We start from the raw sequence: 200,573 nt of genomic DNA on the forward strand, positions 1-200,573 counted from the left end.
GCGCTCAGCGCCGACCCGCGCTTCGCCCCTGGCAAGGGGCTCTCCTTCTTCACCGTCTTCGCTCTCAATACCACCGATCGCTGGTGGTGGAGCCGGCGCAAGGGGTCGATCGAGATCCTTCCGGCCGACGGCCGATATTCGCTCTGGCTCGGCTGGCGTTACTGGCTCGAGCTGTACAGCTATTCACCGGCTGGCGGCGCGCCGCTCGCCTACCCATCCAAGCTCGCCTGCGAAAGCAGCGACCCCGCGGTGCGCTTCACCGCGTCGGCAAGCCACACGTTGGATTCGCGCTACGATCTCAATCGGTCGCATTTCACCTCCACCCCAGCGCAGATGTCGGTGCCGGCCGGCGTGCGTATCAGCCTCAAGATTCCCGATCAGGCGAAACCATCCGATGTCGTCGATCGCTGCGACATCACTTTGGAAGCGCGTTTTCGCGGTGCGCTCGGCTGGACGATTGCGCGCATCGGCTTCATCGCGGTCGGCGCGGCGGCGCCAGCCGCGATTGCCGCCTTGAAGGCGGATCAGTTCACCTGGCCGCTCTTCGCGATGATGATCGTCGGCGGCGCGATCGCTGCGGTCGGCACGCTGTTCCCGACCCTGAAGGGTTGACCCGATCCGCGTAACGAGCGCTGTCAATCCGACGCGATGAGCCGGCGAGCCTCTCGCTGCGTCAGAGCGCGAGGCTGATCTGCTCCACGACCGCGCCGAGATGACGCCGCACCATCTGCTCGTCGACGATGATCGCGCTCGGCTCCTGTGTCCCGAAAATCGGGATGTCGCGTGCGACCGGAGAATGGACGTCGATCAAGGTTTCAGCGCCGTCCGATTTGCGCCGGACGATCAGCGGTGCCTTGGCGGCGGGGATCGCATGAAAGGCGCGGATGATGTCGAAATGGGCGGAAAACTGTCGCTCGATCTCGTCACCGATAATGGCCAGCGCCATCGCTGCGCGGCCGGGCGCGAACGCCGGTGTATCACCGGTTAGGATGTGGCGGACGATCTGGTCGCCGACCTGGCGATCGAGCAGGGCATGGTCGAGCCGGTTGCGGAAGCTGCGCAGGCACCGATAACAGGACGAATCGCACCCCTCGGGGCATGTTTCGAGGATCTCGAGCGCGGTTTCGAACAGTTCGAGGCCCCGTGCTGCCAACTGGGGCGAGAAGCCTGCGCCGCCAGCAAGCGTATCGTAGAGGAAGATTTCCACGAGCGTGCCGGCGGCACCCGCGGCGCTGTTAAGCGCAGGACGATATTCCGCAAGAATCTCGCCGACTTCGATTTCGAGCAGGCGGCAGGCCGCCTTGGCCAGCGCTTCGCAGATCGTCCGCATCGCGGAGAGCGTTTCGGAATTGGCAGGTGGCAGCCGGAACGGACCTTCGAGCCGGAGGGCGAACAGGGCGATATCGGTCGGGAAGTCAGCGCCGAGAACGACGCCGCGCCAGGGAATGCCCTCGCAGAGCGGTTCGTTGTTGTTCGGGTAGGGAAGCGGGTGAGGCTGGCGGATATTGTCGACGGGCGCGCTTACGGATTCGATCCGCCCGCATTTCTTGCAATAGTCATAGCCAGCGCCGTCTGGTCCCGAGTTCGACACCAGCAGCCGCGGCCGGGCTTCGAGCGCGCTCAACCGCGGATTCAGGAGGGTGCCGCCGGTCCCGCCAGACGGCATCACGAGCTTGGCACGCGTTGCATAGGCAGTCTCGTTGGGCTCGTCCGGCGTGGACGGGGCCGGCTGATACCAGAGGTGCGCGAAACCGGGCGGGCGGAACCAGGGCTTGGCCGGGCCAAAGCTTTGCGGGGTCATGCACGCCTCGCAGGTGATTGAGGTGCCGCGGCGGTCGTGGTCATATTGGTCGGTCATCGCGTGGCCGCAGCGGCTGCATTCGAAATAGAGCCGGCGCTTGCCCCAGGCGTTGTAGCGATCATCGCGATAGGGCGAGTAGATCGCCCGCGACGTATATTGCTTGTTCTTGATCCAGATCTGCTTGTTTGGCGCATATTGCGACAAGGCGATGTTGAGGCCCTGGCTCGGTGCAAACTCCATCTTCGCCCGATAGGCGGTGGATTTCGGGCTGAATACATAGAAGGGGGCGACGTCGGTGGGGAAGGCGTAGCGCGGCAGCACGCCCCAATAGAGCAGGCGATCAAGCAGATTGTCGGCTGCGGCGTCAACCAGCGCATCATTGTCGGGCTGCGGGTCGAGCTCCGGCGGCGGCACGTCGGGATCGGCCAGCTGCGCCGGATCATCGGCACCGACCCAAGGCGCCACCACGGGCGCGTCATCCTCCGTATCGTCGTCGCTCTCCGCTGTCGGCGGCAGCGGTTCCGCGGCGGTGCCGTCGATCGCCTCGTCGACCGCGTGCAGCAGGTCGGCCGAGAAGGTGCCGAGCAGCGCAGCGCGGTCGGCGCTGCTCAACTCCTCGGGCAGCCAGCGGTCGATCGCCTCGGCTAGGGCCGCATAGTCCTGCTGCAACCATGCGGCGAGATCGGCGCGATTGAGCGGCTTGGCGGGGTCCTTGAAGTCGCCCACCGTCCCCAGGACCGAAAAGAGGTTTGCTAGGCTCTCGTCCGACGGGTCGAGATGCTGGATGCGTGCTTCATGATAGCGCTGAAGCAGAAAGGCGCGGATGTGCCGCCGGGCGATGTTGGGATTTTCCAGCGTGAGCCGAGGATCGATCACTTCGCCGCGGATCATTTCGCGCGGATTCGTGAAATAGTGATCGTCATGACTGTCGGCGCTGCCGAACGCGATAACGGTCGCGACGGCATTGCCACGCCGCCCGGCGCGGCCGGCGCGCTGCTGATAGTTGGCGCGCCCGGGAGGCATGTTGCGCAAGGCGACGCCAGACAAGGCGCCGATATCGATGCCCACCTCCATCGTCGTGGTGCTGCTGAGGACGTCGATGCTGGTGTTCTTGTGCTGCTCGATCGTGCGCCAGGCGAGATCGATGTCCTGAAACTGCATCTCGTGATGCTCGGCCTGGGAAAAGGCTTCATCGGCCTGCGCGGCATTGAGCTGCGCGGTATGCTCGGCGGCGATCAGCGACATGAGCATCGGCTGGTCGAGGGCCAGGGCTTCCATCACCGGCTTTCGGTAGAAGCCTTTGCGGGCGTTGAATACGAGGTCGGTGTCGGGCTCGAAGCCATGAACATCCGACGAGCCGCAATCGATGCAGACCGCCACTGTTTCGATGGGACGATGGACCGAGGTGCATTGCGCGCAGCGCCGCCAGTCACCACCGAGCGCCAGCGAGAGATTGCGCGCTTCCATCCGGCGGCCTGCGGGAGGGTCTTCGGTGAAATATTGCAGCAGTGTCGGCAGCCAGAGCTTCGCGAATCCCTTTTTGAGATCGCCGGTCGAGAACACATATTTGAGCGTGGTGAACACGCCCTTATGCGCGCGCACGAGTTGGCCGGGGCCCCACCAGCTGTCGGGCATGTCACGGAACCACACGCCGTTCTTGCGCAGCCATGCGCGCAGCCAGACGCGCACGACGGCGAGCTTCTGCTCGGGCGTTTCGGCAAGCCCGGGCAGGTCCGGCAATTCGAGCAGCTTCTTGGTGATACCCGGCGCCTCGATCAGCGATGCGATGGCGAGAGGCTCCAGGCCGAGGATGTTGTCGCGCAGCACCTCGAAGATCGACTTGGTAAGATTGGCGGGCGGCTTCTTGCCGAGCAGCTCGAACAGCTGCGGCGTGTCGGGGATGGCGCCGGGCGGCGTGTCCTCGACCCGTGGCATCGTTTCCGGCCCTTCGAGCTCGGGCCGCAGACGAACCTCGAGCCGATAGGCGGCGACGACGACCGCCAACCAGGCGCGATCGAGCGTCAGCGACGATCCGAACCCCGGATGCTGGAGCAGGTCGCGATACCCGACCGGCAGCAGCGCGCGCAGCGTGTCGCGCAGTGAGAAGAGCTGCAGGGTCGGGGCGAGCCGTGCCGCCACTTGCCGCGAGTCCGAGAAGACCAGCACCTTGCGCCCGCGCAACGGCGCGAACTCGGTCGCTGGCGTCGGTCCGGGCGGCTGGACCTTGATTTGAGCGGAGAGCAGGGCTTGGAACGGCTGATCGCCCTTGGTGACATGATCCTGGACGCTCGACTTGCCGCCGCGCACGCGGCGCTTGCAGCAGCCACAGGGCACGAACTCGCCGGGTCCGGCGGTCGGTGCGGCGTCGTCGCCGGCCTCGCCGTCATCCTCATCCGCATCGTCGTCGCTTGTCGGCGGAGCCAGTGTTGCGATCTGCGGTTTTAGATAGACGCTGCGTGTGCGCGGTCCTGGTGGATCGGGATCGAGCAGGCCCGACATAAGATCATAGATTCGCTCCAGACCCTGGGTCGCGGTCGGTGGCGCCTCGAGCAGCAGATCGAGCGCTTGGAACGCGGTGGTTGCGCCGCCCTCTGTGAGCAGGGCTTCGCCCGGATCGGCATAAAGATGCTCGGGATTGGCGACGTCCTTGACATAGGCCCGCGCATAAGAGGTGCCACAATAGCGGCAGGTAAAATATTCGAGCACCGGAGCGCCGCAGCCGCAGCGGCTGCGCGGCTGAGCATAGAGGCGCCCAATCGGGCCGCCGCGCGCCTCGGGTTCGAGCGTCTCGCATTCGGGGTCCATGCAGGCCCAGAGACCGGGCAGGCCGCGATGGAAGGCATGAACGCGGCAGGGAAGCAGGCTGGCATCGTCGGGCTTGAGGCGCGCCCGGCTGCCGAGCGCGAGCAAGGCATTGACGGCGCGGTCGCCGACGTCCGCCGATGCGTCGGGAAAGATCAGTTCGCGAAGTTCGCCAAAGGAGCGCGCCGCGCGCATCGTGTCGTTCACGAGCTTGGAAAAGGGCCCATAGGTTTCGAGCGCGGCATGCAGCGCTGGTCCATGGCCAAGCGATGCATTGACGCCGCGAAAGGCGAGAAAGGGCGCGATGGCGGCGTCGCGCTCGGCCTCGGTCTCGGCATAGAAGCCGCCGAGGTCGACGCTCAGTAGCGCATCAAGATCATCCGCGCCGCCGACCGCCGGATCGGGCCGCAGCTTGTAGTCGCCAGGCGCCGGATCGAACGATGCGGGATCGGCACCGCTCAGCGCCGCGCCGAAGGCGCCGGCCTTTGCCTTGCCCGCTTCACTGAAGCTGGCGGTCGCGCAAATGACCTGAAAGCGTTCGGCCGGGATCGCGAGCCGTTCGCGCAACCGGCGCAGCAGCAATCCGACTTCGGCACCCTGGGCCCCGCGATAGAGGTGCGCCTCGTCAAGAACGATCAGGAATTTCTCGTTTGGGCAGGCTTCAAGCCAGGCGCGCGTGCGCTCGAAGATCGGGCGCTCGATCGGGCGCAGCATCATATATTCGAGCATCGAATAGTTGGTGATTAGCAGATCTGGCGGCGCCGTCTGGGCCTCGTAGCGGGTGATCAGTTCGGCATCGTCGTCGAGCGCGATCGCACGGCGGAACTGGCCCTGGCTGTCGAGCCAGTTGCCCGATCCGAACCAGTCGGCGATGCGGCCTTTGGCCGGCCACTTACCCTTCTGGCGCAACGTCTCGACCAATTCGAACGCGCGCTTGTCCTCCGACGCCACGATGGGGCTGCCGGCGACATGCCGGTCGGCCGCCTGCTCGAGCGATACGAAGAACTCGCCGATCGATTTGAGGCGACGCCCGTCCTTCTTGCGGTTTCGGACGCCGGCATAGGGCGTCCGGCTCGTGTAACGGGCAAAGGTTGCGGGGCGGCCAGACCAATACTCGAACATGTCGACCACGCGCTGGTCGCCGAAGAGCAGGCGCAGGCGGCCGAGTTGGTCGTTGACCAGAGCGTTCATCGGATAGAGCACCATCGCCCGCACCGCCGCATGGTCGGCGAATTGCTGCGGGTGGTCGCGCGCCTCGATCGCGAATTTGCCCAGAATGGGAAGCAGGAAGGATTCGGTCTTGCCGGAGCCCGTTCCGGTCATGATCATCAGGTTACGGTTGTCGCGCAGGATCGTGCCGATCGCATCTGCCTGGTGCGCATAGGGCGGATCGAACAGCAGGGGTTGGCCCAGCGCCGGGTCGGACAGGCGTTCGTAGGCCTCGCGCGCAGCTGCCGGTATGTCGGCCATCTCGGCGAAGCGCTTGCCGGTGACATAGCGCGGGGTCGATTCCAGGAAGGGGATCTGGAAGATGCCGCCGGCCGCTTCGAGCAACTGCCGGCGCTGCGCGACCACGCCGGGGTCGGCGATATGATAGGTTGCCTCGATATAGCCGCGCAGGGTCTCGTGCAGCGTATCGATCGTTTCCTGAACGGTCGCAGTCATGCGTCTTCCTCGTCGATGGCCATCCACAGCAGCGTGTGGAGCGCGCCGACCTCCTCGGCCAGGCGGGCGTTCGGTAGCGAGTAGCTATAGAGGCATTGAGTCCCCGCCGCCTTGGTCGCGACCAGCGCCAGGCGGCGTTCGGCGAAGGCGGGAAGCGGGGAGAACAGGTCAATCGATGCCGTCGTCGCCGCCCGCCGGATATGCGCGCGCTGCGGCGTCGTGCGCTCGGCATCGAGCGCCGCCTGGATGCGCCAGGCCAGGTCGCAGGGCCGTTGGCGATCATCATCGGCGTAGAGGTCGATCAGACGCCGTGCCCGGCCTTGATCAAGGCTGACCAGGCTCCAGAGCGGCGCACCGTAAAGCTGCGGTCGCCGCACGACGAACATGCCGCTCTGGGTGCCGGGGGTCGTCCATCGGCCGCGATAGTAAAGCGGGTCGCGAACGCCATCGAGAAGGTCGAGACCATCGACCGCATGATCGAGCGTCGGAGCGGCGTCGAGCTTGGCCTGCCAGCGGGCGAGATGCACCGCGGCGCTCTCCATTGGCGGCGTTCGCAGCCAGGCCTGCTCGCTGAGCTGGGCGAAGCCCAGCAGGCGAAGGTGCGCCGAAAGATCCTCGCCCTGGACCGCAAGCCGACGGACCATGCCGTCGTCGACCAGCAGGGCATCCAATTCTTGGCTCAGCGCAGTCGGATGGTCACCGGCGACGCCGAGAATGATGAACTCGCCGTTGTTCCGGCGGACGAAGGTCGGCGGCGCCGGCCGCAGCACTTCGGCAGGCGCACCCCAGTCGTCGAGCGACTGGGGCCGCATGGCGAGGATGTCGCCATAGACGATCATCTCGTCCAGCGCGCTCTCGACGGTGTCGCGCTGGTCGCCGAAGGCCGCGAGCGGTTCGGCGACGAAGCGGAGGAGATCGCTGCGCGCAGCGGGCGCGAGGATATGCGCGGCGCGACGCAGCGCGGGTTTGAGCAAAGGGCCGATCGCGCCAGGGTCGGAAACGCCCAGGCCGTCGCCGATGGAGAGGAGCAGGTCGGAGGGAGAAAGGCTCTGCATCAGCTTGCCGCCGCGATGGCAGGATCGTCGGCATGGTCCCGGGCATGGGCATATGCGAGATAGGCGCCGCGCAACAATGTCCGATTGGCAAGCAGGCGCTCGGCCTTGGTCTCGGCTTCCGAACCATAGCCGAACCGCAGCCGCAGCGGGTCGAAGGCGAGCGCCAGCGCGGCGGCAGCGCGCTTGGCATCGGTCTCGACCTGATAGGTGCTGGCATAGGAGGCGAAGGCCGGGATCGATTCGCGTAGCGAGACGTCCCAGGCATGGCTGCACATTCGCGACCGAAAGCCCGGTGATCCGCCCACCATGTCCCGCGCGGCCTTGAGCGCGGCGGGTCCGCCATTCTTGAGCAGCGACGCAAAATCCGCCCCGGCGGCAAGCGTCGCGACCTTTTCGCGCAGCTTGTCGACGGTCACCGCCTTGCGCACGATGGCGAGATGACCCAGCGCGTGCGCTCGCGTCCACAGGGCCAGCGTGCGCACCAGCAAGAGCAGCGCTTCGGCGTCGCGGACCGGCAGAGCGAAGCGCTGAACCAGATCAAGCTCGGCGAAGCTATGCAGAGTCGCGCTTGCCGGGGCGCTGACGAACGCTGTCTGGCTTCGCCCTCGGTAGCGCGCCGTCAGCAGCATGCCGGGGCTTTCGACCGCTTGTCCGTCGATCAGCGCTGGCGCCGCGAGCACGATCCGTTCCAAGGGTCTCGCCAGCGGAAGGCCGGTCACCTCGATTGGCTCCTCATGCGCCGTCTCGTCGATGAGGCGCACCACATGCTGCTTCGGCTCGAAGATCCAGCGCAACGGCTCGACGGCATGGGGAAAGCGGAGGGTCTGGACGCCGAGTTCGTCGATGGCCGCGCTGATGTCGACGCGATGCGCGCGGTCGATCGCTTCCGAATTGGCGCTGCGCAGGCGCGCGATCACCTGGGTGATGTCGGCTTCGGTGGCTCGCGCGCCCGTGGTGCTGCCGCGACTGGTGGTGACAAGGTTGCCGCCGGCGTCGAAGGTGTCGAGCGACCATTGCACCTGACGTCCACCAGGGCCGATCACGCTGAGCGGGGCCCGTCCGGCAAGAACCTCTTCAAGCCGCGCATTGGAAGGCGACGCGACCAAGCGGAATCCCGCTTTGGCGCGGACGGCTTCCGGCCAGGACTGGGGCGCGGCGACCTCAAACGCGAACGTCATCGTGGCGACCGCACCGGCGGCTGCGGACGGCGACCCGCTCGGAATAGCGGCCAGTTCAAGTTGATGTCGGCCGAGGGGCAGGTCGCCGAGCGCGAGCAGGACATCACTGGTCCGGGCGGCGATCCGCTCGGGCTCGGCGCCGTCGAGCCGGGCCACAAAGCCGGAAACGTCATGGTCGGCGCGGATGCGGAGAATGACGGGTTCGGTCGAGAGCCAGCGCGCGACCGATTCAGCACCCGCTGGCCGCGGCGCCAGGCCTGCCGGCTCGACCCATATCGCCGCCTTGGTGCCGATCGTCAGCCGCGCGAGTGCCGCGGCCTGGTCCTCGGTCATGCGGCTCGCGACCTTCAGGCGATAGGCGGCCATGTCCGGCATCGCGGCGGGCACCGAGGCAAGGCCGGCCAGCGCGACGTCGGTGTCGGGCAGCGGCCGACGGGCCAAGATGACATAAGACTGATCCGGTCGGACGTGCCCCTGCACGACTTGCCGATAGAGGCCGTCGTCAAACCGCCGCAACACCCAACAGGATCGTTCCTCGAGGTGGCAGAGCGGATCCAAGATCACGCAGAGCGGTTGGGTTTCGCCCTGCAGCGCAATAACAGGCGCGGCTGGCGGGGGAAATGTCGCAATTTCGCGGGGCTGCCCGGCCCATGTCAGCAGATTGCTCGCGGGCGTCCAGCGCTCGGCATCGCCCGGGAGACGCATGCGCACATTGCGCAGCGCAGCCGCGTTGAGCCCGGCTCGGGTCAATGCGGCTGCGAAATCGGGCACAATCAGCGCGAGCGACAGGCCGCGATCCGCCACGAGCTTCGCCGCAAGCCTTGGGCCCGAGATGGTCGCCGGTTGGCCACCATCTGCGCCGCCGACGAGAGCGCTGCCGGTGCGCAAGGGCTGCGACAGTGCGAATCTCCGCGTGCGGATTACGGCGCGCGCTTCGCGCAGATAATCGCGTGCGAGGCGCTTGGCTTCGAGATCGGCGACGATGCGCGTCAGGAGTGTGGGCGAAATCCGCGGCAGCGCGCCGCTCTCCTCCTCCCGCAGCGCCAACACGAGCATGGTGGTCAGTTCGGTCTGCTGCAGAAAATAGACGAAGCGCGACGAACTGCCGTCATACCGATCGAGCAGGAATGGGCCGATGTTGCTCGGGTCGGCCTGAGCGCAATGGGCAAGCTCGTAGCGCAGATTGTAGAGGTGCCGCGCGAAATGATCCTGCAGATAGCGCGGCAGGATCGCGTTGTTGATCGGCCAGGCGATGATGTTGAAGTGCGCGGCCCATCGCCCCTTTGGCACCGGGCCGCCATAGGTCGTATGAAATGCCCGGAACCAGGTCCGCAGCCGGTCGCGGAAATCATTGGCGCGCCATTCGCCTCGCGAACGTTCCAGCGCCGGCCAATATTCTTCGCCGGCATAACGGTAGCCGGCTTCTGCCGCCAGCGCGACCCAGACCAGGCAATGGGCTTTCCGCAATCCGGACTGGCGGAGCTCGAGGCTCGCCGCCTTGGCGATGAGCTCCATTTGGTCGGGTTCCAGCCCATGCTCCAGGGCATAGACCGGATAGTCCAGCGGCTTGCGCATCGCCGCCAATTCGGTGAAGCGGGCTTCGAGCTGGCGTTGCGCATCGTCCAGCATGGCCGGGGTCAGCCTGCTCGGCGCTCGGCGACCCGCGCCGAATCGAGCCGGCCTTTGATCAGGCGCGGGATCATGTCGCGCTGCCAACCGCGATAGTCGATCTCTCCGCGTTCGGCGCGGGGAACCATCCACCGGTCACGCGCGAGATCGGAAATGTCGGCAACGCTCAGCAGGCCCGAGATATCGGGCGCCTCGGCACCCGTGCGCAGCACGTCATAGGCATTGGCGGCCAGCTTCGAGATGAAAACCTCGCGCTTGATGCCATGCCGCAGGATATTCTCGTTGAAATCCAAGGCCGACAACGTTGCACGGATGGTCCGCAGTCGCCAGTTCGGGCCTTCGCCGAATTTGTGTTTGTCGGCGTAGCGATGGTCGCGGTCGCGCAGATAATCGCGCATCCTGTCGAACAGTGCATCGTTGATGTGGAAATGGCCCCATCCTTCGGTGAAGCCGATGCGTTCGAAATATGCCGTCCCGCCGAGCCGCAGCCGGTTATAGACCGACGAGCGTCCCATCGAGGAGGTGGTGGTGACGGCCACCAACGCGGCGCGCTTGGCCTGTTTCGAGATGACGCCGACCGATTCGCCGTACAGCCGCTGGAAGTCGTCGAACACGTCGCGCGAGCGAATCAGGCACGCAATCGCCTTGCCGCCGAGCAGGAAATTGTAAGGCGGAACCGCGCCCAGCACATAGGCGTCCAAGATACCGACGAGACGCTTCGCCCGATCGTCCACGGTCCAATCGATCAGCGCGTCGCGCACCGAGAGATTATAGACGGGGTCGCCGAGCGCGATCACGCCGGCGAGCCGGTCATGGGCTTCGTCCCAGACGAGATAGCGCATTCTCCGCCCGAAACCAGCCGAAACCGGGACCGACCACGTCAGGGTTGCAACGCGGAACAGATCCGATTCTCGCGTGTCGCTTCTGACCAGGCGAAGGCCGAGGCGGATCTTCGCGGGGTCGATCTCGGCGCCCTCGGCAAAGCTGGGAAGCGCACGGTCCAAGGCTCGGGCCAGGAAGGGCTGGGCCGCGGCAAGCCGTTCACGACGTTGGCCGCGGTGCATCCGCCGGATCATGTCCTTGCCGGCCCCGGGTAGCACAAGATCGCCGGCCTCGTCCTTGGTAAAGCCGAGCTGGCGCAGATGCGCGCGCAGCGACCGCTTCAAAGCGGCCTCCGGACTGAACGGTTTCGCGATACCTGACATTCGCCAACTGCTCCAATGAGTCTTTTGAGCAGCCGGCGGCAAGCTCCCCCATTTCCAGTGTGCATTTGCCGGGCGAAGAAGCAAGGTATGTAGCGCCAAAAGCTCCGCGGTGGTTCAAGTATTCGGATACTGCGGTGGACAATGACAGCGCCCAACCTGATCTCGATAATTTTGAGCTGTGGGATCGGCATGAATGGGAGCAGCTTAGACCGGGCCGTATCCCGAAGCAGCCTGTCCGGATCGCCCCTCATTCGGCCATTCCACGATTGCAGTCGGCAGCCGGGATGAGTGGCGGCTTTTGAGAAGCGCGAAATCAATGCTGAATGGCCGAGATTGGGGCGCCTAGCCGACACTGCGAGCTTCATGAACAAGCGTCCGCTTACGCCGTCCGAGCGCCCGTGAGCGGACGGGCCGCTATTGTCCCGAAGCTTCCTGAACGAACGTTGGCTTCAGAGGTCACCGCCATAGCAGCGGACCGACGCGACACTTAGCCGTGGTCGCAGGCGAACAGTCCGGATTGGCCGCCCGGATGCTTACCTAGAAAAACCACGGGCGTTGCAAGTACGCAACACTGCAGCTTATCGGCTGCCATCTCTCTGTAAAAGAACGATTTCTCTGTGCGCCATGGAAAGCTCTCGTGAGCTAAATCGCCCAGAAGCACTAGATTTGAGCCGTGTTACACGCCCAACACAGGCAAGATCTCCAGCCCAGATTCGAATATATGTCCGCAGGAGCGATCTCGTCGCTTCCTGCACTCTGCCCTGTCTCAAGGAGTGCATATGGACGCCCGTTCAAACGATCGCTGGGGTCATCCCGAGTTTAGAGCCAATCTGGGCCTGTCTGATAAGGCACGTGAAGCTCCAAGCGCCGAAAGCCGAGAGGCGAAAAACGCAGCCCGTGTGGTCCGTCTCATCAGCCGCAAACATATCAAGTTGGTGGAGGCGACGCCTGAGCAAGCGGTGGAAATCGCCAGGCGACTGAGCGAAAAGCTATACTGCTCGGCCACTAGCCGGCCAAAAGTGCGCTTTCCTCATCAGGACGGTGACAACCATGATCCGGGATATCGGATGACGAAGGCGCTACGGCCTTTGTCTTGCGCCCTCTACGGTGGCCCTGTCGAAACGCACGGCGCGGATTACTCGAGATTGGCAGCGCTCGGTCAACAGCTCACCGCCTTTCACGAGCGGCACTGCGTAGATGGCGACGTTCGGTTTCGTCCCGTCGCTTGGCTGGCGCGCTTTCTCGTCGATTTCACCGCTCGCGTCACTGAGGCCGGCTAACCGGAACTCACATTTAGGAATATCGAATGTCGGAAGACCGATACAAGGATCTCGATCCTGTAGAACAGCGTATAGCGGCGATGCGCCGCGATGGTTACGAACCCGTCGATTGGCAGGGGCGCCCGCGCGTCCCGCTCGGCAATGGCCCACAAAGTGCCTTGGTCATGGCCACGTGGGATATTCAGCAGAAGAAGTCGCTCAAAATCTCCGATGCGCTGACAGCGAATGAGTTGAAGCGAGCATGGCTGGCCACGGGAAGTGCCAACCTGCAAGGATGGCTGCTCAACACGTTCGTCACCGTGGCGTGGAACGTTGCCGAAAGCATGAGCGACGACCGGATTGCCTACCTGCACCGCCAGCTTTTCGCATTGATGGGAGCTTGGTTTCGCGACGAGCGGAAGCGCATCCAGAAATTTGGGTGCCCACCCCTTGCAGCGCTGTGGGTCAAGGAGGTCGGAAAGTTCATGGGGCTGCACAGCCACTTCCTCGTGCATGTGCCAGAAGAGATTTACCCTGGTTTTCGCACATGGCTGATTGGCGCGATCCACCGGCTGGTGAATGCACCCGCCGTTACTCTCGACATGAAGCCGAGCAGAGCCAAACTGCTTCACGTAAGCCGCCTGCCAACGGCGCACGATCAATGGGGTGTGTTCAAATATCTAATGAAGGCAATCGACACGAACGAATGCTTCAGTGTGTCCACCCCGGATTTTCCTCATCAGAAGTATCTGGCCGTTGAATTCGCGGACCTGAAGCCAAAGGATCAAGGAGCCGTTGTGGGCGCTCGCATGGGGTATTCCAACTCGCTCGGCCCGAAGAGTCAGCCCGCGCATTTACACGATCACTGGCAGCACTCACTTCAGGGCGGAGCCCTCCCCTATGACCACAGCCTGCTCAACATGGGACTGCAGATGCGCTCACTCAAAAGCGAGAATGAACCCCAAACCTGAGAATCACGCGGCGCAACATGAGATATATCGCCATAAGATACTGATACAATAAGATAATCTCTCTAACTAGGACTGGCGTTGGAAGGCTTGCTCACTTCTCGGCACCAGTCCCGAAATTCGCAAGCGAAGGGCCGATAGCAGTGCATACCCAGTTGCCGCACCGGCTCCGGTCCGCGAATGACGCGGCGCGCCGACGACGCGACGTTTGGCCTTTCAACCAGAAAGCGTTCGATTTCGCCCGACACATCGGTGTCCCGAAAGGTCACCGCAGCGATGTCGCCCCGCCACCACGCTACCGGGCGTGCCAAGTGCCTGATGATCGCGCGGGATATGGTGACATCGCAGTTTCGCATGATCCAGACCTGCGTCGCTATATCCGCCATATGGTAGCCCCTGGCGCTATTAGACGCCTTCACTTCGATCGCGCGCCATGCTCCACCCTCGTCGGGCATGAGTATATCGACCCGGCAAAGCACATCCTCATACTGGAAGGTGGCTTCGAAGATCGGGCGGCGCTCGGGAGCAGCGAGCAGGATCTGCGTTTTCGCAACCGCTTCAGCCATATCCCAACCCGTATCTACCAGCACTCCGTCAGGAACGGCGAAACGCGCTTTTTCACCTACGTCATGGCCGAAACCGAAACGCGCCAGCGTGGTGTCGTCAAACTTGGCGACATCGCGCCGATGAACCTGAAGCCAAAGGCGCTTCGGACAATGCTCAAACGCGGCCAGTTTCGACTTCGAAAGGCGAAAGCGGTTCGCGGTATCTACGGCGCTCATGCCGCCTGCCCCGCGCAGGCAGCCTGGATTTCGCCTGAGGCAAGTCCCACCAGGAAATTGACCGAGATCTGCGCCCGGCTGGCAGCGGTGATAATGGCCCGCGGGTCACCCTGCAGCACCTTGAGCCAGCTGTCGATGTAGGGCGCATGGTCGCGGCGGGGTTCAATGGAGAGGCCGAGGCGCGCGCACAGAAACGCTGCGCCCATTTCCGCAATCAGTTCCTCCATCGCATATGCCTCGGAGCCGAACAGACCCTTCAGATTGCGGCCGAGCCGATGCCTGGCGCCTGACCAGTGGACCAACTCGTGGGAGAGCACGCTATAAAAGGCCTCGGCGGAGCGAAACTTGGTGAAGTCCGGCATCGAGATCATGTCGGCGCGCTGGTCGAAGAAGGCGCTCTCGCTGCCGTACCAGATCATGGCGGGAAGTTGATTGAAGAACCGCTCCGCCCGTTCGATCCGATTGCCTTCATTGAGCGCGAGAGGCGCTTCGTCGTCGATACCGTCCACCTGGGCGGCATTGAACACCCGAAAGGCGCGTGCAACGAAGCGGAGTTGCCGGGCATCCCCGGCTTCGTCGAGAGCCTGGTCGGCATCGCCAGCCAGCGTCTTCCAGAACAGCACCGTCGTAGCTTTTTCGCCCTTCCGTACCTGCGCGCCGAGCTCGGCCCATTGCCGGTATGTAGCCCAGCGCGAGGAGCTGTAGCCGCAGATGGGAGCCGCAGCCCAAAGCAGCAGCGTGTTGGTGCCAGAATACGCCCGGCCCGACGCGGCGTTGACGGGCAGACCCGCGGCGCCGACGTGCCAGGGCATGGTGTAGTCCCCCGCCCCGGCTTCGATGGCCGCAATGATCTCGTCGGTAACACTCTGGAACAGCTTGCGCATGTGCCCGCTCCCTTTCGGGATTGAGCTTCATGCGAGCGCTGGCGATGTTGCTTCCCGAGCTAGGATCAGGACCAGGCGCAGATCTTGGCCGTCGCGTTCTTCCAGCAGGCGCCACTGCGGGTGAGCTCGCCGAGCTCGTCCTGCGCGTGGTCGGAGTCGCGTGCGCCGTTCCAATAGCCCTGCGCCATCGCGCCATCCCGGATCACCTTGGCAAAGTACCCCGGCTGGCCGAAATGCTCGAAGACGTCGAACGAACCATCCTCCGCCAGCACGATGTCGCAGGCGCCGTTCAGGTAGGTGATGCCCTTGATGGTCAGCGAACAGCGACCGTGCACTGGCGCGGGCATACTCCCCTGTCCTTCTGCCGCTTCTGGGACAGCTTGGGCGACTGGCTCGTCGGCTGCGGCGGGAGCAGTGCTCGCGATCGGTTGGGGAACGGCTGTCGGCGATTGTGCTTGCGCAGGCGCTGCAGCGTTAGACGGAGCGGTGTCGATTGCCCGCTTCGGCGCGGGCATCACCAGCAAGACCGTGATGATGACCACGCCAGCGACGATGATGAAGGCCGCGGCGCGCGTGATGGAGCGCCAGTCTGGCGTGAACGTGCCCCCATCGGCTGCAAGCAGGCGCTTCTTCTCCTGCCTGAACTCAGCCTCGGTAAGCGCGCCGGATGTACGGAGACGCTCCAGACGCTCGAGCTGATCAAGCTCGCCGCTCACATTGCGTTTCCAGAAGTGCTGCGGAGCGCCTTGGAACGCCTGGCGGCTTGCTCGTTCTCGTCGGCGCGGGCCCTTTCCTCTGCCTCGCTGATCTGTTTCGAGCGGAGATCAACGCAGGGCTTGAGAGTTGAGGCGACGGAGGGTGCCGTTTGATCGAGCACCAAAGCCTCGTCGCTATGGACAAGATGAAGGCCGAAGGTGACGCGCTCCGCGGTGGACAGCGCATCGCTCGTTGTGCGGGCAGAGCCCAGGGCGGCGGCGATACCCATTGCCTCCGGATCTGGAGTCTCCAGCGAAATGAAGTTGTTGTAGGGCGGATTGCTGAACACCTCCCGCGTAGGTGCCGCTTCCCCGACCCGGACTTCATAGGCAACATAGGGGCTCATGTTGTCATTGATGCCGCCGCGCATCTCGAGCGGTTTGCGCTCGCGGTCGAATGAAGCAAGCTGATAGACGATCTGGCCGGTGCTGCTGCAGCTGATCGTGACGTCGATGATCGCGGTGGGCAGCTCGAAGTTCTTGGCCGCGATCGTGCTCGTCACGTCCGTCATCGGGTCGGTCTTCGTCGAGATCTGCCAAGTGCCGACGGGACTAGACTGGACGGGTTGGTTTGGTGCGGCCATCGGGTCCGACACGCTTCCGCCGACGAGCGGCTTAATGACGAAGATGGCGAGCACCATGCCAAGCACGCCGCTCGTCGGCACAATCCACGCCGGAAGCTTACGCTTCGGGGGGCCGCCAAGCAGCCCCCCCTTCGCGCGCTCGAACTCCTGGTCGCTCAGTATGCCGCGGTCGCGTAGCGCCTGCAGGCGCTCGATTTCATCCAGTCGATCAGACATGCCGCCCCTCCGATACATATTAAAGTTGATAATCAGCGCCAAGTCTAGGCGCGATCAAGCGGCCCATGGATATGCGGCAGCTGGTTGGACGGAACGTGCGAAAGGCCCGGGCCGCTAAGGGCTGGACGCAAGAGCAACTCGCCGAGAAGAGCGGCTTCAGCCAGCAGTACATTAGCGGCTTGGAACAGGGTAAGCGGAACCCCACCATCGTCTCGGTTTACGAAATCGCGCTTACCTTGGACGTGTCGCACCTGGAGCTGTTGCGGCCGGATTGATGCCTGTGCCGCTGCAGGAACCTTGGTTGCGAGCGCCCCTGCGTTTCAGCAGGCGGCCGCCGATCGATGAAATCCCCAACCAAGCGATCGATTGCCGACCAGTCGGTGTAACGCTGGTGGAGTGCGTGCGCATGGTCGCGGGCGCCAGCGTGGTCGATGGCGGCGATCACCTGCTCCAAGCTGAGGAAGGCAAAGGGCACGTGGCCCGGCAAGCACGGATTGAGCTGGGCTTGATATAGGTCAGCGGCTCGGGCGACGGCATCGTTGTGCTGCGGCGCGATCAGCACGAAGTCCGCCTGAGCAAAGTCTCCTCGGATCAGCGCGGCTTGGGTGAGGAGATGCTCTCGCACCAGCTGACGAATGCTGGGCAATTGTAGCAGGGCGCTGGCTGGTTCTCTGTAGAGCGCAGATGCCTCAGCGAGATCGTCGTAACGGGCGACATTGTTGGATGCGGCCTCCCCCATTCCTTCCGAGTATTTGAGCTCGATACCGACGAAGGCCGGAGCGCCGTCGTGGCGTTCATAGCTCACAGCGATGTCGTACGCCGTGCCGTCGCCGGTAAGCTCGGCGGCGCCGCGCCCAGGCGAGAACTCGAAAGCAATCGCGCGAACGTCAGCAATCGGCAATTGCGGCAGGAGCAGACGAAGAACGCGGGCGGCAAGCACATGGTCGAGCGCGAGCGGACCGAACAGGTTGAAGGCAAGCGGGTGGGAGCTTAGCGCGTTCGCGATCAAGCGCTTGGCATGAATCAGGGCACCGGGCTGCCGATACGCCACGCTCAACCTCGCCAGCCGAAACAGGTCTTGGCTGAGGAAGTTGCAGCCAACCTCCGCGTCGGCCGTCGTCAGCAACGAACCGACGAGGCGTTTGCCGCCACGCCGGGTGGTGTGACGACCAGCTTCTAAGCCCTGTTGCTGACGCCAAATCGACTGGAGCAACCGCGCGCAGGCGCGGAAACGCGTATCGCTCGGCTCATAAGCATGATGCTGACGAAGGATCGAGTTTGGCACGATCGGCGGCGGCGTTACGCTCAGGACGATGCTCATGAGGACTTTGATCTCCTTGCTGAAGCAAGGGCTTCATTCGGTCTAACGAGATCGTGCCAGTTGAACTGAGCGGAGCACCGCGAAAAGCGCCTCCAGGCCCCGTGGCTCAAGGGGCTTGGCATGACCGTCAACGAAGAGAACGCCGGTGGTCGGGTAGTAGCTGAGCGAGGCCGTGACCTTGAGCTGATGGGCGTTGTTAGCTGGCCGACGAACGTCATACCCTGCCGCCAGAAGGGCGGCGATAGCGGCTGTCGTAGCGGGCGCATCGGCTTCTCTGTGCCGGGCCACTTCCATCAATTCATAACGCATGCGGACCTCCTGAAATCGTTCTTTCCCGAGGGCGGAAGAGAGAGATGGATGGAGGCAGAGGGGAAGGCAGATTTTGATGGTTAGAGAGATAGGGGGGAAGGCAGATAGAGGGGGGATGGGGGATGGGGGATATAGCGCTCAGGCCAAGGGACACACATCCTGTCAGTTGTGCCTTCAGGGCTGAGATCGCGGTAACCCCTCAAGCGTTAGCTTTGGCCGGATACCTTCGATCCCCTCCTGCAGCTGCTCGATCTGAAACGATTTTGTGTACCGGGCCGTCTCACCATGCGTGGCGTGTCCGGTCAGCCGATCGATTACAGGCTCGGGCACATTGCTCCACTGCATAAACGTGGTGGCGCTGTGCCGAAACGAGTGGAAATCAAGTTCCGCTTCGTAGAGTTTGACATCCTTACGGTAGCGCGTGAACCACTTCGAGAAGTTGTGGCCAAGGCGGCTATCGGCACCACCACCTTGCAGCCGGGGAAATACGCGGTCTTCGCCAGCCGCTCGCTGCTCCTCTACATATTCGAGGAGACCCAACGAGATTAGCTGGGAGTGTATCGGCACCAGACGCACGGCGTTGGCGTTTTTGAGCCTTTTCTCGCCCGCCGTCGCGTTGATATCGAACACCCAGATGCCCTGCTCGGTCCGGACATCGTTGACGGTCAGCTGACAGATTTCCTCCTGCCTGAGCCCAGAAAATACCGCGATCAAGGGAAGCCAATACCGCTCATCGCGTATGACCATTGCCCCAGGCTTCGATCTGCGCAGTTCCGACTTGCAACCCGACCACACCGGCGAAGAAAACAGCGCATTCAGCTGATCTTCCGTCCACATGGCCCGTTGCTCATGGGCGCGCTTGGCGCTGGCGAATTTGAAACCAGCGAAAATATTCGTCTGCGCATGGCCCGCCTCGATCGCAGATTCCCACAGCGTGGAAAGAGCGTTGATGTGGCGTTGCGCCGTGCGCGGCGACAGTCGTGCAACCTGAAGATCGCTGGTCATCGTCGCGATGTCAGTCGCTACCAGGCCTCGGTACTTTGCCGCCTTCCCATAGTCCGCAGGAAGGTCGCGCAAGAGGTTCTTGATCCGTACCGCTTCATCCCGGACGTATTCGGACAAGGGTCGATCACCCGCCATTTCTGCGAACAATTGATAGCTCTTCCGAGCCTGAGCTGCGGTTTGGAGCTCCCAGTTGCCGTGCCGAATTTGAGCCTTGCGGAAGTTTTCAGCCGCCTCGGTGAAGAGCGGTGCATCCACTGCTGCAGGCCGATTTTCAGCTGTGGCAGGCTCGGTCCGGATCACGACAGGCGCTTCGATCGCTCGGGCCAATTCCATGCGCAGCAGCTGATCTGTTGGAGTATAGGAGAAATCGCCTTCGTACCGAGCCTTCAAGGCTTGGGCGAGATCGACGCCACCACGTAGCATCGCCTGCTGTACCTGGCGTACTTCGTGGTCGTTCAGCTTTCCGGTCAGTCCGCTCTTCTTGATCGCCCAGGCAGCAGTGAAATCAGCCGAACCAAAATTGCTGCAAGCAAGGTCGCTCCTGGCATCCTCCGCTACATCGATCCAATGACGAAGACGTGCCTGGCGCCCCTCTTCGTTGGTCGACAACCTTCCAAGCAGCCGTAGCTGATTTTCCCGGTCCAGCACGGTAGCGTAGAAATCCTGCACCATGCGGGCAAGGTCGGCATCAGACAGCATCGGGGAAAGTCTCAGGTCAGCGAAAAGTTCTTCCGAGCGAAGATACATCAGGCGCGCACTACCGCCAGCGATCCCCGCGTTCGTGGTCCGCAAGCTACAGCACAGTTCGGCGCGCCGCAGAAGCATCCGCATGTCGAGCGGGACTGCTCGCCTGAAGTAATAGACCCCCGCCCGACGCTGGGTATTTGGCACCGCTGACATGCCTCGATAACGCCTTTCTGTAACAGGGGTCTGTAACAGTCCCCAGCCAGAGCTCCGGCGATATCGACAAAACCAAGCATCTTCAGGTGCTTGGTGAAAAGTTGGCTGGGGCGGCAGGATTCGAACCTGCGAATGGCGGCATCAAAAGCCGCTGCCTTACCACTTGGCGACGCCCCAACACATGCCGCTAATCCGGCGCGGGAGTGGGGCTTATAGAGCCCTCCGCCCGCGATGGAAGCCCCGACCGCGCGTTAGAAAAGCCGCTGCAGCCAGCCGTGCGGATCGGGAGCCTGGCCGCGCTGGATCGAGACCAGCTGCTCGCGCAACTTCTCCGTCAGCATGCCCGGCCCGCCATTGCCGATCTTGAAGTCGAAGCCGTTGCCGCGCACTGCGCCGATCGGCGTCACCACTGCGGCGGTGCCGCAGGCGAACGCCTCGCGCAGCTTGCCGCTCTCGGCATCGGCCTTCCACTGGTCGACCGCATAGCGCTCCTCGCGCACTTCGATGCCGGAGTCGCGGGCGAGCGTCAGCAGCGAGTTGCGCGTGATGCCGGGCAGGATCGTGCCGCCCAGCGGCGGGGTCGCGATCGAACCGTCGTCGAACACGAAGAACACGTTCATGCCGCCCAGTTCCTCGACATAGCGGTTCTCGACCGCATCGAGGAACACCACCTGGTCGCAGCCCTGCTTGATCGCTTCGGCCTGGGCGATCAGGCTGGAGGCATAGTTGCCGCCGCACTTGGCAGCGCCCGTGCCCCCCGGCGCCGCCCGCGTGTAGTGATCGGAGACCCACAGCGTCACCGAAGGCGCTCCACCCTTGAAATAGGCGCCGGCGGGCGATGCGATCACCATGTAGAGATATTCGGACGCGGGCTTCACGCCGAGGAACGTCTCGCTCGCGAACATGAAGGGCCGCAGATAGAGCGACGCGCCCTCGCCTTCCGGGATCCAGTCGCGGTCGATGCTGACCAGCTCGCGGATCGAGGACAGGAATAGCTCCTCGGGCAGCGGCGCCATCGCCATGCGCTCGGCCGATTCGCGGAAGCGCGCGGCATTCGCCTCAGCGCGGAACAGGGCCGCGCCACCATCGGGCAGGCGATAGGCTTTGAGGCCTTCGAAGATCTCCTGGGCATAATGGAGCACGGCGCAGGCGGGATCGATCGAGATCGGCCCGCGGGGCTGCACCCTGGCGTCATGCCAGCCCCGATCGACGGAGTAGCGGATCACCACCATGTGATCGGTGAAGACCTTGCCGAACCCGGGATTGACGAGGAGCGCGGCACGATCGGCGGCGGCGACCGGGCTGGTATGCGCCTCGAATTCGAAATCCAGGATCGTCGCGTCTTCCATCACAGCTTCCATCTGGGGGCCTCGGGTTGCGAACGACTAGGCTCGGTGGCAGAAAGCGTCAACATGGCTGCCCCAATTCCCGCCTCTCCGCTATTCCTGCGCGAGCCAGAAATACGTCGCGGCATCGAGCTGCTCTATTTCGGTTACGCCCATCTTACGCGGTCGATCGATGCCGGGCTGGCGCGCCAGGGACTGGGTCGCGCCCACCACCGCACGCTCTATTTCATCGCGCGAAAGCCCGATCTGACGGTGAGCGAGCTGCTTGCTTTGCTCGGCATCACCAAGCAGTCGCTCGGCCGCGTGCTGGGCGAGCTTTCGGATCGCGGCCTGGTCGAGACCCGCACCGGCGCGAAGGACCGGCGCCAGCGGCTGCTGCGGCTTACCTCCGCGGGCGCCGCGCTCGAATCCGAGCTGTTCGACGCGCTGCGCGAGAAGATGTCCACGGCCTATTCGAGCGCGGGCCAGGGCGCCGTGGGCGGCTTCTGGGCGGTGCTCGAAGGGCTGATGCCCGAAGAGGAACGCGATCGCGTGGCCGCCCTCGGGCGGTAACTCACGCCACCTTGAAGCCTTCCTTGTTCATCGCCAGCGTCAGCGCCTTGTTCTTCTCTTCGGAAAGCTGGGCACGCAGCATCGGGAACAGATGCGTCTCCTCCTCGCGCATATGCTTCTCGATGTCGGCGCGGAACTGGCGGACCTTCATGATCCAGTCGGGCGATGCGGTGGGCGTATTCTCCAGCTCGTAGAGATACTGCTTCACATAGCCATGGTCCTTGTTGAGCGCGTCGGCCGCGTCCTTCTGCCCGGCCTCGCGGAGCGCCGGATAGATGACATTCTCTTCCTCGATCGCGTGCTTGGTCAGTGCGTGCTTGAGGTGCGCGAGCAGCATGTTGCGGCGCATTGAAGCGGTCTCGTCGGTCATCTCGATCGAATCGAACACCTTCAGTGTCGCCACATGCTCGGCCGCGAGCGCGTCGTCCCAATTGCCGGCGAGCACGGTTGGCGCCTGGACGGCGGCCTTTCGTCCGAACATCGCGAGCAATCCCAGCGCGGCACCGCCCGCGGCGGCCCCGGCGATCATGCCCAGATTGCCGCCATTGCCGGTCTTTTTCAATCCGGTGAACCGTCCGTTCTTGTCGCGTGTTGCGCTGGTCGTCGCCATGGCCGTCTCCATCGAATGAGTTCGGCTGCACAACCGTTCGGGAACGCGGGCGTTCCGAAATTCGCGCTATTTCCGCGCTTCGGCGGCCATTTCGGCGGTGCGTCGCGCGGAGGCCGCAAGGGTCTCGCCAAGCAATGCCTTGAGCGCATCGTCATGGTCGAGCACGTTGAGGCCCTGGCGCGTCGATCCGCCGGGGCTGGCGACGCGGTCGGCGAGCACCGAAGGCGGTGCATCGGCCTCAGCGGCGAGCAGGCCCGCGCCTTCCACCGTCGCGATCGCGAGCCTTTGTGCCTGCTCGGCCGGGAAGCCCAAAGCGGTACCAGCCTCCGCGAGCGCGTCGATGAAGCGATAGACAAAGGCGGGGCCGCAGCCGGAGAGCACGGTTCCTCTGTCGAACAGGCCCTCGTCGTCGATCCATTCGACGAGGCCGAGCGGTGCCATCAGATCGTCGATACCGGGTATACGCGCACCGTGGAGCGCGACGACGCCCTTGCCGAGCGCGACCGGCAAATTGGGCATGGCGCGCACCATCGGATGGCCGGGGAAGCGCCCCTCAAGCGTCGCGACATCGGCGCCGGCGAGGATAGAGATCACGCCATATTCGCCCGCCGGAAGCGGCGGGATCTCGTCGATCTGCTGCGGCTTCATGCCGAGCTGGATCAAATCGGGCGGGGGCTCGTCGGGAAACGCCCTGCCCTGCCGGACGCCCGCTGGCAGTTCGCGATCGTGACGATTGACGACGAAGACGTTCTCTGCGGCGACCGCGCCGCTTTCGATCCAGCGGCGGAGCATTGCTCCGGCCATGTTCCCGCAGCCGACCAGCCAGAGCCTGAGCGGCCCGGGCGTGCTCATGCCTCGCCTTGTGTCTCGATCAGCGCGGAGGCCAGCGCATCGGCGGGCGTCTTGCCGCCCCACAGCACGAACTGGAACACCGGATAGAAGCGCTCGCACTCGTCGATCGCGCTTTCGACCAGCAGCTCGGCCTGGCTGAGCGTCAAGGTCGCATCGCCATTGGTGTCGATCATCGCGGCGTGGCGGAACAACAGGATGCCGCTCTGCGACCATAATTCGAAATGGCCGATCCAGAGCTGCTCGTTGACCAGCCCGATCGCCTCATAGACCGAAACACGGCGCTCGTCGGGCACCCGCACGTCCGGGAACGCCAGGAACTGGAGCACGCCGTCTTCCTCGCGCCAGATCGCGCGCAGCTCATACTGGGTCCAGCTGCCCTTGACCTTGGCGACGATCTCGTCGTCCTCGCGCTCGAAGCTCCAGCCATGCGCCGCGAAATAGCTTTCCAGCATGTCGATCGGAGCAGCGGCTTCGTCGCGGTCGTATTCCGCTTCGTCGAGCATCAATACCTCCACTCGGCAGGACGGGACATGCCAAGTCCTGCCAATGGCGCCGGAGACGCACAAGCGCGGCGTGCGCAACCCTGTCGAAAAGCTGTGGACAAGCGGTTTACCGTAATACTCAAGCGTCGCCCTGCGGCTTCTTGGGCTTGGCAGCCTTGGGGGCGGGCCTCGCTCCGCCAATCTGTGCCTCGAGCGCTTCGATCCGCACCTTCAGCGCATCATTCTCGTCGCGCGCGGCCGCCGCCATCGCCTTGATCGCGTCGAACTCGTCGCGGCTGACGAAATCGAGCCCGCCGATCCAGGTCTTGGCGCGCTCGCGCGCAGCGGCCTCGCCTTCGCGCGCCATCCCTGCGACGGTGCCTGCCGCGCCGTTCACGAACTTCACGAAATCGTCGAACAGGCGGTTGTCGGTCTGCATTTCAAAATTCCCACAGTCTTCAGATAATCTGGATTTGGTTGCTCGACCGCGCCGGTACAATCCTCGACGCGTCCGGATTCAGCTCGTTGATCCGGTAAAGCAGGAAGCCTGCATAGCATATCCAAGCCAAATACGGCACCAGCAAGATCGCCGCGCCGGTGCGCACCTTGCCGAACAGGAAGGTGGTGACCAGCGCCAGGCCGAACAGCACGCCGATGATGATCAGCGCCGTCCTGACCTCGTGCAGGCCGAAGAACACCGGCGACCAGGCGAGGTTCAGCGCCATCTGGATCACGAACAGCACGATCGCCGGCGTCCGCATCCGCGATCCGCGCGCGTTGATCACCATCGCCAGCGCCAGGCCGAGCAGCACGTAGAGAATCGACCAGGCGAGCGGGAACGCCCAGCCCGGCGGCATGCCTTCGGGCTTCACCAGCCACAGATACCAGGGATTCTGGTCGCCGCTGGGCACCAGGCGGGCGGAGAGAAAACCGAGCAGGAGGATCAGCGGTACGGTGAAAATAGCCCAACGCAGATAAGCCAGCCGCAACTGGCCCTTGGATGCGATCTCGCTCAACCTGATGCTCCCCTTTCCGCCTGCAGGCCCCGTGCCGCGACGCGGCAACGGGCTTCAAGCGGATTTGCGCGTTGTTACGCGGCGTGCCCCCGATAATCGCGAGACTAGGAAGATTTATGTTACGGTTGCAAGCGCTACCGGGCGGCCGCTTCATTCTTTCGCTGCGCCGCAATGAGGAACTCGACATTGCCTTCGGGTCCGGTGATCGGGCTTTGCGCGATTCCGGCGACCTCCCAACCCCTCGACTCCAGCCATTCCGCGACTTCGCGGCAGACCCGCGCATGGATTTCCGGATCGCGGACCACGCCGCCCTTGCCCACCTCGTTGCGTCCCGCCTCGAACTGCGGCTTGATCAGCGCAAGCAGTCGTCCGTCCGGCTTGGCGAAGCCGAGCGGCACGTCGAGCACCTTGGCGAGCCCGATAAAGCTCGCGTCGCAGACGATCAGGTCGACCGATTCGGGGATATGCTGCTCGGTGAGGATGCGCGCGCTGGTCTGTTCGTGGACGATCACCCGCGGATCCTGGCGCAGCTTCCAGGCGAGCTGGTTGGTGCCGCTGTCCACCGCATAGACGCGCGCCGCGCCGCGGGTGAGCAGCACATCGGTGAACCCGCCGGTGGACGAGCCCACGTCGATCGCCACCGCGCCGGTCACGTCCCAGCCGAAATGGTCGAGTCCGTGCGCCAGCTTGATCCCGCCCCGCGAGACCCAGGGATGATCGCGCCCGCGCACTTCGATCACGGCCTCTTCGGCGAGCATCTGCCCCGGCTTGTCGATCTTGCGCTCGCCGGCAAAGGCGAGACCCGCCATAATGAGCGCCTGCGCCCGAGTCCGGCTCTCGGCGAGCCCGCGATCGACGAGAATCTGATCGGCGCGCAGCTTGGCCATGGGCTCCTTTAGGCGCCGTTTTCAGTCCGGCGCAACCGCCCCTCGATCCGCCGCAACCCTATTGCCTATCAATCCAGTGGGAATTAAATCGAAGCTCCGGCCTCCCCTCCACCGGAGTGGAAAAATGACGATCTTTTCTCCTCTCGACGATCAATCGCCGATCATTCTCACCGTCCCGGGGCTGGGCGGATCTGGCCCGTCGCACTGGCAGACCCTGTGGGAACAGTCGCGCCCCGACACGCATCGAGTCGAACTCGGCATGTGGGACACGCCACACCGCAACGCCTGGGTGACCAAGCTCGATCAGGCGATTCGCCAGGCCCAGGCGCCAGTGGTGCTCGCCGCGCACAGCCTGGGCTGTCTCGCCGTCGCCTGGTGGGCCGAGCTTGCCGGGCAGCCGTTCGGCTGGCCCGTCGCCGGCGCGCTGCTGGTGGCCCCGGCGGACGTCGATCGCTCCAGCGCGCCTTCGGAACTGAGCGCCTTTCGTCCCGCACCGAGCAAGCTTCTGCCCTTCCCCTCGATCCTGGTGTCGAGCAGCGACGACCCCTGGATCGCACCCGAGCGCGCGCGGGGGCTCGCCAACACCTGGGGCAGCTTCTTCATCGATGCGGGTCCGCAAGGGCATCTGAACGCCGCCAGCGGCATCGGCTGGTGGGAGGAAGGCCAGATACTGCTCGATCGCGTGCTCGATGCGGCATCGGACCGGACCGGCAAGCTGCGCTCCGCCGCCGAGGCGCGCTCGCTGCTCGCGATCAACGCCACCGACGCCGCGCAGGCGCATTATCTGGGAGCGTCGGCATGAAACGACTCGAGCTGCCGCACGATCGGGGAAAATCACCGCGGCCCGCTGGAAACGTAAGGGAAAGCTACTACATAGTGCAGTAGCGGGCGTGGCCGGGTGGCGTACCCTAGAGCGTCACTCGGCCTACGTCCCAAGGGCCCTCGGCCACGAGCCCCTCGGATCGCAACCTTGCGCACGCGCGAAGCGCGCGGCACACCTTACGCCATGGATCGCCGTGATGTGCTCGCCGCCGGCCTCGCCGGCACGCTCCTCCCCGTCGCGGCGAACGCGCGCGGCACCGTGGGGCCGATCAAGCCCGATGCCAGCATCAATCTATGGCCCGGCGAAGCGCCTGGCCTGCTCGATCCCGACCTCCACGAGCGGCTGACCGAACGCAGCAAGGATCCGGCGATCGCCGACCGCGCGCTCGATCGCATCCGCACTCCGCGCCTCGACATATTCCGCGCCGCCAAGCCCAACGGCGCTGCGCTGCTGCTCATCCCCGGCGGCGGCTATGAGCGCGTCGTGCTCGACAAGGAAGGCTATGAGCTCGCCGCTCTGCTCACCGCGCGCGGCGTGACGTGCTTCGTACTCTTCTATCGCCTGCCCGCCGAAGGCTGGAGGGATGCGCCCAACGCGCCGCTCGCCGACGCTCAGCGCGCGATGCGGCTGATTCGCGCACAGGCGGCGAAATGGCAGGTCGATCCCCTGCGCGTCGCCGCGATGGGGTTCTCGGCCGGCGGGCATCTCTGCGCCGATCTGGCGACTCGCTTCGATCGCAAGGTCTACGATCCCGTCGACGCGGCGGACGAGGGCTCGGCGCGCCCGATGCTCGCCGCGCCGGTCTATCCGGTGGTGACGATGGACCCCGCCTTCGCCCATGCCGGTTCGCGCGAGAAGCTGATCGGCAAGAACCCCGGGCCCGAACTCGAGGCCGAGCATTCTCCCGATCGCCAGGTGAGTCGCGTCACCCCGCCCTGTTTCCTGCTGCATGCCGAGGACGACGATGTCGTGCCGGTGGAAAACACCATCCTCTTGCGTGCCGTGCTCAAAAAGGCCGGCGTGCCGGTCGAGACGCACATCTTCGAGAAAGGCGGCCATGGCTTCGGCCTGCGCGGCGCCGTCGGCAAACCGGTCGCGATCTGGCCAGAGCTCTTCCATGGCTGGGCCAAGGCGCACGGCCTGTTCGGCTGAAACACCGGACGCAATAATGCGTCGATGATATGTTGTACCTTTACCTTTGCGGGTCTATATCGCGCTCATGTTGGTGAGTCTCCCGATCGCCCGTTTCTGGGAAGGTATCGATTCGCGCTTCGATCGCATTGCGATGGGGATCAGCGGATTGTGCCTGGTACATTGTGTCGCGACCACCGTCCTGCTCACCGTCATTTCCTCCGCAGGCGGCCTGCTCAATCCCGCGATCCACGAGGTCGGGCTCACGCTGGCGATCGGCATGGGCGTGATCGCGCTCGGCCGCGGCATCGCCACGCACGGCTATATGATGCCCGCGGTGGTCGGCGCGTTCGGGCTCGGTATCATGGCCGGCGCGCTGTCGCTGCCGCATGGCAATTTCGAGATCTTCTGGACGTTGGTAGGCGTCTCGCTCGTTGCGCTCGGCCACGACCTCAATCGCCGCGCGACCTATTGACGCGCCCCAATGCGCACCTTGTCCCGGGGCCTTGCCGGGCCTAAATCCCTGATATGCATGCGCACGAACATCATGAGCACCACGGCAACGACCTGACTCGTGCCGCCCAGACCACGCTGGAGAAGTCCGGCGAGCAATGGACGGCGATGCGCGAGCGCGTGTTCGAAGCGCTGGCCGGGTTCGACAAGCCGGCATCGGCCTACGACATCGCCGAGGCGGTGTCGAAGGCGGAGGGCCGCCGAGTCGCCGCCAACAGCGTCTATCGCATCCTTGACCTGTTCGTCGGGTCGAACCTGGCGCGCCGGGTCGAGAGCGCCAACGCCTATATGGCGAACACCCACCCGGACTGCCTGCACGACTGCATCTTTCTGGTTTGCGACACTTGCGGCCAGACCACGCATATCGACGACGATTCGATCACCAAGACTGTCCGCTCGGCCGCGAAAAGCGCCGGATTCTCGCCGGTTCGCCCCGTGATCGAAGTCCGGGGCAAGTGCTCCGATTGCGAGTGAGCGGGCCGCTTCTGCACCGGAAGTGCATGTAAAAACCCGGATTTGACCGTTCGACTTGCGCCTCGCTCTGGGTTAACAGGCGCTATGGCCGATCTACCCAAGACGCCGTTGCTCGACTCGGTCGACACGCCTCAAGACCTTCGCAAGCTCAAGCCGCAACAGCTCCGGCAACTTGCCGACGAGCTGCGCCTCGAGACGATCAGCGCCGTCGGTACGACCGGCGGCCATCTTGGCTCTGGACTGGGCGTCGTCGAGCTGACGGTGGCGATTCATTACGTGTTCGAAACGCCCGGCGATCGGCTGATCTGGGACGTCGGCCATCAATGCTATCCGCACAAGATCCTGACCGGGCGGCGTGACCGCATCCGCACGCTGCGCCAGGGTGGCGGCCTTTCAGGCTTCACCAAGCGCAGCGAGAGCGAATACGACCCGTTCGGCGCGGCGCACTCCTCCACCTCGATCTCGGCGGCGCTCGGCTTCGCGGTCGCCAACAAGCTCGGCGACAAGCCCGGCAAGGCGATCGCGGTGATAGGCGACGGCGCGATGAGCGCGGGCATGGCCTATGAGGCGATGAACAATGCCGCGGCGGCGGGCAACCGCCTCGTCGTCATCCTCAACGACAACGACATGTCGATCGCCCCGCCAGTGGGCGGCCTGTCCGCCTATCTCGCGCGGCTGATCTCGTCGTCCGAATATATGGGCCTGCGCAACCTCGCCAAGCGCGTGACGCGGAAACTCTCGCGCCGCCTGACCGCGGCGGCCGGCCGGGCCGAGGAATATGCCCGCGGCATGGCGACTGGCGGCACGCTCTTCGAAGAACTCGGCTTCTATTATGTCGGCCCGATCGACGGCCATAATCTCGAGCATCTGATCCCGGTGCTGGAGAATGTCCGCGATGCCGAGGAGGGCCCAATCCTCGTCCATGTCGTGACCAAGAAGGGCAAGGGCTATGCGCCCGCAGAGGCCGCGGACGACAAATATCATGGTGTCCAGAAGTTCGACGTCATCACCGGCGCCCAGGCCAAGGCCCCGCCGGGCCCGCCCGCTTATCAGAACGTCTTCGCCGATCAGCTGATCAAGGACGCCGAGAGCGATCCACGGATCGTCGCGATCACCGCGGCGATGCCGGGCGGCACCGGGCTCGACCGCTTCGCCAAGGCATTCCCGGACCGCACCTTCGACGTCGGCATCGCCGAGCAGCATGCGGTCACCTTCGCCGCCGGCCTTGCAGCGCAAGGCATGCGCCCGTTTTGCGCGATCTACTCGACCTTCCTCCAGCGCGCCTATGATCAGGTCGTCCATGACGTCGCGATCCAGAACCTGCCGGTGCGCTTTGCGATCGATCGCGCGGGCCTGGTCGGCGCCGACGGCGCCACCCATGCCGGCAGCTTCGACATCACCTATCTGGCGACGCTCCCCAATTTTATTGTGATGGCCGCCGCCGACGAGGCGGAGCTAGTCCATATGACGCACACCGCGGCGTTGCATGACGACGGCCCGATCGCGGTGCGCTATCCGCGCGGCAACGGCGTGGGCGTGGCGCTGCCGGAAATCCCGCAGCGGCTCGCGATCGGCAAGGGCCGGGTGGTACGCGAAGGGAAGACGGTGGCGATCCTGTCCTTGGGCACCAGACTGGCGGAGGCACTCAAGGCCGCCGACATGCTCGAGGCCAAGGGGCTGTCGACGACCGTCGCCGATCTGCGCTTCGCCAAGCCGCTCGACGAGGAACTGATCCGTCGCCTGCTCACCACGCATGAGGTCGCGGTGACGATCGAGGAAGGCTCGATCGGCGGCCTCGGCGCGCACGTCCTCACCATGGCGAGCGACCAGGGTCTGATCGATGCCGGCCTCAAGCTGCGCACGATGCGCCTGCCCGACATGTTCCAGGACCAGGACAAGCCCGAGCTGCAATATGCCGCGGCGGGCCTGAACGCCGAGAACATCACCGACACGGTGCTGAAGGCGCTCCGCTACAACGAAGCCGTCGCCACCGATGGGGCGCGTGCCTGAGACAGACTTTTCAGCGCTGAACCATGGCGAGCGCACCGCGCTCGACCTGCTCGCGCAGGGTCACACCGCGAAGAGCATCGCACAGATCACCGGACGCTCGGTGACCTCGGTCAACGAGCGGCTGCGCGAGGCCCGCCGCAAGACCGGCGTGGGCAGCAGCCGCGAGCTTGCGCGCCTGCTCGCGGCACAAGAAAATCGGGACAAGCAAATCGGGGTGGCAGCAGCGGCGGCGGTCGCGGCAGGTCCGGGCCAGGAAGCCGCGGTGACAGGTGTCCGCGGTCTGCAGACCAGAGGAGCCGTCCTGATGGGTTTCACCTTGCTCAGCGGCATCGCCGCGCTCGCCATGATCTCGAACCCCGCTTCGGCGCCACAGCAGGTGCCCGGCGATGCCGAATTCAACATCACCTTTCCCGACGCGCGGATGGACACGCGCAACCTCTATGCGCAGCTGCGCGGCGAGACGCGCGACCCGGCCTGGGCCGCACCGCGCGAGCAGGCGCTCCGCGCACGCTACGCAAGGCTGGTACACGCCGCTCGCATGGCGCGCCCGGTGCGGGTGACCTGCGGCGCGACGCTCTGCGAGGTCGCCGGCGTGATGCCCACGGGCGATGAAAAGCTGGTCAACGAGACGATGAGTGAAATGCAGGGCGGCGAGCTGGACAAGGAGATGGGAAAGCTCGGATTCAAGAACGGAGGCCAGCTCTTCACCGGGGGCAGCTTCATCACCTACTGGCTTCGCAAAGAGCCCTAACCGCGGGCTGAGCAAGAGCAGGCCGAGAGTAACCGATCCGCTTTTGGACTAAAGCAGCAGCGCTTCGGAGAAGATCCATGCGGCGGCAATCGCGCACCACAGCGTTGATGGGAGCGGAGCACCAACTCCTCGCGGTTAAGCATGTTGCGGGAGAATCTTGATCGGCGCGAGCGGGCCACGCCTCCGCAGAACAACCGGAAGATCACGTAAGTTCGGGGCGCAAGCCTCGGAGAAACGCGCGCTATATTGCCCGAGGGCATCACCTGTGCCACACGAAGGGCGGGGGGGATTCAGAACATGCGCGCATATATATGGTTATCAGCTTGCTCGGTGCTGCCGCTCGTTGCGAGCTGCGGGGGCGGGGGCGGCGGGATCGCCTCCACACCGGCGCCGCCGGTAGCCGCACCGACGCCGACCCCTACGCCCACTCCGACGCCGACGCCCACTCCGATCCCTACTCCGACTCCGACTCCGACACCCACTCCGACTCCGACGCCAACGCCGACACCGACGCCTACCAACCCCTCGCTCGCCGAGCTGACCGTCAGCGAAACCTTTGCCACGTACGGGGCGGTGGCCAACGCCAGCTATCCGGGCGGCGGTACCAGCCCGATTCCCGGCGAGACGGTACCGGTCAAAGTCTATTACGACGCCGACACGCACAGCTACACGGTAACGGAGGGCAGCCGAAACCAGCTGTTCCGCCCCGCCGACATCCAGCCCACGACGGATCCGCGAGGCCGCCCCTATGTCCGCGCCGAGGGAGCTGTCACGGACACGCTGTTCCTTTCGCAGCCCGGCGATGCGGGGAACTGGACCTACCGCTACGCCGGCACCGGCCTGTGGCGCCGGACCGAATCCGTGAACGGCGCGAACAACACCCGCCTCGCCGCGTTCAGCTATGGCGTACGCAGCCCGGACGCGGCCACCCCGCGCAACGGCAGTGCGAGCTTCGCGGTCATGGTGAACGGGCAATATGCGACCGACCAGAATTGGATGGACTTTGACGGCGCGGGGGTGTTGCGGGCCAATTTCGCGACGGGCGATTGGGTCTTGTCTGGCGTGACCCGCCAGCGCGTGAATCAGCCCCATAGTGGGGAATATCAGTGGATCTACTATGACCAGTTGCGCGGCAGCGGCTTGCTCGCGTCCGGTGCCAACGCCCTGATGGGCTCGATAGAGATAGGAAATTACCCGAAATATTCCGGCCCTCTCCAGGGCGCCTTTTATGGCCCGGGCACCGAGGAGATCGCCGCAAGCTTCTATCTCTATGGCTCCGACGGGGCGAGTGGCTCGCGCCAGGGAGCGGGGACGCTGATCGGGCGGCGCGGCACCACGGCGCCCGTACTGGAAACGCTAACGTCGATGCTCGCACCGACGTCGTTCCAATATTATTCGTCGGAAACAGCCTATGTCGCCAACGCGGACGGGACGTATCGCGACGCGACGCTGACGCCCTTTTCCCAGAGCAGTATGGGCTACAAGTCCGACCCGCGGACATATGACGTCGGCGGCAACATCGTATACGGCCCCGGCGAGCGCGTGGCGGCCGAGAGCGACGCGCGGTTCACTACCTTTCGTGTTGAGCTGCCGTATCCATACCCTGGCAACGGGGTCTTCACCCGGACCTTCACCGTCTACAATTCCGGCCCCGGCAACCCCGAGTTGGTGCTCAACTATCTCAGCTTTGCGGAAGAGGCCTATGTCATCCCCGACGGCAGGCGGATCGATACCTGGCGCGTCTTCGGCATCGAGACCCTCCCCCTCAACGTGCCGCGCACCGGAACCGGCGCGTATCGCGGCGTGGTCTACGGCTCCGCGATCGGCGCGGGGGGCACTGCCGACCGCTACACGTTGAACGGCACGGTCGGGATCGACGCCGACTTTGCCGCGCAAAGCTTCACGGGCTCGATGGCGCTGGGCGTCATCAATAGCCGCACGTCGGCGCCGAGCGACCTTGGCACCTACAGCTTCAACCAGCTCTCTTTTCCCGGCAAGGACGGCTACGGCAATGTGCTAACCGCCGACATCACCGGGACGGCGGGCACCACCGGTCGGCTCTACGCCCATTTCTTCGGTCCCGCGGCCGAAGAGGTCGGCGGCCATTTCTCGCTGATCACGCCCGGCGCCGGCACCGTGCTGACCGCGACGGGGACGCTGGTCGCCAAGCGGCCCTGACGACCGCGGCGGACTGAACGATCGTCGTTGGCCGCTTGCAGACAGGCGGCTCTTCGGCGCGAAGCTCGGGAAGCCGCGTTCAGCCTCAGGCCGAGAGCGGAGCACCCGCCCTCGGCCTATAGGCTCTGGCCCAGGCGCGTCCTAAACGGCAAACATCGGGCGCAAAACCGCCACGCCCTCTTGCAATGTAGGACTCCCCCTGCTTCCCTCATCCGCGCCCGCCGCTCGAAAAGCGCGGGCACAAGGAGCAGGATGCGCCAGCTTTCCATCACGGATTCCGTCATTCGCCGAGCCGCACGGGCGGATGTACGCGCGCGATATCGCCCGGGAGGTTTTTTTCACATTGCAGGTGTCAACTTTGTCAACTTAGCCGCCGGCGCTCCCGCCCCAGACTCGCCTTTCCGCCACGTGGCGGTTAGACGCGCGCCATGCTGCAGATGACCACGCTCCCCGTCACCGCCCGCCCGCGCGCGCTCGCCAACTGGCTTTTCGCGGTCGCCGCGCTGATCGTGCTGATGGTCGTGATCGGCGGCATCACCCGGCTCACCGAATCCGGGCTGTCGATCACCGAGTGGAGGCCGATCTCGGGCGTGATCCCGCCGCTCAACGACGCGCAGTGGCAGGCCGAGTTCGCCAATTACAAGCGCATCCCCGAATATCAGCAATTGAACCAGGGCATGACGCTCTCGGGCTTCAAGGCGATCTTTTTCTGGGAGTATCTCCACCGCCTGCTCGGCCGGGTGATCGGCCTGGCCTTCGCGCTGCCGCTGATCTGGTTCGCGGTGCGCGGGCGGATCCCGCGCGGTTACGGCCCGCGTCTCGTCGCGCTGCTGGCGCTGGGCGGGCTTCAGGGCGCGGTCGGCTGGTGGATGGTTGAATCCGGGCTGAGCGTCCGCACCGATGTCAGCCATATCCGTCTCGCCACCCACCTGCTCGTCGCATTGTTCACGCTTGCCGGCATCGTCTGGACCGCGTTCGACCTGCTCGCGCTGTCGCGACACCGCGGCGAACGCCCAGCCGCTCTTAAGCCGCTCGGCGCGGCGACGCTCGTCATCCTGTTCGTCCAGCTGATGTTCGGCGCGCTCGTCGCTGGGCTCAATGCCGGGCTGGTCACCAATGAATGGCCGCTGATGAACGGCCATTTCTTCCCCGGCACCAGCCAGGCCGGCGAGAGCTTCGGCTACGCGCTGTTCAACGATCCCGCGATCGTTCATTTCGTCCATCGCTGGTGGGCCTGGGTCGCGGTCGCCGCTTTGATCCTGCTCGCGCGCAAGGCCCGCGCCGCGAACGACCGCCCCGCCTCGATCGCGATCCACACCGCCTTCGGCCTCCAGATCCTGCTCGGCATAGCCACCGTGATGAGCGGCGTGCCGATCGCCCTCGCCGCGCTCCACCAGTTGACCGGGGCGCTGCTCGTCATCGCCACGACCTGGGGGGCACACGCGATCGGCCGCGGCCGGTGACCGACACCGCGCTCCTCTACGTCGCCTGCGCGGACCGCGCAGAGGCGGAGCGGATCGCGGAAACCGTGCTGACCGAGCGGCTTGCCGCCTGCGTCAATGTCCTGGCGTCGTGCCGCTCTTTCTATCGCTGGAACGGGACGGTCGAACGCGGCGAGGAAGTGCCGGTCTTGTTCAAGACCACGCCGATGCTCGCGCGGCGGCTCCGCGATCGCATCGCCGCGCTCCATTCCTATGACCTGCCGGTGATCGAGACCTGGCCGGTGGCCGCGGGCGAACGGGTCGCCGCCTGGATCGCGGACGAGACCGGATGATGTTCCTCGCAGCCGCGCTGCTCCAGGTCACCGCCGCGCCCGTCTTCGCGCCACCGCTCGATGCGCCGCTGCGCGTCGTCACCGAGCGCGTCGAGACGGGGACAAGCGCACGCCGCTTCCGCATGGAGCGCCTCGTCCGCTTCGCGCGGGAGGAAGCGGGCTATCGCGCCGAAGTCGTCATCCTGGGGATCGCCAGCGACACGCACGAGGCCAGTGGCACGCTGTACGAAAGCGGTTTCGGCTCGCTCGCGGGCCAGATCCTGGTGTTTCACCTCGATTCCGCCGGCCGGGTTCTCGCGATCGACGACATGGCGCGTATCTGGGGCCGTATCTGCAGCGGCGTGGCCGACAATACCGCCGCCCGGCGCAACCTGCCGTCGGCGGATCGCGCCGCCCTAGCCAAACGGCTCGAGACGCCATTGGTGGCAATGCCCGCCGATCGCCAGCGCGAGTTGATCGGGTCGCTGGTTGCCGCACTCGTTGCAGAGGAGGCCGCCGAGCCTGTCGGGACCAAGCCGGTGCGCATTCCCGGCGCCCTGCCCTTTGGCGGCGCGGTGACGATGGAGGGCGAGCGTGTCCTTTCCGGCGCAGGTGACGCAAGGATGCGCAGCGTGACGCGCGCTTCGGCCGAGGCGCCGCTCGCCCCCGAAGGCAGCGCGCCGGCGCGCGCCGGTCGGGTCGAAGTGGAGATGCGGCGCGAATTCGATTCGAAGTCGGGGCTGCTGACACAGAGCACCGACACGACCTTCACGCGGGTGGGCAGCGGTGCGGAGGCGCGAGAAACGCGCCGCGTCACGACGCTCCAGGTTGCCCCGATCCGGCCCGAAGCCTGGCCGAAAGTTGGGCGGTAGTATATTACCCGTCAGCAAAGTGGCGCTTTTGCTTGACTTTCACCCCCTCCTCACGCAAATGGCCGCCAACCGCGCTGGCCGAAAGGTCGGCGCGCTTGCGTTTCAAACGAAAGGTCCGGCCCCATGAAGGCGCTGATGAAGACCACCAAGTCGGTAAAGCCGGCCGAAGTGGAGAAGAAGTGGCATCTCGTCGATGCCGAGGGTCTCGTGGTCGGTCGCGCTGCGACGATCATCGCCAATGTGCTGCGCGGCAAGCACAAGACGAGCTTCACCCCGCACGTCGATTGCGGCGACAATGTCGTCGTCATCAACGCCGACAAGATCCGGTTCACCGGCAAGAAGCTGCAGAACAAGGTCTATTACAAGCACACCGGTTATGCCGGCGGCATCAAGGAAATCACCGCGGGCAAGGTGCTCGAGGGTCGTTTCCCGGAGCGCGTGCTTGAGAAGGCCGTTGAGCGCATGATTCCCCGTGGCCCGCTCGGCCGCCAGCAGATGCGCAACCTGCGCATCTTCGCCGGTACGGAGCATCCGCATGCCGCGCAGAACCCCGAAGTCCTCGACATCGCGTCGATGAACCGCAAGAACAAGGTGGGCGCATAATGTCCGACAACCGCCAGTCCCTTTCCGATCTGGGCGCCATCGCCGCCGGTGAGCAGGCCGTCGCCACGAACGCACAGGCTTCGTCCGACGCGCGCGCCGATGCCTTTCTGGCCGGCCAGCTCGACGTTCCGTCGACCCCCGCTCCGCTGCGCCAGCAGGAGATCGACAATCTCGGCCGCGCCTATGCGACCGGCCGCCGCAAGGACGCCGTCGCCCGCGTCTGGATCAAGCCCGGCTCGGGCAAGATCACGATCAACGGCCGCGACCAGGAAGTCTATTTCGCGCGTCCGACGCTGCGCCTCGTCATCAACCAGCCGTTCGGCGTCGCCGATCGCACCGGTGCCTATGACGTCGTCTGCACCGTCAAGGGCGGTGGCCTTTCGGGCCAGGCCGGCGCGGTCAAGCACGGCATCGCCCAGGCGCTGACCAAGTACGAGCCGGTCCTCCGCGCTTCGGTCAAGGCCGCCGGCTTCCTGACCCGCGACAGCCGCACGGTCGAGCGCAAGAAGTACGGCCGCGCCAAGGCACGCCGCAGCTTCCAGTTCTCGAAGCGCTAAGCGGTTCCTTCAGAACAACCGAAAGGGCGGTCCGGCAACGGGCCGCCCTTTTGTTTGCGTCCGTGATGCGACCTCGATCGCGCTGGCACTCATATCTCGTCCCTGATGATCCACCCATAAAAGGCCACACCGCCGATCAGCCCTGACCCGGCGAAGAACGCGAGCGCCTTGAGCATGTCGATCGGATCGGCCCCTGCCATCATCGCAGGCACCCCAACAGCTAGCGCAACGGGCGCTCCACCGACCACGGCACCGCCAATTGCGCAGCTTATCCAGTCCAGCGGAATCCAGCGCCGAAGCGAATAATAGAGAGGAGCGGCAATCAGCGCGGCGTGCAAACAGGTGATGGGTAGCACCGGAGGCAGGAGGAATATACCGAATCCGTAGGATAGGATTAACATCGGGCCAGTCGCGGCCGCCGCACCGATGACCATGGCGCTCATGATCGTCCCGGCGGCCGGATATTCGGATGGCATAGCCTCCATCAATGCAGCAGTCTTGCTTCGCGCCAGGCCGGTTCGGCCGTCGCTGCAGGCTTCGGAGCGCCGACGATCCGGCCCAAGGCGTCCCCGATCTCCGGATGTAGGAACTGGAAGCCGTGGAACACGGCCTTGACCGGAAGCGCGCGCTGGCCCGCCAGGAACAGTTCACGGGCGAAATCACCGAGCAGCCAGCGCAGCGGCGCGGCCGGCAGCGGGATCAGTGCGGGGCGATGCAGCGCCTTGCCCAGCGCCTGCGCGAACGCGCGATTGCGCACCGGATTCGGCGCGACGGCGTTCACTGCGCCCCCCAGGCTCTCGTCTTCGATCGCGAATGCGATCAGCCGCACAAGATCGTCGCGATGAATCCAGCTCATCCATTGCCGTCCGCTGCCAATCGGCCCGCCCATTCCCATTTCGAACGGAAAGAGCAGGTTGCCGAGCAGCCCGCCCTCGCTCGCCAGCACCATGCCAATTCGCAGTCGCACCACGCGCATGCCGCGCGCGACGCATGCTTCAGCGGCATCCTCGGCGGCGCGGCACGCATCGGCGCTGAAGCAGGTGCCGGCTGCCCCGCCCTCGTCGAGCACCGCTTCGCCGGTGTCGCCATAGAAGCCGACTGCGGACGCGGCCACGAGAACTTCAGGCGCGCATTGTAGCCGTCCGACCAGCGCATCGAGCGCCGCTGCCATGCGTACCCGGCTGCCCTTGATCTCCGCGCGGCGGCGGCCCGTCCACAAGCCGCCGGCGACGCTCTCCCCCGCCAAATTGACGATCGCGTGGATCCGCTCAGCCGCATGTATCTGGACAAGGTCGGTGACGACGCGCACCGGCGCGGGCAGTTCCAGCGCGCGCTTGCGATCGCGCGTCAGGACCGTCACCGAATGCCCAGCTCCGGCCAGCGCTGCGACCAGCCGGCGCCCGACAAAGCCGGTGCCACCGGTAACCAGGATGTTGCGCCGGCGCGCGGAGCTTCCCAGCAGCGGCGCGGCATCGGTCTCGACGATTCGTCGTATCCGCGCCGCCGCCGCCATGTCGCGCAAGCCGAAGAGCACGACACCCGCCGCGGCGGCTGCGAAAATCACCGACAGCCAGCCGTTCCACACCAGCGGCAGCGCATCCGCGCGCGCCGCCCGGCTCCAAAGATCGGGCACCAGCAGCGCCAGGACCACACCGTAATTGAGCGTCAGTAGCGTGTGGGTCACGCGCTCGCTCGCCGGCAGCAGCCGGGTGCGATCTTCCTCGACGAAATCCCACAGGGTGATTCCCGCTTCCGTCAGCAGCAGCGCGAGTAGCGCCGTCGCCCACCCGCCCGTCGGCGCGCTCCAGCCGAGCGCCAGAAAGACGACCGCGTAAATTAGGTTGCGCACGCCGTGCAGCTTGAGCTCAAGCGCCGCCCTGGGCTTCCACGCGAGGCGTTGGGTCAGCTCGTGGTGATAGAGCGTGTCGAAGCCGCCCATAGCGATTTGGGCGAGCAGCAGCGGCCACAGAGGAAAATCGAGCATCACCGATCTCCGGGTTCGCAGTCGGCGAAGATCGCCGTCTGATGGATGAGTTCGCCCAGCAGCGGATGGGCGAGGTCGAGCGTGAAGGCGAAACGGCCGGCGCCCAGATCGGTGTGTGCGATGACGAGGTGGCCCAGCATCGCTTCGGGAATGCGCAGCCGCAGCCAGCCGAACTTCAGGAAATAATGATCGCTGACGAACAGCAATGTGCCTGCCTGTTCGTCGAGCCGCAGCGCAATTCCCACGCCCAGCCCCAGATATTCCTCAAGCCCCGTCGGGCCGGCGAAGCGCTTGGCGCTGTGGATAACCTGTGGAAAACCTTGGCGTCGGCCATATTGGCGAGTCCAATATTGGCTTTCGCCGTCCGCGTCGGCGGTCACGCTCACGCTGGCGGAGACGCCGGTGTCAGCGCTGATCGGCAGCGGCCCTCCGATCAGGCGTGCGGCCTGGGCGAGCAGCCAGCCTGCCCGGCTCATCCGGCATTCGGCGACTTCGCCGATATAGTTGACGCATGCCCCCGCTGCGATCCTGCGCAGGAAGCGGCTGCGGGTGGCGGGCGGCAGGAACAGCCAGCGGTCTTTCAACAGGCGCGCGAAAGGGCTTTCGCCGTCGTCATGGACACGCGCCGCAGCGCGACGCCACGCCGCATACTGGGCCAGTTCGCCCGCTCTCGATCCGACTGTCATCCCCATTGTCAGTCCTTTCTGTAAAAACGGAAATATTCGAGCGCAGCAATGCCGAGCCATCATCCGGCTCAACCCTCCTTGGTTTTCCCCTTGGGAAGGAACGCGAGCACGCGCTTTCCCATCTTGATCAGCAGCATCAGCCGGCTCGGCGGGATCGCGATCATCTGCTGGTACCAGTCGTCGATCGTCGCCACGAAATCATGCATCCCCTCGATCCGCTCGCGCGCGGTCTTCGAGATGCGCGTGTCAGCCTTCGCTTCCTCGGTGCAGATCCTGAGCGCCGCCACGGCGGGATCGATCTCGCGTTCCTTGCGCCCCTCGGCGATGCGCGTGAGCATCCGCATCAGATCGACCTCGGCCTCATAATGGTCGCGCCGGTCGCCCATTACCGGCACCCGGCGAATCAGCTTCCACCCCAGCAGTTCCTTGAGGCTGTTCGACGTGTTGCTCCGCGCGACGCGCAGCGTGTCGCTGATCTCCTCGGCATTGAGCGGCCGGTCGCTCAGATAGAGCAGCGCATGGATCTGCGCGACCGAGCGGTTTACGCCCCATTGTCCGCCCATCTCGCCCCAGTGCAGCACGAACTGCTGGACGGCGGTTGGGAGCATCGTGTTGTTGTCAGCTATTTCTGTCATTACAGAAATGTACGTTATTCCTGTTTGGCAGTCAATATGATGTTTGCGCTATCATCCGTCTGGTTTGCTGAACGCCCCGCCGTGCCAATTTTCGTTACGAATTGGAAACAAGCGGCCTCCTCCGCTGCACCGCGAGAAAAAGACAGTTTTGCTACGGCCCCCCCGACCATTCGGACAGTGTTCCGCACTTCGCGTCCGGCATATAGGCCCGTCGCAAGCAGGCCGCGAAGGCGGAACCTGAGCGGGAACAGTTAGTGAAAAGCGTATCAAAATGGGCCGTGCTGTGCGCGGTCGGCGGAGCAAGCCTCTTGTCCGCCTATGCCATGGTAGGCAGCGGCCAGACATATCAAGGTGTGGTGAAGATCGTGGCGCCAGGCACGGCCTCGGCGACTTCGCCCACACCGCCGGGCGGCCCGCAGGTCGCCTCGGACGCAGTGCGGCTGGCGAAACAGGCTAGCTTCGGTCCGACGCCGGCCCTGGTCACCCGGATCCAGTCCCTCGGCGTCAACGGGTGGCTCAACGAGCAGTTCGCCACCACCGGCAGCACCTATGCCGATATGGCCGCGAGCGACGTGCGCATGGACTTCTGCGTCCCCACGGACCTCACTTGCTACCGGCAACACTTCTCGCGCCTGCCGGTGGCTATGCGCTTCTATGCCGATGCGATCTCCGCGCCCGACCAGTTGCGCCAGCGCGTCGCCTTTGCGCTGGGGCAGATGATCGTCGCCTCCGAACAGGAGGTCACCTCGACCGCCGGTATCGCGACGTTCAACCAGATCTTCCTCACGAACGCTTTCGGCAACTATCGCAATATCCTGAAGGCCGTCTCGCTCAGCGGCTATATGGGCGACTATCTCGACATGGCGGACAGCGACAAGGTCGCCCCGAACGAGAACTATGCACGCGAATTCCTCCAGCTCTTCTCGATGGGGCCCGATCAGCTCACCATAGACGGCAGAGCCCGGCTCGACGCGTCCGGCACTCGCATTCCCAACTACACTTCGGACGATATTCGTGGCGTTGCCCGCGCGCTAACGGGCTGGACCCACCCCCGGCTCGCCGGCTCGCCGGCCAATGACGGCAAGGCGCGCGACTATTCGAAGCCGATGATCCCGGTCCCGAGCCGGTACGATTCCACCGCCAAGACCTTCCTGGGCGTCACCGTGCCTGCCGGCGCAGCGCAGCAAGCCAGCGTCGATGCCGTGGTCGACGCGGCGTTCAACAACGCCTCGACCGGCCCCTTCGTCGCGCGACATCTCATCGTCCATCTGGTGACGGCCAATCCCACCTCGGCCTATGTCGGCCGCGTCGCCGCGGTGTTCAACAACAATGGCAGCGGCGTGCGCGGCGATCTGAAGGCGGTGGTCCGCGCGATCCTGACCGATACCGAGGCGCGCACAGCGCCGGGCGCCAATAGCGGCAAGGTCAAGGAGCCGGTCCTGGTGATGACGAGCTTGGCCCGCGCGATCGGCATCGCGACCGATGGCTATGTCTTTGCCACGCGCGACAGTGCGCTGGGCCAGCCCGTGATGCGCGCGCCTTCGGTATTCAATTTCTACCCTGACGATTTTCCGTTGGCCGGCAGCGCCACGCTCAAGAGCCCGGCGTCGAAGCTCATGACCGCGGCCGGCGTGCTGCGTTTGCATAATTTCGTCTACGACTGGACGATCCAAGGCGACGCTTCACGGGCGGAATATGCGATCCTGTCGGGCATGCCGCGTTCGTCTGGCACCCAGCCTTTATGGTCCGGTTGGGAAGCGTTCGGCACCAATATCGATGGCATGGTCGACCGGGTCAACACGCTGCTCTTCGCCAACACGCTGACCAGCACGCACAAGGCCGCGCTCAAGGCCGCGGCGATGGCCGTGACCAATCCGGATCCGCGCACCCAGGCTCGCAAGCGCGCCCAGATGATACTCTATGTCGCCGCGACCAGTCCGCTCTTCCTGGTCGATCGGTAAGGGAACTAAGATGACCCTCTCCCGTCGCGATTTCGTTCGCTTCACCGCCGGCACCGGCGCGCTCGCCGCCCTTGGCCAGTTGGGCCGCACCTCTGCCATGGCGGCGCCCGTCGGCACCTATCGGGCAATGGTTGGTGTGTTCCTGCTCGGCGGCAATGACGGCTGGAACATGGTGATTCCCACCGACGCCCGCCACGCCGCCTATCTCGCCTCGCGCAGTCAGGTCGGGATTCCCGCAAGCGCGCTTAAGCCGCTTACCAACTCGACCTACGCCCTCCATCCCGCGATGGCGGCACTCCGTCCGCTATGGGACGAAGGCTCGCTGGCGCTGGTGCTCAACACCGGCACACTGTTCGCGCCGCTTACCAAGGCGACATACAACGCACGTCCCGACCTGCGGCCGAGCAACCTGATGAGCCACCCCGACGAGCAGGGGCATTGGCAGGGAATGCGCGCGCGCGAAGGAAGCAGTGACGGCTTCATGGGGCGCATTGCCGATCGCATGGCCGCCACGCCGACGCCGTCGCTGATATCGCTGGCCGGCTCCACCCTGGCGATATTGGGCAGGCAGAGCGCTTCGCTCGCCATTCCATCGACCGGCACGATGATCCGGTCGGGCGTCAATCCTGCAATGACCGCCAGGAACAACGCGATCAACGCCCTTGCCGACGGTGCCGCCTATGGCACGATCACCGACGCGACCGGCCGCAGCATCAGCACGAGCTACACCCAGGCCAACACCGCAAATGCCATCCTCTCCGCTGCCAGTTCGGTCGAGAACTATTTCCTCGATCCGGTCACCAAGGCGCCGTTGACCAGCGACATTGCGCGCCAGCTCATCCGGGTCGCCCGCATGATCGAAGCCCGCGGTTCGCTGGGCCATGCGCGCCAGACCTTCTTTGTCGCTCAAGGAGGGTATGACACGCATTCCCATCAGGTCGTGCTGGGAAATGCCGCCACTGGCGTCCATGCCGATTTGCTCGGCGATCTCGCCGTTGCTCTCGCCTGCTTCCACCGCGCGATGCAGGCAATGGGCATGGCGCAGAACGTGACGGCCTTCACGATGAGCGATTTCGGGCGCAGCTATCGTAGCAATGCCCAGGCCGGCACCGATCACGCATGGGGCAACAATCACCTGGTCGTCGGCGGCAATGTGAAGCCCGGCGGAATCTTCGGCGCCTATCCCGATCCGACACTGGGCGGCGCCAACGACATCGACGTCAGCGGGCGCTTCATCCCCACCATCGCGCAGGAGGAATATGTCGGCGCGATTGCGCGCTGGCACGGCGTCGCCGCCGCCGACATGCCCTATGTCTTCCCCAACTGGACGACATGGAGCACCGCTGGCCGCGGCCCCCTGGGGTTGTTCCGCGTTTAACCCTCCGGCAGGCTTGCCCTTGTGCCACGCTCCGTGCGACTCGGGTGCGGACGAAACAAGGGGGCATTCGTGGCCAATCTGTACCGCATCACCCCGTTCATGCACGTGCCGGACATCGACGCGGCGATCAGCTTCTTCACCGAGATACTCGGCTTCACCTGCCGCTTCCGCCAGGGCACCTATGCCTATGTCCAGCGCGAGGTCGCGGCATTCCGGTTGCTCCAGAACGCCGGCGACGACGGCGCGCCGCCGGGCAACCGCCGCTTCTGCTATTATATCGACGTCGAGGATGTCGACGCGATCCACGAGGAGCTCAAGCCCAAGATCCCGCTGCTCAACGACGGCGACGTCTATGGCCCGGTCGACCAGATCTATGGCCAGCGCGAGCTGCTGGTGATGGCGCCCGACGGCAACATCATCGCCTTCGGCCAGGACATGACGGTCAAGCGCTAGCGCCGGTGAGCGGTAGCCGGATACCCTAAAGTCACAAAGGTCGCAGGCTCTTCGCGCACCCACGCGTGAGCCGGACCCACGCGAAGTTGACACGGTTGACACCTGCTATGTCGAAAAACCTGGTGGTGCGATCGGAGACGACCGCAGCGATCCGACGATGAGATAGAGCCACGATAGATTCGCAGGCCAAATCCTACATTGCCGGCGGTTTTGCAGAGGCGGATTGGGATGACCGCTAACGACCCAGTAGCGGCTTCGGCAGTGGCAAAGAAAAAGCCAGGCAGGCTCCAGCCTCGCTCGTGCTCTCCAGCCAGATTCGCCCTCCGTCGTGCGATTCGATGATATGGCGGCATATCGACAGGCCAATTCCCATCCCGCCGTGCTTCGAGGAAGGGGTCCATTCGAAAAGAGCTTCAACCTTGTCGAGAGGGATCCCGGGGCCATTGTCGAAGACCGAGACGACGACGTCTTGTCCCCTCACCGTCGCAGACACGATCACCCGGCCGCCTTCGCGCCCGGCAACAGCCTCGCAGGCATTTCGCGCCAAATTCACAATGACCTGCTCGATCTGGACTCGATCGCCTCCGAGCTTCAGCTTGCTGCTGCCCCGGTATTCGATGGGCGCGCCGCTATAGACCCCGGCTCGCACCAGTTGGAGTGATTCACGGATGGCGCTCTTCACGTCGAACATCTCGTAGTGCGACTGTCGGCGTTCGGTCATGTCCCGAAGACGGCGGAGTATCTCTCCGGCACGCTTCACACCGTCGACAATTCCCTTGATCGCAGAAGGCAGCGCCGGGTCCGCGCCCGGCAGCGCTTTCGCTAGATTGCCACAAACGTCCGCGTAGTTCGAAATGATAGTCAGGGGCTGATTCAATTCATGGGCGATGGTCGCAGCCATCGTGCTCATGGCACCGGCCAGGGAGATTTCGGTGAGCTCCGCCTGGAGAAGTCGGACTTGGTCGGCCGCTTGGATCTGCTCGGTTGCGTCGTGTCCCTCGCAAAACACGCCTGTGATGATACCGGACCCGTCGCGCACCGCCTGGAAGATGAAGTCGAGAAAGCGGACGCCGTCTTGCCCCTGGCTTCCAGGCCGAAGGCACACGGGCATGTTGCTGCCGGTGAAGGATTGTCCGGTTCGATAGACCTCGTCCAGCAGTACCAGAAACCCCTGTTCGGGAAACTCCGGGACTGCCTCCGCGACCCCGATACCCAGCAGGTGACGATGCCCGACAAGTCGGTGGAATGAGTCGTTGGCGAACGTGAAGAGGTGATCTGGCCCCTCCATCGTGACGATGAAGTCCGGCGTGTGCTGGTAGAGGGAGTGCAGCGCGCTTCGTTCCTCGCGCATTCGCTTTTCATGGACGCTCAGATCGACGAAGGAGATGCAGTGCTGGACGACCTTGCCGCTCCGGTCATGCACCGGGTTGATCCGGATCGCGAGCAGGAGAATGCGTTCGTCGCGCCGGTGGCACTTCACTTCGATGGTCTCGACTGCCTCCGCTTCAAACTGCGAAGCAATACGCTCGAGCGATTCCGGATCAGCCACGTGCGACATGAGAAACCCGAACGACTGCCCGACGGCCTCTGCAAACGAATAGCCGGTGAGCTTCAGGAAGCTGTCATTGGCGAATATGATCGGGTTGCCGCCTTCCAGCGCGTTGGTGAAGACCATCGCCATGCGCGTGGCCTCGGTCGCGACGACAAAGGGTCCCAGCGCGCGCCGGAACCGGTCTACTTCGCGCTCCGCAATGCGCTGATCGCCGCTGGCGCGATCGATGCCCGGTGCCCTCGACACGAACGGAGCGTCACCGGCAAAAGGAGGTGCTGAGTGGATCGTCATACGATTCTCCGGCGGGCGAGAGCTGTGTATCTCCCAGTTGCCGAAGTGCCGTGACGTTTCGCCAATGTATTATCGTGTCACATCAACGCATAAATAACAATATATTACGGTTAATAAGGCTTAATTCTTCGAATTCCCAGCGAAAATGCTGAATTAAATCGGCAAAACTAATTCGATGATCACTACGTATTATTACGGTATCTTTCGTAAAAATACGAAAGATTTACTAATAGCCGCCGTTACAGAGGTCATCATAACTAATTTATGTTATGATGCATCTGCGACTTTAGAGCTCGCGAGCCGTTCTGATTGCATTGCCGACTATCATTCGAGGCGTCTGCAACCGGGAGCACCAATGCTCTCGCCTTAGCGCTGGAGCGTCATGGAACGCTATTTTTTCGACATCAAAGACGGTCACGACCTTCCCGACGAGCATGGATCGGAGTGGCCGGACATTTCTGCCGTGCGCATAGAGGCGGTTCGCTACGCGGCCGAGGTCCTGAAGGAAATGCCCGAGCGTTTCTGGAACGCCGAGGAGTGGACGATGACCGTTTCAGATCAACGACGCAAAGCCATCTTCACGCTAAAGTTCTTTGCGGAAGCCGCTGTTAGCGCAGCCTAGCCGGTTCGGCGAAAAATCCATGGGCTCTAAACAGCAAGTAGATACGAACGGCGACAGGCCGGATGCTAGCGGCGAGCTCGAATAATCGCCAACCTGACAAGGGTGCAACTGGTCACTAGCCAATATTCCGCCGTCCCGTCCCGAAATTCGCTTATGGGAATGGCTGCTATTCAGGCTTTACGAGGCGACGTCCGCTTTACCAATAACGGACGGTGATTCTTCGGGGCTTTCACCCTATAGCGCCACGCTCGCCTCTCCCTTGAAGCGCGCCTTGGTGCTGAAGCTCGCACCGTCGATCATGATCTCGTTGAACGAGGGTGGCTGCGAGCGCACGCGCTCCGAAAGCGTCCCCGCGCCGATCAGCCGCACCGTGCGCCCATCCACCGCTTGCTCGATGTCGAACGGGTCATGGACATGGCCGGTGAGCACCGCATGCGCACCCGCGCTCGCCAGCGCCTCCAGCGCTTCAACACCGCGACGGGTCTTCGAGGTAGCGACCGTCCCGCCCTCGACCAGCGGGTGATGGCACGCCACGAAGATCAGGTCCCCTGTCGGCACCGCCTCGACCAGCGCCAGCGCTTCCCGCAGCGCCCGTATGCTCACATAACCCTTCGACCAGTTGAGCCGCCACTGAAAGCGCGCCGTGGTCTTGAGCGGCACCACCGCCACGCCCTGCACGTCGAGCGGCTTTTCGATCATCCGCTCGAGCGACTGGTAGCGCTTGTACGGCGTCACGAAGCGCGCCCACAGGTTGAAATAGGGCAGGTCGTGATTGCCCACCTCCACCGTCACCGGCCGGCCCAGGCTCTCCAGCCATTTCGCCGCCGCTTCGAACTCGCGTCTCCGCGCCCGCATCGTCAGGTCGCCGGTCATGATCACCGCATCGGGCTGCTCCTCGCGCACCCTGGCGGCGAACCAGTCGATCGCCTCGCGGTCCTCGCGGCCGAAATGGACGTCGCTGACATGGAACAGTCGGGTCACACCGCCTCCTCGCGTGTTGCGATGAATGCCTTGCGACTCTTGCCGGGCGTAATGGCTTCCCCGGCGTCGAGCGTCACCGGCTCGCCATCGAACAATGCCAGCACGCGCTTGCGACCGCGCACCCGCAATTGCTTTGCCAAGGTCTCGGTCACCGACCGCGCCGCGACCCAGTCGCCATTCACCCATTCCCAGCCAAGCTGCGCGATCGATCGCCAGTCGCGCGCATCGACCGCGGCGATGTCGAGCCCGTCCGGATCGGGCCGCACGAACACCGCCTGATAGCGGTCGCTCAGGCCCGGCGCCCCGGCGACGCGGATGCCCTGTTCGCCGAACGTCTTGCGCCACGCCGCCCGCGCCGCGCCGACCAGCCGCCCGAACCGTCCCTTGCGTGCCGCCTCGCGCGCCCGCACCCAGGCCGCCGCCGGCCCCAGGATCAGCCCGACAAAGGCGCGGTGCCTGCCCGCCTCGACATAGGGCAAAGCGACGAGCCGGTCGCTTCGGTGCGCGGCATGGACGATCTTGCTGGGGTCGAGGTCGCTGTGCAGCGCCTTGGCGAGCAGGTTCATCGTGCCGCCCGGCAGGATCAGGAACGATCCCTTCCACTCCGCCAGCGCGCAGAGCGCCGCGTTGATCGTCCCGTCCCCTGCGAACAGCACCACCGTATCTGCCCCCGCCGCGTCCAGTTCCGCTTCCTTCGGCAATTTCTGCTCGGGAAAGTCGGTGCGCCCGGCGAGCTTTAGCGCATTCTCTTCGAATACCGCCTCCAGCGCATCGCATTTGGCGCGTGAGGTCGTGCCGGAATCGGGATTGGTGATGAACCAGAGTTTTTCCATCGCCGGCCAACGCGCGAGCGCGGATTTGGTCGCTTCCCAAGCGTAACGATTTTGCTACGCGGTCGTCACGAATTCCCGCGTCTCCGCGCGCAGCGCCGCAACGTCCCGCTTGGGCGGCGCGCCGAACAGACGACGATATTCGCGACTGAACTGGGTCGAGCTCTCATAGCCAACCCGAAGCGCTGCGCTGCCCGCGTCGATCGACTCGCTCAGCATCACCCGCCGCGCCTCGTGGAGCCGTAGATGCTTCTGGTACTGAAGTGGGCTCATCCCGGTCAGCGCGCGGAAATGGTGGTGCAGCGTCGACACGCCCATCGCCGCCACATCCGCAAGTGTCTCCACTCGCACGGGCGAGACATAGTTCTCGCGCAGCCAGGCGATCACCCGCGCGGCGCGATTCGCCTGCGTGCCGAGCGACACCGTCTGGCGCAGCCGCGCGCCGGTGGGTCCGGTCAGCAAGCGGTAGAGTATCTCGCGCTCGATTATCCGGCCCAGAATGGCGATGTCGTGCGGTGTCTCAAGCAGACCGATCAGCCGGTTGACGGCGTCGAGCAGCTCGAGCGTGGCCGGGCCCGTCGCCATCGCCGTGCCCGCGCCGGCCGTATCGATCGCCGCCAAATCGATATCGGCGATCAGGTCCCGCGCCGCTTCAAGATCTAGCTTGAGCATGATCGAGAGAAAAGGTTCGTCCAGACGCGCATCGAGCACGCAGGAGATGGTCGGCATGTCCACCGCCGTCAGCAGGAAGCGCGACGCGTCGTAGAAATGGGTCTCGTCTCCCACCATCGCGCGCTTGCGACCGCGCACGATCACGGCGAGGCTGGGCTCGTAGATCGTGGCGTTGGCGGGATCGTAGCCCGTGCAGCGATACAGGTTCAGTCGCTCGATCGCCGTGCCATTCTCTCCGCTAGCATTGAGCAGCCGCTCTATCCGCGCGCCCATCGTCGCGCGCAGGTCGGCGGTTTCTGCACGGCGATTGGCGTCGGACTCGTCGGAGGAAATCAGCATGCACCCTATGTAGGCGCTATCGGTAGCAAGGCGACCGGTTTCGCGCCGCGCCAGAGGATCGGGCAAGAAAGCGGCAGGATCGAGCTACCGCGCGGCGCTCCGCCGCCTGTAGAGGAGCGCCGTTCCCTCAACCCGGAGCCTCCCCCATGCAAACCGTGGGTTATGCGGCCCAGACCGCAGACACTCCGCTCGCGCCTTTCGCCTTCGAGCGCCGCGAGCTTCGCCCCAACGACGTCGCGATCGAGATTCTCTATTGCGGCGTCTGCCATTCGGACCTTCACCAGGCGCGCAACGACTGGGGCGGCAGCACCTATCCGCTCGTCCCCGGCCACGAGATCGTCGGCCGCGTGATCGGCACCGGGGCTGACGTCACGCTCTACAAGAAGGGCGACAAGGTCGCCGTCGGCTGCATCGTCGACAGCTGCCAGCATTGCGACCAGTGCCACGCGGGCGAAGAGCAGATGTGCCGCAACACCGTCACCCAGACCTATAACGGCCAGGACCGCATCACCGGCGAGACCACCTATGGTGGCTATTCGCGCCACATCGTCGTCCGCGAGGAATTCGTCCTCTCGATCCCCGACGCGCTGGACCTGGCCAAGGCAGCCCCGCTGCTATGCGCAGGGATCACCACTTGGTCGCCGCTGCGCACCTGGGGCGTCGGCCCGGGCAGCCGCGTCGGCGTGATCGGCCTGGGCGGGCTCGGCCATATGGCGGTCAAGCTGGCCTATGCGATGGGTGCGCACGTCACCGTGATCAGCCGCAACGACGCCAAGAAGGCGGACGCGCTCGCGCTCGGCGCCGAGGCGCTGCTGGTGTCGGCCGATGCGGACGCGATGGCGGCCGCGGCGAGCAGCTTTGACCTGATCATCGACACGATCCCGGTCCGCCACGACGTGACGCCGTACATGCCGCTGCTCGACATCGACGCGACCCTGGTGATCGTCGGGCAGCTCGGCCCGATCGACGAGACCAGCACCTTACCGTTCCTGATGGGCCGGCGTCGACTTTCGGGCTCGCCGATCGGCGGCATCGCCGAGACGCAGGAGATGCTCGATTTCTGCGCGCGGATGAACATCCTGCCCGAATGCGAGATGATCGCGATCCAGGACATCAACCACGCCTTCGAACGCATGGAGCGCGCCGATGTCCGCTATCGCTTCGTGATCGACATGGCGTCGATGCCGGAAGCCGCCTGACCCTGCCCGGTCCCGGTCGGCGCGCGAGCCGTTGACCGACCGGGGAGCGGGCCCTTGGCCCCTCTGCGCGGCGCTTTGCTTGATGGGCGACATGGTCGAGCGCACCGCGGGTTCATCCAGAGAAACGCGCTCTTTGCGACCAATGACAACATCAGGGAATAGATGGATCCGCTACTGGATCAGGGACCTGACGAAACGCCTGATCCGGACTCCGGGACGATGGCGCTCTATATCGATCAGGTTGGCGCGCGGTTTCGTCGAGATCAGGCCAGCGATCCTCGAGAAGGTTGAGCTGGCAGGGAAGATCAGATAGTCACATTCGGCGAGCAGATACATATCGATCAGCCCTTCCACCGCGTTCTGCAGCCGATCGGGACAGTTCGTATTTTGGTGCATCGGCGCGCCGTCTTCCGGGAACCATTTGGCCGTGCTCAGGACCCGATCGTAGCGCCGTCGCACGAGCTCCTCGGCTCGCCGGTTGTCGGTCGCCAGGAAGATCGTGGCTGCCGGATGCCGCGCGCGAAGCTGCGCGAGATGACGTAGCGAAGCCGTGACCGAGGTACGTCGGTCGGTATTGCGGATATGAACTCCTATCACACCGCCCGAGAAGTGCGCAGCAGCGAAAGCGTCTACCTGACGACGTATTGCGGGGGCTAAAGTGATGTGATCCCGCAGCACGCGCGCGATGATCTGGTCGTCGGATAGGTCGCGCCACGATGCCCAGGCGCCGTCGAGGTGCGGTCGGAGCCGCCGGATATGCGCATCATAGCTCCAGAACATCGCATAGCGTTCGGGATGGTCGAGCCTGCCGAGATCGATGGAATAGCGGCGCCACAGCGTCGCACTGCTGTGATCACCACCGTCGAAATCGTCGACCATCTTGTCGGCGGTCTCGCTCAGCCGGCTGATCCAGCGCGTCGGTGCGACTGAAGTCTCGTCGAAGTCGGGCAAGGCGACCACGCTGTCTTTGCATTCGAATAGGCGATGGAAGACGTTCGATCCGTCATGGGAATAGGTATAGTCGCACCAGTCGGGTACGAACGCGCGACCGCTGAGTTGTGCATAGAGCCACGCGGTTGCCGCTGCGAGCATGCGGTTGCCGAGCCCGGCTTTGCCCTTGACGCACAGATATCTGTTGGGCTGCTGAGCAGCCACCCCGTTACCCGTCAGGCCATGCGTCGTGAGCGAAGCGACACTGGCGGAGCCCTCGCTACGCCAGATATTCAAAGAGACGCGATCCCCGCATCCCGGGCTCCGACGCATCGAGCGCTCGCCTTCGAAAAGACATATGCGCGTGATGACGACTTTGGCATGCCTACCCCGGATCGGACAGAAGTCTTGGTAATGGATGGAAAGCTGCCGCCGGCATCTCTAACCGTCAATCCCGCGAATCCGAGAAGGTCCACTATGGCACACTCGGCTCCTCTTTGCTGCCGGACTGGAATCAGCCACTTGGACCAGCGGCGGATTTGGCGGGGTCTTCAATCGGATTCGTGATCTGACATCTGCATGATTTGAGGGGAAGCATTCCGCACGCGTTTGATTCTGGTCGGCCAGGCCGATGAAGAAGCTGCCGATATCATGGGCTGGTCACGCGATCAGATGGCCGGGATCCGTCGAACCTATGTTGACCAAAGTCGCGTTATCGTGGCAATCGGCGAGCGCATCGCTGCAGGCGGTGTAAACCAGACTGTAACCGCTTGAACGGCGAAGGCTAAAAACCGACGCTTTTGCAACGGATTGCGGGTGTAGCTCAATGGTAGAGCAGAAGCTTCCCAAGCTTACGACGAGGGTTCGATTCCCTTCACCCGCTCCAGCCTTCCATGGCGATACGGGCGTGCTTCCCGTCACCCGCTTACCCCTTCATCTAGGCGCCAAGGGCTGGTCGGCGCGGCAGACGAAACGAGCCTGCCTAGGTCCCTGAATCGCGATTGAATACGTATCGCGCAACAAAAGGGATATTATGCTGTTGATCATCGCCCTTCCCTTCCTGTTTTTTTCGGTAACGGGTTTGATTTACGCTGTAGAGCGGCGGCGACATTATTCCGCTGCGCATGTATTCTCGCTGTTCTTCTACTCTTTCGTGGGTCTGGTGATAGGTTTGACTTTGACTATCGCCTATTTTCTGACTGATCCTATTTTCCATCCGGTCTTGCCATAGGCCGCGCGCTTGATGTCCTCGGGCGCGATCGTCCGTCCGCTCCAGATCCACCGCATCATCCCGACGCCCAAAGCGATCGGCTGCGTAGACCTACGGGTTGAGGGTAGGATTGACGAAGCCCCGCGCCTTGCGACAGGAAGGGCAGGTGTTGCCCAACACAATTCCGGGGTCGAACAAAGGTTGATACCTTTCATCTGCTCCAATCTTTCACCTGGGCATGGAGCCAGCTTGATGCGTCACGTCGCGGCCTTTCTCGCAGTGGCGCTCGCCGCTATTCCTGCCGCCCATGCCCAGACCAATCCGGAAGCAGAAGCGCAGGCGCTCGATCTGCTCAAGCGCGGCATCGCCTTCCGCACCGTCGCCGGACCGGGCAACCAGACCTTCGAATATGCCACCTATCTGAAGTCGGTGCTGGTCGCCGGAGGCTTTGCCGACGCCGATGTCCAGGTCGAGAAGCTCGGCGACACGGCGTGGCTCGCTGCGCGCTATCGTGGCACCGGCAAGGCGAAGAATGGTGCCAAGCCGATCCTGATCTCGGGCCATATGGACGTGGTCGAGGCCAAGCCCGCCGACTGGACCCGCGATCCGTTCACCCCGGTGGTCGAGAACGGCTATATCTTCGGCCGCGGCGCGACCGACATGAAGTACGACCTCTCGACCACGGTCGCGAGCCTGATCCAGCTGAAGCGCGAGGGCTACAAGCCCGGCCGCGACATATTGCTGCTCCTCTCGGGCGACGAGGAGACATGGATGAAGACCACCGCGATCCTCTCCGACAAGTTCCACGACGCTGAGCTGCTGATCAACATCGACGGCGGCGGCGGCGGGCTGGACGAAAGCGGCAAGCCGACGATCTTCGGGCTCCAGGGCGCCGAGAAGACCTATGCCGATTACGAGATCACCTTCACCAATCCCGGCGGCCATTCGAGCGCCCCGCGCAAGGAGAATGCGATCTACTCGCTCGCCCGCGCGCTCGACCGGATCGGCAATTTCGAGTTCCCCGGCCAAGTCAACGAGATCACCAAGGCAAGCTTCCTCGCCGGCGCCAAGACCGCAAGCGATCCGAAGATCGCCGATGCGATGCGCCGCTTCGCCGCCAATCCGCAGGATGCCGAGGCCCGCGCTGTGCTCAGCGCCGAGCCGGGCCTGATCGGCCAGACCGGCACGACCTGCGTCGCGACCATGGTCAATGCCGGCCACGCGACCAACGCGCTGCCCCAGCGCGCCACCGCGAACATCAATTGCCGCATCTTCCCGGGCGTCTCGGTCGACTCGGTCCGGGACAAATTGGCCGAGCTCGTCGGCGATCCCCAGGCCAAGGTCGTCCGGCTCGAGAGCGGCTCGGTCCCCAGCGACGCCTCGCCGCTCCGCCCCGATCTGATGAAGATCGTCAGCGACGCGGTCCATGCCCGCTTCCCGGATGTGCCGGTGGTACCGGTGATGTCGGCCGGCGCGACCGACAGCATGTGGTTCCGCAACAAGGGCGTGCCCAGCTACGGCGCCTCGCCGATCTTCATGAAGGACAGCGACAGCTTCTCGCACGGCCTGAACGAGCGCACGCCCTTGAGCGAAATCGCGCCGTCGATCGTCTATTACAAGCGCGTGCTCAAGGAGCTGACCAAGTAGCGCCGTCCAGCAGCGCAGCGATCCAGCGGCCTGCGATTCCGCTCGCTTCCTCAGGCGTGAACACGCCGGGCGCGAGGCACAGTTCGAGCCAGAGCCCGTCGACCAAAGCGGTCAGCCCGATCGCGGCAAGCCGCACCGCGCCGGCGTCGACGCCGCATTCGCCGAGCAACGCCGCGATCCCCGCGCGATAGTCGGCATAGATCTCGCCGTGCAGCGCATCCATTGCGGGATTGGTCTTGGCCAGGCTCCAGAAGGCGATCCAGGTCGCGAGCAACCGCGGATCGGCGATCGGATCGCCGAAGCTCGCCGTCACATAGGCCATCAACCGCGGGCGCGGGTCCGGCCCCGCCGCCTCGACGGATGCCGCCAGCGCCGCGCGCACCCGCTCGCCAGTCCAGCGATACGTCTCTGCGATCAGCGCATCGATTCCGTCGAAATAGTGACGCAGCAGCCCCGGCGACACGCCCGCTTCGGTCGAGATCGTCCGCACCGAGACGCCCGCAGCTCCCAGTTCGGCGAGGACCTTGGCGGTTGCCGCAATCAGGCTCGCGCGACGCTCGTCAGGTTCGGCGCGGGTAAAGGCGGTGCGGGTCATCGCGTCCTTTCTACACGTCGCAGGCTTGCCCAACAGCCTATGTTGTTATACGATCGTACAACAAATATCGGGGACGCATATGGCACATCGGTTCGCGGGGGTCGCGGCGACTATCGATGCCGACGACAATGTCAGCCTGCCCGGCTGGCTCTACACCGATGCCGAGTTCCTCGATGCCGAGATCGAGCGGGTGCTGCGCCCGTCCTGGCAGATCGTCTGCCACGAGAGCGATATCGCCGCCCCGGGCGACTACCACACGCTCGATTATGTCGGCGAAAGCGTCATCGCGATCCGCGGCACCGACGGTCAGGTCCGCGCCTTCGCCAATGTCTGCCGCCACCGCGCGATGCGACTGGTCGAAGGACCCACGGGCTGCGCGAAGAAGCTGGTCTGCCCATATCACGCCTGGACCTACGAGGCCGACGGCCGGCTGAGCGGCGTGCCCTTCCGCGCCGATTATCCCGGGCTCGATCCGGCGCAGCATGGTCTCGCGCCCGTGGACGTCGAAATCTGGCGCGGCTTCGTCTTCGTCCGCCTCGTCGACAATGGAGGCCCCACGGTCGCCCAGATGATGGCGCCCTATGACGACGAGATCGCGCCCTATCGCTTCGAGGAGATGCGGACGATCAGTCCGGTCCGCACCCGCCGCCGCCCGGTTAACTGGAAGAATGTCGGCGACAATTATTCGGACGGGCTCCACATCCCCGTCGCGCATCCCGGCCTCACCCGGTTGTTCGGCAGGAGCTATGCGATCGAGGCGCAGCCCTGGGTCGATCGCATGTCGGGCGAGTTGACCGATCGCCCCGGCAATTTCTGGGAAGACGTCTACCGCAAGCATCTGCCGCGCGCGGCGCATCTGCCCGAGGCCAACCAGCGGCTCTGGCTCTACTACAAGCTCTGGCCCAACCAGGCGTTCGACCTCTACGCCGACCAGATCGACTTCATGCAGTGGCTGCCGGTCAGCCCCACCGAATGCGTGCTGCGCGAGATGGCCTTCGCCCTGCCCGACGATCGTCGTGAGATGAAGCTGGTCCGCTACGCCAACTGGCGGATCAACCGCATGGTCAACGCCGAGGACACCTGGCTGATCACCCGTGTCCAGCAGGGCATGGCCTCGCGCAGCTACACGATGGGCCCGCTCGGCGAGAGCGAGGTCTGCCTGCGCAGCTTCGCCCGGAAGATCCGCGCGCTGATCCCGGAGGCGCGGTTGCCGACGCCGCCGGCGCCGGGATGGTCGCGGCGGCCGCGGGCGGTGGACTAGACTTCTCCCCCTCCCGCTTGCGGGAGGGGGCCGGGGGGGGGGCGCCCGCCCTCCGCGAGCGATCCGGGGTTGGATAGCGGGCGCCCTCCCCCAACCCCTCCCGCAAGCGGGAGGGGAGCGAAAGAAAAGCGAAACGTGACCAAATCCTACGACGCGCTCATCATCGGCGGCGGCCATAACGGCCTGGTCTGCGCCTTTTATCTCGCCCGCACCGGGCTGAAGGTCCGCGTACTCGAGCGCCGCCACATCGTCGGCGGCGCAGCGGTGACCGAGGAATTCCATCCCGGCTTCCGCAACTCGACCGCGAGCTACACGGTCAGCCTCCTCCGCCCCAAGGTGATCGCCGACATGCGGCTGCACGAACGCGGCTGGCGGATCATCGAGCGGACGATCAGCAACTTCTTTCCGCACGAAGGCGGCTATCTGAAGCTCGGCGGCGGCCAGGCGCGCACCCGGGCCGAGTTCGCGCGCTTCTCGCAGAAGGACGCCGAAACCTTCCCGAAATACGAGGAAGCGCTGGAGCGCGTCGCAGAAGTGCTGCGCGACATGGCACTCAAGACCCCGCCCAATGCCGGCGGCGGCATCCGCGCCTTGCTGGCCGCGGCATCGCAGGGGCGGCGCCTGGCGAAGATGGATATCGAGGCCCAGCGCGACGTGATGGACCTGTTCGTCAAGTCCGCCCGCAGCTTCCTCGATAGCTGGTACGAGAACGAATATATCCAGGCCGCGTTCGGCTTCGACGCCGTCGTCGGCAACTATGCCAGCCCCGATACGCCGGGCAGCGCCTATGTGCTGCTCCACCACGTCTTCGGCGAGATCAACGGCAAGAAGGGCATGTGGGGCCATAGCGTCGGCGGGATGGGCGCGATCACCCAATACATGGCCGAGGCGTGCGTCGAGGCCGGGGTCGAGATCAGCCTCGAGGCGCCGGTCGCGAAAGTGCTGGTCGATGGCAACAAGGTCACCGGCGTCCGACTGGAGAGCGGCGAGGAGATCGCTGCCAGCGTGGTCGCCGCCAATGTTGGCCCGGCTTTGCTCTATCGCCAGCTGGTCGAGCGCAGCGACATGACGCCCGAATTCGCTCGCCGCATGGACAATTACAAGGCCGGTTCGGGCACCTTCCGGATGAATGTGGCGCTCTCCGAGCTGCCCGACTTCACCGTGCTGCCCGGCAAGGAGAAGGCCGAGCATCACACCGCCGGCATCATCATCTCGCCGACGCTCGACTACATGGATAAGGCCTTCACCGACGCCAAGGCGTTCGGCTGGTCGAAGGAGCCGATCGTCGAGATGAAGCTGCCCACCTCGGTGGACGACAGCCTCGCCCCGCCGGGGATGCACATCGCCTCGCTCTTCTGCCAGCAATTCGCGCCCGTGCTCCCGGCCGGACGCAGCTGGGACGATGAGCGCGAAGCCGCGGCGGACCTGATCGTCGATACGGTCACGAAGCACGCGCCCAATTTCAAGGGATCGATCATCGCCCGCCAGATCCACTCGCCGCTCGATCTTGAGCGCAAGTTCGGCCTGATCGGCGGCGACATCATGCACGGCCACATGACGCTCGATCAGCTCTGGGCCGCGCGCCCGGTCCTGGGCCATGGCGATTATCGCGCGCCGATCCAGGGCCTCTACATGTGCGGATCGGGCACCCATCCCGGCGGCGGCGTCACCGGCGCGCCCGGCCACAATGCTGCGCACGAAATCCTCAAGGATCGGAGCCTATTCGGCCGGTTGTTCGGCCGCAGCGTTCCCGCGTAGCGTAAGGTAATAAAGCGGCACCGCGGTCAGCATCAGGATCAGGCTGAGCCCGCCCGCCTCCCAGCCCGATCCCCACATCGCCCAGAACGCGAAGACCAGCCCGACCGCCGCCACCGGCTGCAGCAGGCGCAGCCGGAGCGCCGAGAGGCACGCGCCGATATAGAGCCACAAGGTCGCCGCTGTGGTCAGCCGCAGCATGAAGTCGAGCAGCCCCGCGGTCGAGCGGCTGGCATTGCTCAGCACCAGGATCGAGGCCAGCCCGCTCGACAGGATCAGTGCCCCGACCGGCACGTCGCGGCGGTTGGTCACGCCGATCCAGCGCGGCAGCACGCCCGCGCGCGACATGCCGAGCGGCAGTTCGCCCTGCACCAGCACCCAGCCGTTGAGACAGCCCACCGCCGCGACCACCGTCAGCGCGGCGACCCCCAACCCCGCCGCGCGGCCCCAGAAGGTCTCGACGAACAGGGCCATCGGCGCGGTCGCATTGGCGACGGTCGCCTCGGGCAGCGCGAAGACGATGCCCGAGCACACCACGACATAGAGCCCGCCGGTCAGCACCAGCCCGACCATCGTCGCACGGACGACATTGCGCGCCGGATCGCGCACCCGCGCCGCGGCGACACTCGCGCATTCGAACCCGACCACCGCGTAGAAGGCCAGGGTCAGCGCCGGCGTGAGCTGGCCCCATTGGAACGGCGCATGTGGTGCGCTGCGGAACTGCCCACCCCCGGCCAGCGCCAGCCCTGCGACGATGATGACGACCGCGACCAGCGGCAGCAGCTTGAGCGCGGTGGTGGCCACCTGGAACCGCCCGGAGGTCTTTGCCCCCTGCAGGTTGAGCAGGGTCATCAGCCAGATCAGCGCCGTTGCCGACAAGGCGAGCGCCAGCGGCGTCGCCGCGAGCACTGGAAAAAAGGCGGCGAGATAGCGGATCGCGGTCAGCGAGATCACCGCATTGGCGGACCAGATGCCGACCCAATAGGCCCAACCGATCAGCACGCCAGCCAACGGCCCCAGCGCCCGGGCGCAGATCGCCACCGCGCCGGTTTCCTCAGGCATCGCCGCCGCGAGCCGGCTCAGCACCAATGCGATCAGCAGCGCCCCGCCAACGCCGACGAACCAGGCGACCAGCCCGGTCCAGCCATAGGGCGCAAGCTGCGCGGGAAGCACGAAGATGCCGGAGCCGACCATGCCGCCGACGACGAGCGCCGCCGCGGTCCAGAAGCCGAAGGGCCGTTCCGTCGCCGCCATATGCGCTTCCCCCCAAGGTCGGACGCGAAGTGAACCATATTTGCCCGGCGGCGCATAGGTCTTACACAGGAGGCAATGTCGCTCTCCACTTCCCGCTATCATCCCCGCCTCGTCGAAGCCGCGCTGGCGCTGCACGACAATCGCCTGTCCGAGGCCGAACCGCTGCTCAAGCAGCATCTCAAAGCCGATCCCTTCGATGTCGCGGCGATCCGCATGCTCGCCGAGCTGGCGGGCCGGATCGGTCGCTATCGGGACGCGGAATCGCTGCTGCGCCGCGCGATCGAGCTGGCGCCCGGCTTTACCGCCGCCCGCGCCAATCTGGCGCTCGTCCTCTATCGCCTCAACCGACCGACCGACGCGCTTGCCGAGCTCGACCAGGTGCTGGGCGAGGATCCCGACAATATCGGCCACGCCAATCTGAAGGCTGCGGCGCTCGGCCGGCTCGGCGGCTTCGACGAGGCGATCGCGCTCTACGAATCGATCCTCGCCGCCGCGCCCAACCAGCCGCGCGTCTGGATGAGCTTCGGCCATATGCTCAAGACCGTCGGCCGCCAGGCCGAAGGCGTCGCCGCCTATCGCCGCGCGCTGGCGCAGACGCCGAGCCTCGGCGAAGCCTGGTGGAGCCTCGCCAACCTCAAGACCGTCCGCTTCGACGATGGCGACATCGCAGCGATGGAAGCCGCGCTCGAGCAATCGGACCTGTCGGACGAGGACCGCTTCCACCTCGATTTCGCGCTGGGCAAGGCGTTCGAGGACCGCCGCGATCCCCCGCGCGCCTTCGCGCATTACGAGGCCGGCAACGCGCTGCGCCGGACCCAGCTCAAATATGACGCCGACGAGACCCAAGCGTTCGTCGATGCCAGCATCGCGCTCTACACGAGTGAGTTCCTCGATGCCCGTGCCGGCCAGGGATGCGACTCCCCTGCCCCGATCTTCATCCTCGGCATGCCCCGCGCCGGCTCCACCCTGATCGAGCAGATCCTAGCCAGCCATAGCCAGGTGGAAGGCACGACCGAGCTTCCCGATATCCCGGCGCTCGCACGCAAGGTCGCCGATTATCCCTCGGGCGCAGCGGCGCTGTCGGCCGCGCAGCTCGTCGAGATGGGCGAGGCCTTTCTCAAGCGCGCCGCCGTGCAGCGCCACACCGACCGCCCCTATTTCATCGACAAATTGCCCAACAACTGGGCGCATCTGCCGCTGATCCACCTGATCCTGCCGAACGCGAAGATCATCGACGCGCGCCGCCACCCGCTCGGGTGCTGCTTCTCCAACTTCAAGCAGCATTTCGCCCGCGGCCAGGCGTTCAGCTATTCGCTCGACGATATGGGCCGCTACTATCGCGACTATGTGCGGCTGATGGCGCATGTCGATGCGGTCCGGCCCGGTCTGGTCCACCGCGTCCTTTACGAGGCGATGGTCGACGATACCGAGGCGCAGGTCCGCGCCCTGCTCGCCTATTGCGGCCTCGATTTCGAGCCCGCCTGCCTCGAATTCCACAAGACCGATCGCGCGGTGCGCACCGCCAGTTCGGAGCAGGTCCGCCAGCCGATCTTCCGCGAGGGCACCGAAAGCTGGCAGCCGTTCGAGCCTTGGCTTGACCCGCTCAAGGCAGCGCTCGGCGACGTCCTCACGCTTTACCCTACGACACCCGTCGACTGACAGTTGCAAATCTGTCACGGCACAGAAACAAATCATATACTTCGCGCTCGCAGCATTGACGACACCCCGCCCCTGCAAACAGTCTCCGGTAAGTCGCCTCCTGCCGGAGAATATCGAATGGTTTCGATCCCGCGCCGCCTGACTATCGCAGCTCTGCTGACTTCCACCGCTTTCGCGATGCCTGCGTTCGCGCAGGAAACCGAAACGGTCGTCTCCGACACCGACATCGTTGTTACCGCGCAGAAGCGCGAGGAAAGCCTGCAGAACGTTCCGATCAGCATCCAGGCACTGGGCACCCGCAAGCTCGACCAGCTGAACATTTCCAATTTCGTGGAATATTCGCAGCTCCTGCCGTCGCTGTCGTTCCAGACGAGCCAGCCGGGCTCCACCACGGTCTATATGCGCGGTGTCGCCTCAGGTGGCGACGGCAACCATTCGGGATCGCTCCCTTCCGTCGGCGTCTATCTCGACGAACAGCCGATCACCACAATCGGCGGCACCCTCGACGTACACATCTACGACATCGCACGTATCGAGAGCCTCGCTGGGCCGCAGGGCACGCTCTACGGCGCTTCCAGCCAGGCGGGCACGATCCGCATCATCACCAACAAGCCCGAGACGAGCAGCTTCTACGGCCGCGTCGATGCCGAGGGTAATCTGGTCAACAAGGGCGGGTTCGGCGGCAAGGTCGAGGGCATGCTCAACGTGCCACTCTCGTCCTGGGCGGCGCTGCGCATGTCAGGCTTCTATCAGCACGATTCCGGCTATATCGACAATGTGCCGGGCACCCGCAGCTTTATCGGCGGGATCAGCGTCAACAACAACGCGTTCGTGAAGGACGATTATAACGACGTCGATACCTGGGGCGGCCGTGCGGCGCTCAAGGTTGATCTCGACGATAATTGGATCGTGACGCCGACGGTCCTCTACCAGGAATCGCGCACCAACGGCACGTTCGGCGGCGACGCCCAGGTCGGCGATCTCAAGGTGCAGCATTTCTTCCCCGATTGGCGCAAGGACCGCTTCATCCAGGCGGCGCTGACGATCGAGGGCAGGATCGGCAATTGGGACGTGACCTATGCCGGTGCCTATCTGGACCGGAAGGACTCATCGTCCAGCGACTATACCGATTATTCCGAGGCCTATGACTCGCTCTATTCGTCGGTCGGCGGCCTGGCAGGCTATTTCTATTATCAGGACGCCGCGGGCAACACGATCGATCCGCGCCAGCAGGTGCTGGGATCGGATCACTTCAAGAAGCTCAGCCAGGAATTGCGCGTCGCCTCGCCGCAGGATTCACCCTTCCGCGTCGTCGCCGGCCTGTTCTACCAGCGCCAGAGCAACGCGATCCATCAGGACTATCGGATCGCCAATCTCAGCCCGAACCTGTCGGTCAACGGCTTCCCGGGCACGCTGTGGCTCACCCAGCAGCACCGCGTCGACAAGGACTATGCCGCGTTCGGCGAGGCGAGCTTCGATATCCTGCCCACGCTGACGATCACCGGCGGCGGCCGCGTCTACAAATACGACAACTCGCTGATCGGCTTTTTCGGCTTCGGCCGCGATCCCGCTTATTATCAGGGTGCCGCGGGCAATCCCCCGCCCAATGCCGCAGGCAGCACGCGGACGGGCGTGGCCGGGTGCTACACCACCCAGGGCATGACCTTGCGCGATGCGCAGCTTGCCGGCGCCCCTACCACCTTGCTCCCGGCAGCGGTCTCCGGCAGCCCCTGCACCAACCTCGCCGATTTCGAGAATGGCAAGCTGGTGCCAAAGTCGACCGAGGGCGACGGCTTCCTCCACCGGGTGAACCTCACCTGGAAGCCGATCAAGGACGTGCTGCTCTACGCGACTTGGTCGCGCGGCTACCGTCCCGGCGGCATCAATAGGCGCGCGACCATCGCACCCTATGCCGCCGATTTCCTGACCAATTACGAGGTCGGCTGGAAGACCACGCTGGCCGACGGCATGCTGCGCTTCAATGGCTCGATCTATCAGCAGGAATGGAAGAAGTTCCAGTTCTCCTTCCTCGGCCAGAACAGCTTCACCGAGATCCATAACGGCCCCAATGCGCGCATTCGCGGTGTCGAGGCCGACGTGAACTTCGTCTCGGGCGGGCTGACGCTGACCGCGGCGGGTTCCTATACCGATGCCAAGACGCGGCAGAATCTGTGCGGCTATGACGACGCCACCTATAGCTGCACCAATCCCGGCCCGGACGGCGCGATCAACTATATCTCGGCGCCCATAGGCACCCGGCTACCCGTCACGCCGCGCTTCAAGATCAATGGCACGGCGCGCTACCAGGTGCCGATCGGCTCGGCCAAGGCCTATATCCAGGGGATAATCGCACACCAGAGCTCGGCCGCGTCGGACGTGCGGACCAAGGTGTTCATCCTGCCGCTGCACGATCCGACCGATCCGGCGACCGCTGCCGATCCGACCAGCTATTACAATGCGGCGCAGGCACTCGGGCGGCTTCCCGCCTACACCACCGGCGACCTGGCGATCGGCGCCGAGTTCACCAGCTTCACGCTGGAAGCGTTCGTGCAGAATATATGGGACGAGCGCGGCCAGATCTCGCGCTTCCAGGAATGCGGGAGCTGTGGCCAGCGGCCCTATGCCGTCTATATCCGCCCCCGCACGATCGGCATCCGCGCCGGGACCAAGTTCTAAGGCGAAACCCAAACAAACCCGTCACCCCGGCGAAAGCCGGGGCCCAGAGTCACAAGCATGGACTATTTGGCTCTGGATCCCGGCTTTCGGGATGACGGAATAGTTGTGCTCAGCCCGCTGACGATCAGATTCCGCCCTCAACCGTCTCCAGGCCCCTGGCCTTGAGCCCGGCGATCAGCGCCTCGACGCACGCGTCGACGAGCGCCTGATCCGTCGCGCGCACGACGAAGTTCGCGCCCGTTTTTCCATCGCGGAAGAAGGGATAGCTGCCGATCGACACCCCCTCGTGCGCGTGCTCTGTCTCGCGCAGGAACTCGGCGATCTCGCTCTCCGCCACCCAGCTCCCCACCGTGCGCGAAACCACCGGCAACCCGCCCTCCAGCGTTCCCGTCAGCGCATCGAGCATGCCCGCGGTGATGTGCGGCACGCCCGCCAGGATGAAGAGGTTGCCCACCCGGATGCCCGGCGCGCCGGACATGCGGTTGGGGATCAGATCGGCGCCCTCGGGCACCCGCGCCATCCGCAGCCGCGCATCGGTCAGCCCGCCCTTCGTCTGGTAATAGCGTTCGAGCACCGCGCGGGCGTGCGGGTGCACCACCACGCCCACGCCCAGCGCCGCCGCGATCGCATCGACGGTGATGTCGTCATGCGTCGGCCCGATCCCGCCGGTGGTGAAGCAATAATCGTTGCGGGCCCTGAGCGCATTGACCGCCTCGACGATCGCCGCCTGCACATCGGGCACCACGCGCACCTCGGCGAGTCGGATTCCCTGCACGTTGAGCCAGCTCGCGATCTGCGCGATATTCTTGTCCTGGGTCCGGCCCGAGAGGATCTCGTCGCCGATCACCACCAATGCCGCGGTCCAGATGCGCTCGCCCATGTCGGTCGCATAGCTCAGCCGGAAGGTCTCGCAAAGCGGCGCGCGCCCGCCTATATTCTCGAAATGACCGAATATGTGACCGTCACCGCCGACATGCCGCAGGCGCGCAGCCACGCGATCAAGCTCCACGGGCCCGAGGGCTTCGAGGGGATGCGCAAGGCCGGCCGACTCGCCGCCGAGATCCTCGACGCGCTCGTCCCCCATGTTGTGCCCGGCGTCACCACCGAGGAGCTGGACGATATCGTCCGCAACATGTCGGTCGCGGGTGGCGGCGTCCCCGCCACGCTCGGCTATCGCGGCTACACGCACAGCTGCTGCATCTCGATCAACCATGTCGTCTGCCACGGCATCCCGAGCGACCGCACCCTCAAGGACGGCGATATCGTCAATATCGACGTCACCCCGATGCTGGACGGCTGGCACGGCGATACCAGCCGCATGTTCCTGGTCGGCGACGTGCCGATCAAGGCGCGCCGCCTGGTCGACGTCACCTATGAATGCCTGATGCTCGGCATTGAGCAGGCCAAGCCGGGCAATCATCTGGGCGACATCAGCAACGCGATCCAGCGCCATGCCGAGCGGCACCGCTACGGCGTCGTCCGCGATTTCTGCGGCCATGGCCTGGGCCAGGTCTTCCACGATGCGCCCGAGGTCGTCCATGTCGGCCGCCCCGGCACCGGCCCGGAGCTGCGTCCCGGCATGTTCTTCACGATCGAGCCGATGATCAATATCGGTCGCCCCGACGTGAAGCTGCTGGAGGATGGCTGGACGGCGGTCACGCGCGACCGCTCGCTCTCGGCTCAGTTCGAGCATTCGATCGGGATTACCGAGGACGGCTGCGAGATCTTCACCAAGAGCCCCAAGGGGCTGGACCGCCCGCCTTATTGAGTGCGGGCGGCCGCGGCGCCATGATCTGCTGCCGGAATCTGCTGAAAGACCGGACTAGCCGATAGCGGTGTGGGTCCGCCCGGTCAGGCGACCCGCCGTCCGTCGATGGCGGCTTTCCACTCGGTCAGCGTATGGAAGGCCGGCAGGCTGAGCTGTCCGTCAAGCGTCTTCACGACCAGATTGTTGTTCGGCGCGAAAAGCTCGGCCGACAGTCCTTCGGAAGCCAGCATCAGCGGAGACACGCGATGCCTGGTGCACAGGCCGCCATTGCCGTCGTCCACCAGGCGCTGCTCGAATTCCACGCCTTGCTGATGGTTCGAGGCGCGGCGGACGGTGGCGACAGCCAACTGGCCGTCGCCGAGATCGACCACGAATTGCGTACCTTCCGGCACGTCGACAATGCCATCGATCAGCGCGCCGGAGGCGGAGAGATTCCGCAGCACGGCGGCATAGTAATGATTGTCGTGGATCACGCCGACCTTGCGGAACGTGGCGTGCCGGTGGTGGCGCTGCTTTGCCGGACCGCTGGGCTTGATGACCCAACGGCCGTCCTCGACATAGTTTTTGAGCTCCTCGGCGGATACGGCGCGGCTGTACAGGAAGCCCTGCACGTGGCTCACCTTCAAGGCGCGCATGGTCTCCAGCTGATCGAAGGATTCGATGCCCTCGGCGGTCGTTTCCATCCCCAGGGCGCCGGCCAGCGCAACGATGGCGGCGATGATCGCCTGATTTCGCGCGCCCTCCTCGGTCGAGTTGCGCACAAAGCTCTGATCGATCTTGATCTTGTCGAATGGCGCCGTCCTGAGATACCCCAGCGAGGAGTACCCCGTTCCGAAATCGTCGAGCGCCAGCCGTACGCCGAGCGCCTTGAGGACCTCGAATCTCTTTTCCGTTTCGAGCGTGTCGCCCAGGAACACGCTCTCGGTGATTTCCAATTCCAACCGGTCGGGCGGCAGGTTGGAGTTGGCGAGCGCGCTGAGCACGATCTGCGGAAGGCTGTCGCTGGCAAACTGGATCGGCGAGACGTTCACCGCGACACGCAATTCGCCCGGCCAGCTTGCCGCATCCATGCAAGCTTTCCTGAGCGCCCACTCGCCCAGTTGCGGAATGAGATTGGCTTCCTCGGCGATCGGGATGAAGATGGAGGGCGAAATCCGTCCGCGCTTGGGGTGATTCCAGCGCATCAGCGCTTCGAACCCGCTCACCTCATTAGTGAGCGCGTTGACGACCGGCTGGTAGTGGACGGCAATCTCGCCATTGCCGAGCGCGTCCATCAGGTCGTGTTCGAGGACACGGCGCTCTTCCGCCGATCTCAGCAATTCCGTGGAGAAGAAGCGGAATCGTCCCCGGCCGCCGCTCTTCGCGGCATAAAGCGCCAGGTCGGCGTTGCGGATGAGCTCTTCGCTGGTCTCGCCATCGAACGGGTTGACGGCGATTCCGACCGAGGCCCCGATGATGCAACGGCTGCCGTTTATCGAATAGGGATGCGACAGCGATTCGATGATCGCATTGGCCATGTCGCCCAGCGCGCCGCGATCATGCGTATCCTGAAGGACGATCTGGAACTCGTCGCCGCCGATGCGGCCGATCTTCTCGGCATCGCCGACGATCCTCACCAATCGTTCCGCGACCTGCTTGAGCAGCACATCGCCAACCGGGTGGCCCATCGTATCGTTGATCTGCTTGAATCGGTCCAGGTCGATCAGCAGCACCGCGCACGGGCGCCGCTGCACCCGGAATGCGACGATCGTCCTTTCCAGCAGGCTGGTCACGCAACGCCGGTTGGGAAGTCCCGTCAGCGGGTCGTACATCGCCAGCCGCGTGTTTTCCTCAACTGATTGCTGTTCGACCGTCACGTCGGTTCCATGGCCGAGATAGCCGCAGAAATTCCCGGTGCGATCCAGCTGCGGCTGACCGGACAGCTCCCAGCAGCGCTCAATGCCGTTGATATCGATCCGCACCTGGGTCGTTTCGAAACGTGCATGGCGAATGAGCTGAAAGGGCAATGTGCGCCGTCGCTCCGCATCCGAGTTCGCGGGTTTGAACAGGGAGACGAGCTCACGTCCCAGGATGTCGTTGGCCCCTCCGGTCAGCAGCGCGCCGATCGAATCGGTCATGTAGGTGATGCATCCGTCCGCATCCGTTGCCCAGAACCAGCCGAGCTTCATTTCCTCGTAATTGCGAAGGAGGCTCGAATGCGCATCCTTCACGGCTGCTGCATGCGCGTCTCCGTTTCGCGCGAACGGCCAGATGCGGGTATTGCTGCCGGAATTGGCTACAGCGGCGTTCTTCGCGGTCGGGGAGTCTCCACTCATGACCCAAATTCTCCGGCGCCGGCATTCTGCCAACCCGCTATGTTACCGCGCCGGTCCTTTAGGTTTGGTGAAGCGCCGTTCGGCGGTCCTTCGCGCTACGCGCGCGACCCGCACATACCACCCCTTGCCCTCGCTGCCCGCCCGCATTATTCCGCGCCGCAGCATCAAGAGTCGGGCCGACGCCCGGCACCAACCTGCCTTCCCGGCAAGGTGGTGTCTCCGCTTCCAGCGGAGGGATGTGGCCGATCCGGCAACCAACGGGATGAAGCCACGCGTCGATCTGGTTCCTGGTGCCAACACCAGTGAGAAGGCCAGTGTGCGTGATGACCGAAGTTCAGCAGTTCGCCAGCGACAATTATGCCGGGGTCTGTCCCGAAGCCTGGGCGGCCATGGAAGACGCCAATCGCGGCCATGCCCCCGCTTATGGCGACGATGACTGGACACAGCGCGCGTCGGACGCCTTCCGCACCTTGTTCGAAACCGATTGCGAGGTCTTCTTTGCCTTCAACGGCACCGCGGCCAATTCGCTCGCACTCGCCTCGCTCTGCCAATCCTATCACAGCGTGATCTGCTCGGCCTCCGCCCATGTCGAGACCGACGAGTGCGGCGCGCCCGAATTCTTCTCCAACGGCTCCAAGCTGCTCGTCGCGCCCTCCACCGACGGCAAGCTGACGCCCGAGGCAGTGCGCACCGTCGCCACCAGCCGCTCGGACATCCATTTCCCCAAGCCGCGCGTGGTGACGATCACCCAGCCGACCGAGACCGGCCAGGTCTATAGCGTCGCCGAGATCCGGGCGCTCTCGGCGGTTTGCCGCGAGCTCGGGCTCAAGCTCCATATGGACGGGGCGCGCTTCGCCCATGCCTGTGCCAGCCTCGGCGCCAGCCCGGCCGAGCTGACCTGGCAGTCGGGCGTCGACGTGCTCTGCTTCGGTGGCACCAAGAACGGCATGGCGGTCGGCGAGGCGGTGCTCTTCTTCGATGCGACGCTCGCCCAGGACTTCGACTATCGCTGCAAGCAGGCCGGCCAGCTCGCCTCGAAGATGCGCTTCCTCTCGGCGCCCTGGGTCGGGATGCTGGAGAGCGGCGCATGGCTGCGCAACGCCCAGCACGCCAATCACTGCGCCTTGCGGCTGGCGGCGCAGATCGTCGACCTGCCCGACATCGCGCCGATGTTCCCGGTCGAGGCGAATGGCGTCTTCGTCCGCGCGCCCGAGCCGGTGCTCCAGAGCCTGCGCGAGCGTGGCTGGCGCTTCTACACCTTCATCGGCGGCGGTGCCCGCTTCATGTTCGCGTGGGACGCCGATCCTGCGCGGGTGGACCAGCTGGCGGCCGATATCCGCAGCGCGAGCGCGGAGATCGGCGCCATCCGGTCGCAAGCCGCCTAGCCGCCGGACGTCAGCCGGCCGGTGTCTGGGCGGCGGTTCCGTTGACCAGCACCGGCGTGGGCGCGGGTTCCTCCGGGCTCCAGTCGTCGTCACGGTCGTGGAAGCCGTGCCTGCCCGGACCATGCCGAGGGCCGTGCGGCTCGCGCGGCACTTCGCCGATCGCGAGCTTGCCGTCCTTGTTGATGTCGAGCTGCTGGAACCGGGTCGTGGCGGCCTGTGTCCATTCCGCCTGGGTGATCATCCCGTCATTGTTCGCATCGGCATTGCCGAAAGGACCGATGCCCCGGTGCATCCCCGCCATGGCAATGCCGCCCGCGGTCAGCGTCGCGACGACGCTGATCGCGGCGACCCCCAAATATTTCCACTTCACATTCATTTCAAATCTCCTGCCCGCATCTTTCGCGGTACAGGCCGGATCGGCGCCCGGCCTCTCCGCAAGATTTCACGCAAGCGACGATATTGTAGCAAATTGTCGTAAGATCATATCGTTAGCCTACGAACGCCCGTTCGATCACATAATGGCCGGGCGCTGCGTTCGAGCCCTCGATAAAGCCCCGCCCCTCCAGCATCCTGGCAAAGTCGCGGATCATTGCGGTGCTCCCGCACAGCATCACCCGATCGGTTTCCGGATTGAGCTCCCGCTCGCCCGCCACCGGCGCCTTGAACAACCAGCCATTGGCGACCAGTTCGCCGATCCGCCCGGTCGTCCGGAACGGCTCACGCGTCACCGTCGGCACATAATGGAACTGGAGCAGCGCCTGCTCCTGCACCAGCGGGTCGCTCGCCAGCTGCGCGGTAAGCTCGTCATGAAAGGCAAGGTCGCTCACGCGCCGCACGCTGTGCACCAGCACGATCTGCGCGAACCGCTCATAGATGTCGGGGTCGCGCGCGATGCTCAGGAACGGCGCCAGCCCCGTACCCGTGGAAAGCAGGAACAGCCGCTTCCCCGGCAGCAGCGCGTCGGAGACGAGCGTCCCCGTCGGCTTCTTACCCAGATAGACATGATCGTCCGGCCGGATCGCCTGGAGCCGCGAGGTCAGCGGCCCGTCCGGCACCTTGATCGAGAGGAATTCGAGCTCGTCGGACCAAGCCGGGCTCGCGATCGAATAAGCGCGCATCAGCGGCCGGTCGCCGTCCATCAGCCCGATCATCACGAACTCGCCCGATCGGAAGCGGAAGCTCGTCGGGCGCTCGATCGCGAAGCTGAACAGATGTTCGTTCCAGTGCTTGACCCAGCGCACGCCGGACGTGGCGAAGCTGGCATGCGCCGGGAGCAGCGCCGGCGGGCGCGTATGCATTGTCATCGACGATCCTTGTCAGGAGTTGGAGCCGCGCGGCACCGGTGTCCGCCGCAGCACGTCGCTCGCCTGGAGCACCGCGACGATGAAGGGATGGACGATCTCGGGCTTGACGAGCTGCGCCGCCAGCCGTCCCACCAGCCGCTCGTCGCCGTCCGCGGCGGCATGGAACAGCGTCAGCAGCACCGCCTCGTCGTCATGGACCGTGACGCAGCCTGGCTGGCCGAAGCGCAGCGGCCCCGCGCCTTCGACGTTGAGCACGAACATCGCCATGTTGAAGTCGCGCAGCAGCTCGGGAACCCGCCAGCGCTCGAACGACGGCCCCAGCGTGGCGCACGGGCATTTCTGCATCGACATCGCCACCACCCAGCTCCGCATCGACCACAGGATCATCTGATCGCCGGGCGGCAGATCGAACACGGGCCGGTCCAGGAATCGATACACGCGCGCCTCCAGCTACTATTGCGATTAACTCGCATTAGCGCCGATAGCGCCGGGCGCAGGAGCGGTCAACCGGTTCGCGAAAAGGAACCCGTCGGTCGCTTGATTGTCCGCTATTCGCTGATTTGCGTCACGGATGGGAGGATGAGCCCGGAGCGATCCGAATGCGACATTCGCGTTACGCTTCCTCGTCGGCGCCTTCGGCACGGGTCGACCAGTAGCGCAGCGCTTCCTCTGCCTCTTCGGCATTCAAGTCGCCGACCTCGCTGGTGATCCAGCATGCGCGGCGAAAGACAGGATCGATCGCGCAGATGCCATGCGCCATGATCACCAACGGCCCCTTGGCGACGATTACTTCGCCGCTGCGATGACCGGGATGCTCGTCATCTTCGATCCAGCGGTGAATCTCCGCCGGAACATCCATGGGGTAGAGGTGCATAGATGCCACCACGCCGTCTTAACATGGATCAACGTACGAAAGAGGCAGTTGGTTCCCCTAGGATTGCACCGCATATGGCTGTTTCGCCAGCGCAATTTTTTTGCGCGTGTCTTCATCCTGTCATCAAACACTAAGGCGGCATTTACCATGAAGGCCCTAGCGCGATCGCGATGTTCCAGCCCCATCGCCCCCGCCCCCAGGCCGATCCTAGGTTCCTTGCGCAATGGCTCACCTCCGCCGAGCGAGACGCGCCCTCGCTGCCGCAAGGCGCGTCGATCAGCGATGCCGTGCGCCGGTTTCAGGACGATCTGTCGCTCCGCCTGCTCCCTGTGGTCGATCCGGCGCAGCGCCCGGTCGGCGCGGTGTTCGAGAAGGACGTGCGCCGTCTGCTGCTCAATCCCTTCGGCCATGCGCTGATGCGCAACCCGGCCTATGGCGGCCGGCTGAAGGCGCTGGTCCGCACCTGCCCGGTCGCCGATGCCTCGCTCGATCCCGAGGCGCTGGTCGATGCCTATACCGCCGAGGACGGGCATGAAGGCATGATCCTCACGCGCGGCGGCCAGCTCTTCGCGGTGATCGGCAATCGGCGCCTCATCCAGCTCGCCGCCGAGCGCCAGGTCCATGCCGCCGAGCAACGCCTCAACCGCGCGCGCCGGATCGAGGCCGCCAGCGAACGCCTCGAGAGTGAAATCGGCTCGCTGACCGAGAAGCTCCGTAGCCTAGCCGCCACGCTCCAGCAGAGCGCCACCGCCACCGTCGATCGCGCTGCGAGCAACAGCGCCTCGGCGACCGCGCTCGCCGCGGCGGTCGCCCAGAACCACGACAATCTCGCCGCCATCGCCGCCGAATCGGATGAGCTCGCCGCGACGCTCGACACGATCGGCCAGAGCACCACCGCCGCCAAGGCCTCGGCCGCGCACGCCGTAGACCTGGTCGACGACAGCCGCACCCGCACCGCCGAACTGGGCGCCTTCGCGCAGACCGTCGGCAGCGTCACCGCGATCATCGGTGAGATCGCCGGCCGGGTGAACCTGCTCGCGCTCAACGCCTCGATCGAGGCCGCGCGTGCCGGTCATGCCGGCTCCGGCTTCACCGTCGTCGCCAACGAAGTGAAGGCGCTGGCCGGCCAGGTCAGCGACGCCGCCGAGACCGTCACCGCGCATGTCGAGGACATTCGCCGCGCGGTCGACCTCGTCACCGCCAACCATGCCCGGGTCGAGGCCGCGATCGTCGCGATCGCCGATCTCTCCGGGGATCGAACAGGCAGTGCGCGGTCAGCAATCCGCCACCCGCACGATCGCGCACAATGTCAGCGAGAGCGTCGAGGGCACCGTCGGCGTCCAGTATGACATCGAGGCGATCGGCGCCGCCTCGCAGGCCGCGTCGCAAAGCGCGGGCGACATGGAGCTGCTCGCTGCCAGCCTGTTCTCGGGCGCCGAGGCGCTTTCGAACGGCGTGGACCGTTTCCTGGCGGAAGTCCGCACCGCCTGATCCCACTGCCCTTCGATCGGGCACCCCGGTCCGTGCTGCCTATTTGATAGGCAATTGTTAACCGTTGCGCTGAGTGCAACCGGAGGACTAGCCTAGACCGACCGCTCTGGCATGAGTCATGCTAGTCGCGCGGCAGGGCATTCGGCGTATCCCCGGGGGACCAAGTGAAAAAAATCGAAGCGATCATCAAGCCGTTCAAGCTCGATGAAGTGAAGGAGGCGCTGCACGAAGTGGGCGTCTCGGGCATCACCGTGACCGAGGCCAAGGGCTTCGGCCGCCAGAAGGGGCACACCGAGCTCTATCGCGGCGCCGAATATGTCGTCGATTTCCTGCCCAAGGTGAAGCTCGAGGTCGTGGTGGAGGACGCGCTCGCCGATCGCGTGGTCGAGGCGATCGCCGCCGCGGCCCAGACCGGGCGCATCGGCGACGGCAAGATCTTCGTGATTCCGGTCGAGACGGCACTCCGCATCCGCACCGGGGAGCGCAACGAAAACGCAGTTTGACGCGGCGCAGCATCCTAGCGATGCTGCGAGCGCGAACGTAATTTAATTGCCTGATTCGTCGGGCAGACAGCATGAAAGCGAAAGGGTTTAGCGATGGCGAATTCGGCCAATGACGTCCTGAAGATGGTCAAGGAGAACGAGATCGAGTGGATCGATCTGCGCTTCACCGATCCCAAGGGCAAGTGGCAGCACCTGACCATGGTGGCGGGCGTGATCGGCGAGGACGAGCTGACCGACGGCCTGATGTTCGACGGCTCCTCGATCGAGGGCTGGAAGGCGATCAACGAGTCCGACATGATCCTGAAGCCCGATCTCGACGCGGTGTGGATCGATCCCTTCTCGGCCACGCCGATGCTGATCCTGGTCTGCGACATTGTCGAGCCCTCGACAGGCGAGCTTTATTCGCGCGATCCCCGCTCGACCGCCAAGCGCTCGGAAGCCTATCTCAAGACTTTGGGCATCGGCGACACCGTCTATGTCGGCCCCGAGGCCGAGTTCTTCATGTTCGACGATGTCCGCTTCGAGAACAGCTACGCGACCAGCTATTATGCGATCGACGATATCGAGCTGCCGACCAACACCGGCAAGGAATATGAAGCCGGCAATCTGGGTCACCGCCCGCGCGCCAAGGGCGGCTATTTCCCGGTCGCCCCGGTCGACAGCGCCGTCGACATCCGCGGCGAGATGGTCGCGACGATGCTCGAAATGGGCCTGCCCTGCGACAAGCATCACCACGAGGTCGCCGCGGCGCAGCACGAGCTGGGCCTGACCTTCGGCACGTTGGTCCAGACCGCCGACCGCATGCAGATCTACAAGTATGTCGTACACCAGGTCGCCCAGGCCTATGGCAAGACCGCGACCTTCATGCCCAAGCCGATCAAGGAAGATAACGGCTCGGGCATGCACACCCATATTTCGATCTGGGATGGCAAGACCCCGCTGTTCGCGGGCAATGGCTATGCCGGCCTGTCGGACATGTGCCTCTATTTCATCGGCGGTGTGATCAAGCACGCCAAGGCGCTTAACGCCTTCACCAATCCCTCGACCAACAGCTACAAGCGGCTGGTCCCGGGCTATGAGGCACCGGTGCTGCTCGCTTATTCGAGCCGCAACCGCTCGGCCTCGTGCCGCATCCCTTATGGTGCGGGCAGCAAGGCCAAGCGCGTCGAGTTCCGCTTCCCGGACGCGCTCGCCAATCCGTATCTCTGCTACGCGGCGCTGCTGATGGCCGGCCTCGACGGCATCCAGAACAAGATCCATCCGGGCGAGCCGATGGACAAGAACCTGTACGACCTGCCGCCGGCCGAGCTCGAGCTCGTCCCTACGGTCTGCGGTTCGCTTCGCGAGGCGCTCGACAGCCTCGAGGCCGATATGGACTTCCTGCTCAAGGGCGACGTGTTCACCAAGGACCAGGTCGAAGCCTATGTCGAGATCAAGCGCGCCGATGTCGCCCGCTGGGAAATGACCCCGAGCCCGGTCGAGTACGACATGTATTACAGCGCCTAAGCGCTGCTTACTGAAGGGTAAGAGGGGCGCCCGGGAAACCCGGGCGCCCTTTCTTGTCCGCGCGCGGCGTCAGAAGCGATGACGGAACGCGAACTTATAGCCTTCCCAGACCGCGATCGCGAAGAACAGCAGGTCCATCGCGTCCGACGCTTCCATCACCAGCGTCGCGATGTTGCTCAAGTCGAGCCGCCCGAGCGCGTCCAGGAAGGAAATGTCTGCGAGCTGCGCCACCATCGCGACATCCACCATCACCGTGCCGAGCAGCCAGCCGAGCGCGGCGCACGCCGCGCCCAGGATCCCGAACTTCTGGTCGATGCCGTTCCCGGCCACACGGACCGCATAGCCGACCAGTGCACCCACCGCGACGGCGATCAGGCCGAGCTGGTAATGAGTGACATAGACGAACCCCGCCCATAGTGCCGCGCCCACCACCGCGGCGGCGAGCCCCGCCGGAACCGCGAGTGCGAAATTCTGCCGCGCGCGCATATGGGCGACTGCCTCGTCATGGCCCATTTCCTCGAGCGGCACCTCGGCCGCCTCCACGGTCGTCTCGTTCATCATCGTCTCCCCCTATTTGGGCGGCACGGCGCCGCCTGTTTCATTGCAACATCTGGTGCGTCCCATCGGTCATCAGCGCGAGGAACGCCGCGAGCCCCAGGTAGAAGACCCCGTACTGGATCTTGGTCGCGGCAGACGCGTTGTAATAGGCTTGGTTCTCCGGCGCTTCCGGATCGTAATTCCACGCCTGTCTGAGCGCCGGAAGCGCCGCGATCGCGATCACGAACAGGAGCGGGCTCGGGCGATACAGCATCAGCGCCAGCATCATCGGCACGCCGAGGAACCAGATGCGCGGCCCCAGGATCGCGGTCATCCGGCCGCCGTCGAGCGGCGACAGCGGGATCAGGTTGAAGAAGTTGAGGAAGAAACCGCTATAGGCGACCGCGAGCAGCAGGTCGCTGTCGGTATGCCGCGCCCATAGATAGACGAGGAGCGCGCCGATCGTGCCGAGGAACGGGCCCGCCGACGCCACATAGGCTTCGGTCTCGACATCCATCGGCTGGTCCTTGAGCTCGATCCACGCGCCGACGAAAGGGATGAAGGTCGGTGCGCTGACCGGCAGCGACTTTTGCCGCGCGGCGATGAAGTGTCCCATCTCGTGCACGAACAGCAGCCCGATAAAGCCGGCGGCATATTGCCAGCCGAATATCTGCGCATAGATGGCAAGCGAGACGAGCATGGTGAGCAGCGTGCCGCCTACCTTGCCAAGCTTGAACAGCGTCAGCAGCGCGACGATCGCCGTGCCCATCAGGCACGCGCTCGTCGGATATGCGCACGGCAGGCCACCAGAGGCGGCAATGGCAACAGGTCGCGAGTCAAAAATTCCCCCGATTCTCGCGATGGACACAGCTTGATAGGAAACCGCGCGCGTTTGCGAAAGCCAATGACTGGCCCGATCCCGCTCGGCGATGTTCCATTATGTTCCAGGTGCTTTTGCACCGAAGTGGTCACATCTGGAAGGTCACAAACATGCTTAAGGCAGCCCCATTGTAATATCCTGATAATCAGCGCCTCATAGTCCAACCCTCGACCATTGCGCACACGCAACAAGGCGCTCGGTCTAGGGAAAAACATCGCATGACCAAGAGTATCGCGTACAGCCGCACCCCCGTTAGCGGCGCCCGTTCGGTTTCCATCCTGGCACTGGCGCGCACGATCGCGCCGTTGCTGCTGGTGGCGGGATGTAGTGGCGGCAGCGGCACCGGTTCGCCCGCTCCAACACCCACGCCGATCCCCACGCCAACACCGACTCCCGCCAATGCCGCGCCAATATTCACCTCGCCGGCGACCGCGAACGTGACCGAGAACGCCACCGCCGCCTATCAGGCGACCGCGACCGACGCGAACGGCGATCCGATCCTGTTCAGCATCTCCGGCGGCGCCGATGCCGGACAGTTCAAGATGACGCAGGCCGGCGCGCTGAGCTTCGTCACCGCGCCCAAGGTCGCCACCCCCACGGACAGCAACGGCGACAATGTCTATGCCGTCCAGATCGGCGCCAGCGACGGCAAGGTGAACACCACGCTCGACCTGCTGGTCACCGTCACCCCGGCGACCGCGGGCTTCCGCGTCGTCCAGGTCGCGACCGGATTCACCCAGCCAACCTGGGTGGGCCCGATTCCGGGCGATCCCGGCCATGTCTTCGTCACCGAGAAGGGCGGGAAGATCTACACGCTCGAGCCCGCCACCGGCACCAAGACGCTGCTGATGACGGTCGCCAGTCTCTCCACCGATGGCGAGCGCGGCGTGGTCGGCCTGGCCGCCAGCCCCGATTACGCGACATCGAAGAATATCTTCGTCCACGCCACGGCGCCCGACGGTACGATCGAGATCCGTCAGTATCAGGTCGGCAATCCCACCTTCAACGGCACCGGCTACCGCGTTGCGCTCAGTATCCCGCACCCGGGCGCCAACACGCATAATGGCGGCTGGATCGGCTTTGGACCCGACGGTTATCTTTACGATGCGGTCGGCGATGGCGGCACGGGCGGCAATCCGGCCCAGGACACCAATTCGCGGCTCGGCAAGATCCTGCGCATCAAGGTCGATACGACACCCGGCGCGGCGACGGCGTTCGCGCCCGCGCCCGGCAACCCCTTCATCGGCGGCGGCGGTGATCCCTATGTCTTCGCGCTCGGCCTGCGCAATCCGTTCCGCAACAGCTTCGCGCCGGACGGCAGGCTGGTGATCGCCGATGTCGGCGAGAACACCAACGAAGAGGTCGATCTGATGCCTGTCAGCCAACCGAAGATGAATTTCGGCTGGCCGCTGGTCGAGGGCGACAAGGTCAACACCGCCAATCCGCCGGCCGATCTGGTCAGCCCGGTCACGCTATATCGCCACGGCACCGGCAATTTCGCGGGCAACAGCATTACCGGCGGCGTGGTCTATCGCGGTCCGGTCGCCGTGCTGAAGAACCAGTATCTGTTCGCCGATTTCGGCAGCAACAACATCTGGTCGGTGCCCTATGCCTCACTGACCCAGGGCACCATCCTGCCGACGACGCAATATACGTGGCGCAACACGGATTTCACGCCCGACAAAGGCGGCATCCGCAGCGTGGTGTGCTTCGGCGAGGATACCGCCGGCAACGTCTACATCGTCGATCTGGGCGGCGCGATCTACGCGATCCTGCCCAAGTAAGCGCAGGTCAAACAAATCCTCCCCCAGCTTGCTGGGGGAGGGGGACCGCCGAAGGCGGTGGAGGGGCCGGCCGCAGGCCGGGTATAGTGTAGCAAAGGCAACGGCGCTTCACGCCGCCCCTCCACCATGCTGCGCATGGTCCCCCTCCCCGAGCAAAGCTCGGGGAGGATTTATCGTTATCTACCCCAGCGTGTCGCGGCGCCCGTTCAGCGCCCGCCGATCTTCAGGCTCAGCGCCGCACCGATCATCCGCGGCTCGCCCGCGATGAAGGTCGGCAGGCCCAGGCTGTCGCCGGTATTGCCGGCATCCTTGATATAGTTCTGGTCGAACAAATTGGTGACGAAGCCCTGGAGCCGCCAGCGGCCGTTCGCCGTCTCCACGCCGAGGCGCAGGTCCACCAGCGCATAGCCCTTCTGCGTCTCGTCCTGCACCGTGTCGGGGATCAGATTGCCCGTCTGCAGCGCCGGCAGGTCGTTGTCGTCGTCGAAGAAGACGTTCGACTGCCAGGTCACGCTCGGCGTGAAATCGAGCTTCACCGGGCCCGCCGGTACCTTCAGCGCGACGCCGAACGAGGCGCTGTGATCGGGCGACAGGCGGAAATGATTGCCTTCGCGCGCGCCGGCCGAGAAGCGGCTGTGGTTATAGGCATAGGTCCCGAACACATCGACCCAGTCGGTCGGCTTCCAGGTCAGCTGACCCTCGAAGCCATAGCTTTCGGCGCGGCCGGCATTCACCGTCACGAACAGGGTTCCCTGCTGCTCGGTCGTCTGGAAGTTCGAGTAGTGGTAGTAGAAGAACGCGCCGTCGGCGAAGAGCGTGCGGTTCGCCAGCGCGGTCTTGATGCCGGCCTCATAGCTGTCGACCGTCTCCGACGGCAGCACGCTGAACTTGGGGGCGCCGCCCGGCGCCGAGGGTGCGCCGACGCTCAGGATCTCGGGCCGGCGGCCGCGCGCGTAGTTGGCATAGAGATTGGCGTCGGGCGTCAGCTCGTAGCGGGCGGTGGCGCGCCAGGTGAAGCCGCTGTCGGTCAGGCCTTGGTCGGTACGCTGGCCGTTGGTCCCGCTCGGCTGGAGGCCCAGGCCGAACAATGGCACTGGATAGCCGGCCGAGGGCGGGATGTTCGCGGCGCCGGGCGCGGCGAGCGCCTGGAGCAATGCCGCCCGGGTCGCCGCGGGCTGCGACAGCGCGCCGATGAACCCGCCCAGGATCGAGCGGCCATTGGTCACCGAAGCCGCGAAGCCGGTCGACTTGTCGTCATGGCTCCAGCGGATGCCCGCGCCCAGCTCGAACCGGTCGGTTACCTTGAAGCTGACATCGCCGAACAGGTCCCAGCTCTCGGTGCTGGCGAAATTGGTGCTGGTCTCGCGATGCGCGGACTTGAGGTTGGCGGCGATCGCCTGGGCCTGCGCGGTCGGCAGCACCAGCGCGGCGACCTGCGGGATCGTCAGGCCGGTCGCATTGGCGATCACGCCCTGGAGCAGTTGCCCGGTGAAGGCGGTATTGGCGAAGAAGCCGAGCGGCGCCGGGTCGCTCGCCGGGCGGCCCGGGATCGCGCCGCCCCCGTTCAGCGTGTTGGTCAGCCGCGCCAGCGCAAGCCGCTCGTCAAACTGCGCGGGCGTGCGCTGCAGGCCGTTCTCCTTGAAATAGGTACCGCCGGCGAACGCGGTCAGCCGGTCGTCCGAATAGGTCAGTCGCAGCGTCCCCATCGTCTGGTCGCCGCGCGCATCCTCGGCGGCGGTCAGCACCGGCAGCGATATGCCGTCGGCGTCGAAGATCTCGATGCCGTTGAACTCGCGGTACGATCCGATCGCGTTCAGCGAGAGCGTGCTCGAGAATTCATAGTTGGCGATGCCGGTCACACCCCACACGTCGCGATCGAGCCCGAGCGGGCGCCCGCCCTCGAAACCCGGGCTCGCGACCAAAGCCGCGCCCGAATTGCGCCCGCGGTCGCCGATCACCGCGCCGGTGGTCGGGTCGGTCGGGTTGTAGGCGATCGACTTGAACGACGTCCCCGTCGCTTGGTCATGCTCGTAATTGCCGATCAGGTCGAAGGTCAGTGCGCCGGGCGCCCAGCGCACCGATCCGCGCACCGCTTCCGACTTGATGCCGTTATAGTCCGGCCCGCCCAGCAGATTGTCGACATAGCCGTCGCGCTCCTTGATCCGGGTCGCGACGCGCAAGCCGAGGTCGCCGCCCAGCGGCAGGTTGAACGTGCCGTCGACGCGGTAGCGGCCATGATCGCCGCCCTCGGCATAGATATAGCCATAGCCGTTGTACGGGTCCGCCTTGTTCTGGACGAGGTTGACCGCGCCGATCAGCGCGCCGCGGCCATAGAGCGTCGATTGCGGCCCCTTGGCGATCTCGACCCGGTCCAGGTCGAACAGTTCGACATAGGAGCCGCGCGACTTGGAGATCGAGACGCCGTCCTGGAAGACCGAGACGCGCGGCTCGTTGAAGGCGCTGCCCGAATCCGAGGTGATGCCGCGCATCACGAAGCCCGGATTGTTGGGCGACTGGTTCTGCACGTCGAAGCCGGGGACGAACTGGCCGAGCTTGTCGAACTCGGTGATGCCCATGTCTTGCAGGAACTCGCCCTTGTACGCGGTCAGCGCGAACGGCACTTCGATCGGCGACTGTTCGCGCAGCTGCGCGGTGACGACGATCTCGTCCTCGTCCACCGCTTCCGGCGCGGCATTCTGCTGCGGCGCGGTGTCCTGCGCGCACGCCGGAAAGGCCGAAACGGCAAGCGCGAACGGGCTGGCAAGCGCAAGCAGCGCATTACGAATCTTCATTGGAACCCCCTGTGTTCGAGGCGGGTTTCCCGCCCCCTTTGTGCCCGCGTTGCGCCTGCTTCATTACAGCCATGTTGCGACGCAGCATCACTTTCGTGTCATGCGATCGTTGGGCTCGCGGAACGGATCGCACGGCAATTGCGTTGGTTGGCCAGCAAAGTTCAGGGGAAATCGGCGATGCGGACCGGATCGGCACTAGGCGTTCTGATGCTCTTGGCGGCATGCAGCAGCAGTGACGGCGGCGGCGGCCCCGCGCCGGCCCCCACGCCCGCTCCCACACCCACGCCGACCCCGGCGAACACTGCCCCCACCTTTACCTCGGGTACCACCGCCACCGCACCGGAGAACATCAACTCGACCGTCTATCAGGCGACCGCGACCGACGCGGAGGCCAACCCGATCACCTTCTCGATCGCTGGCGGGGCCGATTCCGCGCGCTTCGCGATCACCGGCGCGGGCGCGCTCACCTTCGCCACTCTGCCCAATTTCGAGCTGCCCGCCGATGTCGGCGCGGACAATGTCTACAATGTCCAGCTCCGCGCCAGCGACGGCACCGCCTCGTCGACGCTCGACCTGGTCGTCACCGTTACCAACACCGTCGAAGGCATCCGCGTTCGCCGCATCGCCACCGGCCTGAACCAGCCGCTCTTCGTCGCCCCGGTGCCCGGCGACGACACGCGCGTCTTCGCGGTCGGCAAGACCGGCACGGTCTATTTCATCAACAACGTCACCGGCACCTTCACCACCGCCTTCACCGTCGGCAATCTCTCGACCGGCGGCGAGCGCGGTCTGCTCGGCCTCGCCGCACGCCCCGATTTCGCCACTTCGGGAGTCGTCTTCGTCCACGCCACCGCGCCCGACGGCACGATCGAGATCCGCGAATATACGATCGGCACGGCGGGCTACCGCACCGTGCTCACCGTCCCCCATCCCGGCTTCGACAATCACAATGGCGGCTGGATCGCCTTCGGACCCGATGGCTATCTCTACGACGCCACCGGCGACGGCGGCGGCGCGGGCGATCCCAACAACAACGCCCAGAACACCAGTTCGCGGCTCGGCAAGATCCTGCGGATCAAGATCGACACCACGCCCGGATCGGCGACGCCCTTCGCGCCCGCGCCGGGCAATCCGTTCATCGGCGGCGGCGGCGATCCCTATGTCTTCGCTTATGGCCTCCGAAATCCGTTCCGCAATGCGTTCGACGGCAACCGGCTGATCATCGGCGATGTAGGCCAGGGCGCGATCGAGGAGATCGACGCGGTCAACACCAACCAGCCGGGCCTCAATTTCGGCTGGCCGTTCCTCGAGGGCACCCAACCCTATAAGGGCACCGCGCCCGCCGGCCTCACCGGCCCGGTCTCGCAATATGACCATGGCACCGGCCCCAAGCAGGGCAGCACGATCATCGGCGGCTATGTCTATCGCGGCGGCATCGTCTCGCTCCAGGGCTCGTACGTCTTCGGCGACTATATCAGCGGCAATATCTGGACCATTCCCGCCGCCGCCACCGCTGCGCTGGCGCCCGGCACACTCTATCCGGCAGGCAGTTACGAGCGCCGCAACCAGGATTTCATTCCCGACGCGGGCACGATCAACCAGCTCGTCTCGTTCGGGATCGACAGCGCGAACAATCTCTATCTGGTCGATATCGACGGGGACGTCTTCTTCGTCGATCCCGATCCGCGCTTCCCGCTTTAGGCGGTGACCTTATAGCGGGAATGTTGGAGCAGGCCGGTGAAGCAGGCGCTAATGGATCTCCCATGGCAGCTGACATGAGCCCCTCTCCCCGCCGCGGCACCACCGGTCTGCGCCAGTTTCTGGATCTCGAGCAGCAGCGCGACTGGATCGAAGGCAAGACGGACTTGCGCGACGCCGGCGAGCGCCCGGAGTCGCTTGAACAGCGGTTCAAATATGCCGCGCGCCTTCAAAAACTGCTTCGTCGCCCGCAGGCACAGGAGGTTTTGGAGATCCTGGCGCTCTACGGCCAAAGCTGCATTCCGATGCCGCGCACGACCGAGCGTCACTATTGGTCGGTCTCCTGCCTGCCGTCGACCTCCGACAAGCCTCTGGTCCGCGTCAATTCAAGCTGGATGGAGCTTTTCACGCTCTATGCGGACGGCGAAGGCATCCGTTCGAGATTCATCCTCCACCTCTCGGATTTCACCACCGACCATTCACTCACGCAGGAGCATCTGGACGAAGTCTTGCTCGAGCGCTGCGTCACGACACCGGAAGATGTCGGCCATTTCTTCCCGCGTGGCGCGGACATTTTCGGCGTCACGGTGCGGGGCTCCGCGTCGATCCGCGAGTTCCTCGCGTCCAGCCACGCGCTGCGCGCCATTCGGAGGTTCAATCTCTCGCACATGAACCGGGGCCGGAACGCTTATCAGGCGAGCCACTGCTATAGTGTGGCGGATTACATGCTGGAAGCATGACAGGGTGACGGAAGCGCATACGGGTCCCGGCGATGGCGCTTGCAACCCCGTGCGCCCGGCGCCATCTAGAGCGCCATACCGAAAGTTCTAAACGGAGACGCGGGCATGCGTAGCTACCTCAAGCAGTTTATCGACGGCGCCTGGGTCGAGAGCGAGGGCGGCACCCGCCACGCGGTGATCAACCCCGCCACCGAGGAGCCCGTCACCGAGATCACGCTCGGCTCCCAGGCCGATGTCGACAAGGCGGTGGCCGCCGCCGCCAGGGCCTTCGAAAGCTTCTCGCGCACCACGGTCGAAGAACGCATCGCGCTGATCGAGCGCATCCTCACCGCCTATAAGGCCCGCGCCGGCGACATGGCCGAGGCGATCAGCCTCGAGATGGGCGCACCGCTCAGCCTCGCCAAGACCGCCCAGGTCGGCTCCGGTATCGGTCATTGGAAGGCGGCGATCGACGCGCTCCGCAGTTTCCAGTTCGAGGAGCAGATCGGCAACAGCCTCGTCGTCCACGAGCCGATCGGCGTCGTCGCGATGATCACCCCGTGGAACTGGCCGCTCAACCAGATCGTCTCGAAGGTGGCGCCCGCGCTCGCCGCCGGCTGCACGATGATCCTCAAGCCCAGCGAGGAAGCCCCTAGCGTCGCCGCGATCTTCGCCGAGGTGCTCGACGCGGCCGGTGCGCCGGCGGGCGTGTTCAACCTCGTCCAGGGCGACGGACCCGGCGTCGGCACCGCGCTCAGCCGCCACCCCAAGGTCGACATGGTCAGCTTCACCGGCTCGACCCGCGCCGGCATCCTCGTCGCCAAGAACGCCGCCGAGACGGTCAAGCGCGTCCATCAGGAGCTGGGCGGCAAGTCGCCGTCCGTGGTTCTCGAGAGCGCCGACCTCAGCCGCGCCGTCCCCGGCACGCTGTTCAGCGTCCTCATGAACTCGGGGCAGAGTTGCATCGCCCCCGCCCGCCTGCTCGTGCCCAAGCACCTGCAGGACCAGGTCGCCGCGATGGCGGCCGAGGTGATGAAGGCGACCCAGACCGGCGACCCCGCCGAGGAAGGCCGCCATATCGGCCCGGTCGTCAACAAGGCGCAGTGGGACAAGATTCAGGGCCTGATCGCCAAGGGGCTGGAGGAAGGCGCCAAGCTCGAGACCGGCGGCCCTGGCCGTCCCGACGGCGTCGAGACCGGTTATTTCGTCAAGCCGACGCTCTTCTCGGGCGTCCGCAACGACATGACGATCGCGCGCGAGGAGATCTTCGGCCCCGTCGTCACGATCATCCCCTATGAGGACGAGGAAGACGCGATCCGCATCGCCAACGACACCGATTACGGCCTGTCCGCGGTGATCTTCGGCGACGCCGAAAGCGTCAAGCGCGTCGCCCCGCGCCTGCGCGCCGGCATGGTCTATGTGAACGGCGGCCAGCCCGATCCCAGCCTCCCCTTCGGCGGCTACAAGCAGAGCGGCAACGGCCGCGAGCACGGCAAGTTCGGTCTGGCCGAGTTCATGGAGGTCAAGGCACTTGTGGGGGCTTTGGCGTGAGATTGCGCGCGCTGGCGGTCGCCGCCGCGCTGCTCGCACCGCACCTCGCGACCGCGCAGCCGGCACATGTCGGCGACGCCTTCGAGATCCTGCGGACCAGCAATTCCGAGTGGAAGGGTGATGGATCGACGGGAACTACGCACGATCGGGACACGCTCGTCGCGCGCGTGATCACCGTCAGCGATGCCGGAGTCGAAACCGAATACGACCTCCCGGACGATGCAACGGCGGACGACCGCGCCCGAGAGTGGGCGTTTCCTGCCCGCGTCCTCAAGTCCCGCACGGCGCCGGCGCAATTGCGCAACCTCGCCGAGCTCGAAGCACGCCGCGACGAATGGCTGAAGGCGGCCAACCTGCCGCGCACCGCGTGCGGGAAATGGTACTTCACCTGGAACGCCTTCCGGGTCGAATGCGATCCGGAATCGGTACTTCGGACAGTCGAGGCATTCGAACTCGGCTACGAGCCGCTTTCCGAAGATGCGCCCTGGCGCGATGACCAGGCGACTGGCACGGCGCATTTGCATCGGACGCCTGACGGAAAGGCGTTTCTCGCCGAATTGTCCGTAGACCCGGATGCCGTGCGCCGCGACCGCGTCGAGGCCGATCTGGTGGTGGCTGAAATCAGCAAAAAGCCCTTGGCTCGCGAAACCGCGATCAAGGTGCATAAGACGGAGGATATCTCCGGAACGATCAAAGTCCGTTTCGACACCGATGCCGCTGGCAATGTGCGGCGCCGGACCAAGGTCGTCACGCTCTCCATTCGACAAGGCGAGGGCGTAGAGACGCGGACGACGACCGAGATCCTGGAGCGGCGGCCGATCAAGTGCGCCGCCGGCCCGAATAGCATCTAGGGCACGAGAATCGTCGACCCCGTCGTTTGTCCCGCCTCCAGCGCCCGGTGCGCATCGGCGACATCCTCCAGCGCGAACCGCTGGCCGATGTCCGCCCGGATCGCCCCGCTGCGCAGCATCTCGAACAGGCGCTCGCTCCCGGTAGCGCGCTCCTCGGGCGTGACGTAATAGTCGAACATCGTCGGGCGGCTGACATAGAGCGATCCCGCCCGCGCGAGCTCGACGAGGTTGACGCCGTCCACCGGCCCGCTCGCATTGCCGAAGCTGACGATCAGCCCGCGCCGCTTCGTCGAGCCCAGGGACGCCTTCCACGTCGCCTTGCCGACGCCGTCGAACACCACCTCGACGCCCACCCCGCCGGTGATCTCGCGCACCCGTGCCGCGATGTCCTCCTCGCGCGAGAGCAGCACATGGTCGGCGCCTGCGTCCCTGGCGAGCGCCACCTTGTCGGCATGCCCCACAGTCGCGATCACGGTCGTGCCGATCGCCTTGAGCCAGCGCACCGCGATCTGCCCGACGCCGCCCGCCGCGGCATGCACCAGCACCGTCCAGCCCGGCTGCACCCGCGCGCAGCGCTCGACCAGGAATTCCACGGTGCCGCCTTTCAGCAGCGCCGCCGCCGCGGTCTCATCGCTGATGTCGTCGGGCAGCTTGAACAAGGTCGCGGCCTTGACGTTGCGCTCGGTCGAATAGGCGCCGAGCCCCGGCCCGAAGGTCGCGACGCTGTCGCCCGGCGCGAAGCCGGTCACGCCTTCGCCCACCGCCTCCACCACGCCCGCGGCTTCGCCGCCAAGCCCGCTGGGCAATTCGACCGGATAGAGCCCCGAGCGATGATAGGTGTCGATGAAGTTGAGCCCGACCGCGGTGTTGCGCATCCGCACCTCGCCCGGGCCGGGCGGCGGCAGGTCGACATCGACCCATTCGATCACCTCGGGCCCGCCGGTCCGTTCGATCCTCGCCATCCGTGCCATGTTCCGACTCCGCTCAGTACACCAGCCACATCCATAGGATGCGCGGGGTACCGGCGACCAGCACCGGCGCGTTGCATTGATGGTGGGTCTGCGTGCGGAAATCGCAGCCGAAAGGATTCAGTGCACCGTCCCCACCGCGCGCGGGATCGACATCAGCACCACCAGCCGCTCGACCTGGCGCCAGCGGGCGAAATGCACATGGTTGCCCAGATCCCGGCTGCGGTCGGCGCGCGCCGCGGCCTCGCAGCCGGCATCCTCGCCGAACGTGCGGATCAGTTCGTCGGCCTCGGCCACTTCCCGCCGGTCGAGATAGGGATAGCTGTCCATCGATGCTCCGTACAGGTGCGCGCCCGGACCGACCCGCATGTCCCTCATACCCGCGCTTCCTCAGTGTTCCGTCGCTGATGTTGGTCACCCGTCCGGTAACCACATCCCAGCCGGTAGCGCCGCGCCGCGCGACGTGGCACAGGGGCGCGCATGGCAAATACCACTTCCCGCGCGCCGCTCGCCGGCGGCTTCCTGCTCAGCATGAGCATCCTCATCGGCGCGGTCGTTGGCGCGGTGAAGGGCGAGGCTTCGTTCGGCTTCGTGATCGGCGCCGCCGTGGGCATCACGCTCGCGCTGCTGGTCTGGCTGATCGATCGGATGCGGGGCTAGGCCGAGCGCGCGAATACCGGCGGCCCGCTGTCAGGGCGCGCCGTTCATCACGGCCTGAACCCGCAAGCGAGGGAAAACCTCCTCAAGCGGCTTGGTGTCGGGCAGCACATAGACATATCCACCCTTCCTCTGGAAAAGCGGCTGCACGCTCTTGCTGTAGAAGGCCGCGGGCACATTGATGCACCCGAATGTTATGCGGTTGTCGTCTGAAGTCGGCGACAGCATCCGCTGGCGGCGCCGTTCCTTCTTGCTGGCCCCCGGCGGGATCGGGTGGAGCGCCACCGAGGTGGCATAATCGACCCAGAGCACCTTTTGCTTGCCAGCGGCCAATCCATATTTCGCGAGGAAACGCCCCGCGGGCGTCGTCTTCTCCGCGGGACCGATCTTGGCAAGATCCTTGCTGCCGATGCCGGGAGTAGCGTCATCTCCCACGGCAACGCCGATCAATACCGGAACCCTGCCGAGCGATTTTCCCTTTGCGCTGAAAAGAAAGAGGGAAGCAGTCGCCTTGTCGACAATGATATAGGGCAGGGTCCCGTTATCCCCGGACGCCGCGACCCAATCGGCGACGCGCGTCGCCGCCGCCGATGGACTCACCGTAGCCTCGGCTTCCATGGTCCCGGGCTGTGCCGAGGCCGGTCCTGACAACGGTGCGCTCTCCGCCCGTGCAGGCGCGGGAACCGTCAGCACGAGTCCGACAAGCGCCAGAAAGACATTGATCATCGCTTGAGGCGCTCGAAACGAGAGGGCCGTCGCCTGCAGCGACGGCCGTCGCGGGAAATCAGAGTCCGATCGGCATCGCTGCCTTGCATCAATTGCGCGGCCGCTTCCGCTTGTTCTCCTGCGCCTGCATCCGCTGCTCGATGCCATCCACACGGGCATTGAGCTGATCCAGACGCTGGCCGTTATTCTGCGCTTGCCCGGATGCTGCCTGTGCCTCTGTCTGTGCCGCCTTCGCGGTGGCATCTGCCGACTTCGCTATGCCGTCGGTTTCCTGCAATTTTGCCTCGAGCGCATCAACGCGCTGGCTCACAGGAGCGATTTGTTCTCTCACAAACGACTTGGTGGCGCAGCCACCCAGGCCCAGCGCACCAACCAGAATCACCGCAGGGGCGAGTTTCGTTAAAGACGTCGTCATTGCTTTTTTCCAATGGTTAACGAAGTGTCACAACCCAAGCCGAGCGCTGAGGTTCCAACAATCCCATTCTGTCCGGCTGTGCATCCGCTCGGGTGAGTGGATGAGGGCGCCGGTATCAAGCGAGTTGGAGTGAAGGTCGGTGATCGCCGGACCATCATCGCTCCGCGTGCAAGGCGTTGAGTGCCGACAGGTAGCGGTCCAACACTTCGAGGCCATGCCGCGTCAGAATGGTTCCGACCTCGCCATTGACCTCGTCTTTCGCGGCCTTGACCAACCATCGATCCTCGAGCCAGCCCAGCCAGTAGTGCATGACATGCGGGGCCACACTGAGAAGCGAGCCCAGCCTTTTAACGCTCATCTGATGGCGATGGCTGGAATGTAGGGCGAGGAGAATGTCCCAGCCCGTCTCTCCCACATTTGCGGGCGGCACGGATGCCTCCGGCGTCGGCCGGGGGATTCCCAGATCTATTTGCTGATAGCGGTTCATCACAGATCTCCACTCCTTCCGCCTTCCGCCTTTGCGAGAGACGTGGAATGGAGATGGGATCGGCCCCCTGGCCCAGTAGATCGCAGAATCGGGAGGATAGCTTCCGAACCGCGCAAGCCTCGCAGCACGCAGCGACGAACGGACCGCTTTGCTGGGCACGACAATTCTCCGCCCTAGATCGCCCGGCTGAGCCAGGCCACGCGCCCGATCACCTCGATCTCGCGCGCTGGCACCACGCGCGGCGGATAGGCCTGGTTGTCGCTCACCAGCTCGACGCCGCCCACCGCGGCCCGCAATCGCTTGACCATCAGCACGCCGTCCAGCCGCAGCACGAAGATGCCGCCGCGCGCTTCCACGCGCCGCACGTCGCGGTCGACCAATATCTCGTCGCCATCCTCGAGCGTCGGCGACATCGAGTCGCCCTCCACCCGGATCATGCTGGCCGCTGAAGTGCGCACCCCAAGCTGGCGCAGCAATGCAGGTGGGAAAGCAAAGGGTTGGCGCCGATCCTCGGCATCGACCAGCCCGCCCGGTCCGGCCGAGGCGCCAACATCGATGCGCGGAACGTCCACATTCGCTTCGTTCGGCCGTCCGCCCAGCCGCTCCTCCGCCACGCCGAAATAGGCCGCCAGCCGCGCCCGGTCGCGCTCGGCCAGCGCGCGGGGAGACCCGCGCCGTACATATTGCTGCAGATAGGCGGCATTGCGCCCGATCACGCGCGAAAGCTCGGCAAGGCTCGCGCCCTGCTCCGCCATCAGTGCCGCCAGCGCGGCCCGTTGCGCCTCCGCATCCATACTCCGTTCATAGACGTAGGATTTTTCCTAGACAAGTAGGATTTGGAGAACAAAACAGGATCATATTCACCGCGACTCAGGAGGAGGACATGGATGTCGGTGCATCGCGAGATCGAGAAATTCCTGCGGCGAACGGACATGCCTGCCAGCAAGTTCGGCCGCCTCGCGGCGGGCGATCCCGGCTTGGTGCGCGACTTGCGCAATGGGCGCGAATTGCGGCCCAAGCTCGAGGCGCGGCTCAAGGCGTTCATCGCCGCGCAACAGGCAGCGGAGCGCGCGCCATGAGCCGCGGACCCGATGCCGCGACCCTGCTCGCGCGCGCGCTGACAAGGAGCGCGGCGGCTGCGGAGTGCCCGGTGACGGTCGTGACGGCGGATTGGTCGCGCTGGGCGAGCGCGACCTTCACCGGCGCACGACACAGCGTCGAACTATCGGCCCCGCCATCCCCCGCGCTGATCGCCTGGATCGCAGCGCTTCCGGAGGTCGAGCTTGTCCTGCGCGGTCATCTGGTCGCCGACCTATCGGTCGTCGCGGCGCGGCATGCGGGAGCAGAAATTACGATTGAATTGGAAATACTTACGGTCGAAGAGCGCTAGTCGCGCTCAGGCCTGGCGCGCCATGTTGCGCAGCGTCGCCAGCGCGTCTTCCAGTCCGCGTTCGGCCTGCTTGGCCGTCGCGGCCTTGGCCTGGCTGCGGCGCACCACGCCCTTTTCCAGCCGCTCGAGCAAGGCATGCACCGAAGCTTCGGTCTCGGGCCGCGCGATCGGCTCGGCAGGCGGCGTGGGCTCGGGGGCCGGCGCGGCCTGAGCCGGGGCCGGCTTGCGCACCGTCGGGGTCAGCTCGAAAACCTCGAAACGCTCATGGGGTTCGAACACCGGCGGCGTGGCCGAGCGGCGGATCGGCGGCAGCTTGATCGGCGGCGGCATCGGCACGGCGAGGATCGCGTCCGGATCGAAGGCTGAAAGCGGCTGTTCCAGATCCTGGGGCAGCGGCTGCTCGAGGGGCTCGACGGGGGCCTCGATCTTTTCCGGTTCCGCGACACTTTCGCTTACCTTGGCGTCTACTGCGCGCACTTCGAGGAACGGCGTTCCCAGGTCGCGAGTCGCCAGCAGCGGCGGGCGCGGCGGGGCATCGGGATGCGCGTCGGCGCGGCGGAGCACCGGCATCGGCACGTCCTCGTCCGAAGCCTCGGGCGTCTTGCCCAGCATCACGCTGCGGGTGCCGACCAGGATGAATCCCGCGAGCCAGGTGAAGAGTCCGACAAAGCCGCCGGTCAGCAGCGCCATGACAGCGCGGGCGGTAAGGCCCAATGGCGGCTCGGCGGCGGGAAGCACCGAAGGCAGCCCGGAGTCCATCACCAGGCTTTCCAGCCCGGAGACGGGCATCGCCGCAACGCCGAGCGCAGCCAGGGCGCCCAGCACGACAGCAGCCAAGGGCGCGATCGGCAGGTTCATGCGTTCACCGGGGGCGTGTGCGACCACGATTCCTTCATCGCACCCCTTATGGCCAATCTTTGGTAAACAGAGTCATACCGTGCCACATTTACAGCCCAGTTTCGCTCCGTTTCAACAAAGGACCGCGCCCGCGCCCGCCGCAAATCCCAGTGCGCGCGGTCCGCAAACAGCCCCGCGACCGATCGCGCCAGCGCGGCGGGATCGTCGGGCGCGAACAGCGTGCCCGTATCGCCGTCGCGAATCAGCTCGCGATGCCCGCCCACATCGGACGCGGCGACCAGCTTCATTTGCGCCATCGCCTCGAGCGGCTTGAGCGGCGTAACCAGCTCGGTCAGCCGCATCGCCTTGCGCGGATAGACCAGCACGTCGACCAGGCTGTAATAGCGCTCGACCTGCTCGTGCGGCACGCGCCCGACGAAGCGGATGCGGTCCGCCACGCTCGAAGCCGCGGCCTGCGCCTTGAGCGCCGCCTCCTTCGGCCCGCCGCCAACCATCAGCAGGTGCATCGAGGGCCGCGCCGCGACCAGGGCCGGCATCGCCGCGATCAGGTCGTCCAGGCCCTCATAATCGTAGAAACTGCCGATAAAGCCGATCGTCTCGGTACCATCCAGCCCCAGCTCCGCCGCCAGTGCCGCATCATGCGTCACCGGCTCGCCAAAGACTCCCATGTCGACGCCGTTGGGCGAGACGAAGATCTTGCCCGGGTCGATCCCGCGCCCGATCAGGTCGCCGCGCAGCCCCTCGCAGATCACCGCGACGGCATCGGCCTTCCGCACCGCGCGCGTCTCCAGCGCTTTGGTGACTCGGTAGCGCAAGCTCCCCTCGCGCCCCGTACCGTTGCCGACCGCCGCGTCCTCCCAGAAAGCGCGGATCTCATAAATCAAGGGCAGCTCGAGCTGGCGCTTGACGCGCAGCGCTGCCATCGCATCGAGCACCGGCGAATGGGCGTGCAGCACGTCCGGCTGGAAACCCAGCGCCACCTGCCGGATGCGCCGCGCGAACGAATCGATCTCGCGCCACTCGCCCAAGGGCGGCGAGGCGGCCTTGGGCGCCTTGGTGCGGAAGAAGCGAAGCCCGTCGATGACTTCATATGCCGCCGGCGCCTCGCCGTGGCGCGGTCCGGTCACCGCCGCGACGTCCCATCCGCGCGCGATCTGCGCCTTCAGGATCGCGCGGGTGCGGAACGCATAGCCGCTATGGAGCGGCAGGCCGTGGTCCAGGATGTGGAGAATGCGCATCGTGGCTTTTCCATGCCACGCAGCCCTTAACGGCACGTCAACCGCCCTTCGCTAGACCCGCTCTGGAAGGAGCGGCGCGGGCCAATGATCGACAATCTCTCGCTCGGCCTGAGCCATGGCCTGATGATGCTCGCCGCGTTCCTGCTGCTGCGCCGTTCCGATCTCGATCACGAACCTGGGCCCAACGACGCACCCAAGCCGCGCAAGGCTAAGCGCTGGGGCAAGCCCGGTGCGTGACTATGCCTTCGTCCTGTTCCTGTTCAGCTTCTTCGGGCTCGGCTTCCGCAAGCCGTTCCTGTTCGTGCTCGTCTATGCCTATATCGACATCGTCTCGCCCCAGCGGTTGACCTATCTGCTGCTCAATTCGCTGCCGATCTCGATGATCGCCGTCGCGCTCGCGGTGGCCGGCTGGCTGGCGATCGACGACAAGCGCGACGTTCGCGTCGCCCCGCGCCAGTTCCTGATCGTGCTGTTGCTCGGCTATTGCTGGTACACCACGATGCACGCCGACTTCCCGCTGGAAGCCAAGGACAAATGGGATTGGGTATGGAAGGCGCTCGCTTTCGCCGCCTTCCTGCCACTGACGCTGCGCACCAAGCTCCGCATCGAGGCATTGCTGTTGTTCATGACGCTCTCGGCCGCGTCGATCATCATCGTTGGCGGGATCAAGACGATCCTGTCGGGCGGCGGCTATGGCGAGCTCAACCTTATGGTCGCCAATAATTCCGGGCTCTACGAAGGCAGCACCATCTCGATGGTCGCCATCGCGATCATCCCGCTGATCCTGTGGTTCACCCGCTACGGCACGATCTTCCCGCCCGACTGGAAGGTGAAGGTCTTCGCCTATGCCCTGGTCTTTGCCTGCCTGCTGATTCCGATCGGCACCTCGACGCGGACCGGCCTGCTCTGCATCGTCCTGCTCGCGGTGCTGATGCTGCGCGATACCAAGAAGAAGTTCGTCTATCTGGGCGCGCTCGGCGCGGTTGCGCTGGTCGCCATCCCCTTCCTCCCTTCGGCCTTCACCGAGCGGATGGGCACGATCAAGACCTACCAGGCCGATGCCTCTGCCTCGACGCGCCTCGCGGTGTGGCAATGGACGATGGACTACGCCAAGACGCATCCGATGGGCGGCGGCTTCGAGGCCTATCGCCAGAACCATATCCGCTACGAGAAGGTCGCGGTCGAAAGCGAAGGCGGCGGCAACGCCAAGGTCGATCGCAGCCTCGAGGTCGACAAGGCGCGTGCCTATCACAGCGCCTATTTCGAGATGCTCGGCGAACAGGGCTATCCCGGCCTCGCCATCTGGCTGCTGCTCAACCTTGCCGGCATCTTCCGCATGGAAGTGCTCCGCCGCCGCTATGCCAAGCCCGAGCCCGGCCAGGAATGGATCGCGCCGCTCGCCTCGGCGCTCCAGAGCGGCCACCTCATCTACATGCTCGGCGGCACCTTCATCGCGATTGCCTTCCAGCCCTTCATCTACATGCTGATCGGTGCGCAGATCGGGCTCGACACCTATTGCGCCCGCAAGCGCGCGGAGAGCTCATGGCGCCCCCTGCGCAAGCCGAGGATGGCAGCGGCGTGAAGGGCGAGTTGCGGGCGCTCACCTCGGCGCGCGGCATCGCCGCGTGGCTGGTGGTCTTCTTCCATATCCGACGCTCGATCGACGGACTGCCCGACGTCGCGATGGCCGTCTTCCAGAAGGGCTATCTCGCTGTCGACTTCTTCTTCCTGCTCTCCGGCTTCGTCATCTGGCTGAGCTATTCGGAGCGGCTGCGCGCCGGCGGACTCGCCGAGGTACCCGCCTTCCTCAAGCGCCGCATCGCACGGATCTGGCCGCTCCACCTCTTCATGCTCGGCTTCGCTATGCTGATGGCGCTGGCGATGCTCGCGACCGGACGCCACAGCGACGCCTTCCCTTTCGCCGAGCTGCCCTTCCACATCGCGCTCGTCCAGAATTGGGGCCTTGCCTACTCGCTGACCTGGAACGATCCGGCTTGGTCGATCTCGTGCGAGCTCGCCGCTTATCTGCTGTTCCCGCTCCTCGCGCTCGCTATCGACTGGCGCCGCGTTCCCTCCGCCGCGATCCTCGTCGCGATCTGCGCACTGCTCCTGCTGCTCCACACCGTCTTCGTCGAACGCGGCCTGTGGCAGCTTGGCCAGGAGATCAGCCGGATGGGCCTGATCCGCTGCGTGCTCGAATTCGCCTGCGGCACCGCTATCTGCGCGCTCTGGCTGCGCTGGCGCGACCACTGGCAACTCCCCGCCGTCGCCAGCGCCATCGTCACGCTGGCGATGCTCGTCGGCTGGACCACGGGCATGCTGGCCGAAACCCTCGTCGTACCCGTGGGATTCGCCGCATTGCTGCTCGCGCTCGCGCTCAGCGCCGGCCGCCGCGGCAATCCGCTGGAGACCGCGCCGCTCCACTATCTCGGCGAGATCAGCTACGCGACCTATCTCAGCCATTATCTGCTCTGGTACGCCTTCAAGCTCGCCTTCGTCAGCGACGTCCACGCGGTCAGCTGGCCGTTGGTGGCGCTCTATCTGACGATCGTGCTCGCCGCTTCGGTCGCGCTCTACCACCTGGTCGAGCGCCCCACGCAGCACTGGATCAATGCTCTGAACCTCCGGCCGTTTAGGCCCCTTCCCCCCGCGCCTCGATCCCCGCACGGCTGACCGCCGGCGGCGCAGCTCCCGGAACGATCGAGGTGTCTGCGCATTGATCGCCGCACTTGCGAGGGAGCCCCATGCCGCACAGCGACATCGTCTATGTCGACGACCACGAGCCCGGAATCACACGCCGCAAGGTCCGCCACGGCTGGGGTTATTGGGACGCGCACGACAAGCGCATCACCGATCGCGAAGAGATCGATCGGCTGAACGGCATCGGTCTGCCGCCCGCCTATGTCCAAGCCTGGTTCTGCCCCGATCCGCGCGGCCATATCCAGGCGACGGGCTATGACGACAAGGGCCGCAAGCAATATCGCTACCACCCCGGCTTCCGCGAGGCGCAGGAGACGGCCAAATATGATCGCTGCTCCGGCTTCGGTGAAGCGCTGCCGAAGCTGCGCGCCAAGGTGGAGACCGATCTCAAGCTGCGCGGCCTGTGCAAGGAAAAGGCCGTCGCGGCGGTGGTCCGCCTGCTCGATCTCGGCACGATCCGCGTCGGCAACGAGGCGTATGCCCAGGCCAACAAGAGCTTTGGCGCGACGACGCTGCGCAAGCGCCACGCCCGGGTGAAGGGGCAGAAACTCCGCCTCCAGTTCCGCGCCAAATCGGGCAAGCTGCGCGTCATGACGATCACCGACGGATCGCTCAGCCGCTTCGTCAAGCGCTGCCAGGATCTGCCGGGCCAGCATCTGTTCCGCTGGGTGGATGAAGCCGGCGAGGCGCATCCCGTCACCTCGACCGACGTCAACGCCTATATCCGCGACGCGACGGACGAGGATTTCACCGCCAAGCATTTCCGCACCTGGGGGGCGAGCGTGGTCGCGTTCGAGGCGCTGGCGGACGCGGAAGCCTATCTGGGCATCAACTCGATGCTCGATCCGGTGACCGAGGCGCTGGGCAACACTCCGGCTATCGCCCGCAAATCCTATGTCCATCCGCGGCTGATCGATCTCGCCAAGGATCGTGACGCCCAGGCGTCGTTCCGCGAGGCCTTGCACCTGCCGCGCGCCACGCGATACCTCAGTCGTTACGAACGCGGACTGATCGCCTTTCTCGAAAGCGCGACCGCGCCGCGCGCCAAGGCAGCCTGAAAGAATCCATGACCAACACGACCAAGGCCGAACCGAGACTCCTGTCGGGCGATGAGCTGCAAGCGCAAGCGCACACCTTCTTCCAGGATTCGACGATCTGGGTGCAGAATCACTGGCTCAACATCCTGGTCGCGACCGGCATCGCCGTCGCGGTCTTCTTCGCGCTTCACGCCATCAAGGCCTGGGGCTCCCGCCTCTGCCGCAAGGGCGAAGGCACCGCCAGCTGGTACTCGATCCTGGGCCGCGCCGTGTCGAAGACCGGCAATTTCTTCATCCTGATGGCCTCGATTCGACTGGTCTCCGGCTATGCCGGGCCGCCGCCGATGGTCGAGACCACGATTGAATTCCTCTTCACTATTGCCGCGGTGTTTCAGGCCGCGATCTGGCTGCGCGAGCTGATCTTTGGCGCAATCGAGCACAGAACCAGCACCGACGATTATCACGGCAGCGGGCTGGCCAGCGCGCTCGGCATCATCCGCCTGCTCATCACCGTCGTGTTGTTCGCGATCGCGCTGGTCATGGTGCTGGGCAATCTGGGCGTGAACGTCACCGGCCTTATCGCCGGTCTCGGGGTCGGCGGCATCGCGATAGGCCTGGCCGCCCAGGGCATCTTCGCCAACCTGTTCGCCGCACTCACGATCCTGTTTGACCGCCCCTTCCGTGTTGGCGACAAGATCCGCTTCGATGGCAATTCCGGCACTGTCCAGGCGATCGGCCTGATGTCGACGCGTATCCGTTCGTTCATTGGCGAGGAGTTGGTGATCTCGAACAAGCAGCTGCTCGACAAGCTGCTTGAGAACCTGACGCTGCGCCACCACACGCGCACCAAGCTCCCGATCGGCGTCGCCTATGAAACACCCGTCGAGAAGCTCGAGGCTCTGCCCGGGATGATCAAGACAATCATCGAAGAAGCCGGCGGCACGCTGTCACGCGCCAGCTATGAGGGGTTCGGCGCCAGCTCGATCGACTTCGTGATCGAGTTCGATGTCCCCGGCGACGACGTGCCGCACGCGCAGGCCGTGCGCGACAAGCTAATGCTCGGCATCGTGCGCAAGTTTGCGGCCGAGGGAATCCGCATCCCTTATCCCACCCAGACGACCTTCACGGCGGCGCCGGACGGGAGGATCGTCATGCCCTATCCCGATGCGAGCAAACCCGCGCTTCCGGCGGAGAATAAGGCGGCCGGGAGCGTTTGAACGGCAACGTGAACCGCCAAGGAGAGACCGGTGTTCAAGGATCAATCGTCATCCGCGATCGTCGCGGTGAGTGATCTCGCCCGGGCCCGCCGTTTCTACGCCGAGACGCTGGACCTGGAGGTGACGATGGACACCGAAGAGGTGCTCACCTTCCGCACCGGCAAGACGTTGCTCAATGTCTATCGGTCCGCCGAAGCTGGCACCAACCGCGCGAACGCGGTCGTCTGGGGTGCGGGCGACGCATTCGACGCGACAGCCGACGAACTACGCAGCCGCGGCGTGACCTTCGAGGAATATCCGGACATGGGCATGCAGATCGCCGGCGGGGTCCACTCCGCAGGCGACTTCAAGGCCATCTGGTTCAAAGACCCAGACGGCAACATCCTGCACATCAACAGTGGCGGCTGAGCGTTTTCAAGCCGGCTGGAACAGCCAGCGGCTCGGAAAACGCGGTAATCAAAAACTGAAAATCAGGCCGCGACGGTCTCTGGCATCATGCCCATGCCGGCGATGAAGCGCTGCCAATTGGGCACTGTCATCGCGCCCAGATATTCGGCCTGCATCTCGGGCGTCAGCACCTCGACCATGCGGGTGCCCTCGATCCACAGCTCGATCACGCCGAACGCGCCGCCGCGCTTGCAATATTTGACCGGCCAGCCCTCGCGATCCGCGATCGCCATGACGCGGCCAAGGTCCAGATCCGTCGCCATCGCGAAATGCGTCGCCGAACGCGCGACCTTGGTGCCGATCCGGCCGTAGGAATCGGCTTCGCCTTCGCCCAGCATCAGCTCGGTGCCGCGCGGATAGATCTCGACGATCGTGTTGCGCGCATCGCCCGCCATCGCGACCCAGCTTCCTACGATCACCGGCGGAAACGGCGTGGCGATGCCGCCCCACAGTTCCGCGATCACCTCGGCGACACGCTTCGGATTTTCGGCGTCGATCGACACATGAAACAGCATTTCTCTCACTCCCAAACAGCCTGACGGCCTCTGATGGGCGAGATGCGCGCGATCGCCGCCGCGGCCGAGCGCGGTTCGACCGGGCGACGAAAATGCGACCGCCGGGCTAGATCACTTCCTCTGCGTCGCCACGCCCGAGCTTACGTTTCACGAACGCCCAAATCCCCGCGCCGAAAGCAGCGATGCCCAGGAAGATCAGCTTGCTGAACTTGAGCAGGATCGCGATCAGCCCGACTTTCTGCGCAACCGCGACGGCGGCGCCCCCCGCGACCAATCCGGCGAGCCCATATTCGGCCACCTTGTCGGTCGAGGCGTTGAAATCGGCATAGCCCGCGCCGGGCTCGAACGTCACCGATTTGCCGAACGCCTGTGCCGCACCGCCCACATCCTTCAGCAGCGGCATCGCCGAAACCATGTTGAGGCTCAGCACGCCGGAACGGCCGAGCATGCGAACGTCATAGTTGAGCCCATGGTTCGCCTCGCCCTCATTCTCGAACTCGCGGGCCCAGATCAGCGCGTGATCGGCGGCATTGTAGGCGGGAGGCTGCGCCCAGCCGACGAGCTTCATGGTGGGGAAGCCCCCGGCCCTGCGCTGCTCATTGTCGGCCGCGTCGCCCGCCTGCATGTCCGCGAGCACCTTGTTATAATCCTGTTCCTTGGCATCGGAGTCCGAGACATGGCCGGTGTCGCTATAGGTGATCACCGCGGCCCAGGCATTGTCGACAAAGGTCGCTCCCTTCTCGAACACCATGCCGAGCACGTTCGACACCGAATCGGGCGGATTGCGCCATGCCTCGACCAGCACGCGCTTGGCTTCGACGGCTGGCAGGAAATAATAGCGGTCGCCGAGGTGCAGCACCGCCTTCGCCTCGGGGATGCGGACATCGCCGGTCTGCGGGTGCAGAGCCTTTTGCAGCGCCGCCATCTCCGGCGGGAGCGCCGGCGCCTTCGCCGCGGCAGTCTTCGGCTCTTCCTTGGCGAAGGCCGTCATCGGAGCGCTCAACGCAAGCGCTACCCCCAGCGCAAGCGCGCTGCCCGTCCATGTCCGCATTGATCATTCCCCCCGATCCGATTCGGATCGGGAGTGAATTGGCCAGCTAGATCCCGCCCTCGTCAAGCGAAAGCAGCGTCGCATTGCCTCCGGCGCTGGTCGTGTCGACCGAGACCGATCGCTCGGCGCAGAAGCGCTGCAGATAATGCGGTCCGCCCGCCTTGGGGCCGGTGCCCGACAAGCCTTCGCCGCCGAATGGCTGCGACCCGACGACCGCGCCGATCATCGAGCGGTTGACGTAGAGATTGCCGACCCGCGCCCGCATTTCGGCCAGTTCGCCCGATCGTGCGATGCGGCTGTGCAACCCCATCGTCAGTCCGAAGCCCTTGGCGTTGACCCGTGCGATCGTCTCTTCGAGCTGTCCCGCGGGCCAGGTCGCGACGTGCAGGATCGGGCCGAACCATTCCTGGCCGAGCTCGTCCGGGCTATCCAGCCGAATCAGGGTCGGCGGGACGAACAGTCCCTCCTTGGGCACGGGCAAGGTTTTGAGCCACTTGCCCTTGGCGCTCTCGCGATAGGCCATCAGCTTGTCATAGGCCGCCCGGTCGATCACCGGGCCGACATCGGTCGACGGATCGCCGGGATCGCCGATCACCAGCAGCTCCATCGCGCCGCGCAGCATCTCGATGACGTTGTCGGCGATCTCTTCCTGGAGCAGCAGCAGCCGGAGCGCCGAGCAGCGCTGGCCCGCCGAGCGAAACGAAGAGGTCAGCACATCCGCCACCACCTGTTCGGGCAGCGCGGTCGAATCGACCATCATCGCGTTGATCCCGCCGGTCTCGGCGATCAGCGGCACCAGCGGCCGGCTCTCGTCCTCAAGCAGGGCCCGCGCGATCTTGCGCGCCGTCGGGGTCGATCCGGTGAAGGCCACCCCGGCGATGCGCGGGTCGGATGTCAACGCAGCGCCCACTTCGGGCCCGCCCGGCATCAGGATCAGCGCATCTTCCGGCACGCCCGCCGCATGCGCGAGCTTCACCGCGGCACTCGCGATCTCGGGCGTCTGCGGCGCGGGCTTCGCCACCACCGTATTGCCGGTCACCAGTGCAGCGGCGGTTTGGCCCAGGAAGATCGCCAGCGGGAAATTCCACGGCGCGATCGTCGCCCATACGCCACGGCCCGCCATCCGCAGTTCGTTGCGCTCGCCCGTTGGCCCTGGCAGCACCACCGGCGCCAGGTCGCCCCGCGCCCGCGCCGCATAATAGCGACAGAAATCCGCCGCCTCGCGCACTTCGCCCAGCGCATCCGGAAGTGTCTTGAACGCCTCCTTCACCGCCAGCGCCATCAATTGAATGCGGTTCTCCTCGAGCAGGTCCGCAAGCCGCTCGAGTATCGTCGCGCGCTCGTCGATCGAACGGCTCGACCAGTCGCCGAACGCCGCCTGCGCCCGCCCGATCGCTTGCTGGACGTCTGCTTCGACATTCGCATGGCGGTCGTGCGCATCGCGCACCTCGGTCCGCTTCCCCAACAACGCGTCGGCCTCGTCGAACCGAAGGATCGCATCCGCCGTCTCGCGCAGCACGGTCCGCTCCTGCAGGTCGATCCCGCCCGAGTTGCGCCAGGCCCCGAACAGGTCCACCGGCAGCGGGATGCTCGGATGCCGCGAGCCGCCCACCGCGGCGATCTTCTCGGCCGGATCGGCGAGCAGTTCGTCCTCGCTCAGATGCTCGTCGGCGAGTTGGTGGACGAAGCTCGAATTGGCGCCATTCTCCAACAGGCGCCGCACCAGATAGGCAAGCAGGTCGCGATGTCCGCCCACCGGCGCATAGATCCGGCAATGATAGCCGTCCTCGCGCACCAGCCGCTCGTACAGCCCCTCGCCCATGCCGTGCAGCCGCTGGAACTCGAAGTCGCGGCTCTTGCCCGCCCATTCGAGGATCGTCGCCACGGTCAGCGCATTGTGGCTCGCGAATGCCGGCACGATGTGCTTCGCGTCGAGCATGTCGCGCGCGCAGGCGAGATAAGAGACGTCGGTCGCCGCCTTGCGGGTGAACAAGGGATAGTCGCCAAGCCCCTCCACCTGGGTACGCTTGATCTCGCTGTCCCAATAGGCGCCCTTGACCAGCCGGACATGCATCGGCCGCCCGAGCTTGTCGGCCCAGCCGATCACCGCGCGGGCACGCTTGCCATAGGCCTGCACCGCCATGCCGAACCCGTCCCAGCCCCTGAGCTCGGGCCGCTTCGCAACGCTGCCGATGATGTCGAGGCTCATCTCCAGCCGCTCGCTCTCCTCGGCATCCACCGTCAGCGGGATGGCCTGCGACGCCGCCTCGGAGGCCAGCTGCGCGAGCATGTCGGTCAGCTCGGGCACGCATTTGTCATACTGCCCAACTTCGTAGCGCGGGTGCAGCGCGCTGAGCTTGACCGAGATCGAATGCCCCGCCTTTGGATCGCGCCCCACCGCGCGAATCGCGTCGAAATAGGCCTCGAAATAGCGCTCGGCATCCGCCTTGGTCCGCGCCGCCTCGCCGAGCATGTCGAAGCTTGCGGTGAAACCCTTGTGCTCGGGCTTCTTCATCCGCTTAGTCGCTTCCTCGATAGTGCGGCCCATCACGAAGACCTCGCCCATCCGCTTCATCGCCGCGCCCACCGCCTGCCGCACGAACGGTTCGCCCGCGCGCGCGATCAGCCGGCGCAACACCCCGCCCTGCTCGCCCACCACTGCACGGCCGAGCATCAGCCCCCAGGTCGCCGAATTGACCAGCATCGAGTTCGACTTGCCGGCGTGCGTCTTCCAGTCGGCATCGCCCAATTTGTCGGCGATCAGCAGGTCCGCGGTCTCGGGATCGGGCACGCGCAGGAATGCCTCGGCCAGGCTGAGCAGCGCGACGCCCTCGGACGAATTGAGCCGATATTCCTGCAGAAACTGGTTCACCCAGCCCTTGTTCTGCGCTGCGCGCAGGTCCGCGAGCAGCGCGAGCGCATGGCCCATCACGCGGCCGCGCGACTCGGGGATCAGCCGGGCGCGCTCGATCAGCGGCTTTAGAACATCGGGTTCGCTCGCGCGGTGGAGCTTAGCCATGGTTGCGCGAGGGGCGGACGCTACGTCAGTCGACATTTTCCAAATCTCGGTTGGGTGAGGCTTGCAGTAGCCCCGCTTGGGTCAGTAGATGGGCCAGCGCTATGACGGCAAAGCGGGCGGGAGAATAGTCTCTGTGGATACGATGACGGTGCAGCAGATGGCCGAGAGCATCGGCACCGAACGCGTGTCCGATTGGGTCGAAGTCACCCAGGCGATGATCGACAAGTTCGCCGACGCCACCGGCGATCACCAATTCATCCATGTGGACCCCGAAATGGCGGCGAAAACCCCGCTCGGCGGCACGATCGCGCACGGCTTTCTCATGCTTTCGCTGATGCCGATGCTCGCGGCGAAGACCGGCACGCCCGGTATCGAGGGGGTCAAGATGGGCCTGAACTATGGGGGCAACAAAACCCGCTTCATCACCCCCGTGCGCTCAGGCAGTCGGGTGCGCGGCCGCTTCACGCTGCTGAAATTCACCGAGCGTCATCCCGGTGTCTGGGAACAGGTCCAGGAATATCGGCTCGAGATCGAAGGCCAGGAAAAACCCGCGCTGATCGCCGAATGGATCGCGCTGATTTACGTTTAACGAGAGGAAGAAAGAACATGCGCTCCGCAGTCATCGTTTCCACCGCCCGTACCGGCATCGGCCGCGCCTATCGCGGGGCGTTCAACAATCTTCCCGCGCCCACGCTAGCCGCCGCGTCGATCAGGGCCGCGGTCGAGCGCGCCGGGATCGAGCCGGGCGAGGTCCAGGACGTGGTCTTGGGCGCTGCGCTCCAGCAGGGCAGCCAGGCCGGCAACATCGCCCGCAACGCGCTGCTCCGCGCGGGCCTGCCCGTCTCGGTCGCCGGCATGTCGGTCGATCGCCAATGCGCCTCGGGCCTGATGGCGATCGCTACGGTCGCCAAGGAGATCATCGTCGACAATATGGACATCGCCATTGGCGGCGGCGTCGAATCGATCAGCCTGGTCCAGACCCCGCAGATGCGTGTTGCACCCGATCCCGAGCTGCTGGCGATGCACAACGACATCTACATGCCGATGCTGCAGACCGCCGAGGTCGTCGCCGCGCGCTACGGCATCGGCCGCGACCGCTGCGACGAATATGCCCTCCAGTCGCAGCAGCGCACCGCCGCTGCCCAGGCCGCCGGCAGGTTCGACGACGAGATCGTCCCGGTCACTGCGACGATGAACATCGTCAATAAGGAGACCAAGGAAGTCTCCACCAAGGAAGTGACGCTTACGAAGGATGAGGGCAATCGCGCCGACACCACGCTGGAGGGCCTGAAGGCGCTCAACGTCGTGCTGCCCAATGGCACCGTCACCGCCGGCAATGCGAGCCAGCTTTCGGACGGCAGCTCGGCCAGCGTGCTGATGGAAGAATCGCTCGCCTCCAAGCGCGGGCTCACCCCGCTCGGCCGCTATGTCGGCATGGCGGTGGCGGGCACCAAGCCCGACGAGATGGGCATCGGCCCAGTCTATGCGATCCCCAAGCTGCTCGAGCGCTTCAACCTCAAGATGGACGATATCGGCCTGTGGGAGCTGAACGAGGCGTTCGCGGTCCAGGTGCTCTACTGCCAAGACAAGCTCGGCATCCCGGGCGAGCTGCTCAACGTCAATGGCGGCGCGATTTCGATCGGCCACCCTTACGGTATGTCGGGCGCCCGCATGACCGGCCACGCGCTGATCGAGGGCAAGCGTCGCGGCGCCAAGTACGTCGTCGTGACGATGTGCATCGGTGGCGGCATGGGTGCGGCGGGGCTGTTCGAAGTCCTTTGACCGCTTTACCGGAGGGGCGCCGGTGGGGCGCCCCTCTCTCAATGTAACAACTGTAAATCATTGCGCTTGCGCGCAGCCATCGCCTCGCGCTAGCCTCCTGACAACGCTGCCATCGCAACAGTTATTGCTTCAGCAATCTCTGTTAGCGATAACAGCGACGGAGCTTCCACAGGGAGCCAATTCGAGGGGGTGCGCGCATGGGCCAGGATCTGGCGCTGGTGGCCGATATCGGCCGCCAATCGGTACGATTTGGCTTGACCGGCGGCGAGGCCGGACTGGCCCCGCGCGACGTGCGCAAGTTCATGACCGCTGAGCATCCGACCTTCACCAGCGCGCTCGTCGCCTATCTGGGCGGCCTTGGCCTTCAGGACGCGCGCCTGCCGAGTGTGCTCGCCGTCGCCGGCGCCGCCCGGGGCGACCTGATCAACCTGACCGGCAGCCGCTGGTACATTTCGCTCTCCGGCGTCGAGGCGGTGCTGCGCGTGCGGCCCCGCGCGCTCAACGAATGCGCCGCCAATGCGCTCGCGCTCACCATGCTGCCAGTTTCCGCCTTCGCCCAGCTCCACGGGCCCGCACCCCGCGCGGTCGCGCCCGGCGGCAATTATGTGGTGATCGGCAGTGGCACCGGGCTGGGAGTTGCGGCTCTCGTCTCCGCCGGCGACAAGCTCGTGCCGGTCCAGAGCGAAGCCGGGCACATGGCCTTCGCGCCGACCACGCCCGACGAGAAGGCTTTCGCCCAATATTGCACCGCCAAGGGTATCCAGCTCGATGTCGAAGTGCTGCTGAGCGCGCCCGGGCTGCTCCTCGCCTATGAGGCGCTGTCGGGCGGCAAAAAACTCGCCAAGCCCGAGGATGTGACTCGCGGTGTCGGCCGCGATCCCGTCTGCACCGCAGTCGTCCGCATGTTCGTCGAGCATCTGGGAGCCTTTGCCGGCGATCTGGTGCTGGCGTTCGGCGCCTGGGACGGCGTGTTCCTGGGCGGCGCGATCGGGCGTGCGCTTCAGCCCCAGCTCGTCGATCAAGGCTTCCGTCGCCGCATGCTGGACAAGGCCGCATTCCGCCGCCAGCTCGGCGAGGTACCGGTCGCGCTGATCAACCGCAACGACCTGGAATTGCTCGGCGCGGCCGCCGCGCACGGGAACGCCTGACGACGATGGCTCGTTATCCCGGCACATCCAATCCCGGGAGCAGCACATGGCCGACATCGCCGAACTCAAGAAGCATCTCTGGTCGAAACTCTCGGCCAGCCCGTTCCTGATGATCGGGCTCGAGGGCGGTGAGCATAGCGTGCCGCTCACCGCGCAGCTCGACGAGGATCAGGTCGACGCCCTGTTCTTCTTCATCGGCAAGGACAATCGCCTCGCCAAGGGTGGCATGGCGATGGCGCAGTTCGTGGCGAAGGGTCACGATTATTTCGCCTGCCTCTCCGGCACCGCGAAAATCGACAATGATTTCGGGACGATCGACAAGCTCTGGAACAAGCAGGTCGAGGCCTGGTTTCCGGGCGGCAAGGACGATCCCAATCTGGCGCTGCTGCGCTTCGACATCGACAGCGCAGAGCTCTGGGAAACCGATATGAGCCTCTCCGGCAAGGTGAAGATGCTGTTCGGCGGCAAGGTCCGTTCGGACGAATCCGGCAGCCATGCCTTGGTCGGAACCACCGCTGAGTCCTGACCATTCTTGCCATTGACCCGAAGGCACGGTCGCGCGATCCCTCTGCGCTATGGGGCCTTCGCTAGCACACCGGATCCGCACCGAAGCGCACGCCGTCTGGCTCGCGGTGCGCGATCCGCGGACGCCGCTCGCGGCCAAGCTGGTCGGGCTTTTCGTCGCCGCCTACGCGCTCTCGCCCATAGACCTGATCCCGGATTTCATCCCCGTGCTCGGGCTGGTCGACGATGCGATCCTGATCCCGCTCGGCGTCTGGCTGTTCGAACGGCTGATTCCCGCCGATCAGTTCGCCGAGCATCGCGCCCGCGCGGCCGAGGAGACCAAGCGACCGGTCAGCTGGGGCGGCGTGCTGATCGTGCTGACGATCTGGGGCCTGGCCGCGATACTGATATGGACCGCGCTGACGACCGCGTACGATTGAGGCGCGTTCATCGAGCATACCCGTCACCCCGGCCGAAGAGCTGGGGTGACGGACGATTTAGTGCGTCAGGTCACCCGCTGTGTGCGGCGATCCACTGCTCCACCACCGGCGCGATGCGCGTGCGCCACTTGGATCCGTTGAAGATGCCGTAATGGCCCACGCCTTCGGCGAGGTGATATTGCTTCATCGCCTCAGGCAGCTTGTCGGAAATGGTCAGCGCCGCCTTGGTCTGCCCGATGCCAGAGATGTCGTCGCGCTCGCCCTCGATCGCGAGGATCGCGATGTCGGTGATCGCCGACGGATCAACCAGCCGGCCGCGATGCATCATCTCACGCTTGGGCAGCGCATGCGCCTGGAACACGGTGGTGATCGTCTGGAGATAGAATTCGGCGGTCATGTCGCAGACCGAGCGATATTCCTCGTAGAACGACATCGTCGCCTCAGCGCTGTCGTCGTCGCCCTGGACGAGGTGCTTGAACATCTCCCAGTGCGAAATCATGTGGCTACCGAGATTCATCGTCATGAAGCCGGCGAGCTGCAGGAAGCCCGGATAGACTTTCCGCCCCGCGCCGGCATAGGTCACGGGGATCGTCGCGATCACGTTCTGCTCGAACCACGAATGCGGGCGCTCGGTCGCCAGCGTGTTGACTGCGGTCGGCGCCTCGCGCGTGTCGATCGGTCCGCCCATCATGGTCAGGGTCGCGGGGCGATTGGGATGCTTGTCGGCGCTCATCAGCGCGGCAGCGGCATAGCAGGGCACCGAGGGCTGGCACACCGCCAGCATGTGCGGCCTGGGATCGCCTTCCGCGCCGATATGCGCGAGGAACTCGACCAGATAATCGATATAATCGTCCAGATCGAAACGACCGTCGGATAGCGGCGCCTGCTTAGCGTCCCGCCAGTCGGTGATGTAGACATCGGCGACGGGCAGCATCCGCTCGACCGTGCCGCGCAGCAGCGTGGCATAATGGCCGGACATCGGCGCGACGATCAGCAGCTTGGGGCCGCCCTCCACGCCGCTGCGCACGAAGCGCTTGAGCTGGCCGAAGGGTTTCCGGAGCACGATCTCTTCGTGGACGTCGACTTGTTTGCCATCGATCTCGGTATGATCGAGTCCGAAATGGGGCTTGCCGCGCGGGGCAGAGGCGTGCGCGAACACTTCCAGTGCGGACGCGACGATCGGTCCACCGCCAAAATAGGAAAACGGGTTTGCAGGGTTGTTGAGCAGCCCGGCACTGAAATTGGCCATCGCGCTGGCACCGGCCAGCATCGATCGCTGGATCTCATAGGCGTCGTAGAGCATTACGTCCCTTCCGTTCGCCCCTCTGTGAACGGCGGGGGTACCGGTTACCTATATAGACGGCGTGGTTGTGCGCTGCAACGCCGTAGCATTGCGGAAATGAGACAAACGGTATGGTTTCCCGGCCCGCGAACCATGTCAGACCCCGTGTCCGAGGCAGCATCACGGCCATTGCCGCCTCGGGAGACAGGCCCTAAGCCGCGCTCCATGGCCGAAACGACCCCGCCTGCCCCGCCCAAGCGCAAGCTTTCCAGCCTGCTTGTCGTCTGGAGCTTCACGCGCCGCTATCCGCTGCAGCTCACCATCGCCACGCTGGCGCTGCTCGCTTCGTCGATTGCCACGCTGTGGATCCCGCGCACCTTCAAGCAGATCGTCGATAATGGCTTCGCGGCGAGCGCCGACACCAGCCGGATCGGCGTCTATTTCGAGGGATTGCTGCTGGTCGTCGCGATCCTGTCGCTAGCGACGGCGGTTCGATTCTTCTTCGTCTCCTGGGTCGCCGAACGCACCGTCGCGGACCTGCGCACTGCGGTGCACCGCAACCTGCTGCGCCTGCCGCCCAAATGGTTCGAGGAAAATCGCCCGTCCGAGATCGCCTCGCGCCTGACATCGGACACCGCGATCATCGAGCAGGTCGTCGGCTCCACCGTCTCGATCGCGCTGCGCAATTTCCTCACCGGCGTCGGCGGCATCATCTATCTGTTCACGCTGGCGCCCAAGATTGCCGCCTTCCTGATCGTCGGCATCCCGCTCGTAGTGCTGCCGATCGTCTGGCTCGGCGGGCGCGTCCGCCAGCTCTCGCGCTCCAGCCAGGATCGCGTCGCCGATATCGGCGCGCTCGCCGCCGAAACACTGGGTGCGATGCGCATCGTCCAGGCGTTCGGCCAGGAGAAGCGCGAGGCGCAGCGTTTCCAGGACGCCGTCGCCCTCAGCTTTGCCGCCGCGCAGAAGCGCTTTGCCCTTCGCGCCGTAATGACGGCACTGGTGATCGGCCTGCTCTTCACCGCAATCACGCTGATCATGTGGGACGCGGTGTCAGGCGTCGCCGCTGGCCGCATCACGGGCGGATCGATCACCGCGTTCGTCATTACCGCAGGCCTCGTCACTGGCTCGTTCGGTGCGCTGACCGAAGTCTATGGCGACCTGCTCCGTGCCTCGGGCGCCGCCAGCCGCCTCGCCGAGCTGCTTGCCGAGCAGCCTGATATCGCGCCGCCGGCCAATCCTGCGCCGCTGCCCGAGCCGGCGCAAGGCGCCATCACTTTCGACAACGTCACGTTCCGCTATCCCACGCGCCCCGAAGTCTCGGCACTCACCAACTTCTCGCTCGACGTGCAGCCGGGCGAGACCGTCGCGGTGGTCGGCCCCTCGGGCGCCGGCAAGTCGACCCTGTTCCAGCTCCTCCAGCGCTTCTACGATCCCGAGGGCGGCGAGCTCCGCATTGACGGCGTGCCGCTGCCCGATGCCGATCCTGCCGATATTCGCGCCCGCATGGCGATGGTGCCGCAGGAAACGGTGATCTTCGCCGCCTCGGCGCGAGACAATCTGCGCTACGGTGCCTGGGACGCATCGGACGAGGCGCTATGGGCCGCTGCCGACGCCGCCAACGCCACCGATTTCCTCCGTGAGCTGCCCCAGGGCCTCGACACCTTCCTGGGCGAGGGTGGCGCGCGCCTCTCGGGCGGCCAGCGCCAGCGCCTCGCCATCGCCCGCGCGCTGCTGCGCGACGCGCCGATCCTGCTGCTCGACGAGGCCACCTCGGCGCTCGATGCGGAGAGCGAGCGCCTCGTCCAGGATGCGCTGGAGCGGCTGATGCAGCACCGCACCACATTGGTCATCGCGCACCGTCTCGCCACCGTCCGCGCCGCAGGCCGGATCATCGTGATGGACGAGGGCCGCATCGTCGAAACCGGCACGCACGCTGAGCTAGTGGCGAAGGGCGGCCTCTACGCGCGCCTCGCCGCGCTCCAGTTCAACGAGGCGGCATAGAAGCATAAAAGGAGCGAGCATGACGGGGGCGTCAGAGGGAAACGGGCTGCACCACCATCTTCGCCGCATGACTGGGCGGGACCCGTATGAGGAGCATCGCGTCGCGACGCCGCTCGAGCTCCTCTTCGACCTCACCTTCGTCATCAGCTTCGGGGTTGCGGCGTCCCAGCTCGCCCACGCACTTTCTGAAGGACATCTCGGGACGGGTCTTCTCGGCTTCGGCATTGCCGGCTTCGCGATCTGCTGGGCCTGGACCAACTTCTCCTGGTTCTCGTCGGCCTATGACACCGACGACTGGCTGTTCCGCGTCGTCACCATGGTGCAGATGAGCGGCGTGCTGGTGCTGGGGCTCGGCTTGCCGCGCATGTTCGCCTCGATCGAGCACGGTGCGCATCTCGATGCGGGCATGATGGTCGCCGGTTATGTCATCATGCGCTTGGCGATGGTCTTCCAGTGGCTGCGCGCCGCCTGGCAGGATCCGGCGCGGCGCGAGGCAACCTGGATCTACGCGATCATCGTCTCGGCGGTGCAGATTGGATGGGTCGCGCTCGTCGCCTTGGCGCCGCCGTTCGGCGTGGCGCTCGCGCTGTACGTGTTGCTCGGGCTGGGGGAGGTCGCCGCCCCGATGCTTGCCGAGCGCCGGACCGGAACGCCCTGGCACGCCCATCATATCGCAGAGCGCTACAGCCTGTTCGCGATCATCGCGCTCGGCGAAGGGATCGTCGGCACCGTGGCCGCCCTGTCTGCCGTGGTCGCGGACCAAGGCTGGACGCTCGACGCCGCGCTCGCCTGCATCGCCGGCATGGGGCTCACGTTCGGCATGTGGTGGGTCTATTACATGCTGCCCTCGGCGGAGATCCTGCACCACCACCGCAACCGAGCCTTCCCCTGGGCCTATGGCCAGCTGGCGATCATCACGGCCATCGTCGCGACCGGCGCGGGCCTTCACGTCGCGGCCTACTTCATCGAGCACAAGGCGCATATTGGCGCGTTGGCGACGATCCTGTGCGTTGCGCTGCCGGTCGGCATCTTCCTGGCCGTTGTCTACGCGCTCTACGCTTATTTGGTCCGTCGCTTCGACCCGTTCCACTTCTGGCTACTGCTGGCGACGATGGCCGTGATCATCCTCGCCGTCGTTGCCGCGGCAAACGGCGTGGGCATGACGACCTGCCTCCTGATCGTGACGCTCGCGCCTCTGGTGACCGTTATCGGCTACGAATTGCTCGGGCACCGCCACAAGCAAGAAGTGCTTGCCGAACAGGCGGTAGAGGATCCCAAGAGCTAGGCACCGGATAAGGCCGTCCAGCTCGACGTCTCAGCTTCCAATGTAGGATTTGCCCTGCTTCAATGCGCAGATGGCTACCTCGCGACCCTATACTCCCGCGCACTCCGAAGATCGGGTATGCTCTGGAACCTTCTTCATTGGTGGCGTGACTTTCGTCACCTTTGGAATAAGAGGTACGGCAGGAGCAGGAGAATCGCGAAATGGCTGAGTTCGACATCATCGTCTATGGCGCCACCGGGTTCACCGGCCGTCTGGTCGCCGAATATCTCGCCGCCCATTATTCCGATGTGAAATGGGCGATGGCCGGCCGCTCGCTGACCAAGCTCCAACAGGTCCGAGACGAGATCGGCGCCCCCGCCGCCACGCCGTTGCTCACCGCCAATGCCGACGATCCCGCCGCCCTGAAGGCGATGGTCGCCCGTGCCACGGTCGTCATCTCCACAGTCGGCCCCTATCAGCTCTATGGCGAGGCGTTGCTGGCGGCCTGTGCCGAGACCGGCACCGCCTATGTCGACCTGTGCGGCGAGCCCGCCTGGATGGCACAGATGATCCGCAAATATGAGGCGACCGCCAAGGCCAACGGCGCCCGCATCGTCTTCTCCTGCGGCTTCGATTCGATCCCCTTCGATCTTGGCGTATGGGCGGTCGAGGAGGAAGCGAGGAAGCGCTTCGGCAAGCCTGCGCCCCGCGTGAAGGGCCGCGTCCGTGCGATGAAGGGCACCTTCTCGGGCGGCACCTTCGCCAGCGGCAAGGCCTCGATGGCCGCGGCAGCCAAGGACCCGTCGATCCTCAAGCTGATGATCGATCCCTTCGCGCTCACCCCGGGTTTCGATGGCCCCCATCAGCCCAACGGCATGGTCCCGCACCATGACGAGGCGGTGGACGCCTGGGTCGCGCCCTTCATGATGGCGGTGATCAACACCAAGAATGTCCACCGCACCAATTTCCTGGCGGGCCAGCCTTACGGCGCCGAGTTCCAGTATGACGAGATGCTTGTCGTCCCCGGCCTGGGCGAGATCGGCAAGGCCGCGGCCGAGGCGATCGCCAAATTCAATCCGATGGCTGGCGACAAGGGCCCCGCGCCCGGCGAAGGCCCGAGCAAGGAAGAGCGCGAAACCGGCCATTACGACATCGCCTTCATCGCCGAGATGCCCGGCGAGCGTGTCACCGTCAGCGTCAAGGGTGACAAGGATCCCGGCTATGGCTCGACCTGCAAGATGATCACGGAAAGCGCCCTCTGCCTGCTGCGCGACGTACCGACCGAGGGCAAGGGTGGCATCTGGACGCCCGGCGCGTTGATGGCCGAGCCGCTCAAGAAACGGCTCGAGGCGAATGCGGGGCTGACCTTCACGGTCGAATGACGCACGGCGTCATCACCGATAAAATAGCGCCCACGCCCAGACGAGGACGAGCAACACGGTCGCGATGATCGGCAGAATGCGCCGGCCGCGGCGTTTCTTCGCAGCCTGATGGACGTCGAGGTCGAACCAGTAATGGCCGGGCACCTGCTGGCGGATGACGCCATCGGCACGGAGCTGGTCGAACTGGCGCAACTCGTCGGGCGTTTGCGGCGCGAACTCGATCGCCTTGTCCGGCTCGAATGCCTGCAGCGCGAAGAAATGGTCGGCGATACGCCGCCGTGCTCGCGCGGCGGAGGCCGCCGAGATCGGAACGACTTTGGTTTCCTCTGCCATCTGTCGATCGCCGCTTCCGCCTTAGCGCTTCCGGCCCTGGTGGCGGATGTTCGCCGGGCGGCCACGATGCTTGATGACGCGCTTGGGCCCGCTTTTGCCGCGGCGCTCATCGCCTCCGCCCGCCGAACCTTTGCCGTCGGGCAGTTCATAGCGCAGCGCGCCCGAGATCGGGTTCGCCTCGACGAGCCGCAGCGGCAGCCTTTGGCCCAATGAGAATGCCTGGCCGCTATCCTCGCCGATCAGCTTGTGGCTGGTCTCGTCATAGCGGAAATATTCGGTGCCCAGATCGCGTACCGGAACCAGCCCGTCGCCGCCAATGCCTTCGATCGTCGCAAAGAAGCCGAAATTCTGGACGCCGGTAATCCGCGCTTCCATCACCTCGCCGACATGGTTGGCGAGATAGGCGGCGACATAGCGATCGATCGTCTCGCGCTCGGCCTCCATCGCGCGGCGTTCGAGCTGGCTGATGCTCTCGCCGATCCGCTCCATCGATCCCGCCTCTTCGGGGGTGAGCCCGCCAGGTCCGAGCTTATAGGCTTCGACCAGCGAGCGGTGGACGATCAGGTCCGAATAACGCCGGATCGGCGAGGTGAAGTGCGCATAGCTGCCCAGCGACAGCCCGAAATGGCCCGCATTCTGCGGCCCGTAATAGGCCTGGGTCTGCGTCCGCAGCACCTGCGTCATCACCTCGGCGCGGAACTCGGCCTCGGCGATCTTGCCGAGGATGTGGTTGAAGGTCGCCGGGCGGATCACCTGGCCCAGCGCGAGTTCGAGGTCGAAGGTCTTGAGGTAATCCTTGAGCGCGACCAGTTTCTCGCGGCTCGGCGGCTCGTGGATGCGGTACATGACGGGGGCCTTCTTGGCCTCCAGCGCCTTGGCCGCGGCGACGTTCGCCGCGATCATGTAATCCTCGATCAGCTTGTGCGCATCGAGCCGCTCGCGCGGCGCGACCGAGAGGATGCGCCCCATCTCGTCGAGCATGATCCGCCGCTCGGGCAGGTCGAGATCGAGCGGCTCGCGCTTCTCGCGCGCCTTGTTGAGCGCCTTCCAGCAGTCCCAGAGCGGCTTGAGCGCAGCTTCGATCGCGGCATGCCGCTCCGTCCCCGGACGCAGCGTTTCGTCGAGCATCGGACGCTCCGAACCCGGCCCGTCGATGATCGTCTGCGCGTCCTCATAGGCAATGTTCGCCGCGATGCTCACCACCGCGCGCGTGAAGCGCCAGTTCTTGAGCTCGCCATTCTTGCCCACCTGCAGATGGCAGGCGAGCGCCGCGCGGTCCTCGCCTTCCTTAAGCGAGCAGACTTCCGCCGAGAGAATCTCCGGCAGCATCGGCACTACGCGATCGGGGAAATAGACCGAATTGCCACGCTTGCGTGCCTCGCGGTCGATGATCGAACCGGGGCGGACGTAGAAAGAGACATCGGCGATCGCGACAACGGCCTTCCAGCCGCCTTCGTTCTTGGGATCGTCGTCGGGCGTGGCCCAGACGGCATCGTCATGGTCGCGCGCGTCCGAGGGGTCGATCGCGACGATCGGCAGATGCCGCAGATCCTCGCGCTTGCCGAGATCCAGCCTGGAGACGCGCTCGGCCTCCTGAATCAGTTCGTCGGAGAAGACGTCGGGAATCGAATGGCGGTGGATTGCGATCAGCGAGAAGCTACGCGGCGCGAAGGGATCGCCCAATCGCTCGGTGACCCGCGCAAAAATCCGCGGCGGCCGCCCGGCCTTTTCGGCGAGTACCAGGTCGCCCGGCTCGGCGCCGGCGCGGTCCGAGATCGGATAGCTGTGGCGCTCCTTCTTCTCGACGCCCTGGAGATAGAGCCGCCCGCCCTCCTCGCGCACCACGCCGAGCATCTGCTCCTCGCCGCGCGCGAGCTTCTTCATCGGATGCGCGATCCAGCCGTTGCCGGCCTCCTCGGTGCGGGCGAGAATGCGGTCGCCCGGCCCCAGCGCATCGCGCTTGCCGCGTTCGCGGACGCGCAGGCGCGGTACCGGAATACCCTCCGCCTCCCAGCGCTCGGGCACGGCCCAGACGGTGTCGCCGTCCGCGTCGGTGACGCGCAGCACGGTGACCTTGGGCAGTCCACCCATCTTGTGGAAGGCGCGACCCGGGGCGCTGTCGATCAGCCCCTCGTCGCTCATATCCTTGAGCAGCGATTTGAGGGCGATCTTGTCCTGCGCGTGCAGCCCGAACGCCTTGGCGATCTCGCGCTTGCCCGCCGGAGTCTCTGAATTTGAAATGAAATCTAGGATTTGCTGCCGCGTGGGCAGCCCGGCCGTTTTGGTTTTTGGTTTTGTCATTGGCTTCGAAGATAGGGATTATCTGCGGAGACGTCACCCCATTGGCTGGACTTGGCCGCCTCGCATGCCCAATCTGAGCATCAATGACCTATGACCTGCTGATCGTCGGTGGTGGCATCAACGGCTGTGCGATCGCGCGCGAGGCCTCGCTGAACGGTCTCAAGGCGCTACTGGTCGAGAAGGACGATCTCGCCAGTCACACCTCCTCGGCTTCGACCAAGCTCATCCATGGCGGCCTGCGCTATCTTGAAACCTATGAGTTCCGCCTGGTGCGCGAGGCACTGCACGAACGCGAACGCCTGTTGCTGGCCGCGCCGCACCTGATCCGCCCGATGACCTTCGTCCTGCCGCACGCGCATTCGGTGCGCCCATGGTGGATGGTGCGCCTGGGCCTGCATCTCTACGATCTGCTCTCGGGAAAATCCTCGCTCCCCCGTTCGCGCAGCCTCCGCAGGCAGGACACCGCCTTCACCGATCCGCTCAAGGCCGATCATTCGGGGTTCGTCTATTCGGACGCCTGGGTCGACGACGCCCGGCTGACGCTGGCCAACGCGGTCGACGCGGCGGCGCACGACGCGGAAATCGCAACGCGAACCGAATTGCTCTCGGCACGCCGCGAAGGAGAAATATGGCGCGCCGAACTGTCGGACGGCCGCACCGTCGAGGCGCGTGGGCTCGTCAATGCTGCCGGCCCCTGGGTGCGAACGCTACTCAATAGCCTGGATGTCACAAGCAATTCGCAGGTCCGGCTGGTCAAGGGCAGTCATATCGTCGTGCCGCGATTGTTCGAGGGCGACCATGCCTATATCCTCCAGCAGCCCGACCGTCGCATCGTCTTCGCGATCCCCTATGAGGGCGAATTCACCGAGATCGGCACTACGGATATTGCAGTTGACCGGCCCGAGGATGCGGTCTGCTCCGACGAGGAGCGGCAATATCTCTGCGATGCGGTGAACCGCTATTTCTCGCGCCAGGTGACGCCCGCGGACATCGTCTGGGACTGGTCCGGCGTCCGTCCGCTGCATGACGACGGCGCCACCGAGGCGCAGTCGGTGACGCGCGACTATTTCCTCGAACTCGATACGGACGGCGCCCCGCTGCTGTCGGTTTTCGGCGGCAAGATCACCACCGCGCGGGCGCTGGCCGAGGAGGCGCTGGAGGAGATTGGCCCGCTGCTGGGCATCGAGCCGCGTCCCAAGACCCGCGCCCGCGTCTTCCCCGGCGGCGCGATCGCCGGCTTTGACCATTATCTCGCCCAGGTTCGTGCCCGCTGGCCATTCCTGGGCGATGTCCGTTCGCGGCGCATGGCGCACGCCTATGGCGCGTCGCTCGGCGAGATGCTGCGCGACGTGCATGACGAAGCCGGGATGGGCGCCGATCTGGGCGCGGGTCTGACCGAGATCGAGGCCCGCTGGATGCGCGACCATGAATGGGCCCGCGCTGCAGAGGACGTGTTGTGGCGGCGGAGCAAGCTCGGGCTGCACGCTGCAGACGGAATGGCAGCGCGGGTCGATGCGGCGTTGTCTGCCGCCTAACCCGGACACGAAAACGCCGCCGGCGGTGAGGCCGGCGGCGTTTTCGTGCGTCGCTATTCAGGCGAAGCTGACCGAGGTCCGGATGCGGCGGCGGCGCATCATGCCACCTGCTGCACCCACGCCCAGGACCATCATCGCCCAGGTCGATGCTTCCGGCACGCCGCGGACGGCGAAGTTGGCGACTTCGAACGCATCCTGCGACGGGACGTTCGAGAAGCTGATCGACTTGATATATTCGCCGACGCCCAGCGCCTGGAACTGCACGTACTGCGAGAAGGACTGGTTGCCGTTGGTCACGGAGAAGCCCAGGCCCGAAGCGGTGAAGCTCGCGACATTGCCGAGCGACGAGGTGATCGTCAGCGCATTATACGTGTCCGGCGAGCCCCAGAGGAAGCTCACCCAACCGGTGCCCGGCGTGAACGTCAGCGTTGCGGTCGAACCCGAGGTCGGGCCGGCGGCTAGGAACGTGTTGCCATAGATGCCGCCTGCAGGAATGTCCGCAAAGGGCTGATCCGCCGTATAGATCGTGCCGCCCGAGAGCGTTGCGATCGATCCGCCGCCAAGGCCAGCCGCCGAAAGGCTGACGAACGGGTCGGCACCGCCGCCGAGCGAACCCGAGATCTGCGCCTGCGCACTGGTGGACGCGAGAAGCGCCGCGACCGATGCGGTCATCAAAGTGGTGATCTTCATGGTTTCCTCCCAAAAATCCGGGGGCACGAACCCACATCTGCTCCCAGTCCCGTCACGGCCTTTGTATCAATTTGTCGCAACGTCGAAATATGCCGATTCATGCATGTACCAAGTTGAGACGATAACCAGATCCCGCCGCTGGCAGCAAAATCGAGACCTACCCAACCGATGTTTGCGACCTCAGGAAAGCCGACCAGCTTTTATCAATGGAATCAGAATAATCTGGCGGCATGCTCTTAAAGATAGTCCTGGCGTGGACTAGTCGCCCCCCAATATGAAAGGCATCGGTGATTAGGACCAACCAACGGCTATACGGCGATCCTCAATGAGAGCTTGTGCCGTAACGGGATCGCGATTCAGCCGAGATCGCGCCGGCACCCGGCCCGGCTACCAGCGATAGTTGAAGCTCACGCTGATCCGCTTGCCCTTGCCGTTGCCCGGCGGAACCTCGTGCCGCATCCAGCTTTCCCAGAGCAGCACCGTCCCCGGCTCTGGCGACACTTCGACGAAGCTGCGCAGCATCTCGGGCGCGTCGGCATGGCGCGGCGGCGCCGCCATCATCATCGCCAGCCGCGGATCCTCGAGCCGCAACCCGCGCGAACCGGGCGGCAGCGCGATATAGACGGTGCCAGAAACGACGCTGTGCGGATGCAGATGCCCGCTATGCCCGCCCTTGCCGTCGAGCACGTTCGCCCAGAGGCTGTCGAGCTTGAGCTTCTTGCCCGCCAGATCGAAGCCGCACGCCTCGGCGAAGCGCGCGACATGCCTGTCGAGCAGTCGCTTGAGATCCGCGAATGCCGGATCGCGGATCGGCAGGTCGTTGAGCGAGGCATAGGAAGTATAGCCGCGATAGCCATGCTCCCTGGCCCAGCGCCGCCCTGCCCCGTCATCCTCGGCAAGCTGAAGGCATGATGCTTCGAGCTCCGCGACCAGCGCGTCGTCACCCAACGCTTCCTGATAGAGCAAAGAGGCGAACAGCGTCCGCACGGGCGCGGGCGTGCTCAATAGGCCCGCGCGATCAGGATGCGCTCGACCGCGGGCCTGCCGGTGAAGATGCACGCGCCCTCTGCCGCAGCCGCGCCCTCGGGCACGTTGCGGAAGGTGAGCTTGAGCGCCTTCAGCCGCTCGACCACCGCGTCCAGCTCGGCACCGGTCGGCTTGGCCCAATTGACTTCGACCCAGCCTGGCTTGTCGCCATCGAAAGCCTTCTCCAGCGCTGCAAAGTCGGTGACGTCGCGTCGGATATTGGCATCCATCCGCTCGCGCGCCTGGGCGTGCAGCGTCTGCTGGATGCTTTCCAGCACCGCCGTCGTCTCATCGACGAACTGTGCGCGCGGCAGGATCGCGCTGTCGAGCTTGCCGTCCTCGCGATAGAGCCGGTCGCGGCGGATCACCGAGACGTTTGCGCCGGCGACATCGCGGCCGCCCACCTCGACGATGATCGGCGCGCCCTTCTTCACCCAACCCCAGCGCTTGGTCGCGGCCTTGGCCGGCTTCAGGTCGAGCAGCGCCCGCACCGGCTCACCGAACACGCTGAAATGCGCCAGTTCCTGCTGCAGCGTCTTGCAATAGTCGACGATCTCCGAATCCTCCGGTTGGTCGCGCAGCATCGGCACGATCACGATTTGCCACGGCGCGACGCGCGGCGGCACGCGCAGCCCGTCATCGTCGCCATGCACCATGATTACGCCGCCGATCATGCGCGTGGAGACGCCCCAGCTCGTTGTCTGTGCCAGCTCCTGCTGGCCTTCCGAGTTCTGGAACTTAATGTTCTGCGCCTGGCTGAAGGTCGTGCCCAGGAAGTGCGAGGTGCCCGCCTGGAGCGCCTTGCCGTCCTGCATCATCGCTTCGATCGAATAGGTCGAGACCGCGCCCGGGAAGCGCTCATTTTCCGGCTTCTCGCCCGCGACCACCGGCATCGCCAGGCAATCTTCGGCGAAGCTGCGATAGACCTCCAGCATCTTGAGCGTCTCTTCGCGCGCTTCGGCCTCGCTGGCGTGCGCGGTATGCCCCTCCTGCCACAGGAACTCGCTGGTGCGCAGGAACATGCGGGTGCGCATCTCCCAGCGGACGACATTGGCCCATTGGTTGATGAGAACAGGCAGGTCGCGCCACGATTGCACCCAGCGCGAGAAGGCCGCGCCGATCACCGTCTCCGAAGTCGGCCGCACCACCAGCGGCTCTTCGAGCTTCGCCTCGGGATCGACCACCAGCTTGCCGTTCACCGATTTCAGCCGGTGATGCGTGACGACCGCCATTTCCTTGGCGAAGCCCTCCACATGCTCGGCTTCCTTCTCGAAATAGGAGAGCGGAATGAAGAGCGGGAAATAGCAATTCTCGTGCCCGGTCGCCTTGATGCGGTCGTCGAGCAGGCGCTGGATGCGCTCCCAGATGCCATATCCCCAGGGCCGTATCACCATGCATCCGCGCACGCCACTTTCCTCGGCCATATCGGCCTCGGAAATGACGGTTTGGTACCAGGCGGCGAAATCCGCTTCGCGGGTGACGTTAAGAGCGTGCTTGATCATGGTCGCGCCGATTAGCGACTAAGCCGCCCGACGGGAAGACCAAGGGCACATTGAGCCGCACCGCGCTTGCATTGTCACGATTTCCTCAGAAAGAGGGGTCTAGTCGTTCACACATACCGAACCTGTTCCGGAGCCTTTGATGCCTGACGCGAATCCCGATCTCTATTTCTGCGCCAAAGGCAAAGCGGGGCTCGGCAACCGGATGCTCGCGGCGATCACCGGTTGGCTCTATGCGGAACTGAGCGGCCGCATTTTCGTCCCCGACTGGTCCGACTTCACCTATTCGAACGACGGCACCAACGTCTTCCACCAGCTCTTCCAGTGCGAACGCAGCCTGTCCGCGCTTCCCGATCTCGCCGAAACCTCGGTCGCGCCGCCAGTCTGGGCCGGCCGGCTCGACAAGTCCGCCAACGATATGGTCACTGAGCTGGATAACGACGATCATGGCGGCGCGACTTTGTGGCGCAAATATTCGGTCGACCTGACCAGGCTCGATCATGCGGAGCGCTATGCGATGTTCTGGAGCTACACTCAGCACATACAGCTGCTGCGCAAGCATTTCACAGGCGCCTGGGCAGAATGGGCGAAGCTGTCCGACGACCAGGTAATCGCGCGCGTGCTCCAGCGCCACATCCTGCTGGCGCCGGGCATCCGCCGCCAGGTCGATGCGTTCAAGGCCGCTAACCTGCCCGGCGAAGTGATCGGCGTGCATGTGCGCTATATGGATCGCCGCACCTCGATCCACGATTTCCTCAAGCATCTCGACAAGTTGCACGCCAAGCGACCGGATGCGGCGATCTTCCTGGCGACCGACAACAAGGAAGCCGAGAATCTGATCCGCGGCCGATATCCGCGCGTTGTGACCACACCCAAATGGTTTCCCGAGGGCGGCATCTCGATGCACCAGAACCCGGAATGTCCCGATCGCACCAACAATGCGGTCGAGGCATTAATCGACATGTATCTGCTCGCCGAGTGCGACTATCTGATCTTCCCGGGCAGCTCGACCTTCTCCAAGATCGCCAGCCTGATCTCAAAGATGCCCCGCGCGAAGATGATCGATATCGAGCGCTATAATCCGCGCATCCGCCTCAAGAAGCTGATCAAGGCGATTCTGCAGTGAAGCCGCCAGGGCGCGAAGGCCCCGGCGCTAAAGATCAGGCCGCGTTGCGCAGCAATTGACGTTCAATCCATGCATAGGTGGGCTCCAGGCCCGCGCGCAGCGTGTTGCTCGGTGCCCAGCCCAGCCGCTCCTGGATCAACCGGTTGTCGGAATTGCGCCCGCGGACGCCGACCGGACCCGGGATATGGTTCTTGATGATGGTCTTGCCGCCGATATCGGCGACCATATCGACAAGCTGGTCGATGGAGACCATCTCGTCGGAGCCGATATTCACCGGACCGGTGAAGTCCGATCGCATCAGGCGCAGCACGCCCTCGACGCATTCGTCAACATAGAGGAACGAGCGCGTCTGCTTGCCGTCGCCCCAGATGTCGATCGTGCCGCCATGCGGCGTGGCTGCGACCTTGCGGCAGATGGCGGCGGGGGCCTTTTCGCGGCCGCCGTCCCAAGTGCCCTGCGGGCCGAAGATGTTGTGGAAGCGCGCGACACGGGCCTGCATGCCGTAGTTGCGACCATAGGTGAGATAGAGTCGCTCGGAGAACAGCTTTTCCCAGCCATATTCGCTGTCCGGCGCGGCAGGATAGGCCGAATCTTCGGCGCAATTGGGGTTGTCCGGATCCTCCTGATTGTATGCCGGATACATGCAGGCCGAGGACGAATAGAAGATGCGGCTGATGTTGCGCTTATAGGTCGCATCGAGGACGTTGAGATTGATCGTCGCCGAATTGTGCATGATGTCGGCGTCATTCTCGCCGGTGAAGATGAAGCCGGCGCCCCCCATGTCGGCCGCGAGCTGATAGACCTCGTCGAACTTGCGATCGACCACGCTGCGGGTGAAAGCCTGCTCGCGCAGATCGCCGACTACGAAGTCATCCGCCTCGGACTCGGCATATTCATGGAACTTCAGGTCGACGCCGCGAACCCAGAAGCCTTCACGCTTCAGCCGCTTGACAAGGTGGCCGCCGATAAAGCCGCCGGCACCGCAAACAAGAGCAGTCTTCATTTAACAACTCCAAAATTGAACCAGCTCGGCGAGCCCGCGCGGCAGAAAGCGCTTGCCGCGATACCGGACCGCGCGAACTATGTCGTCGCCCGAAAAAACGCGTGCGCCCTCTGCCTCGCTAGTGAAGCACCTGACGATGCAGTCAGTAGAGGTCAAGGCTTTACAAGTTATCAAAACCGAACGGGCGGGACATTGGTGGTCGCCGCGTGGGATGACAGACCCGGGAAGCTTCGATAGACCCCGTACGCGGGGGAATTGAATGCTCTACAATATCCAATCGCTGCGCGCGTTGGCCGCCCTAATGGTGGTGATGTTCCACTTTGGCGGCATCTGGACGGGGCTCGGCGTACCCCCGGGCACGGGCCCCTTCCTGACGGGCGGCGTCGACATCTTCTTTGTCGTCAGCGGTTTCATCATGGTCCACATGACTCGCCGAGGCCATACGACCCCGTGGCAGTTCTTGGTCAACCGGACCTGCCGGATCGTCCCACTCTATTGGTTCTTCACCCTGCTCGCCTTCGCTGCCGCGGCAGCGGCACCGCAATTTTTCAGGTCCACCCAGGCCGACTATGCCGAGCTGTGGAAATCACTGCTGTTCATCCCGTACATGAAGGGGAGCGGCAACATCCAGCCGGTGCTGTTCGTCGGCTGGACGCTCAATTACGAGATGTTCTTCTACCTGATATTCGCGATTTCGCTTACGATCCACTCCGCGATCACGCGGGTTTCGTTCACTGCCGGCATCCTGCTGCTGCTGATCGTGGCCGGCCTGCTGCTCACCCTGCCCAGCCCGGCATGGATCTTCTACACTAGGCCTCTGATCGCCGAATTCGCGCTGGGCATGCTGATCGCGACGATCCTCTACACGCGACCGTTGCAAGGCTGTCCGGCCGGCGTCGCCGCAGCCATCACCGCGTTCGGCGCGGGCCTGCTCGTGCTCACCCACGTCTTCTGGCCCGATGCCGAGCGTCTGTTCGTCGCGGGCTTCCCGGCCGCGCTGCTGGTACTGGGCGCCCTGTTGCTGGAAAAGTCGGGCTGGGCGATCAAGGCGCCGCTCGCCAAGCTGCTCGGCGACGCGAGCTACGCCATCTACCTATTGCACCCGTTCATGGCGCTCGGCATCGAGAAAGTTTCGCTGCGCCACATCCCCACGGGTGGGGGATCGGTGACGATCGCCGCGTTGATCGGGCTGCTGATCGGGTCGATAGTGCTGATCTCGGCAGCCGGGATCGTCACGCACTGGCTGATCGAGACGCCGCTGATTCGCGTGGCCCGGGCGCTGCTCGACCGCCGGCGCCCCGCACGCGCCTAGCCTCGCCGGTTCAGTTCCGCCGCGATCCCGTGATCGCGCCGACCGGCGAAGTGTGGTCCACCGGGTTACCGAAGGCGTCGAACGGGATCAGCGGGCGCATGCCGATCGCCTGCAGCCCGCTGCCCGGCGCATAGGCGAGCCCGTCCCAGCGCAAGATCACGGCGTCTGCCTTTCCGCCGGCGCCACGGGCCTTCCCAGTCAGGAAATGATTGCGCTGGATACGCAGTCCCTCGCGCGGCAGCTCGGGCGTGTCGGCGTCGAGCCGCGAGTAGAGATTGAACAGCTGCGCATGATTGCGATGCCCATGCCCTGGATTCTTGTTCCGGAAGCTCAGGCACATCGGCTGGCTAACGAACGTATTGTGCGCCAGGACGAAGTTGCGGTGCCCGTCCTGGAATTGTCCCATTTCGGCCTCGGTGCCGGTCTTGTGCAAAATCGACAATGCCATGGCCAGCCCGTGGAGTGTTTTGCCGCGGCCCACCGACGCGCCGTTCTGATTCGCGGTAAAAGGATCGAGCAAGGTTCCCGATCCGCTCGCCATGTCGAAGTCCCGCACCAGTCGATATTCCCCCGCCTCCGGCCCCGATGCGAGTCTCAGCACGTCGTCCGGAACCACGACGTTCGGGCGCGCGCCGCCGCTCAGGGTAAAGCGTGCGCCGTTGGTCGATATCGTCGTGCCCGGCTCGAGCTTTACCGCGGCCTGGATCAGGAACAGCTGGGCGGTGGGCGACGTAGCATGATAGCGGAAGATCGTCAGGTTCCGGATTCCGGTCTGATCAGGACGGACGACGCCCTGTTGCTGGCAGAAATCGGCATGCCAGATCATGAAGATCCGGACGCGATCGCTCGGCGATAATTGACGGCGCAAGTCTCCTTCCAGCACCACGACACCCGTCGTCGGATCCGCCGACACTACTTGAATCCAATCCTTGCCGGCCGAAAGCCCGCTGACGATCGTGGCCTTGCAGTCCGTCCGCCTGCCCGTCTTCAGGAGATCCCCGGGCGGTACGCGCACGATCGTTTGACCCGGCGGGCCTGCCTCGACGCCCTGAACGATCAGGTCCGGCGTCGAATGAAGGCGCAGGCGGAAGCTACGCTTCATCGAAACGAAGTAGCCATCGACGACGACGTCGTCATAGCCGGGGCCGCCCGCGAGACTGTCGGTCGACTCGCGCGCCGTGACGTTCCGGTAGAGCTTGGCGCCCTGGGTGGCGTAGTTCACCAGCAGGCATTCGCTGAGATAGATCGCGCCGACGCTATAGGGAAACGGATTGTTTACGGCATCGCGGAGCAGAACCGGCCCCACCGACGCGTTGTAGGCGACATCGAGATTGCGCGCGTCCCGCGGCCCATTCTCCCCCTCGGGATCAACCAGCCGGCAGCCGGAAAAGCCGATCACATAGCTCGGCACACGAGACTGCAGCGTCGGGACCTTGCCGAGATCAAGCGTGAGCCCCTGAAAATAGACCAGTCGCGCCATCACGATCCAGCGGGTCTCGGGCGAAAGCCGGGAACTGCGCGTGATCACCACATCTTCGGGCTTCAGCCCCTCCGCCGCGACGACCTCGATCATCCGCTTGTTGTTGGTCGGCCGCGTGTGCGGAACCATGTTGGCGTCTTCGACATATCGCCCCGCGCTCAGCAGGATCACCTTGCCGCCATCGCCGACGCCATCGGCGCTGAGCGCGTGGTAGATCGAGCGCCAGGGTGCGCGCTCGGTGCCCGCCGCGGCATCGTGGCCCCGCACCGGATCAACATAGCCGGCGCGCCGCCTGGCATCGAGCGAGCGGTCAACATTGATCACGAGCGGTATCTCGATCCTGCGCTCCAGCCCATGCTCTCCGCGCAGATAGCAATACAGAATCGCATCGCCCGCCGAGACGGCGCCTTCGCCCGGCCCGATCTCCACCGAAAATCCGACCGAACCTTGCGGCGCCATGGTGCCGTCGTGCATCCGCACCGGCGTCCGGTTGACGCTCCATTCGGTGACGGTGACGGTGTTCCCTTCCAGGAAGAATACGGCTTCCCTGAAATAGTTGATCTGATCGCTGCCGGCTGCCTGGGGCGGCAAGCCAAGCGCCGTGATCCGAATGCCTTCCCCATGCACCCACTGGCCGGGGATCGCCGAAAACCCGCCGGTGAAACGTTCGTCCGGAACCAGCGAACCGCTCGGCGTATTGCTTTGAAGGGGGGCAGTACCGCCGCTTCCCGCCGCGCCGTTCCAGCGACGGCCCGGGCGAAGCGTTCCGGGCCGTGCCTGCACCGGTCGATCGCTTGCAGGCGCCGAAGGCGCAGAGCAAGCGAAGGGCGCGAAGGGCAGCGCCAGTGCGGAACCGATGAAGCGGCGGCGAGTGCTCTTGGTCATTTCGACGCCTCATCAATAGAGTGGGCGCTCCGAACATGTCGGAGCGCAATCACTCGGGACGACTGCCCGAGACACTTGGTTGTCAAATTCACGCGGCTCCGGGCGCTACCACTTCGGGCGCCAGCGGCTCGGGATGTTTTGGCGCCGTCGCGAGGCGCTTGCGATAACGCTTAAGCTGGTTGAGCGCCGGCTTTTCGACGAAATGCCAGGATAGAGCTGCCAGCGGTACCGTGCCCAGTACGTTGCAGACCGCCAGCGCATAAGGCGACTCGAAGGCGAAGACGCGCTGCAATACGAACATCACCGGGAATGCGTAGATGTACATTCCATAGGAATAGTCGGGCCAGTTGGAGGAGACGCTGGTCTTGCGGACGCCGAGGAACCCCAGGCACAGCACGAAATAGGCCATAAAAACCGCCCGCGCGTGCAGGCCGGCCGGCGGCACGAATTGCTGTACCCCGATATTCGCCAGCAGCAGCGCAAGACAGATCCACCACGAAAGCGGAATGCGATGGCGAAAGAGATAGGCCGCGATTCCCAGCGCGAATGCGACCCATAGCCGGTCGAGTCGTTCGAACTGGTAGCTGATACCGCGCCCGAGAACATGGCTCAGTCCATTCGCCGCGCCCACATCCCAAAGCACGGCGAACGCCAAAGTTGCCGGCAGGATCAGATAGGTCATCGGCTTCGCGCCGGCGAGGCGAAGCCCGCCCAAGAGCGCGAGGATCACGTAGCACCGGGCTTCCCAGGGCAGGGTCCAAAGCGAACCATTGACGTTGCAAAGCTCGGCACCACAATGCACGCCCGTGAGGTTCGCGCCGTAGAAAACGAACGTCGTATTGAAGAAAATGAACTTCAGTGTGTCGGTGCCGATGAAATAGGCCGCCAGGCTGCTCGTCGTGAACGCCAGGCCGCCCAGCGTGACCACGATCATCATCACGAACAATGCGGGCCAAAGGCGCGTCAGGCGGGCGAGCGCAAAGAAGCGTAGCGAATTGTTGGTAACAAGGCTCCGATACACCAGGAAGCCGGAGAGAATGAAAAATCCATCCACGGCGTAGTTCGAGATCGGTACGCCAAGCGTCGTCGCCAAGTCGTCATGATCGTCGTCGAACACAGCATAGAAACTGTGCGAGTATATCACTAGAGTCGCCAGCAACAGTCTGACCATGGTCAGATCATTGTTCTGGGGCCTCAGGCTTTTGTCATCGATGACGGTCATAACGAAGCCCATCCGAAAGTTCGCGCCAATAAAACGCCATTCGCGGTCTGCTTCAAGGCCCTAGGCGGAAGCTGTCGCGCGACTGCTCTCCGAGGCGGCACCGGCTTCGCTGTTGCGCGCCCGGATGAGGAACTGGAGCACGAAGAAGCGCTTGAGCACCCCAAAGCTCAACGCGCTCAACAGCCGGTATTTGAAACGCGGCACGCGATCGACGACGCATTCCACACGAAGCCCGCCCCGGCTCATGAGCTCCACTGCGCCGTCCTTCACGAACCAGCGGATATGCGTGCGGTCGAGGATGCCGGCATCGGCCAGTTCATAGCGTCCGCGCAGCACAAGCGGGCCGACCAAGCCGATGAAGTTCACATTGGGAATGCTGGAAACGATGGTTCCGCCGGGCACCAGACACTGCCGCAACTGATCGACCACCGACCAGGGATCGCGCAGATGCTCGAGCACATCGAGGCAAAGTATCGTATCGAAATGACCGGCTTCGGCAACGACGCGAGCAAGGAAAGCGGGATCCTCGAGATTGCCAGCAAAGGCCATGTCAACGCCGTCTAGGACCTGGTCCGCGACCTGATCGACAATCACGATATGGTCCGCGCGCCCCTCGCGCTTGAGCGCCACGCTGGTCGCGCCGATGCCGCCGCCAACGTCGAGCACACGACCCAGATGGGCGGGCATGACCTCGAATACGTCACGACGCACGAGGTCGTGATATTGTTCGACCGCCTCAACCATTTCGTTCTCCGGGTGTCTTGGTAGCATCTGTAACCAGCGCCTGGGGCTCCTGCGACGCCCGGTAGATCAGAGCCAGCGATAATCCCACCATCATGAATACGAGAGGGTTGTTGTCCTGTTGTGACAGCACCGAACGCGCAGTCAGCAGCACTACCAGCATCGCGGCGAGCGCGAGCCGCAGCGAATAATCGGTTCCGCGCGCAAAGATTCCGCTACGCATCAAGTGCGCGATCGCGAACACGATGGCCCCGTAGAAGCAGGCGAATCCAATCAGGCCATAGTCCGCCGCGATGGAGAGGAAGCCGCTGTCGATGGACAGTTTTCCATCCATCGTCCGCCAGCCTACCGCGCCAGCTCCTTCGCCCGGCCCAAATCCGAACAGTGGGCGATGCGCAACCGCAGGCACGGCCAGATCAAACTGCTGGCTGCGTGCGTCGTTGCTCTGCTGTGATGCGCCACCACCTAGCACCCGCGTGCGCAACGCATCCACCGACACAATGAGCATCGACAGTGAGACCATTAGCGCAGGATACATTAGCGTCAGCGAGGGTCCGATCAGCCCGCCAGGCTGGGTTCGCCATCGCCGGATACCCCAGAGCAGGAAATACACGGCATGCGCGACGATGTAGCCGACCATGCTGAGACGTGCGCCGCTCAAAAATGCCGAGATCAGTAGGATTAGGTCCGCGACCGCCCACAGCGAGATACGCAGGGCCGTCTTTGAATTCATCAGCTTGTGCAGAATCAGCGGCGCTATCAGCGCGAGGAATTCGCCATAGGAGAGCGGCGAGGAGAAGGTCGTTACCACGCGATAGCGGTCGCGGAAGTTGGGCCGCAGCATCTGCTGCACGGCCTCGTCCTGGATCTGCAGGAAGCTCGGGATATAGTCCGCCCACAGCACGTGCTCCACTTTAAACTCGATCGCACCCACAACCATCAGGATGCCGGAGCACCAGAGTATGGAGTTGACCCAGCGGTTCGAATTGCGTTCCGCCGTCCCGAAATACCAGGCGCTGATGAAGAACATCGCAGTCCACATGATCTGCATGTCAACGAAGCGATTGATCGTCTCACCCAGTGCGGAAGAGGTGAAGGTGGAAATCGCCTCGACCGCAATGAAGCCCAGCATTAGCCGCGTGATCCATGGCGAACTGCCCAGGATGGCCGCCATGTCCGTCCTGAATTTCTTCGAGGTCGAGACGCAGACGAGCAGCAGCAGCACCGCCACGGAACCGATGAGGCGCCGCAGCGAAATCCAGGGCAGCCCCCCGAAGGTGAAGGATAGATAATTCGGCCACAAAAGCATGATCATGGAAAAGATCATGAATAGGCGCGCCAGCATCCGCACCGGCGCCCGAGGCGCATCCGGCAGCGCCCAAATGACTACCAAGGTCAGGATCGCTGGCGGAGCGGCGGCGGGCACGAGAAGGAATGGCGGCAGCACCGATACGAGCAGTCCGTAGAAAAACGTGATGGCGCAAACCGCGGCGAGAAGCAGCATGCGACGAAGCACCGCCCACCATGTCGGCCGCTCCGCTTCATAAAGCGGCAATACCGGCCGCCCGCGCTTCAATGCCCAGGTCCGGAATTGCCGCGCATATAGGCGGAGGCGCAGCCTCAGATCGCTGCCGCGCAGATCAGTGATCGCAGTCATCGCGTGGTGCCCACCAAACGCACTCCCAAGCTCCAGCGCACCGCCGCCATCGAAGCGAGACGAAGAAACACGAACGGCATCGTAGTTGCAATCGCAGCGCCCAGTGCGCCGTAGGGCGGGATCAGCGTCAGCGCCAGCACTGCCGCAAGTAGCGCCGCAATCAAGGTGAGGACCAGCATCAGCTTCTCGCGGTGGGCCATCACCAACAGCCCACCACTGGCCGCCATCACCAGGCTGATCACCTGACCAAACACGAGCACCTGCATCGCCACCGCGCCCGCTTTGAATCCGCTCCCGAACAGCCCCATAATCCAGTGCGGCGCCACCAGTACAACAAGCACCACCGGAGCCGAAGCAAGCAACAGTGCGCCGACGGTGATCCGAAGAATCCTTCCGATTCGCGCGAGGTCGCCTTGCTGGAAGCTGGCCGCGAAGACCGGATGCAGGATCGTTTCCGATGTTGCTGCAAGCAGCTTGAGCGACGAGGCGATTTGATAGCCGATTCGAAAAATGCCCGCTTCGGCCGGACCATGAGTTGCCGCCAATACGATCGTGGCGAACCAGTCAATGAAAAGATTGCTCGCATTCGCCACCAAGATGAAGAATCCAGGCTTCAGCAGCGGCCGGTCGAGCGGCTCGGCGGGGGCCCAGTTGCGCGTCGCCCTGGCAAGCCGGATCGCGCCGAACAGATCGCCGACCGACCAGCCCACCAGATACAGGATCGCGGGAAGCAGCGGGTCGTGCGCAAGGCCGAGTAACAGCGCCGCACCAAGGAATATGCTGCCGACGGTCGAGCCGATCGGCCCCTCGATCAGCTGGGATGACCCCACCTGACCCAGCCCCCGCAGCGCGTTGGAAACTAGCCGGCTATAGACCATCCCCGGAATGACCAGCGCCAAAACCACAAGCTCCGGTGCAAGCTCCGCGCTGCCCAGCAGATCGGTCGCGATCCGGTCTCGAAAAAGGATGAGGCCCGCCGTAAGTGCCAGGCCGGCGCTGAGCGAGATCCGCAGCGCGTGGCGAATCGCGGTGCGCGCCATTCCCGATTGCCCGGCGCTGAGCAACACCGCAACGGTGCGCACCAGGATGAAGTCGAGGCCCATCAGGGCCAGCGTCACCGCCATGAACGAAGTGGTGAGCGCTGTTCCGAAGGCACCGACCCCGGCGGGGCCGTAAGCGCGCGCGATCAACCAAGTGAAGAGGAAGCTGGTGACCGAACCGATGCCCTTGACGCCGAAGCCGAGCACCATCTGACCGCGCAACCCATCGAGACTAAACCATCTGCGCGTCACGATTTCCGGTTGTCCCCAAGGCTCATGCTCCGCGAGCCTTATGCGACTCACATCCTACCAGCAAGCAAAGGAAATGGCGTGGGATCGCAAAGTCCCGCGCCATCTCACTTGGCCGACAGACAAATCAGGCGTGAAGCAAATCGAAGCCGCATGCCTTGGTCACGCGCAGCGTCGTAAGCGACAGCGGCGCCGCCGAAAGATTGGCGCTCGTCGATGTCGAGATGGCCGCGGCCATGGTGGGAACCGTAGAGATCGACGGGATCGAAGCGACGATGCCCCCCATCGCAACATTCCCGGTTGAAGCCGGCGCCGTAAACACATCGGCGGCCAGAACCGGAACCTCGACCATCGCGGCGACTTTGGCCTGCGCCCCGTTGCTGACGATCTGCCCCACCATTCCCGCAAATGCCGGAAGGAGCGACAGGACGCCAAAGCCCGATGCGGTATTGAGCGACACGATTTGCGCCGCGTTCAACGCCTGATCGCGCATTTCGATGTTGCCAATCTTGCCACTGAAAGCAGCGCCGAACGGACTTCCCACATACAGTCCCCAGCTCTCCAGAGCCTTACTCGGTCCGCCGATCGCGCCGGTACCCCGGGCCACGCTGTCGACATAGATCACCGCGCGGCCGGTGGCGCTGTCATAAGTGAGGCCGATCTTGTGCGACGCGGTGTCCACAAGCCTCGCCCCCTGCGTAACGATGCTGTAGGAAGTGCCGGCGTCATTCTTGATCGCGAAGTTCAATTCGCCACTCGACGTCAGGCTGACCGACCAGCTCTGATGGACACCGAGAATCTGCCCAACCGGCGCCGTCATCGAATCCCGCATCAGGTTGAACGAAAGGGTGAAGGCCGGAAGCGCAAAGAGCTGCACCGAGTTCGCACGTGAAAGTTCGAAGCCCTTGCCCGTCTGCACATGATAATAGCCGTTGCTGACATTGCTCATGTCGATCGCGGCGGTGGTGATAACCGAAGCGAAGCGCGACTTATCGGCCAAGCCAGTCGAGTTAAACTCGAGATCGAGCAGCAGGTTCCTGGTTGGCGACGGCTTGGCGTTGGCGTTCTCGCTCGCCACCAGGGCCGCTGCCGCGCTTCCGGCGGGAGGATGGTAACCCAAGTCGCCGACGATCATGCCGGAAAGCTTGGCAGCGCCCGCGGCGTTCAGATTCTCGAACTTGCGAAGCAGCACCGAATCCTGCGACAGCCAACTGTTCGCGCCGACGACGATATTGCTCGTGTTGGTGTTTGCGACCAGGCGGTCGCCGACATTGCCGACGACGGTGGCGCCGTCCACGCGCTCGAGCCGGATCCATGCGGGGATCGCGTCATCGGTACGTGATACGACGGTGTTCTGCTGGATATTGATGTTCTTGCCGCCGGTAACGCTGATGCCATTATACTGGCCATTCACGTAGATCAGGTTGTTGGTGATATCGACGTTCTGATACGGCAGCGTACCGACCTCGTCGTTCAGGAAGATGCCCTGGATCGCCTCTCCCGATCCCTGCATGATGATGTTGTTCTTAATGACGATGTTGCTCGAAGCGGTGGTCGTCCCGTTGGTCAGGAACTGGATCGCATCAGGATGCTCGCCGTTGACCGGATGCATGTTAGTGAAGAAATTGCCGTCGATGACGACGTTCGTAACCGCGGCAAAATTGATGCCATCGCGACGATTATCCGAGAAGGTGTTGTCCTTCACCACCATGCCGGTAACGTTGGACACCTCGAGAGCGAGACTGGTGTGATCGAACGACGAATTCGTGAGCGTGACGTTCGAGCTGTCGCGCACGAAAAGGCCCCAGCCGATCGACTTGGACGCATCGCCGGAGCCGCCCGTGATCGTGACATGGTCGAATACGATGTTCGAGGATTTGTTGACGTTGTGAAGCTGCGTATATTCGGCCTCGGGCGGTGAGATCTGCCGTCCGAGGGTCAGGCCCTGGAAGGTGACATTGCTCGCGCTGTTCAGCGCGACTCGCTGCACGGTGGCAGGATTTTTGACGTCCACGGAGGTGATCGTGATATTCGACGCGAAATTGCGATTGGTGAGCGTGACGTTCGAATACGTTCCCGCAGCCAGCTTGATCGTTTCGCCTCCCTTGGCGCCGTTGAGCGCAGCATCCAATTCGGTCTGATTCTTGACGATGATATCTGGCATGTAAGCACCTTTTACAGCGACTGGGCGACCCGAGTCGATTTCATAACGCCCGGCAGTGTTTACGGCCGGGTCGGTGAAACATCCTTCTAAAGACACGGTTAATTATCTTCGGCCAAAGACCTAGGTGTTTGTCAGTATCGGGGTTTTCCGGCGCCCTCTAGGAACTGGGTCTAACTGTTGGAACTATTTAGCCGATGAACAAAAGTTGGAGTTTGCATGTCGGATTTGAATGGCAACAAAACGCCCCTAGTAAGTATACTGATAGTAGCTTTTCGGTCGTCGGATTTCATCGCCGAATGTTTGCTCGGCGTGCGCCGCTCGGCGGCCAATACGCCCCATGAAATCCTGCTGATCGACAATGGCGACGACGGCACTGAAGCACTGGTCCGGGCGCAGTTCCCCGAAGTGCGGATCGTTCCAAGCGAAGGCAATATTGGCTTCGGCGCTGGCAACAACCGGCTTGCGGCACAAGCGCGGGCGCCGCGCCTATTGCTGATCAACCCCGATGCGCTACCGCACGGCGCGGCGATCGACGATCTCGTTGAATTCGCGCGAGCCCATCCTGAGGCGGCGGCTTGGGGCGGTCGCTCGCTTTCCCCCGACGGAACGCTCGATGCCGCCAATTTCCTGGTGTTGCCGCGCATGTGGGATTTCTTGAAAGCGCCGCTCGGATCGCTGCGAAGTCTCGCCAGCGGCGGTTTGCCGGCCGGTGCCACCGCGCCCGGCTATGTCGATGTCTTGTCGGGCGGCTTCATGATGGTCCGGGCCGATATATGGCGGGAACTCGGCGGATTCGACGAGAGCTTCTTCCTCTATTCGGAAGAAATAGATCTCTTCAAGAGAATGAAAGACCTGGGTCATCGCGCGATCGTGACCCCGCACGTCGCGGTGGTGCACGATGCTGGTGGGGGCGAGGCCCTTTCGCCGACGCGGTTCATCTACCGTACCGCGGGCCAGATGCACTATGCCCGCAAGCATTTCGGCGGTCCGGGCGCGTTCGCCACCGCATGTGCGCTATGGCTGGTCGCCGCCAGATATGTGGCGGGTGCCGCCATCGCGGCGCCGCTGATGCCAAGCCGTGGCGAGCGGCTGCGCGCGGTGGGCAGGGGCTGGCGGGGCGTCCTGCTCAATCCGACAAAATGGTGGGGAGGATATAGGGGGCGCCGCCAAGCCGGCTGAGCGCCCCTGATCGATCACTTCGCCGGCGGCACCTCTGCTCCGGGCGAAGGCATCGCGCCCGGAGGCATCGTGCCGGGCGTCGGCGCGCCCTTCGGCGCCGGCGGCGGCGCGTAGCCGGCCTGGTACTTCACGCTGTCCTTGGCCTTCTTGACGATATCGGCGAACTGCGAATCCGCCGCTTGGGCGAAGCGCTGTGCCTTCAGTGCGTTGATCGCGGCGTTGCGCGCATCGGTGCCGGCCAGCGGCACGATCGTCGTCTCGGTGATAACGTTCGCGGTCACGCCCTGCTGCGACGGCAGGATGAACATCTCACCGGGGGGCAGCGTCCCCATCTTCTTGACCGCGTCAGGCGGGAGCTGGAGCGAATCGATCTTGCTGGGGCCACGACGGAACTGGGTGCCGTCGGCGGTCAACTTGGCGGCCAGCTGATCGAGCGTCTTGAGCGGCGCGATCTCCTTGAACTTCGCCATATTGGTCGGCGCCGGGAATATGATCTGCTCGACCGTGAAGACCTTGCGCTGCGCGAAGAATTCGGGATGCGCGGCCTGATAGGTCGCGATCTCGCTGTCATTGGGCTGGGCGATCTTGGAAGCGATCTGGTCGCGCAGCATGGTCGCCAGGATCAGCTCGCTCGCGCGGCGCTGCTGCAGCAGGAAGGCGGGGTTCTTGTCGAGACTGCGATCGCGCGCGATCTTGGCGAGGATCTTGCGTTCGATGACGCGCTGGAGCGCCATCTGCTCGAGCACCTTGCGGTCGACACCGGCGGGCGCAGGCGCTGCCTGCATCTCGGCGTTAAGTTCGAAAACGGTGATCTCTTCGCCATCGACAGTGGCGACGACCTGCCCCTTGTCGGGCGCCGCACCCGACTGCCCATGGCACGCGGAGACGCTCATCAGCGCCACGGCCGCGACCGAGACCATGAAAATCCTCTTCATTTGCATCTCCCCCGCGATCCGCTCCATTGCGGACCAGCCAAAGTTTCACTTGAACCTATTCGGGCTGCCGGGCATCCGCAATAGCGGATCGGCGCCCCGCGCTCCCTCGCGGGGACGAATTCGATGCTGTCTAGGGGGCGAGAATTGAGCCGAGTGTCGGACGAAATCACAACGCCGGGCGTGCGGCTCAAAATGTGTCTGGCCGCTTCGGGCGGTGGTCATCTGCGGCAAATCCTCGATCTTGAAGCCATCTGGAAGCAGCACGATTATTTCTTCGTCACCGAGGATACCGCACTCGGCCGCAGCTTCGCCGAGAAGTACGAAGTCCATCTCGTCGATCACTATGCGCTGGGCCAGGCCAGGCTCGGCCATCCGTTCAAGATGCTCGGCCACGCGTTTCGCAATTTCTTCCAGTCGATCGGCATCGTTTTGAGGAAACGGCCCGATATCGTCATCACCACCGGCGCGGGCGCGGTGTTCTTCGTTGCGTTGTTCGCCAGGTTTCTCGGCGCCAAGGTCGTCCAGATCGAATCCTTCGCGCGCTTCGACTTTCCTTCGGCCTTCGGCAAGATGATGGCGCCCTTCGCCACCATCAAAATCGTCCAGTCGCCCGCGCTGAAGGAGCATTGGCCCGATGCCGAACTGTTCGATCCCTTTCGCCTGCTCGACGGCGAACGGCCCGCGAAGAGGGCGCTGACCTTCGCCACCGTGGGCGCCACCCTGCCCTTCCCCCGACTGGTCGCCGCGGTGCTCGATCTCAAGCGCGCCGGCGAGCTCGAAGGCGATCTGATCCTGCAATATGGCGACCAGAAGGTCACGGCGCCCGACCTTCCCGATGTCGAACTCCACGCCAGTCTGAGCTTCGACCGAGTCCAGGAGATCCTGCGCGACGCGGACCTGGTGATCTGCCACGGCGGAACGGGTTCGCTGGTCACGGCATTGCGCGCCGGATGCAGGGTGATCGCATTTCCCCGCCGCCACGATCTTGGCGAACATTATGACGATCACCAGGAGGAGATTGCGCAGACCTTTGCCGACCGGGGCCTGCTGCACATCGTCCGGAACGAGAGCTGCCTGGGTGAAGCGATCGCCGCGGCGAAGGCTATTGAACCGGTGATGGCGACAACCGACCACACGGCGTTGATCGCCCATCTTTCTGCGCTGATTGAAAAATGGAGGGCCGCGGCTTGAGCATGATCGGAACCGCCATCGAGCGCGCCAGGATGCTCCTGTGGCGCCGGAAGCAATCGACTAGCACCTCGCTGCGCGAGTATTTCCGCACGCGCTACGACATCGATGTCGGCATGCACAGCTATGGTTGCTTCGATCGCTGGCGGATGCCTGGGCCGCTCAAGGTGGGGCGCTATTGCTCGGTCGCTGGCACCGCCCGCATCGTCCCCGCCAACCATCCGCATTCGGCGCTCACGACGCACCCGATCCTGTACGAGAGGAAGTTCGGCGTAGTCGATCGCGATTTGATCCATGCCGAACCGCTCGTGATCGAGGACGATGTCTGGATCGGCCAAAACGCGATCCTGCTGCCGGGCTGCAAGCATATCGGGCGCGGTGCGATCGTCGGGGCCGGCGCTGTCGTCTCGCGCAATGTCGGCGCGTACCAAGTCGTCGCTGGCGTGCCGGCGCGCAAGATCAAGGACCGCTTCCGGCCCGAGATCGCCGAAGCGATCGAGGCGAGCCGCTGGTGGGAGCGCGATGTGCCCGAGCTCGCGCGCCTCTATGCCCAGAATCCCTCCGCCTTCACCGATCCCGCGCCGCGCCAGCTCGAGGCATTGTTCGGGTCGACGCGATGACTGGGCCGCGGATCAGCGTCGTCGTTCCGCACTACAACGACCCTATCGGGCTCGGCCGTTGTCTCAATTCGCTTGAAGCGCAGACGATCGGCCGCGACGCGTTCGAGATCGTCGTCGGCGACAATGATTCCCCCTGCGGGCTAGAGGCGGTCGAGCGCGCAGTGGCCGGCCGTGGCCGGATTGTGACGATCCCCGAAAAGGGCGCCGGCCCCGCGCGCAATGGCGCCGCCGCCGCGGCAAGCGGCGAGATATTGGCCTTTATCGACAGCGATTGCGTCGCCGAGCCCGGCTGGCTCGAAGCCGGCGCCGCTGCGGTTGCCACAGGCCGCTTCATCGGCGGACGGATGTTCGTGCTCCGCCCCCAGGGCGCGATCAACGGCGCGCAAGCACTGGAGATGGTGCTCGCCTTTGATAACCAATCCTATGTCCGCGACAAGCACTTCACCGTGACGGCGAACCTGTTCGTGATGGCCGAGGATTTCGCCCGCGTCGGCCCGTTCCGCACCGGCGTTTCCGAGGATCTGGAATGGTGCCACCGCGCGATCGCGAAGGGGCTGGAGATCGCCTATGCGCCCTATGCCGCTGTCGGGCATCCGCCACGCGACGACTGGGCGGCGCTCAAGGGCAAGGCCCGCCGTATCGAGCGGGAGCTGTATTTGTTCGCGCTCGAGCGGCCGGGCGGGCGCGCGAAATGGTTCGTCCGCTCGCTGCTGCTGCCGGGCATGATCGCCGTCGAAGCGCCGAAGCTGCTACGCGCGCCGCAGATCGCCGGCGCGCGGGTGGTCGCATTGGTAACGCTGGTGAAGATCAGACTTTGGCGCAGCGCAGCCGGGCTGCGCCAAAGCTTAGGATTTGACCTCTGATAGGCCCGCAGCCGCCTTGCTGGGGGCGGAAGGCGCTGCCGTATCGAGCTTGCCCGCGTTCAGCCGGTCGCGCGCGATCAGCAGCCACAGATAAATCGGCAGGCTGTCATCCGAGAAGCGGAAGCGCAGCTCGCCGTCCTCGGTCTCGGATTCCAGACCCAGCGTCGACGTAAGTGACTGAAGCTCGGCCTGAACCTTGTCCGCGCCACCGGCCGATGCCGGGAGCAGGCCGGCGATGTCGCGCGCCGTGAACCAGCCATCGACCGAGCGCGAAGCCTCGCCGATCGCGGCGATGAGCTGCGGATAGGCGCCGGTCAGAAACTTCTGCATCTCGGTCACCGTGCGCGGCGACATCCGCCCTTCGGTTTCCGCGATCACCAGATCGAGCGCGGCGCGCAGATGGCCGACATCGACGGTGAGACGGCCCTGGTCGAGCGCCTCGAGCCCGGCATGGTGGCACAGCAGCCGCGCCAGATAGGGCGAACCGAGCGCGAGCAGGCTGACGAGATGGCCGAACTTGGCGTCGAAGCGGATGCCCGCGGCGGCTTCGCCAATCGCGATCATCTCCTGGATCTCGCTCTCCTGGAGCCGCGGCATCGGCAGGCCGATCACATTGCGGCGGATCGACGGGGCATAGCCCATCAGTTCCTGCAGGTTGGGCGCGACGCCGGCGATGATGATCTGGACGCGCGCGGCGCGGTCCGAGAGATTCTTGATCAGCTCGGCCACAGACTGGCGGAACTTCGGATCATCGACGCGGTCATACTCATCGAGGATGATCAGCACGCGTGTGCCGACAATCTCCGAGCAGAGGTCCGCGAGCTCGCGCGAACCGAACCGGCCGGACGGCAGGCGATCGGACAGGCTGCCACCGCTTTCCGCCTCGCCCGTGGTCGGCGCGACGCCGCGGTGAAACAGCACCGGCACGTCCTCGAGCACCGCACGGAACATCTCCGAGAAATCGGACGAGGCGCCGCAGGTCGCATAGCTGACGATATAGCTCGATTCGCGCGCGACGTCGGTCAGCACGTGGAGCAGCGAGGTCTTGCCGATGCCGCGCTCGCCATAGAGCACGACGTGGCTGCGCTGCGTCTCGATCGCCGAAATCAGCCGGCTCAGCATGCCCAAGCGCCCCGCGAAACTGGCGCGGTTGGTCACCGGCTGGGTCGGCGTGAACATGTTCATCATCGCGAAACGCGCGCGGGTGATCTCGCGGCGCTCGCCGCGCTTGCGCTCCACCGGGCGATCGAGCGCGGACGCGCGGAAGCCCGGAAAGTCGGGCCTCAGCCGCCCGGCCGTGCTCGCCTCGCGCGGCGTGCCCGCATAGCCTGCGACGAGCGGGAAGTCCTGATCGTCGTCGTCATGCTTGCGCCCGAAGGGCCACAGGAACCTCATTGCAGAACTTCGCGACACGCATGCACCTCATTTACTGAACGTCGTTCATCCGCGGCAACGATCACCGGCGCTTGATGAACTCGTAGGGCTTTATCACCAGGGCGATATACGCAAGCACGAGTATCACGGTAATGATTGCGAAAACGTGATACTCCTCGTTGCCTAGATAATTGGCAACCGCACAACCAACCGCGGGCGGAAGATAGCTGATCATCGTATCGCGGACGGCCGAATCCTCCTGCGAGCGTTGCAGAAAGATCACGATCAGTCCGGCAAATATCGCGACAGTCACCCAATCATATGGCGTCTGCATTGAAAAAACGTTCCTTCCTGCGCCCGGGAGCCGTCGGCTCCTGGTCCCCCAATCGCTTCTTGCCACGCCCGTAGCAGCGGCGGCGACGGCTAGCTAGACCGCCGCCGTCCGCATAATGTGCCGTAAATGCAAATTCTTCGCTAGTGCGTCCGCACGCGGCGATATTCGGCACGCGAGCCAGGCCCAAAAGAAGACAAACGTGACAGTCGGGACGCCGCAGGGACTTAGATTGGTTGCTTGACCAGCAGGCTATTGATATGAGCGGACAAGCCTGGGGGTCTCAAGTGCGCGCAGAAACGTTTCGAATTCGAGGTGTGAATTCCGCCTCCCTATTTTCGCGGGCTTCATTGTCGCGGAGCGGTGGAGTTGCGTTGCTAGCTACGGCCTGGGCCGCGGTATACGCCGCGCCTGCAGACGCGCAGACGAGTGGCGGCGGCGGGCGGCAAATCGACGTCAGCGTTTCCAACCGCCTCCAATATGACAGCGACGTCGTGCTGAGTGACAGCCGTATCAGCGGCGGCCGCGGCAAGGACGATGTCAGCACCTCGCCCACCCTCGATCTCGACATCTATCTACCGCGCGCGACCGGCAGTCTCTATCTGCGCGGCAATCTCGGCTATGTCTTCTACCGCAAGTTCACGAAGCTCAACCGCGAGCGGATTAACCTCGAAGGCGGGTTTGATCAGCGGGTGCTGGGGGACTGCATCGTCCATGGCAGCGCAAATTATTCGCGGCAGCTGAGCGATCTGGGCGATGTCTTTACAACGGTGCCGGTTACGGGCGAGTTCAGGAACAGCCAGGAGAATCGCGAGATCTCCGCCGATGTCGGCTGTGGCGGCGGCATCGGCTTTCGTCCTTCGGTGGCGGTTAGCCGCTCGGAAGTTCGCAACAGCGCCGCCCTGCGCAAATTCTCGGACGCCGACACCAACAGCCTGACCGGTCAGATCGGCTATTCGGCGCCAGCGCTGGGCATAGTCTCGGTTTTCGGCCGATACAGCGACAGCAAATATATCAACCGCTCGACCCCCAGCGGCAACGACGACGGCGTGCGCACCTACGCGGCCGGCGTTCAGCTCGAACGCAATCTGGGAACGCGACTCAATTTCACGGGCTCGGTCAATTATAGCAAGGTGAAGCCCTATCTCGCGTCGGTGAAGGAATTCAGCGGCGTTGGCTTTGATCTTTCCGCCCAGTATCGCGGCGATTTCTTCCAGGTCGGGCTGACCGGCAGCCGCGCTGCGGAGCCCTCGACGCTGCTTTTCGTCAGCTATGACATCCAGACGAGCCTGGGCCTGACCATGACGACCGAGCTCACGCCGCGGCTCCGCTGGAACGGGGGCTTTTCGTATCGCCGCCGCGCCTTTGCCTCGTCGCCGATCTTCATCGCCGCGCCGATTCGTGGAACCGAGTCTCTGTATTCGCTCAACGCCGGTCTCAGCTACCAGGCCGGGCGTCGGCTGCGTTTCTCGCTCGACGGGGGCTACACCAAACGAACCTCGGATACGCAACTCTTCAATTATGATCAGAAGCGAATCTCTCTAACCACCTCCCTGTCTCTCTAAGCCCGGGCGATCAGCTATGCAGACCAAGCTCCATCGTTTCCTCCTTCTCGCCGCGGTTGCCTCCATCGCTACGCCGGCCATGGCGCAGATCCCAACGCGCAGCCTGCCCGCCCCGAAGCCGGCATCCACGCCGACGATGCCCACGCAAACGCCGCCGCAAAATGTGCCGGCCGCCACGCCGGTATCGACCGCGACGGCGGATCCTGCTTTGCCCTCGGTCGCCCCGGCCGGTTATCGCATCGGCGCCGATGACGTCATCGAAGTCGATGTGCTGGGCCAGTCCGATTTCAAGACGCGCGCCCGCGTGCGCAGCGATGGCACCGTTACGCTGCCCTATCTGGGCAACGTGCCGGTGGTGGGTGAGACTGCGGTCTCCCTGGCCGACAAGCTTGGCGCTCAGCTCCGCGCCGGCGGTTATTATGCCAAGCCGATCGTGAGCGTCGAGATCCTCGGCTTCGTCAGCAACTATGTCATCGTGCTCGGCGAGGTCGGCAGCTCCGGCCTCCAGCCGATCGACCGCGGATACCGGCTCAGCGAGATCATCGCGCGCGCCGGAGGCATGAAGCCCAGCGCCGGCGAGAGCGTCACGCTGACCCATCCCGATGGCACGACCGAGAAGCTGGACTTTGAGAAGCTTGCCTCCGGCGGGCCGTCGGACGACCCGGTTGTGAAGGCCGGCGACAAGATCTTCGTGCCGACTGCCGAACGATTCTACATTTATGGTCAAGTTAACGCTCCGGGCGTATACGCGATTCGTTCGGACATGACGCTGCGCCGGGCACTTGGACAAGGCGGCGGTTTGACTGCCTCGGGTTCGTTGAAAAAAGTGAAGGTTTCTCGCAACGGCGAAGAGCGCAAGATGAACCTCGACGAACTGCTGCAACCGGGCGACGTCATCGTTGTCGGCGAGCGGGCGTTCTAATCATTGTCGAATATTGGTGAGGCGAGCCCGTGAGTCTAGTTCAGTTCTTCCGCATCCTCTGGGCACGTCGCTGGATCATCCTCCCGGCGTTCCTGGTATGCGTGGCGACCGCCGCGATCGTGTCGCAGTTCCTGCCCCAGCGCTACCGCGCCAGCACGCGGGTCGTGCTCGATACGTTCAAGCCGGACCCGGTCACCGGGCAGGTAATGTCCTCGCAGTTCATGCGCGCCTACACACAGACGCAGATCGAGCTCATTGAGGACTATCGCACGGCCGGTCGCGTGGTCGACGCGCTCGGTTGGGTAAACGACCCGGGCAACATCGCCGCGTTCAATGCGTCGTCTGCCGCGGCCTCCGGTGACATTCGCCGCTGGCTGGCACAGAACATCATCGCCAACACCAAGGCGGGGATCATAGAGGGAAGCAACATCCTCGAGATCAGCTATATCGACACCACGGCCGAACGGGCCGAGCAGATCGCGAACCTGGTGCGCAAGGCCTTCCTCGAGGAAAGCCTTGCCTATAAGCGCGACGCCGCCAACAAATCGGCCGCCTGGTATGCCCTGCAGGCGGATTCCGCACGCAAGGCGTTGACCGAGGCCGAAGACACGCGGACCGCCTTTGCCAAGGCGAATGACATCGTCCTGACGTCGGCTAACACCGATCTCGACACGCAGAAGCTCGAGCAGCTCGAGGGCCAGAGCGTCGCGGCGCAGAGCTCTCCGACCATGTCGGCGCCGAGCGGCGGCATGGGCCCCGCAGCGATCCAGCTCGCCGCGATCGACCAGCAGCTCGAGCAGGCAGCGACCACGCTCGGTCCCAATCACCCGATGTTCCAGTCGCTCCAGCGCCAGCGCGTGGTCGTCGCGGCCGCAGCCGCAAGGGAAAAGAGCGCCGGTGGGGCGAGTTCGGTCGTCAATGTCGGTGCGATCCGGAACGCGGCCAATGCGCAAAAATCGCAGGTTATCGCGAAGAGCGAAAAACTGGACCAGCTGGTTCGGTTACAGCGCGATGTCGAGCTGAAAAAGGAGCAATTCCTCAAGGCTTCATCGCGCGTCGGTGATTTGCGGCTTGAGGGGAACAGCGATGATGCCGGCATGACCACGCTGGGCGAAGCGACCGCGCCCGAAAACCCCTATTTCCCGAATGTCCCGCTGATCGTCGGCGGTGCCGCGGGCTTCGGGCTGGGCCTTGGCGTGCTGATCGCGTTGCTCGTCGAGCTTCTCGGCCGACGCGTGCGCAGCACCGAGGATCTCGAACTCGCCGTTGGTGCGCCGGTCTTTGGCGTCATCCAGACCGGATTCTCGCTGCCCTCCCGGCTTCGCCGGGGATATCAGGCTGCATCGGAATCCGCCGCTACTCAAGAGGTTGCAGCAAGCTAATGGACGGTGTGACCACTCCCGAGCAGGACCCGCACGGCGATGAGCCTGGTTACGGTTCGGCCTATCCCGAAACGCTCGACGTTCTCGAATACCAGCTCGTGCTGGCCGATCCGAGCGGCATCGAAGCCGAAGCGATCCGCGGCCTGCGCACGCGCATCGTCGCCCAGCATCTCCGCGAAGGGCGCCGGGCGCTGGCGGTCTGCGCGCCTACCGCCGGCTCCGGCTGCACGTTCATCGCAGTGAACCTGGCGACCGCGCTCGCCCAGATCGGCATCAAGACCGCGCTGGTCGATGCCAATCTGCGCGATCCCTCGATCGGCCAGGCGTTCAACATCCTGCCGCCGAAGCACGGGCTCGCCGATTATCTGTCGTCGAGCGATATTCCGATTGACGCGATCATTCATCCGACCCGTCTCGCCAATCTTTCGATCGTCCCCGCCGGCGAGACCTCGTTCAGCCCGCAGGAACTGCTCTCGTCCGAGCGTTTCCGCGATCTGGTCGGCCAGCTGCTCCGCGAGTTCGAGATCACGATCTTCGACACCACGGCCTCGAACGCCTGCGCCGATGCGCAACGCGTCGCCAATGTCGTCGGTTACAGCCTGATCGTCGCACACAAGGATTCGAGCTACATTCGCGACGTCACGACGCTCAGCAAGATGCTGCGTGCCGATCGTTCGAATGTCGTCGGCTGCGTATTGAACGGATACTGAGTTGTCCGACATAGCGGAAATCGCGGCAGGGCCGCCGCGCCCCAGGGCGATTGCCGGCTACTGGCTCGCAATCCTCGGCCTGTTGGCGCTCGCGATTCCGACGTTCATCACGCTCGCACGCCAGGTCTGGAGCTCCGAAGGAGGCGTCCACGGCCCGATCGTGCTCGCCACGGGCATGTGGATGCTCTGGCGCCAGAGCAAGTCCCTCGCCGAACTCGCGCGGCCGGGCAATCTGGCGGCCGGTCTCGCCATCCTGTTCCTCGCGCTCGTCATCTATATCGGCGGCCGCATCTTCGACTTCATCAGCATCGAGGTGCTGGGACTGGTCCTCACCGCCTTCGCGGCAGCCTATCTCTATCTGGGCGGCCGCGCGCTGCGGGCGAACTGGTTCCCGGTGCTCTGGCTGTTCTTCCTGATCCCGCCGCCGGGCTGGGTAGTCGATCGCCTGACCGCGCCGCTCAAGGAATTCGTGTCCTATGGCGCGACCAAATTCCTGCTGCTGTTCGACTATCCGATCCTGCGCCAGGGCGTGACCCTGTTCATCGGGCCCTATCAGCTCCTCGTCGAGGATGCATGCTCGGGCCTGCGCTCGCTGTCGAGCCTGGTCGTCGTGACCCTGCTCTACATCTATATCAAGAATAAGCCGTCCTGGCGCTATTCGCTGCTCGTCGTGCTGTGGATCGTTCCGGTGGCCGTGCTCGCGAACATCATCCGCATCGTGATCCTCGTCCTGATCACCTATTATTGGGGCGATGCCGCCGCGCAGAGCTTCCTCCACAATACGGCGGGCGTCGTGATGTTCGTTATCGCACTCCTCGGCATCTTCGCCGTCGACTGGGCCTTCGAATATCTCATGGGATTGCGCGGGAGGCGTCATGTTCAACCGGCGTGACATCCTGATCGGCGCGTCGTGCTTCGCGGCAGCGGGCACGGCGATGGCGATGAAGCCGCGCAACCGCATGGACCTGCTGCGCGGCGCCAGTCTCGACGAGCTGTTGCCGCACGCATTCGGCGAATGGAAGGCCGAGGAGGTCGGCGCGCTGATCGCCCCGCCGCGCGAGAACAGCCTCGAGGACAAGCTCTACAACACCGTCGTCAGCCGCGTCTTCTCGCGCAGCGACGGCGCGATGGTGATGATGCTGATCGCCTACGGCAATGCGCAGACCGACCTGCTCCAGCTGCATCGTCCCGAGGTCTGCTATCCGTTCTTCGGCTTCACGGTCAGCAACAGCCATCCCGAGACGATTCCGATCACGCCGCAGGTGGCCGTCCCCGGCCGCGCGATGACCGCGTCGAGCTACAACCGCACCGAGCAGATCCTCTATTGGGCGCGCGTCGGCGAATATCTGCCGCAGACCGGCAACGAGCAGTTGCTGGCCCGCCTGAAGAGTCAGATGGCCGGCTTCATCGTCGATGGTGTGCTCGTGCGGATCTCGAACGTGACCAGCGAAGCCGATGACGGGCTCGCGATCAACCGCGATTTCGCCCGCCAGCTGGTCGAGGCGCTGCCCAAGCCGCTGCTCGCGCCGCTGCTTGGTACCAGCTTCGGCGAAACGATCGCGGCGAACCGGTCCAAGCCGGCCTGAACGTCTTTGCGCGTCCTTTGCTGCGGCGCGCCGGCGATACAGCCATAAAGGGAGATGCAGGTGAATATCCGGGGCAGTCTGCGGCGCCTTTACAATGGCCTCAACAAGCATGCCGCGCGGCACATCATCCCGGCGCTGTATCGTCCGGTGGCGGCCGGCAAGCTGGTCACCATGGGCAATGGGCACGGCGCATGGCGCGTGCCGATCGATCAGCTCCGCGCGGACATGGTCTGCTATTGCGTCGGCGTCGGGGTCGAGGCCTCGTTCGACGTCCAGCTCGCTGAGAACGGCTGCCAGGTCTATTCGTTCGATCCCACGCCCACCGCGATCGCCTATATGGAGACGCTGGACTATCCCAGAGACCGACTGAAGTTCCTGCCTATCGGTGTGTGGAGCGAGAACACCACGCTCGAATTCTTCATGCCGGCGGACGGCGTGGTCAATCTGTCGGTCAAGAACGTCCACCTCACCGGCGTCTCGGTGAAGGCCGAGTGCAAGACGCTGACGACGATCATGCGCGAGCTCGGCCATGACCGGATCGACCTGCTCAAGGTCGATGTCGAAGGCGCCTGGAAGGAAATCATCGATTCGATGGTCGCGGACGACATCCGCCCCTCGATCTTCTGCGTCGAGTTCGACAGCCCCACTTCGACGCTCAAGGTCGCCAATACGATCCGGCAGCTCAAGCGTATCGGCTTCGAGCTCGCCGATATCGATCGCGACAATTACCTGTTCGTCCAGTCGGCGCTGGTGCGCTAGGCCGGATCGACATTGGCGGGAAAGTTCCCCTCCCCTGCAGGGAGGGGAGAAAGAAATATCGATCTACCTCAGCGTTCGTGGAGCGCGTTGCCGCTGGTCTCGACGATCGGACTGATCAGGTAGCTGAGCAACGAACGCTTGCCCGTGACGAGATCGGCACTGGCGTTCATCCCCGGACGCAACGGCACCCGGGCGCCATCGACCGCGATATACACGCGGCTCAAGGATACCCGCGCCTTGAAGACCGGCGGCTGGCCTTCCTTGACCATCACCGCCTCGGGGCTGATCGCGATCACCTTCCCGGGGATCGTGCCGTAGCGCGTGTAGGGAAAGGCCTGGAGCTTCACGTTCACCGGCATTCCGGTCTTCACGAAGCCGACATCGCTGTTCTGGATCGCCACCTCGACCTCGAGCCGGGCATTCTCCGGAACGATCGTCAGCAGCGGCTTGGCACCTTCGACCACGCCGCCCTCGGTATGCACCGAAAGCTGCGAGATCGTGCCCGAGACGGGGGCGCGAAGCTCGCGGAACGAGCTGCGCAAAGTCACCTTGGCGAGTTCCTCGCGCCGCGCGCGGGCGTCGTCCTCGGCCTTGACCAGGTCCTGGAGGATCTGGCCACGCGCTTCCTCGCGCGTCTTGATCGTCGTGCTCGACGTGCCCTGCGATTGCTGCGCGAGCCGCCCGACCGCCGCGCGAGCAGCCGCCAGGTCCTGCGTTTCTGAGATCAGCTGCCGCCGCAAGTCGACGACGCGCAGTTTGGAAACATAGCCCTTGGCGGCGAGCACCTCGTTGGCACGCACCTGCTGCTCGAGCAGCGGCAGCGATTGCTGGAGCTTCTGCACCTGTGCCCGCGCTTCCGCCGAAGCCGACGCCGCAGCGCCACTTTCCGAACGGCCCGTTGCGGCGATCGCCTGGATTTCGTTCAGGCGTGCGCGCGCCAGGCTGCGCTGGGTCTCGATCGCGTCCGCCGGTGCCGATTCGGGCGCGACGAACAGGAAGCCCTTGCCGTCGAGCCCGCTCAATACCGCGCGATTGCGCGCTATATCGAATTCGGAGGTGAGCAACGCCGCGCGCACCTGCGCCGCCTCGGCGGACGATACGGTGGGATCGAGCATGATCAGCACCTGGCCCTGCTGGACCCGCTGTCCCTCGGCAACCAGGATCTTGCGGATGATGCCGGTTTCCGCAGCCTGCACCACCTTGGTCTCGCCCACCGGCGCGATGCGCCCTTCCGCGGGCGCCACGACGTCGACCTTGCCGAACGTCAGCCAAAGCGCGGTGGCAGCGACCCCGACGAGCATCACCTTGGCGGTGATCCGCGCCGTCGGCGACACCGGCCGTTCGACGATTTCGAGCGCCGCGGGCAGGAATGCAGTGTCATATTCGTCGCGGCCCCAGCGGCCGCCGTTGCGCATGGGACGCAGAACGGCCTTGGGCTTGATCGGAACGATGGCGTTCATGCGGCGATTTCCCCGATGCCGTTCTGGCGGCGATTAAGATCGGCGTAACGTCCGCCGGCACGGATCAGCTGTTCATGGGTGCCGCTCTCGACGATCCGCCCGCTCTCCAGCGTGATGATCCGGTCGCAGGCGCGGACGGCCGAAAGGCGATGCGCGATGACGATCAGCGTACGGCCGGCCGAGATCGCGTTGAGGTTGTTCTGGATCAGCTCCTCGCTTTCGGCATCGAGCGCCGAAGTCGCCTCGTCGAACACCAGCATCCGCGGGTTGTTGACCAGCGCACGGGCGATCGCGATGCGCTGGCGCTGCCCGCCGGACAGGTTGACGCCGCGCTCGACAATCTCGGTGTCGTAACCGCGCGGCTGGCGCATGATGAACTCGTGGGCCCCTGCCAGCCTGGCCGCGCTGACGACGCGGTCGAACGGCATCGCCGGGTTGGCCAGCGCAATATTCTCGCGGATCGTGCGGTTGAAGAGCAGATTCTCCTGCAGCACCACGCCGATCTGGCGACGCAGCCAGGCAGGATCGAGCTGGTTCACATCGACGTCGTCGACCAGCACGCGCCCCGCCTCTGGCATGTTGAGCCGTTGGAGCAGCTTGGCGAGCGTCGACTTGCCCGATCCCGACGAACCGACAATGCCGAGCGAGGTCCCCGCCGGAATGTCGATCGTGATGTCGCTGAGCACGGGCGGGGTATCAGGCGCATAACGGAAGCTGACGAATTCGAAGCGCACCGCGCCGCGCACCGCAGGCAGCGTCGCCGCCGATGCCGAGCGCGGCTCGGGCGGGTGGTTGAGGATGTCGCCCAGCCGTTCGATCGCGGTACGGACCTGCTGGAAGTCCTGCCACAGATGCGCCATCCGGATCACCGGCCCGGTCACGCGCTGCGCAAACATGTTGAATGCGACGAGCGCGCCCACCGTCATCGTGCCGGCGATCACCGCCTTGGCGCCGAAGAACAGGATCGCCGCGAAAGTTATCTTCGAGATCAGCTCGATGCCCTGCGTGCCGGTATTGGCGACGTTGAGCAGCCGCTGCGATGCGGCGGTATAGGCGGCGAGCTGCTGCTCCCAGCGGTTCTGCCAGTGCGGCTCGACCGCGGCCGCCTTGATCGTGTGGATGCCCGATGCGCTCTCGACCAATAGCGCGTTGCTCGCCGAGCTCTTCTCGAACTTGTCGTTGACGCGCTCGCGCAGGGGTCCCGCCACGCTCAGCGAGACGACGACATAGGCCGCCAGCGAAATCGCGACGATGCCGAACAATGCCGGCGAATAGACGAGCATCGCCACCAGGAAGACGATCGTGAAGATCGGATCGACGATCACCGTCAACGACGCGTTGGTCAGGAACTCGCGGATCGTCTCGAGCTGGCGAACACGGGTGATGGTGTCGCCCACGCGACGCTGCTCGAAATAGCTGAGCGGCAGCGAGAGCAAATGGCGGAACAGCTTGGCGCCCAGCTCGACATCGATCTTCTGCGTCGTCTCGGTGAACACGCGGGTGCGGATCCAGCCCAGGGCGACTTCCCACACCGACACGGCCAGGAAGGCCAGCGCCAGCACGTTGAGCGTGCTCAGGCTGTTGTGGATGAGGACCTTGTCGATCACGCCCTGGAACAGCAATGGCGCGGCGAGACCGAGCAGATTGAGCGCGAAGGTGATGACGAGCACTTCGATCAGCAGCTTGCGATAGCGCCGCATCTGCTTGCCGAACCAGGCGAGGCCGAAGCGCAGGTCGGGTGCGCCCACCGCGCGGGTGGTGAGCAGGACCACCAGGCCCGACCACATCGCGTCGAGATCCTCGCGCCCGATATGCTCGGGCGCGTTGCCCGGCCGCTGGATGACGATGCCGTTCTCGCTCAGGCCGCCGATCAGGAACCAGCCTTCGGGGCCGTGCGCCATCGCGGGAAAGGGCTGGCGCGAAAGGCTGCCGCGCTGGACCTGGACCGCCTTGGCGCGCACGCCGGCGTGGCGCTTGGCCAGGCGGATCACGTCATCGGCCGAGATCGCCTGGTCGTGGCCAAGCTCGTGGCGGAGCTGTTCGGGCGTCGTCGCGATCCGGTGTACGCCAAGCAACGCCGCGAGCGCATGCAAGCCCGACTCGCGCATCTCTTGCTCGCGTTCGGCGGAAGCGCTTGCAGCGAAGGCATTTTGGAGCCGCGCCTGCATATCATCGCGTTTCATTCTGGGATTCCGCCTTCCATTGGCTGGCACGGAAGAACGTGATGAAGAAAACTGGTAAATAATTCCCTAAATTGCGGGAATTCCGGGGTTTTTACGGAGCCCGGCGAAGGCTCGATAAACATGTCCGATATGTTTCCAAATGTTTTCTGAGGTTCGCGAATTAATGCTGCGACTGCGTAAAACGCAATTGCGGTTGATGCCCCGTTAACGTACCAAAAGGTGCGAGCGGCAGAGGGGGAACTCTTCCGTCGTGTCCTGGATCAGGATTTCGGAGGATAGTATGACTCGTTTTCAGCGCATTCTGACCGCGGCGGCAGTCACCGCGGCCGCATTCGGCTTCACCGGCTCCGCCAGTGCAGCAAATTTCATTTGCAATCCCGCCCCGGGCGTCTGCACGTTCGACGGCACGACGGGTGGCATCGTCAATTCGATCGCGAAGGGCTCGACCCACACCGATCGTTTCTATTTCACCGTCTCGTCGGCGGGCGAGTTCCTGTTCAACTGGACCACGAGCAAGCTCTCGCTGACCTCGGCCAACTTCAACGGCGGCGCCGCGTTCGCCCCGGTCTTCGGCCAGGACTATAGCTTCAACGTGCTCGCTGCAGGGACCTATTTCCTCGAGGTGACCTCGCACAACAGCACCGAGCGCACCTCGACCTTTGTGACCTCGGCCGATTTCGCCGCGGTTCCCGAGCCGGCGATGTGGGGCATGATGATCGGCGGCTTCGGCCTGGGCGGCATGGCGATGCGTCGCCGCCGCGCGCTGGGCACTGCAACGTTCGCCTGAATCGGCCGTGCCTGCAAGGCAATCTAAGGGGCGCTCTCGGGCGCCCCTTTTTGTGCGATCCGTTGTGCCCGCACGGCGCGCGGCGCCGATCTCCACGCCATTAGCCGGCTGTTAATGCCGGTGGATTACCTTCGCTTGCGAGTTGAAGGAAAAATATGATGGCTCAGCCTGCTGTCTCACCGTTTCACGAACCGAAGCCCGCCGAGCGATCCGCCGCGCGGCAACCGGAAGCGCTGGACGAACTCGGCGAAGGCCCCGTGGCTGCGCTGCAGCAAATGCTGATGACGCGGATCGCGGATTGGCCCAGTGTCGCCGATCCCTTTGTCGTCGAAGGACCTCGCCAAATCCTCGAAGAGATCGTCTCGACGGTGTCGCGCGCGGCGGGCTATATCTGTCTTGCCGGTGCCTTGATAGGTATTGGGGCGTACATCTTCATAGTGTAACTATTTAGATTGTTTCAGTTCCGTCCCAGGTTAGAACCGGTTGGTCGCGCAGACGGGTTTCCAGTTAACGGGCGGTTAGGTATATTGCACCGCACAAGGCCGAATCGGCCATGGCCAGCGTATTCCATTGTGGGGGGCCAGACGGGGCGATGAACGCTTTAGAAGCACAGCGCGCGTTTGAGGAGCAGCTACGCGTGCGCACAGCATCGAGCACTGCCGTAATTCCGCGCCGCTCGACCTGGTCCAAATCCTCGGTCCGCCTGCTGCTCTACGCGCAGCTTCTGTTGCTCGATTCCGCATCGATCATCGCAGGCTTCTATCTCGCGTCAAGCGTGCGCGAGGGGCATTGGCTGTCGCTCGCGGGAGTCAATGTCGGCTTCTTCCTGCTGCCGATCACAATCGGCACGGCGATCGCCACGGGCACCTATTCGATCAATTCGCTGCGTTATCCGCTCGCCGGATTGCGTGGCATCGTCTCGGCGTTCACCTTTTCGGTGCTGATCATGCTGCTGGGCACCTTCGTGCTCACCACCGATCTGCAGCTCTCGCGCCTCCAGCTCGGCGTCGGCGCCGCGTGCGCGCTCGCTCTGCTCGCGACGGGGCGCATGCTCTTCCGGATTCACGCCAAGCATGTCACTGGCGGCCTTTGGCTCGACGAGCTCATAATCGTCGACGGCGCGGTGCTCGACGCCACGGACGGCGCCGTCGCGCTCGACGCGCGCGTGGTGAATCTTTCGCCCAATCCCCAGGACCCGCTGATGCTCCAGCGCCTCGGCAGCTCGGTCGTCGGGTTCGATCGCGTCGTCGTCGCCTGCGCGCCCGAGCGCCGCGCGGTCTGGGCGCTGCTACTCAAGGGCATGAACATCAAGGGCGAGATCCTCGTCCCGCAGTTCAACGATCTCGGCGCGATCGGCGTCGGCACCTATATGGGCAAGGACACCCTGGTCGTGTCGCAGGGCCCGCTCAGCATGCCCAATCGCGCCAAGAAGCGCGCGCTCGACTTGGCGATGACCGTCCCCGCGCTGATCGCGCTGGCGCCGCTGATGCTGATGGTGGCGATCGCGATCAAGCTGGAGTCGCGCGGGCCGGTGCTGTTCGCGCAGGACCGCGTCGGCCGCGGCAACCGATTGTTCAAGATCCTCAAGTTCCGCTCGATGCGCCAGGAGCGCACCGATGCCGACGGCACCCGCTCCGCGAGCCGCGACGACGATCGTATCACGCGCATCGGCAAGATCATCCGCAAGACCAGCATCGACGAGCTTCCCCAGCTCATCAACGTGCTGCGCGGTGACATGAGCCTGGTCGGGCCCCGGCCCCACGCGCTGGGATCGCGCGCCGCCGAGCAGCACTTCTGGGAGATCGACGAGCGCTACTGGCACCGCCATTCGCTCAAGCCCGGCATGACCGGCCTGGCGCAGATCCGCGGCTTCCGCGGCGCCACCGATCGCCGCGTCGACCTGACCAACCGGCTCCAGGCCGATATGGAATATATCGACGGCTGGGAAATCTGGCGCGACATCAGCATCCTGTTGAAGACGCTCAAGGTCGTCGTCCACTCCAACGCCTTCTGATCCCGCCAAGTCTTGCGTTGAAACCAGGGCCGGTTCGCGGCATCGCTGCGCGGACTTTCCTTTCCGAGCGAGCAATGACCCAGCAAACCTTCCTCGTCACCGGCGGCGCCGGCTTCATCGGATCCGCGGTGGTGCGCCATCTCGTCCGCTCGGGCGCGCGCGTGATCAATCTCGACAAGCTCACCTATGCCGGCAATCCGGCCTCGCTCACCTCGATCGAGAACGCGCCCAATTACCGCTTCGTCCAGGGCGATATCGCTGACACCGCGCTGGTCCTGCCCCTGCTCCGCGACGAGCAGGTCGATGTGGTCATGCACCTGGCCGCCGAAAGCCATGTCGACCGGTCGATCGACGGCCCGGGCGAGTTCATCGAGACCAATGTCGTCGGCACCTTCAAGCTGCTCCAGGCCGCGCTCGAGCATTGGCGCGCGCTCGAGGGCGAGAAGCGCGACACCTTCCGCTTCCACCACATCTCCACCGACGAGGTGTTCGGCGACCTGCCCTTCGACAGCGGCATCTTCACCGAGGAGACGCCCTACAACCCCTCCTCGCCCTATTCGGCGTCCAAGGCGGCGAGCGACCATCTCGTCCGCGCCTGGAACCACACCTATGGCCTGCCGGTGGTACTCTCGAACTGCTCGAACAATTACGGGCCGTTCCACTTCCCCGAAAAGCTGATCCCGCTGACTATTCTCAACGCGCTCGAGGGCAAGCAGCTGCCCGTCTATGGCAAGGGCGAAAATGTCCGCGACTGGCTCTATGTCGACGATCACGCCCGCGCGCTGGCGACGATCGCCACCAAGGGCGTAATCGGCGAGAGCTACAATGTCGGCGGCCGGAACGAGCGGACCAACCTGCAGGTGGTCGAAACGATCTGCGACATCCTCGACGCGCGGATTCCGCTCGAGGATGGCCGGAAGCGCCGCGAGCTCATCACCTTCGTCAGCGATCGCCCCGGCCATGATCGCCGCTATGCGATCGAGGCGACCAAGCTGGAGACCGAGCTCGGCTGGAAGGCCGAGGAGGATTTCGAGAGTGGCATCGCCAGGACGGTCGACTGGTATCTCGACAATGGCTGGTGGTGGGAGCCGATCCGCTCGGGCAAATATGCAGGCGAGCGGCTGGGCGCCGCCTGATGCGCATCCTCGTCACCGGCAGCGAGGGCCAGGTCGCGCGGAGCCTGGCCGAACAGCCCGGCAGTCATGAGCTGGTCTTTGTCTCGCGCCCCGATCTCGATCTCGCCTTGCCGGAGACGATCGAGGCGACGGTGGCGCAGGTCCATCCCGATCTGATCGTTTCCGCCGCCGCCTATACCGCGGTCGACAAGGCCGAGAGCGAGACCGATCTCGCTCTGGCGATCAACGGCACGGCCCCCGGCGTGCTCGCCCGCGCGGGCGCCAGGATCGGCGCGCCGATCATTCATCTCTCGACGGACTATGTCTTCGACGGCAGCCTCGATCGCCCCTGGCGCGAGGACGATCCCGTCGGCCCGATCAACGCCTATGGCGCGACCAAGCTCGCCGGCGAACAGGCGGTGCAGGCTTCCGGCGCCACGCATGCGATCCTGCGGCTCGCCTGGGTCTACAGCCCGTTCGGCAGCAATTTCGTCCGGACGATGCTCCGCCTCGCCGAGACGCGCGACGCGCTCAACGTCGTCGACGATCAGCGCGGCTGCCCCAGCTCGGCGCTCGACATCGCCACCGCGATCCTCAAGGTCGCCGACGCCTGGCGGGACGGCGCGAGCAGCGGCATCTATCACTTCGCCGGCTCCGGCGAGACCGACTGGGCCGGCTTCGCCCGCGAGATCTTCGCCGAAAGCGCCGGCCATGGCGGACCGAGCGCCGCGGTCACCGGCATCCCCTCCACCGATTATCCGACCCCGGCCCGGCGCCCCGCCAATTCGCGGCTCGATTGCACCCGCTTCTCCGAAACCTTCGGGTATCGCGCCCCGCGCTGGCAGGAGTCGCTGGCAGGGGTGGTAGCGCGGCTCTTGGATTAATCCGCTACAGGCTGTTTTGCATCGTCGCCTGCTGGCTATGTGCCAGGAATCACTGCACACCGATTCTCGCCACTTCGGCCGGAGAGAACCGCATGTGCTTTTCGGCCACTTCCAGCTTTATCGCCGCCGGCGTGATCGGGTCGATCGGGATTGCGACGCTCCGCCATGTGCGCGAGCCGCGTGCGCTTCTGTTCGCCTCCGTGCCGATGCTGTTCGCGGTGCATCAGTTTACCGAAGGATGGGTCTGGCTCGGCCTCAACGGACATATCGGCAAGCTCGCGCTTGACCATGTCGCCTTCCTGTTCATGCTCTATGCGCAGGGAATCCTGCCGCTGCTGCTGCCGGCCGCGGTCGCGCTGATGGAGCCGCCCGGCTGGCGCCGCGGCGCCATCCTCGCGCTCACCGCCGTCGGCGCTCTGGTGTTTGCATGGGATGTCTCCGGGCTGATCTTCTTGCCCAGTCGGTGCTTCATCGAACAGAATTCGATTGCCTATCGTAACCCGATGACGGGCAATATCTGGATATCCTATTTGTATATTCTCGCCACCTGCGGCGCGTTGCTGCTGTCGACCCATCGGGTCGTCAGGGCCTATGGCGTGCTCAACGTCATCGCGCTGACGATCGCGGAAATCATCAAGGAATACGCCTTTGCTTCGGTCTGGTGCTTCTACGCGGCAATCATGAGCGTGGTGATCTATTGGCAATTCAAGCGCCGGAACATCGATATTGAGACGCCCAACGGCACCTCGCCGATCCTCAGGCCGTTGCTCCTCACTTGGGTGCGCCTCAGGAGGGTGGTTAGTGCGCGAGCGGACTGAAACGGCCTTGCCCCCCGCGCCCGCGCCACCTAACCCGCGCTCGTGTCCCAATCGCACACCGATCGCGTCCTTACCGGCCTGGCGCTCCGCCTGTTCGCGATCGCCTGCCTCTCGACCATGTCGGCGCTGATCAAGCTGGCCGAGACGCGCGGCGCGGGGCTGGTCGAAACGATGTTTCACCGCCAGCTCTGGGCGGTGCCGCTGGTGACCGCCTGGATCGCCGCCGGGCCGGGCCTCGGGTCGATCCGCACCCGACGTTTCGGCGCGCATCTCTCGCGCACCGCCGTGGGACTGACCGGCATGGTCTTCACCTTCGGCTCGGTGCTGCTGCTTCCGCTCGCCGAGGCGACAACCCTGCAGTTCACCGTGCCGATCTTCGCGACGATCCTGGGCGCGCTGGTGCTCAAGGAACCGACCGGCTGGCACCGCTGGGGCGCGGTGATCGTCGGATTCCTCGGCGTCCTCGTCGTCGCGCAACCGGGCGGCGGCCATTTCCCGCTTTACGGCGCCGTGGTGGGCCTGCTCGCCGCCTTGTTCGTCGCGATCGTCGCGATCCTGCTCCGCCAGATCGGCAAGACCGAGAGCGCCGGCACGACGGTCTTCTGGTTCTCGACGCTCTCGGTGCTGCCGCTCGGCGCCGTCTACGCCTTTCAGCTCAAGGCGCACGATCCGCTCACCTGGGCGATCCTGGTGGCGATCGGACTGGTCGGCGGAGTCGGCCAGCTGGCGCTCACCGGCGCCGTCCGCTTCGCGCCCGTCTCGGCGGTGGTGCCGATGGACTATTCGGGGCTGGTCTGGGCAACGCTCTATGGCTGGCTGCTGTTCGGCGTTTTGCCGACGCCCTACACCTGGATGGGCGCACCGATCATCATCGCGAGCGGCCTCTACATCGTCTATCGCGAGCAGCGCCTGCGCCGCAGCGTCAGCCCGGTCACCGCCGCCGAAACACCGGCATGAGGTTGTTGGCGGGCATCTCGGCGGTCCGCTCCAGCACCAGTCCCTGCGCCTCGGCCACCGAAGCAACGTCCTCCAGATAGCGCAGCCCGAAATCCGGGCTCTTCTCCTTCAGCCACAATTCGAACTGCTCGTTCGAAGGCGCCGTTGGCACGTGACGCTGACGATAGGGCCCATACAGTATCAGCGGCGCGCCCGGCGCCAGCAGTCGCCCCGCGCCCGCCATCAGGCCCAGCGTCGCTTCCCACGGGCTGATATGGACCATGTTGACGCACAGGATCGCGTCGGCGCGATCGACGGGCCAGTCCGCAGCGGCGGCATCGAGCCCGATCGGCGGCAGCACATTGGGCAGGTCCGCCGTCCATGCCGTGATCGACGCGAGCGCCTCGAGATCCGGATCGGTCGGCTGCCAGATGAGCGCCGCGAAGCGCTCGGCGAACCAGGCGCAATGCTCGCCCGTCCCGCTCGCCACTTCGAGCACATGTCCCTGCGCCGGCAGTTCCTCGGCCAGCACCGCCGCGATCGGTTCCCGGTTGCGCTCCGTCGCCGGCGCGTGGCGCCGTGCACTCACGCCACTGCCCGCGCTTCCTCGAGCAGCCGCTTGGCGCGCAGGTACATCTCGATCCGCTGGGTCGCGAGCAGGCCCAGCGCGAACGCGATCAACACGTCGGTCACCGAAGCCAGATCGATGTGCAGGCCCGGGCCGCCCATCGCCGCTGCCTCGCGCACACCCATCCGGATCACGATCAGCCCCAGGATGAACAGCATCGCCGCGGGCGACGCCTTTTGCGAAACCTCGTGCGTCTCAGGGTTCACGCTGATCCGCATCATCCGGCCGCGCTGCCAGCCCAGGGCCGCGCCGATGCCCAGCCCCACCAGCACCGCGATCCACATCAGCCCCGCCGGCGGAAAGCGCCAGAACATGAAGCCAGCAATGCCCAGATAGAGCACTGGGATGATCCACATCTGCTCGATCTTGAGCGGCCGTTCGCGCGACATCCGCCGCATGCGCAGCGCGAGCACGACCAGGATGATGACGGCGCTGATGGCGAAGCTTATCCAGTTCGCCTGCGGGTTCGGATGATTCATGCGCGCGTCTTTCGGAAACCGTCGCGCAAATCACAAGCCCGAACCGTTGCGGCGCGCACGCTTCGGGTCCATCACGTCCCGTGGAGGGACGTCATGGATACGAATCGCGAAGCCACGCGTCGGGAGATAAGCCCCCCAGTGGCCTTTATCGGCACCTTCATCGGCGGCATGATCCTCAGCGGCATCCTCGGCCACCCCGATCTACCGCTCAGCGGCAGCTTCGAGCGGACGATCGGCATCGCCGGAATGCTGCTCGGCGCGGGCCTGCTCTTCTCGGCGGTGCGGCTGTTCCGTGACGCGGGCGTCGATCCCTGGCGCGGCGCTCCGGACCTGATCGCCGATGGCGTTTATGGCCGCAGCCGCAACCCGATGATCCTCGGCATGGGCATCATCTATCTCGGCGCCGCGATCTTCGCCGACAGCATGATCACCCTGCTGCTGATCGCTCCCTTGTTCTTCGTCCTCCAGAACGAAGTGATCGAGCCCGAAGAGACCGACATGCAGACCCGCTTCGGCGACCGCTACCGCGCCTATAAGGAAGACGTGCGGCGCTGGATCTGATTTTCTAAGACCCCTCCCCTTCAGGGGAGGGGTTTGGGGGTGGGGCGGTGTCTCACCGAGACTCGCTTCCAAGACTCCTCCACCCCAACCCCTCCTCTGAAGAGGAGGGGCTTATCTCACTCCGCCGCTTCCGCCACCGGCTCCTTCCACGCCAGCACCGGCTTGCGCGCCGCCAGCGTCTCGTCGAGCCGCCGCCGCGGCGCGAAGTGCGGTGCGGTCTTGATCGTCGGGTCGCCGTTCTTCGCGCGCGCCGCCACGCTCCGGAACGCGCCGATGAACTGGTCGAGCGCCGCCTTGCTCTCGGTCTCGGTCGGCTCGACCAGCATCGCGCCGTGGACGACGAGCGGGAAATACATCGTCATCGGGTGATAGCCCTCGTCGATCAGCCCCTTGGCGATGTCGATCGTCGAGAAGCCCTCGGGCAGCCCGTCGTCCGAGAAGATCGCCTCGTGCATGCAAGGCCCCGAATTGGCGAAGGGCGCGTCGAGCACATCCTCCATCGAGCGTAGGATGTAATTGGCGTTGAGCACCGAATCCTCGGCGACCTGACGCAAGCCATCGGCCCCGTGCGACAGGATATAGGTCAGCGCGCGCGTGAACATGCCCATCTGGCCCTGGAAGGCGACCATGCGGCCGAAGCTGCCGGCATGATGCTCGCCCGCGGTCTCTTCCTCGACCAGGCGATAACCGTCTTCGGTCTTCTCGACGAACGGCAAAGGCGCATAGGGCGCCAGCGCTTCCGACAGCACCACCGGCCCCGAGCCCGGGCCGCCGCCGCCATGCGGGGTGGAGAAGGTCTTGTGCAGGTTGATGTGCATCGCATCGATGCCGAGATCGCCCGGGCGCACCCGGCCGACGATCGCGTTGAAGTTGGCGCCGTCGCAATAGACATATCCACCCACGGCATGCACCGCGTCCGAGATCGCCTTCATGTCGCGCTCGAACAGGCCGCAGGTGTTCGGATTGGTGATCATCACGCCGGCGATGTCCGGCCCCAGCCGTGCCTTGAGCGCTTCCAGGTTGACCCGGCCGTCCTCGGTCGCGGGAATGTCCTCGACGGTGAAGTTGGCGAAGGCCGCCGTCGCCGGATTGGTGCCGTGTGCGCTGATCGGCACGAGCAGGATCTTGCGGTGTCCCTCGCCCTTGGCCTCCAGCGCCGCGCGGATCGCCAGCACGCCGCACAGCTCGCCATGCGCACCCGCCTTGGGGCTCATCGCCACGGCGTGCATGCCGGTCAGCGTCACCAGCCAGTGCGCGAGCTGGTCGATCACCTCGAGCGCGCCCTGCACCGTATCGACCGGAGCCAGCGGGTGGAGATCAGCGAAACCGGGAAGCCGCGCCATCCGCTCGTTGAGCCGCGGATTATGCTTCATCGTGCAGCTGCCCAGCGGGAACAGCCCCAGGTCGATCGCGTAATTCTGGCGGCTCAGGCGCGTATAGTGGCGCACGGTCTCCGGCTCGGAGAGACCCGGCAGGCCGATCGCCTTGCCGCGCTCCAGCCCGCCCAGCCGCGACGCCGCCTTGGGCGCCTCGGCGAAGTCGACACCGGTGGTGTCGGAGGATCCGATCTCGAAGATCAAAGGCTCTTCGAGCATCAGCGCGCGGTTGCCGGTGAAGGTCGCGGTGCTGCTCTCGCCGGCCTCGGGCGCGGTGGGGCGCCAGCCGCTCTGGTTGATCGTGCTCATGCCAGCACCTCCTCGAGTGCGGAGGCGAAGGTCTCGACATCCTCCGCGGTGGTGGTTTCGGTCACCGCGACGACCAGCCCGTTCTGAAGCTCCGCCGCATCCGGATAGAGCCGCCCGAGCGACACGCCCGCCAGGATGCCCTTCTCGGCCAGCGTGCGAACCACCGGCCGCGCTTCCTTCGACAGCTTCAGGGTAAACTCGTTGAAGAAGCTGTCGGTGATCAGCTCGACGCCCTTCACCTTGGCCAGCCGGTCCGCTGCCGCGCTCGCGCCCATATGGTTGACGTGCGCGAGTTCGCGCAGCCCCTTCTCGCCGAGCAGGGTCATGTGGATCGACCAGGCCAAAGCGCACAGCACCGAACTGGTGCAGATGTTCGACGTCGCCTTTTCACGGCGGATATGCTGCTCGCGGGTGCTGAGCGTCAGCACATAGCCGCGCTTGCCCTCGGCATCTTGGGTCTCGCCGCACAGACGCCCCGGCATCTGCCGCACCAATTTCTCGGAACAGGCGAACAGGCCGACATAGGGTCCGCCGAACTGCAGGCCAACGCCGATCGACTGGCCCTCGCCCACAACGATGTCCGCGCCCATCTCGCCGGGCGAGCGGATCGCCCCCAGCGCCACCGGCTCGGTGACCACCGCGACCAGCAGCGCCTTCTTGGCGTGCGCCGCCTCGGCGAGCTTGGAGAGATCGCCGATCCGCCCGAGAATGTCGGGGTACTGCACGACCACGCACGAGGTATCGTCGTCGATCAGCGCGATCAGCTCGTCGGTGTCGGGCTTGGCCGACAGCGTGGGCACGCGCGTGTCGAGCACGTCGCCGGTGAACTTCGCCATCGTATTGGCGACCGAGACATAATGCGGATGCAGGCCGCCCGAGAGGATCGCCTTGCCGCGCCGCGTCACGCGCCGCGCCATCACGATCGCTTCCCAGCACGCGGTCGATCCGTCGTACATCGACGCATTCGCCACGTCGCAGCCGAGCAGCCGCGCGACCTGTGACTGGAACTCGAACATCATCTGCAACGTGCCCTGCGCGATCTCGGGCTGATACGGCGTATAGGCGGTCAGAAACTCGCCGCGCTGGATCAGATGATCGACGCTCGCCGGCACATGATGCTTGTATGCCCCGCACCCGAGGAAGAAGGGCGCGCTCCCCGCCGCCAGATTCTTTGCCGCCAGTACCGTCATATGGCGCTCGACCGCCATCTCGCTCGCGTGCAGCGGCAGGCCGTGGATCGGGCCATCCAGCTGTGCGGAAGCGGGCACATCGACGAACAGATCGTCGATCGAGGCAGCGCCGATCACGCCGAGCATCGCCTGGCGGTCGGTCTGGGTAAGGGGAAGGTAGCGCATCTAGTTTCTTTCTCCCCTCCCGCTTGCGGGAGGGGTCGGGGGAGGGTCTGTCATGGGAGAGCGATCCACCCGCGGATACGCCCTCCCCTAACCCCTCCCGCAAGCGGGAGGGAATAGTTAAAGCTTGCTGACGAACGCCGCGTACTTGGCCTCGTCCATCAGGCCCTCCAGCTCGCTCGGATCGCTCAGCGTCAGCTTGAAGAACCAGCCCTCGCCCTCGGGATCCTCGTTCACCAATGCGGGATTGTCGGAGAGATCACTATTGCCCTCGATCACCGTGCCCGAGACCGGCGAATAGACGTCCGAAGCGGCCTTGACGCTCTCGACCACCGCGACATCGTCACCCTTGCCGACTTCCTTGCCCTCGTCGGGCACCTCGACGAACACGATGTCGCCGAGCTGGCCCTGGGCATATTCGCTGATGCCGACGGTGCCGATGTCGCCATCGACTTCAACCCATTCATGATCTTCGGTGTAGTAGCGGCTCATGGTCAGGCTCCCTTTCTGACGTAATTGTGCGGCACGAAGGGCATGGCGACGACCTCCGCGCTATGGATCTTGCCGCGTTGGGCGAGCGTGATCTTGGTGCCGGGCGCGGCGCTGGCGACCGGCACATAGGCCATGGCGATCGGCTTCTGGACGCTCGGCGCAAACCCGCCCGAGGTCACCTTGCCGACCTCGTTGCCGTCCGCATCCACCACCATCGCGCCCTCGCGCACCGGCTGGCGGCCCTCGACGATCAGCCCGACGCGCTTGAGGATCGCGCCCTGCCCGCGCTCCATCATGATGCGTTCGTAACCCGGAAAGCCGCCTTCCTCGCGCCGGCGCTTCGACAGCGCGAAGCCCAGATCGGCGGCGACCGGCGTCGTCTCCAGGTCCAGGTCATGGCCATAAAGCGGCAGCCCCGCCTCGAGCCGCAACGAATCGCGTGCGCCCAGACCGATCGGCTTCACTTCGGGCTCGGCGCAGAGCGCATCGGCGAACGCTTCCGCCACGTCGCCCGGCAGCGAGATCTCGAACCCGTCCTCGCCGGTGTAGCCCGAGCGGCTGATCCACAGCGGATTGCCCTGCCATTCGAACGCGGCGCAGGTCATGAACACCAGCTTCGACACGCCCGGCACGACGCGCTCCAGCGCGGTCACCGCCTCGGGCCCCTGCAGCGCCAGCAGCGCCTGCTCGTCGAGATGGTTGATGACGACCTCGTCGGCCAGCCCTTCGCGCAGCACGCCCAGATCGTCCCATTTGGTCGCGCCGTTGACGACCATGTAGAGCGCGCCGGCCTCGATCTCGAAGGCATTGTCTGCCGGCAGGCGCGAGACCATCAAATCGTCATGGATGCCGCCATTGTCGGCGAGCAGCAGCGAATAGCGCATCCGCCCCTCGCCGAGCCCCTTGATGTCGCCGGGCAGCAGCGTCTCGAGCCCGGCGTCCACGTTCTCGCCCGAAAAGAGCAATTGGCCCATATGGCTGACGTCGAACAGTCCGGCATGTTCGCGCGTCCACAGATGCTCGGCCATGATGCCTTCATACTGGACGGGCATCTCATAGCCCGCGAACGGCACCATCCGGCCGCCGCGCGCACGGTGCCACGCGTCGAGCGGCAGCGTCAGGATTTCGGGGGTGCCGTCGCCGCCATCGGGATCGCCGCGCAGTTCCTGGCTCTGGACGTCTTGGCTCATGCGGGCACTCCACGACTTTTGAGGATTCGACGGACCGCAGGCGCCGCTTGCGCCCTGTGATCCATCGCCCCCTCTGTCACGGTACCTGAGAGCTTTCCCCCGGGTCGAATCCCGGGGTTACACCTTCGGTGGAACGCGCTCGAAGCACGCTCGCTTTCCAGAGTGTCGTGGCTCGCGCGGTCCCTTGTGCCTGAGAGATTCCGGGGCGGTTGCTCCTTCGGCGGATGACCCGAGGGTCAACACTCTCCCGCGCGCGCCTATCCCGGTCACCCGGCATCGACGGGCACAGCCTTGGCTGTGCCCTCGATTCGAGTCAACGCCCTTAGCGCGTCGCGTTGTACTTGAGCTGGTCCTCGGTCAGCTGAAAGCCCACCAGTGCCTCGAACGACGCCGAGGCCACCGCCGTGCGGATCGCGGGATCGGCGAGCGGGTCCATCGCCGCCGCCTCTTCGCCGGCCTTGCGCTTGCGGTTGAGCCGTTTGCGGACCTCATCGGGCAGCGTCGCCGCGGCACGCGACACGGAGCTGCTTGCCTGGCCCGTGGTGCTGGCGCGGATCTGGCCGGCGTCGAAATGCAGGGTCACATGGCTGATGCGCTTGGCCGTGACCGAGGATCCGCCGCGCACCACCGCGATGAAATAGGGCAAGGTGACGTCGCGCGCCGGGCCCGCGTCGCGGCGGCGCGCGAAGACGTCGAAGGTCACGTTGGTTACCACCTGCTCGCCCGCGTCGTCGCAGGTGGAGACCATGTTGGTGATGTTCGCCACCACGTCGATCGCCTGCGCCTCGCGGCTGTTGGCCGGATCGAACAGGGTCACGTCGCCGGTGGCGGCCGGCACGCCGACGCGCGGACAGGCTGAGCGCACCGCGGTGATGCCCGCGCCCCCGCCGCTGGAGTCGATATCGCCGGTTCGGGAACATCCGCCGGCAGCCAGCAGGATCATGGCGGGGACGGCAATCTTGGCGAAGGACAAAAGGGCAACCTTTCAAAGCGAACAGCAGGCCGAACGCGTCTGGCGCCCCCGGAACGGGGCGTAGCATAGGAACCGCCTTTCGCACGCGCAAGCAATCGCGTAGAGGCTCAGCCCCATGGCCGAGCCGCAAAAGCCCCCCCTCGAACTCCTGATCGCCGCACCGCGCGGCTTCTGCGCGGGCGTCGATCGCGCGATCCGCATCGTCGAGCTGGCGATCGAGAAATTCGGCGCGCCGGTCTATGTCCGCCACGAGATCGTCCACAACAAGTTCGTGGTCGACAGCCTCAAGGCCAAGGGCGCGGTCTTCGTCGAGGAGCTCGACCAGGTGCCCGACGGGGTACCCGTGGTCTTCTCCGCGCATGGCGTGCCCAAGGCAGTGCCGCACAAGGCGGCCGAGCGCGGCCTCTCCTATCTCGACGCCACCTGCCCTTTGGTCTCCAAGGTCCATCGTCAGGCCGAGCGCCTCGTCGCCGCCGGCCGCCACATATTGTTCGTCGGCCATGCCGGCCATCCCGAGGTGATCGGCACCTTCGGCCAGGTGCCCGAAGGCGACATGACCTTGGTCGAGACGGTCGAGGATGCCGAGGCGGTGACGGTTCCCGATCCCAAAAACCTCGCCTTCCTCACCCAGACGACTCTGTCGGTCGACGATACTGCCGCGGTGCTCGGCGTGCTCAAGCGCCGCTTCCCGGCGATCCTCGCCCCAGGCGCCGACGATATCTGCTACGCGACTTCGAACCGCCAGGCGGCGGTCAAGGCGATCGCCCAGACCTGCGATCTCGTCCTCGTGATCGGCTCGCCCAAATCGTCCAATTCGATGCGCCTCGTCGAAGTGGCAGTGCGCAACCAGACCCGCGCGACGCTGATCCAGCGCGCCGACGAGATCGATTTCGCCTGGTTCGACAATGTGCGAACCGTCGGCATCACCGCCGGCGCCTCTGCTCCCGAGCTGCTCGTCCGCGAAGTGGTCGATCGCATCGCGACACGGTTCGACGTGACCGAGCGTCAGGTCGAGACGGTGGCGGAAAACATCGCCTTCAAGCTGCCCCGCGGCCTCGAAGCCGCCTGAGATGGCCGTCTACACGCAAGTCTCGGCGGAGGCGCTGAGCGCGTTCCTCGCGCGCTTCAACGTCGGCGAACTGGTCTCGGCCAAGGGCATCGCCGAGGGGGTCGAGAACTCCAACTATCTCGTCGACACCAGCCTGGCCCGCTTCATCCTGACGCTCTACGAAAAGCGCGTCTCGGCGGACGACCTGCCCTATTTCATGGCGCTGCTCGAACATCTGGCGAAGCGCGGCAATCCGGTCCCGCCGGCGATCCCCGACCAGGACGGTCGCCTGATCCACGAACTCGAGGGCCGCCCCGCCTGCTTGATCGAATTCCTCCCGGGCGTCTCGGTCACCCACCCCACACCCGCCCAGGCCCGCGCCGCGGCGGAGGCGATGGGGCGCATGCACGCCAGCCTTGCCGATTTCACGCTCGACCGCCCCAATGCGCTCGGCCCCGACGCCTGGCGCCCGCTGTTCGAGCGCTGCGGCCGCGCGATGGATGCGATCGAGCCGGGCCTGTACGATCATGTGGACAAGGCTCTGGACAAAGTGTTGGCGGATTGGCCGCGCACCCTCCCCCGCGCCGCGATCCATGCCGATCTCTTCCCCGACAATGTCCTGATGCTCGGCGACCGCGTCACCGGGCTGATCGACTTCTATTTCGCCTGCACCGAGGTCCGCGCCTACGACCTTGCGGTGATGCACGGCGCCTGGGCGTTCGACGGCGCCGGCCGCAACCATGACGCCGAAGTCGGCCAGGCATTGCTCGAAGGCTATATGAGTTTCGGCCTCTCGCCCGAGGAGCGCGCCGCGCTCCCCATCCTCGCCGAGGGCGCGGCTTTGCGTTTCTTCCTCACCCGCGCCTGGGACTGGCTCAACACGCCGGCCGATGCGCTGGTGACCCGGAAAGATCCGCTCGCCTATCTGCGCCGCCTCGATTTCTACGCCGAACACGGGGCATTCCTCTTCGCATGACCGAACTGCAACATGTCGAGATCGCCACCGACGGCGCGTGCAAGGGCAATCCCGGCCGTGGCGGCTGGGGCGTGGTGCTGCGCATGGGCGGCACCGAGAAGGAACTGTCTGGCGGCGAGGCGCACACTACCAACAACCGCATGGAGCTGATGGCCGCGATCCAGGGGCTCAACGCCCTCAAGCGCCCCTGCCGCGTCACCCTCTCCACCGACAGCCGCTATGTGATGGACGGCCTCACCAAGTGGATCCATGGCTGGCTCAAGAATGGCTGGCGCACCTCGGACAAGAAGCCGGTCAAGAACGCCGATCTCTGGCAGGAGCTGCTCGCCGCCGCCAAGCCGCACCGCGTCGAATGGGTCTGGGTGAAGGGCCATGCCGGCCACCCCGACAACGAACGCGCCGACAAGCTCGCGAGCGACGCCGCCCTGGCGATGTAGGTGATGAAAACCGGGGCATAAGTTGGGCGACGTAGTCGAGCCACGCCACGAGCCCGTCTAGGGGAAGTTCAGCCAAAAAAAATGCCAAGTGGCCGTTTGCGACCCCGGCCGCTTACAGGTGCGTAGGTAGGAAATCAGAGGAACTAACTGACTTCAGCTGCAAGGTCAGTCGAGCGGCATCACAGCTCCTGAACGGGCCTCCCGAAAGCTCGCCGCGCGGATCCCGTATCGGGCGATCTTGTCGTAGAAGGTCTTGCGCGGCAGGCCGAGCTCGCGAATCGTGCTTTGCACATTGCCCTTGTGTCGTACCAGCGCGTCGCGGATCAGCGCCGCTTCGAAAGCGCCGACCTGCTCCCCCAGCGATCCCTGGATCTCCGGTTTGACCGGTGTCGCGCCATTGCTGCCCAGCATCGCTTCGAACGCGAAGTTGCGCAGCTCGCGGACATTGCCCGGCCAGTCATAATGGTGGAGCCGGGCATGGATCGCGCCATCCAGCGTGATCTGCTCACGGCCCAAAGCCTCGCTCGCCTCGGCGAGGAACGCAGCAAACAGCGACAGGCGATCGTCGCCGCGTTCGCGTACCGGTGGCACCCTCAACCTGAGCGTCGCCAGCCGGTAATAGAGATCGGGACGGAAGCCACCTTGCTCGCTGGCGGCGCCAAGGTCGCTCTTCGTCGTCGCGATCACATGGAGATTGAGTGGAATGGGGCGCTCGGCGCCGATCGGCTGGACTTCGCGCTCCTCCAACACGCGCAGCAGCTTCGCCTGTAGCCCGAGCGGCATCGAATCCACCTCGTCGAGCAGCAATGTGCCGCCGTCGGACGCGGCGATCTGGCCGGTACGCGAGAGTCGGGTCTGGGGCACGCTGTCGGCAGCATGGCCGAACAGCTCGATCTCGGCGGTCGCCTCGGACAGCGCGCCGCAATTGATCGCGATGAAGGGGCGCCCGCGCCGTGGCCCCTCGCGGTGGATCAGCCGTGCGACCAACTCCTTGCCCGTGCCGGTCTCGCCCTCGACCAGCACGTCGACATCGGCGGCGGCGATGCGGCGGATCGTCTCGCGCAGCATGATCATCGGCGGGCTCTCGCCGATCAGCCCGTCTTCATTCTCCAACGTGGCGACCGCGGCGTGCAGCCGCCGGTTCTCGAGTACGAGGCTGCGTCGTTCGAGCGCGCGGCGGATGCTTGCGGCGAGATGGTCCGCAGCAAAGGGCTTGGTCAGGAAATCGGCGGCACCGTCCTGCAGCGCCTTCACCGCCATCGGCACGTCGCCATGGCCGGTCACCAGGATCACCGAGAGATCGGTATCGAGTGTGCGCAGTCGAGCGAGCAGGTCGAGCCCGTCGATGCGGGGCATGCGGATGTCAGAGACGACGACGCCGTCAAAGTCCCGGTCGATCGCTGCCAACGCGGCTTCGGCATCGGCAAAGGCGGTCACGTCGAATCCCGCGAGCAGCAGCGCCTGGACGGTGGCGGTGCGCAGCATCTCGTCGTCCTCGACGAACAGCACGCGATTGGAGGAGGCGGCGATCATGCGGCGGGCAGCGTCAGCGTGAAGCGGGTGCCGCCCGCCAGCGGTACGTGCCGAAGATCCCCTCCGAACTCGCGCGCGATGTCCCGGGCGATGGCGAGGCCGAGACCCAGCCCGCCCGGCTTCGAGGTGGTGAAGGGCGTGAACAGCGTATCGCCGATCGAGGTGTCGATGCCCGGCCCGGTATCCTCGACGCTCAGCTCCACGATATCGTCCAGCGCGCTGGCATCGACAAAGACCTCGCCGCCGGGCTGGTCCGCGATCGCATCCAGCGCATTCTGGAGCAGGTTGACCAGGATCTGCTCGATCCGCACCCGATCGCCCCTCAGTGCGAGGCGGCTGACATAGTCAGGCACGCCGATGGTGACTCCGCCGCGAGCGCGCTCGCCCATCAGCATCATCACCCCGTCGAGCACCGAGGCGACGGTGGCGTTGCCGCCGGTGCGCGTGCGTTTGCGCGCGAAGCCGCGCAGCTCCGCGGTGATCCGCCCGATCCGGTCTGCCAGCTCGACGATCCGGGCGAAATTCTGGCGCGCCGTCTCACCCGCACCCCGCTCGATCAGCGTCGCGCCACTCTCGGCAAAGGTGCGGATCGCCGCGACGGGCTGGTTGATCTCGTGCGCCACGCCTGCGGTCACCTGGCCCAACGTGCCGAGCCGGCTGGCCTGAGCCAGCTCCTCGCGCGCCTCTCGGTAGCGCCGGTCCGCCTCGGCGCGCTCGTTGGATTCGACGATCAGCTGGGCATTGGCGTCGCGCAGCTCGGCGGTGCGGCGCTCGACTTCGCGCTCCAGCGCCTCGCGCGCCTCGCGTTGCAGCCGCTGCTTCTCGCCCGAACGAAAGACCAGCACCGCGATCCCGCCCAGCACGACCAGCGCGCCCAGCCCCATCAGGAGCGCCTGGGTCCGCGCCGCGGCCAGCGGCACGTCGAGCGGGGCGATATGGTAGAGCCGTCCGCCAGCGATCGGAGCAGCCTCGGTCGCGACACGGAAGCGCTCGCGCGTGCCGCTCATTTCCGCCGATGGGGCGGACGGCGTGAGCCGGATCGGCGCAGGCATGGGCGCAGTGCCGCCATATTGGAGCGTGCGCCGGGCTGTGGCGAGCACGGCGGGATCGACGCCGCCGATCGTGTGGAAGCGCCACTCGGGCAGACTGGTCACCAGGATCACGCCATTGGCATCGGCGACGAAGCTTGCGCCGGTGGTCCGGCCCCATGCCGATTCGACCGAATCGAACTCGACCTTGACCACCACCACGCCGAGATGGCGCGCTCCGCGGTCGACTCGCCGCGCAAGATACAGGCCGGGGCGGCGGCTGACCGTGCCGAGCGCGAAGAGCTCGGCCGAGCCGCCGGCCATCGCGTCGCGGAAATAGGGGCGGAAGCCGTAATTCTGCCCGACGAAACTCGCCGGCTTCTGCCAGTTGCTTGCCGCCACGGTCACGCCGTCGGGGCCGATCACATAGATGTCGGCAGCATCGGTGCGCGCGGCGAGCAGTTCGAGCGTGCGGTTGAGCGCCGCCCGTGCGCCCGTGTCGCCCTCCAGCGCCGCGGAGACGTCGGGATATTCGATCAGCACCAAGGGCAGCAGGCGGAACTTCTGGAGCTCGCTGTTGAGCAGCGCCGAATGCGTGCGCGCCGCCTGCGCCGCCGCCATGTCCGCCGCGGCATTGGCGCGGGAGCGCGCCCATCGATCGCCCGCCCAGGCGATCAGCGCCACCGCGATCAGCACGATCGCAAGCGTGGCCAGCAGCGGACGGCGGATCGATTTCATCTGTGTGGATCTTCGCACATCATAGGCGCAACTCGTGCGAAAATCCGCACATATATGCAAGCCGTCGTGAGGAGAAAAAATGGATAATTGTTGTATTCCATAGTGTTAGTACGAAACGGCTAGCCTCTGGCGGGAGGGTTCTTGCCCATTAGGGTGCACCAACAAGGCCTCGGCACAAGAGGCTTGGCGTAACCCCACGCCGTCGAGAGGATGAATGGCCCACCCGATCGTCAATACCGCTGCGCCCACCGGGACCCGCACGCCGATTTATGCGCATCTCTATGCGCAGGTGCTGTTCGCGATTCTCTGCGGCGCGCTGCTCGGGCATTTCTATCCCGCCTGGGGCGAAGCGCTGAAGCCGCTCGGCGACGGCTTCATCAAGCTGGTCAAGATGGTCATCGCCCCGGTGATCTTCCTCACCGTGGTCACCGGCATCGCCGGCATGCGCGAGCTCGCCGCGGTCGGCCGCGTGGCGGCCAAGGCGTTCGGCTATTTCCTCGCGGTCTCGACGTTGGCGCTGCTCGTGGGTCTCGCGGTCGCCAATATCGTCCAGCCGGGTGCGGGGATGAACGTCGATCCCGCGACGCTCAACGCCAACGCGGTCGCCGACTATGCCCACCAGGCGCATGAGACGACGATCACCGGCTTCCTGATGGCGATCATCCCCACGACGATGGTCTCCGCGCTCACCGACGGCTCGATTCTCCAGACCTTGTTCGTCGCGATCCTCTTCGGCATCGCATTGAGCCTGATTGGCGAGCCCGCGCGGCCGGTGCTCGATTTTGCCGAGCGCCTGATGCTCGTCGTGTTCCGCCTGGTCGGCATCCTGATGCGCGCCGCGCCGGTCGGCGCGTTCGGCGCGATCGCCTTCACCGTCGGGAAGTATGGCGCGGGCAGCCTGGTGAGCCTGGGCGGGCTGGTCGCAACCTTCTACCTCACCTCTTTGCTGTTCGTACTGATCGTGCTGGGCATCATCGCCAGGCTGCACGGCTTCTCGATCCTGCGGTTGCTCAACTATCTGAAGGCCGAGCTGCTGCTGGTGCTCGGCACCTCTTCGTCCGAAGCCGCTTTGCCCAGCCTGATCGCCAAGCTCGAGCGCGCCGGCTGCGACAAGGGCGTGGTCGGGCTGGTCGTGCCGACCGGCTATTCGTTCAACCTCGACGGCACCAACATCTACATGACGCTGGCGGCTTTGTTCATCGCCCAGGCCTGCGGCATCCATCTGAGCTGGGGCGAGCAGTTTGCCTTGCTCGGCGTGGCGATGCTCAGCTCAAAGGGCGCCGCGGGCGTCACCGGCGCGGGCTTCATCACGCTCGCCGCAACGCTGTCGATCGTGCCCTCGGTGCCGGTCGCCGGCATGGCGCTGATCCTCGGCGTCGACCGCTTCATGAGCGAGTGCCGCAGCCTCACCAATTTCATCGGCAACGCCGTCGCCGCGATCGTGGTCGCGCGGTGGGAGAACAAGCTCGACCGCGCCCAGCTGGCGCAGGTGCTCGCGCACCCCGGGGCGAACGATGACGCCATCAACGAAGACGATGCCCACGCTACGATGGGCCTACAGGGAGAGAGAATATGAGGGGTCTGATCCATCCGGCGCTAGCCGCCACCACCGCCATCGCCGTTATCGGCTGGGCGACCTGCGCGCATGCGCAGGAAACGCCGCCGCCCGCGCCGGAAGCCGCCGAGGCGCAGGCTGATACCGACGGCCCCGCCTCCAAGCCGGAGCAGGACATCGTCGTGGTCGGCTCGCAGATCCGCGGCGCCAAGGTGAACACCGCGCTTCCCGTCACCGTGATCGATTCCACCCAGATCGACGCGACCGGCGCCTCCTCGGGCGACGATCTGATCCGTTCGATCCCGCAGGCGGGCGACATCACCTTCAACGAATCCAATAACCCGCAAACGAGCAACGCCGCGCGCGGCGACGTCAATTCGATCAACCTGCGCAATCTGGGCGTCGGCAACACGCTGGTGCTCCTGAACGGCCGCCGTCTCGTCCAGCATCCGACCAGCCAGGCCGGCGACGGCAACGTGCCGGTGCTCGGCTATAACTCGAACGCGCTCCCGGTCGCCGGCATTGAGCGGCTGGAGATCCTGCGCGACGGCGCCGCTGCCATCTACGGCGCGGACGCGGTGGCGGGCGTGGTCAACACCGTCACCAAGTCGAACTTCAACGGCGGCACGATCGACCTGCGCTATGGGGGTGCCGAGGGCACGCATCGTCGCGAGTTCGAGGCGACCGGGATGGTCGGCACCGATTTCGCCGGTGGGCGCGGCAACGTGTCGCTGTATCTCGACTACACGCACCGCACCGCGCAGCTCGCCGAGGATGAGCCCTATACCGCGAGCGACAATCTGCTCGATTTCTTCGCGAACAATCCCGATTTCGCCGGCAACCTCACCGCCGACGGCCGCGCCACCCAGTCGCCCTGGGCGAACCTGGCTGTGGTCGGCGGGCCGGGCACGATCCGCATGTCGCCGGGCAACCGCGCACTCACCTCGTCGGCCGGCGCGTTCCACACGCAATCGAGCGCCAATCCGGGCTGCCTCATTACGGTCAACGCCGATACCTGCCTGGGCAGTGGCACCCGCGCGACCGCGACGACGCTGCGCTCCGAGCGCTTCGACACGCGGCCCGGCACCTCGGTCACGCCGTCGATCGACCGCTACAACAGCTTCCTGACCGCGCATTACGACGTGTCGGACAGCGTCACGCTCTATACCGAGCTAGGCTATTACCGCGCCAACACCACGCGCATCCAGCCGCCGACGATCAACCTCAACGCGATCGTCATTCCGGCCTCCAATTACTGGAACCCGTTCGGCGCGGCCACGCTGCCCAACGGCCAGCCCAATCCGAACCGCGTCCCGGGCCTCACCAACGTGCCAGCCGCCGGCCTGCCGGTGCGTCTCACCACCTATCGCTTCGTCGATGCGGGCATGCAGACGGTGGATACCGAAAACTGGCAGACGCGCTTCCTGGGCGGTGCCAAGGGCCGCCTCGGCACCTTCGATTTCGACACCGCGATCCTCTATTCGGAAGCGCAGGCGACCGACACGTCGAATGCGATCGATATGACCAAGCTCCAGGCGAGCCTCGCGCTGTCGACGCCCGATGCCTATAACCCGTTCAGCGGCGGCTGCGCGGCGACGCCCAGCCTCGGCGATTGCCAGCCCTCGTCTCAGACGGCGATCGACGCGATCAGCTTCGACCTGAAGCGCCGCTCGAAGACCACGCTGGCGCTGGCCGATTTCAAGCTGTCGCGGCCCGATCTGCTCCAGCTTCCCGGCGGCCATCTCGGCATCGCATTTGGCGTCGAAGGGCGTCGCGAGACGCAGCAGGACGTTCGCGATCCCAACGTCAACGGCACGAACACCTTTGTCGATGCGGTGACCGGCGAGACCAATCTGTCGAATACCGCTGCCGTCAGCCCGACGCCGAGCACCAAGGGCAAGCGCACGGTCTTCTCTGCATTCGGCGAGCTCGCCGTGCCGGTGATCTCGCCGGAGATGGACATTCCGCTGATCCGCCGCATCGATCTCCAGCTCGCCGCCCGCTACGAGCATTACAGCGACTTCGGCAGCGTCTTCAAACCCAAGATCGCCGGCGCCTGGGATCTGATCGACGGCATCCGTCTGCGCGGTTCCTATTCGAAGGGCTTCCGCGCGCCGAACCTAGAACAGACCAAGACCGTCCAGTACTCGCGCCTCGGCTCGAACACCGATTATTATCGCTGCGAGGCCGATCTGCGCGCCAATCGCATCGCCAATTTCGGCGCGTGCGGCCGCGGCATCAGCTATTCGATCTTCGTCTCGGGCAATCCCGATCTGAAGCCGGAGGACAGCACCAACTGGACCGCGGGCGTCGTGCTTGAACCCAAGTTCATCAACGGCAAAGCCGGCCACCTGACGCTCACCGCCGATTTCTGGTCGATCAAGCAGGTCGGCATTGTCGGCCAGTTCGGGCCGCAGAACGCGCTGGTGCTCGACTATCTCCTGCGCCTGCAGGGATCGAGCAACCCGAACGTCGTCCGCGCCGCGCCCACCGCCGACGATACGCCGATCTTCGCCGGCACCGGCCTTCCCGCCGCCGGCGCGGTCACCCAGATCAACGACCAATTCACCAACCTGCTGCCACAGACGGTGCAGGGCCTCGACCTGGCGCTGCTCTACAATGTCCGCACCGGCATCGGCAGGTTCGACCTGGCGCTCAACGCCGCGCGCCTGACCAAGTTCAGCCGCGACACGCCACCGGCGGTGCAGGCGCTGTTCGACGCGCGCGCGGCCGGGCAGATCAACGCCGCCACGCCGCTCACCGACGCGAGCGACCTGATCGAGCAGCGCGGCAAGCCCAAATGGCGCCTCACCGGCTCGCTCACCTGGAGCAGCGGCCCGGTCCAGATCGGCGGCTTCGTCAATTATGTCGGGACCGTCTACGACACCAACTTCCTCGATGCGAACGGCGATCCGTATCCCGTGGACGGTCAGGCCACGGTCAACCTCTACGCGCAATATCGCTTCAAGGACGGTTGGCTCAAGGACACGCGCTTCCGCATCGGCGCGCGCAACATATTCGACACCCAGCCGCCGGTGGTGTCGGACGGTTATCTGGGGTCGCTCTACGTCCCCTATGGCCGCTACTGGTACGGCAGCATCAGCAAGCGTTTCTAAGAGGTATGCGTATGAAGGCTTTGCTTCTCGCCCTGTTCGCCCTGGTGCCGGCCCCTGCGCTGGCCCAGGCGGCCGCTCCGCCTCAGAAGACAATCCTGTTCGTCGGCAACAGTTTCACCCAGGGCGCGCATTCGGCGGTGAAGCGCTACCGCGCCGATGCCGTCACCGATCTGAACGGCGACGGCTATGGCGGCGTGCCGGCTTTGTTCAAGACCTTCACCGAGGAAGCGGGGCTAAGCTGGAAGGTCAGCCTGGAGACTCAGGGCGGCAAGCCGCTCGCCTTCCATTATGAGGAGCGCCGCGCGAAGCTGGGCGGCGCCTATGACGTGGTGATCCTCCAGGAGCTGAGCGAGCTCAACCGCCAGCGGCCGGGCGACGCCACCGACTATCTCAAATATGCGCCGCTGCTCGCGGCGATGGCGACTCAGGCCAATCCCAAGGCCGAAGTGCTGCTGATGTCGACCTGGTCGCGCGCCGACAAGGTCTATCAGCCGGGCAGTCCCTGGTCGGGCAAGCCAATCGATACGATGGCGAACGATCTCCGCTTCGCCGCCGAGCGTGTCAGGAAAGCCTCGCCGGACATCGACGGGATCCTGCCCGTCGGCCAGGCCTGGGACCGCGCCTTCGCCGCCGGTGTTGCGGATCCCAATCCGTATGACGGCATCGCCTTTGGTCAGGTCGATCTGTGGACCTACGACCATTACCACGCGAGCATCTGGGGCTATTATCTCGAGGCGTTGATCGTGTTCGGGCAGGTCACGGGGGTGGATCCCCGAACGCTCGGACCCGACGAGCGCGCGGCGGACGATCTGGGCATTTCGAAGGAACAGGCCGCGTCGCTTCAGCGAATCGCATCGGAACAACTCGCGGTCGAGCGCGCATCCGCGGTCGCACGATAGCTGCACTGGCGGTCTCTATGTCCGCTTGAATGGCGGGTTTCAGGGGCACTAGAGTTCGGATCGATCGGCTCAGCCAATCGTCGGCTATAGCTTGACCGATCGCGCCGCGAGCGGCACTATCCGTCGCATGGGGTCTGCGATCTCCCCATGAGGCGACAGGCTGAAGTATCGCGTCCCAACCCACTTGAGGACGCGTCATGCCTGCAATAAACGCCATAGCCCCCGATAAGCTCGTTCGCCTCCTTGGCACGCCGCGCGCGCCAGTGATCCTCGACATCCGCAGCGACGTGGCATTCGCCGCCGAACCCCGCCTGATACCCGGCGCGATCCGCCGCCCCTTTGCCGATCTGGCGGACTGGGCCCCGGAATTCGCGGACGCTGCGGTTGTCGTCGCCTGCGAGGACGGTGGGGCGATGGGGCATGGCACCGCCGCCTGGCTGCGCGAGGCGGGAGCCGATGCCGACGTGCTCGATGGCGGAATTCGCGGCTGGGCTGCTACCGGCCTGCCAATGTTCGATACCACGGCCCTGCCGGCGCGCGACGCCGCCGGCCGGACATTGTGGGTCACGCGTGCGCGGCCCAAGGTCGACCGGATCGCCTGTCCGTGGCTGATCCGGCGGTTCGTCGATCCGCATGCCAAGTTCCTGTTCGTCCCCGCCCCCGAGGTGGCCGGCGTCGCCCAGCAGATGGGCGCGACGCCGTTCGACATCGAGGCCGACGGGCTACGCTGGACCCATGACGGCCAGCGCTGCACCTTCGACGTGATGGTCGAGGGGTTCGGGCTCGGCGGCATCGACGGGCTGCAGCGGCTTGCGCTGATCGTCCGCGGTGCCGACACAGCCCGGCCCGACATTGTGCCCGAAGCAGCCGGTCTGCTCGCGATCTCGCTGGGGCTGTCGCGCCTGTACACCGACGATCTCGAACAGCTCGAGGCAGGCATCGCGATCTATGATGCGCTCTATCGCTGGTGCCGCGACGCCACCGACGAAACACACGACTGGACGTCGCACAAACCGGCCAAGTCGCGGGTGCCGGCATGAGCGCGGAAGCCCTGGCGGCCGGCACGACGACCCCGCGCTCCCGGCCGGCCGAAGTGACGCTCGGTGAGGCCTTCTGGGTGTGGCTCCGGATCGCGTCGCTGTCGTTCGGCGGCCCCGCCGGACAGATCGCAATGATGCACCGCGTGTTGGTCGAGGAGAAGCGCTGGATCGGCGAGCACCGGTTCCTCCACGCGCTCAACTATTGCATGGTGCTGCCCGGCCCCGAGGCCCAGCAACTCGCCACCTATATCGGCTGGCTGATGCATCGCACGAAAGGTGGCATCGTTGCCGGCGGGCTATTCGTGCTGCCGGGCGTCGTCTCGATCATGGCGCTGAGCTGGATCTACGCACTTTATGGCAAGCTCGGCATCGTCTCGGCCCTGTTCTTCGGGCTGAAAGCGGCGGTGCTGGCGATCGTGCTTCAGGCGGTGGTGCGGATCAGCAGCCGCGCGCTCAAGAACAATGTCATGCGCGCCATGGCCGCCTTCGCGTTCGTGCTGATCTTCTTCGTAGGAATACCCTTCCCGCTCATCGTGCTCGCCGCCGGCGTGATCGGCTATTTCGGCGGACGCGCGGGCCTGGCGGTGTTCAAGGTCGGCGGCGGCCACGGCGTCGCTAAGGGCGCGATCGTCGAAGATGCCGAGACCTTGCTCGGCGAGGAATTCCCCGCCCATGCCCGGGTCGCACCGCGCGAGGCGATCCGGACCGCCGGCGTGTGGCTGGCCCTGTGGCTGGTTCCGGTTGCAATCCTGCTCGTCTGGCTCGGTCCCGCCAATGTGTTCAGCCAGATCGCTACCTTCTTCTCGACCCTGGCGGTGGTGACCTTCGGCGGCGCCTATGCCGTGCTCGCTTATGTCGCGCAGGAGGCGGTGCAGTCCTATCATTGGCTGCAACCGGGTGAAATGCTCGACGGGCTCGGCATGGCGGAGACCACGCCGGGACCATTGATCATGGTGCTGCAATTTGTCGGCTTCATGGGCGCCTATCGCGCGCCGGGGATGCTGCACCCGCTGCTCGCGGGCACGCTCGGCGGGCTGCTCGCGACCTGGGTCACGTTCATCCCCTGCTTCCTGTGGATCTTCCTCGGCGCGCCGTTCATCGAGCGGCTACGCGGCAACGCGGCGGTAGCGGGCGCGCTGTCCGCGATCACTGCGGCGGTGGTCGGCGTCATCCTCAACCTCGCCATCTGGTTCGCGATCCACACCATTTTCCGCCAGGTCCAGCCGTTTGCGGCCGGTCCGGTCCGGTTCGACATGCCCGTGCTCGCGAGTGTCGATCTCTGGGCACTGCTCCTGTCGGCTGCCGCGATCGTCGCGATGCTGCGCTTCAAGGCGGGTGCGATCCCGACGCTGCTGGTCGCCTCGGCCGCGGGCGTGATCCTCTATCTTACGGGCCTCACCCGATGACCCACGCCCAGCCCCCCAGGAGTAACCCGTGTCCGAGTCCAGCATCGATCGCCGCAGCCTGCCTGGTCAACCAATGGGCCGCCGACCACACGATGACGCTGGCCGGCGGCACGCCGATACTCGCGCTCGACATGTACGAGCACGCTTATGCGATCGACTATGGCGCCAAGGCCGCGGCCTATGTCGACGCCTATATGAAGGCGATCGACCGGAGCGCGGCGAGCCGACGCTTCCCGGCACTGACGGCCGGCTGACATGGCGATCCTGCGGCGCCGGCGGGCGTTCATCCTACGGCGCGCGAGTCCGACCGCCCCGCTGGGGCTGCTTGCCCTCGCGGGTCCGGCATGGGCTCAAGGTGGGCCACCCTCCGCGCCGGATGGGCTCGATGTCAGCGGCTCGATGCGCCTGCGCTACGAGACGATCGACGGCCAGGCGCGCCCGGGCTTCAACGCCAGCGATGATCTGCTGAACCTGCGCACGATCCTGTCGGCGCAATACAAGACCGGACCGGTCAAGCTGGCGGCCGAAGTCTATGATAGCAGGGCCTGGCTTGCCGACCGGCGCACGCCGGTTTCCACCAATGAAGTCAACACGTTCGAACTGGTCCAGGCCTATGTCGCTGTCGATGCGGCGAATGCGTTCGGCGACGGGACATCGCTGTCGCTGCAGGGCGGCCGTTTTCTGCTCAATATCGGCTCGCGCCGGCTGGTCGCCGCCGACGACTACCGCAACACGACCAACGGCTATACGGGATTGCGGGCCGACATTACCGGCAAAGGCGGGCTGCGCGGCACCTTCCTCTACGTTCTGCCGCAGGTCAGATTACCCGACGATCTGAGTTCTATCCTCGACAACAAGCCGCGGGTCGATCGCGAGAGCTTCGACCAGGTGCTGTGGGGCGGCACCGTCTCGCGATCGAAAACCATCGGCAACGCGATGGCGGAGTTGTCCTTCTATCATCTCGGTGAACGCGATGCGCCGGGCCGGCCGAGCCGCGACCGCTCGCTCGACACCGTCGGCGGGCGGATCATCCGCGATCCCAAGGCGGGCGCGATCGACTATGAGATCGAGGCGATCTACCAGTTCGGCCATGTCAGCAGCAGCCTCGCGGCAACCGCCCCGCGGCTCGCCGTCAGCGCATCCTTCTTCCATGCCGATATCGGCTACAGCTTCACCGGCGGCTGGAAGCCGCGCGTCTCGATCGAGTTCGACCGCGCCAGTGGCGATGGGCCGGGCAGCCGCTACGGCCGGTTCGATACCCTGTTCGGCATGCGCCGCGCCGATCTCGCGCCCGCAGGACTCTACAACGCCGTCGGCCGCGCCAACATTGCCACGCCCGGACTCCGCGTCGAGGCAACCCCCAGCAAGGCGGTCGACTGGTTCGTCGGTTATCGGCTGATGTGGCTCGCCGATCGCACCGATACCTTCTCGACTACGGGCGTGCGCGACGCGACCGGACGCGCGGGCAGCTTTGCCGGGCATCAGGTCGATGCGCGAGTGCGCACCTGGATCGTCCCTGACCGGCTGCGGGTCGAGGTCGATGGCGTCTGGCTAGCGAAGGGCCGCTTCCTGCGCGCGGCTCCCAATGCACCGACGAACGGCGACACCAAATATCTGTCGCTCAACCTGACCGCCAGCTTCTGACCCGCGAGCGCGACCGGATAAGGGAGGCCCAGATCGCGAGCCGAGCGCGACCAGCGGTCGGGTCGCACGATCGGCGAGCGCGGGAAACAGCAGCAGCAGCCCGAACAATGCGAGGAAGGCTTGTGCGCGGAACCGAGGAAAAGCAGAAGCGGCTGATGATCGAGAGTCATGATGAGACATTCGCCGCGCTGGTCGCTGCCGAGAGGAAGGGGCTGGACCTGCTCGATGCAATCGAGGCCGCGGGCCTGATCGCGGCGGGGCGGAGCGAATTGGAGGTCGAGCGCGACATCTTCACGATCGCATCCCGGGATTTCGGCGTCACCGAGCACTGGCATGACCGGGTAGTTCGTGCGGGCATCAACACATTGTGCGTCGCGGGCGAGGCGGCGCCGGACCGGGTGATCGGCGAGGACGATATCGTCTTTCTCGATCTCGGGCCGGTGTTCGGCGCCTGGGAAGCCGATGTCGGGCGCAGCTATGCGGTCGGCGACGATCCAGTGAAGCATGCGCTCTGCGCCGACCTGCCGATCATCTTCGACGCCCTCAAAGCCCGGTTCGAGGCCGATCCCGACATCACCGGCGCGGCCTTGTATGCCATCGCCAACGAGGAGGCCGAGCGTCGCGGCTGGCTGTTCGGCGGCAAGATCGCGGGGCATCTCGTCGGGCAGTTTCCCTATGCCAGGAGCCCCGGCGACAAGGCGGCGCGCCTGATATTCCCGGGCAATGCGGCACGGATGCGCGATCCCGATGCGCATGGAAATCCCCGGCACTGGATCCTCGAGATCCATCTCGTGTCCCCCGACCGCAGCTTCGGCGGTTTCTACGAGCGCCTGCTGGAAAGCTGATTTCAGGCGAGCACGGGCGGTCGCCTTGGCGTGGAAGCAAAAGGGCGGATCCCCCTTGGCAATGTTGGCTGGCTGTCTTCAAGCCGGTTCGGCGAGGCGCGCGTCCATCGGGCGGGGAGATCCGGGTTCATGATGCCATCCTGCATCTCCAGGAACGGGGCAACTGCGAGGATGAGGTGGCTCGAGCGGCACCCGTGCTATGCCGCGACCCATGCTGATGCGACACCTGTCCTATTTCGTCATGCTCGCCAAGGAGCGCCATTTCGCGCGCGCCGCCGATGCCTGCAATGTCGCGCAACCGACCCTGTCGGCGGCGATCCGCAAGCTGGAGGAGGATCTCGGTGCGACACTGGTGGTGCGCAGCCATCGCTTCGTCGGCCTGACGCCCGAGGGAGAGAAGCTGCTCGCCTGGAGCCGGCAGATCCTTACCGACTATACCAGCCTGCGCGACGATCTCGCCGGCGCGCGCCAGGGTTTGGTCGGCGACTTGCGGCTCGGCGTGATTCCCGCCGCGATGCCATGCGTGTCCTTCCTCACCGCACGCTTCTGCGCTGCCAATCCCGCCGCGACCATCGAGATCCGCTCGATGACGTCGCGCGCCATCGCGGAAGGTCTGGACGCCTTCGAGCTGGATGGCGGCGTTACCTATCTCGAGAATGAGCCCGTCGAACATGTCCAGCGCCTGCCGCTCTATCGCGAGCGCTATAAGCTGGTGGTCCCGCACGATCATCCGCTCGCCGGCCGTGCCGCGGTGAGCTGGCAGGAAGCCGCCGGCGAGCGGCTGTGCCTGCTCAGCCAGGACATGCAGAACCGGCGCATCATCGACCGGCTGACCACCTCGATCGGCCTGGCTGTCCATCCCGTCGTCGTCAGCAACTCGTTCCTGGCGGTGTGCGCCCATCTTCGTAGCGGGGACTGGGCGAGCATCGTTCCGCACAGCTTCTTCCACGTGCTGGGAAAGCAACCTGAACTGGCGGCGATCGACATCGTCGATCCTGTTCACAGCGAGACGATCGGTCTCATCATCTCCGATCGGGACCCACGCTCCCCGATGGCGGGCGCGCTGTTCGCGGCCGCGCTCGAGACCGATATCGAAGCCGCCTTCGCCGCATTTTGATAGATAGCGCCTATCAATCCTTCCAAGACTTTCATTGGATTTCGAGCGGCGTCGAGATCAAGTGTCCGCCTCGTCCGGAGCGGAGCGCACCCCGCGACTCGCGAAACGATCGGACGAGGATGGCTGACGCCGCATCATGGTTCGACACCGATCCGCCGCGATTTTGCGCGGGTTTCCATCGCGCCAGCGACGCGCCCGTCCTGCACCGCTGATGAAAAGGATGACGACATGGCGAAGGTCGTATGCGTGCTCTACGATGATCCGATCGACGGGTATCCCACCTCCTATGCGCGGGACGCGCTGCCCAAGATCGAGAAATATCCCGACGGGCAGACGTTGCCGACCCCCAAGGCGATCGACTTCACGCCGGGCACGTTGCTTGGCTCGGTATCGGGCGAGCTGGGCCTGCGCAATTATCTCGAGTCGCAGGGCCACTCCCTGGTTGTGACGTCAAGCAAGGACGGTCCGGATTCGGTTCTCGAGCGCGAATTGGCAGACGCCGAGGTGGTGATCTCGCAGCCCTTCTGGCCTGCCTATCTGACCGCCGAGCGGATCGCCAAGGCGCCCAAGCTCAAGCTCGCGCTCACCGCGGGCATCGGTTCCGATCATGTCGATCTGGACGCGGCGATCGCGCACGGCCTCACCGTCGCCGAGGTAACTTTCTGCAACTCGATCAGCGTCGCCGAGCATGTGGTGATGATGATCCTGGGACTGGTGCGCAACTACATCCCGTCGCACGACTGGGCACGCAAAGGCGGCTGGAACATCGCCGACTGCGTCGCGCGCTCCTACGATGTCGAGGGCATGCATGTCGGCACCGTCGCCGCCGGCCGCATCGGCCTGGCGGTGCTCAAGCGCCTCAAGCCGTTCGACATGCATCTCCATTACACCGATCGCCATCGTTTGCCGGAATCGGTCGAGAAGGAACTCGGATTGACCTGGCACGACAGCCGCGAGGACATGTACAAGGTCTGCGACGTCGTCACGCTCAACGTGCCGCTCCACTCGGAGACGGAGCACATGATCAACGATGAGGCGCTGAAGCACTTCAAGCGCGGCGCCTATCTGGTCAACACCGCGCGCGGCAAGCTGTGCGACCGCGACGCGATCGTCCGAGCACTGGAGAGCGGCCAGCTCGCCGGCTATGCGGGCGACGTCTGGTTCCCCCAGCCCGCACCCAAGGATCATCCGTGGCGCACCATGCCCCACAACGGCATGACCCCGCATATTTCGGGCACGTCGCTGTCGGCGCAGGCGCGCTATGCGGCGGGCACGCGCGAAATCCTCGAATGCTATTTCGAGGGGCGGCCGATCCGCGACGAATATCTGATCGTCGACGGCGGCAAGCTCGCCGGCACCGGCGCGCACTCCTACGCCACCGGCAATGCCACCAGTGGCTCCGAGGAAGCCGCGAAATTCTCCGAACCCGCCTGAGGCGGAACGCCCCGGCGGCCCGTCCCCGCTGCCGGGGCGCTTACTGCGGCAAGCGCGTCTCGTTGGACGGCGGCGACCACAGCCGGTCGCCGCCATCGGTTCCTCACGACCTTGGCGAGGCGGCGTTCAGCCTGGCGAACTCCTCGTCGGTGAGCGACACCGCCGTACCGGCGACATTCTCGTCGAGATGCTTGACGCGGCTGGTGCCCGGAATCGGCAGCATCACCGGGCTGCGCTTCAGCATCCACGCGAGTGCGATCTGACCGGGCGTGGCCCCCTTTTCGCGCGCGAGCGAGTCGACCACGCCTCCCGGCTTGGCGAGGTCGCCCGCTGCAAGCGGGAACCAAGGGATGAAGCCGATCCCGTTGGCCTCGCAATAGTCGAGCACGTCCTCATCGGCGCGGTCGACCAGATTGTAGCGGTTCTGCACCGTCGCCACCGGAAACACCTTCCGTGCCGCCTCGATCTGCGCGACGCTCACCTGGCTCAGCCCGGCATGGCGGATGAAGCCCTGGTCGATGAACGACTTGATCGCATCGAACTGCTCGTCCTGCGGCACCTTGGGATCGATGCGGTGGAGCTGCCATAGATCGATCCGCTCGACCTTCAATCGGCGCAGGCTCATCCGCACCGCCTGGCCCAGATAGGCGGGGTCGCCGACGATCGGCCATTGCCCCTCGGTGATGCCGGGCCGGACCAGCCCGCCCTTGGTGGCGATCAGCAGCCCTTCATAGGGATGGAGCGCCTCGGCGATCAGATCCTCGCTGACGAACGGCCCATAGCTGTCGGCGGTATCGATGAAGTCCACGCCGATCTCGGGCAGCCGCTTGAGCACGCGGATTGCTTCCGCGCGATCCTCGGGCTCGCCCCAAATGCCAGGGCCGGTGATCCGCATCGCGCCGAAACCCAGGCGATGAATGGGAATGTCTCCGCCGATGCTGAACTGGCCGGCGAGGCTGGCGTCGATCTGGGTCATGACTGGATCCTTCGGGTGGACGTTGCCGCTTGAAGGCGGCGTGGAAGCGACTTCGCTGCCCAGATCGAGTTCCTTCGCAAGCCAGACAAGCCTCCGCTCGAAACTTTCTGGGCGTTCGAGCCAACGAGAATCGCCACAGCCATTCCGATTGCACTACGCTCGACGACCGATTTCGGGCGACGCAATTGGACGCCGTATCGGCAGGATATGGGCGCCAAGCGGTCATTGCGCGTGTCCGAGCAAAATGAACCGCCCGTAGGTTGCCAGTCGCCTTATGATCGAGGCCTTCGTTCGGCGAAGCGAATGCGTCCCCCTACTCCTCGTGACCTAGGCCAACCGTCGACCAGCGGAGCATATTGCCTCGTGCTCAAATGGCCGGAACGGTCCACCCGGCTCGGGATCACCCGCTGCGACGAAGTTGCGACGAACCTGCGACCAACCTGAAATCCTTCGCGACCGCGCAGAGATTCCCCCTCTCCGCAAATCGCCCATAAAGCGCTACGATGCGTGCGGGGAGATTCAGCATGCCGGACACAGCCATAGGCGCTGTCGCGGTCCATTCCAGCGAAGACCAGGCGCATGATCGGCGCCAGGGCGCGCTGCGCGCCTTTCACGAGGGTTCGCGTTACCTCACCGATCGCGACGCGATACTCGAGCTGGTCGCGAACATCCTCCTCCGGCATCTCGGCATCCGCCATTTCCTCTTCGGCGAGACCAGCGACGGCGAATCCGCCACGCTCGACGTCTTCCACGCGATCGACGGCATCCCCCAGCGCGGCGCCGCCGAGCGCTTCCGCTTGAACGAAGCGTTCGCCGCGCTCGCCACGCGCTATTCCTGGGAGGAATCGCGCGTCATCGACGACAATGACATGCTCGGCCGCGGCCCGGATGACACCGTCCAGTGGACCGCCAGCGCGATGGGCGTGCGCGCGAGCATCAACGTCCCCATCGTCAAGGAAGGCCGGCCGGTCGCGATGGCGGCAATGCTCGACGCCAATCCCCGCCGCTGGACCCGCGACGAGATCGAATTGTGCGAGGAACTGGCCGAGCGCGCCGCCACTTCGATCGCCCGCGCCCGCGCCGAAGCGGCGCTCAAGGAGCGCGACCGCAACCAGGCGTTCCTGATCGAGTGGAGCGACGCGGTGCGCGGGGTAAGCTCGCCCGAATCGATCATGGCCACCACGCTCGAATGGCTCGGCAGGCATCTCGGCGTCACCCGCGCGACCTATTCGGAGAGCGACAAGACCGGCCGCGTCTTCTCGATCCTCGGCGAATGGCGCGACGGGGTGATGAGCATCGTCGATACCGATTTCTCGCTCGACGATGTCGGCGAGACGGTCGAGCGCGAATGGGTGGCGGGCACGATCGTCCGCTATGACGACGTCATCACCGATCCGCGCATCGCCTATGAAACGGCCGTGGTCGAAGCCTATGCCGCCGCCGAGATCCTCGCCTTTGTCAGCGTGCCGCTGATCGAGAACGGCCAGGTCCGCTCGGCGCTGTCGGTGCAGCATTGCCTGCCCCGCCACTGGCGCGACAACGAGATCCAGCTGCTCCGCGACGTCGCCGAGCGCACCTGGGTGTCGCTCGAGCGCGCCCGCGCCCAGGCCGCGCTCGAGGAGCGAGAGCGCAACCAGGCGTTCCTGCTCGCCTGGAGCGACAAGGTCCGGCGTGAGACCTCGCCCCACGCGATCATGGCGACCACGCTCGAATGGCTCGGCGAGCATCTCGGCGTTAGCCGCGTCACCTATGCCGAAAGCGACGTCGAGGGCCGCGTCTTCACCGTGGTCAACGAATGGCACAAGGGCGTCGGCAGCAATCTCGGCAACAGCATCACCATGGGCAGCATCAGCGCTTCGGTGGACCGCGAATGGGTGTGCGGCGAGCTCGTCTCGTACGACGACGTCACCACCGATCCGCGCGCCGAGGAAGCCGCGCGCCTCCGCTACGCGCTCACCCAGATCCGCGCCTTTATCAGTGTGCCTCTGGTCAAGGACGGCATGATGCGCTCGATCCTGTCGGTGCAGGACAAGAATGCGCGGCGCTGGCGGAGCGACGAGCTCCAGCTGATGCGCGACATTGCCGAGCGCGCCTGGGTCACGCTGGAGCGCGTCCATGCCGAAACCGCGCTCGCCCGCTCGCGTGAGGCGCTCTACCAGAATGAGAAGCTCTCCGCGCTGGGCTCACTGCTCGCCGGGGTCAGCCACGAGCTCAACAATCCGCTGTCGATCGTCGTCGCCCAGTCGATCATGCTCGAGCGCCAGGCGCAGGGCGGCGAGCTGTCCGAACGCGCGCAGAAGATCCGCACCGCCGCCGATCGCTGCTCGCGCATCGTCCAGACCTTCCTGGCGATGGCGCGCCAGAAACAGCCCGAGCGCGAGGCGGTCGATCTCAACGCCGTGGCGATCGCCGCCTATGAGCTCGCCGAATATGGCCTGCGCAGCGACGGCATCATCGCGAAGCTCGACCTGGCGCCGTCGCTGCCCAACATCTCCGCCGACGCCGATCAGCTCCACCAGGTCATCATCAACCTGCTGGTCAACGCGCAGCAGGCGCTCGCCGTCGGCGCCGGCCCGCAGCGCAAGCTGACCTTGCGCACCGCGCCCGGCAGCCTGCCGCACACCGTCATCCTCGAGGTCGCCGATAACGGCCCCGGCGTGCCCGAGGACGCCCGGCGCCGCATCTTCGAGCCCTTCTACACCACCAAGCCCGAAGGGCATGGCACCGGCGTCGGCCTGTCCTTCTCGCAAGGCTTGGCCGAAGCACATGGCGGCCGGCTGGAGCTGCTGCCGGCATCGCAGGGCGCCTGCTTCCGCCTTACCTTGCCGATCGACCCCGTCCAGGCGTTGCGCAAGCCCCAGGACACCTCCGACTTCGCGGCGCTGCCCGCCACAAGGCGCGCGCTGGTGATCGACGACGAGGCGGAGATCGCCGAGGTGCTCGCCGATTTCCTCTCCGTCGAAGGGTTCGCCTGCGAGCTGGCGATCGGCGGCGCCGATGCCCAAACCAAGCTGCGCGAAGGCAGTTACGATCTGATCGTCAGCGACCTGCGCATGCCCGGGATCGACGGCCCCCAGCTCCATGCCTGGCTCGCCGCGACCCGCCCCGATCTGGCGGCCCGCATGGCCTTCACCACCGGCGACACGCTCGGCGCCTCCGCCGCGCGCTTCCTCGAGGAGATCAAGCGCCCGGTCCTCGAAAAGCCCTTCATGCCGGAGGATGTCTGCCGCTTCCTCCAGCAGATGGAGCTTTAGGCTCCCCCCTATCCGTCACCCCGGCCGAAGTGCCCGGGTCCACTTGGCGGCGGGCGGTGCGGCCTGAGCCTCTTTCGCGGCGTTCGCGGCACCGTGGGGCCCGGAACATGTCCGGGGTGACGAGTCCGGAAGCCACTGGAAATGTAGGATTTCACCTGCCACCGTCGGGCCGGCTCTTTCTCATCGTCAGATCTCGAAAAGCGCGAAATTCCGGGAAGGAAGGTTTTTCGACATAGCAGGTGTCAACCGTGTCAACTTGACGTCGGCGCTCGACCGTGCGCGCAATCGGAAAAACCGGGATTCCCGCCAATTTTATCCTGAAATCACAGTCGCACGACGCGATGCTCAACCCGCCGGTTGAACCTCGCCTTCGCTCTTCACGAAGAACCGGTCGATCACGTCCTTCGCCAGCCGTGCGGGGCGCAGCGTCTCGGCGTCGAGGCAGCACCAGCTCGACTTGACCTCGGCCAGCACTTCGCTGCCGCGGGTGATCACCGTCTCGTAGAATGCCCGCGCGCCCTGCACCTTCTCGAGCAGCACCGTCGCGACGACATCGTCGTCGAGGAAGGCCGGGCGGCGATAGGTGATCTCGTGCTTCAGCGCGACCCACAGATGCTGCGCGACCGCCTCGACAGGTGCCAGATGCTGCCAATGGCTTATAACCGCGGCCTGCACCCATTTGAGATAGGAGGCATTGTTCACATGCCCCATGAAATCGATATCGGCCTGGTCGACGTCGACGTGGAAATCATAAGGCTGCGCGGTAGTACTCACGCCCATCGTCTTAGCAGAATGGCCCGGCCACGGCGAGATTAATTCCTGAAATTACACCGGAATCGGTTGTTCTGCGCAGAGATCGCAGATGCCGTAGCGTCAAACGGTCGCGACAAATTGGCCTTACCACTTGACTGGGCGAGCGCGCGCCAACATCGTCGCCCCCAAGTTGCGATGACAACGGTAGCACGGGAGAAGCAGGGTATGAGAGCGAAGCTTGGCTGGGCATTGGCTGTTCTGGCGTTCCTGCCGGCCTGCGATCCTCCCTCTCCCGCATCCGCTTCGCAGCAGGCCCCCGCCGCCCTTCCAGCCCGCACCCAGATCCTCGCCTCGGTCGAGCGCATGGCCGACTGGCAGCTCGCCCATCTCGACAATCTCGATTACATCCCGCTCGCCCGCGCCAGCACCAGGGACCCGCGCGACTGGCAGCAGGCGGCGTTCTGGGTCGGGCTGGTCGACGTCGCCGATCGTTCGTCCAGCCCGCGCTACCGCGACGCGATCCTTGCGACGGGACGCAAGCTCGGCTGGACGCTCGGCGGCCGGCTCTACCATGCCGATGATCACCTGATCGGCGCGGTCTGGCTCTGGGCCGCGAAACATGGCGGCGGCAAGGAAGCGCTCGAGCCGATGCGCGCGACCTTCGACAAGATCCTCGCCAAGCCGCTCCGCCACGACCTCACCTTCGTCGCCCCGGCGCAGGGCGGCGATCCCGAATGCACGACGCGCTGGTGCTGGTGTGACGCGCTCTTCATGGCCCCGCCGACGCTCTACGGCCTCACCCGCGAGACCGGCGACCAGCGCTACGCCGCCTTCGCGCACCAGGAGTACAAGGCGACCACCGACCTGCTCTTCGACAAGACCGAGCATCTCTATTTCCGCGACAGCCGCTTCTTCGCTCAGCGCGGCGCCCATGGCGAGAAGTTGTTCTGGAGCCGCGGCAATGGCTGGGTCTTTTCCGGCCTCGCCCGGCTGATCCCCGAGCTTCCGAAGAACGATCCCCGCCGCGCTTATTATGTCGGCCTATTCAAGGAGATGGCCGAGCGGCTGGTGACGCTCCAGCGCGAGAACGGCTATTGGCCGCCCTCGCTGCTCGCCGATCCGAACCGTTCGGCGGACGAGACCAGCGGCACGGGCTTCTACGTCCACGGCCTCGCCTGGGGCATCAAGGCGGGCATCCTGCCGCGCGACCGCTATCTGCCCGCCGTCGCGCGTGGCTGGGCGGCGCTGGAGCGCGCGGTGCAGCCCGACGGCCGGCTCGGCTGGGTGCAGCAGGTCAGCGACCGGCCCGATGTCGTGAAGGCCGAGGATACGCAGCTCTATGGCGTCGGCGCCTATCTGCTGGCAGGGAGCGCGGTACACGATCTCGCGGAGTAGCTGGGATGAAGCGCATATTCTGGCTGACAACGCCCCTGCTCTTCCTGGCGGCGCCCAGCCAGGGCCAGGACGCCTCCCAGCCTTTCGCCAAGGCGACGCTCAACGTCCAGCAGGGCGGCACACGCGGCGCCGACGGCAAGGTCAGTGGCGGCGCGTTCGGGCTGGTCGAGAGCTTCGACGTCCCCGCCGATCACCGGATCCATGACCAGCTGATCGCCTTCGAAGGGCCGGGCTGGGAGTCGGACAAAGTCGCCTATCGCCTCTATCTCGACGAGCGGAACGTCCCCGACATCTACGGCAAGCGCCTGCCGGCACCGATCCTGCCCCGGATCGGCATGGGGCACGACGATTATCACGCGCTCGCCGACTGGGGCATGGACATATTCCAGGTCGATCAGTCGCTCGGCATGGGCGGCATCGGCGTGCTGCGCGAGGGCAAGGTTACCCAGCTCGGCCGCTCGACCATCCATGTCGAGGCACGCGACCTCGGTCCCCTGGCGCTGGTCGATGTCGACAATGATGGCTTTGCCGGCGCCGGTGCCCCCGCGAACATGAAGACCCGCTACGCCATCAAACCAGGCTCGCGTATCACCATGGTCTCCTCGATCGTCACCGGCCCGGCGCCCAAAATGGTGGCGGGGCTGACGCTCCATGCGGGCACCACCCAGGTTTCGGGCGGCGCCGGCCGCTGGCGCTATTTCGGCACCTGGGGCAAGCAGAGCCTCGCCAAGGATGATCTCGGCATCGTCCTGTTCTACCGCGTCAGCGATGCGGTGCAGACCGGCGCCAATAATGGCTCGCTGTTCGTCGAGTTCTGCGATCCCACCCGGATCCGCTACGCCTTCGCCGCCGCCTGGGTTCAGGAGCCGACCGCCCCCAAGACGCTCGCTGCGTTCAAGGCCTGGGCCGATACGACCGCGGCCGAGTTCGACAAGCAGAACGCCGATCGCGCCCACCTGACCCCGCATGCCCGCCCGGCGACGTGCAAGGGCCCGGAATAGGCTGGAAATGTAGGACTTCGCCTGCGACGCTGGCGATGCTCTTTCTCATCGCGAATACCATTGGCTCCCCAATCGTCACCCCGGTCGAAGTACCGGGGGCCACCTGTCCGCACGCGAGTCCCTCAAACTTCCAGCGGTTCACATGGGCGCAAAGTGGACCCCGGCACTTCGGCCGGGGTGACGGAGGACCATTCGCACTCACGCGTGCGCACGCGTGGGCCCCGTGACGTTTGTGACTTTAGGGTAACCGGCTACCGCTCGGCGCCCTCGGCCTCGCTGCCGCCGCCCTTCATGAAGCGCTTGAGCTCAGCCGGCTCGGTCGCGACATAGGTTCCGTCGGGCCAGGCCCGCTTGGCGCGGCGGAGCAGTTCGTCCAACTCGCCGGTGCCGGGGCGCAGTTCCTTGTACGGCCAGCTCGCGACGTTGCCGCGATAGCCCGCCAGGAAATCGGTGGTGCGCCGCAGCCCCTTGCCGCTCGGATCGGCATAGTTCCACAGATCGGCGCCCAGGCACTTGCCCATCTCCGCCACGTCATAAGCGGCAAGCAGTGCGTAGATCGAATAATGCAGGCTGCGCGTCCGGGTCAGTTCCTGCGGCAGCTTGCCTTCGGGCGTGAACTGCGGCGCGATCCTGCGCTTGGGAAAGGCATCGACCACCGCCTTGGTGATCTCCGGCCGGCGGGCGAATAGCGCGAACTGCGCCGCCTGCGCGTCGAACCACATGGCGTGGTTGTTCTTGGCGCCGTCCTCGGCCTTGCCGTTCGGGCTCGATCGCATCCAGTCGACATAGTCGCCGAACCATTTCTCGAGGCCCGACTGCTCGGCGGCGGTCAGCTTGCCCGAGGGGCCGATCAGTCCGATCCCGTCGACCACGCGCTGCAGGCGCGTCGTGTCGATGATCCCCTCCGCGCGCCCATTCTCACGCCCCGGCACCGCCTGGCCGAAGTTCATGTTGGGATTCATCCGCGTGCTTGGTTCGAGGAACCAGGTACGAAGCAGGCTTGCGGCGCGACCCGCATAACGGGGGTTTTCGGTGAAATAGTAAGCCAGCGCGAGCGTCTCGACATCGGCGCTCATCGAATCGAGATCGGCGACGTCATATTTGTCGCTCGAGCGGTCGGGATTGATCTCGCCGTCCTTGCGGATGAACGGCATGCCGTCGGGCTTGGACGGATCTGGCCACCAGTACGGCCCGACGCTCAGATAGTCGTGACGGTCGCCCGAGGGCGGGATCGTCCGTTTGTCGACCACAGTATAGAGGGGGTTCCGCATCGCCGCCTCGGCCTTGGCGATCAGCGCCTTATAGGCCGCGGCTACCGCGGGATCGCTCTCGCGGCTCGCCTTCAGCCGCTCAAGCACGTCGGGCACGAAGAAAAAGGTCCTGCGCCCACCAAAAGCCGCGGAATATCCTTCCACGCCTTGGCAGACCGGCTGCGTTGAGTTTGGGCCAGGGGAGGCGATCCCGGCTTGTGCAGTCTGCGACACGGTGGCCGCCAGCAGGACGAGGGAGGTAAGGGTTTTGCGCACAGGTTTTCCCCTCAGAACCGGAACCGGGCGCCGAAATAATATTGCGGACCGCTCTCGCTCACTTCGGCGATGCTGTCATAGCCGCCCTTGTAGAACACGTCCTTGGTGTCGGTGACGTTGAGCACCTGGAACTTGAGCTGGACGTTCTTGGTCACGTCGTACTGCGCCGACAGGTTGAGATAGCCGGCGTCCTGGACGCTGCGGTTGGTCGAGCTGTTCGGCTTGTAATAATGCGAGCGGTAGCGGTAGTTCGCGCGCAGCGAGAGCCCGCTTTTTTCCCAATAGATCGAGCCGTTTGCGACATATTTCGACAAGCCGATCAGGTTCTCGGGGTCGAGATAGGGCGCCAGCGTCGAGGTGTCGGGATATTGGAAGTTCGCCCAGGCGACGTTGAGCGAGCCCGAAACGCCGAAGCCGCTGAGCAGGCCCGGGAGCCAGCTGAACGCATGGCTGCCGGTGAACTCGACGCCATAGAGATGCCGCATCTCGGGGTCATTGGCCGGTGCGATCAGGTTGACGTTATAGGTCTGCTGGCTCGGCGCGCCGCCATCTACCACCGTGGTGACGGTGATCGAGGTTGGGATGCCCGCCGAACGCGAGATCACGGTGCCGCGCAGCCATTTGTAATAGCCCGCGACCGAGAAGAGCGTGTCCTTGGAAAGGTAGAATTCCAGGCTGGCATCGGCGTTCCAGCCGCGCAGCGGCTTGAGGTTGGGATTGCCGCTGGTCGGGTTGAAGGTGACGCTGCTTGCTCCGCCAGTGCCCGTGGTCGGATTAAGGTTGATGCCCGCGCCGAAGCTCTCGATCGGCGAACGTGACAGCGCGCGATAACCGGCGAGGCGCAATTTGACCTGGTTCGACAGCTCGAACGCCAGGTTCATGCTGGGGAGGAAATATTCGTAGTCGCCCTTCAGCGTGTCGGTCGAGATCTTGCCGGTCGGGTCGGCAGCCACGGTGAAATTGTCCGAGGCGGTGTCGATCGTCACCTTGAACGGCAGGCGAAATCCGACCGACGTGATGTTGGTCTTCACATAGCGCAGGCCGATATTGCCGCTGAACGGTGTCGAGCCCAGATCGCCGCCGAAGCTCGCCATCGCATAGGCCGCCTTGATCCGCTCGCGGACGTCGATGTCGCCCGGATCGCGCGTCTCGCTCGGGATCGGCAATGCGCTGTCGCTGCCCGTGAAGGTGCGGAACAGGCACTCATTGTCGAACGTCGCCCAATTGTTGACGTTGGTGTTGGTGGTCGGGAAATATTGCTTGGTCGGAAAGGCGCCGCGACAATCCTGGTTCGCCTTGTTGATGATCTGTGCCGGCGTCATCCCGCCATAGCCGACGATCGTGTTCAGATCGTTGTTGGCGTTGCCGTCCAGCGTACGGTGATGTTCCGAATAGCGGCCGCCAATCTTGATCGAACGGATGAAGCCCTGGTCGAAGCTGTATTCGGCATCGAGCCGGCCAGCATAGATATCGTCCTTGCGGTCAGTCACCAGGCGGTTGCGCGCATAGACCGCGGTCGCCGCGTTGGCGCCGAAATTGGCCGGGTTGCTGATGTCGAAATTGTTGAACCTGACCACAGGCACGATCGGGCTGTCGCTATAGTCGAGCGTATAGCCGACACGCGTGGTCGAGCGCATGCGCGTCGCCTTCTGCGTCTCGGTGCGGTGCGACTGCGAGAAACTGCCGTCGCCGGTGATGGCGAGGTGATCGTCCTTCCACGACACCGTGGCGGCACCGGCGATATATTCCTCGTCGCGCTCGCGCAGTTCGAGCTGGTTTTCCAGGTTCGAGTTGCCCGAATATTTGATGAGGGCACCGTCGGTATAGCCGTTGGTGCCATCGCCGATGATCAGCGGCTTGATGCCGCGCAGCGCCTCGGCGATCGCGAAAACGTTGCGGTCCTCGGTCGATTCCCGCTTCGAATATTGGCCGTCGAACGAAATATCGAGGTTGGGCGTCGGCTTCCACTGCAGCGCACCGATCACCGCATTCCGGAGTTCGCGGGTGCGCTGCTGGCGCCAGCTGCGTGACTGGGTTGCGTAGTATGTGTCCCCCACCGTCTCGCCGATGCCGGTGCGCGGCGCGGCGGCCTGGGTGCAGTTCGAGTTGGCGCCGGCGGCGTTGAGCTGCGCAGTGGTGCCGGTCGCCAGCGTGCCGTTGTTGGCGCTGGTGTTGCACGGCACATAGGCCGAGTTGCCGTTATAATAATCCTCCGGCGCGGCGACGTCCTGGCGCTGCACGCCGATCGAGATGCCGATATCGCCGATCCCGGTGTGGAACTGGTCGACATAGGAGAGATTGGCGCGGTACCCGAGCCCGTCGCGGCCGACGATGTCGTCGTCCTTGGGCAGATAGGACGCCCGGAACTCGCCCTGGATTCGGCGCTTGCCGTAATCGAGCGGCTTCAGCGAGCGCAACTCGATCACACCGCCGATGCCGCCCTCGAGGAAGTCGGCCTGTTGCGACTTGTAGACGATGACGCCGTTGACCAGCTCCGAGGGGAATTGCTGGAACGCGACCGAGCGGTCCGGCCCCGCGGTGGAGACCTCACGGCCGTTGAATTCGGAAAAGCTCAGCGTCGGCCCCAGACCGCGTACCGAAAGCTCGTTGGCATTGCCCTTGAAGCGATCGGCGGAAACGCCGGTGATGCGCTCGAGCGTATCGCCGACGCTATTGTCCGGCAGCGCGCCGATTTCGTCGTTGACGATACCGTCCAGGATCACCGCAGCGTTGCGCTTGACGTCGATCGAGCTGCGCTGCTCGGCGCGGGCACCGGTGACGACTATCCCCTGCTCGACCTCGGCGCTCTCATCAGCTTCGACGCTCGTCTGCGCAGAATCGGTCTGGACCGGATCGGAGGTTGTCTGACCAAAAGCGGGCAGCGCCGCGCAAGCTGAGGCCAGCAGTGCAATCCGTAATGCAGCGCGACTCAGCGTGGTAGCGACGACACCTGACATATTCACTCCCCTAGCGATTTCGACGCCCGTTTACCGGGTCGTGCATTTTGGTAAGGCCAATATGCTACCGGTGTCAACCCAATTGACCAGAACAATCTGCGCAGAAGTGCAGTTGCTATTTGTAGGTGAGCGTCCAGCCGAGGCTCAGCGGCTCATCCAGCCGGAGCGCGCCGCGGTGGCAGGCGACACGGGTGGCGAATGGCCCGCTCGGCGCCTGATAGGGTGCGCCGGTGACCGGCTGCGGGGCGCATAGGAGGCCCTGCGTGGAGAAGCCTGTCACTTCTCCTTCCCCAAAGCGGATGTCCGAGCCCTTGACGGTCGGCAGGCCGGAAAAGCTGGCGAATTCCATATCTATCGCGCGGATTTCGAGCGGTTTGGCCGCGCTGTACCGATCGGTCCGCACGATCCTGCCGGGCGTGAATTCATAGCGCGTTTCGACGGTGATCCGCTTGTCGGCGAGCGAATCCTTGCCACCCATCCGGTCCATCGCGTCGAGGCGATACGTCAGGATCGTCCCCTTGCTCGCGCGGATCAGCTTCACGTCGCGAAACCAGGCGAGCGGCATCAGCACGCTGCCGTCCGCCAGCGTGAAGCGCGGCACCAGGTTCGGATAGGTCGCATCCGCCGAGCCGGAGAGCATTCCCGCTGCATAAGGTACGGGGAAATAGGGATTCTTCATGTGCTGGCTGTCACCGCCGTTGATCAGCGGGAGGCCGATGACATGGGCACCGTCGCGCACCGTCAGCAGCGCACGATCATGGGCGCCACGAGCGAACCAGGTAAGCGTGATCGGGGGGGCCGTGTTCAACCAGGCGGCATAGCCCGTCGAGGGCGCAACGCCACGATAGCCGAGCTCGTTCCAGATCGCGTTGGTGTAGATATACTGGCGGGCGAGGCTAAGATTCTCGCCCAATATCCGATGCTTGCCGCGATAGGCATCGGTGCGTCGGCCCGCGTCCCACAGATTGACCGAACCCGTCTTCGGATCGAGCCAGAAATCGACATAGCGCGCCGCGATGCGCGAGGAGAACGCATATGCCATGTCGCGCTCCTCAGGGTTGAGCACGCCCAGCTTGGCCGCGGCGGTCAGCACTTCGAGAAACGCGGTCTCGCCGTAAGCACCGATGCTGCGGCCATATTCCCAGCCCTCGCCGGTCATGTTCGCGCGCAGCAGCATCAGTTCGGCGGACTTGCGCAGCCACGCCTTGACCTGCGGCGTCGGCGCCATGCCGGTTTCAATGAAGCGCTGGGCGATCTCGCCGATCAGGAGCACCGAATAGCGGTCGAAACGCCCTTCCCCGTCGGTCTCGTCGGCGAAGCCATATTCGCCCGAATAGGTCTGGTAGTGGCTGAGCATCCGCTGGAGCAGCGCGTCGCTGGCCGAGGCGTCCTCCCAGCCGAGTTGATAACGCAGACGCGCGACGCTGAAGGCGACGCCGTAATAATTATTGGGCAAATTGATGAGGTTGAGCGTCTTCGCGTCGACGAAGCGGCGCCAGTCCAGCTTCTCGCGCAGCGCCGCCAGCGTCTCCGGACGAACGGCCTGGTCGAGCAGGCCCGCCTGCTTCAGCGCGTGGAGCGCGGAGATATAGTAATAGATCCCCCAGCTGTCATTGTGCTCGCCCACGGTGAGATCGGCGATGTCGCGATAGGCGGCGAGATATTCCTGGAGGCGCGGATCGCCGCGGGGCGTGGCGAGAAGGAGATAGGACAGGCCCGAGGCGATCTTGCCAGGGAGGAACTTGTCACCGCTGTCGAACACCGGGACCCCGTCGATCGCCAGCGCCCGCTTCTCGCGGAGGAGCTGGTGGAGCAGCGCCTCGAGCTGGGGGAGCAGCCGGCCGGTGACGGTGGCGTCCATCGCCGGGGCTTGTGCATAGACGGGCCCGTGCGGATTCGGCGCGGCGGACTGGGCGAAAGCGGGGTTGGCGAGCGCGGCAAGACAGACGCCGGCGCAGAACGCGCGCGCGGACAGGGGTTTACGCAATTGGCCTCTCCTATTGGTCAGGCCAATTTCCGTCACCGGACTACCGGTGTCAAGCCGATCCTATCTTGAGCCGCCGCGTGACGCTGTCACGCTGGGCAGTGAGCTCACTGCGTGCGCGCTCCATGACCTCCAGCTCGGTGGCTTCGAGGAGATCATCGACCACACCGCGCAGGTGCAGCCGCATCGCGTTGCGCGCCGCATTGGGATCGCGACTGCGCAGCGCCTCGTAGATCGGCCGGTGCTCCTCGACTCGCGGCGTCACGCCACTGCGCTGGGCACGGGCGAACATGTTGGCGCAGAGCGGCGACTTGGTGCGCAACTCCCAGAGATATTCGACGACGCTGCGAATCGCCGCGTTGCCGGTGGCATTGGCGATCGCCAAATGGAAGCGGTGATCGGCGTCGAGCAGCGCCGGCTCGTTGGTTTCGTTCACTGCCATTTCGGCCAGCAATCCATCGAGTTCCGCGAGCTGTTCGTCGGTGATCGACACCGCCGCAAGCGCAACCGCCTCGCCCTCGAACAGGATTCGCGCCTCGGTCAGGTCGAACGCGCCGACGTCGAAATTGAGTGCGTCCTCACGCCGTCCGCTGCCATGGTCGCGCTTCGTGACATAGAGGCCCGAGCCATGCCGCGCCTCGATCCAGCCCTTCATCTCGAGCGCGATCATCGCCTCACGGATGGTGGGCCGGCTGACCTTATATTCCTCGGCCAGGTCGCGCTCGCCGGGGAGACGCGTGCCGGGCGACCAGCGGCCCCCTTCGATCCCGTCGGCGATCGACGCGGCCACGCGCTGATAGAGTTTGTTGCCCGTGATTTTCATATCTGTCCTGCTCTTGCCGGGATCATAGGTTGACACGCTCGCTTCGGAAAGGGGATATTGGTCTGACCACTCCAGGGGACCAGCCTTTGCCTCGTATTACGTCTGTCCGCGTGATCGTCACGCGCCCCGGTCGCAACTTCGTGACCGTCAAGATCGAGACCGACGAAGGGGTCTACGGCATCGGCGACGCGACATTGAACGGCCGCGAGCTGGCGGTTGCGAGCTACCTGTCCGACCACATCGCCCCCATCCTGATCGGCCGGGATGCACATTCGATCGAGGACATCTGGCAGTATCTCTACAAGGGCGCGTACTGGCGGCGCGGGCCGGTGACGATGACCGCGATCGCGGCGATCGACATGGCGTTGTGGGACATCAAAGGCAAGATTGCGGGGCTACCCGTCTACCAACTTCTTGGCGGCGCGAGCCGCGAGGGCTGCATGGTCTATGGTCATGCCAACGGATCGGACGTGTCCGAGACGATCGAGCGCGCGCAGGAATATCTGGAAAAGGGCTACAAGGCCGTCCGCCTGCAATCGGGCGTACCGGGGCTGAAGGCGACCTACGGCGTATCGGGCGAGCGCTTCTATTACGAGCCGGCCAAGGGATCGCTGCCCGAGGAATCCTATTGGTCGACCTCCAAATATATGCGCATGGTCCCCGAGCTGTTCCAGCGCGGCCGCGATGCGCTGGGCTGGGACATCCACTTGCTCCACGACGTCCATCACCGGCTGACTCCGCTCGAAGCGGGGCGGCTGGGCAAGGACCTGGAGCCCTATCGCCTGTTCTGGCTGGAGGACGCGACGCCGGCGGAGGACCAGGCCGCATTCCGGCTGATTCGCCAGCACACCACCACGCCGCTGGCGGTGGGCGAGATCTTCAATTCGATCTGGGACGCCAAGCTGCTGATCGAAGAGCAGCTGATCGACTATATCCGCGCCACCGTGGTCCATGCCGGCGGGATCACCCATCTGCGCCGGATCGCCGCGCTGGCAGACCTTTACCAGGTCCGCACCGGCTGCCATGGCGCGACCGACCTTTCGCCCGTCACCATGGCCGCGGCGCTGCATTTCGGCCTGTCGGTGCCCAATTTCGGCATCCAGGAATATATGGTGCACACCGAGCAGACCAACGCGGTTTTCCCGCACGCCTATCGCTTCGAGCAGGGCCTGATGCATCCGGGCGACAAGCCCGGCCTGGGCGTCGACATCGACGAGGCGCTTGCCGCCAAATACGAATATCAGCGCGCCTATCTGCCAGTGAACCGGCTCGAGGACGGGACGATGTTCAACTGGTGACGACCGATTGGCCGTGGAAGGCGAATCCCACAGAATTCCACCGATTCCGACGAAGCCAGCTTGACACGGTTGACACCTGCTATGTGGAAAAGATTCCTCCTCCGCAGGCGCCCCTGTCCGCGCGCAAAGCGAGGCATGAACCAGTTCCGACGATGAGAAGGAGCCAGAGCCGTTCTTTCAGCCGTAATCCTACATTGCCCGACATTTGAACTCATAAACGGGAATGACCGCTAACGCCGGTGGGTTCAACGGGTGGTCGCGACACTTCATTCTGATGAAGGGATGGAGTGAAGCGATGAAGCAGCCTGGGCGGATATATTACTCGGCTTTTCAGCGGGCGGAGATATGGGATCGGTGGCAGTGCGGGGAGTCGATGAGCTCGATCGGACGCGGCTTCGAGCGGGAGAGTTCGTCGATCTTCTCTCTCGCCGTCAGATCCCCCAAGAAACCCCCGACTTGCGGCGCCCGATTACTCGGGCGCCGCAAGTCGCGCGTCGCAGACCGCGCGCACAAGATCGCGCAGTACCGCGACGCGCTCGCCGAGCCACGTAAGTTCCTCGGCAGTGATCTTATAGTGTGGCGAGTAGCGCGCGTTCACATAGGCTTGGCGCAGCAGCTCGAACCGCCTGCGGCTGTCCTTGTCGTCACGTGGCCATGCTTCGATCAGTGACGGCGCGATGTCCTCCGCGCGCGAACGCAGGAAGTTCAGCTTGTGCGACTTGGGGCTGTAAAGTGTGAGCACCAGCAGCGTGCAGTGGTAGAGCCGTTCCGCAGCCTGGTGGAGCGTGAAGGCCGCATCCTTTCTCCACTCAGAATCCCGAGCCGCCTCCCGCATCTCCATTTCGAAGGCGGTTAGCCGGCGTTCTGCGCTGGGGAACCAAGTATCGAAGTGCTCCCACGCTTCCGCCCTCGCCTGCTCGGGCGGCAAGTTCTGCGGCGCTGCGAACGGAAAGCCTTCCGCCTCATACAGCGCGATGCCCTGCTTCAAGATATCAACGAAGAACGGTCGTCCGCGCTCGAGCTGCTTGTTCACGTCGGTCAGCGTGTGGACGATGAAATTGACCGGAGCGCTGAGCGTATGCGCGATGGTCACCTCGCGCATCAGCCGATCGTCGGCCGCGCCCCAATATTCGGTGACGTCGGTCAGGCGCTCGTCGTTGACGACGACGAGGATGTCATAGTCGGAAATGTAGCCGCCGATAGGATCGTCGACCCAGTCGCCGCGGGCATGGGATCCAAACAGCACCAGCTTGAGGATCCGGGCCGCCTTCTTCTTCGGATCGGTTGTCCTCGCGGTGATCTCGGCAAATTCCTCGAACAGGATGCGCACAACATGGGCGAGCTCGCGCTGCTTGGCCTGCGGCAGATGATCGAGATCGTTTCGCATGGAACCCATAACCTGTGGCAGGCGCGGACCGGATGGCAAGACCAATCCGATCCACAGCTTATGCGCATGGTTTCATTGCTGGCGTTGGTGCTGATCGGCGAGGGCGAGCCCGAGCAGATAGTCCGCCGCCTTGCTTGCGGCACTCGCGGCGCGAAAGATCGCCTTCTCGTCCTCGCGCAGGACTGCGAGCCACGCACCGACATAATCGGCATGCCGCACGGTCGGCCGGATCGACAGAGAGGCACAGGCAAAGGCGCTCGCCATCTCGGCCACCAGCTCCTCCCGCGCATAGTCCGGGCTACCGAAGCTCCCGCGCTGGTCGCGGTTGAGCCGGGTGCGATGGCCGGTCCAATGACCCTTATGCCGATATCGGCATAACGGG

Annotated in this window: 179 protein-coding genes, 2 tRNA genes and 2 riboswitches (1 of these 183 only partly in view); of the genes, 96 read left to right on the plus strand and 85 right to left on the minus strand. The window is 65.0% G+C overall.

Annotated elements, in window-relative coordinates; translation table 11 throughout:
* Positions 1-612 carry the 3' portion of a hypothetical protein gene (locus IAG41_RS09765; RefSeq protein WP_187728412.1) on the plus strand. It extends 477 nt beyond the left edge of the window, so only the last 612 of its 1,089 coding nucleotides appear in the window; its start codon lies beyond the left edge, outside the window; its stop codon occupies positions 610-612.
* 61 nt (positions 613-673) lie between these two features.
* Here the strand turns inward: IAG41_RS09765 and IAG41_RS09770 are convergent, their stop codons facing one another.
* From IAG41_RS09770 to IAG41_RS09785, 4 genes are read right to left on the minus strand one after another with little or no spacing between them, the layout of a single operon-like run.
* A complete protein-coding gene (locus IAG41_RS09770; protein WP_187728413.1) occupies positions 674-6,268 on the minus strand; it encodes a DEAD/DEAH box helicase in 5,595 nt (1,864 codons plus the stop codon).
* A complete protein-coding gene (locus tag IAG41_RS09775; protein ID WP_187728414.1) occupies positions 6,265-7,323 on the minus strand; it encodes a hypothetical protein in 1,059 nt (352 codons plus the stop codon). Before IAG41_RS09775 ends, IAG41_RS09770 begins: the two co-directional genes overlap by 4 nt.
* Positions 7,323-10,130, minus strand: a complete 2,808-nt coding sequence (locus tag IAG41_RS09780) for a hypothetical protein (protein WP_187728415.1) — start codon at positions 10,128-10,130, stop codon at positions 7,323-7,325. Before IAG41_RS09780 ends, IAG41_RS09775 begins: the two co-directional genes overlap by 1 nt.
* An 8-nt stretch (positions 10,131-10,138) precedes the next feature.
* Positions 10,139-11,296, minus strand: coding sequence for a Druantia anti-phage system protein DruA (locus tag IAG41_RS09785; protein ID WP_222950607.1), 1,158 nt, complete (start codon positions 11,294-11,296; stop codon positions 10,139-10,141).
* Positions 11,297-12,114: 818 nt separating this feature from the next.
* Between IAG41_RS09785 and IAG41_RS09790 the strand changes: the two genes are divergently transcribed.
* Positions 12,115-12,615, plus strand: coding sequence for a hypothetical protein (locus IAG41_RS09790; protein ID WP_187728417.1), 501 nt, complete (start codon positions 12,115-12,117; stop codon positions 12,613-12,615).
* Between the two features lie 26 nt (positions 12,616-12,641).
* Positions 12,642-13,565, plus strand: a complete 924-nt coding sequence (locus IAG41_RS09795) for a hypothetical protein (RefSeq protein ID WP_187728418.1) — start codon at positions 12,642-12,644, stop codon at positions 13,563-13,565.
* A 62-nt stretch (positions 13,566-13,627) separates the two neighbouring features.
* Here the strand turns inward: IAG41_RS09795 and IAG41_RS09800 are convergent, their stop codons facing one another.
* From IAG41_RS09800 to IAG41_RS09815, 4 genes are all read right to left on the minus strand, one after another.
* The gene (locus IAG41_RS09800) at positions 13,628-14,344 is read right to left on the minus strand and encodes a hypothetical protein (protein WP_187728419.1); all 717 of its coding nucleotides are present in this window, start codon (positions 14,342-14,344) and stop codon (positions 13,628-13,630) included.
* Positions 14,341-15,228, minus strand: a complete 888-nt coding sequence (locus IAG41_RS09805) for an ArdC family protein (protein ID WP_187728420.1) — start codon at positions 15,226-15,228, stop codon at positions 14,341-14,343. Before IAG41_RS09805 ends, IAG41_RS09800 begins: the two co-directional genes overlap by 4 nt.
* Positions 15,229-15,293: 65 nt before the next feature.
* Entirely contained in the window at positions 15,294-15,944 is a 651-nt protein-coding gene (locus IAG41_RS09810) for an SHOCT domain-containing protein (protein ID WP_187728421.1), read from the minus strand.
* Positions 15,941-16,825: an SHOCT domain-containing protein gene (locus IAG41_RS09815; RefSeq protein WP_222950608.1), complete on the minus strand. Its 885-nt coding sequence runs from the start codon at positions 16,823-16,825 to the stop codon at positions 15,941-15,943. Before IAG41_RS09815 ends, IAG41_RS09810 begins: the two co-directional genes overlap by 4 nt.
* A gap of 29 nt (positions 16,826-16,854) precedes the next feature.
* On the opposite strand from IAG41_RS09815, the gene IAG41_RS09820 reads away from it, so the two are divergent.
* Entirely contained in the window at positions 16,855-17,058 is a 204-nt protein-coding gene (locus IAG41_RS09820) for a helix-turn-helix transcriptional regulator (protein ID WP_262408566.1), read from the plus strand.
* Here the strand turns inward: IAG41_RS09820 and IAG41_RS09825 are convergent.
* The 5 genes from IAG41_RS09825 to IAG41_RS09845 form a co-directional block, all read right to left on the minus strand.
* A complete protein-coding gene (locus IAG41_RS09825) occupies positions 17,001-18,104 on the minus strand; it encodes a PGN_0703 family putative restriction endonuclease (RefSeq protein ID WP_187728423.1) in 1,104 nt (367 codons plus the stop codon). The two genes, IAG41_RS09820 and IAG41_RS09825, sit on opposite strands and share 58 nt — an antisense overlap.
* A 42-nt stretch (positions 18,105-18,146) precedes the next feature.
* The gene (locus tag IAG41_RS09830; protein WP_187728424.1) at positions 18,147-18,413 is read right to left on the minus strand and encodes a hypothetical protein; all 267 of its coding nucleotides are present in this window, start codon (positions 18,411-18,413) and stop codon (positions 18,147-18,149) included.
* Positions 18,414-18,587: 174 nt separating this feature from the next.
* Positions 18,588-20,318: a site-specific integrase gene (locus tag IAG41_RS09835; RefSeq protein WP_316251131.1), complete on the minus strand. Its 1,731-nt coding sequence runs from the start codon at positions 20,316-20,318 to the stop codon at positions 18,588-18,590.
* 102 nt (positions 20,319-20,420) lie between these two features.
* Positions 20,421-20,495: transfer RNA gene (locus tag IAG41_RS09840), tRNA-Gln, on the minus strand.
* Between the two features lie 74 nt (positions 20,496-20,569).
* The gene (locus IAG41_RS09845) at positions 20,570-21,667 is read right to left on the minus strand and encodes a branched-chain amino acid aminotransferase (RefSeq protein WP_187728426.1); all 1,098 of its coding nucleotides are present in this window, start codon (positions 21,665-21,667) and stop codon (positions 20,570-20,572) included.
* Positions 21,668-21,730: 63 nt separating this feature from the next.
* Here IAG41_RS09845 and IAG41_RS09850 point away from each other — a divergent pair, with 63 nt between their 5' ends.
* Entirely contained in the window at positions 21,731-22,216 is a 486-nt protein-coding gene (locus tag IAG41_RS09850) for a MarR family winged helix-turn-helix transcriptional regulator (protein WP_187728427.1), read from the plus strand.
* A gap of 1 nt (position 22,217) precedes the next feature.
* On the opposite strand, the gene IAG41_RS09855 is transcribed toward IAG41_RS09850, so the two are convergent.
* The 6 genes from IAG41_RS09855 to IAG41_RS09880 all read right to left on the minus strand — a co-directional run bounded on the left by IAG41_RS09855 (position 22,218) and on the right by IAG41_RS09880 (position 26,063).
* Complete coding sequence (locus IAG41_RS09855) at positions 22,218-22,826, minus strand: hemerythrin domain-containing protein (protein WP_187728428.1); 609 nt, start codon at positions 22,824-22,826, stop codon at positions 22,218-22,220.
* Positions 22,827-22,892: 66 nt separating this feature from the next.
* Positions 22,893-23,678, minus strand: a complete 786-nt coding sequence (locus IAG41_RS09860; RefSeq protein WP_262408567.1) for a pyrroline-5-carboxylate reductase family protein — start codon at positions 23,676-23,678, stop codon at positions 22,893-22,895.
* Complete coding sequence (locus IAG41_RS09865; RefSeq protein WP_187728429.1) at positions 23,675-24,181, minus strand: YbjN domain-containing protein; 507 nt, start codon at positions 24,179-24,181, stop codon at positions 23,675-23,677. Before IAG41_RS09865 ends, IAG41_RS09860 begins: the two co-directional genes overlap by 4 nt.
* A gap of 118 nt (positions 24,182-24,299) precedes the next feature.
* Positions 24,300-24,599, minus strand: coding sequence for an accessory factor UbiK family protein (locus IAG41_RS09870; RefSeq protein ID WP_187728430.1), 300 nt, complete (start codon positions 24,597-24,599; stop codon positions 24,300-24,302).
* Positions 24,600-24,618: 19 nt separating this feature from the next.
* Positions 24,619-25,176: a TspO/MBR family protein gene (locus IAG41_RS09875; protein ID WP_187728431.1), complete on the minus strand. Its 558-nt coding sequence runs from the start codon at positions 25,174-25,176 to the stop codon at positions 24,619-24,621.
* Between the two features lie 134 nt (positions 25,177-25,310).
* Positions 25,311-26,063, minus strand: coding sequence for a TlyA family RNA methyltransferase (locus tag IAG41_RS09880; RefSeq protein ID WP_187728432.1), 753 nt, complete (start codon positions 26,061-26,063; stop codon positions 25,311-25,313).
* 124 nt (positions 26,064-26,187) lie between these two features.
* Between IAG41_RS09880 and IAG41_RS09885 the strand changes: the two genes are divergently transcribed.
* The 12 genes from IAG41_RS09885 (at position 26,188) to rpsI (ending at position 37,728) form a co-directional block, all read left to right on the plus strand.
* Complete coding sequence (locus IAG41_RS09885; RefSeq protein WP_187728433.1) at positions 26,188-26,865, plus strand: RBBP9/YdeN family alpha/beta hydrolase; 678 nt, start codon at positions 26,188-26,190, stop codon at positions 26,863-26,865.
* A gap of 168 nt (positions 26,866-27,033) precedes the next feature.
* Complete coding sequence (locus IAG41_RS09890) at positions 27,034-28,038, plus strand: alpha/beta hydrolase (RefSeq protein WP_262408568.1); 1,005 nt, start codon at positions 27,034-27,036, stop codon at positions 28,036-28,038.
* A gap of 67 nt (positions 28,039-28,105) precedes the next feature.
* On the plus strand, positions 28,106-28,492 hold the full coding sequence (locus IAG41_RS09895; protein WP_187728434.1) for a MerC domain-containing protein: 387 nt from the start codon (positions 28,106-28,108) through the stop codon (positions 28,490-28,492).
* A gap of 53 nt (positions 28,493-28,545) precedes the next feature.
* Positions 28,546-29,004, plus strand: a complete 459-nt coding sequence (locus IAG41_RS09900) for a Fur family transcriptional regulator (protein ID WP_187728435.1) — start codon at positions 28,546-28,548, stop codon at positions 29,002-29,004.
* 84 nt (positions 29,005-29,088) lie between these two features.
* The gene (gene dxs, locus IAG41_RS09905) at positions 29,089-31,014 is read left to right on the plus strand and encodes a 1-deoxy-D-xylulose-5-phosphate synthase (RefSeq protein ID WP_187728436.1); all 1,926 of its coding nucleotides are present in this window, start codon (positions 29,089-29,091) and stop codon (positions 31,012-31,014) included.
* Positions 31,007-31,765: a helix-turn-helix transcriptional regulator gene (locus tag IAG41_RS09910; RefSeq protein ID WP_222950609.1), complete on the plus strand. Its 759-nt coding sequence runs from the start codon at positions 31,007-31,009 to the stop codon at positions 31,763-31,765. The genes dxs and IAG41_RS09910 overlap by 8 nt, the downstream gene beginning before the upstream one ends.
* Positions 31,766-33,238: 1,473 nt before the next feature.
* Positions 33,239-33,943, plus strand: a complete 705-nt coding sequence (locus IAG41_RS23540; RefSeq protein ID WP_410468084.1) for a transferrin-binding protein-like solute binding protein — start codon at positions 33,239-33,241, stop codon at positions 33,941-33,943.
* Between the two features lie 428 nt (positions 33,944-34,371).
* On the plus strand, positions 34,372-35,406 hold the full coding sequence (locus IAG41_RS09920; protein WP_262408571.1) for a COX15/CtaA family protein: 1,035 nt from the start codon (positions 34,372-34,374) through the stop codon (positions 35,404-35,406).
* On the plus strand, positions 35,403-35,717 hold the full coding sequence (cutA, locus tag IAG41_RS09925; protein WP_187728438.1) for a divalent-cation tolerance protein CutA: 315 nt from the start codon (positions 35,403-35,405) through the stop codon (positions 35,715-35,717). Before IAG41_RS09920 ends, cutA begins: the two co-directional genes overlap by 4 nt.
* Entirely contained in the window at positions 35,714-36,568 is an 855-nt protein-coding gene (locus tag IAG41_RS09930) for a hypothetical protein (protein WP_187728439.1), read from the plus strand. Before cutA ends, IAG41_RS09930 begins: the two co-directional genes overlap by 4 nt.
* A 123-nt stretch (positions 36,569-36,691) precedes the next feature.
* Positions 36,692-37,171: a 50S ribosomal protein L13 gene (gene rplM, locus IAG41_RS09935; RefSeq protein WP_187728440.1), complete on the plus strand. Its 480-nt coding sequence runs from the start codon at positions 36,692-36,694 to the stop codon at positions 37,169-37,171.
* On the plus strand, positions 37,171-37,728 hold the full coding sequence (gene rpsI / locus IAG41_RS09940; RefSeq protein ID WP_187728441.1) for a 30S ribosomal protein S9: 558 nt from the start codon (positions 37,171-37,173) through the stop codon (positions 37,726-37,728). The genes rplM and rpsI overlap by 1 nt, the downstream gene beginning before the upstream one ends.
* Before the next feature lie 89 nt (positions 37,729-37,817).
* On the opposite strand, the gene IAG41_RS09945 is transcribed toward rpsI, so the two are convergent.
* Genes IAG41_RS09945 through IAG41_RS09960 form a run of 4 tightly spaced genes read right to left on the minus strand, consistent with a single transcriptional unit; the run spans position 37,818 to position 41,033 of the window.
* Entirely contained in the window at positions 37,818-38,204 is a 387-nt protein-coding gene (locus tag IAG41_RS09945) for a hypothetical protein (RefSeq protein ID WP_187728442.1), read from the minus strand.
* A gap of 8 nt (positions 38,205-38,212) precedes the next feature.
* Positions 38,213-39,712, minus strand: a complete 1,500-nt coding sequence (locus tag IAG41_RS09950) for a TIGR01777 family oxidoreductase (protein ID WP_187728443.1) — start codon at positions 39,710-39,712, stop codon at positions 38,213-38,215.
* The gene (locus IAG41_RS09955; protein ID WP_262408601.1) at positions 39,712-40,461 is read right to left on the minus strand and encodes a DUF4166 domain-containing protein; all 750 of its coding nucleotides are present in this window, start codon (positions 40,459-40,461) and stop codon (positions 39,712-39,714) included. The genes IAG41_RS09950 and IAG41_RS09955 overlap by 1 nt, the downstream gene beginning before the upstream one ends.
* Positions 40,462-40,466: 5 nt before the next feature.
* Positions 40,467-41,033 (minus strand): GbsR/MarR family transcriptional regulator, encoded by a 567-nt coding sequence (locus tag IAG41_RS09960; protein ID WP_187728444.1) that lies wholly within the window; start codon positions 41,031-41,033, stop codon positions 40,467-40,469.
* A gap of 308 nt (positions 41,034-41,341) precedes the next feature.
* Here IAG41_RS09960 and IAG41_RS09965 point away from each other — a divergent pair, with 308 nt between their 5' ends.
* The 3 genes from IAG41_RS09965 (at position 41,342) to IAG41_RS09975 (ending at position 44,825) form a co-directional block, all read left to right on the plus strand.
* Positions 41,342-42,994 carry a DUF1800 family protein gene (locus IAG41_RS09965; protein WP_187728445.1) on the plus strand — a complete coding sequence of 551 codons (1,653 nt, stop codon included), beginning with the start codon at positions 41,342-41,344 and terminating at the stop codon, positions 42,992-42,994.
* A 10-nt stretch (positions 42,995-43,004) separates the two neighbouring features.
* Positions 43,005-44,372, plus strand: a complete 1,368-nt coding sequence (locus IAG41_RS09970) for a DUF1501 domain-containing protein (protein ID WP_187728446.1) — start codon at positions 43,005-43,007, stop codon at positions 44,370-44,372.
* A 69-nt stretch (positions 44,373-44,441) separates the two neighbouring features.
* Positions 44,442-44,825: a bleomycin resistance protein gene (locus IAG41_RS09975; RefSeq protein ID WP_187728447.1), complete on the plus strand. Its 384-nt coding sequence runs from the start codon at positions 44,442-44,444 to the stop codon at positions 44,823-44,825.
* Between the two features lie 235 nt (positions 44,826-45,060).
* On the opposite strand, the gene IAG41_RS09980 is transcribed toward IAG41_RS09975, so the two are convergent.
* Entirely contained in the window at positions 45,061-46,668 is a 1,608-nt protein-coding gene (locus tag IAG41_RS09980) for an ATP-binding protein (protein ID WP_187728448.1), read from the minus strand.
* Positions 46,669-47,050: 382 nt separating this feature from the next.
* Here IAG41_RS09980 and IAG41_RS09985 point away from each other — a divergent pair, with 382 nt between their 5' ends.
* On the plus strand, positions 47,051-47,290 hold the full coding sequence (locus IAG41_RS09985; protein ID WP_187728449.1) for a DUF6894 family protein: 240 nt from the start codon (positions 47,051-47,053) through the stop codon (positions 47,288-47,290).
* A gap of 234 nt (positions 47,291-47,524) precedes the next feature.
* Here IAG41_RS09985 and IAG41_RS09990 read toward each other — a convergent pair whose 3' ends face one another.
* The 3 genes from IAG41_RS09990 to IAG41_RS10000 are packed head-to-tail and all read right to left on the minus strand — an operon-like array spanning position 47,525 to position 50,112.
* Positions 47,525-48,271 (minus strand): metallophosphoesterase family protein, encoded by a 747-nt coding sequence (locus tag IAG41_RS09990; protein ID WP_187728450.1) that lies wholly within the window; start codon positions 48,269-48,271, stop codon positions 47,525-47,527.
* The gene (locus IAG41_RS09995) at positions 48,268-49,104 is read right to left on the minus strand and encodes a diacylglycerol/lipid kinase family protein (protein WP_187728451.1); all 837 of its coding nucleotides are present in this window, start codon (positions 49,102-49,104) and stop codon (positions 48,268-48,270) included. The genes IAG41_RS09990 and IAG41_RS09995 overlap by 4 nt, the downstream gene beginning before the upstream one ends.
* 54 nt (positions 49,105-49,158) lie before the next feature.
* Positions 49,159-50,112, minus strand: coding sequence for an AraC family transcriptional regulator (locus IAG41_RS10000; RefSeq protein WP_187728452.1), 954 nt, complete (start codon positions 50,110-50,112; stop codon positions 49,159-49,161).
* A 146-nt stretch (positions 50,113-50,258) separates the two neighbouring features.
* Between IAG41_RS10000 and IAG41_RS10005 the strand changes: the two genes are divergently transcribed.
* The gene (locus IAG41_RS10005) at positions 50,259-51,311 is read left to right on the plus strand and encodes an NAD(P)-dependent alcohol dehydrogenase (protein WP_187728453.1); all 1,053 of its coding nucleotides are present in this window, start codon (positions 50,259-50,261) and stop codon (positions 51,309-51,311) included.
* A 171-nt stretch (positions 51,312-51,482) separates the two neighbouring features.
* Here the strand turns inward: IAG41_RS10005 and IAG41_RS10010 are convergent, their stop codons facing one another.
* Entirely contained in the window at positions 51,483-52,574 is a 1,092-nt protein-coding gene (locus IAG41_RS10010) for a nodulation protein NodZ (RefSeq protein ID WP_187728454.1), read from the minus strand.
* Between the two features lie 479 nt (positions 52,575-53,053).
* Between IAG41_RS10010 and IAG41_RS10015 the strand changes: the two genes are divergently transcribed.
* From IAG41_RS10015 to IAG41_RS10025, 3 genes are all read left to right on the plus strand, one after another.
* Positions 53,054-53,127 (plus strand) — tRNA-Gly (locus tag IAG41_RS10015).
* Between the two features lie 147 nt (positions 53,128-53,274).
* Positions 53,275-53,472 (plus strand): hypothetical protein, encoded by a 198-nt coding sequence (locus IAG41_RS10020; RefSeq protein ID WP_187728455.1) that lies wholly within the window; start codon positions 53,275-53,277, stop codon positions 53,470-53,472.
* 231 nt (positions 53,473-53,703) lie between these two features.
* The gene (locus IAG41_RS10025; RefSeq protein WP_187728456.1) at positions 53,704-55,098 is read left to right on the plus strand and encodes a M20/M25/M40 family metallo-hydrolase; all 1,395 of its coding nucleotides are present in this window, start codon (positions 53,704-53,706) and stop codon (positions 55,096-55,098) included.
* Here the strand turns inward: IAG41_RS10025 and IAG41_RS10030 are convergent.
* A complete protein-coding gene (locus tag IAG41_RS10030; RefSeq protein WP_187728457.1) occupies positions 55,079-55,693 on the minus strand; it encodes a TetR family transcriptional regulator C-terminal domain-containing protein in 615 nt (204 codons plus the stop codon). The two genes, IAG41_RS10025 and IAG41_RS10030, sit on opposite strands and share 20 nt — an antisense overlap.
* 79 nt (positions 55,694-55,772) lie before the next feature.
* Between IAG41_RS10030 and IAG41_RS10035 the strand changes: the two genes are divergently transcribed.
* Both IAG41_RS10035 and IAG41_RS10040 read left to right on the plus strand, forming a co-directional pair.
* Positions 55,773-56,954, plus strand: a complete 1,182-nt coding sequence (locus IAG41_RS10035) for an aromatic ring-hydroxylating oxygenase subunit alpha (RefSeq protein ID WP_187728458.1) — start codon at positions 55,773-55,775, stop codon at positions 56,952-56,954.
* Positions 56,955-57,089: 135 nt separating this feature from the next.
* The gene (locus IAG41_RS10040; protein ID WP_187728459.1) at positions 57,090-58,712 is read left to right on the plus strand and encodes a phytoene desaturase family protein; all 1,623 of its coding nucleotides are present in this window, start codon (positions 57,090-57,092) and stop codon (positions 58,710-58,712) included.
* Here IAG41_RS10040 and IAG41_RS10045 read toward each other — a convergent pair.
* Positions 58,674-59,963 carry an APC family permease gene (locus IAG41_RS10045; protein WP_187728460.1) on the minus strand — a complete coding sequence of 430 codons (1,290 nt, stop codon included), beginning with the start codon at positions 59,961-59,963 and terminating at the stop codon, positions 58,674-58,676. The two genes, IAG41_RS10040 and IAG41_RS10045, sit on opposite strands and share 39 nt — an antisense overlap.
* A gap of 75 nt (positions 59,964-60,038) precedes the next feature.
* On the opposite strand from IAG41_RS10045, the gene IAG41_RS10050 reads away from it, so the two are divergent.
* Both IAG41_RS10050 and IAG41_RS10055 read left to right on the plus strand, forming a co-directional pair.
* Positions 60,039-61,622, plus strand: a complete 1,584-nt coding sequence (locus tag IAG41_RS10050; RefSeq protein ID WP_187728461.1) for a tetratricopeptide repeat-containing sulfotransferase family protein — start codon at positions 60,039-60,041, stop codon at positions 61,620-61,622.
* A gap of 117 nt (positions 61,623-61,739) precedes the next feature.
* Positions 61,740-64,298, plus strand: coding sequence for a TonB-dependent receptor (locus IAG41_RS10055; protein ID WP_187728462.1), 2,559 nt, complete (start codon positions 61,740-61,742; stop codon positions 64,296-64,298).
* Between the two features lie 124 nt (positions 64,299-64,422).
* Here the strand turns inward: IAG41_RS10055 and IAG41_RS10060 are convergent, their stop codons facing one another.
* The gene (locus IAG41_RS10060) at positions 64,423-65,178 is read right to left on the minus strand and encodes a competence/damage-inducible protein A (protein WP_187728629.1); all 756 of its coding nucleotides are present in this window, start codon (positions 65,176-65,178) and stop codon (positions 64,423-64,425) included.
* A 63-nt stretch (positions 65,179-65,241) separates the two neighbouring features.
* Between IAG41_RS10060 and map the strand changes: the two genes are divergently transcribed.
* Complete coding sequence (map, locus tag IAG41_RS10065; RefSeq protein WP_187728463.1) at positions 65,242-66,066, plus strand: type I methionyl aminopeptidase; 825 nt, start codon at positions 65,242-65,244, stop codon at positions 66,064-66,066.
* A gap of 83 nt (positions 66,067-66,149) precedes the next feature.
* On the opposite strand, the gene IAG41_RS10070 is transcribed toward map, so the two are convergent.
* Positions 66,150-68,381: a putative bifunctional diguanylate cyclase/phosphodiesterase gene (locus tag IAG41_RS10070; RefSeq protein WP_187728464.1), complete on the minus strand. Its 2,232-nt coding sequence runs from the start codon at positions 68,379-68,381 to the stop codon at positions 66,150-66,152.
* A gap of 156 nt (positions 68,382-68,537) precedes the next feature.
* Positions 68,538-68,649, plus strand: a riboswitch (SAM-I-IV-variant riboswitch).
* A 55-nt stretch (positions 68,650-68,704) separates the two neighbouring features.
* On the opposite strand from IAG41_RS10070, the gene IAG41_RS10075 reads away from it, so the two are divergent.
* Positions 68,705-69,766 carry a threonine aldolase family protein gene (locus IAG41_RS10075; protein WP_187728465.1) on the plus strand — a complete coding sequence of 354 codons (1,062 nt, stop codon included), beginning with the start codon at positions 68,705-68,707 and terminating at the stop codon, positions 69,764-69,766.
* Between the two features lie 10 nt (positions 69,767-69,776).
* On the opposite strand, the gene IAG41_RS10080 is transcribed toward IAG41_RS10075, so the two are convergent.
* From IAG41_RS10080 to IAG41_RS10095, 4 genes are all read right to left on the minus strand, one after another.
* Positions 69,777-70,142: a hypothetical protein gene (locus IAG41_RS10080; protein ID WP_187728466.1), complete on the minus strand. Its 366-nt coding sequence runs from the start codon at positions 70,140-70,142 to the stop codon at positions 69,777-69,779.
* Positions 70,143-70,254: 112 nt separating this feature from the next.
* A complete protein-coding gene (locus tag IAG41_RS10085) occupies positions 70,255-71,070 on the minus strand; it encodes a ferredoxin--NADP reductase (protein WP_187728467.1) in 816 nt (271 codons plus the stop codon).
* Positions 71,071-71,082: 12 nt separating this feature from the next.
* Complete coding sequence (locus tag IAG41_RS10090; protein WP_187728468.1) at positions 71,083-71,508, minus strand: hypothetical protein; 426 nt, start codon at positions 71,506-71,508, stop codon at positions 71,083-71,085.
* Between the two features lie 175 nt (positions 71,509-71,683).
* Positions 71,684-71,953, minus strand: a complete 270-nt coding sequence (locus IAG41_RS10095) for a hypothetical protein (RefSeq protein ID WP_187728469.1) — start codon at positions 71,951-71,953, stop codon at positions 71,684-71,686.
* A gap of 161 nt (positions 71,954-72,114) precedes the next feature.
* Between IAG41_RS10095 and IAG41_RS10100 the strand changes: the two genes are divergently transcribed.
* From IAG41_RS10100 to glnA, 4 genes are all read left to right on the plus strand, one after another.
* The gene (locus IAG41_RS10100) at positions 72,115-73,293 is read left to right on the plus strand and encodes a methyl-accepting chemotaxis protein (protein ID WP_187728470.1); all 1,179 of its coding nucleotides are present in this window, start codon (positions 72,115-72,117) and stop codon (positions 73,291-73,293) included.
* Positions 73,211-73,435: a hypothetical protein gene (locus IAG41_RS10105; RefSeq protein WP_187728471.1), complete on the plus strand. Its 225-nt coding sequence runs from the start codon at positions 73,211-73,213 to the stop codon at positions 73,433-73,435. The genes IAG41_RS10100 and IAG41_RS10105 overlap by 83 nt, the downstream gene beginning before the upstream one ends.
* 164 nt (positions 73,436-73,599) lie before the next feature.
* On the plus strand, positions 73,600-73,938 hold the full coding sequence (locus IAG41_RS10110; RefSeq protein ID WP_187728472.1) for a P-II family nitrogen regulator: 339 nt from the start codon (positions 73,600-73,602) through the stop codon (positions 73,936-73,938).
* Between the two features lie 93 nt (positions 73,939-74,031).
* Positions 74,032-75,444 (plus strand): type I glutamate--ammonia ligase, encoded by a 1,413-nt coding sequence (gene glnA / locus IAG41_RS10115; protein WP_187728473.1) that lies wholly within the window; start codon positions 74,032-74,034, stop codon positions 75,442-75,444.
* Between the two features lie 69 nt (positions 75,445-75,513).
* On the opposite strand, the gene IAG41_RS10120 is transcribed toward glnA, so the two are convergent.
* A complete protein-coding gene (locus IAG41_RS10120; RefSeq protein ID WP_187728474.1) occupies positions 75,514-76,002 on the minus strand; it encodes a hypothetical protein in 489 nt (162 codons plus the stop codon).
* Between the two features lie 40 nt (positions 76,003-76,042).
* A complete protein-coding gene (locus IAG41_RS10125; protein ID WP_187728475.1) occupies positions 76,043-76,750 on the minus strand; it encodes a site-2 protease family protein in 708 nt (235 codons plus the stop codon).
* Positions 76,751-77,079: 329 nt separating this feature from the next.
* On the opposite strand from IAG41_RS10125, the gene IAG41_RS10130 reads away from it, so the two are divergent.
* A complete protein-coding gene (locus tag IAG41_RS10130; RefSeq protein WP_187728476.1) occupies positions 77,080-78,645 on the plus strand; it encodes a PQQ-dependent sugar dehydrogenase in 1,566 nt (521 codons plus the stop codon).
* A gap of 206 nt (positions 78,646-78,851) precedes the next feature.
* Here the strand turns inward: IAG41_RS10130 and IAG41_RS10135 are convergent, their stop codons facing one another.
* Entirely contained in the window at positions 78,852-81,437 is a 2,586-nt protein-coding gene (locus IAG41_RS10135) for a TonB-dependent receptor (protein WP_187728477.1), read from the minus strand.
* Positions 81,438-81,644: 207 nt separating this feature from the next.
* On the opposite strand from IAG41_RS10135, the gene IAG41_RS10140 reads away from it, so the two are divergent.
* The 4 genes from IAG41_RS10140 to IAG41_RS10155 all read left to right on the plus strand — a co-directional run bounded on the left by IAG41_RS10140 (position 81,645) and on the right by IAG41_RS10155 (position 86,256).
* The gene (locus IAG41_RS10140; RefSeq protein ID WP_187728478.1) at positions 81,645-83,138 is read left to right on the plus strand and encodes a PQQ-dependent sugar dehydrogenase; all 1,494 of its coding nucleotides are present in this window, start codon (positions 81,645-81,647) and stop codon (positions 83,136-83,138) included.
* A 62-nt stretch (positions 83,139-83,200) separates the two neighbouring features.
* A complete protein-coding gene (locus IAG41_RS10145; protein WP_187728479.1) occupies positions 83,201-83,875 on the plus strand; it encodes a hypothetical protein in 675 nt (224 codons plus the stop codon).
* Between the two features lie 105 nt (positions 83,876-83,980).
* Entirely contained in the window at positions 83,981-85,405 is a 1,425-nt protein-coding gene (locus tag IAG41_RS10150; protein ID WP_187728480.1) for an aldehyde dehydrogenase family protein, read from the plus strand.
* 2 nt (positions 85,406-85,407) lie between these two features.
* Entirely contained in the window at positions 85,408-86,256 is an 849-nt protein-coding gene (locus tag IAG41_RS10155; protein WP_187728481.1) for a hypothetical protein, read from the plus strand.
* Here IAG41_RS10155 and IAG41_RS10160 read toward each other — a convergent pair.
* On the minus strand, positions 86,253-87,227 hold the full coding sequence (locus IAG41_RS10160; protein ID WP_187728482.1) for a quinone oxidoreductase family protein: 975 nt from the start codon (positions 87,225-87,227) through the stop codon (positions 86,253-86,255). The genes IAG41_RS10155 and IAG41_RS10160 overlap by 4 nt on opposite strands.
* A 117-nt stretch (positions 87,228-87,344) precedes the next feature.
* Complete coding sequence (locus tag IAG41_RS10165; protein WP_187728630.1) at positions 87,345-87,554, minus strand: hypothetical protein; 210 nt, start codon at positions 87,552-87,554, stop codon at positions 87,345-87,347.
* 150 nt (positions 87,555-87,704) lie between these two features.
* On the opposite strand from IAG41_RS10165, the gene IAG41_RS10170 reads away from it, so the two are divergent.
* The gene (locus IAG41_RS10170; RefSeq protein ID WP_187728483.1) at positions 87,705-87,884 is read left to right on the plus strand and encodes a hypothetical protein; all 180 of its coding nucleotides are present in this window, start codon (positions 87,705-87,707) and stop codon (positions 87,882-87,884) included.
* A 30-nt stretch (positions 87,885-87,914) separates the two neighbouring features.
* On the opposite strand, the gene IAG41_RS10175 is transcribed toward IAG41_RS10170, so the two are convergent.
* From IAG41_RS10175 to IAG41_RS10190, 4 genes are all read right to left on the minus strand, one after another.
* The gene (locus IAG41_RS10175; RefSeq protein ID WP_187728484.1) at positions 87,915-88,607 is read right to left on the minus strand and encodes a hypothetical protein; all 693 of its coding nucleotides are present in this window, start codon (positions 88,605-88,607) and stop codon (positions 87,915-87,917) included.
* Positions 88,608-88,695: 88 nt separating this feature from the next.
* Positions 88,696-89,022, minus strand: a complete 327-nt coding sequence (locus IAG41_RS10180) for a hypothetical protein (RefSeq protein ID WP_187728485.1) — start codon at positions 89,020-89,022, stop codon at positions 88,696-88,698.
* Between the two features lie 154 nt (positions 89,023-89,176).
* Positions 89,177-89,509: a hypothetical protein gene (locus IAG41_RS10185; RefSeq protein WP_187728486.1), complete on the minus strand. Its 333-nt coding sequence runs from the start codon at positions 89,507-89,509 to the stop codon at positions 89,177-89,179.
* Positions 89,510-89,682: 173 nt separating this feature from the next.
* Entirely contained in the window at positions 89,683-90,303 is a 621-nt protein-coding gene (locus IAG41_RS10190) for a helix-turn-helix transcriptional regulator (protein WP_187728487.1), read from the minus strand.
* A 93-nt stretch (positions 90,304-90,396) separates the two neighbouring features.
* Between IAG41_RS10190 and IAG41_RS10195 the strand changes: the two genes are divergently transcribed.
* On the plus strand, positions 90,397-90,588 hold the full coding sequence (locus tag IAG41_RS10195) for a hypothetical protein (protein WP_187728488.1): 192 nt from the start codon (positions 90,397-90,399) through the stop codon (positions 90,586-90,588).
* Positions 90,585-90,899 (plus strand): hypothetical protein, encoded by a 315-nt coding sequence (locus IAG41_RS10200; protein WP_187728489.1) that lies wholly within the window; start codon positions 90,585-90,587, stop codon positions 90,897-90,899. The genes IAG41_RS10195 and IAG41_RS10200 overlap by 4 nt, the downstream gene beginning before the upstream one ends.
* 6 nt (positions 90,900-90,905) lie before the next feature.
* Here IAG41_RS10200 and IAG41_RS10205 read toward each other — a convergent pair whose 3' ends face one another.
* Together IAG41_RS10205 and IAG41_RS10210 are read right to left on the minus strand one after the other, a co-directional pair.
* Positions 90,906-91,784, minus strand: coding sequence for a hypothetical protein (locus IAG41_RS10205; protein WP_187728490.1), 879 nt, complete (start codon positions 91,782-91,784; stop codon positions 90,906-90,908).
* Positions 91,754-92,995: a TIGR04063 family PEP-CTERM/XrtA system glycosyltransferase gene (locus IAG41_RS10210; protein WP_187728491.1), complete on the minus strand. Its 1,242-nt coding sequence runs from the start codon at positions 92,993-92,995 to the stop codon at positions 91,754-91,756. The genes IAG41_RS10205 and IAG41_RS10210 overlap by 31 nt, the downstream gene beginning before the upstream one ends.
* Before the next feature lie 84 nt (positions 92,996-93,079).
* Here IAG41_RS10210 and IAG41_RS10215 point away from each other — a divergent pair, with 84 nt between their 5' ends.
* The 6 genes from IAG41_RS10215 to IAG41_RS10240 all read left to right on the plus strand — a co-directional run bounded on the left by IAG41_RS10215 (position 93,080) and on the right by IAG41_RS10240 (position 98,357).
* On the plus strand, positions 93,080-93,232 hold the full coding sequence (locus tag IAG41_RS10215) for a hypothetical protein (RefSeq protein WP_187728492.1): 153 nt from the start codon (positions 93,080-93,082) through the stop codon (positions 93,230-93,232).
* Positions 93,225-94,577: a putative O-glycosylation ligase, exosortase A system-associated gene (locus tag IAG41_RS10220; protein ID WP_187728493.1), complete on the plus strand. Its 1,353-nt coding sequence runs from the start codon at positions 93,225-93,227 to the stop codon at positions 94,575-94,577. The genes IAG41_RS10215 and IAG41_RS10220 overlap by 8 nt, the downstream gene beginning before the upstream one ends.
* Positions 94,538-95,668: an acyltransferase family protein gene (locus IAG41_RS10225; protein WP_187728494.1), complete on the plus strand. Its 1,131-nt coding sequence runs from the start codon at positions 94,538-94,540 to the stop codon at positions 95,666-95,668. The genes IAG41_RS10220 and IAG41_RS10225 overlap by 40 nt, the downstream gene beginning before the upstream one ends.
* A gap of 71 nt (positions 95,669-95,739) precedes the next feature.
* The gene (locus tag IAG41_RS10230) at positions 95,740-96,753 is read left to right on the plus strand and encodes a DNA topoisomerase IB (protein WP_187728495.1); all 1,014 of its coding nucleotides are present in this window, start codon (positions 95,740-95,742) and stop codon (positions 96,751-96,753) included.
* Between the two features lie 8 nt (positions 96,754-96,761).
* Positions 96,762-97,949: a mechanosensitive ion channel family protein gene (locus IAG41_RS10235; RefSeq protein ID WP_187728496.1), complete on the plus strand. Its 1,188-nt coding sequence runs from the start codon at positions 96,762-96,764 to the stop codon at positions 97,947-97,949.
* 30 nt (positions 97,950-97,979) lie between these two features.
* Positions 97,980-98,357 (plus strand): VOC family protein, encoded by a 378-nt coding sequence (locus IAG41_RS10240; protein WP_187728497.1) that lies wholly within the window; start codon positions 97,980-97,982, stop codon positions 98,355-98,357.
* A gap of 62 nt (positions 98,358-98,419) precedes the next feature.
* On the opposite strand, the gene IAG41_RS10245 is transcribed toward IAG41_RS10240, so the two are convergent.
* The 3 genes from IAG41_RS10245 to putA all read right to left on the minus strand — a co-directional run bounded on the left by IAG41_RS10245 (position 98,420) and on the right by putA (position 102,981).
* Positions 98,420-98,911, minus strand: a complete 492-nt coding sequence (locus tag IAG41_RS10245; protein WP_187728498.1) for a hypothetical protein — start codon at positions 98,909-98,911, stop codon at positions 98,420-98,422.
* A 106-nt stretch (positions 98,912-99,017) separates the two neighbouring features.
* Complete coding sequence (locus IAG41_RS10250; RefSeq protein WP_187728499.1) at positions 99,018-99,962, minus strand: DUF2167 domain-containing protein; 945 nt, start codon at positions 99,960-99,962, stop codon at positions 99,018-99,020.
* Positions 99,963-100,008: 46 nt separating this feature from the next.
* Complete coding sequence (putA, locus tag IAG41_RS10255; RefSeq protein ID WP_410468080.1) at positions 100,009-102,981, minus strand: bifunctional proline dehydrogenase/L-glutamate gamma-semialdehyde dehydrogenase PutA; 2,973 nt, start codon at positions 102,979-102,981, stop codon at positions 100,009-100,011.
* Positions 102,982-103,069: 88 nt separating this feature from the next.
* Between putA and IAG41_RS10260 the strand changes: the two genes are divergently transcribed.
* The 5 genes from IAG41_RS10260 to IAG41_RS10280 all read left to right on the plus strand — a co-directional run bounded on the left by IAG41_RS10260 (position 103,070) and on the right by IAG41_RS10280 (position 106,855).
* Complete coding sequence (locus IAG41_RS10260; RefSeq protein WP_316251132.1) at positions 103,070-103,570, plus strand: MaoC family dehydratase; 501 nt, start codon at positions 103,070-103,072, stop codon at positions 103,568-103,570.
* A 17-nt stretch (positions 103,571-103,587) separates the two neighbouring features.
* Positions 103,588-104,763 carry an acetyl-CoA C-acyltransferase gene (locus tag IAG41_RS10265; RefSeq protein WP_187728501.1) on the plus strand — a complete coding sequence of 392 codons (1,176 nt, stop codon included), beginning with the start codon at positions 103,588-103,590 and terminating at the stop codon, positions 104,761-104,763.
* 197 nt (positions 104,764-104,960) lie between these two features.
* Positions 104,961-105,911, plus strand: coding sequence for a glucokinase (locus IAG41_RS10270; protein ID WP_187728502.1), 951 nt, complete (start codon positions 104,961-104,963; stop codon positions 105,909-105,911).
* A 46-nt stretch (positions 105,912-105,957) separates the two neighbouring features.
* The gene (locus tag IAG41_RS10275) at positions 105,958-106,437 is read left to right on the plus strand and encodes a pyridoxamine 5'-phosphate oxidase family protein (protein WP_187728503.1); all 480 of its coding nucleotides are present in this window, start codon (positions 105,958-105,960) and stop codon (positions 106,435-106,437) included.
* Positions 106,438-106,486: 49 nt separating this feature from the next.
* Positions 106,487-106,855 (plus strand): YkvA family protein, encoded by a 369-nt coding sequence (locus IAG41_RS10280; RefSeq protein WP_187728504.1) that lies wholly within the window; start codon positions 106,487-106,489, stop codon positions 106,853-106,855.
* A gap of 70 nt (positions 106,856-106,925) precedes the next feature.
* Here IAG41_RS10280 and IAG41_RS10285 read toward each other — a convergent pair whose 3' ends face one another.
* Entirely contained in the window at positions 106,926-108,158 is a 1,233-nt protein-coding gene (locus IAG41_RS10285) for a polyhydroxyalkanoate depolymerase (RefSeq protein ID WP_187728505.1), read from the minus strand.
* A 204-nt stretch (positions 108,159-108,362) separates the two neighbouring features.
* Here IAG41_RS10285 and IAG41_RS10290 point away from each other — a divergent pair, with 204 nt between their 5' ends.
* From IAG41_RS10290 to IAG41_RS10300, 3 genes are all read left to right on the plus strand, one after another.
* Positions 108,363-110,141, plus strand: coding sequence for an ABC transporter transmembrane domain-containing protein (locus tag IAG41_RS10290; protein ID WP_187728506.1), 1,779 nt, complete (start codon positions 108,363-108,365; stop codon positions 110,139-110,141).
* Positions 110,142-110,160: 19 nt separating this feature from the next.
* Positions 110,161-111,426: a low temperature requirement protein A gene (locus IAG41_RS10295; protein WP_222950611.1), complete on the plus strand. Its 1,266-nt coding sequence runs from the start codon at positions 110,161-110,163 to the stop codon at positions 111,424-111,426.
* Positions 111,427-111,626: 200 nt separating this feature from the next.
* Positions 111,627-112,787 (plus strand): saccharopine dehydrogenase family protein, encoded by a 1,161-nt coding sequence (locus IAG41_RS10300; RefSeq protein ID WP_187728507.1) that lies wholly within the window; start codon positions 111,627-111,629, stop codon positions 112,785-112,787.
* Between the two features lie 12 nt (positions 112,788-112,799).
* Here IAG41_RS10300 and IAG41_RS10305 read toward each other — a convergent pair whose 3' ends face one another.
* Together IAG41_RS10305 and rnr are read right to left on the minus strand one after the other, a co-directional pair.
* Positions 112,800-113,120 (minus strand): hypothetical protein, encoded by a 321-nt coding sequence (locus IAG41_RS10305; protein ID WP_187728508.1) that lies wholly within the window; start codon positions 113,118-113,120, stop codon positions 112,800-112,802.
* 21 nt (positions 113,121-113,141) lie between these two features.
* On the minus strand, positions 113,142-115,421 hold the full coding sequence (gene rnr / locus IAG41_RS10310; RefSeq protein WP_187728509.1) for a ribonuclease R: 2,280 nt from the start codon (positions 115,419-115,421) through the stop codon (positions 113,142-113,144).
* A gap of 83 nt (positions 115,422-115,504) precedes the next feature.
* On the opposite strand from rnr, the gene glpD reads away from it, so the two are divergent.
* On the plus strand, positions 115,505-116,956 hold the full coding sequence (gene glpD, locus IAG41_RS10315; protein WP_187728510.1) for a glycerol-3-phosphate dehydrogenase: 1,452 nt from the start codon (positions 115,505-115,507) through the stop codon (positions 116,954-116,956).
* A 57-nt stretch (positions 116,957-117,013) separates the two neighbouring features.
* On the opposite strand, the gene IAG41_RS10320 is transcribed toward glpD, so the two are convergent.
* From IAG41_RS10320 to proS, 3 genes are all read right to left on the minus strand, one after another.
* Entirely contained in the window at positions 117,014-117,646 is a 633-nt protein-coding gene (locus tag IAG41_RS10320) for a PEP-CTERM sorting domain-containing protein (protein ID WP_187728511.1), read from the minus strand.
* A 387-nt stretch (positions 117,647-118,033) separates the two neighbouring features.
* On the minus strand, positions 118,034-118,651 hold the full coding sequence (locus IAG41_RS10325) for a TIGR02466 family protein (protein WP_222950612.1): 618 nt from the start codon (positions 118,649-118,651) through the stop codon (positions 118,034-118,036).
* A complete protein-coding gene (proS, locus tag IAG41_RS10330) occupies positions 118,648-120,174 on the minus strand; it encodes a proline--tRNA ligase (protein WP_187728512.1) in 1,527 nt (508 codons plus the stop codon). Before proS ends, IAG41_RS10325 begins: the two co-directional genes overlap by 4 nt.
* Before the next feature lie 139 nt (positions 120,175-120,313).
* Between proS and IAG41_RS10335 the strand changes: the two genes are divergently transcribed.
* Entirely contained in the window at positions 120,314-121,297 is a 984-nt protein-coding gene (locus IAG41_RS10335; RefSeq protein WP_187728513.1) for a nodulation protein NodZ, read from the plus strand.
* 34 nt (positions 121,298-121,331) lie between these two features.
* Here IAG41_RS10335 and IAG41_RS10340 read toward each other — a convergent pair whose 3' ends face one another.
* The gene (locus IAG41_RS10340; RefSeq protein ID WP_187728514.1) at positions 121,332-122,300 is read right to left on the minus strand and encodes an NAD-dependent epimerase/dehydratase family protein; all 969 of its coding nucleotides are present in this window, start codon (positions 122,298-122,300) and stop codon (positions 121,332-121,334) included.
* 259 nt (positions 122,301-122,559) lie between these two features.
* Here IAG41_RS10340 and IAG41_RS10345 point away from each other — a divergent pair, with 259 nt between their 5' ends.
* Positions 122,560-123,612, plus strand: coding sequence for an acyltransferase family protein (locus IAG41_RS10345; RefSeq protein WP_187728515.1), 1,053 nt, complete (start codon positions 122,560-122,562; stop codon positions 123,610-123,612).
* 10 nt (positions 123,613-123,622) lie between these two features.
* Here the strand turns inward: IAG41_RS10345 and IAG41_RS10350 are convergent, their stop codons facing one another.
* The 6 genes from IAG41_RS10350 to IAG41_RS10375 all read right to left on the minus strand — a co-directional run bounded on the left by IAG41_RS10350 (position 123,623) and on the right by IAG41_RS10375 (position 133,050).
* A complete protein-coding gene (locus IAG41_RS10350) occupies positions 123,623-125,977 on the minus strand; it encodes a hypothetical protein (RefSeq protein ID WP_187728516.1) in 2,355 nt (784 codons plus the stop codon).
* Between the two features lie 88 nt (positions 125,978-126,065).
* Positions 126,066-127,199: an acyltransferase family protein gene (locus IAG41_RS10355; protein WP_187728517.1), complete on the minus strand. Its 1,134-nt coding sequence runs from the start codon at positions 127,197-127,199 to the stop codon at positions 126,066-126,068.
* Between the two features lie 60 nt (positions 127,200-127,259).
* Positions 127,260-127,943 (minus strand): class I SAM-dependent methyltransferase, encoded by a 684-nt coding sequence (locus tag IAG41_RS10360; RefSeq protein ID WP_187728518.1) that lies wholly within the window; start codon positions 127,941-127,943, stop codon positions 127,260-127,262.
* Complete coding sequence (locus IAG41_RS10365) at positions 127,936-129,597, minus strand: O-antigen ligase family protein (RefSeq protein ID WP_187728519.1); 1,662 nt, start codon at positions 129,595-129,597, stop codon at positions 127,936-127,938. Before IAG41_RS10365 ends, IAG41_RS10360 begins: the two co-directional genes overlap by 8 nt.
* On the minus strand, positions 129,594-130,847 hold the full coding sequence (locus tag IAG41_RS10370; protein WP_187728520.1) for a lipopolysaccharide biosynthesis protein: 1,254 nt from the start codon (positions 130,845-130,847) through the stop codon (positions 129,594-129,596). The genes IAG41_RS10365 and IAG41_RS10370 overlap by 4 nt, the downstream gene beginning before the upstream one ends.
* A gap of 166 nt (positions 130,848-131,013) precedes the next feature.
* A complete protein-coding gene (locus tag IAG41_RS10375; protein WP_187728521.1) occupies positions 131,014-133,050 on the minus strand; it encodes a right-handed parallel beta-helix repeat-containing protein in 2,037 nt (678 codons plus the stop codon).
* Between the two features lie 216 nt (positions 133,051-133,266).
* On the opposite strand from IAG41_RS10375, the gene IAG41_RS10380 reads away from it, so the two are divergent.
* Positions 133,267-134,229, plus strand: coding sequence for a glycosyltransferase family 2 protein (locus IAG41_RS10380; protein WP_187728522.1), 963 nt, complete (start codon positions 133,267-133,269; stop codon positions 134,227-134,229).
* 14 nt (positions 134,230-134,243) lie between these two features.
* Here the strand turns inward: IAG41_RS10380 and IAG41_RS10385 are convergent, their stop codons facing one another.
* Positions 134,244-135,164, minus strand: a complete 921-nt coding sequence (locus IAG41_RS10385) for an EpsD family peptidyl-prolyl cis-trans isomerase (protein ID WP_187728523.1) — start codon at positions 135,162-135,164, stop codon at positions 134,244-134,246.
* A gap of 153 nt (positions 135,165-135,317) precedes the next feature.
* Between IAG41_RS10385 and welK the strand changes: the two genes are divergently transcribed.
* Genes welK through IAG41_RS10400 form a run of 3 tightly spaced genes read left to right on the plus strand, consistent with a single transcriptional unit; the run spans position 135,318 to position 137,835 of the window.
* Positions 135,318-136,355, plus strand: coding sequence for a beta-1,4-glucuronosyltransferase WelK (gene welK, locus IAG41_RS10390; protein ID WP_316251133.1), 1,038 nt, complete (start codon positions 135,318-135,320; stop codon positions 136,353-136,355).
* A gap of 2 nt (positions 136,356-136,357) precedes the next feature.
* Positions 136,358-136,972, plus strand: a complete 615-nt coding sequence (locus IAG41_RS10395; RefSeq protein WP_262408605.1) for a CatB-related O-acetyltransferase — start codon at positions 136,358-136,360, stop codon at positions 136,970-136,972.
* A complete protein-coding gene (locus IAG41_RS10400; protein ID WP_187728526.1) occupies positions 136,969-137,835 on the plus strand; it encodes a glycosyltransferase family 2 protein in 867 nt (288 codons plus the stop codon). Before IAG41_RS10395 ends, IAG41_RS10400 begins: the two co-directional genes overlap by 4 nt.
* On the opposite strand, the gene IAG41_RS10405 is transcribed toward IAG41_RS10400, so the two are convergent.
* Both IAG41_RS10405 and IAG41_RS10410 read right to left on the minus strand, forming a co-directional pair.
* Entirely contained in the window at positions 137,818-139,230 is a 1,413-nt protein-coding gene (locus tag IAG41_RS10405) for an ATP-binding protein (RefSeq protein ID WP_222950613.1), read from the minus strand. The two genes, IAG41_RS10400 and IAG41_RS10405, sit on opposite strands and share 18 nt — an antisense overlap.
* A gap of 61 nt (positions 139,231-139,291) precedes the next feature.
* A complete protein-coding gene (locus tag IAG41_RS10410; RefSeq protein WP_187728528.1) occupies positions 139,292-139,543 on the minus strand; it encodes an XrtV sorting system accessory protein in 252 nt (83 codons plus the stop codon).
* Positions 139,544-139,776: 233 nt separating this feature from the next.
* Here IAG41_RS10410 and IAG41_RS10415 point away from each other — a divergent pair, with 233 nt between their 5' ends.
* The 7 genes from IAG41_RS10415 to IAG41_RS10445 are packed head-to-tail and all read left to right on the plus strand — an operon-like array spanning position 139,777 to position 146,464.
* Positions 139,777-141,105, plus strand: coding sequence for an outer membrane beta-barrel protein (locus IAG41_RS10415; protein WP_262408572.1), 1,329 nt, complete (start codon positions 139,777-139,779; stop codon positions 141,103-141,105).
* Between the two features lie 16 nt (positions 141,106-141,121).
* Positions 141,122-142,027, plus strand: a complete 906-nt coding sequence (locus IAG41_RS10420) for a polysaccharide biosynthesis/export family protein (RefSeq protein ID WP_187728529.1) — start codon at positions 141,122-141,124, stop codon at positions 142,025-142,027.
* A gap of 29 nt (positions 142,028-142,056) precedes the next feature.
* Positions 142,057-143,409 carry a Wzz/FepE/Etk N-terminal domain-containing protein gene (locus IAG41_RS10425; RefSeq protein WP_187728530.1) on the plus strand — a complete coding sequence of 451 codons (1,353 nt, stop codon included), beginning with the start codon at positions 142,057-142,059 and terminating at the stop codon, positions 143,407-143,409.
* A complete protein-coding gene (locus IAG41_RS10430) occupies positions 143,409-144,119 on the plus strand; it encodes a CpsD/CapB family tyrosine-protein kinase (protein WP_187728531.1) in 711 nt (236 codons plus the stop codon). The genes IAG41_RS10425 and IAG41_RS10430 overlap by 1 nt, the downstream gene beginning before the upstream one ends.
* Position 144,120: 1 nt before the next feature.
* Positions 144,121-145,011: an exosortase V gene (xrtV, locus tag IAG41_RS10435; RefSeq protein ID WP_222950614.1), complete on the plus strand. Its 891-nt coding sequence runs from the start codon at positions 144,121-144,123 to the stop codon at positions 145,009-145,011.
* The gene (epsI, locus tag IAG41_RS10440; RefSeq protein ID WP_187728532.1) at positions 144,995-145,705 is read left to right on the plus strand and encodes an exosortase-associated protein EpsI, V-type; all 711 of its coding nucleotides are present in this window, start codon (positions 144,995-144,997) and stop codon (positions 145,703-145,705) included. The genes xrtV and epsI overlap by 17 nt, the downstream gene beginning before the upstream one ends.
* A 60-nt stretch (positions 145,706-145,765) precedes the next feature.
* On the plus strand, positions 145,766-146,464 hold the full coding sequence (locus IAG41_RS10445) for an FkbM family methyltransferase (RefSeq protein ID WP_187728533.1): 699 nt from the start codon (positions 145,766-145,768) through the stop codon (positions 146,462-146,464).
* A 68-nt stretch (positions 146,465-146,532) separates the two neighbouring features.
* Here the strand turns inward: IAG41_RS10445 and IAG41_RS10450 are convergent, their stop codons facing one another.
* Together IAG41_RS10450 and IAG41_RS10455 are read right to left on the minus strand one after the other, a co-directional pair.
* Positions 146,533-147,924 carry an HlyD family type I secretion periplasmic adaptor subunit gene (locus IAG41_RS10450; protein ID WP_187728534.1) on the minus strand — a complete coding sequence of 464 codons (1,392 nt, stop codon included), beginning with the start codon at positions 147,922-147,924 and terminating at the stop codon, positions 146,533-146,535.
* The gene (locus IAG41_RS10455; RefSeq protein WP_187728535.1) at positions 147,921-150,107 is read right to left on the minus strand and encodes a type I secretion system permease/ATPase; all 2,187 of its coding nucleotides are present in this window, start codon (positions 150,105-150,107) and stop codon (positions 147,921-147,923) included. The genes IAG41_RS10450 and IAG41_RS10455 overlap by 4 nt, the downstream gene beginning before the upstream one ends.
* A 280-nt stretch (positions 150,108-150,387) precedes the next feature.
* Between IAG41_RS10455 and IAG41_RS10460 the strand changes: the two genes are divergently transcribed.
* From IAG41_RS10460 to IAG41_RS10490, 7 genes are all read left to right on the plus strand, one after another.
* The gene (locus IAG41_RS10460) at positions 150,388-150,894 is read left to right on the plus strand and encodes an FxDxF family PEP-CTERM protein (protein ID WP_187728536.1); all 507 of its coding nucleotides are present in this window, start codon (positions 150,388-150,390) and stop codon (positions 150,892-150,894) included.
* Positions 150,895-151,052: 158 nt separating this feature from the next.
* Complete coding sequence (locus IAG41_RS10465) at positions 151,053-151,337, plus strand: hypothetical protein (RefSeq protein ID WP_187728537.1); 285 nt, start codon at positions 151,053-151,055, stop codon at positions 151,335-151,337.
* Between the two features lie 194 nt (positions 151,338-151,531).
* Positions 151,532-152,908 carry an exopolysaccharide biosynthesis polyprenyl glycosylphosphotransferase gene (locus tag IAG41_RS10470; RefSeq protein WP_316251134.1) on the plus strand — a complete coding sequence of 459 codons (1,377 nt, stop codon included), beginning with the start codon at positions 151,532-151,534 and terminating at the stop codon, positions 152,906-152,908.
* 74 nt (positions 152,909-152,982) lie between these two features.
* Positions 152,983-154,044 carry a dTDP-glucose 4,6-dehydratase gene (gene rfbB, locus IAG41_RS10475; protein WP_187728539.1) on the plus strand — a complete coding sequence of 354 codons (1,062 nt, stop codon included), beginning with the start codon at positions 152,983-152,985 and terminating at the stop codon, positions 154,042-154,044.
* Positions 154,044-154,907, plus strand: a complete 864-nt coding sequence (gene rfbD, locus IAG41_RS10480; RefSeq protein WP_187728540.1) for a dTDP-4-dehydrorhamnose reductase — start codon at positions 154,044-154,046, stop codon at positions 154,905-154,907. Before rfbB ends, rfbD begins: the two co-directional genes overlap by 1 nt.
* Positions 154,820-155,725 (plus strand): DUF6629 family protein, encoded by a 906-nt coding sequence (locus IAG41_RS10485; RefSeq protein WP_262408573.1) that lies wholly within the window; start codon positions 154,820-154,822, stop codon positions 155,723-155,725. Before rfbD ends, IAG41_RS10485 begins: the two co-directional genes overlap by 88 nt.
* Positions 155,726-155,767: 42 nt before the next feature.
* The gene (locus IAG41_RS10490; RefSeq protein WP_187728541.1) at positions 155,768-156,682 is read left to right on the plus strand and encodes a DMT family transporter; all 915 of its coding nucleotides are present in this window, start codon (positions 155,768-155,770) and stop codon (positions 156,680-156,682) included.
* Here the strand turns inward: IAG41_RS10490 and IAG41_RS10495 are convergent.
* The gene (locus IAG41_RS10495) at positions 156,657-157,250 is read right to left on the minus strand and encodes a DUF938 domain-containing protein (protein WP_187728542.1); all 594 of its coding nucleotides are present in this window, start codon (positions 157,248-157,250) and stop codon (positions 156,657-156,659) included. The two genes, IAG41_RS10490 and IAG41_RS10495, sit on opposite strands and share 26 nt — an antisense overlap.
* A complete protein-coding gene (locus IAG41_RS10500; RefSeq protein WP_187728543.1) occupies positions 157,247-157,768 on the minus strand; it encodes a CcdC protein domain-containing protein in 522 nt (173 codons plus the stop codon). Before IAG41_RS10500 ends, IAG41_RS10495 begins: the two co-directional genes overlap by 4 nt.
* Before the next feature lie 93 nt (positions 157,769-157,861).
* Between IAG41_RS10500 and IAG41_RS10505 the strand changes: the two genes are divergently transcribed.
* The gene (locus tag IAG41_RS10505; RefSeq protein ID WP_187728544.1) at positions 157,862-158,329 is read left to right on the plus strand and encodes a methyltransferase family protein; all 468 of its coding nucleotides are present in this window, start codon (positions 157,862-157,864) and stop codon (positions 158,327-158,329) included.
* Positions 158,330-158,445: 116 nt separating this feature from the next.
* On the opposite strand, the gene gcvPB is transcribed toward IAG41_RS10505, so the two are convergent.
* From gcvPB to IAG41_RS10530, 5 genes are all read right to left on the minus strand, one after another.
* A complete protein-coding gene (gene gcvPB, locus IAG41_RS10510) occupies positions 158,446-160,014 on the minus strand; it encodes an aminomethyl-transferring glycine dehydrogenase subunit GcvPB (protein ID WP_187728545.1) in 1,569 nt (522 codons plus the stop codon).
* Positions 160,011-161,369 (minus strand): aminomethyl-transferring glycine dehydrogenase subunit GcvPA, encoded by a 1,359-nt coding sequence (gcvPA, locus tag IAG41_RS10515; RefSeq protein ID WP_187728546.1) that lies wholly within the window; start codon positions 161,367-161,369, stop codon positions 160,011-160,013. Before gcvPA ends, gcvPB begins: the two co-directional genes overlap by 4 nt.
* Before the next feature lie 117 nt (positions 161,370-161,486).
* Positions 161,487-161,858, minus strand: coding sequence for a glycine cleavage system protein GcvH (gcvH, locus tag IAG41_RS10520; RefSeq protein ID WP_187728547.1), 372 nt, complete (start codon positions 161,856-161,858; stop codon positions 161,487-161,489).
* A gap of 2 nt (positions 161,859-161,860) precedes the next feature.
* Positions 161,861-163,048 carry a glycine cleavage system aminomethyltransferase GcvT gene (gene gcvT, locus IAG41_RS10525; protein ID WP_187728548.1) on the minus strand — a complete coding sequence of 396 codons (1,188 nt, stop codon included), beginning with the start codon at positions 163,046-163,048 and terminating at the stop codon, positions 161,861-161,863.
* Positions 163,049-163,215: 167 nt separating this feature from the next.
* Positions 163,216-163,308: riboswitch (glycine riboswitch) on the minus strand.
* Positions 163,309-163,370: 62 nt separating this feature from the next.
* A complete protein-coding gene (locus IAG41_RS10530) occupies positions 163,371-163,991 on the minus strand; it encodes a hypothetical protein (RefSeq protein ID WP_187728549.1) in 621 nt (206 codons plus the stop codon).
* Positions 163,992-164,136: 145 nt separating this feature from the next.
* On the opposite strand from IAG41_RS10530, the gene ispH reads away from it, so the two are divergent.
* Genes ispH through rnhA form a run of 3 tightly spaced genes read left to right on the plus strand, consistent with a single transcriptional unit; the run spans position 164,137 to position 166,482 of the window.
* A complete protein-coding gene (gene ispH, locus IAG41_RS10535) occupies positions 164,137-165,090 on the plus strand; it encodes a 4-hydroxy-3-methylbut-2-enyl diphosphate reductase (RefSeq protein ID WP_187728550.1) in 954 nt (317 codons plus the stop codon).
* A 1-nt stretch (position 165,091) separates the two neighbouring features.
* Positions 165,092-166,045, plus strand: a complete 954-nt coding sequence (gene thrB, locus IAG41_RS10540) for a homoserine kinase (protein WP_187728551.1) — start codon at positions 165,092-165,094, stop codon at positions 166,043-166,045.
* Positions 166,042-166,482, plus strand: a complete 441-nt coding sequence (rnhA, locus tag IAG41_RS10545; RefSeq protein ID WP_187728552.1) for a ribonuclease HI — start codon at positions 166,042-166,044, stop codon at positions 166,480-166,482. The genes thrB and rnhA overlap by 4 nt, the downstream gene beginning before the upstream one ends.
* Before the next feature lie 165 nt (positions 166,483-166,647).
* Here rnhA and IAG41_RS10550 read toward each other — a convergent pair whose 3' ends face one another.
* On the minus strand, positions 166,648-168,015 hold the full coding sequence (locus tag IAG41_RS10550; protein ID WP_187728553.1) for a sigma-54-dependent transcriptional regulator: 1,368 nt from the start codon (positions 168,013-168,015) through the stop codon (positions 166,648-166,650).
* A complete protein-coding gene (locus IAG41_RS10555; RefSeq protein WP_187728554.1) occupies positions 168,012-169,781 on the minus strand; it encodes an ATP-binding protein in 1,770 nt (589 codons plus the stop codon). Before IAG41_RS10555 ends, IAG41_RS10550 begins: the two co-directional genes overlap by 4 nt.
* A 214-nt stretch (positions 169,782-169,995) precedes the next feature.
* Here IAG41_RS10555 and IAG41_RS10560 point away from each other — a divergent pair, with 214 nt between their 5' ends.
* From IAG41_RS10560 to IAG41_RS10605, 10 genes are all read left to right on the plus strand, one after another.
* Complete coding sequence (locus IAG41_RS10560) at positions 169,996-171,357, plus strand: dicarboxylate/amino acid:cation symporter (protein ID WP_187728555.1); 1,362 nt, start codon at positions 169,996-169,998, stop codon at positions 171,355-171,357.
* Positions 171,354-174,452, plus strand: coding sequence for a TonB-dependent receptor domain-containing protein (locus IAG41_RS10565; RefSeq protein WP_187728556.1), 3,099 nt, complete (start codon positions 171,354-171,356; stop codon positions 174,450-174,452). Before IAG41_RS10560 ends, IAG41_RS10565 begins: the two co-directional genes overlap by 4 nt.
* 11 nt (positions 174,453-174,463) lie before the next feature.
* Positions 174,464-175,351 (plus strand): DUF4886 domain-containing protein, encoded by an 888-nt coding sequence (locus tag IAG41_RS10570; RefSeq protein WP_262408574.1) that lies wholly within the window; start codon positions 174,464-174,466, stop codon positions 175,349-175,351.
* 197 nt (positions 175,352-175,548) lie between these two features.
* Entirely contained in the window at positions 175,549-176,391 is an 843-nt protein-coding gene (locus IAG41_RS10575) for a chromate resistance protein ChrB domain-containing protein (protein ID WP_187728558.1), read from the plus strand.
* The gene (gene chrA / locus IAG41_RS10580; protein WP_187728559.1) at positions 176,388-177,797 is read left to right on the plus strand and encodes a chromate efflux transporter; all 1,410 of its coding nucleotides are present in this window, start codon (positions 176,388-176,390) and stop codon (positions 177,795-177,797) included. Before IAG41_RS10575 ends, chrA begins: the two co-directional genes overlap by 4 nt.
* Positions 177,794-178,051: a Fe-Mn family superoxide dismutase gene (locus tag IAG41_RS10585; RefSeq protein ID WP_222950615.1), complete on the plus strand. Its 258-nt coding sequence runs from the start codon at positions 177,794-177,796 to the stop codon at positions 178,049-178,051. The genes chrA and IAG41_RS10585 overlap by 4 nt, the downstream gene beginning before the upstream one ends.
* 1 nt (position 178,052) lies before the next feature.
* On the plus strand, positions 178,053-179,441 hold the full coding sequence (locus tag IAG41_RS10590; protein WP_187728560.1) for an alginate export family protein: 1,389 nt from the start codon (positions 178,053-178,055) through the stop codon (positions 179,439-179,441).
* A 155-nt stretch (positions 179,442-179,596) separates the two neighbouring features.
* Positions 179,597-180,286 carry a M24 family metallopeptidase gene (locus tag IAG41_RS10595; RefSeq protein ID WP_187728561.1) on the plus strand — a complete coding sequence of 230 codons (690 nt, stop codon included), beginning with the start codon at positions 179,597-179,599 and terminating at the stop codon, positions 180,284-180,286.
* Between the two features lie 211 nt (positions 180,287-180,497).
* The gene (locus tag IAG41_RS10600) at positions 180,498-181,403 is read left to right on the plus strand and encodes a LysR family transcriptional regulator (RefSeq protein ID WP_187728562.1); all 906 of its coding nucleotides are present in this window, start codon (positions 180,498-180,500) and stop codon (positions 181,401-181,403) included.
* A 228-nt stretch (positions 181,404-181,631) separates the two neighbouring features.
* Positions 181,632-182,837 (plus strand): NAD-dependent formate dehydrogenase, encoded by a 1,206-nt coding sequence (locus IAG41_RS10605; protein WP_187728563.1) that lies wholly within the window; start codon positions 181,632-181,634, stop codon positions 182,835-182,837.
* A 103-nt stretch (positions 182,838-182,940) separates the two neighbouring features.
* On the opposite strand, the gene IAG41_RS10610 is transcribed toward IAG41_RS10605, so the two are convergent.
* Positions 182,941-183,813 (minus strand): aldo/keto reductase, encoded by an 873-nt coding sequence (locus IAG41_RS10610; protein ID WP_187728564.1) that lies wholly within the window; start codon positions 183,811-183,813, stop codon positions 182,941-182,943.
* 524 nt (positions 183,814-184,337) lie between these two features.
* Between IAG41_RS10610 and IAG41_RS10615 the strand changes: the two genes are divergently transcribed.
* Positions 184,338-187,067, plus strand: a complete 2,730-nt coding sequence (locus IAG41_RS10615; protein ID WP_187728565.1) for a GAF domain-containing protein — start codon at positions 184,338-184,340, stop codon at positions 187,065-187,067.
* 345 nt (positions 187,068-187,412) lie between these two features.
* On the opposite strand, the gene IAG41_RS10620 is transcribed toward IAG41_RS10615, so the two are convergent.
* The gene (locus IAG41_RS10620; RefSeq protein WP_316251135.1) at positions 187,413-187,841 is read right to left on the minus strand and encodes a thioesterase family protein; all 429 of its coding nucleotides are present in this window, start codon (positions 187,839-187,841) and stop codon (positions 187,413-187,415) included.
* Positions 187,842-188,045: 204 nt separating this feature from the next.
* Here IAG41_RS10620 and IAG41_RS10625 point away from each other — a divergent pair, with 204 nt between their 5' ends.
* Together IAG41_RS10625 and IAG41_RS10630 are read left to right on the plus strand one after the other, a co-directional pair.
* Entirely contained in the window at positions 188,046-189,215 is a 1,170-nt protein-coding gene (locus IAG41_RS10625) for a glycoside hydrolase family 105 protein (RefSeq protein ID WP_187728567.1), read from the plus strand.
* 5 nt (positions 189,216-189,220) lie between these two features.
* Entirely contained in the window at positions 189,221-190,216 is a 996-nt protein-coding gene (locus IAG41_RS10630; protein ID WP_187728568.1) for a DUF4861 family protein, read from the plus strand.
* A gap of 251 nt (positions 190,217-190,467) precedes the next feature.
* Here the strand turns inward: IAG41_RS10630 and IAG41_RS10635 are convergent, their stop codons facing one another.
* The 4 genes from IAG41_RS10635 to IAG41_RS10650 form a co-directional block, all read right to left on the minus strand.
* The gene (locus tag IAG41_RS10635) at positions 190,468-191,583 is read right to left on the minus strand and encodes an alginate lyase family protein (RefSeq protein ID WP_316251136.1); all 1,116 of its coding nucleotides are present in this window, start codon (positions 191,581-191,583) and stop codon (positions 190,468-190,470) included.
* 170 nt (positions 191,584-191,753) lie between these two features.
* On the minus strand, positions 191,754-194,699 hold the full coding sequence (locus IAG41_RS10640) for a TonB-dependent receptor (protein WP_187728569.1): 2,946 nt from the start codon (positions 194,697-194,699) through the stop codon (positions 191,754-191,756).
* A gap of 115 nt (positions 194,700-194,814) precedes the next feature.
* Positions 194,815-196,686, minus strand: a complete 1,872-nt coding sequence (locus IAG41_RS10645) for a hypothetical protein (protein ID WP_222950616.1) — start codon at positions 196,684-196,686, stop codon at positions 194,815-194,817.
* 49 nt (positions 196,687-196,735) lie between these two features.
* Positions 196,736-197,506 carry a FadR/GntR family transcriptional regulator gene (locus IAG41_RS10650; protein ID WP_187728570.1) on the minus strand — a complete coding sequence of 257 codons (771 nt, stop codon included), beginning with the start codon at positions 197,504-197,506 and terminating at the stop codon, positions 196,736-196,738.
* Between the two features lie 86 nt (positions 197,507-197,592).
* On the opposite strand from IAG41_RS10650, the gene manD reads away from it, so the two are divergent.
* The gene (gene manD / locus IAG41_RS10655; protein WP_187728571.1) at positions 197,593-198,804 is read left to right on the plus strand and encodes a D-mannonate dehydratase ManD; all 1,212 of its coding nucleotides are present in this window, start codon (positions 197,593-197,595) and stop codon (positions 198,802-198,804) included.
* Positions 198,805-199,273: 469 nt separating this feature from the next.
* On the opposite strand, the gene IAG41_RS10660 is transcribed toward manD, so the two are convergent.
* Both IAG41_RS10660 and IAG41_RS10665 read right to left on the minus strand, forming a co-directional pair.
* A complete protein-coding gene (locus IAG41_RS10660) occupies positions 199,274-200,191 on the minus strand; it encodes a HEPN domain-containing protein (protein WP_187728572.1) in 918 nt (305 codons plus the stop codon).
* Positions 200,192-200,263: 72 nt separating this feature from the next.
* Positions 200,264-200,573 (minus strand): zincin-like metallopeptidase domain-containing protein (locus IAG41_RS10665; RefSeq protein ID WP_262408575.1); only part of this gene is annotated, 310 nt, incomplete at its 5' end.

Origin of the sequence: Sphingomonas sp. JC676, from assembly GCF_014489075.1 — a bacterium.
Taxonomy (GTDB): domain Bacteria; phylum Pseudomonadota; class Alphaproteobacteria; order Sphingomonadales; family Sphingomonadaceae; genus Sphingomonas.

What these genes read in the sequence shown, in the direction of transcription:
- IAG41_RS10340 (WP_187728514.1), bottom strand. Translation starts at nt 122,300, where the DNA reads ATGAAGACTGCTCTTGTTTGCGGTGCCGGCGGCTTTATCGGCGGCCAC.
- IAG41_RS10400 (WP_187728526.1), top strand. Translation starts at nt 136,969, where the DNA reads ATGACTGGGCCGCGGATCAGCGTCGTCGTTCCGCACTACAACGACCCT.
- glnA (WP_187728473.1), top strand. Translation starts at nt 74,032, where the DNA reads ATGGCGAATTCGGCCAATGACGTCCTGAAGATGGTCAAGGAGAACGAG.
- IAG41_RS10290 (WP_187728506.1), top strand. Translation starts at nt 108,363, where the DNA reads ATGGCCGAAACGACCCCGCCTGCCCCGCCCAAGCGCAAGCTTTCCAGC.
- IAG41_RS10175 (WP_187728484.1), bottom strand. Translation starts at nt 88,607, where the DNA reads ATGATCAATGTCTTTCTGGCGCTTGTCGGACTCGTGCTGACGGTTCCC.
- IAG41_RS09790 (WP_187728417.1), top strand. Translation starts at nt 12,115, where the DNA reads ATGGACGCCCGTTCAAACGATCGCTGGGGTCATCCCGAGTTTAGAGCC.
- IAG41_RS10560 (WP_187728555.1), top strand. Translation starts at nt 169,996, where the DNA reads ATGGCCCACCCGATCGTCAATACCGCTGCGCCCACCGGGACCCGCACG.
- rfbD (WP_187728540.1), top strand. Translation starts at nt 154,044, where the DNA reads ATGCGCATCCTCGTCACCGGCAGCGAGGGCCAGGTCGCGCGGAGCCTG.
- gcvPA (WP_187728546.1), bottom strand. Translation starts at nt 161,369, where the DNA reads ATGCGCTACCTTCCCCTTACCCAGACCGACCGCCAGGCGATGCTCGGC.
- IAG41_RS10180 (WP_187728485.1), bottom strand. Translation starts at nt 89,022, where the DNA reads ATGACGACGTCTTTAACGAAACTCGCCCCTGCGGTGATTCTGGTTGGT.
- IAG41_RS10590 (WP_187728560.1), top strand. Translation starts at nt 178,053, where the DNA reads ATGGCGATCCTGCGGCGCCGGCGGGCGTTCATCCTACGGCGCGCGAGT.
- IAG41_RS10660 (WP_187728572.1), bottom strand. Translation starts at nt 200,191, where the DNA reads ATGCGAAACGATCTCGATCATCTGCCGCAGGCCAAGCAGCGCGAGCTC.
- IAG41_RS10235 (WP_187728496.1), top strand. Translation starts at nt 96,762, where the DNA reads ATGACCAACACGACCAAGGCCGAACCGAGACTCCTGTCGGGCGATGAG.
- IAG41_RS10250 (WP_187728499.1), bottom strand. Translation starts at nt 99,962, where the DNA reads ATGCGGACATGGACGGGCAGCGCGCTTGCGCTGGGGGTAGCGCTTGCG.
- IAG41_RS10615 (WP_187728565.1), top strand. Translation starts at nt 184,338, where the DNA reads ATGCCGGACACAGCCATAGGCGCTGTCGCGGTCCATTCCAGCGAAGAC.
- IAG41_RS10020 (WP_187728455.1), top strand. Translation starts at nt 53,275, where the DNA reads ATGCTGTTGATCATCGCCCTTCCCTTCCTGTTTTTTTCGGTAACGGGT.
- IAG41_RS10450 (WP_187728534.1), bottom strand. Translation starts at nt 147,924, where the DNA reads ATGAACGCCATCGTTCCGATCAAGCCCAAGGCCGTTCTGCGTCCCATG.
- gcvH (WP_187728547.1), bottom strand. Translation starts at nt 161,858, where the DNA reads ATGAGCCGCTACTACACCGAAGATCATGAATGGGTTGAAGTCGATGGC.
- IAG41_RS10530 (WP_187728549.1), bottom strand. Translation starts at nt 163,991, where the DNA reads ATGATCCTGCTGGCTGCCGGCGGATGTTCCCGAACCGGCGATATCGAC.
- IAG41_RS09850 (WP_187728427.1), top strand. Translation starts at nt 21,731, where the DNA reads ATGGCTGCCCCAATTCCCGCCTCTCCGCTATTCCTGCGCGAGCCAGAA.
- IAG41_RS10405 (WP_222950613.1), bottom strand. Translation starts at nt 139,230, where the DNA reads ATGAGGTTCCTGTGGCCCTTCGGGCGCAAGCATGACGACGACGATCAG.
- IAG41_RS09795 (WP_187728418.1), top strand. Translation starts at nt 12,642, where the DNA reads ATGTCGGAAGACCGATACAAGGATCTCGATCCTGTAGAACAGCGTATA.
- IAG41_RS10570 (WP_262408574.1), top strand. Translation starts at nt 174,464, where the DNA reads ATGAAGGCTTTGCTTCTCGCCCTGTTCGCCCTGGTGCCGGCCCCTGCG.
- IAG41_RS09865 (WP_187728429.1), bottom strand. Translation starts at nt 24,181, where the DNA reads ATGCTCGACGAAGCGGAATACGACCGCGACGAAGCCGCTGCTCCGATC.
- IAG41_RS10170 (WP_187728483.1), top strand. Translation starts at nt 87,705, where the DNA reads ATGGCAAATACCACTTCCCGCGCGCCGCTCGCCGGCGGCTTCCTGCTC.
- IAG41_RS10420 (WP_187728529.1), top strand. Translation starts at nt 141,122, where the DNA reads ATGCAGACCAAGCTCCATCGTTTCCTCCTTCTCGCCGCGGTTGCCTCC.
- IAG41_RS10000 (WP_187728452.1), bottom strand. Translation starts at nt 50,112, where the DNA reads ATGCTGATTTCCTCCGACGAGTCCGACGCCAATCGCCGTGCAGAAACC.
- IAG41_RS10215 (WP_187728492.1), top strand. Translation starts at nt 93,080, where the DNA reads ATGATCGACAATCTCTCGCTCGGCCTGAGCCATGGCCTGATGATGCTC.
- putA (WP_410468080.1), bottom strand. Translation starts at nt 102,981, where the DNA reads ATGGCTAAGCTCCACCGCGCGAGCGAACCCGATGTTCTAAAGCCGCTG.
- IAG41_RS10100 (WP_187728470.1), top strand. Translation starts at nt 72,115, where the DNA reads ATGTTCCAGCCCCATCGCCCCCGCCCCCAGGCCGATCCTAGGTTCCTT.
- IAG41_RS10035 (WP_187728458.1), top strand. Translation starts at nt 55,773, where the DNA reads ATGGCACATCGGTTCGCGGGGGTCGCGGCGACTATCGATGCCGACGAC.
- IAG41_RS09955 (WP_262408601.1), bottom strand. Translation starts at nt 40,461, where the DNA reads ATGATGGCTCGGCATTGCTGCGCTCGAATATTTCCGTTTTTACAGAAA.
- IAG41_RS10350 (WP_187728516.1), bottom strand. Translation starts at nt 125,977, where the DNA reads ATGACCAAGAGCACTCGCCGCCGCTTCATCGGTTCCGCACTGGCGCTG.
- rfbB (WP_187728539.1), top strand. Translation starts at nt 152,983, where the DNA reads ATGACCCAGCAAACCTTCCTCGTCACCGGCGGCGCCGGCTTCATCGGA.
- IAG41_RS10320 (WP_187728511.1), bottom strand. Translation starts at nt 117,646, where the DNA reads ATGAAGATCACCACTTTGATGACCGCATCGGTCGCGGCGCTTCTCGCG.
- IAG41_RS10395 (WP_262408605.1), top strand. Translation starts at nt 136,358, where the DNA reads ATGATCGGAACCGCCATCGAGCGCGCCAGGATGCTCCTGTGGCGCCGG.
- IAG41_RS23540 (WP_410468084.1), top strand. Translation starts at nt 33,239, where the DNA reads ATGGGCTACAAGTCCGACCCGCGGACATATGACGTCGGCGGCAACATC.
- IAG41_RS09950 (WP_187728443.1), bottom strand. Translation starts at nt 39,712, where the DNA reads ATGCTCGATTTTCCTCTGTGGCCGCTGCTGCTCGCCCAAATCGCTATG.
- IAG41_RS10465 (WP_187728537.1), top strand. Translation starts at nt 151,053, where the DNA reads ATGGCTCAGCCTGCTGTCTCACCGTTTCACGAACCGAAGCCCGCCGAG.
- IAG41_RS10045 (WP_187728460.1), bottom strand. Translation starts at nt 59,963, where the DNA reads ATGGCGGCGACGGAACGGCCCTTCGGCTTCTGGACCGCGGCGGCGCTC.
- IAG41_RS10010 (WP_187728454.1), bottom strand. Translation starts at nt 52,574, where the DNA reads ATGCGTCGGAGCCCGGGATGCGGGGATCGCGTCTCTTTGAATATCTGG.
- IAG41_RS09995 (WP_187728451.1), bottom strand. Translation starts at nt 49,104, where the DNA reads ATGGAAAAACTCTGGTTCATCACCAATCCCGATTCCGGCACGACCTCA.
- IAG41_RS10140 (WP_187728478.1), top strand. Translation starts at nt 81,645, where the DNA reads ATGCTCTTGGCGGCATGCAGCAGCAGTGACGGCGGCGGCGGCCCCGCG.
- glpD (WP_187728510.1), top strand. Translation starts at nt 115,505, where the DNA reads ATGACCTATGACCTGCTGATCGTCGGTGGTGGCATCAACGGCTGTGCG.
- IAG41_RS09855 (WP_187728428.1), bottom strand. Translation starts at nt 22,826, where the DNA reads ATGGCGACGACCAGCGCAACACGCGACAAGAACGGACGGTTCACCGGA.
- IAG41_RS10280 (WP_187728504.1), top strand. Translation starts at nt 106,487, where the DNA reads ATGGGGCCTTCGCTAGCACACCGGATCCGCACCGAAGCGCACGCCGTC.
- IAG41_RS10005 (WP_187728453.1), top strand. Translation starts at nt 50,259, where the DNA reads ATGCAAACCGTGGGTTATGCGGCCCAGACCGCAGACACTCCGCTCGCG.
- IAG41_RS09895 (WP_187728434.1), top strand. Translation starts at nt 28,106, where the DNA reads ATGTTGGTGAGTCTCCCGATCGCCCGTTTCTGGGAAGGTATCGATTCG.
- IAG41_RS10300 (WP_187728507.1), top strand. Translation starts at nt 111,627, where the DNA reads ATGGCTGAGTTCGACATCATCGTCTATGGCGCCACCGGGTTCACCGGC.
- rpsI (WP_187728441.1), top strand. Translation starts at nt 37,171, where the DNA reads ATGTCCGACAACCGCCAGTCCCTTTCCGATCTGGGCGCCATCGCCGCC.
- IAG41_RS10380 (WP_187728522.1), top strand. Translation starts at nt 133,267, where the DNA reads ATGTCGGATTTGAATGGCAACAAAACGCCCCTAGTAAGTATACTGATA.
- IAG41_RS10565 (WP_187728556.1), top strand. Translation starts at nt 171,354, where the DNA reads ATGAGGGGTCTGATCCATCCGGCGCTAGCCGCCACCACCGCCATCGCC.
- IAG41_RS09960 (WP_187728444.1), bottom strand. Translation starts at nt 41,033, where the DNA reads ATGACAGAAATAGCTGACAACAACACGATGCTCCCAACCGCCGTCCAG.
- map (WP_187728463.1), top strand. Translation starts at nt 65,242, where the DNA reads ATGACCGAATATGTGACCGTCACCGCCGACATGCCGCAGGCGCGCAGC.
- IAG41_RS10500 (WP_187728543.1), bottom strand. Translation starts at nt 157,768, where the DNA reads ATGAATCATCCGAACCCGCAGGCGAACTGGATAAGCTTCGCCATCAGC.
- IAG41_RS10025 (WP_187728456.1), top strand. Translation starts at nt 53,704, where the DNA reads ATGCGTCACGTCGCGGCCTTTCTCGCAGTGGCGCTCGCCGCTATTCCT.
- IAG41_RS10270 (WP_187728502.1), top strand. Translation starts at nt 104,961, where the DNA reads ATGGGCCAGGATCTGGCGCTGGTGGCCGATATCGGCCGCCAATCGGTA.
- IAG41_RS10070 (WP_187728464.1), bottom strand. Translation starts at nt 68,381, where the DNA reads ATGAGTGGAGACTCCCCGACCGCGAAGAACGCCGCTGTAGCCAATTCC.
- IAG41_RS10460 (WP_187728536.1), top strand. Translation starts at nt 150,388, where the DNA reads ATGACTCGTTTTCAGCGCATTCTGACCGCGGCGGCAGTCACCGCGGCC.
- IAG41_RS10375 (WP_187728521.1), bottom strand. Translation starts at nt 133,050, where the DNA reads ATGCCAGATATCATCGTCAAGAATCAGACCGAATTGGATGCTGCGCTC.
- IAG41_RS09800 (WP_187728419.1), bottom strand. Translation starts at nt 14,344, where the DNA reads ATGAGCGCCGTAGATACCGCGAACCGCTTTCGCCTTTCGAAGTCGAAA.
- IAG41_RS10305 (WP_187728508.1), bottom strand. Translation starts at nt 113,120, where the DNA reads ATGGCAGAGGAAACCAAAGTCGTTCCGATCTCGGCGGCCTCCGCCGCG.
- IAG41_RS10210 (WP_187728491.1), bottom strand. Translation starts at nt 92,995, where the DNA reads ATGCGCATTCTCCACATCCTGGACCACGGCCTGCCGCTCCATAGCGGC.
- IAG41_RS10365 (WP_187728519.1), bottom strand. Translation starts at nt 129,597, where the DNA reads ATGACTGCGATCACTGATCTGCGCGGCAGCGATCTGAGGCTGCGCCTC.
- epsI (WP_187728532.1), top strand. Translation starts at nt 144,995, where the DNA reads ATGTTCAACCGGCGTGACATCCTGATCGGCGCGTCGTGCTTCGCGGCA.
- IAG41_RS10595 (WP_187728561.1), top strand. Translation starts at nt 179,597, where the DNA reads ATGATCGAGAGTCATGATGAGACATTCGCCGCGCTGGTCGCTGCCGAG.
- IAG41_RS10190 (WP_187728487.1), bottom strand. Translation starts at nt 90,303, where the DNA reads ATGGATGCGGAGGCGCAACGGGCCGCGCTGGCGGCACTGATGGCGGAG.
- IAG41_RS10370 (WP_187728520.1), bottom strand. Translation starts at nt 130,847, where the DNA reads ATGGTGCTCGGCTTCGGCGTCAAGGGCATCGGTTCGGTCACCAGCTTC.
- IAG41_RS10335 (WP_187728513.1), top strand. Translation starts at nt 120,314, where the DNA reads ATGCCTGACGCGAATCCCGATCTCTATTTCTGCGCCAAAGGCAAAGCG.
- IAG41_RS09860 (WP_262408567.1), bottom strand. Translation starts at nt 23,678, where the DNA reads ATGAGCACGCCCGGGCCGCTCAGGCTCTGGCTGGTCGGCTGCGGGAAC.
- IAG41_RS09775 (WP_187728414.1), bottom strand. Translation starts at nt 7,323, where the DNA reads ATGCAGAGCCTTTCTCCCTCCGACCTGCTCCTCTCCATCGGCGACGGC.
- proS (WP_187728512.1), bottom strand. Translation starts at nt 120,174, where the DNA reads ATGATCAAGCACGCTCTTAACGTCACCCGCGAAGCGGATTTCGCCGCC.
- IAG41_RS09880 (WP_187728432.1), bottom strand. Translation starts at nt 26,063, where the DNA reads ATGGCCAAGCTGCGCGCCGATCAGATTCTCGTCGATCGCGGGCTCGCC.
- rnr (WP_187728509.1), bottom strand. Translation starts at nt 115,421, where the DNA reads ATGACAAAACCAAAAACCAAAACGGCCGGGCTGCCCACGCGGCAGCAA.
- dxs (WP_187728436.1), top strand. Translation starts at nt 29,089, where the DNA reads ATGGCCGATCTACCCAAGACGCCGTTGCTCGACTCGGTCGACACGCCT.
- IAG41_RS09945 (WP_187728442.1), bottom strand. Translation starts at nt 38,204, where the DNA reads ATGCCATCCGAATATCCGGCCGCCGGGACGATCATGAGCGCCATGGTC.
- IAG41_RS10385 (WP_187728523.1), bottom strand. Translation starts at nt 135,164, where the DNA reads ATGAAGAGGATTTTCATGGTCTCGGTCGCGGCCGTGGCGCTGATGAGC.
- IAG41_RS10360 (WP_187728518.1), bottom strand. Translation starts at nt 127,943, where the DNA reads ATGGTTGAGGCGGTCGAACAATATCACGACCTCGTGCGTCGTGACGTA.
- IAG41_RS10285 (WP_187728505.1), bottom strand. Translation starts at nt 108,158, where the DNA reads ATGCTCTACGACGCCTATGAGATCCAGCGATCGATGCTGGCCGGTGCC.
- IAG41_RS10605 (WP_187728563.1), top strand. Translation starts at nt 181,632, where the DNA reads ATGGCGAAGGTCGTATGCGTGCTCTACGATGATCCGATCGACGGGTAT.
- IAG41_RS09920 (WP_262408571.1), top strand. Translation starts at nt 34,372, where the DNA reads ATGCTGCAGATGACCACGCTCCCCGTCACCGCCCGCCCGCGCGCGCTC.
- ispH (WP_187728550.1), top strand. Translation starts at nt 164,137, where the DNA reads ATGGCCGAGCCGCAAAAGCCCCCCCTCGAACTCCTGATCGCCGCACCG.
- IAG41_RS10345 (WP_187728515.1), top strand. Translation starts at nt 122,560, where the DNA reads ATGCTCTACAATATCCAATCGCTGCGCGCGTTGGCCGCCCTAATGGTG.
- chrA (WP_187728559.1), top strand. Translation starts at nt 176,388, where the DNA reads ATGAGCGCGGAAGCCCTGGCGGCCGGCACGACGACCCCGCGCTCCCGG.
- IAG41_RS10225 (WP_187728494.1), top strand. Translation starts at nt 94,538, where the DNA reads ATGGCGCCCCCTGCGCAAGCCGAGGATGGCAGCGGCGTGAAGGGCGAG.
- IAG41_RS10055 (WP_187728462.1), top strand. Translation starts at nt 61,740, where the DNA reads ATGGTTTCGATCCCGCGCCGCCTGACTATCGCAGCTCTGCTGACTTCC.
- IAG41_RS10085 (WP_187728467.1), bottom strand. Translation starts at nt 71,070, where the DNA reads ATGACAATGCATACGCGCCCGCCGGCGCTGCTCCCGGCGCATGCCAGC.
- IAG41_RS10165 (WP_187728630.1), bottom strand. Translation starts at nt 87,554, where the DNA reads ATGGACAGCTATCCCTATCTCGACCGGCGGGAAGTGGCCGAGGCCGAC.
- IAG41_RS10585 (WP_222950615.1), top strand. Translation starts at nt 177,794, where the DNA reads ATGACCCACGCCCAGCCCCCCAGGAGTAACCCGTGTCCGAGTCCAGCA.
- IAG41_RS10625 (WP_187728567.1), top strand. Translation starts at nt 188,046, where the DNA reads ATGAGAGCGAAGCTTGGCTGGGCATTGGCTGTTCTGGCGTTCCTGCCG.
- IAG41_RS09980 (WP_187728448.1), bottom strand. Translation starts at nt 46,668, where the DNA reads ATGACGATCCACTCAGCACCTCCTTTTGCCGGTGACGCTCCGTTCGTG.
- IAG41_RS09825 (WP_187728423.1), bottom strand. Translation starts at nt 18,104, where the DNA reads ATGAGCATCGTCCTGAGCGTAACGCCGCCGCCGATCGTGCCAAACTCG.
- IAG41_RS10150 (WP_187728480.1), top strand. Translation starts at nt 83,981, where the DNA reads ATGCGTAGCTACCTCAAGCAGTTTATCGACGGCGCCTGGGTCGAGAGC.
- rnhA (WP_187728552.1), top strand. Translation starts at nt 166,042, where the DNA reads ATGACCGAACTGCAACATGTCGAGATCGCCACCGACGGCGCGTGCAAG.
- gcvPB (WP_187728545.1), bottom strand. Translation starts at nt 160,014, where the DNA reads ATGAGCACGATCAACCAGAGCGGCTGGCGCCCCACCGCGCCCGAGGCC.
- IAG41_RS10230 (WP_187728495.1), top strand. Translation starts at nt 95,740, where the DNA reads ATGCCGCACAGCGACATCGTCTATGTCGACGACCACGAGCCCGGAATC.
- IAG41_RS10260 (WP_316251132.1), top strand. Translation starts at nt 103,070, where the DNA reads ATGGGCCAGCGCTATGACGGCAAAGCGGGCGGGAGAATAGTCTCTGTG.
- IAG41_RS10195 (WP_187728488.1), top strand. Translation starts at nt 90,397, where the DNA reads ATGTCGGTGCATCGCGAGATCGAGAAATTCCTGCGGCGAACGGACATG.
- IAG41_RS09820 (WP_262408566.1), top strand. Translation starts at nt 16,855, where the DNA reads ATGCGGCAGCTGGTTGGACGGAACGTGCGAAAGGCCCGGGCCGCTAAG.
- IAG41_RS09885 (WP_187728433.1), top strand. Translation starts at nt 26,188, where the DNA reads ATGACGATCTTTTCTCCTCTCGACGATCAATCGCCGATCATTCTCACC.
- IAG41_RS10505 (WP_187728544.1), top strand. Translation starts at nt 157,862, where the DNA reads ATGGATACGAATCGCGAAGCCACGCGTCGGGAGATAAGCCCCCCAGTG.
- IAG41_RS10275 (WP_187728503.1), top strand. Translation starts at nt 105,958, where the DNA reads ATGGCCGACATCGCCGAACTCAAGAAGCATCTCTGGTCGAAACTCTCG.
- IAG41_RS10120 (WP_187728474.1), bottom strand. Translation starts at nt 76,002, where the DNA reads ATGAACGAGACGACCGTGGAGGCGGCCGAGGTGCCGCTCGAGGAAATG.
- IAG41_RS10160 (WP_187728482.1), bottom strand. Translation starts at nt 87,227, where the DNA reads ATGGCACGGATGGCGAGGATCGAACGGACCGGCGGGCCCGAGGTGATC.
- IAG41_RS10650 (WP_187728570.1), bottom strand. Translation starts at nt 197,506, where the DNA reads ATGAAAATCACGGGCAACAAACTCTATCAGCGCGTGGCCGCGTCGATC.
- IAG41_RS10640 (WP_187728569.1), bottom strand. Translation starts at nt 194,699, where the DNA reads ATGTCAGGTGTCGTCGCTACCACGCTGAGTCGCGCTGCATTACGGATT.
- IAG41_RS10600 (WP_187728562.1), top strand. Translation starts at nt 180,498, where the DNA reads ATGCTGATGCGACACCTGTCCTATTTCGTCATGCTCGCCAAGGAGCGC.
- IAG41_RS10200 (WP_187728489.1), top strand. Translation starts at nt 90,585, where the DNA reads ATGAGCCGCGGACCCGATGCCGCGACCCTGCTCGCGCGCGCGCTGACA.
- IAG41_RS09900 (WP_187728435.1), top strand. Translation starts at nt 28,546, where the DNA reads ATGCATGCGCACGAACATCATGAGCACCACGGCAACGACCTGACTCGT.
- IAG41_RS09830 (WP_187728424.1), bottom strand. Translation starts at nt 18,413, where the DNA reads ATGCGTTATGAATTGATGGAAGTGGCCCGGCACAGAGAAGCCGATGCG.
- IAG41_RS09835 (WP_316251131.1), bottom strand. Translation starts at nt 20,318, where the DNA reads ATGTCAGCGGTGCCAAATACCCAGCGTCGGGCGGGGGTCTATTACTTC.
- thrB (WP_187728551.1), top strand. Translation starts at nt 165,092, where the DNA reads ATGGCCGTCTACACGCAAGTCTCGGCGGAGGCGCTGAGCGCGTTCCTC.
- IAG41_RS10130 (WP_187728476.1), top strand. Translation starts at nt 77,080, where the DNA reads ATGACCAAGAGTATCGCGTACAGCCGCACCCCCGTTAGCGGCGCCCGT.
- IAG41_RS10630 (WP_187728568.1), top strand. Translation starts at nt 189,221, where the DNA reads ATGAAGCGCATATTCTGGCTGACAACGCCCCTGCTCTTCCTGGCGGCG.
- IAG41_RS09805 (WP_187728420.1), bottom strand. Translation starts at nt 15,228, where the DNA reads ATGCGCAAGCTGTTCCAGAGTGTTACCGACGAGATCATTGCGGCCATC.
- IAG41_RS10145 (WP_187728479.1), top strand. Translation starts at nt 83,201, where the DNA reads ATGGCAGCTGACATGAGCCCCTCTCCCCGCCGCGGCACCACCGGTCTG.
- IAG41_RS10080 (WP_187728466.1), bottom strand. Translation starts at nt 70,142, where the DNA reads ATGAATGTGAAGTGGAAATATTTGGGGGTCGCCGCGATCAGCGTCGTC.
- gcvT (WP_187728548.1), bottom strand. Translation starts at nt 163,048, where the DNA reads ATGAGCCAAGACGTCCAGAGCCAGGAACTGCGCGGCGATCCCGATGGC.
- IAG41_RS10355 (WP_187728517.1), bottom strand. Translation starts at nt 127,199, where the DNA reads ATGACCGTCATCGATGACAAAAGCCTGAGGCCCCAGAACAATGATCTG.
- IAG41_RS10030 (WP_187728457.1), bottom strand. Translation starts at nt 55,693, where the DNA reads ATGACCCGCACCGCCTTTACCCGCGCCGAACCTGACGAGCGTCGCGCG.
- IAG41_RS10455 (WP_187728535.1), bottom strand. Translation starts at nt 150,107, where the DNA reads ATGAAACGCGATGATATGCAGGCGCGGCTCCAAAATGCCTTCGCTGCA.
- IAG41_RS10060 (WP_187728629.1), bottom strand. Translation starts at nt 65,178, where the DNA reads ATGGGCGAGCGCATCTGGACCGCGGCATTGGTGGTGATCGGCGACGAG.
- IAG41_RS09870 (WP_187728430.1), bottom strand. Translation starts at nt 24,599, where the DNA reads ATGCAGACCGACAACCGCCTGTTCGACGATTTCGTGAAGTTCGTGAAC.
- IAG41_RS10550 (WP_187728553.1), bottom strand. Translation starts at nt 168,015, where the DNA reads ATGATCGCCGCCTCCTCCAATCGCGTGCTGTTCGTCGAGGACGACGAG.
- IAG41_RS10410 (WP_187728528.1), bottom strand. Translation starts at nt 139,543, where the DNA reads ATGCAGACGCCATATGATTGGGTGACTGTCGCGATATTTGCCGGACTG.
- IAG41_RS10295 (WP_222950611.1), top strand. Translation starts at nt 110,161, where the DNA reads ATGACGGGGGCGTCAGAGGGAAACGGGCTGCACCACCATCTTCGCCGC.
- IAG41_RS10265 (WP_187728501.1), top strand. Translation starts at nt 103,588, where the DNA reads ATGCGCTCCGCAGTCATCGTTTCCACCGCCCGTACCGGCATCGGCCGC.
- IAG41_RS09770 (WP_187728413.1), bottom strand. Translation starts at nt 6,268, where the DNA reads ATGACTGCGACCGTTCAGGAAACGATCGATACGCTGCACGAGACCCTG.
- IAG41_RS10575 (WP_187728558.1), top strand. Translation starts at nt 175,549, where the DNA reads ATGCCTGCAATAAACGCCATAGCCCCCGATAAGCTCGTTCGCCTCCTT.
- IAG41_RS10125 (WP_187728475.1), bottom strand. Translation starts at nt 76,750, where the DNA reads ATGGGCACGGCGATCGTCGCGCTGCTGACGCTGTTCAAGCTTGGCAAG.
- IAG41_RS10555 (WP_187728554.1), bottom strand. Translation starts at nt 169,781, where the DNA reads ATGAAATCGATCCGCCGTCCGCTGCTGGCCACGCTTGCGATCGTGCTG.
- IAG41_RS09985 (WP_187728449.1), top strand. Translation starts at nt 47,051, where the DNA reads ATGGAACGCTATTTTTTCGACATCAAAGACGGTCACGACCTTCCCGAC.
- IAG41_RS10245 (WP_187728498.1), bottom strand. Translation starts at nt 98,911, where the DNA reads ATGCTGTTTCATGTGTCGATCGACGCCGAAAATCCGAAGCGTGTCGCC.
- IAG41_RS10135 (WP_187728477.1), bottom strand. Translation starts at nt 81,437, where the DNA reads ATGAAGATTCGTAATGCGCTGCTTGCGCTTGCCAGCCCGTTCGCGCTT.
- IAG41_RS09930 (WP_187728439.1), top strand. Translation starts at nt 35,714, where the DNA reads ATGATGTTCCTCGCAGCCGCGCTGCTCCAGGTCACCGCCGCGCCCGTC.
- IAG41_RS10185 (WP_187728486.1), bottom strand. Translation starts at nt 89,509, where the DNA reads ATGAACCGCTATCAGCAAATAGATCTGGGAATCCCCCGGCCGACGCCG.
- IAG41_RS09780 (WP_187728415.1), bottom strand. Translation starts at nt 10,130, where the DNA reads ATGCTGGACGATGCGCAACGCCAGCTCGAAGCCCGCTTCACCGAATTG.
- IAG41_RS10610 (WP_187728564.1), bottom strand. Translation starts at nt 183,813, where the DNA reads ATGACCCAGATCGACGCCAGCCTCGCCGGCCAGTTCAGCATCGGCGGA.
- IAG41_RS10050 (WP_187728461.1), top strand. Translation starts at nt 60,039, where the DNA reads ATGTCGCTCTCCACTTCCCGCTATCATCCCCGCCTCGTCGAAGCCGCG.
- IAG41_RS09845 (WP_187728426.1), bottom strand. Translation starts at nt 21,667, where the DNA reads ATGGAAGACGCGACGATCCTGGATTTCGAATTCGAGGCGCATACCAGC.
- IAG41_RS10430 (WP_187728531.1), top strand. Translation starts at nt 143,409, where the DNA reads ATGGACGGTGTGACCACTCCCGAGCAGGACCCGCACGGCGATGAGCCT.
- IAG41_RS09970 (WP_187728446.1), top strand. Translation starts at nt 43,005, where the DNA reads ATGACCCTCTCCCGTCGCGATTTCGTTCGCTTCACCGCCGGCACCGGC.
- rplM (WP_187728440.1), top strand. Translation starts at nt 36,692, where the DNA reads ATGAAGGCGCTGATGAAGACCACCAAGTCGGTAAAGCCGGCCGAAGTG.
- IAG41_RS10075 (WP_187728465.1), top strand. Translation starts at nt 68,705, where the DNA reads ATGACCGAAGTTCAGCAGTTCGCCAGCGACAATTATGCCGGGGTCTGT.